The organism is Marcopretia estuarina LEGE 06307, from assembly GCF_056633115.1.
Genome location: NZ_JBSJOY010000003.1, coordinates 55,376 through 276,229 on the forward strand (window position 1 = coordinate 55,376; position 220,854 = coordinate 276,229).

At 67.9% G+C, this 220,854-nt stretch carries 222 protein-coding genes, 5 tRNA genes, 1 other RNA gene and 1 pseudogene (2 of these 229 only partly in view); 102 read left to right on the forward strand and 127 right to left on the reverse strand.

The features are described 5' to 3' along the window. The 3 genes from ACWJI3_RS07815 to ACWJI3_RS07825 form a co-directional block, all read left to right on the forward strand. Positions 1-356, forward strand: partial view of a DUF4335 domain-containing protein gene (locus tag ACWJI3_RS07815; RefSeq protein WP_094510362.1) — the 3' portion only. The gene continues 280 nt to the left of window position 1, outside the view; the window shows 356 of its 636 coding nt (coding positions 281-636); its start codon lies off the left edge, out of view; it ends in the stop codon at positions 354-356. A gap of 173 nt (positions 357-529) precedes the next feature. Further along, entirely contained in the window at positions 530-775 is a 246-nt protein-coding gene (locus ACWJI3_RS07820) for a hypothetical protein (protein WP_094510361.1), read from the forward strand. Between the two features lie 10 nt (positions 776-785). Then, positions 786-1,232 (forward strand): hypothetical protein, encoded by a 447-nt coding sequence (locus ACWJI3_RS07825; RefSeq protein WP_198948199.1) that lies wholly within the window; start codon positions 786-788, stop codon positions 1,230-1,232. 30 nt (positions 1,233-1,262) lie between these two features. Here ACWJI3_RS07825 and ACWJI3_RS07830 read toward each other — a convergent pair whose 3' ends face one another. Continuing rightward, positions 1,263-1,715 (reverse strand): EF-hand domain-containing protein, encoded by a 453-nt coding sequence (locus ACWJI3_RS07830; protein WP_158217396.1) that lies wholly within the window; start codon positions 1,713-1,715, stop codon positions 1,263-1,265. A 263-nt stretch (positions 1,716-1,978) separates the two neighbouring features. Here ACWJI3_RS07830 and ACWJI3_RS07835 point away from each other — a divergent pair, with 263 nt between their 5' ends. The 3 genes from ACWJI3_RS07835 (at position 1,979) to ACWJI3_RS07845 (ending at position 4,541) form a co-directional block, all read left to right on the forward strand. Then, entirely contained in the window at positions 1,979-2,704 is a 726-nt protein-coding gene (locus ACWJI3_RS07835) for a response regulator (RefSeq protein ID WP_094510359.1), read from the forward strand. Positions 2,705-2,707: 3 nt separating this feature from the next. Beyond that, the gene (locus tag ACWJI3_RS07840; RefSeq protein WP_094510358.1) at positions 2,708-4,039 is read left to right on the forward strand and encodes an ATP-binding protein; all 1,332 of its coding nucleotides are present in this window, start codon (positions 2,708-2,710) and stop codon (positions 4,037-4,039) included. Positions 4,040-4,121: 82 nt separating this feature from the next. Next, on the forward strand, positions 4,122-4,541 hold the full coding sequence (locus tag ACWJI3_RS07845; protein WP_480203401.1) for a hypothetical protein: 420 nt from the start codon (positions 4,122-4,124) through the stop codon (positions 4,539-4,541). Between the two features lie 58 nt (positions 4,542-4,599). Here ACWJI3_RS07845 and ACWJI3_RS07850 read toward each other — a convergent pair whose 3' ends face one another. The 4 genes from ACWJI3_RS07850 to ACWJI3_RS07865 all read right to left on the reverse strand — a co-directional run bounded on the left by ACWJI3_RS07850 (position 4,600) and on the right by ACWJI3_RS07865 (position 6,358). Continuing rightward, positions 4,600-4,737 carry a hypothetical protein gene (locus ACWJI3_RS07850; RefSeq protein WP_158217395.1) on the reverse strand — a complete coding sequence of 46 codons (138 nt, stop codon included), beginning with the start codon at positions 4,735-4,737 and terminating at the stop codon, positions 4,600-4,602. Positions 4,738-4,779: 42 nt separating this feature from the next. After that, entirely contained in the window at positions 4,780-5,259 is a 480-nt protein-coding gene (locus ACWJI3_RS07855; protein WP_480203402.1) for a hypothetical protein, read from the reverse strand. Between the two features lie 463 nt (positions 5,260-5,722). Beyond that, complete coding sequence (locus ACWJI3_RS07860; RefSeq protein ID WP_094510356.1) at positions 5,723-5,941, reverse strand: hypothetical protein; 219 nt, start codon at positions 5,939-5,941, stop codon at positions 5,723-5,725. A 153-nt stretch (positions 5,942-6,094) separates the two neighbouring features. Next, a complete protein-coding gene (locus ACWJI3_RS07865; RefSeq protein ID WP_233132723.1) occupies positions 6,095-6,358 on the reverse strand; it encodes a DUF6737 family protein in 264 nt (87 codons plus the stop codon). 250 nt (positions 6,359-6,608) lie between these two features. Between ACWJI3_RS07865 and ACWJI3_RS07870 the strand changes: the two genes are divergently transcribed. Next, positions 6,609-8,477 (forward strand): GGDEF domain-containing protein, encoded by a 1,869-nt coding sequence (locus tag ACWJI3_RS07870; RefSeq protein ID WP_480203403.1) that lies wholly within the window; start codon positions 6,609-6,611, stop codon positions 8,475-8,477. Between the two features lie 56 nt (positions 8,478-8,533). On the opposite strand, the gene ACWJI3_RS07875 is transcribed toward ACWJI3_RS07870, so the two are convergent. Then, a complete protein-coding gene (locus tag ACWJI3_RS07875) occupies positions 8,534-8,776 on the reverse strand; it encodes a hypothetical protein (RefSeq protein ID WP_094510467.1) in 243 nt (80 codons plus the stop codon). Between the two features lie 103 nt (positions 8,777-8,879). On the opposite strand from ACWJI3_RS07875, the gene ACWJI3_RS07880 reads away from it, so the two are divergent. Both ACWJI3_RS07880 and ACWJI3_RS07885 read left to right on the forward strand, forming a co-directional pair. Continuing rightward, positions 8,880-10,073 carry a glycosyltransferase gene (locus ACWJI3_RS07880; protein WP_255099736.1) on the forward strand — a complete coding sequence of 398 codons (1,194 nt, stop codon included), beginning with the start codon at positions 8,880-8,882 and terminating at the stop codon, positions 10,071-10,073. 259 nt (positions 10,074-10,332) lie between these two features. Continuing rightward, entirely contained in the window at positions 10,333-11,163 is an 831-nt protein-coding gene (locus ACWJI3_RS07885) for an undecaprenyl-phosphate galactose phosphotransferase family protein (protein ID WP_255099737.1), read from the forward strand. Positions 11,164-11,287: 124 nt separating this feature from the next. Here ACWJI3_RS07885 and ACWJI3_RS07890 read toward each other — a convergent pair whose 3' ends face one another. The 6 genes from ACWJI3_RS07890 to ACWJI3_RS07915 all read right to left on the reverse strand — a co-directional run bounded on the left by ACWJI3_RS07890 (position 11,288) and on the right by ACWJI3_RS07915 (position 17,290). Next, positions 11,288-12,424, reverse strand: a complete 1,137-nt coding sequence (locus tag ACWJI3_RS07890) for a CobD/CbiB family cobalamin biosynthesis protein (protein WP_480203404.1) — start codon at positions 12,422-12,424, stop codon at positions 11,288-11,290. Further along, positions 12,421-13,716: a hypothetical protein gene (locus ACWJI3_RS07895; RefSeq protein ID WP_480203405.1), complete on the reverse strand. Its 1,296-nt coding sequence runs from the start codon at positions 13,714-13,716 to the stop codon at positions 12,421-12,423. Before ACWJI3_RS07895 ends, ACWJI3_RS07890 begins: the two co-directional genes overlap by 4 nt. Before the next feature lie 16 nt (positions 13,717-13,732). Further along, positions 13,733-14,728, reverse strand: coding sequence for a ketol-acid reductoisomerase (ilvC, locus tag ACWJI3_RS07900; protein ID WP_094510353.1), 996 nt, complete (start codon positions 14,726-14,728; stop codon positions 13,733-13,735). Positions 14,729-14,787: 59 nt separating this feature from the next. Further along, a complete protein-coding gene (locus ACWJI3_RS07905; RefSeq protein WP_094510352.1) occupies positions 14,788-15,390 on the reverse strand; it encodes an ATP-dependent Clp protease proteolytic subunit in 603 nt (200 codons plus the stop codon). Positions 15,391-15,475: 85 nt separating this feature from the next. Further along, positions 15,476-16,147 carry an ATP-dependent Clp protease proteolytic subunit gene (locus ACWJI3_RS07910; protein WP_094510351.1) on the reverse strand — a complete coding sequence of 224 codons (672 nt, stop codon included), beginning with the start codon at positions 16,145-16,147 and terminating at the stop codon, positions 15,476-15,478. Between the two features lie 30 nt (positions 16,148-16,177). Next, positions 16,178-17,290, reverse strand: a complete 1,113-nt coding sequence (locus ACWJI3_RS07915; protein WP_094510350.1) for a PIN/TRAM domain-containing protein — start codon at positions 17,288-17,290, stop codon at positions 16,178-16,180. Positions 17,291-17,379: 89 nt separating this feature from the next. On the opposite strand from ACWJI3_RS07915, the gene hemW reads away from it, so the two are divergent. Further along, complete coding sequence (gene hemW, locus ACWJI3_RS07920) at positions 17,380-18,681, forward strand: radical SAM family heme chaperone HemW (RefSeq protein WP_480203406.1); 1,302 nt, start codon at positions 17,380-17,382, stop codon at positions 18,679-18,681. On the opposite strand, the gene panB is transcribed toward hemW, so the two are convergent. After that, positions 18,563-19,375, reverse strand: a complete 813-nt coding sequence (gene panB / locus ACWJI3_RS07925; protein WP_094510463.1) for a 3-methyl-2-oxobutanoate hydroxymethyltransferase — start codon at positions 19,373-19,375, stop codon at positions 18,563-18,565. The genes hemW and panB overlap by 119 nt on opposite strands. Before the next feature lie 46 nt (positions 19,376-19,421). Here panB and ffs point away from each other — a divergent pair. Beyond that, an RNA gene (ffs, locus tag ACWJI3_RS07930) (signal recognition particle sRNA small type) lies at positions 19,422-19,518 on the forward strand. Between the two features lie 173 nt (positions 19,519-19,691). Here ffs and ftsZ read toward each other — a convergent pair. The 5 genes from ftsZ to miaB all read right to left on the reverse strand — a co-directional run bounded on the left by ftsZ (position 19,692) and on the right by miaB (position 24,875). Continuing rightward, positions 19,692-20,852, reverse strand: a complete 1,161-nt coding sequence (gene ftsZ / locus ACWJI3_RS07935; protein WP_399220081.1) for a cell division protein FtsZ — start codon at positions 20,850-20,852, stop codon at positions 19,692-19,694. Between the two features lie 169 nt (positions 20,853-21,021). Beyond that, on the reverse strand, positions 21,022-21,864 hold the full coding sequence (locus tag ACWJI3_RS07940; protein WP_233132719.1) for a cell division protein FtsQ/DivIB: 843 nt from the start codon (positions 21,862-21,864) through the stop codon (positions 21,022-21,024). Then, positions 21,861-22,271, reverse strand: coding sequence for a hypothetical protein (locus ACWJI3_RS07945; protein WP_094510347.1), 411 nt, complete (start codon positions 22,269-22,271; stop codon positions 21,861-21,863). Before ACWJI3_RS07945 ends, ACWJI3_RS07940 begins: the two co-directional genes overlap by 4 nt. Next, the gene (locus ACWJI3_RS07950; RefSeq protein ID WP_094510346.1) at positions 22,268-23,365 is read right to left on the reverse strand and encodes a D-alanine--D-alanine ligase family protein; all 1,098 of its coding nucleotides are present in this window, start codon (positions 23,363-23,365) and stop codon (positions 22,268-22,270) included. Before ACWJI3_RS07950 ends, ACWJI3_RS07945 begins: the two co-directional genes overlap by 4 nt. Before the next feature lie 73 nt (positions 23,366-23,438). Then, on the reverse strand, positions 23,439-24,875 hold the full coding sequence (miaB, locus tag ACWJI3_RS07955; protein ID WP_480203407.1) for a tRNA (N6-isopentenyl adenosine(37)-C2)-methylthiotransferase MiaB: 1,437 nt from the start codon (positions 24,873-24,875) through the stop codon (positions 23,439-23,441). 122 nt (positions 24,876-24,997) lie between these two features. On the opposite strand from miaB, the gene ACWJI3_RS07960 reads away from it, so the two are divergent. Next, complete coding sequence (locus ACWJI3_RS07960) at positions 24,998-26,143, forward strand: dipeptide epimerase (RefSeq protein ID WP_480203408.1); 1,146 nt, start codon at positions 24,998-25,000, stop codon at positions 26,141-26,143. After that, positions 26,137-27,240 (forward strand): N-acetyltransferase DgcN family protein, encoded by a 1,104-nt coding sequence (locus ACWJI3_RS07965; RefSeq protein WP_094510343.1) that lies wholly within the window; start codon positions 26,137-26,139, stop codon positions 27,238-27,240. Before ACWJI3_RS07960 ends, ACWJI3_RS07965 begins: the two co-directional genes overlap by 7 nt. Here ACWJI3_RS07965 and ACWJI3_RS07970 read toward each other — a convergent pair. Beyond that, positions 27,222-27,294: transfer RNA gene (locus tag ACWJI3_RS07970), tRNA-His, on the reverse strand. The two genes, ACWJI3_RS07965 and ACWJI3_RS07970, sit on opposite strands and share 19 nt — an antisense overlap. Here ACWJI3_RS07970 and ACWJI3_RS07975 point away from each other — a divergent pair. The 3 genes from ACWJI3_RS07975 to ACWJI3_RS07985 all read left to right on the forward strand — a co-directional run bounded on the left by ACWJI3_RS07975 (position 27,281) and on the right by ACWJI3_RS07985 (position 30,616). Then, positions 27,281-27,799, forward strand: coding sequence for a DUF4359 domain-containing protein (locus ACWJI3_RS07975; protein WP_255099746.1), 519 nt, complete (start codon positions 27,281-27,283; stop codon positions 27,797-27,799). The genes ACWJI3_RS07970 and ACWJI3_RS07975 overlap by 14 nt on opposite strands. After that, positions 27,796-29,106, forward strand: a complete 1,311-nt coding sequence (locus tag ACWJI3_RS07980) for an amidohydrolase family protein (RefSeq protein WP_480203409.1) — start codon at positions 27,796-27,798, stop codon at positions 29,104-29,106. Before ACWJI3_RS07975 ends, ACWJI3_RS07980 begins: the two co-directional genes overlap by 4 nt. Before the next feature lie 67 nt (positions 29,107-29,173). Further along, positions 29,174-30,616: an FAD-binding oxidoreductase gene (locus ACWJI3_RS07985; protein WP_480203410.1), complete on the forward strand. Its 1,443-nt coding sequence runs from the start codon at positions 29,174-29,176 to the stop codon at positions 30,614-30,616. 85 nt (positions 30,617-30,701) lie between these two features. Here ACWJI3_RS07985 and ACWJI3_RS07990 read toward each other — a convergent pair whose 3' ends face one another. From ACWJI3_RS07990 to murA, 5 genes are all read right to left on the reverse strand, one after another. Further along, entirely contained in the window at positions 30,702-31,334 is a 633-nt protein-coding gene (locus ACWJI3_RS07990; protein ID WP_480203411.1) for a pentapeptide repeat-containing protein, read from the reverse strand. Between the two features lie 20 nt (positions 31,335-31,354). Next, a complete protein-coding gene (locus ACWJI3_RS07995) occupies positions 31,355-32,614 on the reverse strand; it encodes a bifunctional folylpolyglutamate synthase/dihydrofolate synthase (protein ID WP_480203412.1) in 1,260 nt (419 codons plus the stop codon). Between the two features lie 83 nt (positions 32,615-32,697). Next, positions 32,698-33,885: an acetylornithine/succinylornithine family transaminase gene (locus ACWJI3_RS08000; protein WP_480203583.1), complete on the reverse strand. Its 1,188-nt coding sequence runs from the start codon at positions 33,883-33,885 to the stop codon at positions 32,698-32,700. A gap of 85 nt (positions 33,886-33,970) precedes the next feature. After that, positions 33,971-34,052 (reverse strand) — tRNA-Leu (locus tag ACWJI3_RS08005). Positions 34,053-34,123: 71 nt separating this feature from the next. Further along, the gene (gene murA / locus ACWJI3_RS08010; protein ID WP_094510339.1) at positions 34,124-35,425 is read right to left on the reverse strand and encodes a UDP-N-acetylglucosamine 1-carboxyvinyltransferase; all 1,302 of its coding nucleotides are present in this window, start codon (positions 35,423-35,425) and stop codon (positions 34,124-34,126) included. Positions 35,426-35,595: 170 nt separating this feature from the next. Between murA and ACWJI3_RS08015 the strand changes: the two genes are divergently transcribed. The 5 genes from ACWJI3_RS08015 to trpC all read left to right on the forward strand — a co-directional run bounded on the left by ACWJI3_RS08015 (position 35,596) and on the right by trpC (position 39,468). Beyond that, positions 35,596-35,679, forward strand: a tRNA-Leu gene (locus ACWJI3_RS08015). Between the two features lie 75 nt (positions 35,680-35,754). Continuing rightward, the gene (locus ACWJI3_RS08020; RefSeq protein ID WP_094510338.1) at positions 35,755-36,003 is read left to right on the forward strand and encodes a hypothetical protein; all 249 of its coding nucleotides are present in this window, start codon (positions 35,755-35,757) and stop codon (positions 36,001-36,003) included. A 229-nt stretch (positions 36,004-36,232) separates the two neighbouring features. Next, positions 36,233-37,030, forward strand: a complete 798-nt coding sequence (locus ACWJI3_RS08025; RefSeq protein ID WP_480203413.1) for a TrmH family RNA methyltransferase — start codon at positions 36,233-36,235, stop codon at positions 37,028-37,030. An 11-nt stretch (positions 37,031-37,041) separates the two neighbouring features. Continuing rightward, positions 37,042-38,490, forward strand: a complete 1,449-nt coding sequence (gene lpdA, locus ACWJI3_RS08030) for a dihydrolipoyl dehydrogenase (RefSeq protein WP_255099752.1) — start codon at positions 37,042-37,044, stop codon at positions 38,488-38,490. Between the two features lie 69 nt (positions 38,491-38,559). Further along, positions 38,560-39,468: an indole-3-glycerol phosphate synthase TrpC gene (gene trpC, locus ACWJI3_RS08035; RefSeq protein WP_255099753.1), complete on the forward strand. Its 909-nt coding sequence runs from the start codon at positions 38,560-38,562 to the stop codon at positions 39,466-39,468. 163 nt (positions 39,469-39,631) lie between these two features. Here trpC and rpsD read toward each other — a convergent pair whose 3' ends face one another. Beyond that, entirely contained in the window at positions 39,632-40,240 is a 609-nt protein-coding gene (gene rpsD / locus ACWJI3_RS08040) for a 30S ribosomal protein S4 (protein WP_094510334.1), read from the reverse strand. A 98-nt stretch (positions 40,241-40,338) separates the two neighbouring features. Here rpsD and yidD point away from each other — a divergent pair, with 98 nt between their 5' ends. The 4 genes from yidD (at position 40,339) to aqpZ (ending at position 43,378) form a co-directional block, all read left to right on the forward strand. Continuing rightward, the gene (gene yidD / locus ACWJI3_RS08045; RefSeq protein ID WP_369802974.1) at positions 40,339-40,590 is read left to right on the forward strand and encodes a membrane protein insertion efficiency factor YidD; all 252 of its coding nucleotides are present in this window, start codon (positions 40,339-40,341) and stop codon (positions 40,588-40,590) included. Between the two features lie 28 nt (positions 40,591-40,618). Further along, on the forward strand, positions 40,619-40,921 hold the full coding sequence (locus tag ACWJI3_RS08050; RefSeq protein WP_094510459.1) for a glutaredoxin family protein: 303 nt from the start codon (positions 40,619-40,621) through the stop codon (positions 40,919-40,921). Positions 40,922-40,966: 45 nt separating this feature from the next. Beyond that, entirely contained in the window at positions 40,967-42,499 is a 1,533-nt protein-coding gene (locus ACWJI3_RS08055) for a UDP-N-acetylmuramoyl-L-alanyl-D-glutamate--2,6-diaminopimelate ligase (RefSeq protein ID WP_480203414.1), read from the forward strand. Positions 42,500-42,634: 135 nt separating this feature from the next. Next, positions 42,635-43,378 (forward strand): aquaporin Z, encoded by a 744-nt coding sequence (gene aqpZ / locus ACWJI3_RS08060; RefSeq protein WP_480203415.1) that lies wholly within the window; start codon positions 42,635-42,637, stop codon positions 43,376-43,378. 55 nt (positions 43,379-43,433) lie between these two features. Here the strand turns inward: aqpZ and ACWJI3_RS08065 are convergent, their stop codons facing one another. From ACWJI3_RS08065 to sppA, 12 genes are all read right to left on the reverse strand, one after another. Continuing rightward, on the reverse strand, positions 43,434-44,615 hold the full coding sequence (locus ACWJI3_RS08065) for an aminotransferase class V-fold PLP-dependent enzyme (protein ID WP_480203416.1): 1,182 nt from the start codon (positions 44,613-44,615) through the stop codon (positions 43,434-43,436). Positions 44,616-44,634: 19 nt separating this feature from the next. Next, entirely contained in the window at positions 44,635-45,624 is a 990-nt protein-coding gene (locus ACWJI3_RS08070) for a 2-hydroxyacid dehydrogenase (protein ID WP_255099757.1), read from the reverse strand. A gap of 218 nt (positions 45,625-45,842) precedes the next feature. Then, the gene (locus ACWJI3_RS08075; RefSeq protein ID WP_198948196.1) at positions 45,843-46,001 is read right to left on the reverse strand and encodes a hypothetical protein; all 159 of its coding nucleotides are present in this window, start codon (positions 45,999-46,001) and stop codon (positions 45,843-45,845) included. A 90-nt stretch (positions 46,002-46,091) separates the two neighbouring features. Continuing rightward, positions 46,092-47,594, reverse strand: coding sequence for an AAA family ATPase (locus ACWJI3_RS08080; RefSeq protein ID WP_255099758.1), 1,503 nt, complete (start codon positions 47,592-47,594; stop codon positions 46,092-46,094). 59 nt (positions 47,595-47,653) lie between these two features. Further along, positions 47,654-48,199 carry a YceD family protein gene (locus tag ACWJI3_RS08085; protein WP_480203417.1) on the reverse strand — a complete coding sequence of 182 codons (546 nt, stop codon included), beginning with the start codon at positions 48,197-48,199 and terminating at the stop codon, positions 47,654-47,656. Beyond that, entirely contained in the window at positions 48,196-49,335 is a 1,140-nt protein-coding gene (gene yidC, locus ACWJI3_RS08090; RefSeq protein ID WP_255099761.1) for a membrane protein insertase YidC, read from the reverse strand. Before yidC ends, ACWJI3_RS08085 begins: the two co-directional genes overlap by 4 nt. 90 nt (positions 49,336-49,425) lie before the next feature. Further along, on the reverse strand, positions 49,426-49,878 hold the full coding sequence (locus ACWJI3_RS08095) for a PH domain-containing protein (protein ID WP_094510327.1): 453 nt from the start codon (positions 49,876-49,878) through the stop codon (positions 49,426-49,428). Then, positions 49,875-50,261: a ribonuclease P protein component gene (rnpA, locus tag ACWJI3_RS08100; protein WP_255140603.1), complete on the reverse strand. Its 387-nt coding sequence runs from the start codon at positions 50,259-50,261 to the stop codon at positions 49,875-49,877. The genes ACWJI3_RS08095 and rnpA overlap by 4 nt, the downstream gene beginning before the upstream one ends. Positions 50,262-50,298: 37 nt before the next feature. Continuing rightward, a complete protein-coding gene (rpmH, locus tag ACWJI3_RS08105) occupies positions 50,299-50,436 on the reverse strand; it encodes a 50S ribosomal protein L34 (protein ID WP_006170261.1) in 138 nt (45 codons plus the stop codon). Between the two features lie 68 nt (positions 50,437-50,504). Next, positions 50,505-51,143, reverse strand: coding sequence for a DUF2808 domain-containing protein (locus ACWJI3_RS08110; protein ID WP_315855840.1), 639 nt, complete (start codon positions 51,141-51,143; stop codon positions 50,505-50,507). A gap of 90 nt (positions 51,144-51,233) precedes the next feature. Continuing rightward, positions 51,234-51,614 (reverse strand): chorismate mutase, encoded by a 381-nt coding sequence (aroH, locus tag ACWJI3_RS08115; protein WP_094510324.1) that lies wholly within the window; start codon positions 51,612-51,614, stop codon positions 51,234-51,236. Further along, positions 51,611-52,423 carry a signal peptide peptidase SppA gene (sppA, locus tag ACWJI3_RS08120; RefSeq protein ID WP_094510323.1) on the reverse strand — a complete coding sequence of 271 codons (813 nt, stop codon included), beginning with the start codon at positions 52,421-52,423 and terminating at the stop codon, positions 51,611-51,613. Before sppA ends, aroH begins: the two co-directional genes overlap by 4 nt. A 53-nt stretch (positions 52,424-52,476) precedes the next feature. On the opposite strand from sppA, the gene ACWJI3_RS08125 reads away from it, so the two are divergent. From ACWJI3_RS08125 to ACWJI3_RS08135, 3 genes are read left to right on the forward strand one after another with little or no spacing between them, the layout of a single operon-like run. Further along, a complete protein-coding gene (locus ACWJI3_RS08125; protein WP_094510322.1) occupies positions 52,477-53,439 on the forward strand; it encodes a DMT family transporter in 963 nt (320 codons plus the stop codon). Next, complete coding sequence (locus ACWJI3_RS08130; protein ID WP_255099764.1) at positions 53,436-54,587, forward strand: glycosyltransferase; 1,152 nt, start codon at positions 53,436-53,438, stop codon at positions 54,585-54,587. Before ACWJI3_RS08125 ends, ACWJI3_RS08130 begins: the two co-directional genes overlap by 4 nt. Positions 54,588-54,612: 25 nt before the next feature. Next, positions 54,613-56,481 carry an ArnT family glycosyltransferase gene (locus ACWJI3_RS08135; protein ID WP_480203418.1) on the forward strand — a complete coding sequence of 623 codons (1,869 nt, stop codon included), beginning with the start codon at positions 54,613-54,615 and terminating at the stop codon, positions 56,479-56,481. Here the strand turns inward: ACWJI3_RS08135 and ACWJI3_RS08140 are convergent. Further along, a complete protein-coding gene (locus ACWJI3_RS08140) occupies positions 56,475-56,999 on the reverse strand; it encodes a DciA family protein (RefSeq protein ID WP_094510321.1) in 525 nt (174 codons plus the stop codon). The genes ACWJI3_RS08135 and ACWJI3_RS08140 overlap by 7 nt on opposite strands. An 81-nt stretch (positions 57,000-57,080) precedes the next feature. Between ACWJI3_RS08140 and ACWJI3_RS08145 the strand changes: the two genes are divergently transcribed. The 6 genes from ACWJI3_RS08145 to ACWJI3_RS08170 all read left to right on the forward strand — a co-directional run bounded on the left by ACWJI3_RS08145 (position 57,081) and on the right by ACWJI3_RS08170 (position 61,456). Further along, entirely contained in the window at positions 57,081-57,854 is a 774-nt protein-coding gene (locus tag ACWJI3_RS08145) for a PspA/IM30 family protein (protein ID WP_094510320.1), read from the forward strand. Positions 57,855-57,897: 43 nt separating this feature from the next. Continuing rightward, a complete protein-coding gene (gene trxA, locus ACWJI3_RS08150) occupies positions 57,898-58,251 on the forward strand; it encodes a thioredoxin (RefSeq protein WP_233132710.1) in 354 nt (117 codons plus the stop codon). Beyond that, on the forward strand, positions 58,238-59,452 hold the full coding sequence (locus tag ACWJI3_RS08155) for an aminotransferase class I/II-fold pyridoxal phosphate-dependent enzyme (RefSeq protein WP_480203419.1): 1,215 nt from the start codon (positions 58,238-58,240) through the stop codon (positions 59,450-59,452). Before trxA (ACWJI3_RS08150) ends, ACWJI3_RS08155 begins: the two co-directional genes overlap by 14 nt. Positions 59,453-59,480: 28 nt before the next feature. Further along, the gene (locus ACWJI3_RS08160) at positions 59,481-60,260 is read left to right on the forward strand and encodes a biotin--[acetyl-CoA-carboxylase] ligase (RefSeq protein WP_094510454.1); all 780 of its coding nucleotides are present in this window, start codon (positions 59,481-59,483) and stop codon (positions 60,258-60,260) included. Positions 60,261-60,286: 26 nt separating this feature from the next. Then, the gene (locus tag ACWJI3_RS08165; protein WP_480203420.1) at positions 60,287-60,742 is read left to right on the forward strand and encodes a hypothetical protein; all 456 of its coding nucleotides are present in this window, start codon (positions 60,287-60,289) and stop codon (positions 60,740-60,742) included. 75 nt (positions 60,743-60,817) lie between these two features. Continuing rightward, positions 60,818-61,456, forward strand: coding sequence for a M23 family metallopeptidase (locus ACWJI3_RS08170; protein ID WP_480203421.1), 639 nt, complete (start codon positions 60,818-60,820; stop codon positions 61,454-61,456). On the opposite strand, the gene ACWJI3_RS08175 is transcribed toward ACWJI3_RS08170, so the two are convergent. After that, positions 61,453-62,175 carry an ABC transporter ATP-binding protein gene (locus ACWJI3_RS08175; RefSeq protein WP_480203422.1) on the reverse strand — a complete coding sequence of 241 codons (723 nt, stop codon included), beginning with the start codon at positions 62,173-62,175 and terminating at the stop codon, positions 61,453-61,455. The two genes, ACWJI3_RS08170 and ACWJI3_RS08175, sit on opposite strands and share 4 nt — an antisense overlap. After that, positions 62,172-63,926: an NAD(P)H-quinone oxidoreductase subunit N gene (locus ACWJI3_RS08180; RefSeq protein ID WP_399221197.1), complete on the reverse strand. Its 1,755-nt coding sequence runs from the start codon at positions 63,924-63,926 to the stop codon at positions 62,172-62,174. The genes ACWJI3_RS08175 and ACWJI3_RS08180 overlap by 4 nt, the downstream gene beginning before the upstream one ends. Positions 63,927-63,935: 9 nt before the next feature. Here ACWJI3_RS08180 and topA point away from each other — a divergent pair, with 9 nt between their 5' ends. The 5 genes from topA to ACWJI3_RS08205 all read left to right on the forward strand — a co-directional run bounded on the left by topA (position 63,936) and on the right by ACWJI3_RS08205 (position 70,389). Continuing rightward, complete coding sequence (gene topA, locus ACWJI3_RS08185; protein WP_480203423.1) at positions 63,936-66,728, forward strand: type I DNA topoisomerase; 2,793 nt, start codon at positions 63,936-63,938, stop codon at positions 66,726-66,728. Further along, positions 66,728-67,348, forward strand: coding sequence for a hypothetical protein (locus ACWJI3_RS08190; protein WP_480203424.1), 621 nt, complete (start codon positions 66,728-66,730; stop codon positions 67,346-67,348). Before topA ends, ACWJI3_RS08190 begins: the two co-directional genes overlap by 1 nt. Positions 67,349-67,357: 9 nt before the next feature. Continuing rightward, entirely contained in the window at positions 67,358-68,011 is a 654-nt protein-coding gene (locus ACWJI3_RS08195) for a DUF2232 domain-containing protein (protein ID WP_255099777.1), read from the forward strand. Positions 68,012-68,127: 116 nt separating this feature from the next. Then, positions 68,128-69,276, forward strand: a complete 1,149-nt coding sequence (cobT, locus tag ACWJI3_RS08200; RefSeq protein WP_480203425.1) for a nicotinate mononucleotide-dependent phosphoribosyltransferase CobT — start codon at positions 68,128-68,130, stop codon at positions 69,274-69,276. Between the two features lie 9 nt (positions 69,277-69,285). Beyond that, positions 69,286-70,389 carry a type 2 periplasmic-binding domain-containing protein gene (locus ACWJI3_RS08205; protein WP_480203426.1) on the forward strand — a complete coding sequence of 368 codons (1,104 nt, stop codon included), beginning with the start codon at positions 69,286-69,288 and terminating at the stop codon, positions 70,387-70,389. A gap of 25 nt (positions 70,390-70,414) precedes the next feature. Here ACWJI3_RS08205 and ACWJI3_RS08210 read toward each other — a convergent pair whose 3' ends face one another. Continuing rightward, positions 70,415-71,476, reverse strand: coding sequence for an aldo/keto reductase (locus ACWJI3_RS08210; protein ID WP_255140614.1), 1,062 nt, complete (start codon positions 71,474-71,476; stop codon positions 70,415-70,417). 58 nt (positions 71,477-71,534) lie between these two features. Continuing rightward, positions 71,535-72,152 carry a bifunctional nuclease family protein gene (locus ACWJI3_RS08215; RefSeq protein WP_094510310.1) on the reverse strand — a complete coding sequence of 206 codons (618 nt, stop codon included), beginning with the start codon at positions 72,150-72,152 and terminating at the stop codon, positions 71,535-71,537. Between the two features lie 54 nt (positions 72,153-72,206). Between ACWJI3_RS08215 and ACWJI3_RS08220 the strand changes: the two genes are divergently transcribed. Then, positions 72,207-72,875 (forward strand): riboflavin synthase, encoded by a 669-nt coding sequence (locus tag ACWJI3_RS08220; protein ID WP_255099780.1) that lies wholly within the window; start codon positions 72,207-72,209, stop codon positions 72,873-72,875. 118 nt (positions 72,876-72,993) lie between these two features. After that, a complete protein-coding gene (locus tag ACWJI3_RS08225) occupies positions 72,994-73,674 on the forward strand; it encodes an HdeD family acid-resistance protein (RefSeq protein WP_480203427.1) in 681 nt (226 codons plus the stop codon). Positions 73,675-73,689: 15 nt separating this feature from the next. Here the strand turns inward: ACWJI3_RS08225 and ACWJI3_RS08230 are convergent, their stop codons facing one another. From ACWJI3_RS08230 to ACWJI3_RS08245, 4 genes are all read right to left on the reverse strand, one after another. Beyond that, on the reverse strand, positions 73,690-74,049 hold the full coding sequence (locus ACWJI3_RS08230) for an AbrB family transcriptional regulator (RefSeq protein WP_094510307.1): 360 nt from the start codon (positions 74,047-74,049) through the stop codon (positions 73,690-73,692). A gap of 109 nt (positions 74,050-74,158) precedes the next feature. Further along, positions 74,159-74,773, reverse strand: coding sequence for a cytochrome c oxidase subunit 3 (locus ACWJI3_RS08235; RefSeq protein ID WP_480203428.1), 615 nt, complete (start codon positions 74,771-74,773; stop codon positions 74,159-74,161). Between the two features lie 203 nt (positions 74,774-74,976). Continuing rightward, the gene (ctaD, locus tag ACWJI3_RS08240) at positions 74,977-76,647 is read right to left on the reverse strand and encodes a cytochrome c oxidase subunit I (protein ID WP_094510305.1); all 1,671 of its coding nucleotides are present in this window, start codon (positions 76,645-76,647) and stop codon (positions 74,977-74,979) included. A 135-nt stretch (positions 76,648-76,782) separates the two neighbouring features. Continuing rightward, the gene (locus tag ACWJI3_RS08245) at positions 76,783-77,700 is read right to left on the reverse strand and encodes a cytochrome c oxidase subunit II (RefSeq protein ID WP_094510304.1); all 918 of its coding nucleotides are present in this window, start codon (positions 77,698-77,700) and stop codon (positions 76,783-76,785) included. Between the two features lie 186 nt (positions 77,701-77,886). Here ACWJI3_RS08245 and ACWJI3_RS08250 point away from each other — a divergent pair, with 186 nt between their 5' ends. The 6 genes from ACWJI3_RS08250 to ACWJI3_RS08275 all read left to right on the forward strand — a co-directional run bounded on the left by ACWJI3_RS08250 (position 77,887) and on the right by ACWJI3_RS08275 (position 84,643). Then, positions 77,887-78,834: a COX15/CtaA family protein gene (locus tag ACWJI3_RS08250; RefSeq protein WP_480203429.1), complete on the forward strand. Its 948-nt coding sequence runs from the start codon at positions 77,887-77,889 to the stop codon at positions 78,832-78,834. Beyond that, positions 78,827-79,915, forward strand: coding sequence for a heme o synthase (locus ACWJI3_RS08255; protein WP_480203430.1), 1,089 nt, complete (start codon positions 78,827-78,829; stop codon positions 79,913-79,915). Before ACWJI3_RS08250 ends, ACWJI3_RS08255 begins: the two co-directional genes overlap by 8 nt. Before the next feature lie 96 nt (positions 79,916-80,011). Beyond that, positions 80,012-81,010, forward strand: a complete 999-nt coding sequence (locus ACWJI3_RS08260) for an ATP-binding cassette domain-containing protein (RefSeq protein WP_261346169.1) — start codon at positions 80,012-80,014, stop codon at positions 81,008-81,010. 40 nt (positions 81,011-81,050) lie between these two features. Further along, positions 81,051-81,923: an ABC transporter permease gene (locus ACWJI3_RS08265; protein WP_480203431.1), complete on the forward strand. Its 873-nt coding sequence runs from the start codon at positions 81,051-81,053 to the stop codon at positions 81,921-81,923. An 8-nt stretch (positions 81,924-81,931) separates the two neighbouring features. Continuing rightward, the gene (locus tag ACWJI3_RS08270) at positions 81,932-83,836 is read left to right on the forward strand and encodes a hypothetical protein (protein WP_480203432.1); all 1,905 of its coding nucleotides are present in this window, start codon (positions 81,932-81,934) and stop codon (positions 83,834-83,836) included. 57 nt (positions 83,837-83,893) lie between these two features. Beyond that, a complete protein-coding gene (locus ACWJI3_RS08275) occupies positions 83,894-84,643 on the forward strand; it encodes an N-acetylmannosamine-6-phosphate 2-epimerase (protein ID WP_480203433.1) in 750 nt (249 codons plus the stop codon). A 37-nt stretch (positions 84,644-84,680) separates the two neighbouring features. Here ACWJI3_RS08275 and groL read toward each other — a convergent pair whose 3' ends face one another. Next, the gene (groL, locus tag ACWJI3_RS08280; protein WP_255099791.1) at positions 84,681-86,345 is read right to left on the reverse strand and encodes a chaperonin GroEL; all 1,665 of its coding nucleotides are present in this window, start codon (positions 86,343-86,345) and stop codon (positions 84,681-84,683) included. A gap of 159 nt (positions 86,346-86,504) precedes the next feature. On the opposite strand from groL, the gene ACWJI3_RS08285 reads away from it, so the two are divergent. Then, positions 86,505-86,744 (forward strand): hypothetical protein, encoded by a 240-nt coding sequence (locus ACWJI3_RS08285; protein ID WP_144036866.1) that lies wholly within the window; start codon positions 86,505-86,507, stop codon positions 86,742-86,744. Between the two features lie 15 nt (positions 86,745-86,759). Here the strand turns inward: ACWJI3_RS08285 and fabG are convergent, their stop codons facing one another. The 3 genes from fabG to ACWJI3_RS08300 are packed head-to-tail and all read right to left on the reverse strand — an operon-like array spanning position 86,760 to position 89,616. Then, positions 86,760-87,518, reverse strand: coding sequence for a 3-oxoacyl-[acyl-carrier-protein] reductase (gene fabG, locus ACWJI3_RS08290; protein WP_198948193.1), 759 nt, complete (start codon positions 87,516-87,518; stop codon positions 86,760-86,762). 46 nt (positions 87,519-87,564) lie between these two features. After that, positions 87,565-88,695, reverse strand: a complete 1,131-nt coding sequence (locus tag ACWJI3_RS08295) for a potassium channel family protein (RefSeq protein WP_480203434.1) — start codon at positions 88,693-88,695, stop codon at positions 87,565-87,567. Positions 88,696-88,734: 39 nt separating this feature from the next. Beyond that, positions 88,735-89,616: a glycosyltransferase family 9 protein gene (locus ACWJI3_RS08300; RefSeq protein ID WP_255099794.1), complete on the reverse strand. Its 882-nt coding sequence runs from the start codon at positions 89,614-89,616 to the stop codon at positions 88,735-88,737. A gap of 76 nt (positions 89,617-89,692) precedes the next feature. Here ACWJI3_RS08300 and ispD point away from each other — a divergent pair, with 76 nt between their 5' ends. Then, the gene (gene ispD / locus ACWJI3_RS08305; protein ID WP_094510296.1) at positions 89,693-90,379 is read left to right on the forward strand and encodes a 2-C-methyl-D-erythritol 4-phosphate cytidylyltransferase; all 687 of its coding nucleotides are present in this window, start codon (positions 89,693-89,695) and stop codon (positions 90,377-90,379) included. Here the strand turns inward: ispD and ACWJI3_RS08310 are convergent. After that, positions 90,363-91,322 (reverse strand): S66 peptidase family protein, encoded by a 960-nt coding sequence (locus tag ACWJI3_RS08310; RefSeq protein WP_480203435.1) that lies wholly within the window; start codon positions 91,320-91,322, stop codon positions 90,363-90,365. The two genes, ispD and ACWJI3_RS08310, sit on opposite strands and share 17 nt — an antisense overlap. Continuing rightward, positions 91,319-92,200 (reverse strand): 4-hydroxybenzoate polyprenyltransferase, encoded by an 882-nt coding sequence (locus ACWJI3_RS08315; protein ID WP_255099798.1) that lies wholly within the window; start codon positions 92,198-92,200, stop codon positions 91,319-91,321. The genes ACWJI3_RS08310 and ACWJI3_RS08315 overlap by 4 nt, the downstream gene beginning before the upstream one ends. 75 nt (positions 92,201-92,275) lie before the next feature. Between ACWJI3_RS08315 and ACWJI3_RS08320 the strand changes: the two genes are divergently transcribed. Further along, the gene (locus ACWJI3_RS08320; protein ID WP_255140980.1) at positions 92,276-93,976 is read left to right on the forward strand and encodes a Ppx/GppA phosphatase family protein; all 1,701 of its coding nucleotides are present in this window, start codon (positions 92,276-92,278) and stop codon (positions 93,974-93,976) included. Between the two features lie 171 nt (positions 93,977-94,147). Then, positions 94,148-94,567 (forward strand): tellurite resistance TerB family protein, encoded by a 420-nt coding sequence (locus tag ACWJI3_RS08325; RefSeq protein WP_480203436.1) that lies wholly within the window; start codon positions 94,148-94,150, stop codon positions 94,565-94,567. Positions 94,568-94,641: 74 nt separating this feature from the next. On the opposite strand, the gene ACWJI3_RS08330 is transcribed toward ACWJI3_RS08325, so the two are convergent. Then, positions 94,642-94,713 (reverse strand) — tRNA-Val (locus ACWJI3_RS08330). Positions 94,714-94,793: 80 nt separating this feature from the next. Between ACWJI3_RS08330 and ACWJI3_RS08335 the strand changes: the two genes are divergently transcribed. Then, positions 94,794-95,660, forward strand: coding sequence for an EamA family transporter (locus tag ACWJI3_RS08335; protein ID WP_480203437.1), 867 nt, complete (start codon positions 94,794-94,796; stop codon positions 95,658-95,660). A 79-nt stretch (positions 95,661-95,739) separates the two neighbouring features. Then, entirely contained in the window at positions 95,740-97,236 is a 1,497-nt protein-coding gene (locus tag ACWJI3_RS08340) for an FAD-dependent oxidoreductase (RefSeq protein ID WP_480203438.1), read from the forward strand. Here the strand turns inward: ACWJI3_RS08340 and cobM are convergent. The 4 genes from cobM to petC form a co-directional block, all read right to left on the reverse strand. Beyond that, on the reverse strand, positions 97,179-98,051 hold the full coding sequence (cobM, locus tag ACWJI3_RS08345) for a precorrin-4 C(11)-methyltransferase (protein ID WP_255099803.1): 873 nt from the start codon (positions 98,049-98,051) through the stop codon (positions 97,179-97,181). The two genes, ACWJI3_RS08340 and cobM, sit on opposite strands and share 58 nt — an antisense overlap. Next, positions 98,048-98,911: a prolipoprotein diacylglyceryl transferase gene (gene lgt, locus ACWJI3_RS08350; RefSeq protein WP_255100043.1), complete on the reverse strand. Its 864-nt coding sequence runs from the start codon at positions 98,909-98,911 to the stop codon at positions 98,048-98,050. The genes cobM and lgt overlap by 4 nt, the downstream gene beginning before the upstream one ends. A gap of 63 nt (positions 98,912-98,974) precedes the next feature. Further along, positions 98,975-99,907: a cytochrome f gene (petA, locus tag ACWJI3_RS08355; protein ID WP_094510289.1), complete on the reverse strand. Its 933-nt coding sequence runs from the start codon at positions 99,905-99,907 to the stop codon at positions 98,975-98,977. A 44-nt stretch (positions 99,908-99,951) separates the two neighbouring features. Next, a complete protein-coding gene (petC, locus tag ACWJI3_RS08360; RefSeq protein ID WP_094510288.1) occupies positions 99,952-100,488 on the reverse strand; it encodes a cytochrome b6-f complex iron-sulfur subunit in 537 nt (178 codons plus the stop codon). Between the two features lie 99 nt (positions 100,489-100,587). On the opposite strand from petC, the gene ACWJI3_RS08365 reads away from it, so the two are divergent. After that, positions 100,588-100,989 carry a DUF3067 family protein gene (locus ACWJI3_RS08365; RefSeq protein ID WP_480203584.1) on the forward strand — a complete coding sequence of 134 codons (402 nt, stop codon included), beginning with the start codon at positions 100,588-100,590 and terminating at the stop codon, positions 100,987-100,989. Between the two features lie 8 nt (positions 100,990-100,997). On the opposite strand, the gene tatC is transcribed toward ACWJI3_RS08365, so the two are convergent. Beyond that, entirely contained in the window at positions 100,998-101,786 is a 789-nt protein-coding gene (tatC, locus tag ACWJI3_RS08370) for a twin-arginine translocase subunit TatC (RefSeq protein WP_255099807.1), read from the reverse strand. Next, a complete protein-coding gene (locus ACWJI3_RS08375) occupies positions 101,783-103,495 on the reverse strand; it encodes an Rqc2 family fibronectin-binding protein (protein ID WP_094510286.1) in 1,713 nt (570 codons plus the stop codon). Before ACWJI3_RS08375 ends, tatC begins: the two co-directional genes overlap by 4 nt. Positions 103,496-103,599: 104 nt before the next feature. Between ACWJI3_RS08375 and gmk the strand changes: the two genes are divergently transcribed. Beyond that, the gene (gene gmk, locus ACWJI3_RS08380; protein WP_480203439.1) at positions 103,600-104,184 is read left to right on the forward strand and encodes a guanylate kinase; all 585 of its coding nucleotides are present in this window, start codon (positions 103,600-103,602) and stop codon (positions 104,182-104,184) included. Between the two features lie 92 nt (positions 104,185-104,276). Here the strand turns inward: gmk and psaJ are convergent, their stop codons facing one another. Both psaJ and ACWJI3_RS08390 read right to left on the reverse strand, forming a co-directional pair. Further along, positions 104,277-104,393 carry a photosystem I reaction center subunit IX gene (psaJ, locus tag ACWJI3_RS08385; protein WP_011935127.1) on the reverse strand — a complete coding sequence of 39 codons (117 nt, stop codon included), beginning with the start codon at positions 104,391-104,393 and terminating at the stop codon, positions 104,277-104,279. A 49-nt stretch (positions 104,394-104,442) separates the two neighbouring features. Then, positions 104,443-104,922: a Photosystem I reaction center subunit III gene (locus ACWJI3_RS08390; RefSeq protein ID WP_094510284.1), complete on the reverse strand. Its 480-nt coding sequence runs from the start codon at positions 104,920-104,922 to the stop codon at positions 104,443-104,445. 76 nt (positions 104,923-104,998) lie between these two features. Here ACWJI3_RS08390 and tsaD point away from each other — a divergent pair, with 76 nt between their 5' ends. Together tsaD and ACWJI3_RS08400 are read left to right on the forward strand one after the other, a co-directional pair. After that, entirely contained in the window at positions 104,999-106,096 is a 1,098-nt protein-coding gene (tsaD, locus tag ACWJI3_RS08395) for a tRNA (adenosine(37)-N6)-threonylcarbamoyltransferase complex transferase subunit TsaD (protein WP_094510283.1), read from the forward strand. 38 nt (positions 106,097-106,134) lie between these two features. Next, complete coding sequence (locus ACWJI3_RS08400; RefSeq protein ID WP_094510282.1) at positions 106,135-106,374, forward strand: hypothetical protein; 240 nt, start codon at positions 106,135-106,137, stop codon at positions 106,372-106,374. 40 nt (positions 106,375-106,414) lie between these two features. On the opposite strand, the gene ACWJI3_RS08405 is transcribed toward ACWJI3_RS08400, so the two are convergent. Then, positions 106,415-107,584, reverse strand: coding sequence for a type IV pilus twitching motility protein PilT (locus tag ACWJI3_RS08405; protein ID WP_255099811.1), 1,170 nt, complete (start codon positions 107,582-107,584; stop codon positions 106,415-106,417). Positions 107,585-107,721: 137 nt separating this feature from the next. Between ACWJI3_RS08405 and wecB the strand changes: the two genes are divergently transcribed. Continuing rightward, the gene (gene wecB / locus ACWJI3_RS08410; RefSeq protein ID WP_480203440.1) at positions 107,722-108,843 is read left to right on the forward strand and encodes a non-hydrolyzing UDP-N-acetylglucosamine 2-epimerase; all 1,122 of its coding nucleotides are present in this window, start codon (positions 107,722-107,724) and stop codon (positions 108,841-108,843) included. Positions 108,844-108,889: 46 nt separating this feature from the next. Here the strand turns inward: wecB and ACWJI3_RS08415 are convergent, their stop codons facing one another. Next, positions 108,890-109,966, reverse strand: coding sequence for an efflux RND transporter periplasmic adaptor subunit (locus ACWJI3_RS08415; protein WP_315856314.1), 1,077 nt, complete (start codon positions 109,964-109,966; stop codon positions 108,890-108,892). A 208-nt stretch (positions 109,967-110,174) separates the two neighbouring features. On the opposite strand from ACWJI3_RS08415, the gene ychF reads away from it, so the two are divergent. Both ychF and ACWJI3_RS08425 read left to right on the forward strand, forming a co-directional pair. After that, positions 110,175-111,266 carry a redox-regulated ATPase YchF gene (gene ychF / locus ACWJI3_RS08420; RefSeq protein WP_094510279.1) on the forward strand — a complete coding sequence of 364 codons (1,092 nt, stop codon included), beginning with the start codon at positions 110,175-110,177 and terminating at the stop codon, positions 111,264-111,266. A gap of 133 nt (positions 111,267-111,399) precedes the next feature. After that, positions 111,400-111,738, forward strand: a complete 339-nt coding sequence (locus tag ACWJI3_RS08425) for a hypothetical protein (protein WP_480203441.1) — start codon at positions 111,400-111,402, stop codon at positions 111,736-111,738. On the opposite strand, the gene ACWJI3_RS08430 is transcribed toward ACWJI3_RS08425, so the two are convergent. Continuing rightward, a complete protein-coding gene (locus tag ACWJI3_RS08430) occupies positions 111,694-112,935 on the reverse strand; it encodes an MFS transporter (RefSeq protein WP_480203442.1) in 1,242 nt (413 codons plus the stop codon). The genes ACWJI3_RS08425 and ACWJI3_RS08430 overlap by 45 nt on opposite strands. A gap of 20 nt (positions 112,936-112,955) precedes the next feature. Between ACWJI3_RS08430 and ACWJI3_RS08435 the strand changes: the two genes are divergently transcribed. Further along, positions 112,956-114,506, forward strand: a complete 1,551-nt coding sequence (locus ACWJI3_RS08435; protein WP_480203443.1) for an alpha/beta hydrolase — start codon at positions 112,956-112,958, stop codon at positions 114,504-114,506. Positions 114,507-114,601: 95 nt separating this feature from the next. Here the strand turns inward: ACWJI3_RS08435 and ACWJI3_RS08440 are convergent, their stop codons facing one another. From ACWJI3_RS08440 to ACWJI3_RS08505, 14 genes are all read right to left on the reverse strand, one after another. After that, positions 114,602-115,621 (reverse strand): ABC transporter permease, encoded by a 1,020-nt coding sequence (locus tag ACWJI3_RS08440; protein WP_255099817.1) that lies wholly within the window; start codon positions 115,619-115,621, stop codon positions 114,602-114,604. Next, positions 115,618-117,258 carry an ABC transporter substrate-binding protein gene (locus tag ACWJI3_RS08445; protein WP_399221369.1) on the reverse strand — a complete coding sequence of 547 codons (1,641 nt, stop codon included), beginning with the start codon at positions 117,256-117,258 and terminating at the stop codon, positions 115,618-115,620. Before ACWJI3_RS08445 ends, ACWJI3_RS08440 begins: the two co-directional genes overlap by 4 nt. Continuing rightward, positions 117,239-117,550, reverse strand: a complete 312-nt coding sequence (locus ACWJI3_RS08450; RefSeq protein WP_399221367.1) for a hypothetical protein — start codon at positions 117,548-117,550, stop codon at positions 117,239-117,241. The genes ACWJI3_RS08445 and ACWJI3_RS08450 overlap by 20 nt, the downstream gene beginning before the upstream one ends. A gap of 146 nt (positions 117,551-117,696) precedes the next feature. Further along, the gene (locus tag ACWJI3_RS08455) at positions 117,697-119,001 is read right to left on the reverse strand and encodes a homoserine dehydrogenase (protein ID WP_255099818.1); all 1,305 of its coding nucleotides are present in this window, start codon (positions 118,999-119,001) and stop codon (positions 117,697-117,699) included. Between the two features lie 79 nt (positions 119,002-119,080). Further along, complete coding sequence (locus ACWJI3_RS08460) at positions 119,081-119,536, reverse strand: SufE family protein (protein WP_255099819.1); 456 nt, start codon at positions 119,534-119,536, stop codon at positions 119,081-119,083. Then, positions 119,533-120,039: a hypothetical protein gene (locus ACWJI3_RS08465; protein WP_255140968.1), complete on the reverse strand. Its 507-nt coding sequence runs from the start codon at positions 120,037-120,039 to the stop codon at positions 119,533-119,535. The genes ACWJI3_RS08460 and ACWJI3_RS08465 overlap by 4 nt, the downstream gene beginning before the upstream one ends. A 70-nt stretch (positions 120,040-120,109) precedes the next feature. Beyond that, a complete protein-coding gene (locus tag ACWJI3_RS08470; protein ID WP_480203444.1) occupies positions 120,110-120,391 on the reverse strand; it encodes a hypothetical protein in 282 nt (93 codons plus the stop codon). 66 nt (positions 120,392-120,457) lie between these two features. Further along, positions 120,458-121,120: a 5-formyltetrahydrofolate cyclo-ligase gene (locus ACWJI3_RS08475; RefSeq protein WP_255140966.1), complete on the reverse strand. Its 663-nt coding sequence runs from the start codon at positions 121,118-121,120 to the stop codon at positions 120,458-120,460. After that, positions 121,117-121,578: a crossover junction endodeoxyribonuclease RuvC gene (gene ruvC / locus ACWJI3_RS08480; RefSeq protein WP_094510272.1), complete on the reverse strand. Its 462-nt coding sequence runs from the start codon at positions 121,576-121,578 to the stop codon at positions 121,117-121,119. Before ruvC ends, ACWJI3_RS08475 begins: the two co-directional genes overlap by 4 nt. Before the next feature lie 45 nt (positions 121,579-121,623). Further along, positions 121,624-122,712 (reverse strand): magnesium chelatase ATPase subunit I, encoded by a 1,089-nt coding sequence (gene bchI / locus ACWJI3_RS08485; RefSeq protein WP_094510271.1) that lies wholly within the window; start codon positions 122,710-122,712, stop codon positions 121,624-121,626. Beyond that, positions 122,709-124,259, reverse strand: coding sequence for a DUF3370 domain-containing protein (locus ACWJI3_RS08490; RefSeq protein ID WP_480203445.1), 1,551 nt, complete (start codon positions 124,257-124,259; stop codon positions 122,709-122,711). The genes bchI and ACWJI3_RS08490 overlap by 4 nt, the downstream gene beginning before the upstream one ends. Next, complete coding sequence (locus tag ACWJI3_RS08495) at positions 124,256-125,341, reverse strand: serine hydrolase (protein WP_480203585.1); 1,086 nt, start codon at positions 125,339-125,341, stop codon at positions 124,256-124,258. Before ACWJI3_RS08495 ends, ACWJI3_RS08490 begins: the two co-directional genes overlap by 4 nt. 27 nt (positions 125,342-125,368) lie before the next feature. Next, positions 125,369-126,241 carry an RNA methyltransferase gene (locus ACWJI3_RS08500; protein WP_480203446.1) on the reverse strand — a complete coding sequence of 291 codons (873 nt, stop codon included), beginning with the start codon at positions 126,239-126,241 and terminating at the stop codon, positions 125,369-125,371. Continuing rightward, positions 126,238-126,645, reverse strand: coding sequence for a c-type cytochrome (locus ACWJI3_RS08505; protein WP_233132697.1), 408 nt, complete (start codon positions 126,643-126,645; stop codon positions 126,238-126,240). The genes ACWJI3_RS08500 and ACWJI3_RS08505 overlap by 4 nt, the downstream gene beginning before the upstream one ends. Before the next feature lie 74 nt (positions 126,646-126,719). On the opposite strand from ACWJI3_RS08505, the gene petG reads away from it, so the two are divergent. After that, positions 126,720-126,833, forward strand: a complete 114-nt coding sequence (gene petG, locus ACWJI3_RS08510) for a cytochrome b6-f complex subunit V (protein ID WP_006041770.1) — start codon at positions 126,720-126,722, stop codon at positions 126,831-126,833. A 138-nt stretch (positions 126,834-126,971) separates the two neighbouring features. On the opposite strand, the gene rsmD is transcribed toward petG, so the two are convergent. The 7 genes from rsmD to ACWJI3_RS08545 form a co-directional block, all read right to left on the reverse strand. Further along, the gene (gene rsmD, locus ACWJI3_RS08515) at positions 126,972-127,592 is read right to left on the reverse strand and encodes a 16S rRNA (guanine(966)-N(2))-methyltransferase RsmD (protein ID WP_480203447.1); all 621 of its coding nucleotides are present in this window, start codon (positions 127,590-127,592) and stop codon (positions 126,972-126,974) included. Continuing rightward, positions 127,589-128,218, reverse strand: a complete 630-nt coding sequence (hisH, locus tag ACWJI3_RS08520; protein ID WP_255140963.1) for an imidazole glycerol phosphate synthase subunit HisH — start codon at positions 128,216-128,218, stop codon at positions 127,589-127,591. The genes rsmD and hisH overlap by 4 nt, the downstream gene beginning before the upstream one ends. Before the next feature lie 136 nt (positions 128,219-128,354). Continuing rightward, positions 128,355-129,509, reverse strand: coding sequence for an LOG family protein (locus ACWJI3_RS08525; protein ID WP_480203448.1), 1,155 nt, complete (start codon positions 129,507-129,509; stop codon positions 128,355-128,357). A 26-nt stretch (positions 129,510-129,535) separates the two neighbouring features. Further along, positions 129,536-129,859 carry a thioredoxin gene (trxA, locus tag ACWJI3_RS08530; RefSeq protein ID WP_094510265.1) on the reverse strand — a complete coding sequence of 108 codons (324 nt, stop codon included), beginning with the start codon at positions 129,857-129,859 and terminating at the stop codon, positions 129,536-129,538. Between the two features lie 246 nt (positions 129,860-130,105). Continuing rightward, on the reverse strand, positions 130,106-131,269 hold the full coding sequence (locus ACWJI3_RS08535; protein ID WP_480203449.1) for a GuaB3 family IMP dehydrogenase-related protein: 1,164 nt from the start codon (positions 131,267-131,269) through the stop codon (positions 130,106-130,108). 85 nt (positions 131,270-131,354) lie between these two features. Then, positions 131,355-132,191 carry a CAAD domain-containing protein gene (locus ACWJI3_RS08540; protein ID WP_480203450.1) on the reverse strand — a complete coding sequence of 279 codons (837 nt, stop codon included), beginning with the start codon at positions 132,189-132,191 and terminating at the stop codon, positions 131,355-131,357. Positions 132,192-132,299: 108 nt separating this feature from the next. Then, positions 132,300-133,454, reverse strand: a complete 1,155-nt coding sequence (locus ACWJI3_RS08545) for a homocysteine biosynthesis protein (RefSeq protein ID WP_480203451.1) — start codon at positions 133,452-133,454, stop codon at positions 132,300-132,302. A gap of 96 nt (positions 133,455-133,550) precedes the next feature. Here ACWJI3_RS08545 and gyrA point away from each other — a divergent pair, with 96 nt between their 5' ends. Continuing rightward, complete coding sequence (gene gyrA / locus ACWJI3_RS08550; RefSeq protein ID WP_094510261.1) at positions 133,551-136,238, forward strand: DNA gyrase subunit A; 2,688 nt, start codon at positions 133,551-133,553, stop codon at positions 136,236-136,238. Continuing rightward, positions 136,235-137,464, forward strand: a complete 1,230-nt coding sequence (crtL, locus tag ACWJI3_RS08555) for a lycopene beta cyclase (protein ID WP_480203586.1) — start codon at positions 136,235-136,237, stop codon at positions 137,462-137,464. Before gyrA ends, crtL begins: the two co-directional genes overlap by 4 nt. A 52-nt stretch (positions 137,465-137,516) precedes the next feature. Here the strand turns inward: crtL and ACWJI3_RS08560 are convergent, their stop codons facing one another. Both ACWJI3_RS08560 and ACWJI3_RS08565 read right to left on the reverse strand, forming a co-directional pair. Beyond that, on the reverse strand, positions 137,517-137,963 hold the full coding sequence (locus ACWJI3_RS08560) for a universal stress protein (protein WP_094510259.1): 447 nt from the start codon (positions 137,961-137,963) through the stop codon (positions 137,517-137,519). A gap of 172 nt (positions 137,964-138,135) precedes the next feature. Then, entirely contained in the window at positions 138,136-139,707 is a 1,572-nt protein-coding gene (locus ACWJI3_RS08565) for a 1,4-alpha-glucan branching protein domain-containing protein (RefSeq protein WP_255100048.1), read from the reverse strand. Between the two features lie 159 nt (positions 139,708-139,866). Between ACWJI3_RS08565 and ACWJI3_RS08570 the strand changes: the two genes are divergently transcribed. The 4 genes from ACWJI3_RS08570 (at position 139,867) to ACWJI3_RS08585 (ending at position 144,173) form a co-directional block, all read left to right on the forward strand. Further along, complete coding sequence (locus ACWJI3_RS08570) at positions 139,867-140,502, forward strand: LabA-like NYN domain-containing protein (protein WP_094510257.1); 636 nt, start codon at positions 139,867-139,869, stop codon at positions 140,500-140,502. A 40-nt stretch (positions 140,503-140,542) separates the two neighbouring features. Continuing rightward, positions 140,543-142,165 (forward strand): 2-isopropylmalate synthase, encoded by a 1,623-nt coding sequence (locus ACWJI3_RS08575; RefSeq protein ID WP_094510256.1) that lies wholly within the window; start codon positions 140,543-140,545, stop codon positions 142,163-142,165. Beyond that, the gene (locus tag ACWJI3_RS08580; RefSeq protein ID WP_255099833.1) at positions 142,162-143,016 is read left to right on the forward strand and encodes a carbohydrate ABC transporter permease; all 855 of its coding nucleotides are present in this window, start codon (positions 142,162-142,164) and stop codon (positions 143,014-143,016) included. The genes ACWJI3_RS08575 and ACWJI3_RS08580 overlap by 4 nt, the downstream gene beginning before the upstream one ends. Before the next feature lie 149 nt (positions 143,017-143,165). Continuing rightward, on the forward strand, positions 143,166-144,173 hold the full coding sequence (locus ACWJI3_RS08585; RefSeq protein ID WP_480203452.1) for a sodium-dependent bicarbonate transport family permease: 1,008 nt from the start codon (positions 143,166-143,168) through the stop codon (positions 144,171-144,173). A gap of 86 nt (positions 144,174-144,259) precedes the next feature. Here the strand turns inward: ACWJI3_RS08585 and ACWJI3_RS08590 are convergent, their stop codons facing one another. After that, positions 144,260-144,607, reverse strand: coding sequence for a DUF6464 family protein (locus ACWJI3_RS08590; protein ID WP_094510254.1), 348 nt, complete (start codon positions 144,605-144,607; stop codon positions 144,260-144,262). Between the two features lie 5 nt (positions 144,608-144,612). After that, positions 144,613-145,368: a TerC family protein gene (locus tag ACWJI3_RS08595; RefSeq protein WP_094510253.1), complete on the reverse strand. Its 756-nt coding sequence runs from the start codon at positions 145,366-145,368 to the stop codon at positions 144,613-144,615. 59 nt (positions 145,369-145,427) lie between these two features. On the opposite strand from ACWJI3_RS08595, the gene ACWJI3_RS08600 reads away from it, so the two are divergent. Then, complete coding sequence (locus tag ACWJI3_RS08600) at positions 145,428-146,306, forward strand: hypothetical protein (RefSeq protein ID WP_094510252.1); 879 nt, start codon at positions 145,428-145,430, stop codon at positions 146,304-146,306. Between the two features lie 418 nt (positions 146,307-146,724). On the opposite strand, the gene ACWJI3_RS08605 is transcribed toward ACWJI3_RS08600, so the two are convergent. Then, positions 146,725-147,513 carry a hypothetical protein gene (locus ACWJI3_RS08605; RefSeq protein WP_094510251.1) on the reverse strand — a complete coding sequence of 263 codons (789 nt, stop codon included), beginning with the start codon at positions 147,511-147,513 and terminating at the stop codon, positions 146,725-146,727. Positions 147,514-147,653: 140 nt separating this feature from the next. On the opposite strand from ACWJI3_RS08605, the gene mfd reads away from it, so the two are divergent. Both mfd and ACWJI3_RS08615 read left to right on the forward strand, forming a co-directional pair. Then, complete coding sequence (gene mfd, locus ACWJI3_RS08610) at positions 147,654-151,247, forward strand: transcription-repair coupling factor (RefSeq protein ID WP_480203453.1); 3,594 nt, start codon at positions 147,654-147,656, stop codon at positions 151,245-151,247. A 100-nt stretch (positions 151,248-151,347) separates the two neighbouring features. Further along, complete coding sequence (locus ACWJI3_RS08615; protein ID WP_094510249.1) at positions 151,348-151,527, forward strand: hypothetical protein; 180 nt, start codon at positions 151,348-151,350, stop codon at positions 151,525-151,527. 310 nt (positions 151,528-151,837) lie between these two features. Here ACWJI3_RS08615 and ACWJI3_RS08620 read toward each other — a convergent pair whose 3' ends face one another. From ACWJI3_RS08620 to ACWJI3_RS08630, 3 genes are all read right to left on the reverse strand, one after another. Beyond that, a complete protein-coding gene (locus ACWJI3_RS08620; RefSeq protein WP_094510248.1) occupies positions 151,838-153,175 on the reverse strand; it encodes a S41 family peptidase in 1,338 nt (445 codons plus the stop codon). Between the two features lie 128 nt (positions 153,176-153,303). Beyond that, on the reverse strand, positions 153,304-154,548 hold the full coding sequence (gene ispG / locus ACWJI3_RS08625; RefSeq protein ID WP_255140957.1) for a (E)-4-hydroxy-3-methylbut-2-enyl-diphosphate synthase: 1,245 nt from the start codon (positions 154,546-154,548) through the stop codon (positions 153,304-153,306). Between the two features lie 62 nt (positions 154,549-154,610). Further along, positions 154,611-155,426 (reverse strand): uracil-DNA glycosylase, encoded by an 816-nt coding sequence (locus ACWJI3_RS08630; RefSeq protein WP_480203454.1) that lies wholly within the window; start codon positions 155,424-155,426, stop codon positions 154,611-154,613. A gap of 187 nt (positions 155,427-155,613) precedes the next feature. On the opposite strand from ACWJI3_RS08630, the gene ACWJI3_RS08635 reads away from it, so the two are divergent. From ACWJI3_RS08635 to ACWJI3_RS08645, 3 genes are all read left to right on the forward strand, one after another. Then, on the forward strand, positions 155,614-156,792 hold the full coding sequence (locus tag ACWJI3_RS08635; RefSeq protein WP_094510246.1) for a pyridoxal phosphate-dependent aminotransferase: 1,179 nt from the start codon (positions 155,614-155,616) through the stop codon (positions 156,790-156,792). A 50-nt stretch (positions 156,793-156,842) separates the two neighbouring features. Then, the gene (locus ACWJI3_RS08640; protein WP_255140955.1) at positions 156,843-157,487 is read left to right on the forward strand and encodes a GDSL-type esterase/lipase family protein; all 645 of its coding nucleotides are present in this window, start codon (positions 156,843-156,845) and stop codon (positions 157,485-157,487) included. Between the two features lie 167 nt (positions 157,488-157,654). After that, a complete protein-coding gene (locus ACWJI3_RS08645) occupies positions 157,655-158,470 on the forward strand; it encodes a sigma-70 family RNA polymerase sigma factor (protein ID WP_480203455.1) in 816 nt (271 codons plus the stop codon). 16 nt (positions 158,471-158,486) lie between these two features. On the opposite strand, the gene ACWJI3_RS08650 is transcribed toward ACWJI3_RS08645, so the two are convergent. After that, positions 158,487-159,263, reverse strand: a complete 777-nt coding sequence (locus ACWJI3_RS08650) for a DUF92 domain-containing protein (protein ID WP_480203587.1) — start codon at positions 159,261-159,263, stop codon at positions 158,487-158,489. Positions 159,264-159,462: 199 nt separating this feature from the next. On the opposite strand from ACWJI3_RS08650, the gene ACWJI3_RS08655 reads away from it, so the two are divergent. Then, a complete protein-coding gene (locus ACWJI3_RS08655; RefSeq protein WP_480203456.1) occupies positions 159,463-159,834 on the forward strand; it encodes a hypothetical protein in 372 nt (123 codons plus the stop codon). A gap of 37 nt (positions 159,835-159,871) precedes the next feature. Here ACWJI3_RS08655 and ACWJI3_RS08660 read toward each other — a convergent pair whose 3' ends face one another. Further along, on the reverse strand, positions 159,872-160,861 hold the full coding sequence (locus tag ACWJI3_RS08660) for an RsmE family RNA methyltransferase (RefSeq protein ID WP_480203457.1): 990 nt from the start codon (positions 160,859-160,861) through the stop codon (positions 159,872-159,874). Between the two features lie 7 nt (positions 160,862-160,868). Continuing rightward, a complete protein-coding gene (locus ACWJI3_RS08665) occupies positions 160,869-161,321 on the reverse strand; it encodes a DUF3531 family protein (protein ID WP_094510241.1) in 453 nt (150 codons plus the stop codon). Positions 161,322-161,388: 67 nt separating this feature from the next. On the opposite strand from ACWJI3_RS08665, the gene ACWJI3_RS08670 reads away from it, so the two are divergent. Further along, complete coding sequence (locus ACWJI3_RS08670) at positions 161,389-162,036, forward strand: ABC transporter ATP-binding protein (protein ID WP_480203458.1); 648 nt, start codon at positions 161,389-161,391, stop codon at positions 162,034-162,036. Between the two features lie 14 nt (positions 162,037-162,050). Beyond that, complete coding sequence (gene hslO / locus ACWJI3_RS08675) at positions 162,051-162,965, forward strand: Hsp33 family molecular chaperone HslO (RefSeq protein WP_094510240.1); 915 nt, start codon at positions 162,051-162,053, stop codon at positions 162,963-162,965. Between the two features lie 180 nt (positions 162,966-163,145). Here the strand turns inward: hslO and ACWJI3_RS08680 are convergent, their stop codons facing one another. The 5 genes from ACWJI3_RS08680 to ACWJI3_RS08700 all read right to left on the reverse strand — a co-directional run bounded on the left by ACWJI3_RS08680 (position 163,146) and on the right by ACWJI3_RS08700 (position 167,457). After that, positions 163,146-163,859, reverse strand: coding sequence for a CPP1-like family protein (locus ACWJI3_RS08680; protein WP_094510239.1), 714 nt, complete (start codon positions 163,857-163,859; stop codon positions 163,146-163,148). Between the two features lie 87 nt (positions 163,860-163,946). Next, a complete protein-coding gene (locus tag ACWJI3_RS08685; protein WP_094510238.1) occupies positions 163,947-164,171 on the reverse strand; it encodes a hypothetical protein in 225 nt (74 codons plus the stop codon). A 72-nt stretch (positions 164,172-164,243) separates the two neighbouring features. Beyond that, entirely contained in the window at positions 164,244-165,902 is a 1,659-nt protein-coding gene (locus ACWJI3_RS08690) for a peptide chain release factor 3 (RefSeq protein ID WP_480203459.1), read from the reverse strand. Between the two features lie 4 nt (positions 165,903-165,906). Further along, positions 165,907-166,722: a hypothetical protein gene (locus ACWJI3_RS08695; RefSeq protein WP_255099843.1), complete on the reverse strand. Its 816-nt coding sequence runs from the start codon at positions 166,720-166,722 to the stop codon at positions 165,907-165,909. Between the two features lie 63 nt (positions 166,723-166,785). Next, a complete protein-coding gene (locus ACWJI3_RS08700; protein WP_480203460.1) occupies positions 166,786-167,457 on the reverse strand; it encodes a class I SAM-dependent methyltransferase in 672 nt (223 codons plus the stop codon). A 220-nt stretch (positions 167,458-167,677) separates the two neighbouring features. Between ACWJI3_RS08700 and nrdJ the strand changes: the two genes are divergently transcribed. The 4 genes and pseudogenes from nrdJ to ACWJI3_RS08720 form a co-directional block, all read left to right on the forward strand. Further along, positions 167,678-169,981, forward strand: a complete 2,304-nt coding sequence (nrdJ, locus tag ACWJI3_RS08705) for a ribonucleoside-triphosphate reductase, adenosylcobalamin-dependent (RefSeq protein ID WP_233132734.1) — start codon at positions 167,678-167,680, stop codon at positions 169,979-169,981. Beyond that, positions 169,978-170,916: a 3'(2'),5'-bisphosphate nucleotidase CysQ family protein gene (locus tag ACWJI3_RS08710; protein ID WP_480203461.1), complete on the forward strand. Its 939-nt coding sequence runs from the start codon at positions 169,978-169,980 to the stop codon at positions 170,914-170,916. The genes nrdJ and ACWJI3_RS08710 overlap by 4 nt, the downstream gene beginning before the upstream one ends. 41 nt (positions 170,917-170,957) lie before the next feature. Continuing rightward, positions 170,958-171,608 (forward strand): adenylyl-sulfate kinase, encoded by a 651-nt coding sequence (cysC, locus tag ACWJI3_RS08715; protein WP_480203462.1) that lies wholly within the window; start codon positions 170,958-170,960, stop codon positions 171,606-171,608. Between the two features lie 264 nt (positions 171,609-171,872). Further along, positions 171,873-172,487, forward strand: a pseudogene (locus ACWJI3_RS08720) (sugar nucleotidyltransferase); the annotation flags it as partial. A 182-nt stretch (positions 172,488-172,669) separates the two neighbouring features. On the opposite strand, the gene ACWJI3_RS08725 reads toward ACWJI3_RS08720, so the two are convergent. The 3 genes from ACWJI3_RS08725 to ACWJI3_RS08735 all read right to left on the reverse strand — a co-directional run bounded on the left by ACWJI3_RS08725 (position 172,670) and on the right by ACWJI3_RS08735 (position 177,169). Beyond that, positions 172,670-173,497 carry a DDE-type integrase/transposase/recombinase gene (locus ACWJI3_RS08725; protein WP_480203463.1) on the reverse strand — a complete coding sequence of 276 codons (828 nt, stop codon included), beginning with the start codon at positions 173,495-173,497 and terminating at the stop codon, positions 172,670-172,672. Positions 173,498-173,571: 74 nt separating this feature from the next. Continuing rightward, entirely contained in the window at positions 173,572-173,691 is a 120-nt protein-coding gene (locus ACWJI3_RS08730) for a transposase (RefSeq protein WP_399220098.1), read from the reverse strand. 625 nt (positions 173,692-174,316) lie between these two features. Continuing rightward, on the reverse strand, positions 174,317-177,169 hold the full coding sequence (locus tag ACWJI3_RS08735; RefSeq protein WP_480203464.1) for a DEAD/DEAH box helicase: 2,853 nt from the start codon (positions 177,167-177,169) through the stop codon (positions 174,317-174,319). A 62-nt stretch (positions 177,170-177,231) separates the two neighbouring features. Here ACWJI3_RS08735 and ACWJI3_RS08740 point away from each other — a divergent pair, with 62 nt between their 5' ends. The 6 genes from ACWJI3_RS08740 to bioA all read left to right on the forward strand — a co-directional run bounded on the left by ACWJI3_RS08740 (position 177,232) and on the right by bioA (position 182,117). Further along, complete coding sequence (locus ACWJI3_RS08740; protein ID WP_480203465.1) at positions 177,232-178,449, forward strand: aminotransferase class I/II-fold pyridoxal phosphate-dependent enzyme; 1,218 nt, start codon at positions 177,232-177,234, stop codon at positions 178,447-178,449. Beyond that, positions 178,446-179,138 (forward strand): alpha/beta hydrolase, encoded by a 693-nt coding sequence (locus ACWJI3_RS08745; protein ID WP_480203466.1) that lies wholly within the window; start codon positions 178,446-178,448, stop codon positions 179,136-179,138. Before ACWJI3_RS08740 ends, ACWJI3_RS08745 begins: the two co-directional genes overlap by 4 nt. Continuing rightward, positions 179,135-179,947 (forward strand): methyltransferase domain-containing protein, encoded by an 813-nt coding sequence (locus ACWJI3_RS08750; protein ID WP_480203467.1) that lies wholly within the window; start codon positions 179,135-179,137, stop codon positions 179,945-179,947. The genes ACWJI3_RS08745 and ACWJI3_RS08750 overlap by 4 nt, the downstream gene beginning before the upstream one ends. A gap of 63 nt (positions 179,948-180,010) precedes the next feature. Then, positions 180,011-180,667 carry a dethiobiotin synthase gene (gene bioD / locus ACWJI3_RS08755; protein WP_480203468.1) on the forward strand — a complete coding sequence of 219 codons (657 nt, stop codon included), beginning with the start codon at positions 180,011-180,013 and terminating at the stop codon, positions 180,665-180,667. 9 nt (positions 180,668-180,676) lie between these two features. Then, a complete protein-coding gene (locus ACWJI3_RS08760; protein ID WP_198948191.1) occupies positions 180,677-180,832 on the forward strand; it encodes a hypothetical protein in 156 nt (51 codons plus the stop codon). 19 nt (positions 180,833-180,851) lie between these two features. After that, positions 180,852-182,117 carry an adenosylmethionine--8-amino-7-oxononanoate transaminase gene (bioA, locus tag ACWJI3_RS08765; RefSeq protein ID WP_480203588.1) on the forward strand — a complete coding sequence of 422 codons (1,266 nt, stop codon included), beginning with the start codon at positions 180,852-180,854 and terminating at the stop codon, positions 182,115-182,117. A gap of 7 nt (positions 182,118-182,124) precedes the next feature. On the opposite strand, the gene ACWJI3_RS08770 is transcribed toward bioA, so the two are convergent. Next, on the reverse strand, positions 182,125-182,391 hold the full coding sequence (locus ACWJI3_RS08770) for a DUF3143 domain-containing protein (RefSeq protein WP_094510223.1): 267 nt from the start codon (positions 182,389-182,391) through the stop codon (positions 182,125-182,127). Beyond that, positions 182,291-182,893 (reverse strand): J domain-containing protein, encoded by a 603-nt coding sequence (locus ACWJI3_RS08775; RefSeq protein ID WP_480203469.1) that lies wholly within the window; start codon positions 182,891-182,893, stop codon positions 182,291-182,293. Before ACWJI3_RS08775 ends, ACWJI3_RS08770 begins: the two co-directional genes overlap by 101 nt. A gap of 75 nt (positions 182,894-182,968) precedes the next feature. On the opposite strand from ACWJI3_RS08775, the gene rsmG reads away from it, so the two are divergent. Further along, on the forward strand, positions 182,969-183,727 hold the full coding sequence (gene rsmG, locus ACWJI3_RS08780) for a 16S rRNA (guanine(527)-N(7))-methyltransferase RsmG (RefSeq protein ID WP_480203470.1): 759 nt from the start codon (positions 182,969-182,971) through the stop codon (positions 183,725-183,727). Here the strand turns inward: rsmG and ACWJI3_RS08785 are convergent. From ACWJI3_RS08785 to ACWJI3_RS08810, 6 genes are all read right to left on the reverse strand, one after another. Continuing rightward, positions 183,724-184,938 carry an aldo/keto reductase gene (locus ACWJI3_RS08785; protein WP_480203471.1) on the reverse strand — a complete coding sequence of 405 codons (1,215 nt, stop codon included), beginning with the start codon at positions 184,936-184,938 and terminating at the stop codon, positions 183,724-183,726. The two genes, rsmG and ACWJI3_RS08785, sit on opposite strands and share 4 nt — an antisense overlap. Positions 184,939-184,970: 32 nt before the next feature. Continuing rightward, entirely contained in the window at positions 184,971-185,339 is a 369-nt protein-coding gene (locus ACWJI3_RS08790) for a ferredoxin (RefSeq protein WP_255140986.1), read from the reverse strand. Between the two features lie 88 nt (positions 185,340-185,427). Further along, positions 185,428-185,820 carry a DUF1257 domain-containing protein gene (locus ACWJI3_RS08795; protein ID WP_094510220.1) on the reverse strand — a complete coding sequence of 131 codons (393 nt, stop codon included), beginning with the start codon at positions 185,818-185,820 and terminating at the stop codon, positions 185,428-185,430. A 27-nt stretch (positions 185,821-185,847) separates the two neighbouring features. Then, the gene (locus ACWJI3_RS08800; protein WP_094510219.1) at positions 185,848-186,060 is read right to left on the reverse strand and encodes a DUF2997 domain-containing protein; all 213 of its coding nucleotides are present in this window, start codon (positions 186,058-186,060) and stop codon (positions 185,848-185,850) included. A gap of 56 nt (positions 186,061-186,116) precedes the next feature. Continuing rightward, positions 186,117-186,932, reverse strand: a complete 816-nt coding sequence (locus ACWJI3_RS08805; protein WP_480203472.1) for a HEAT repeat domain-containing protein — start codon at positions 186,930-186,932, stop codon at positions 186,117-186,119. Positions 186,933-186,952: 20 nt separating this feature from the next. Continuing rightward, complete coding sequence (locus ACWJI3_RS08810; RefSeq protein WP_255099860.1) at positions 186,953-187,078, reverse strand: hypothetical protein; 126 nt, start codon at positions 187,076-187,078, stop codon at positions 186,953-186,955. Between the two features lie 63 nt (positions 187,079-187,141). Here ACWJI3_RS08810 and ACWJI3_RS08815 point away from each other — a divergent pair, with 63 nt between their 5' ends. Beyond that, positions 187,142-188,428 (forward strand): AmpG family muropeptide MFS transporter, encoded by a 1,287-nt coding sequence (locus ACWJI3_RS08815; protein ID WP_255099862.1) that lies wholly within the window; start codon positions 187,142-187,144, stop codon positions 188,426-188,428. A 166-nt stretch (positions 188,429-188,594) separates the two neighbouring features. Here ACWJI3_RS08815 and rlmN read toward each other — a convergent pair whose 3' ends face one another. The 7 genes from rlmN to rpsT all read right to left on the reverse strand — a co-directional run bounded on the left by rlmN (position 188,595) and on the right by rpsT (position 200,786). Then, positions 188,595-189,674, reverse strand: a complete 1,080-nt coding sequence (rlmN, locus tag ACWJI3_RS08820) for a dual-specificity RNA methyltransferase RlmN (RefSeq protein WP_369802961.1) — start codon at positions 189,672-189,674, stop codon at positions 188,595-188,597. Further along, positions 189,665-189,823 (reverse strand): high light inducible protein, encoded by a 159-nt coding sequence (locus ACWJI3_RS08825; protein WP_255099863.1) that lies wholly within the window; start codon positions 189,821-189,823, stop codon positions 189,665-189,667. Before ACWJI3_RS08825 ends, rlmN begins: the two co-directional genes overlap by 10 nt. Positions 189,824-189,826: 3 nt before the next feature. Beyond that, complete coding sequence (locus ACWJI3_RS08830) at positions 189,827-193,897, reverse strand: DNA-directed RNA polymerase subunit beta' (RefSeq protein ID WP_480203473.1); 4,071 nt, start codon at positions 193,895-193,897, stop codon at positions 189,827-189,829. Positions 193,898-193,958: 61 nt separating this feature from the next. Then, positions 193,959-195,863, reverse strand: a complete 1,905-nt coding sequence (locus tag ACWJI3_RS08835) for a DNA-directed RNA polymerase subunit gamma (RefSeq protein ID WP_094510215.1) — start codon at positions 195,861-195,863, stop codon at positions 193,959-193,961. 54 nt (positions 195,864-195,917) lie between these two features. Beyond that, positions 195,918-199,214 (reverse strand): DNA-directed RNA polymerase subunit beta, encoded by a 3,297-nt coding sequence (rpoB, locus tag ACWJI3_RS08840; protein WP_480203474.1) that lies wholly within the window; start codon positions 199,212-199,214, stop codon positions 195,918-195,920. A 230-nt stretch (positions 199,215-199,444) separates the two neighbouring features. After that, positions 199,445-200,278 (reverse strand): TatD family hydrolase, encoded by an 834-nt coding sequence (locus tag ACWJI3_RS08845; protein ID WP_255099866.1) that lies wholly within the window; start codon positions 200,276-200,278, stop codon positions 199,445-199,447. Positions 200,279-200,477: 199 nt separating this feature from the next. Further along, positions 200,478-200,786 carry a 30S ribosomal protein S20 gene (gene rpsT, locus ACWJI3_RS08850; RefSeq protein ID WP_094510212.1) on the reverse strand — a complete coding sequence of 103 codons (309 nt, stop codon included), beginning with the start codon at positions 200,784-200,786 and terminating at the stop codon, positions 200,478-200,480. A gap of 131 nt (positions 200,787-200,917) precedes the next feature. On the opposite strand from rpsT, the gene hisD reads away from it, so the two are divergent. Next, positions 200,918-202,201, forward strand: coding sequence for a histidinol dehydrogenase (gene hisD, locus ACWJI3_RS08855; RefSeq protein WP_094510427.1), 1,284 nt, complete (start codon positions 200,918-200,920; stop codon positions 202,199-202,201). A 48-nt stretch (positions 202,202-202,249) separates the two neighbouring features. On the opposite strand, the gene rpiA is transcribed toward hisD, so the two are convergent. From rpiA to ACWJI3_RS08870, 3 genes are read right to left on the reverse strand one after another with little or no spacing between them, the layout of a single operon-like run. Beyond that, on the reverse strand, positions 202,250-202,963 hold the full coding sequence (gene rpiA, locus ACWJI3_RS08860; protein WP_094510211.1) for a ribose-5-phosphate isomerase RpiA: 714 nt from the start codon (positions 202,961-202,963) through the stop codon (positions 202,250-202,252). 46 nt (positions 202,964-203,009) lie between these two features. Beyond that, the gene (locus ACWJI3_RS08865; protein ID WP_480203475.1) at positions 203,010-204,263 is read right to left on the reverse strand and encodes a trypsin-like peptidase domain-containing protein; all 1,254 of its coding nucleotides are present in this window, start codon (positions 204,261-204,263) and stop codon (positions 203,010-203,012) included. A gap of 26 nt (positions 204,264-204,289) precedes the next feature. Beyond that, a complete protein-coding gene (locus ACWJI3_RS08870) occupies positions 204,290-205,129 on the reverse strand; it encodes a metallophosphoesterase (protein ID WP_480203476.1) in 840 nt (279 codons plus the stop codon). Positions 205,130-205,233: 104 nt separating this feature from the next. Here ACWJI3_RS08870 and nblD point away from each other — a divergent pair, with 104 nt between their 5' ends. From nblD to ACWJI3_RS08900, 6 genes are all read left to right on the forward strand, one after another. Beyond that, positions 205,234-205,518: an NblD family protein gene (nblD, locus tag ACWJI3_RS08875; RefSeq protein WP_094510209.1), complete on the forward strand. Its 285-nt coding sequence runs from the start codon at positions 205,234-205,236 to the stop codon at positions 205,516-205,518. Between the two features lie 155 nt (positions 205,519-205,673). Then, positions 205,674-206,141 (forward strand): ribosome maturation factor RimP, encoded by a 468-nt coding sequence (rimP, locus tag ACWJI3_RS08880; protein WP_255099868.1) that lies wholly within the window; start codon positions 205,674-205,676, stop codon positions 206,139-206,141. A 69-nt stretch (positions 206,142-206,210) separates the two neighbouring features. Further along, complete coding sequence (gene nusA, locus ACWJI3_RS08885; RefSeq protein WP_255099869.1) at positions 206,211-207,656, forward strand: transcription termination factor NusA; 1,446 nt, start codon at positions 206,211-206,213, stop codon at positions 207,654-207,656. A 10-nt stretch (positions 207,657-207,666) separates the two neighbouring features. After that, positions 207,667-207,945: a YlxR family protein gene (locus ACWJI3_RS08890; protein WP_480203477.1), complete on the forward strand. Its 279-nt coding sequence runs from the start codon at positions 207,667-207,669 to the stop codon at positions 207,943-207,945. Between the two features lie 63 nt (positions 207,946-208,008). Next, the gene (infB, locus tag ACWJI3_RS08895) at positions 208,009-211,437 is read left to right on the forward strand and encodes a translation initiation factor IF-2 (protein ID WP_480203478.1); all 3,429 of its coding nucleotides are present in this window, start codon (positions 208,009-208,011) and stop codon (positions 211,435-211,437) included. A 2-nt stretch (positions 211,438-211,439) separates the two neighbouring features. Further along, positions 211,440-212,198, forward strand: a complete 759-nt coding sequence (locus tag ACWJI3_RS08900) for a low-complexity tail membrane protein (RefSeq protein ID WP_480203479.1) — start codon at positions 211,440-211,442, stop codon at positions 212,196-212,198. On the opposite strand, the gene ACWJI3_RS08905 is transcribed toward ACWJI3_RS08900, so the two are convergent. Further along, the gene (locus ACWJI3_RS08905) at positions 212,130-212,372 is read right to left on the reverse strand and encodes a DUF3493 domain-containing protein (protein ID WP_094510203.1); all 243 of its coding nucleotides are present in this window, start codon (positions 212,370-212,372) and stop codon (positions 212,130-212,132) included. The two genes, ACWJI3_RS08900 and ACWJI3_RS08905, sit on opposite strands and share 69 nt — an antisense overlap. Positions 212,373-212,415: 43 nt before the next feature. Between ACWJI3_RS08905 and ACWJI3_RS08910 the strand changes: the two genes are divergently transcribed. Next, positions 212,416-212,487 (forward strand) — tRNA-Thr (locus tag ACWJI3_RS08910). 530 nt (positions 212,488-213,017) lie between these two features. Here ACWJI3_RS08910 and ACWJI3_RS08915 read toward each other — a convergent pair. The 4 genes from ACWJI3_RS08915 to ACWJI3_RS08930 all read right to left on the reverse strand — a co-directional run bounded on the left by ACWJI3_RS08915 (position 213,018) and on the right by ACWJI3_RS08930 (position 215,521). Beyond that, the gene (locus ACWJI3_RS08915) at positions 213,018-213,467 is read right to left on the reverse strand and encodes a cupin domain-containing protein (RefSeq protein WP_480203480.1); all 450 of its coding nucleotides are present in this window, start codon (positions 213,465-213,467) and stop codon (positions 213,018-213,020) included. Beyond that, entirely contained in the window at positions 213,464-214,096 is a 633-nt protein-coding gene (locus tag ACWJI3_RS08920; RefSeq protein ID WP_480203481.1) for an alpha/beta fold hydrolase, read from the reverse strand. Before ACWJI3_RS08920 ends, ACWJI3_RS08915 begins: the two co-directional genes overlap by 4 nt. Before the next feature lie 150 nt (positions 214,097-214,246). Continuing rightward, positions 214,247-214,450: a Nif11-like leader peptide family natural product precursor gene (locus ACWJI3_RS08925; RefSeq protein WP_094510199.1), complete on the reverse strand. Its 204-nt coding sequence runs from the start codon at positions 214,448-214,450 to the stop codon at positions 214,247-214,249. Positions 214,451-214,555: 105 nt separating this feature from the next. Further along, positions 214,556-215,521 (reverse strand): cation diffusion facilitator family transporter, encoded by a 966-nt coding sequence (locus ACWJI3_RS08930; RefSeq protein ID WP_480203482.1) that lies wholly within the window; start codon positions 215,519-215,521, stop codon positions 214,556-214,558. 545 nt (positions 215,522-216,066) lie between these two features. Between ACWJI3_RS08930 and ACWJI3_RS08935 the strand changes: the two genes are divergently transcribed. From ACWJI3_RS08935 to ACWJI3_RS08955, 5 genes are all read left to right on the forward strand, one after another. After that, on the forward strand, positions 216,067-217,863 hold the full coding sequence (locus ACWJI3_RS08935; RefSeq protein WP_480203483.1) for an alpha-amylase family glycosyl hydrolase: 1,797 nt from the start codon (positions 216,067-216,069) through the stop codon (positions 217,861-217,863). A 10-nt stretch (positions 217,864-217,873) separates the two neighbouring features. Then, the gene (locus ACWJI3_RS08940; RefSeq protein WP_198948190.1) at positions 217,874-218,656 is read left to right on the forward strand and encodes an N-formylglutamate amidohydrolase; all 783 of its coding nucleotides are present in this window, start codon (positions 217,874-217,876) and stop codon (positions 218,654-218,656) included. 111 nt (positions 218,657-218,767) lie between these two features. Continuing rightward, positions 218,768-219,553 (forward strand): transglutaminase-like domain-containing protein, encoded by a 786-nt coding sequence (locus ACWJI3_RS08945; RefSeq protein WP_233132687.1) that lies wholly within the window; start codon positions 218,768-218,770, stop codon positions 219,551-219,553. Then, positions 219,550-220,278 (forward strand): proteasome-type protease, encoded by a 729-nt coding sequence (locus ACWJI3_RS08950; protein WP_480203484.1) that lies wholly within the window; start codon positions 219,550-219,552, stop codon positions 220,276-220,278. Before ACWJI3_RS08945 ends, ACWJI3_RS08950 begins: the two co-directional genes overlap by 4 nt. 85 nt (positions 220,279-220,363) lie before the next feature. Further along, positions 220,364-220,854, forward strand: partial view of a glycosyltransferase family 2 protein gene (locus ACWJI3_RS08955; RefSeq protein ID WP_480203485.1) — the start only. The gene runs 583 nt beyond the window's last position; only the first 491 of its 1,074 coding nucleotides appear in the window; the start codon lies at positions 220,364-220,366; its stop codon lies off the right edge, out of view.

Sequence of the window (220,854 nt, forward strand, 5' to 3'; positions counted from 1 at the left end):
GCCGGCACCGCCTGCGGCTGTTCAGCAGCCAGCCGGACACGCCTCCCCTCGAACTCGACTTCGACGACGCCGAGCTGGCAGATCTCGTGCGCTGCCTCGACCAGTTGCGGCTCGATCCACGTGTGCAGCTCGGCTTCACAATTCCCACCGAGCTGCCGCTGCAGCGCCGCGAAATCCTCGAGCGGGTACCGCTGCGGCGACGGTTGCTCTCCCCGGCGGCAGGGTTGGCAGCGCTGGTGATCACCTCCTCGCTCAGCCTGCTGGTGCCGCTGCCCAAGCCTGTCGCCCCGGGAGGAGAGACCCGACCGGCCGCCACCAGTGCACCGACGACCCCACCGGCCCAAACCGCCCCCTGAACCAGCACCGAGCGTTGCGATCCCAACACCTGGCCCCCAGAACACCCATTACTCTTTCAATGTGTGATCAACGGCACATGGGGAGACGGCTAGGTCCCATGACCGGAACTGGCACACTCCGCCGGCGGGATCCCATCCGTTGAAGGAAAGAACCAAGCCTTGAACACTGCCCGATGACAAAGAGCTGGTCGGAATTGCGGCGCCGCGTGATTCGCCTCGGAGCCTCCTTGGATGTGGTGGTGCGCAGCGATCCGGAAGTGTGCGGCCTCAGCGGCAAGGACTTCCACCTGTCGCTTCACCACGGCGGCCAGGGCGACTGCACCGTGGAAGGGCTCAGCCTGGTGGATTGTCCGAACGAACTGGTGTTGATTGAGTTCGAGCGCTGGATGCGAGGCGCTGGGTACTCCTTCGACACCTGAGCCTGTGGCGATGAACCGCAAACCCGATCCCGGGTTCACCCCCAAGACGGTTCGCAAGGTGTTTCGCAAGCGACGCACCCGTTCAACCTTGCGCGAGTGCCTGCTCGCCTTGCTCAACGCGACTATCGGGCTGGGGTTGCTGGTGGCGCTGCTGCAACTTCCCTCTCGGCTGGATTCGCTCCTGCTGGTGAGCAAAGTCATCAGTGCCGTGCTCGCTGGCCTCGGCCAGATCGGGCTGGGCCTGCTGCAGTTGCTCGCCGGGCTGGCCCAGCTGCTGGGCCTGCTGGTGGTGGTGGCGCTGGCCGTCGGTGCCCTGTGGTTGATGGGCAACGGAGTGTTCCGGCTGGTGCGCCTGCTGGTTCCGGGTGTGGGCAACAGCCTGCGGCTACCGCCGGGCATGGGCCGGGCCATGGCCAAGCTCACCACGATCCGTCCGCCCACGCGACCGCCGCACTAACCCGCAAACCGCCTTCATATCCTGCCGGCGTCAATGTCCTGGGGACAGTGAACGGCGCAACCACCACAGCTCCTCCAACGAAACGCTGCGATCGCGGTTGCGATCCGCTTCGGTGAACTGCCGCCACAGCCATGGGAACCCCGCCGCCTCAGCAGGACTGAGCTGGCCGTCGCGGTTGGTGTCGGCGCGCCGAAAGGTGTCCTGCAGGCGGTTGCCGAGGAAGTGACGCTGGTTCGGGGCCAAGTCCGAGGGCAGTAAGTACCCCCGCCGGCCCTGATCAAGCCGATTGAAATTGATTTCCAGAAACGGATGTCCCCTCACTTCGGCCGGGGTCAGGCGGCCATCGCCATCCCGATCCAGCCGCTGAAACCAGGCTTCCAGCTTCTGTTGATACCTCAGCAGTTGCAAGGTCTCCTGGCACTGCACCGCAGCGGGGCTGACCACCAGGCACCACAAGGCAAGCAGGGAAAGCAGGCGCACCATGGGCCACTGCGCCGCAGGGTTGCATCGCGCCAGAACAACGGCGCGCTGGGGGCGGGATCGAGGGCCTGGCCGTGGCATGCGAGCACCTTATGGAGAAGGTGGCGTCATGGGGTGACCGCGAGCCAGCTGATTCTGAGCAAGCCATGACCGGATCCGACCGTTCCCGGCTTGGGTCATCTTTGAACATGTCCCTCGCCCGTGTCCTCAGGCTTGCTCTGGTCATTCCTCCATACAGTCGGTGCAGAACGGGACTTCTCCCAGCCATGAGCCGAGCCCACACCATCTGGGTGGTGGATGACGACCCCGAACTTCGCCAGCTGCTCAGCAGCTATCTCACCGATCAGGGTTACGAGGTGCGCTGCCTCAACGATGGCCGCCAGCTGATCGCGCGCCTCGAATTCCAGCGCCCCGATCTGGTGGTGCTCGATCTGATGCTGCCGGGCGAGGACGGGCTCACCCTGCTGCGCCGTCTGCGCGACAACCAGGACGACCTGCCGGTGGTGATGCTCACGGCCAAGGGCGAGGCCGTGGACCGGATCATCGGCCTTGAACAGGGAGCCGATGATTACCTCGCCAAGCCGTTCCTGCCGCGGGAGCTCACCGCCCGGATCGAGGCGGTGCTGCGGCGCCGCGGCAACCTGCCGGCCGGCACTCCGGTGGCCGGCGGTGAGCTGGTGGAATTCGGCGACAACGTGCTGGATCTTTCGGCGCGAACGCTTGAACGGGAAGGCAAGAGCATCACGATCACCAGCGGGGAATTCAGCCTGCTGGCCGCTTTCGTGCAGCATCCCCACCGCCCACTGTCGCGTGAACGCCTGATCGAACTGGCCCGCGGTCCAGACAGCGACACCGACAGCCGCAGCATGGACGTGCAGGTGTCACGTGTTCGCCGCCTGATCGAACCTGATGCCAGCCGCCCTCGCTACCTTCAGACGGTGTGGGGCTACGGCTACGTGTTCGTGCCGGATGGGGCCCCGCGGGGCCGTTGAGTCATGGCGGCCTCCCTGCGTTCGGCGGCGCTGCTCTGGCGCCTGGGGGGCTTCTTTCTCGGCGGCTGGGGGCTCAGTCTGCTGCTGCTGCAGATGTTGCTCGGCTCCACCCTCGGCCGCTCTCAGATCGACCAGATGGGTCCGCAGGTGGCCCTGAATCTGCGCCTTTCGGAGCTGGCACTGGAGCGTTTTCCACCGTCCACGGTTTCCCAGCTCAGCGGCCTGCAGCTCGGGGTGGGGCAACCACCCCGGCCGCGGCGTCGGCCCTGGTGGCAGGGCCAGGCCAGCGATGCCCTGCTCGACCGCCAGGCCGCCCAACTGCAGCTCGAACTCTGCCGCCGCCTGCCACGCTGTCCGGTGGTGGTACCCACCGAGGGCGAGAACCGCGGGGTGTGGATCGAGCTGGCCTCACCGCTGGAGCCGGTGTGGCTCTATGCCGCTATCCGTCCCCAGCTCGGTTGGCCGCCCGATCCGCAGCTGGTCACACTCTCGCTGGTGAGCGGCAGCATCATGGCGGGCGCCTTGTTTCTGCTGCTCGAAGTGCAGCGGCCTCTGCGGCAGCTAGAGCGGGCGCTCGGCCGCGTCGGCCTGGAAACGCAACCGGATCGTCTCTCCCAGCGGGGAGCGCCGGAGGTGCGGCGGCTGGCAGGGCACTTCAACGCCATGCTCGAACGGCTGGACAACAGCGAACGCGACCGGGCCACGATGCTGGCCGGCATTGCCCACGATCTAAAGAGTCCGCTCACCCGCCTGCGGCTGCGCCTGTCGCTGGGCAAGGGACCGGATCTGGTCAGCAGCGAGCGGGCCAAAGCGGAGGCGGATCTCGACGATCTCGAGCGGATCACTGGCCAGTTCCTGCTGTTCGCTGGCGGCGGCGGCAGCGAGCTGGCCGTGGAGGTGCCGCTCGAAGAGCTGCTGGCGGAACTGGCGGCGCGCTACGACGGTCGCCCGCTCGAGCTCGACCTGACCCCCGTGCAGGCCTGGGTGCAACCGATCGCCCTGGGCCGGGCCGTCGCCAATCTGATCGACAACGCCCTCAGCTACGGGGAGCCGCCGGTGCGGCTCCGGCTGCGCCCTTTGCCTCGGCAGGGTTTCGAGATGGAGGTCTGGGATCAGGGGAAGGGCATCGCCGAAAGCCAGCGCTCCCAGGCCCTCCTACCGTTCCAACGGCTCGATCAGGCCCGCGGCGGCCACGGGCACTGCGGCCTGGGCCTGGCGATCGCCCAGCGGGTCGCCCGCGCCCATGGCGGCGACGTGTCGCTGGTCACCGGCGAGCCCACCGGTTTCTGTGTGCGCTTCACGGGGCATTCGCTGAACCCGCGTCAGGCGAGCTGATTCCTGGCCGTGACGGGGCGGTGATGATGGGCAGACCATCGACTGCCTGCCTCCGCACCGCTGTCCCCCTGCTGCCTTCCCCATGTCCCCACCCCGGTCGTCCGATCTCCCCGATGGCGAAGCCCCCGATGGCGATGACCAAAATGGCGATGCATGGGAAGACGATCTGCAGGAACGGGACGGGGCCGATCCCACTCCGGCGATTCCAGCCACCGCGCCGTTACTGGGGCCTGATGGAACGCTGCTTTACACCGGCAGCGATGGAATGCAGTACATCGTCTGCGGCGACCCCGATGCGGCGGAGCGCGCACGGCTTCTGGGTGCCTTCGAAGCGCTGCGGGCTGGAGCAGGTCCGCTGGAGGAACTGATCCAGGCCAGCCGGAGCTGGCGGGATGCCGCCTGTGGCCGCGGCCTCAGCCAGGAGCAGGCCACCGAGGTGTTGCTGGGCCGGTTGAGGCAGGCACTGGGCGATGGGGCTGATCCTGCCGACGAATCCAGTTGAGCATCGACGTGAGCGGCCGGTCTGGACAGGACTGGCCGGACTCTGGCCTGACTCCGCCTCAGCTCAGCCGGGCCAGCCAGAGCCCGGCCAGCTGCCACGACGACCAGAGGAACGCCAGCAGGAAGAGCCAGTTGAGCCAGGCCGGCCGGCGCTTGTTTTCCGGAATCATCTCCGCCGTCCCCACTGAGGCGATCATCGCAGGCGCTGTGAAGCCAGGACCCATGCGGTGGCAGCGAGCTCAGGGCTCGGGGCAGGACACCAGCCGGTGAGGCAGCTCGCTGCCGGGACACAGCCCCCAGGTGCGCCCGGAATCGGCATGCAGCCAGCGCACCACGCGAGCACCACCTGTTGCACCTGGCGGTTTCGGCTCAACCTGTCCCGCCTCGATCAGCTTCTGCGCCGGCATCACCTGCTGCAAGATCGCCTGCTCTGGCAGCGTGATCACGCTGAGGTTCACGGCATCGCGGCGGTAGTCGTAGCGGCAGAAACCCAGGCCCGTGCCCGAGCAGTCACTCAGGCTGGCCAGGCTGTTGCCGGCCAGCTTGCGATCAAGCGCATCCGGCTGGCGCCCAGGGGCCGGGCGCCAGCCGAGCCTGCGCAGATGCCTGTCGGCGGCCAATACCGGCCAGCCCACCCGCAGCAGACCCGCCAACGCCGGCGGCGAGGGAACTGGGGGAGCCGAGCCAGTGAGCAGGGCAGCACCCAGCAGGCCTGCCAACCCCCCCGGCAGCAAAACGAACGCACGGGAGGAGCACCGGCGCGCGATCCCCTGGGACAGGGCGGGAAATGGAGGGGTGGATCTTCTGTGCATGCCGTGATGGCCACCCGAGCCGTTTTTTCCTTCCTGGGATTCCCTGGCTGGGGAGCCCTTCATCTGCACCTGCCCCACGCGGGCAACCCGGCCGCCGCTGCTCTGCGGTTGGAAACGGCAAGCCTTGACGGCGAAGCCGAACACCCAGGAGCAGGAGGCGGCGGCGGTGGGCTGCTCACGGGCTTTCTGCGTCGCTATGGGGAAGGAGAGCCCGTGCCCTCCCCTGATCACTGTCTTGGCTGCCTCTACCGCTATCGGATCGTGTTCAGGGCCTCAGGCCGCTGGCCCCTGCGGATCTCGATGTGGTCGCGCTCCGAGGATGAGTCCATTTGGAGCCGACATTGCGGCCCGATGCCCCTGGAGGACTTTGTCAATCGGTTTCATCCGGGAGAGCTCCAGCAGGAATCGGCCCCGGGCGCTTGGCCCGCCTGAGGTCGTGGAGGCCTTCGAGCTGGTTGTACACCGCCAGCAGTTGCAGGCGGATGTGATCGGTGTTCTCGAGTTTGGCGAGGCTGGCCAGAGCCAGCTCAATCTGGGCTTTGCTGTCGATCAGCAACCGGCACTCGTTCGTACCCGGTTCGTAGCTCATGGTGTCGTTCTCTGATCAGGGCTCATGCGGATCGCCATCGGCAGGGTCCCTGCGTTAGCGCCATGAGAGACACCCTATTCAAGGGTCTGGGCACTCCCCTGCTGTCAGATCGGTTGCCATTTCCACAGCTGTTCGTCCGCTGGTCACACCCGGTCACGGGTCCAGGTCCGGGGATTCATTGACGCCCGGATCAGTCACACCACCAGCGTCCATGAGCTGGCCATCTTCGGCAGCAGCAGGCACCAGCACCAGGAACAGCCACCACCACGCCAGTACGGCGGCCACCACCGGTGCGGAGATCCACCAACGAGGCAGCAGCACAAGGCTGGCCGCGCCTATAGCAAGGCCGGTGCCGACGATCGACCAAGGCTGGCACCACCAGGGCTTGTGGCTCCAGAACTGGGCAGATGGGGTCATCAGAAAGCCCAAGAGACATGTTTCTCCATTCTGACGGAGGCCACCGATCACATTCTCAGGGAATGGTCATCGGCACGCGCTCACGGGCAGAGGCGCTTCGGGGGACAGGGCGAACAACAAGCCCTGTTGACGGCATACAAGCCTTCCTGAGGAGGCAAGCGAGCGCACAAAATCAGCCGGCAGAAGAGGCCCAGTAACGATCCATACGAAACTTGGCAGGCGCATCAATCATTAAGCATGTATATTAAGTTTGGAGCCATTTCCTTCCGGAAAACACTTTTTGCCGGCCCGCCAACCACATCCCACGATCCCGGCCTTTGCCATACTCCTCTGGGGGGCCATCTTTGGCACCCTAATCAATGTTCCAATTACGATTGGCATTCATATCTTTTTTGGCTCGATCTTTGCCGTTCTTGCACTCCTCATCTGGCAGCAGTGGTGGGGATTGGCCATCGGCGGGCTCGCAGCACTTGTCACCTGGGCCACATGGGGGCATCCGTGGGGAACAATTATTTATGTTCTTGAAATCACCTGGCTATCGGTTGCCACAAACAGGGAGTCCAAGGCCCAGGAACGCGTTATCAACGATCGCATCATCCTTCACGATCTGACGTTTTGGCTTCTTGCTGGCATCCCACTTACATTCGTTTTCTATCACCTATTCCTGGGAGTTGATCTTACCCCTACTACCCTTATCGCTCTCAAACAGGCCGTCAATGGGGTCCTCAATACCTTGATGGCCGTGTTGCTGGTCCTGGTTTATCGGCTGTGGATCCGACCAAGGCCGGATCAGAGCGTTTCCATACGAACGGCAATATTCGCCTTTGGCCTTCTCTCCTTGCTCACGCCTTCACTGATCACATGGGGGCTGTCTGCGAATCAACTCGTCAAAGTCTCGCAACGCGATGAACTGAACAACTTGGTCAACATTGCTCATGCCTCCCGATCCCTTCCCGATTCCTTTTTGAAAGACAAAGGATCAGATTTTTGGATTGGCAGAGAGCGTGTTGCAATTGAAAGAGAACGCAAAGTCACCACCCAATACAGCCAGACCAAAGTCAGCAGAGTCAATTCAAACCCAGCTCTTTTCCACATCCTGGATCACCAGTACGTGAATGGCAGCGCAAAATTCATCACTCAGAATGGACTCACGATCTTGATCCCTCAAGAAGGCGATGTTCCCCTCATGAAGCTACTGAATAGCTACTGGGAAACAAAAGTTCAAATGCTAAATCAGGATTCCCAAGGGACTTCTCCCCTTGCCTCCAATGAGGTGATCACACGCGTTGTCTCTCCAGCGGCCCCACTCATCAGGAAGCTACAGAGGGAATCCTTGCATACTTTTGGCCTTCTTGGCTTGTTGTTGCTTGTAGGGGTCTTGATCACCGAACAGCTTGCCAGGATGTTTGAGAATGAAATACAGAAGCTATTGAAGCCATTGACATCCGAGCCACGGGCCGAACTCTCAGGAGAATCGAGCATGCTGATGCCAACCTTGGCTGTAACCGCAATCAGCGAATTCGCCACAATGATCAATCTGATCAACATGCGAATTCAACGAATCAATCAGCTTACGCTTGAGCTCGCTCGCTCTCGCGATCAGATGGCCGAGCTGAGCATGACAGATGCGCTCACTGGCTGCAGAAATCGGCGTGATTTTCATTTGCGTTTAGGAGAGGAAGTGGCCAGAGCCAAGCGAAGTCAGCATCCCTTGACGGGGATTCTTCTTGATATCGATCACTTCAAGGAGATTAACGATCGCTTCGGACACCCCTTTGGAGACAAAGCACTTCAGGCCGTAGCCCATGCGGTCAGCACCGGCATACGGGCGACTGACTATTGTTTTCGCTATGGAGGCGAGGAGTTTGTGATCCTGTTGATTGACTGCCCACAGGACCGAGCTCTGGTGATCGCTGAATCTTTGCGGTTCAAAGTGCAGGAGCTAAGGATCTCTAGCGGAGATGTTGCCACCTCGGTGAGCATGAGTCTCGGAGTCGCTTCGCTGCACCTTGAGGAAGACGACGCGGATACCTTCCTGGCACGCATGGACAAAGCGCTTTACACGGCAAAACGCAGCGGACGCAACAGTGTCGTGGTAGCCCCGGCTTATGAGCACTAAGACCAATCCGGCTGGCTGCGCCGACGGAGAAATGACTCGGTAGCTTTCCGCAGGCCTCAGGAATGGAACAGCAGCACCAGGCCCTTACGGAGCTGGTGAAACTCGCGCTCCTCCCGGCTCAGATCCAGACCCACCAGCAGGCCTTCCTTCAGTGCCACCTCAAAGGGAGGTACAGCTGGCGGTTGACCCGCACGCCAAAGCGCGGCGATGCCTACAGCCGTGGCATGCCACTGGAAGCAGTCGGTCTCGCCGATCGAGGGTTCCTCGAGGGCGTCTTCAAGCAGATCGCGAATCGGCATGGCGACCATGGACTGGGTTCAGCATCCAGACCAGCGGCAGGGATGGCAATCCACTGAGAGCTTTCGTGACCTCGCAGGCCATCGGAGCGCCTACCGTGCCGCCATGCCCAGGGTGCCCGACCAGATCGCCCTCGTTCACGAGTGGTTCACCCCCCGGTCCGTGGGCGGCTCGGAGCTGGTGGTCCAGGAAATGGACGCCCTGCTGCATCCGCACCTGTTCGCGCTTGTGGACGGGGAAAGCCGCCGGCCCCAGAGCTGGCTGCACAGGCGCACGATCCGCACCTCCTTCATCCAGCAACTGCCCTGGGGGGTCAGTCACGTGCAGCAGTATCTGCCCCTGCTGCCCCTGGCGATCGAACAGCTCGACCTGCGGGGCTATCCGCTGGTGCTGAGCAGCTCCCATCTGGTGGCCAAGGGCGTGCTCACCGACCCCGAACAGCTGCACGTCAGTTACGTGCACACCCCGGTGCGCTATGCCTGGGACCAGATGCACGCCTACCTGTCGCGCTCCGCCATCGCCCGCAGTCCGCTGGGGCCGCTGCTGCGCTGGCAGCTGCACCAACTACGTCAGTGGGACGTGGTCAGTGCCGGTCGCGTCGATCGGATCCTCGCCAACTCCCGCTTCACCGCACGCCGCATCCGGCGCTACTGGGGCCGCCGTAGTGCGGTGCTGCACCCACCGGTGGCGGTCGATCGCTTCGATTGCCATCTGCCCCGCGACGACTTCTATCTCTCCGTCTGCCGGTTGGTGCCCTACAAGCGGGTGGACCTGATGGTGGAGGCCTTCAACCGCACCGGTCTGCCGTTGTGGCTGGTGGGTGACGGGCCGGAACGGCAGCGCCTGGAGCAGCTGGCGGGTCCGAGCGTGCGTTTCCTCGGGCGCTGTTCGGAGGAGGAGGTGAACGGCCTGATGGGTCGCTGCCGAGCATTTCTGCATGCCGGCCTGGAGGATTTCGGCATCGCGCCGGTGGAGGCCATGGCGGCGGGAGCGCCAGTGATCGGTCTGGGGCAGGGGGGCCTGCTCGACAGTGTCCGTTGCCTCAACAGCGGCAGCGCGCACCCCACCGGCCTGTTGTTCGACGCGCCCACCAGCTCCAGCCTCGTGGCAGCACTGGAGCAGTTCGAACAGCAACGCCTCTGGTCCCGGTTCCCGCCCGAGCGGCAACGGGCATGGGCCGAGACCTTCGCCCCCGAGCGCTTCCGGGAGCGGCTGCTGGGCTTGCTGGAGCGCTACTGGCAGCAGCACGGGGTCCGCCTGAGTCAGGGCCGTCAGCCCCTTCCATGGCCCCAGGGCTGAGCCACGGCTCCAAGGGAACGCACACTCTGAGTTGAGCCTGCCGGAGCCGAGCGGCTTGCCAGAGCGCGCAAAGGTAAGCATCGCTCAGAGTTGAACAGAGCCCCATGGTGAGCAGGGCGCTGCGTCGTGCGGCAGTTTGCGTCCAGAACTGTGGACCTCAAGGGTGCTGAGAGGCCCTGGCTGTGCCTCTGGTCTGAGTGACCTTGCTGGCTTGTGGGAGAACAAAACGATTTTTAGAGTTTCAACACCAAGGGGTGAGATGGTGAACGCCAGCAGCAACCCCTACAGACCCGCCACCCTGCCACCGTTCCTGTCCGCATCAGCGACCCCTTCCACCCTTTCCCACTCCGCCGCCCTGTCCGCCACTTCCTCCGCCATCACCCCGCTGCCAGGCAGGAGATCCGCACTCACTGCCGTGCCGACTTCCCGCGATCGGCCCACCGCGGCGCAATTGATCGAAGCCCAGAGCACCACATCCCGGGTGGTCAAGCGGACCGGTGACATCGTCTTTTCGCTGGCGGTGCTAGGGCTCGGTAGCCCGTTGTTCCTGATGTTGGCAGCCCTAGTAAAGGTGAGTTCGCCTGGGCCGGTGTTCTACGTGCAGCGGCGCATCGGACGGGGCTTCCGCGATTTCGGTTGCATCAAATTCCGCACCATGCGTAAAGATGCTGACCTCATGCTTCAGGCGTTGCTCGAGCAATCCCCTGAACTCAAACGCGAATACGGCAAGGATTTCAAACTCAAGGCCGATCCCAGGATCACACCGATTGGCCGCTTTCTGCGTCGCTCCAGCCTTGATGAGCTGCCCCAATTCCTCAATGTGCTTCGAGGTGAAATGAGCGTGGTGGGTCCCCGGCCGATCGTCAGGGACGAGCTCAGGCGCTACGGGCGCCGCATGAATGAGGTGCTGGCAGTAAGGCCCGGGATTACCGGCCTCTGGCAGGTGTCGGGGCGCAACAATCTCCGCTACGCCGAACGGGTGCGGATGGATGTGGCCTATGCCCGCCACCGCAGCTTCCGCGCCGATCTTTCGATCATTCTGCGCACTGTGGGCGTGGTCCTCTTCCCGAGAGACCGCGGCGCATACTGAGCAACGCAGACTGGTTGGCGTCCGGCAAACCGAGTTTTCCGAGCGCAGCCAGCCGCGTCTGACGGCATTGGAAGCCAATCAGTCGCAGGCAGCCAGAGTCAAGCCGCGCGTGGACAACCAGGAGTCAACGCGGTCTCAGGTCCGCGATGAGCACCAGCAGCGGCAACGCCACGAGCAGCCACAGCAGCTCCAGTTGCCGGGACAGCCGCAACAGGCGCTCCACGCCTGCCTGGTCTGCTGCCGGCCAGCCCGCCCCGAGCAACGGTTTGTCGATCCGCACACCGCCGTAGTGATTGGCGCCGCCAAGGCGCAGGTGGGCGGCGGCAGCGAAGGCCGCCTGCGACACGCCCGCATTCGGCGACGGGTCGGGGCCGCCCTCCCGCAAGGCCAGCCGCAGCTGGGCCACGGCCTGCGAACGGCCGGCCTGCAACAGCGGGAGGGTGAGTGCCACCAGACGGCAGGGCAACCAGGTGAGCAGGTCGTCGAGCCGGGCGCCGGCGGTGCCCAGCCAGCGCAGCCGCCCACGCCGGTACCCCAGCATCGAATCCAGCGTGCTGCTGGCCTTGAAGGCCCAGCCGAGCGCCAGCGGCCCGGGCACAGGGGGCACACCGTGGGCCAGGGTGTGCCCAGTCACGATCAGACCGTCTGCGGAGACCATCAGGCCCGCTGCGGGCGGCATCAATCCAGCCGTCAGCCAGAGGCCGGCGCCCACAAGCAGCCAGAAGAGCGGGGCAAACAGCCCGTCCACGCTGTTTTCGGCGGCGGTTTCTGCGGCTGCCCGCAGGATGCCGGCCTCGTCCAGCTGGTCGACGTCACGGCCCACGATCCACGCCAGGCGACCCCTGGCCTCCGCCAGTGCCTCGGGAGAGGGCGGGGCCTCGGCCGGATGCCGCTCCAGCGGCGCCACCGCCGCCCGCACCGCCTGCTCCAGGCCTGCTCCCGCCAGGCAGCTGGTCAGGCCCAGCCAGAGCAGCGGCAGACCCAGCGCCGGCTGGCGCCAGGCCAGCGCCTCCAGCAGCCAACCGGCGCCAGCACTGCCGCCCACCAAGAGCACGGTGATGCAGGCACCGGCCAGGCGAAGCCGCCCAGGCCGATCGCCGGCCCAGGCTTCGGCGCTCCGACGCAAGACGCTGATCCACCAACCCATCACCTGCACCGGATGCAGCCAGCCGGCGGGATCGCCGAGCCAGCGGTCAAGTCCGCAGGCCGCTGCCACGGTCAGCCAGGCCAGCAGGGCAGCAGCTGCACCGCTGCTGCTCAAGCCAGTCCTCGGCGGCGGCCCGCCAGTGACAGGGGCACGGCGGCGGCGGCGAACGCCAGCACCTGCAGGGGCAGCGCCAGAGGCAGACCAAGCAACTGGGCGGTGCCGCCCATCAGCAGGCTGCCGGCCAGGGCTCCGACACCACTGGAGCGCGCCAGGATCTGCCACCGCAGCGGCTCGTCCGTGGCGGAGTCATCTGGATGAGTGTCCAGCGTGGCCACCAGCCGGGCATCGCTCAAAGCGGCCAGGGCCCCCATCGGCAGGAACAGCACCAGGGGGCCCCAGCCCGGCAGCCACTGGGTGGCCGCCAGCGTGAAGGCCAGCAGGAGGTAGGGAAGGCCCCGGGCCGGATGCAGCCGCCACGGCCCGGGGTGCGCCGCTGCGGCAACGAGGGCAGGCGGGGACGGCAGGGAGCCAGCGGGTCCTGCGGCGGCGAGGAGGCGTCCCAGCCCGTAGGCGGTGAGCACCATGCCGAAATCGAAGCAGCTGCCCCCCCCGAGCTGACGCACCCAGAGGGGCAGCAAGCCGAACAGGCTGCCGAACAGAATCCCCTGCAGGCAGCAGCGCCAGTTCAAGGACACGCCGCCGCCAGGGTTGGCCCCAGCGGCCGCCGCCACTGCGGTGGAAGCGGCTACGGCGGTGGCGGCGGAAGCTGTTAAGGCCGTAGAGGATCCTGCTGAGGCGAGATCTGGGCCTGAGCGAGGGGGGAGGTGGCGACGACCCGGGCGGCGCGAGAGCAGGGCAGCAGGCAGCAGCGGCAGCAGCAGCACGAGTGCCTGCGAGAACTGCAGCACCGCCTTGCCGATCGGAAACAGCAGGGCCGTGAGCAGGTGGCCCAGCAGGGCGCCGAGCTCGGAGCCGGAGCGCAGACGCCGCATTGAAATCCCCTGGGCTCCCACCAGGAACCGCTGCAGCGGCAGCTGGCCGATCTGCAGGCCCAGTCCGAACAGCAGCACCGCCAGCAAGGCCAGCGCCAGGGGCAGGACAACACCGCCGCCGACCGCAGCAGAGGCTGCGCCAGTGGCTGAGGCAGTAGCCGTGGCAGGGTCGAGGTTCTGGCCGTGCAGCCCGATGGCCAGCAGCAGCAGGGTGGCGAGCAATTGCAACAGGCTGCCCAGCAACGGCTGCTGCGGTAACGGCATCAGTGCCGCCGCCGTGGCCAGCACGGGCAGGAGGCTGTTGATCAGCGGCGAGGCCGTGAGGCCGCTCACCAGCCAGGCCGCGGACGCCAGGGTGAGGCTGGCGCTTGCCTGGGCACTTCCCCAGGCCAGGGAAAGCAGGCCGCGGCGCATGGCTGGCTGCTCAGGATCAGGCCACTTTGAGCCAGCTGAACATGGCGCGCAGCCCCTTGCCGACCTTCTCGATCGGATGGTGGGCATCGCGCTCGCGGGCGGCGGTCATGGCGGGCTTGCCCGCCTCACATTCGGCCACGAAATTGCGGGCGAAGGTGCCGTCCTGGATGTCGGCGAGGATGCGCTTCATCTCCGCTTTGGTGTCGTCGGTGATCAGGCGCGGGCCGCTCACGTAATCGCCGTATTCGGCGGTATTGGAGATCGAATCGCGCATGGCGGTGAGACCGCCCTTCACCATCAGATCCACGATCAGCTTCACTTCGTGCAGGCACTCGAAATAGGCCAGCTCGGGCTGATAGCCGGCATCCACCAGGGTTTCGAAGCCTGCTTTCACCAGTTCGCTGAGGCCACCGCAGAGCACGGCCTGTTCGCCGAACAGGTCGGTTTCGGTTTCCTCCTTGAAGTTGGTTTCAAGGATGCCGGCGCGGGTGCCGCCGATCGCCTTGGCGTAGGCCATGGCCAGGGGCCGGGCCTGGCCGCTGGCGTCCTGCTCGATCGCGAACAGGGCGGGCACGCCCTGGCCGTTCTGGTATTCCCAGCGCACGGTGTGGCCGGGACCCTTGGGGGCGATCATCACCACGTCAACGTCCTTGGGAGGCACCACCAGGCCGAAGCGGATGTTGAAGCCGTGGGCGAAGCTGAGGATCTTGCCGGCGCTCAGATGGGGCGCGATTTCGGCGTCGTAGACCTTCTTCTGGGTTTCGTCGGGCAGGAGCACCATGATCCAGTCGGCCCGCTCGGCCGCCTCGGCCACGCTGAGCACTTCCAAGCCATCGGCTTTGGCCTTCTCGGCCGAGCGGCTGCCTTCATAAAGGCCCACCACCACATTCACCCCACTGTCCTTGAGGTTCAGGGCATGGGCGTGGCCCTGGGAGCCATAGCCGATGATGGCCACCGTTTTGCCGTCAAGCAGGCTCAGATCGGCGTCGGAGTCGTAGAAAAGCTGGGCCATCCGGCGAATCGGGCAGGGCAAACAGCGACTTTACGGTCGCGCCCCACCCGACCTCGGGCTCAGACCTCGCTGGGGTGGTCGATCACCCGATCGATCAGCCCGTAAGCCTTGGCCTCGGCGGCACTGAGGAAGTAGTCGCGGTCGGTGTCTTTGGCGATCTTCTCCAGGCTCTGGCCGGACATGTCCGCCAGGCTCTGGTTGAGCATGTCCTTGATGCGCAGGATCTCGCGCGCCTCGATCTCGATGTCGCTGGCCTGGCGCTGGCTGGTGCCGCCAAGGGGCTGGTGGATCATGATCCGCGCGTGCGGCAGGGCGAGCCGTTTGCCCTTGGTGCCTGCCGCCAACAGGAAGGCGCCCATGCTGGCCGCCAGACCCACGCAGATGGTGATCACCTCCGACTTCACATACTGGATGGTGTCGAAGATCGCCAGACCCGCCGTGACCGAGCCACCCGGCGAGTTGATGTAGAGGTAGATCGGTTTGCTGTTGTCGTCGGAATCGAGGTAGAGCATCTGCGCCACCAGGCTGTTGGCGATGCCGTCGTTCACCTCCGAGCCCAGAAAGAGAATGCGCTCCACGCCGAGCCGCGTGTAGATGTCCACCCAGCGCTCGTACTGGCTGCCGGGGAGACGGTAAGGAACGCTGGGGGTGCCGATGGGCATGGCGAGGGAGTGGTGAGGGTGCGGAAAACGTTGCGGGAACAGGAAGGCGGAAACAAGCAGGCAGGAGTGGCCGGCCCGCGCGGCATCAGACGGCGCCAGCCAGTGGCACCGGCACCTTCTGGGTGGTGAGGATGCGGTCGATCAGGCCGTATTCCAGAGCCTCGCGGGGGGTGAGGTAGGTCATGCGGTCGGAGTCCTTGCTGAGCTGCTCCACGCTGCGGCCGGTGGTTTCCGAAAGCATCTCCAGCATGGTGCGCTTGTTGGTGAGCACTTCCTGGGCGCGGATCTGGATGTCGCTGGCCTGGCCGCGGGCGCCGGAGCGGGGCTGGTGCAGCACGATCGACGCATGGGGCAGGGCCGCCCGGTGCCCCTTGGCCCCAGCCGAGAGGATCATCGCGGCGGTGCCCATCGCCTGGCCGATGCAGATCGTGTGCACCGGCGGCTTCACGTAGCGGATCGTGTCGCAGATAGCGAAGGCCTCGGTTTCAAAGCCGATCGCGTCACCGGAATACCAGCTGGTGCCGGTGGAATTGATATAGAAGAAGATCGGCTTCTCGGGATTATCGAACTCCAGATAAAGCATCTGGGCGATGATCAGCTCGGTCACGTCCACGCCCATCTGGCGCTTGGCGTCGTCGTCGGAGAAGAGGGGCAGGCCCAGGTAAACGATGCGTTCCTTGAGCAGCAGCGACGGCAGGTCGGGCGGCGGTGTGCGCATCACGGCGGAATCGCCGTAGTAGGGAGCCGACACCGACATCAGGGAACGCCCGGAAAACCTCTTGGGAGCCTAGCGGGGGCCTGCGGGCTGACGGACCTCGGCGGCAGGTCGGGGATCCTCATGGTCGCAGCGGGCGAACACCATGCGGCCGGTGGGCGTCTGCAGGGCGCCCGTGACAGTGACCGGCAGCCGCTGGCCGATGCGCTTGCGGGCAGCCTCCACCACCACCATGGTGCCGTCTTCCAGGTAACCCACGCCCTGATCGGCCTCCTTGCCTTCACGCACGATCTTGAGCTGCAGGGCATCGCCTGGTTGCACCTCAGGCCGCAGGGCCACCACCAGGGCGCTGAGGTTCATCACCTTGAGCTCCTGCACCTGGGCCACCTTGGCCAGGTTGTAGTCAGCGGTGAGCAGGGTGCCGCCGGTGTCGGCGGTGAGCTTGAGCAGCTTCTCGTCGGCGCCGCTGCCCTCGTAGCGGGTGCTGTTCACCACCAGGCGGCGGCCGTAGGTTTCCCGCAGCGCCGCCAGCAGGTTGAGGCCGCGCCGGCCCTTGCCCCTTTTCTCGGCGTTGCCGGAATCGGCCAGTTGCTGCAGTTCGTCGATCACCGCCTGGGCCACGATCACCTGGCCCTCCAGCAATCCCGACTCCAGCAGCCCCCGGATGCGGCCGTCGATGATCACGCTGGTGTCGAGGATCTTGGCGGTGGCGGGCTGCAGCACCCCTTCGGCCACCAGCAACGCCTCGGCGCTGGAGGGGTTGAACAGGCGCAGCAGGGTGCGGCCGTGCACCTCGGCCAGGTTGTAGCCCAGCACGCCGAAGAACACGTTGCTGAGGATCGCCGCCAACGGCTTGACGAACACCACCTCCCAGGGAAGCGGCAGCAGCAGGATCGGCGCCAGCAGCAGGTTGGCCACCAGCAGCCCCAGGATCAAGCCCACCGCCCGGCTCACCAGCAGGTCGGTGGGCATGGTGCGCACCTGCCGCATCAGCCGGCGGCGCAGCAGCTGGAAGAAGAAGCCCGCCAACAGACCGAAGAAGGCACCGAAACCGCCCAGCACCCAGCGCAGGCCCTCCAGATTGGTGACCTGGATCAGCAGGTTTTCCGGCAGCAGATCCACCCCCAGCCAGCCGGTGGCGGCGCCGGAGATGAGAAACAGCAGCAGGATGAGCGGATCCACCATGGGTTCGGTTGTGGGGTCCCTCAGCTCAGGACCTGCAGCATGCCCGATTCCGGTCGCTTTGACCGGGCGTCGTAACCGACCATTTGGCGATGGACATCCCCACCACTGGTGAATCCCGGGGGCCGCGCAGCGCCTATGTGCATATCCCGTTCTGTCAGCGGCGCTGCTTCTACTGCGACTTCGCCGTGGTGCCGCTCGGTGATCGGGCCGATGGCGCCAGCTCCGGCTCGATCCAGGCCTACCTGAAGCTGCTGCTGAGCGAAATCGCCGCCAGCCCCGCCGGCCCGCCGCTCTCCACGGTGTATCTGGGGGGTGGCACACCTTCGCTGCTCACCCCTGGCCAGATCCGCACCGTGCTGGAGGCGTTGAAGCAGCGCTACGGCATCGCCGCCGGGGCCGAGATCACCCTGGAGATGGATCCCGCCAGTTTTGATCGCCCCCGGCTCGATGGTGTGCTGGCGGCGGGGGTGAACCGCGTCAGCCTGGGGGGCCAGAGCTTCGATGACGGGGTGCTGGAACGGCTGGGGCGGCGCCACCGGCGCCGGGATCTGTTGGAAGCGGCCAGCTGGCTGCAGCAGGCGCGCCAGCACGGTGACCTGCGCAGCTGGAGCCTGGATCTGATTCAGGGCCTGCCGCAGCAGGACCTGGCCCACTGGCGCGGGCAACTGGAGCAGGCCCTTGCCCTGAGCCCGCCCCACCTCTCGATCTACGACCTGATCGTGGAGCCCGGCACCGTGTTCGCCAGGCGGCAACAGCAGGGCCAGCTGGAGCTGCCGGAGCCGGATCTGGGCGCCGACCTGATGGATCTCACCGGGGAGCGCCTGCGCGCGGCTGGCTACGGCCACTACGAGATCTCCAACTACGCCAGGCCTGGCCACGCTTCCCGCCATAACCGCGTGTACTGGAGCGGCGCGGGCTGGTGGGGCTTCGGCATGGGTGCCACCTCGGCGCCTTACGGCCTGCGGCTGGCCCGGCCCCGTACCCGCGCGGCCTATGCCGCCTGGTTGACAGAGGGGATGGAACAGCCCAAAGCCACAGAAACAGACCAGCCGGCAACTGAGCCCAGCGGTGGCGGCATGGCGTTCGATGAACTGATGATCGTGGGGCTGCGGCGGCGCGAGGGGGTGGCCATGGCCGAGCTGGCCCGCCGCCATGGCCTCAGCAACGCCGACCTCGAGGATCTGTTGGCCCAGCTCTCAGGCGCCCACTGCCGCGAACTGTTGCGGATCGAGGGGGGGCGCTGGCGGCTCAGCGATCCCGCCGGCCTCGCCCTCAGCAATGCGGTGCTGCGGGTGATGGTCGAATGGTGGGAGCAGCGGGCGTCCAGTCTTCCGTCCATTGGCGCAGGGCCTGCACCGCCAGCTGGCGCCCATCGATCAGTGGCGGACTGAACGGCGGCTGCCGGCTGGTCAGCCCGAGCAGATCGGCCGTGACCCGCACCTGGCCGTCGCAGTCGTCGCCGGCACCGATGCCGATCACAGGAATCGCGAGCTGGCTCCGCAGGCTGGAAGCCAGCGGGGCAGGCACATGCTCCAGCACCAGGGCGAAGCAGCCGGCCGCCTCTAGATCCCTGGCCTGGCGCCGCAACCGTTCCTGGCTGATCGGATCGTTCGCCTGGCGCCGGTAGCCCAGCTGGTGCACCGACTGGGGGGTGAGACCGAGGTGCCCCATCACCGGCACGCCACTGCGCACCAGCCGGTCCACCACCTGCACGGTTTCCGCCTCACCGCCTTCCAGCTTCACCGCCGCCGCCTCGGTTTCCTTCAGCACCCGGCCGGCGGCAGCCATGGCCAGATCACCGCCGCACTGATAACTGAGAAAGGGCAGATCACAGATCACCATGGGCCGCTCCGCCGCAGCGCCCTGTAAGCCGCGGCCCACCGCCTTGGTGTGGTGGATCATTTCCTCCAGCGTGACCGGCAAGGTGGTGGCGTGGCCGAGCACCACCATCGCCAGCGAATCGCCCACAAGCACCGCTTCCACGCCGGCGGCCTGCACCAGCGCCGCCGAGAGGGCATCCCAGGCAGTGAGCACCCGGATCGGCAGACCGGCCTGCTTGCGTTGGATCAGATCTGCAGGGCGCAGGGGCACGCGAGCTAGGGCGCAGGCACCCCCTTGCTAGCATCGCCACGACTCGGACCCACGCGGCCCGGACGCCCAAATCTGGTCAGGCCTGGAAGGGAGCAGCCACACGGGATGCTCCAGGCAGGCGTGGTCTCCGGGTCACCCTCTTCAACACAGGCTTTTCGGCTTTCAACGCAGGCCTTCCGCCGCTGAGACCCGCCGGCCAAGCTGCTACGCCGCTAGCTCTCGATAGAACGGGATCAGCTCGACTGAGATCCGCGCACAGGCCGTAGCTCATCGCCAGACGCCCTAAGGAACCCTCGAGCTGGCTGACGCTTCACTCCTCGCGGAGGTGGGACTGGCGGTTGAGCAGGAAGGGAGGAATCTTGGCGCCGCGGTGATCGGCGGGGGATTCGGCGGCTGGCGGCGTGGCGAAGGAGGGGGTGGAGCGTTCTGAGCGGTAAGGAGCACCACTCTCAAAGCCAGTGGCGATCACGGTCACGTGGATCTCGCCCTCGAGGAGGTCGTCGACGACGGCACCGATGATGATGTTGGCGTCGGGGTCGACCATGTCGTAGATGACCTCCGCCGCGGTGGTCATGTCCTCAAGGGTCATGTCCTTGCCGCCGCTCACATTGATGACACAGCCCTTGGCGCCGTCGATGCGGGCCGATTCCAGCAGCGGGCTGCTCATCGCCGCCTGAGCGGCCTCGATCGCGCGGGAGCGCCCCGAGCCCACGCCGATGCCCAGCAGAGCGGTGCCCGCAAGGGTCATCACCGAGCGCACGTCAGCGAAGTCGACGTTCACCAGGCCCGGTTTGGTGATGATGTCGCTGATGCCCTTGACGCCCTGGCGCAGGACGTCGTCGGCGTGACGGAAGGCTTCCTGAAGGGGAGCGCCGGCAATGGCATCGCGCAGGCGGTCGTTGGGGATGACGATCAGGGTGTCGACGTGCTCCGCCAGACGGGCGATGCCCTCCTCAGCCTGGCGCAGCCGCTTGCGACCCTCGAAACTGAATGGCTTGGTGACGATCCCCACGGTGAGGGCGCCGCACTCCTTGGCCACCTCGGCAAGGATCGGTGCCGCACCGGTGCCCGTGCCACCCCCCATGCCTGCGGCGATGAACACCAGATCGGCACCCTGCATCGCTTCCTGGAGCTCATTGCGGGACTCTTCCGCCGCTTTCTGACCGATGGCAGGGTTGCCACCGGCACCGAGGCCGCGGGTGAGTTTCTGGCCGAGCTGCAGCCGGTTCTGGGCCTGGGAGAGGAGCAGGGCCTGGGCGTCGGTGTTGAGCACTCGGAAGCCCACCCCCTGCAGATCGGAAGCGATCATCCGGTTCACGGCGTTGCTTCCTCCACCACCGACGCCGATCACCTCGATGCGGGCCGTCTGGCTGGGAACGATGCCGTTGCTGCTGGGATGAGAAGAAGTCACGGCGTGTCCGTTGGAGCCAACGTGGTCGACGAGGGGGAGGCCTTCCGGTGCAGTCTCCATCAAGCGCGCTGAACCGTTCATCTCGGACAGCATTATGTCCTTCAGGTGCGGGAAAAGGATTGTCTGATCCCACACATTCGCCCGAATCTTCCATTCTCGCAACCGAGCCCGTCAGGTGAGGAGAAAGGCCTGAGCGCACGGGCTGGCAGCTGCAACGGCATCGGTGGTCTCAGTTGGTAGTGGGTGGGGTACGGCGAGGGGCGGCAGACGCAGGCGTGCGCACGCTGAGGCCCAGTTCCGGTCGGTCGGGATCGCTCAGATCGATCGTGTTCACCGGCTTGCCCTTCACCCGGGCGGGAAGCTCCTCTTCCAGATGCTCCAGCACCTCGAGGCGACGGGTGAGCTGGCCATCTGGGGGCCCCAGGCGCACCTCGCCCAGGTTGCGGGTGAGCAGCACGATTGTGCCGGTGGGCTCGAAGCGGATCTGGCTGAGGTTTCCACCCAGCTGTTCCCGTTCAGCCAACACCTGGGCCAGGGGCGCTCGGTAGGCCGGCTGCCAGCCCAGCACCAGCAGGCTGCTGGGTGAGACGCCGCCGGATTTGGCCGTCAGCTGGTGGGGGCCGCAGTTCATCCAGTTGCCGAGCCGGTCCACACAGCCCCGCTGGAGGCCGGCAGGGGTGCGCCGTTCAGCCATGGCCACCGCCTGGCGATCGACCAGATCGATGCGCAGACGGGGCGGCAGCATCAGGCGCTGGACGCCCACCTGCTCCACCGGCAACGTCGCCGCCAGCCGGTCCTTGAGCTCCCGTGGCTGCAGGCTCAACAGGGTGAGTGGAAAGCGCAGCTGGGCGGCGCGGATCACCTCCTCGCGGCTCACCTGCTCACTGCCGATCACCAGCACCTGATCCGGCCCCCGCAACGACCAGCCCTGGCGCAGCAGCCCGTACCCCAGACCGGCGGCACCAGCGGAGAGCAGCAGCAGACGCCAGACATTGCGCAGGCGTTCATTGCGGCGCTGAAGGCGCAACTGGCGGCGCCGCTCCACCCCAGGAGGCAGAGGGGCCTGGCTCACAGCTCGCAACGGGAGCGGGCCATCAGGTCGTGCATCCAGCGGCGTGCACGCTCGGCATCGGAGAAGGGCACATCCTTCTGCACCCCGTTGCCCACCAGCCTGAGCCGGCAGCTGCCCTGGCTTTCTTCGGTGAGCGGCGCATCACCGGATCCAAGCGCCATCAGCTCAAGCAATTCCAGCTTGCTGATCTGGAACTCGCCCTGGGGCTTGAGTTGCCCCGCTTCAAACGTGCTCCAGATCAGCTGGCCGTCGCGCAGGAGCGCCGCCCCACAGCCATCGAGCTTGGCCAGCTCCGCCCCCAAGGCCCAGTCGCGGAAGAGACGCTGCCGCCGGCGCTCCAGCCAGCCCAGCGCCGTGAGCAATACAAACACCAGCAGCAGCGGGAGCCAGAGCAATCCGTGCGTCATGCCGCCTGAGCTCCTGCCTGCAGATCACGGCGTGATTCTCTCGCCAACTGAACCAACTCGTGCACCAGACCCTCCAGTGGAAGGTCAGTGGCCTCCCAGAGCATCGGATACATGCTCTGGGAGGTGAAGCCCGGCAGCGTGTTGATCTCGTTGAGCCAGAGATCGCCGCTGGCCTCGTCGTAGAAGAAATCCACCCGGGCGAGCCCCTCGGCCGCCACCGCCCGGCAGGCCTCGATGGCCATGGCCCGCGCCCGCTCGCTCACCGGCTCCGCCACCGGCGCCGGGATCAGGGTGTGGCTGAGCCCTTCGCTGTACTTGGCGGTGTAGTCGTACCAGTCGGCGTCGAAGCGGATCTCGCCCACCACCGAGGCGCGCAGCTGGCGTTTGCCCAGCACGGCGCACTCCAGCTCCCGCACCTTCACGCCCCGTTCCACCACCAGGCGGTGGTCATGGCGGGCCGCTTCCCGCAGCCCGGCCAGCAGGCTGGGACGGTCGATCGCCTTGCTGATGCCCACGGAAGAGCCGAGGTTGGCCGGTTTGATGAAGCAGGGGTAGCCAAGATGGTGCTCCAGTCGCTCGAGCAGCTTCAGGGGAACACCCTGGCCCTCCAGTTCTGCGGCATCCACGCCCTGGTAAGCCACCTGGGGCAGACCGGCGGCGGCGAAGGCGGCCTTCATCGCCAGCTTGTCCATGCCCACGGCGGAGCCGAGCACGCCGGATCCCACGAAGGGCACCTGCATGAGGCTGAACAGCCCCTGGATGGTGCCGTCCTCGCCGTTGGGGCCATGCAGCACCGGAAACCACACCTCCACATCAGCGGCGCCGGTGGGCAGGCCCTGGAAGCCGGCGCGCACCGGGGTGGCCGGCAACTGGTCGGCCGCCGGTGGCACGCCCTGGGCCAGCACCGCATCGGCCACCGCCGGCGGCCACCAGTGGCCCTGCAGGTCGATGTAGAAACAGCAGAGGCGGTAGCGGCCGACGTTGGCGCCACGGCGCAGGGCACCGGCCACCGTGACCGCCGAGCGGATCGAGACCGCGTGCTCCCCGGAGACCCCTCCGAACACCAGTCCGATCGTGCACGGGGCTGAGGGCATGGCGTCAGTCAGGCCGCAGGGCCGAAAGCGAGAGGCCAAACGTATCAGTGCTGGGAAGACGCGGCCCGCCGGCTCAGCAGCTCAGTGCCGGCACACGCGGCAGGCCGGAGAGCGAAAACGCCCGCACCGACTCAATCCTGACCGGCACCAGCGACCCCGGTTGGATCGTCCCTGCCCCCGGGGCTGCTCCCTGCTGTGCCCGGGCTGCCGCAGGGTCAGCCTCAGCGGCGGGGAAAAAGGTGAGCCGATTGGTGCGGGTGCGGCCCATCCACTGATCGGGATGCCTGGGGTTGAGCCCCTCCACCAGCACCTCTTCGGTGCGGCCCAGATAACGCAGGCTCCGCGCCCGGGCGGTGGTCTCCACCAGGGCATTGATCTCCTGGAGCCGTTCCACCTTCACGCCTTCACTCAGCTGGCCGGGCCAGCCGGCGGCGGGGGTACCGGGGCGGGGCGAGTACGCAGCGGTGTTGACCTGGTCGAAGCCGATCTCCTCGATCAGGGCCAGGGTGCGGCGGAACTGGGCATCGGTTTCGCCGGGGAAGGCCACGATCACGTCGGCACTGATCGCCGCATCGGGCATGCGTTCCCGGATGCGCTCAAGGATGCGGCGGTAGCGCTCCACCGTGTAGCCCCGCGCCATCGCCTTGAGCACGTCGTCGTCGCCGCTCTGGAAGGGGATGTGGAAGTGCTCGCACACCTTGGGCAGCACGGCACAGGCCTCGATCAACCGTTCGGTGAAGTAGCGGGGGTGGCTGGTGGCGAAGCGGATCCGCTCGATCCCCTCCACGTCGTGCACCGCATGGAGCAGGTCGGTGAGGGTGTGCGCGCGGCGGCCCTCCGGGGTGATGCCGGGCAGGTCGCGGCCATAGGCATCGATGTTCTGGCCCAGCAGGGTGATCTCCTTGAAGCCCCGTGCCGCCAGCCCCTCGATCTCCAGCCGGATGGCCTGCGGGGTGCGGCTCTGCTCCTGGCCCCGCACCGCGGGCACCACGCAGTAGGTGCAGCGCTCGTTGCAGCCGTAGATCACGTTGACCCAGCCGCAGACGGCGCTGTCGCGGCGGGCGGTGGTGATGTCTTCGAGGATGTGGTGGTCGTCGGTGGCGACCACCTGCTGACCGCTGGCCACCTGCTCCAGCAGGGTGCCGAGCCGGTTGGCGTGCTGGGGGCCCATCACCAGATCAAGCTCGGGCACGCGCCTCAGCAGCGCCGCTCCCTCCTGCTGGGCCACGCAGCCCGCCACCACCAGGGTCAGGTGGGGATTGATGCGTTTGCGCTGGGCCTGGCGGCCCAGATAGCTGTAGACCTTCTGTTCTGCGTTGTCGCGGATCGTGCAGGTGTTGTAAAGCACCAGATCAGCGGAATGTTCATCGCTGCCTGCGGCGTAGCCCATGGCTTCGAGGATTCCGGCCATGCGCTCGGAATCGGCCTTGTTCATCTGGCAGCCGAAGGTGGTGATCCAGTAGCTGCCTTTGGTGGGTGGGGTCGCGCTCATCGCACCAGTTTCGGCCATGGCATGGATCCCTGGGCAGGGTGCGTCTGCGGATCACGGCGCGAGGAGCCGGGGATGGCGCAAACCACCGGCCATGGCGGAGACTGCCGGTGGGGGGAACCGATGCACGCCCCTTTCCGAGCATGCACGCTCGTCTTCGCCGCTTTTTCCTTACCAAGGCCGTGCCGCTCACGATCAGCCGCGGCACCTCGCGTGGGGTGGAGCGTGTGCTGGTGGAGATCGAGCACGACGGCACCATCGGCCAGGGCGAGGCCGGCGGCTTCGACACCGGCCATCGACGGTTCAGCACCGATGACGTGGCGGCGGAACTGGACGCCCTGTTGCCGCGCCTGGAAAGCCCCGACGCCCTCGGCCGCCCCCGCGATCCGAGCGAGCGGCAGGCCCTTCAGCCCCTGCTCGCGGGGCTTTCGCCGCCGGCCCGCTGCGCCGTTGATCTGGCTCTGCACGACTGGTGGGGCCGCCGTCTGGGCGAGCCGCTCTGGCGCCTCTGGGGTCTCGATCGCCAGGCCTGTACCCCCACGAGCGTCACCCTGGGGCTGGGCACGGTGGAGCAGGTGCGCGCCCGGCTGGTGGGCTGGCAGGAGCGGCTCGGTGTCAGGCCGCGGCGGGTGAAGCTCAAGCTCGGCAGCCCTGATGGTGCCGACCACGACCGGGCCCTGGTGCAGGCGGTGGCCACCACTCTCACAGGGTTCCCCGGCGCCGAGCTGCAGGTGGATGCCAACGGCGGCTGGGACCTGCCCACGGCGCGCCAGCTGATTCCCTGGCTGGCGCAGCAGGGGGTGGTGCTGGTGGAGCAGCCGCTGCCCGCCCTGCAGGATCCGGAGGCCGATGCCGCCGCCTTCGCCGCTCTCGACCTGCACTGCCCGATCCCGCTCGTGGCCGACGAGAGCTGCTGGGATCTGCAGGACCTGCTGCGGCTGGCCCCCCATGTCGATGGGGTGAACATGAAGCTGCTCAAGACGGGCGGGCTGTCGGAGGCCTGGCTGATGGCTCAGACCGCCCGACGCCTCGGCCTCGATCTGATGCTCGGCTGCTACTCGGACAGCGCCCTGCTCAACGGGGCCGCCGCCCAGCTGCTGCCGCTGGTGCGCTGGCCCGATCTGGACAGCCACCTCAACCTGGTGGACGACCCCTTCAGCGAGCCGGAGCGGGATGGCGACATCCTGCGCCCCAGCTCCCGGCCGGGCCTGGGTCAGCCCCCCTCAGAGGGTGCCGTCCCCGATGGGACCGCCGCCGGCCCTTCCCCGCCGGAGCCGCCACGGTGCTGAGCGCCTCGGCCCGGGTGGTGCTGCTGCAGCACGATGGCCTCGACAATCTGTCCGGCAAGACGGGCCTGGCGCTGTTGCGCTACCGCAGCGGGCCGATCGTGGCGGTGATCGATCCGGCGCAGGCAGGTCTGCCGCTGGAGCAGGTCACCGGCATCCCCCGCGCCATTCCGGTGGTGGCCAGCCTGGCGGAGGCTCTCCCCTACGGCCCGGAGGTGGCCGTGGTGGGGCTGGCGCCTTCGGGCGGCCTGCTGCCGGAAGCACTGCGCCGCGATGTGGCCGCCGCCCTGCAGGCCGGTCTGCATGTGGCCAGCGGGCTGCACACTCGCCTGGCCGACGACCCCGCGCTGGCGGCCCTGCGCGGTCCCCAGCAGTGGATCTGGGACCTGCGGCAGGAGCCGCCAGGACTGCAGGTGGCTGCGGCACGCTGCGCAGCCCTGCCCGGCCAGCGTCTGCTCGCTGTGGGCACCGACATGGCCGTGGGCAAGATGAGCGCCTGCCTGGAGCTGGTGGCCGCCGCCCGCCGCCAAGGCCTCGACGCCCGCTTCGTGGGCACCGGCCAGGCGGGCATCCTGATCAGCGGCGGCGGGGTGCCGCTCGATGCCGTGCGCGTGGATTACGCCGCCGGGGCCGTGGAGGGGGCGGTGCTGGAGGCCTGCCAGGCCGGTGGGGGCGGCGACCCGGCCGTGGCGGCCTGCAACGACGCCACCCTGGTGCTGGTGGAAGGCCAGGGCTCGCTCTGTCATCCGGGCTCCACCGCCACCCTGCCGCTGCTGCGCGGCAGCCAGCCAACCGGTCTGCTGTTGGTGCATCGCGCCGGTCAGCGGGCGATCTCGCGGCATCCGACCATCCCCATCCCCCCGCTGCCTCAGCTGATCGCGGCGGTGGAGCAGTTGGCGGCGCTGGGCCGTCCGGGCGGCCTGCCGCCGGTGCGGGTGCGGGCCGTAGCGCTCAACACGGCGCTGCTGGGGGAGGCGGAAGCGGCGGCGGCCTGCGCGGATGGGCAGAAAAAAACCGGACTCCCCTGCGGGGATCCGGTGAGGAGCCGCGCAGCAGCCGATCGACTGGTGGCGGCTTTGAGGGCGAGCGAGGGGACTTGAACCCCCGAATGGCGGCGCCACAAGCCGCTGCCTTAACCACTTGGCTACGCCCGCCGTGGTCTTTGCCAATGTATCAAGTAGCCCCGCCTGCTGCCCCTTGCCCGCCGCGCCCCCATCCGCCTCGCGCCTCTGGCCGCTGCTGGCCGGAGCGGCTGGCCTCGGAGGCACCGCCCTGGCCCTCCTGTTCACCAACCCTCCACCGAACGACTTCGAAAGCTTCGCCGGCGATCAGCTGGTGGAACTGGCGGTGGAGGAGGTCTGCGGCGCCGATGGGCTGCCGATGCCGTTGCGGCTGGTGGTGCAGAACTGCCCGGAGCTGATCCGCAGCCAGTCGCAGGTGCTTGGCGCCCTGGCCCGGCAGGGCACGACGCGGCACAACTTCGGCGTCTTCAGCCTGTACCAGACGGAGATCGGGGGCCAGGAGGTGTTGCCCTTCCTGCGCATTCCCCGCTACCGGGTCATCACCCTGGCCGGCGCCGGGCACTTCGTGATCCTCTCCACCTCGAAGGACGGCAGAGAGGAGAACGACGCAGGCGCCACCAGCGACGCCAGACCGTGAGCGCCACACCCCTGCCGCCCCTGCGGCTGCCGCGCTGCCTTCTGGATCCAGGCGCCGTCCACCTGCCGGCAGCTGATGCCGATGGCCTGGTAGCCGTCGAGCTGGAGCATGCCGAAGGGCGTTTCACCGCGATCAAGCCCTATCCAGCCCAGGCCGAGGCACGGCTGCCGCTCGCCCTCACCCCCCTGCTGGAGCCCCACGCCCACCTCGACAAGGCCTTCAGCTGGGAGCGCCATCCCAACCGGACGGGAACGATGGCGGGCGCCCTGGCCGCCAACCAGCGCGAGCATCACGAACGCAGTGTGGAACAGGTGCACGCGCGTGCGGAGCGTGCCCTGGACCAAGGCTGGCGCTACGGCCTGCGGGCCATTCGAAGCCATGTCGACAGCCTCGGCCCCGGCGCCGAGGTGAGCTGGGAGGCCCTGCTCGATCTGCAGCAGGCGTGGGCGGAGCGGCTGCCGCTGCAACTGGTGGCGCTGGTGCCGGTGCGGCACTGGGCCACCGCGGCAGGCGAGCAACTGGCGCGTCAGTTGCTGGGCCGGCGGGGGGAGAGTGCAGCCGCGGCCGGCGGGGTGCTGCTGGGCGGCGTGCTGGGCGCCCCGTTCCCCCCCGACGGCGCCGATGGCGAAGGACTGCGGGCTCTGCTGCGCCTGGCCGATGGCCTGGGTTGCGGCGTGGACCTCCACATCGACGAAAGCGCCGATGGCGGTGGCGCCGGTGTGGCCCTGGCCGCCCGCCTCGTGATCGAGCTCCGTATCGGTGTGCCCGTGTGCTGCAGCCACAGCTGCAGCATGTCCCAGCTACCGGTGCGCCGCCTGCTGCCCCTCGCCGACGCCATGGCCGAGGCGGGGCTGGCGGTGGTGGCGCTGCCGACCACCAACCTCTGGTTGCTGGGGCACCGCGACGGCCACACCCCCGCCCAACGCCCGCTGGCACCGATCCGCCAGCTGCAGCGCGCCGGGGTGACGGTGGCGGTGGGGGGAGACAACGTGCAGGATCCCTGGTATCCGGGCGGAGACTTCGATCCCCTGGATCTGCTGCGCTTCTCCATGCCGGCCGCTCACCTGGCCCCATGGCAGCGCCAGGGCCTGATGCCCTTCACCACCGCCTCCAGCCGCCTGATGGGATTGGCCTGGGACGGGGTGGTGCGACCAGGGGCACCCGCTGATCTGCTCCTGCTGGGCGCCTCCGGCTGGAGCGACCTGCTGGCCCGGCCTGTACCGCGGCGGGTGCTGCGCGCGGGTCGCTGGTTGCCGGCCCCGTCGCCGTCGCCACTGCAGCAACTGCTCGAAGCGCTGCCAGCCTGAGAGCCTGAAAGCCTGAAAGCCTGAAAGCCTGAAAGCCTGCCAGCTTGAAACCACCGCCCCGTTCCCCGTGACCCCCTCCCCTGCCAGCGCACCGGTCGCGCTGCTCCCTGTGGCCCTGCCCGCCGGCCTGCCCGCTCCCGTGAGCGCAGAGCGGATCGAAGCGGTGGCCCGGCAACTCCGTGCCGCCGCCGGCCCCCCGGGCAGCGGCCCCGCTGCGGAGCTGGTGGGGCCAGGCAGCGAGCTTGAGAAACTCTCCCACGACTTCTTCACCTATTCGCCGGTACTCACGCCGCTGCTCAGCGGTCACCACGCCCAGCTGGTGGTGAAGGCCACACAGCTGGGGCACGTGCAGCAGGTGGCGGCGGCCTGCGCCCAGCAGCAGGTGCCGCTCACCGTGCGGGGCGCCGGCACCGGCAATTACGGCCAGTGCGTGCCGCTCGCCGGTGGCGTGGTGCTCGATCTCAGCGGCCTGCGAGAGCTGCGGCAGTTCGATGCGGCCAGCGGCGTGCTCACCGCAGAGGCGGGCTGCCTGCTGGGCGACCTCGACCGTCAACTGGCGGCCCGGGGCCGCGCCCTGCGGCTCACCCCCAGCACCTCCCGCAGCGCCACGCTGGGGGGCTTCATCGCCGGGGGATCCGGAGGCATCGGTTCCCTGCGCTGGGGCTTCCTGCGGGATCCCGGCAACCTGCTGGGCCTGGAGATCGTGACGGTGGAGCCCGAGCCGCGCCTGCTGACACTCGATGCCACCGGCAGCCGGCCGCTCAATCACGCCTACGGCACCAACGGCATCCTCACGGCGTTGACCGTGCCCACCGCCGCCGCCGAGACCTGGCAGCAGCTGGTGGTCGACTTTGCAGACTGGGATAGGGCGCTGGAGGCCGCCAGGCTGCTGCCCTGCGCTGCCCTGGTGCTGCAGGAACTCTGCCTGCTGGAGGCACCCATCGCCCGCCAGCTCCCCCTGCCCGGCGGCTGCCCGGCGGCCCGCGGCCACCGGCTGCTGCTGCTCGCCGCCCCCCATGCCCTGCCGGCCCTGATGCCGCTGCTGGATCAACTGGGCGGAGCCCTGGTGTGGCAAGCAGCGGAGGGGGAAAGCCGCGGGTTGCCCCTGCGCGAACTCACCTGGAACCACACCACCCTGCATCTGCGGGCGCTGGACAAGGGCTGGACCTATCTGCAGATGCTGTTGCCCCAGCCGGAAGGGCCGACGCTCGCCGCCTTGAAGCAGCGCTGGGGCGACGACCTGCTCTGGCACCTGGAGGGCGTGCGTCAGCAGGGCCAGCAACGTCTGGCGGCGATTCCTCTGGTGCGCTGGCGGGATCGGGCGGCGCTGCAGGCCTTGATGGAGCAGGCCAGGGACCTGGGCGCCCTGCTCTTCAACCCCCACAGCCTCACGGTGGAAGACGGCGGCTTGGGGGTGATCGATGCCGACCAGGTGGCCGCAAAGATGGCTTACGACCCAGCGGGGCTGCTCAACCCCGGCAAACTGCGCGGCTGGACCAGCTGCGGCTGATCCAAACGCGGCTGATCACCCTGCCCACATTCAGACACGCGGACGCCCGGCCATCCCCGGCCAAACAGGGCGGGGCTGCCTGCGCTCAGCCGCACTCCAGGCTGGCCCGGGTGCTGATGCCGGTGAGCGGGTGGGTGCCGCTGGCCCGCTGACAGAGAGCGCGCTGATCGGCGCGGTCCAGCAGGGCATCGGTGAAGTCGGCGTTCTCCACCTGCGCGCCGCTGAAACTGCTGCCGGCGGCGATCACCCCGCGCAGCAGGGCACCGCGCAGATCGGTTTCACTGAAGTCAGCCCGGTCCATCAGGGCGTCGGAGAGATCGGCGCCACGGAAATCGGAGCGCGAAAACACTCCCTGCGTGAGGATCGAGCCGTGCAGATCGGCTCCAGAGAAATCGGCATCCCGCCCCAGCGCGCCGGCAAACGACGTGTTGGCGAGCTGCTGACCGCTGAAATCCACGCCGCTCTGGTTGGTGAGCGTGTAATCGACCCGGTCCTGAAACAGAGCGCGCTCCTGGAGGCCCACCCCGGCGGAGGTGTCGAGCGCCAGAGCCGGCAGCGGCCCCAGGCCTGCACCCAGCAGCAGCGCCGCTACCAGCACGGCCAGTGCGGCCAAGCGCGTGTTCACGGCCAGGGCTGGGCGCACCGCCAGCCAGCGCCAGCCCGGCAGCGTGGCCGCTTCCACTGCCGCTTTACGCACCACCACCTCTTTATGCGTCATTCCCTCTTGATGCCTCACTGTCATCGCTCCAGCCCGGACATGCCGTCCTCACTCTCCCCTGCCCCGGGGACCAGGTCCAGCGTGCCAGCCGCCAGCAGGCTGCCCAGCAGGTAGAGCGAGCCCGCCACCACCACCGGCGGGGCCCCGGCAACGGTCTCCCAGACGGTGGACGCCGCCGCCAGTCCCTCTTCCAGGCTGGCGGCAGCCAGCAGGGCGCTGGCCCGCTCTGGGCAGGCGCTGCGCAGCTCGGCGGCGCTCCAGCAGGCGTGGCCGGGAACGGGCACCAGCCAGCAACGATCCGCGGGGGCCAGCAGGGCGTGCACCATCTCCGGGCCCTGCTTGTTGGCCAGCATGCCCAGCACCCAGAGCTGGGGCGGCGCCGGCGTGCCCCTGCCGCCACCGTCAAGTTCGGCCCGCAGCGCCTGGGCCGCCGGCAGGTTGTGCGCCCCGTCCAGCAGCAGGGGCAGCTGGCCCCAGCGCGCCCGCTGCCGGCGGCCTGGCCAGCGGGCGGCGGCAAACCCCGCGCTGATCGCCTCATCGGGGAGGTGCCAGCCCTGGCGGCGCAGCACCTGAAGCATCTCCAGCGCCACCGCCGCATTGGTGCGCTGCATGTCGCCCGGCAGGCCATGGCGCCAGCGCAACCGGCCCGCCATCAGCTCCTGCCCCTGTTGCTCCAGCGGTTTCACCCAGTGAAGTGGGCAGCCCTGCAGCTGCGCCCGCTGCGCCAGCACGGCCGCCACATCGGGCCGCTGGGGGCCAGACACGGCCGCAGCGGCCCCATGCAGCACGCCGGCTTTTTCAGCGGCGATCGCCGCCTCGCTGTCACCGAGGAATTCAGCGTGGTCGAGGCCGATGCTGGCGAATCCCAGCACGCGGCGATCAGGGTGGACCGTGGTGGCATCCAGCCGTCCCCCCAACCCCACCTCCAGCACCACGATCTCCAGCCCGGCTTCGGCGAAGGCCACGAAAGCCGCCGCCGTCACCAGCTCGAACGGGGTGAGATCGTGACGGCACGCCAGCGGCTGCAGGGCCGTCAGCAGATGGCGCAGGTGGGCGGGAGCGATGGGACCGGCCCCCAGCTGGATCCGCTCGCACCAGCTCACCAGATGGGGCGAGGTGTAGAGCCCGCAGCGATGGCCGGCGGCCTGAAGCGCCGCATGGAGCAGCACACAGATCGAGCCCTTGCCGTTGGTGCCAGCCACCTGCACGGCGGCGAAGCGGCGTTCGGGATGGCCCAGCTCCGCCAGCGCCGCCCTCAGACGCTCCAGGCCCAGGTCCACCCCGCGACGGCTGAACGGTTCGATCAGGTCGGCGAAGTCGTCGATGGGTGGGAACCGATGAGAAACCGTGGCGCTCTACAGCTTCAGGCGCCGGCCAACGCATCCAGCGTTTGCGCGAGGCGGCTGACCGCCAGGCGCAGGTGCTTGGGCCGGATCACCAGCGGCGGCACGAAGCGCACCACGCGCGGGCCGGCGGGCACCACCAGCAGGCCGGCTTCGATCGCCCGCAGGGCAATCGCCGGCGCCGTGAGCTCACCGTCGGACTTGAGCACCAGACCCTGCAGCAGCCCCCAGCCGCGCACCCCCTCGAGCTGGTGCGGGCGCTGGTCCACCAGATCCCGCAACAGCGACTGCAGCAGCATGCCCATGGCCGCCACGTGCGGCACCAGGGCACGCCGCTCCAGCTCCTGCACCACCGTGAGGGCGGCGCGGCAGGCAAAGGGATTGCCGCCGAAGGTGCTGGCGTGGTCGCCCGGGCGGAAGTGATCCACCGAGCGCTTCACGGCCAGGGCTCCGATCGGGATGCCACCGCCGAGGCCCTTGGCGAGGGTGATCGCATCGGGCTCCACGCCCAGTTGCTCGTAGCCCCACAGCGCACCGCTGCGGCCCACGCCGATCTGCACCTCATCGAAGATCAGCAGGATGCTGTGCCGGTCGCAGAGCTCCCGCAGGCGGCGGAAGAAGGCGGGATCCCCAGGGTTCACCCCCCCTTCGCCCTGCAGCGGCTCGATCAGCACGGCGACAACGCGGGGGCCGTCGGCCTCGCAGGCCGTTAGCAGCGCTTCGAACGCGGCGATGTCGTTGTAGGGGAAGAAGCGGAAGCCTTCCACCATGGGCTCGAAGCCGTGGTGGTACTTCGGCTGGCCGGTGGCGCTCACCGCCGCCAGGGTGCGGCCGTGGAAGCTGGCCTGGGCCGTGAGGATGATCGGCCGCTCGATGCCCCGCACGGTGTGGCCGTGTTTGCGGGCCAGCTTGATGGCCGCCTCATTGGCCTCGGCGCCGGAATTGCAGAAGAACACCCGATCGGTGCAGCTGCGGCTGGTGATCCAGGCGGCCAGCTCCTCCTGCTCGGGAATCCGGTAGAGGTTCGACACATGCTGCAGGCGGCCCAGTTGCCGTGACAGCGCCTTGCGCATCACACGGTCGCTGTGACCGAGGGTGCAGGTGGCGATGCCGGCGACACAGTCGAGGTAGCGGCGGCCGGCAGTGTCCTGCACCCAGACGCCCTTGCCCTTCGCCAACTCCAGGGGGAAGCGGGCGTAGGTGTCCATCACCGGGTCGGGCACCAGCACCAGCGTGGGAGCGGGCCGCGGTGGCGCGGCGATCTCTACGGACATGGGGCTGAGGCTGGAGGGATGGGAGCGGTGGGACTCGAACCCACATGCCCGAAGGCGCTCGATTTTGAGTCGAGTCCGTCTACCAATTCCGGCACGCTCCCGCTCAACGACTGTAGGGGGAGGCGGGAATCAGCCCCTCGCCCGAGCAACGGGCAACCGCCCGAAGCTCCGCTCAGCCATTCACGCGGCGGATCACCGCGCCGACGCTGTTGAGCTTCCCTTCCAGATCGGCGTAGCCGCGGTCGAGGAACTCCAGGCCCTGCACGCTGGTGGTGCCATCGGCGGCCAGACCCGCCAGCACCATCGCCGCCGAGGCGCGCAGATCGGTTCCCTGCACGGGAGCGCCGCTGAGCCGGGCCACCCCCTCCACGAACGCCGTATTGCCCTGCATGCGGATCGAAGCCCCCATGCGCTGCAGCTCAGCCACATGCTGCAGGCGGTTTTCAAAGATCGTCTCGACGACCATGCTCGTGCCCGAGGCCGTGGCCAGCAGGCTCATGAATGGGGCCTGCAGGTCGGTGGGGAAACCTGGGAACGGCTGGGTGCGCAGGTCGAGGGCCTGAATCCGGTCGGCGCGGATGGTCATGCCGATCCCATCCGCTTCCAGCGAGCAGCCGGCTTCTTCGAGCTTGCTGATCACGGCACCGAGGTGGTCGGGGATCAGCGGGGCGACGCGCAGCTCGGAACGGGTGATCGCCGCTGCCAGCAGAAAGGTGCCGGCCTCGATGCGATCGGGAATCACGGCGTAATCGGCGCCATGGAGCCGCTCGACGCCAACAATCGTGATCGTGGGGGTGCCAGCGCCGCGCACCTTGCCCCCCATGGCGATCAGCAGGCCGGCCAGGTCCACCACTTCCGGCTCGAGAGCGGCGTTGTGGATCACCGTTTCGCCTTCGGCCAGAGCCGCGGCCATCATCAACGTTTCGGTGGCGCCGACGCTGGGGCATTCCAGGTGGATGTGGCCACCGTGGAGCCGATGGCTGCGGCCGGGCACCACGGCCGAGACCACACCGTGATCAATGGTGACCTGGGCGCCGAGCGCCTTGAGGCCCCGCACATGCTCAATGACCGGACGGGAACCGATCTGGCAGCCACCAGGAAGGGGAATCTTCGCCACACCCAGGCGAGCCAGCAGCGGGCCGATGCAGAAGAAGCTGGCCCGCAGGCTGTTGACCAGTTCGTAGGGGGCGGTGGAGTGGGTGAGATGGGCCCCATCAAGCTCGATCCAGTCGGGACCGCGCTTCACCTTCACGCCGAAGGCACCGAGGATCTCGCCCATCGCCGCGATGTCGGTGAGCGGAGGGATGTTCCGCAGGCGCAGGGGCTGGGTGCTCATCAGGCAGGCCGCCATCAGCACCAGCGCCGAGTTCTTGGCGCCGCTCACGCGCAGCTCGCCGGCCAGACGGTGTCCCCCAAGGATCTCCAGGCGGGGATTGACCATCAGCTGGGGAGCCACGGCGGCGGTCACGGTCATGGCTGATTACATAGCCGATGGTGCCGGCATCTTGACAATTCAGAGGCGCACCGTCTAGCCGTCCGCCCCCTGAACTGTCTTCCGGAGTACCCCGTGGCGTGACGCGGTAGCCGGTGGCCGGCCGTGCAGGCGATGATCTAGGGTTGCTCGGTCGCTGCGGCGGCACGCCAGCGGATGTGGCGGAATTGGTAGACGCGCTAGTTTCAGGTACTAGTGGCAGCAATGTCGTGGGAGTTCAAGTCTCCCCATCCGCATCATTTTTCAGCCCACTCCCTCTGTCCTGCTAGGAACCTCCAATCCGGGTTCTCCTCCGTCGCGCTCCCGTTTCCATGATCGTCCTCAAGATCAGCAATTCCTCCGAGGTCGTGGCGGGGAAGATCGGGCGCTTTCTTGAACGCCTCACCCCTGGCGGTTTCGACGAAACCACCGTCGAGGACATTGTGCTGCAGAAGCTCGTTGAAAACCTCCGCGAGGAGGGCATCCGCGGCGAAGTGGCGGCGGTCAAAGGAATGGATCTTCATGCCACCGAACTGGTGATGAAGGATTCCATGCATGTCAGAAAACATCAGGTCTTCTGAACTCCCGCAGGCCGGCGGCCCCTGGCCAGCCCAAGAACTCCGGAAATCCGGCGACCCCAGCCAACCTGGTGAGCCACTGCAATCTGCGGAGCCAAGACAATCTGGCCAATCTGCCGAGCAGAGCCACTATGAGGCCACTGGCCAGCCTTCAGAGTCGCGGGAGCCAGCAACGTTCTTTCGTCCGCTGATCACCAGCCGGCGCAATCCAGCGGTGGGGCGCTTCCGCGCCTTGCATGAATCCCGTGGACGGCGCGACCAGGGACGCGTGCTGCTGGAAGGCACCCACCTGATCGAGGAAGCCGCCCGACTTGGCCTGGCCGCGGGCGAACTGCTCGCCACACCCGCCTGGATCGAGGCCCATCAGGCCCTGCTGCACCAGCATCCGTCGATGGCGGCGGTGCTGCAGCCGGTGGATGAGGCGGTGCTGGCGGCCGCGGCCACCACCCAGCATCCCGATGGGGTGGTGCTGAGCCTGGCCCTGCCCCGTCCCGCCGCGCCCGCCAGGCCGGGGTTCGTGCTGGCCCTGGAGCAATTGCAGGATCCGGGCAACCTGGGCACCTTGATGCGCACGGCCCTGGCGGCCGGGGTCGAGGCGCTGTGGTTGGCCGGTGGCGCCGACCCCTGGCAACCGAAAGTGGTGCGCGCCTCCGCCGGCGCGGCCCTCACCCTGCCGCTTGAGCGCCTCGAAGGCCTCGCCCTGCGCCTGCAGCAGGCCCGCGCGCAAGGGGCCCAGGTGGTGGCCACCACCGTGATGGCCCGCAGCGGACCCACCGCCTCTGAGACCAGCGCCTCTGGGGCCAACACTGCCGCGATTCCCTATTGGCAGCTCGACTGGACGCTGCCAACCGTGCTGTTGCTGGGCAACGAAGGTGCAGGGCTGAGCGCCGACCTGCTCAGCTGCTGCAGCCACCGGGTCACGATTCCCCACAGCGCCGCCGTGGAATCCCTCAACGTGGCCGTGGCGGCCGGGCCCCTGTTGCTGGAACGCTGGCGCCAGCAACAGGAGAGAATGCCGGTCACTCCCTGAGACACGCCCCGGTGAGCGACAGCAGCGCCTCTTCCTTCGACTACGACGTGATCGTGATCGGCGCCGGCTACGGCGGCTTCGATGCGGCCAAGCATGCGGCCGACCATGGCCTGCGCACGGCGATCATCGAATCGCGTGACATGGGCGGCACCTGCGTGAACCGCGGCTGCGTGCCCTCCAAGGCGCTGCTGGCCGCCAGTGGCCGGGTGCGGGAGCTGGCTGATGCCAAGCACCTGCAAGGTTTCGGCATCCACGCCGCGCCGGTGCGCTTCGAGCGGCAGAAGATCGCCGATCACGCCAATCAGCTGGTGGCCACGATCCGCACCAATCTCACCAAGACCCTGGAGCGGTCGGGGGCCGTGATCCTGCGGGGCAAGGGGCGCCTCGACGGACATCAGCGGGTGGCGGTGCGCCAGAGCAACGGGGTGGAGCAGGTGTTCACCGCCCGCGATGTGATCGTGGCTACCGGCTCGGATCCCTTCGTGCCGCCCGGAATCGAAACCGACGGACGCACGGTCTTCACCAGCGACGAAGCGATCAGCCTGGAGTGGCTGCCCCGCTGGATCGCCATCGTGGGCAGCGGCTACATCGGCCTGGAATTCGCCGATGTGTACACGGCACTGGGTTGCGAGGTCACGATGATCGAGGCGCTCGATCGGGTGATGCCCACCTTTGATCCCGACATCGCCAAGATCGCCGCTCGCCACCTGATCGACGGCCGGGACATCGACACCCGGGCCGGTCTGCTGGCCCGCAAGGTGACCCCGGGGGCGCCGGTACGGATCGAACTGGCAGCCATGGCCACCAAGGAGCTGGTGGAGGTGCTGGAAGTGGATGCGGTGCTGGTGGCCACCGGGCGGGTGCCGGTGAGCAAGGATCTACACCTGGCCAGCGTGGGCGTGGAAACCAACCGCGGCTTCATCCCCGTGAACGACCAGCTCCAGGTGCTGGCGGGCGAGACGCCCGTGCCCCATCTCTGGGCCGTGGGCGACGTGACCGGAAAGATGATGCTGGCCCACACCGCCGCCGCCCAGGGCACCGTGGCAGTGGACAACATCCTTGGCCATGCGCGTGCGATCGACTACCGCTCCATTCCGGCCGCCACCTTCACCCATCCCGAGATCAGCTCGGTGGGCCTGAGCGAAGCCGACGCCAAGGCGCTGGCGGCGGCCGAGGGGTTTGAGCTAGGCAGCGTGCGCAGTTACTTCAAGGCCAACTCCAAGGCGCTGGCGGAACTGGAAAGCGATGGGCTGATGAAACTGCTGTTCCGCAAGGACACCGGCGAGGTGCTGGGCGCCCACATCTATGGATTGCACGCCGCCGACCTGATTCAGGAGGTCGCCAACGCCGTGGCCCGCCGCCAGCGGGTGGGGGACCTCGCCACGGAAGTGCACACCCACCCCACCCTCAGTGAAGTGGTGGAGGTGGCCTACAAGCAGGCGGCCATGGCCGTGGCCTGATGAGGCCTGGCCCACTCACGGGCCGTCTCGGTGCCCGCCCTTACGATCGGCTCCTGTTGCCCTGAGGCTTTGGAGATTCGTCGCCGTCCACCCAATCCGCCGGTGAAGGTGGCCAATCTTCAGTTCGGCATTCCCCATCCCGAGCAGGAGCCCCAGCACATCCTCGAGCGGATCGTCTGGGAGAAAGATCGCGAGGTGGCCGCCGCCAGGGAGCGGGTGCCGCTGGAAACGCTGCAGCGCCAACTGCGCGACCTGCCCCCCACCCGTGATTTCGTTGCCGCGCTGCGGGCGAGCTGCCGCAAGCCCGCGGTGATCGCCGAGATCAAGAAAGCCAGCCCCAGCAAAGGCGTGATCCGCGCCGATTTCGATCCGGTAGCCATTGCCAGGGGCTATGCGGCCGGTGGCGCCAGCTGCCTGTCGGTGCTCACCGACAAGAGGTTTTTCCAGGGCGGCTTCGAGGTGCTGGTTGAGGTGCGCCAGGTGGTGGATCTGCCCCTGCTCTGCAAGGACTTCATCCTTTCCCCCTACCAGCTGCACCAGGCACGCGCCGCCGGCGCCGATGCGGCCCTGCTGATCGCGGCGATTCTCACCGACCAGGACGTGGTTTACCTGATGAAGGTGGCCCGTGCCCTGGGGCTGGCCGTGCTGGTGGAGGTGCATGACGCCGACGAGCTGGAGCGGATGCTGCGCCTGCCCATCTGGTCGGAGCCAATCACGGCGGCTCACACCCTGATCGGCATCAACAACCGCGACCTCACCAGCTTCCACACCGATCTCGCCACCACCGAGCAACTGATGGTCCGTTTCGGCGATCAGGTGCGGCAGCGGGGAGCACTGCTGGTGAGCGAATCGGGGCTGTTCAGCCGCGACGACCTCGACCGGGTGCAGAGCGCCGGCGCCGATGCGGTGCTGGTGGGGGAAGCGCTGATGCGCCAGCCGGATGTGACCGCCGCCTTGGAGCAGCTGATCAGCGGCTGAGGGCGGCTGGCAGCGCCGGCTGAGGCTTGGCCGTCGTCTGCGACAGCTCAGTGCAGCCCTGGCGGAACTGTGAGAGTGCAAGCCAGAGCTCGACCATGAAAAAACCCCGCCGAGGGCGGGGTGTGGTGGTGAGAAAAATCCTGGTGGGGGAGGATCCCGAGGATCACACCTTGCGGGAGTAGTACTCCACCACCAGCAGTTCGTTGATCTCCAGCGCCACCCATTCACGCTCAATGCGGCCGTTGACCTTGGCCGAGAGCTTGGCTTTGTCGAGCTCGAGGTTGGGGGGGATGTTGGAGAGGCCTGGGAACTCCAGGTTGCCTTCAGCCAGCTGCTTGCTGGCCTTGCGCTGACGCACGATGATCACATCACCGGCTCGGCACTGATAGCTGGGGATGTCAACGACGCGGCCATTCACGGTGATGTGGCCGTGGTTCACCAGCTGGCGGGCGCCGGGCACGGTGGGGCCGAAGCCGAGACGGAAGCAGACGTTGTCGAGACGGTTCTCGAGCAGTTTGAGCAGGTTGGTTCCGGTGGAACCTTCCTGGGCGCGCGCTTTCTTCACGTAGCGCACGAGCTGGCGCTCGGAGATGCCGTAGTTGAAGCGAAGCTTCTGCTTCTCTTCCAGGCGGATGGCGTATTCGGAGCGCTTGCGACGGGCTTGGCCGTGCTGACCGGGGGGATAAGCCCGCTTGGCGGACTTACGGGTGAGACCGGGGAGGTCTCCCAAGCGCCGCGTGATCCTCAGGCGAGGGCCGCGGTATCGGGACATCGGGGAAAGCTGTTCAAAGGGATGGACCGGCGCCGCCGTTGACCTGGGAGCATGCTGGAGGTTTCCCTCGGCAGCTCCCGGCAGTGGAACGCCAGCCCATCACTCTATCTTTCCGGGCCAACGCCCTCTCCGCCCTGGTCGCGAGGGTGCTTATGGGCCTGATCCAGGCCTACCGGCAGTGGCTGTCTCCCCTGCTGGGGCCCCGCTGCCGCTTCATCCCCAGCTGCAGCGCCTATGGCCTGGAGGCCATTCAACGCCATGGCCCCTGGCGGGGTGGTTGGCTCACGGCCCGCCGCCTGCTGCGCTGTCACCCCTTCACCCCGTGCGGCTGCGATCCGGTTCCCGATTGAAGCTCTCCCCCCACACCCTCCCTTGCTGATGACCGCCACGGCCGGCCTGCCCCCTCTGACGCTCTACCGGCGCGACGGCTGTTGCCTCTGCGACGGGCTGGAGCAACGGCTGCGGGCGCTTGAACCCCGTCCCGACCTGGTGCTGGTGGATGTGGCGAGCGACCCCGCGCTCGAGGCCCGTTACGGGCTGGAGATTCCGGTGCTGGCTGTACGGCGCGCCGATCAGCTGCAGGAATTGCCGCGGGCATCGCCGCGGCTCAGCGGGGCCGCCCTCGACCGCTGGCTGAGGAAGTGTCTGGCAGCGCTATCGGATGCCCCCGAATCCGCCTAAAACCCTGCGAACCCCGATCCCACGGCGGCGGCTGCCCCCACCCCCATGACCCAGCCTCTCCATTCCCTCCTGCACCAGAGCGGTCTGGAGGTGCCCCGCACCCTGGGGGATGAGACCGTCACCGGCGTGAGCTGCGATTCCCGCCAAGTGGGCGCCGGCACCCTGTTCGTGGGGGTGCCCGGTGGTCAGGTGGACGGCGGCGTGTTCTGGCCCAAGGCGCTGAGCAATGGCGCGGTGGCTGCGGTGATCGGCGCGGCGGCCGCCGCCCAGTGCCCGCCCTCCGCCACCGACCCAGTGCTGGTGGTGCAGGGACCGCTGGCGGAAATTGCCGGACGGCTGGCCGCGGCCTTCTGGGGGGAGCCCAGCCAGCAGCTGGCCCTGATCGGCGTCACCGGCACCAACGGCAAAACCACCACCACCCATCTGATCGAACATCTGGCAGCCGCCTGCGGCCAGCCGGTCGCCCTGTTCGGCACGCTCAGCAACCGCTGGCCCGGACACAGCGCCACCGCCTCGCACACCACCGCCTTCGCCGACGAGCTGCAGCGGCAACTGGCCGAGGCGGTGGCCGCAGGCGCCCGGGTCGGGGCGATGGAGGTGAGCTCCCATGCCCTTGATCAAGCGCGGGTGGCGGGCTGCCGCTTCGCCGGTGCCGTGTTCACCAACCTCACCCAGGACCACCTCGACTACCACCCGTCGATGCAGGCCTACTTCGAGGCCAAGGCGCTGCTGTTCGCCTCCGAGCGGCTGGCAGGGGGCGCCGTGGTGAACATCGACGACCCGTGGGGCGCGCAGCTGGCGGAGCGCCTGACGGAAACCCTCGGCGAGCGACTCTGGCGCTGCTCCCTGGCGACACCGGCCGAAGCGCCGGCGGGGGCGGGCGTGGCGGAGCTGGGTGTGCGTGATCTGGTGGTCGGGGCCGATGGCGTCAGCGGCACCCTGGTGAGCCCGCTGGGCTCAGGGCCGTTCTGCTCGCCGCTGGTGGGGCGCTTCAACCTGATGAACCTGCTGGAGGCGGTGGGCGCCCTGCTGCAGCAGGGGCTGGAGCTGGCCCCGCTGCTGGCGGCGATCGACAGCTTCCGCGGGGTGCCCGGCCGCATGGAGCGGGTGGTGCTGGCTGGTGGTGCCGGCACTGACCTGCCGGCGGTGCTGGTGGACTACGCCCACACCCCCGATGGGCTGGAGAACGCCCTGGCCGCCTGCCGGCCCTTCTGCTCCGGCCGGCTGATCTGCGTGTTCGGCTGCGGCGGTGACCGTGACCGCGGCAAGCGGCCCCAGATGGCGGCGATCGCCGCCCGGCTGGCGGATCGGGTGGTGGTCACCTCCGACAATCCGCGCACGGAAGACCCCCAGCGCATCCTCGACGACGTGGTGGCCGGCATTCCCGCCGGCACCGACCTGGTGGTGGAGGGAGACCGGGCCACCGCCATCGCCCTCGGCATCGCCAGCGCCGCGCCCGGCGATCTGGTGCTGATCGCCGGCAAGGGCCATGAGGACTATCAGATTCTTGGCACCACCAAGATCCACTTCGACGACCGGGAAGAAGCGCAGAAGGCGCTGCAGCTCAGAACCGTCTGAGGAGGAAACGACCCTGCCAGGGGCCGGCAGGCACACTGACCGCCCCCCTGAAAACTGTGCGTCTGAACACACAAACGGCCGAAAACCAGCACCAGGCGGTGAGAAGATCAACCGCGATACCGCCGCTTAACCCGCATGGCCTCCAGCGTTCCACTGGCGAAGAAGTTCTTCGCTGAACTGATCGGCACCTTCTGGCTGGTGCTCGGAGGCTGCGGCAGCGCCGTGCTGGCAGCGGTGTTCCCCTACGACAACCCCGCCGCCAACCCTCTGGGCCTGGGCTTCCTCGGCGTCTCGCTCGCCTTCGGTCTGACCCTGCTGACCATGGTCTACACCTTCGGGCACATCTCCGGCTGTCACATCAACCCGGCCGTCAGCTTCGGGCTGTGGGCCGGCGGCAAGTTTCCCGGCTCCCAGCTGCTGCCCTACATGATCGCCCAGGTGCTCGGCGGCGTGATCGCCGGCGGTGTGATCCTGCTCGTGGCCAGCGGCAGGGAGGGCTTCGCCCTCACTGGTGGCAATCCGCTGGCCACCAACGGCTGGGGAGCCCACTCCCCCGGCGGCTACGGCTTCCTGGCCGCGCTGGTGATCGAGGTGATCCTCACGTTCGTGTTCCTGCTGGTGATCATGGGCGCCACCGATCGCCTGGCTCCCGGCGGCTTTGCCGGGGTGCCGATCGGTCTCAGCCTCACCCTCATTCACCTGATCAGCATCCCCGTCACCAACACCTCCGTGAACCCCGCCCGCAGCACCGCCGTGGCGGTGTGGGTCGGCGGCGATGCCATGGCTCAGCTGTGGCTGTTCTGGGTGGCACCGATTGCCGGCGCCCTGCTGGCGGGCTGGGTTCACCGCACCCTGATGGCCTCCGACACGGTCGGCTGAACGCTCCTGGCTCACGTCACCGTCGGCGGAGCCCTCCTGGGTCACCGCCGGCGCCTCACACCAGCTGACACAGGGCATCGAGCAGCCGTTCCACTTCGGCTGCGCTGGTGGTCACATGGGTGCAGGCACGCAGACAGCACGGGTCGTCGAGGCTGCGCAGCCAGAGTCCCTGCTTCCCCAGCGCCTCCACCACCGCCTGGGGGGTCTGACCGGCCACGGTGAAACTCACCAGGCCAGCGGGTGGCGCTGCACTCAGCAGCGGCGTGATCCCATCAATCGCCTGCAGCCCCTGCCACAGCTGGCCGCTGCGCTCCTGGATCAGCGAAAGCCGCTGCTCGCACGAGCCCAGCGACTCCAGCAACGCCAGAGAGGTGTGCAACCCTGCCAGCAGCGGCGTGCAGGAGGTGGCCACCTCGAAGCGGCGGCTGTCGGTGTGCCAGGCACTGCCCCCCTGGGATTCGTTCGCCAGGCTGCGCCAGCCTCCCAGCGTGGGCTGCGACTCCACCAGCAGCCGCGCCGACAGCGCCACCCCACCCAGCCCTTCAGGGCCGCAGCACCACTTGTGGCCGGTGAAGGCGTAGATGTCGGCCTGGCTGGCGGCTTCAGCCACGGGCAGGCTTCCCACCGACTGGGCAGCATCCACCAGCAACCATGGCTGGCGCCCATGCTCCCGCAGCCGCGCGGCCACGGCCGCGATCGGCATCACCAGGCCGGTGTTCCAGAGCAAGTGGGAGAGCACCACCAGGCGCGTGCGCGGCGTCAGTGCGGCTTCGAACGCCGCCAGCACAGCGTCATCCACAGCAGCGGGGGAATCGCCGCGGATCTCCTTCACCGCCAGGGTGTCGAGGCTGAGGCCTTCGCGGCGCGCCAGCTCGCGGCAGGCCGCCACGATGCCGGGGTGCTCGCAATCACTGATCAGCAAGGTGTCGCCGGGCTGCCAGGGGAGCCCCCAGAGCGGCAGCACGCAGCCACTCGACACGTTCTCGGTGAGCGCCAACCGATCGGGAGGAACGCCGCAACCGGCCGCCAGAACCCCGCGCAGGCTGCTCAGTTGGGCTGACAGCCATGGCCAGACGTCTGTCGTGAACGGGCCCAGCTCCTGCAGCCGCTGCCAGCTGGCGGTGATCGCCGCGAGCGAGGGCGTCGGCAGCGGGCCCTGCCCGCCGTAGTTGAAGTAGCTCTTGTTCGCCAGCGCTGGCATGAGCTGCCGCAGCTGGGCAGGGGTGTGTGGATCCATGGGGGAAACGATGCCGTCGTCAGGTGAGCACGGAGCCCTTCAGGAAGGGGTGCGCCGCCGCCAGTGCCCGCAGGTTGACACCGGTCACGTGGGCGATATCACCGAGCGCCTCGTGGGTGAGGAAGGCCTGGTGGGCGGTGATCAGCACATTGGGGAAGGTGAGCAGCCTGGCGAGCAGATCGTCTTGAAGCACATGGCTGGAGAGATCCTCGAAGAACACCCCCTCCTCTTCCTCATAGACATCGAGTGCCACTCCACCGAGCCGGCCCGACTTGAGCGCCTCGATCAGCGCGGAGGTGTCAATCAGGCCGCCACGGCTCACATTGACGAGAATCACGCCCGGCTTCATGCGCTCAATGGTTTCGCGCCGAATGATGTGATGGGTTTCCGGCGTGAGCGGAACGTGCAGGGAGATCACATCACTCATCGAGGCCAATGTGATCGGATCGAGATAGGTGATGCCCTCCCGCGCCGCCCAGGCGGGGTCGGGATAGGGGTCGTAGGCCACCACCACCATGCCGAAGCCGTGAAGAATGCGCGCCACGATCTTGCCGATCTTGCCCGTACCCACGATTCCCACCGTCTTGCGATGCAGATCGCTCCCCACGAGGCCCTGCAGCGAGAAATTCATCTCCCGCACCCGGTTATAAGCCCGGTGCACCTTGCGGTTCAGGCTCAGCAGCAACGCCACCGCATGTTCAGCCACCGCATAGGGGGAATAGGCCGGAACATGGGTCACCGTGAGCCCCAGTTCCCTGGCTGAATCCAGATCGATATTGTTGAAGCCGGTGCAACGCAGGGCCACCAGTGTGATGCCCCTCGCCACCAGCTGCTGGATACAGGCCCGGTCGACCACATCGTTGACGAAGACACAGACAGCCTTGGCCCCTTCAGCGGCGGCGGCAGTATCCGCAGTGAGGCGAAAGGCAAGAAAGCGAAGCTGCACATCTGCGCCTGTGGCCGCTGGGAGATGGAGCCGGTCGTAGGGCTTCGCATCAAACACCGCCACGGTCAACGTCGTGGCGGCAGGGTCCGGAGGGGTGACAGATGGCAGAACCTGTGTGGGCGAAGGCTCTGGGTGTGTGAGCGAAGGCTGAACGTGAGTCGCCGTGGCCTCAACGTTCAGCGAAGGCTTCGAAGCATCCATGACCAAACGAACCGCACTGGATGGATCATCCAGGCGACCCTAACCAGCCACAGCGACCGTCAACCCTGGCCTGTGTGGGTTCAGAGAACCTGGCCCACCATCACAGCGGCGAGAGCGGAAAACAGGGTGATGCCGAGGGCGGTGAGGGGGTTCTGACCCTGGGCCACGGCGAAGGTGGTCACCACACCGGCACCAAGACAAGCCACGGCGATCTGGGTAGCGACGGCGGGACGATCCACGGTGTTCTGTACAACTGCACGGAACCGTAGGGATGGATATTGCGGAGACTTCGCCATTCCCCGGGTTTCGTTACCCGGCGTCGGGGTTCGTTACTCGGCGTCTGTTTTCGTTACGCCGCGCAATCTGGAGGCCGGGCGGGCCCGGCCACTCTCGGCCCAGTGTTTGAGCGCCTCCAACTGTTCCCGCGCCGTGCGCGACAGGGGCACCAGATCACTGGCGGCGGCAATCAGATCAGGCTCACCGAACTCCCTGTGGTCGCCGAAGGCGAGGTGCATGGCCTCCACCACCACCTGCTCCAGTTCTGCGCCGGAGAAGCCAGCGGTGCGGTCCACGAGCACATCCAGGGGGATGCGGTGGTCGGGGCGCCGCCGGCGCAGCTGCAGATCGAGAATCGCCAGCCGCTCAGCCACATCAGGCAGATCGAGCAGGAAGATCTCGTCGAAGCGTCCTTTGCGCATCAGCTCGGGGGGCAGGCTGTCCACCCCGTTGGCGGTGGCCACCACGAACACGGCGGAGGTTTTCTCCGCCATCCAGGTGAGCAGGCTGGCCAGCACCCTCTGACTGGTGCCGCCGTCGCTGCGGCTGTCGCCACCGAAGCCCTTGTCGATCTCGTCGATCCAGAGCACGCAGGGGGCCATGGCCTCGGCGCGGCGGATCATGTCCCGGGTGCGGGCCTCGCTGGCTCCTACCAGGCCGGCGAACAGGCGTCCCACATCGAGGCGCAGCAGCGGCATCGCCCAGCTGTGGGCGATCGCCTTGGCTGTGAGCGATTTTCCCGTGCCCTGTGGACCGACCAGCAGCACGCCGCGGGGTAGCGGCAGGCCATAGCGCTCGGCCTCGTCGCTGAAGGCCAGCTTGCGCTGCTTCAACCAGTGCTTGAGGGCGTCGAGGCCGCCGATGTCGGAGGGGGTGGCTTCGGTTGGGCAATACTCCAGCAGCTCGCTGCGGGCGATCGCCTGCCGCTTCTCCTCCAGCACTTCGGTGAGATCGGCTTCGCCGAGCTGCCCCCGGCGGGCCAGGGCCCGGGCGGCCACCTGACGGATGCGTTGCTCGGTGAGGCCGCTACAGCAGTGGGCCAGTTGCTCCAGCAGGGCAGGCTCCGGCGGCCGGCCGCTGGCCTGACCGATGTTGGTGAGCAGCTGGCTGATCTCGCTGGGACTGGGAAGGGGCAGCTCGAGCACGGTGATGCACTCCTCCAGTTCGCGCGGCACCTGCCAGTCGGGGGCCGTGATCACCAGGGTGCGGGGCTGGCGGCGCAGGCTGGTAGCCAGATTGCGCAGGCGGCGCGAGATGCCCGGGTCCTCGCAGTAGCGGTTGAAATCCAGCAGCAGCAGGATCGCTGGTTGATCCGGAGGCAGGGATTCGATGCTGTCGAGCGCCGCCATCGGGTTGCGGGCTGCCTCCCCCCGCCGGTTGGGCAGGCCCTCCAGCCCCTGCACGAAATCCCAGCGCAGCAGCAGCCGCTGGCCCAGCCGCTCGGCTGCGGTGGTGAGCAGCGCCTGGATGCGCTCCTCTTCAGGGCTGCGGATCCAGAGGATCGGCGTGCGCGAACGGATCAGCAGATCCAGCTGGTCGATCCAGGGCGCCGTCATCGGCCGGCTTCAGGGGCGCTGAACGGGAAGGGAGCGGCGACGTGGGGCATGGGAGCGGATCAGCGGAGCTCACGCAACCGCGCCCAGCGCGGGTCGATCCCAGCACCATCCTGGGAAGCGGGATCGGGGATCGGGGCCGCGTCGTGGGTGCCCCAGCTGGCAGGCCCGGGGCAGTCGGGGCCGCAATGGTTGCGCAGGGGCCATTGCAGGCTGAGCTGCTCGAACAGCCAATGGGCGGGATCGAAACTGCCCTGGGGATCGAGGCGCTCGCAGGGGCCATCGAGCGGGTCGTCATCTGGCTCGCTCGGTTCAGCCTCGCCGATCCAGAGCGGTTCACGCTCCTTGAAGGCGATCGGCTGGTTGTAGTGGCGCAGGCAGCGGTCGCAGCAGAGGGTGATGATCGTGTGAGCCGCACCGCTCACCTCCAGCACGCTGCCGCCATGCAGGGCAGTGATCGTGCCCCGCACCGGCGTGAGGGTGGTGAGGGCCGGCAGATGCTGGTCGACCTCCCAGTGACACCCCTGGGGCATCAGCCGCAGCTGCTGCAGGGGGATCGGCTGCAGCGGCACCGCCTGCGGAGGGTGGGAGGGGCCGCGCTGCGTCACTTCTTGCTCTTGGGCTCAAACGGCAGCCGGTCGAGGGAGGCGGCGCCGCTGGAGGCCACCGACACGGTCTGCTGAGCAAGCTGCTGGTCAAGAATCTCCTGGAGGTTGTCCGGAAGGGCTTCGCGGGTGAGCAGGAAGGTCTGCAGGCCCTGGAAGATGTTCGCCACCACCATGTAAAGCAGGACGCCGGCGGGCAACGGGAAGAACAGGAACATGCCGGTGATCATCACGGGCGTGATCTTGTTGGCGGTGGACTGCTGCGGGTTCGGCGGCATGCCCATGCCCGAGAGGATCTGGGAGACGAACAGGCTGGCGCCGAAAGCTCCCACCAGGATGGCGATGTCCCAGTTGATCGCCCCATCGGTGTAGAAGCCCACCTGACCGAGCGCCTTGATGAACAGGAAGCCGCTGCGGGCTGCCAGGCCGGGCACCTTGGCCTCCACCGTGGCGTCACCGGTGCCGATGGCCGTGATCCTGCCGTCGTCGCTCACCGCCACCACGCCATCGCCTTTGGTCACCGACCAGGTGGGCAGGAAGGCCGAACCGTTCTCCACATCGGCGAGGACGGAGGTGAACGGCTTGCCGTCACGGGTGTGCAGCTCGATCTGGGCCGTGTCGCCGACGCCGAGCTTGGTGCCTTGCTCAAGGCTGGCAACCACTGGCACGTGGCTGGTTTCGGTGATGAAGATCGAATGGCTGGCGCTGTTGAACGGCTTCGCTTCCACCGCAGCGATCTGGTCGGCGGGGAGCACCTTGAGGTTCAGGGTGTAGGGCACATCGGCGAAGGGGGACCCCCGCAGGGTGGCGAACAGGGCGAACAGGATCGGCATCTGAACCACCAGCGGCAGGCAGCCAGCCAGCGGGCTGCCGAACTCCTTCATCAACTTGCCCAGCTCTTCCTGCTGCTTCTGGGGGTTGCTGGCGTAGCGCGATTTGATCTCCGCCTGACGCTTCTGCATCACCGGCTGGGCGATGCGCATGCGGCGGGCACTGCGGATGGAACCGGCGCTCAGCGGGAAGAGCGCCAGCCGGATCACCACGGTGAGCGCGATGATGGCCAGCCCGTAGCTCGGCACCAATCCGTAGAAGAAATCGAGGATGGGGAGCAGCAGGTTGTCGGAGATGTAGCCGATCACAGCGGGGTGGGGACGGGGGGAAGGATCTGATCGGCCCAGTGTGCCCGACCAATGGGGCGGTGCGAGCGCACCGGGAGGGAGTGGGGGGCGTCAGGCCGTGGCCAGCTGGGCATCGCCGAATCCCTTCGTTCCTGCTGCGGCGCTGGTCTTGGCTGCCATGCGCTCGAGGATGTAGGCCTCTGTTTCGCGGAAGCGGGGCACGGAGCGCATTTCAAGCTTGGCGCCATCGTTGAGCACCAGCACCATGTCGCCCCAGGCGCCGAAGCCGCGGGGCACCGAGCGCAGCTCGCGGATCTGGCTGTACACCACCTGGCTGCGGTCGCGGCCCAGCCAGCCACCGCTCACGGAGATGCGCCGGCTGGTGATGCGGAAGCGCAGCCAGAGCGCACGCACGATGGCCCCCACGGCGAAGGGGATACCGATCAAGGTGAGACCGAGCAGGAGGTTGAAGATCAGATCGCCCTTGGCCGGACCACCCTCATAAAAGACGGGTTCGGGAATGGTGGGGATCACGGGGAGACCATCGGCCGGGGTACCGCTCATGGGCTCAGACCTGCCTTGCGAAACAGCTCCGCACATTCTCCCAGCAAGGCCTCGGTGTCCGCGTCCGCACTGCCCGGCTTGAGGCTGAGCAGCAGCCAGAGGGCACGGCCGGAGGGCTGGGGGCCGGCACAGCGCTGGTGGAGCCAGGTGTGAAGCTGGCGCCGCAGCTGATTGCGCCGCACCGCCAGCTTGCTGACCTTGCTGCTCACCACCACGGCACAACGCCAGCGGCTGGGCGGGTGTGGGCCACCGGTGCGCAACAGGGCGGGGTCCGCCTCAGTGACGCGCAACACCAGGAGCGATCCATGCACCCTGCGGCCGCTGCGGTAGAGGCGGTCGAAGGCCCGGCGGCTCCGCAGCCTCAGCGCGGCGGGCAAGGCCATGGAGAAGGGCCTGAACGGCCTGGCGAAGGGAATCGGATCAGACGGCCAGGCGGGCGCGGCCGCGGCGGCGGCGGGTGCGGATCACGCGGCGGCCGGTGTGGGAGCGCATGCGCACCCGGAATCCGGAGACGCGCTTGCGTTTGCGGCTGGTTCCTTCGAGGGTGCGCTTCGTCATGGTGCCGCTCTGGGTCTTGCTTGTGGTCGATTGGCCAACTTATCAGGCAGGTGCCCGTGGGCCCGGGCTCAGTTGTTGGTGGGGTCGATCTGGATCAGCCAGCTGCCCAGGTAGCCGGCAAATGGCACATCCCCTGGCGCCTGTGCCAGGGCATTGAACTGATACATGCCCGTGTTGAAGGGATTGAACAGGTTCATGTACACCCCGATGGTGATGTCGTCGGGGATGGGGCGGTCAGGGAAGATCTCGATCGCCTTGCCATTGGCGTTCACCTCGATGGTGGCGGGGATCTGCTCCTTGCAGCGGGTGCGCGACATCACACCGCCTTCCTGCATCACGCAGAGCTTGAGGTCCTTGGGATTGATCTTGGTGTCGAAGGTGGCAGGCACGGCCACGGTGAGCTTGAGAATGGCCGTGTTGCGGTCTTTGGGCCTCAGGATCAGGTAATACTCCGAGCGCTTCAGCCGTGCCGTCTCGGTCATGAAGAAGTAGAGCTTGCGGTAATCCCGGTTGTTGTCCCAGCGGAATTCCAGCAGGCCCGGCGTGCCCTGGGAGCGGGCTGCGGGCACATCGCCGATGGTGGCCGCCAGGGCCGTGCCGGCCAGGGCTAGAGCCAGCGCAGCGCCGGCCCGGGAGAATCGCCGCCGCAACGGGCTCACCGGACGCGCCGGACGGGAGCGGAGCGGGCCGAGCAACGGAAGGGTCATTGGGACGGGGGTGGGGGCCGAAAGGCTGTGGGTGCATTCTCCCTCCCCTGTTCCGGCGGTTCAGCCCAGGCGGGTGCAGCGGCCGAGCTGTCAGTTATGACCGGATCTGTCCGGACGCAACCGGGCTGCCTCGCGCAGGTACGGATGGGCCGGAGGGCGGGAGGCCTCCATCCAGGCGTGGGCCAGCAGCCGGATGCAGCGAGGAAGGTCGCCGGTCACCGCCATCTGCTGGCAGTCCAGCAAAGCCACCGCGTCCCAGCCGGGGTAGCGGCGGGCGATCGCCGCAGGGAAGCAGGCGTTCAGGTCGGGGGTGACCGAGAAGGTGACCGAGAGCACCTGCGGGCCCTCCAGGCCATTGCGGGCAATCAGGGCGTCGAGCAGCTCGGCCACTGCCTCGGCGATGGCCGCGCTGGTGTTGGCCTCGACGGTGATTGCGGCCCGCAGCGCCCGCAGCGCAAGTGGCTGGTTCATGGCCGCCAGAGCCAGAGCGGCTGGCCGCTCCAGGCCAGTTCCAGGCTGAGCGCCTGGTGGAGGCCGGCGAAGAGGTTGCGGCCTGGCAGGAACGACAGCACCCGCTTGGCGGGCTTGCCGAAGGTAGTGGGACGCACCTCCTGTTCATCGAGGCCTGCCAACCGGGCCGCCAGCCGGCGGGCGGTGTCCTCGTCGCCCAGTTCATCCACCAGGCCCAGCTCAAGCGCCTGAGCGCCCGTGAACACCCGCCCATCGGCGAAGCCACGCACCACTTCCTCACTGAGGCACCGACCGGTGGCGACCGCCGCCACGAACTGGTCGTAGCTGGAATCAATCAAGCCCTGCAGCAGGCTGCGCTCCTCGGTGGTGAGGGCGCGGTCGGGGGAAAGGATGTCCTTGTAGGGGCCGCTCTTGACCGTCTCGAAGCTGATGCCCACCCGCTCAAGCAGGCGGGAAAGGTTGTTGCCCCGCAGGATCACGCCGATCGAGCCAGTGATCGTGCCCGGATTGGACACAATGCGCTCCGCCGCCACCCCCACGTACACCCCGCCGGAAGCGGAGATATTGCCGAAGCTGGCCACCACTCGGCAACCCTTGTCCCGCAGGCGGAGCAGGGCGGCGTGGATCTCCTGGCTGTCGCCAACGGTGCCACCAGGGGTGTCGATGCGCAGCAGCAGGGCCGGGCATTCCCGTTCCTCCACCTGGCGCAACGCCTTGAGCACCCGCTCGCGCGTGCCCCCGGCGATCGGTCCCTCGATCACGACGCGGGCCAGGGTTTTGCGGGACTTTCGGCGCCAGGGCCAGGGCATGCGCTGCGGCACGTAGTGGCTGGATCTTAAAAAGGTTGTTGGCGGCCGCTCCGATGACTCCCGTTTTCCGTTGGCTGCCGATGCTGCTTCCCTTCGCGCTGTGGGGAACGGCGATGGCGGCGATGAAGCCGCTGCTCGCCCACAGCGGGCCGCTCACGCTGGCCTGGATGCGTCTGCTGCCCGCCGGCGTGGCCGTGCTGCTGGCCGCCGTAGCGCTGCGGCGCCCGCTCGGGGTGGATCCCGCCGACCGGCTCTGGCTGCTGGCCTTCGCGCTTGTGGACGGCACGCTGTTTCAGGGACTGCTGGCGCGCGGGCTGGAGGGAACCGGCGCCGGGCTGGGCTCGGTGCTGATCGATTCGCAGCCGCTGCTGGTGGCGCTGCTGGCCCGTGCCCTGTTCGGCGAAGCGATCAACCCGGTGGGCTGGCTCGGCCTGTTGCTGGGGCTGGCCGGCATCCTCTGCCTGGGCTTGCCGGCGCCGCTGCTCCAGCACTGGTGGCTGGAGGGTCCCATCAGCTTCGGGGTGCGGGCCTGGAGCCACGGCGAGCTCTGGATGCTGGGCGCCGCCGTGGCTATGGCGGTGGGCACGGTGCTCTGCCGCTTTGCGATGCGGCGCAGCGATCCGGTGGCCATCACCGGCTGGCACATGGTGATCGGCGGGGTGCCGCTGCTGATCGGTGCTGCACTGGGGCCCGCCCTCGATCCGGCGCTGCCGCCCTTCTGGCCGACCTGGACCCTGCAGGAATGGGGCTGGATGGCCTACGCCAGCCTCCTGGGCAGCGCCCTGGCCTACGGCCTGTTTTTCTGGTTCGCCAGCAGCGGCGATCTCACCGGCTTTTCGGCCCTCACCTTCCTCACCCCGGTGTTCGCCCTGCTCTGCGGTCTGCTGCTGCTGGATGAGCACCTGCGCCCGCTGCAGTGGCTGGGGGCCGCCCTGGCGATGGTGTCGGTGCTGCTGATCAACCGGCGCCGCCAACTGTGGGTGCCCGCCAGCGCCACACCGGAGCCGGCCCCATGAGCACGGGTTTGCGGCTGTTGCTGGTGAGCACGCCGGTGGGCACGCTCGGCAGTGGCCGGGGTGGGGGCGTGGAGCTCACCCTGGCGGCGCTGGTGGCAGGACTGGGCGGGCGCGGCCACCGGCTCACGGTGCTAGCCGGTGAAGGTTCCCGGCTGCCCCCCGGCAGCGGGGTGGTGCAGCTGTGGACCTGCCCCGGCCACGACCAGCCCAGCTGGCAGCACCAGAGCCACGACAGTGCCGTGCAGATCCCTGCCGACGGCCTGCTGCCGGCCCTGTGGGACCGGGTGCTGCAGGAGCAGGGCAGCTTCGATGCGGTGCTCAACCTGGCCTACGACTGGCTGCCTCTCTGGCTCACGCCCCACTGCGCCACGCCGCTGTTCCATCTGGTGAGCATGGGCTCGGTGGCGCGGGTGATGGATGCGGTGATCGCCGATGTGGCGCGTCGCTGCCCGGGGCGGCTGGCCTTCCACACGCGCTCCCAGGCGGCGGATTTCGACCTGCCCGGCCCGCCGCTGGTGCTGGGCAACGGTTTCGATCTGACGGCTTATCGCTTCCGCGCCGAGCCCGACCCGGAAGCCCCCCTGGGCTGGGCCGGTCGCATCGCTCCGGAGAAGGGGTTGATCGACGCGGCGCGGGTGGCCGCCGGGCTGGGCCGGCGCTTGCTGGTGTGGGGGGTGGTGGAAGACGCCGCCTACCGGGAAGCGGTGGAGGCGGCGGTGCCGGCCGGCACCGTGCACTGGCGCGGCTTTCTGCCCACCGGGGAGCTGCAGGCGGAGCTCGGCGGCTGCCGCGTGTTCCTGAACACGCCGAAATGGAACGAAGCCTTCGGCAACGTGGTGGTGGAGGCGATGGCCTGCGGTGTGCCTGTAGTGGCCTACCGCCGTGGCGGCCCCGGCGAGCTGGTGGAGCCCGGCATCAACGGCCTGCTCGTTCCTCCCGACGACCTGGAGGCGATGCAGGCGGCCGTGCTTGCCGCCGAAGGCCTCGACCGGCTGGCCTGCAGGCACTGGGTGGAGCGCCATGCCTCGCGGGAGGCATTCGCAGGGCGCGTGGAGGCCTGGCTGCTGGCCGGTCTGGAGCCAGGCTCCCCCGCCGGTCATTCACTACAAGGTCAAACGGCGGGCCGGACGCCGGACGCCGGGACGTAGGTTTCCCACGATCGTTCCGCTGCTCGTGCCCCCTGCCAACCCGCCGGCCGCGGTTCGTCGAGGCAAGGGCTGGCGGCTTGCGCTCCTTGTCACGGCAGTGCTCGGGCTGGGGATCTTCGTTCTGCAACTCGGCGAGGCTGGGCTGGTGGACGAAACGCCACCGCTGTTCGCTGGCGCCGCCCGGGCGATGGCCGAGACCGGCGACTGGCTGACCCCGCGGGTGAACGGACTGCCCCGCTACGACAAGCCGCCGTTGATCTATTGGCTGATGGGGCTGGTGTACGCCCTGCCGGATCACGCCCGCTTCGACCCGCTCGGCAGCTGGGCCGCCGGCCTGCCGTCAGCCCTCTCCAGCATCGGCGTGATGCTGGCCCTCTGCGCCACCCTGGTGCGCTGGCCCCAGCCCAGCCTGGGCCCGGGGGGAGAACGGCTGCCCCGGCGGCCTGCCCGCAGCGCCGTGGTGGCGGCCCTGGCCTTTGCGCTTTCTCCGTTGGTGCTGCTGTGGGGGCGCATCGGCGTCAGCGATGCCCTGCTCAGCGGCTGTCTGGCCGTCAGCCTGCTGCTGCTGTGGCAGGCCTGGGCCGACCCCGGCCGCCCCTGGTGGCCAGGCTGGCTGGTGCTGGGCCTGGCGGTGCTGGCCAAGGGGCCGGTGGCTGTGGTGCTCGCCGGCCTCACCCTCGTCGGCTTCGGGTGGCATCAGGGCAGTCTGCCGGCCCTCTGGGCACGGCTGAAGGCCGGGCGCGGCCTGGTGATCACAGCGCTGGTGGCCGTGCCCTGGTATGCCGCGATGCTGGTGGTGGAGGGGCAGCCCTTCTGGGACAGCTTCTTCGGCTACCACAACCTGCAGCGCTTCAGTTCGGTGGTGAACGACCACCTCCAGCCCTGGTGGTTTTTCCTGCCGGTGCTGGTGATCGCCAGCCTGCCATTCACACCGCTGCTGCTGCTCGGCCTGAAGCGTGGCCTGGCCAGAACCCCGAGGGCGCCCCAGCACTCCTTGCGCAGCTTTGCCGCCTGGTGGTTGCTGGCTGTGCTGGTGTTCTTCACCATGGCAGCCACAAAACTGCCGAGCTACTGGCTGCCTGCCACCCCGGCGGCGGGCCTGCTGATCTCCCTGGCGGCCCAGGACGGCGAAAGCGGCAGGCGGGACGGCGAAGGGCGTGGCGCTGGGGCCGGCCGCTGGTTCCTGCTCGCCCAGGCCGCCACCGTGCTGCTCACCACCACGGTGGCGGTGGCGCTTTGGGTGTCCAACACCTGGATACCCCTGATCAAGGATCCAGAGATGCCCACCCTGACGGCGGAGCTCACCGCCAGCGGGTTCGTCGAGAGGGCAGCCCTGTTCTGGACCCTGGCGGCCCTGGTCGGCCTGCTCTGCCTGTGGCGGGTGGTGCCCGGCTGGCTGCTGGGGCTGCAGCTTCCCTTGGTGGCATTCCATCTCTTCGCCCTGCTGCCGCTATGGCAACTCGGTGATGGCGTGCGGCAGCGACCGGTGCGAGAAATGGCCGCCAGCGTGCAGCGGGAGATCCGCCCCAGCGAGGCCCTGGCGATGGTGGGGGTACTCAAGCCTTCGCTGCACTACTACACCGGTCGAGTGGTGATCTACGAGGGGATTTCCGTCGATGGCATGGTGAACCTCAGCGATCGCCTGCGCCACGAGCAGCGCGAGGGGCAGCAGCCCAGTACCCGCGCCGAGTCCCCCACCGTGCTCGTGGTGATCGATCACAACACGAGCCAGCTGCCCTACTGGCGCGCCGTTCAGGGGGAAGAGCTTGATCGCGCCGGCATCTACCGCCTCTGGCGCGTGGACCGCGCGCGGTTGGAGAGCGCCGCCGCGGCGCTGGTGAACAGGGGGGCAGGCCGTCCTAGCTGGCGGGATCCAAGGCCGGAGCGCTATTGAGCGCCGTCCTGGCGCACGCAGAAGCTGCAATGCCCCCAGCGCTTCAGTTCACCAGCTGGAGCGGGTGCGCCGCAGCGGGGGCAATCGGTGAGGCCTTGCACATCGATGCGGCTGGGGTGGGCAGCCCAGACCTCTGCCTCACTCTCGCTGCCAGCGCTGGCGGCGGCGGCTGGGTGGTGGTGCTGAAAGCGCAGATCGCGGATCTGGAAGCCCGCGCCCCGCAGCGCTCCCAGCAGCTGATGGCGGTTGAAGCGGAGCGCCTGCAGCCACTGCGGGTGGTTCGCCCCCACCCACAGCACCCCGGCCTGCAGCGACAGGGGGCGGCAATGGGGCGCCAGCTGAGCACCCGCCACCTTCGGCCAGGCCTGCCACAGCGCCGCCAGGCTGCCGTTGCGGCGCCACTGGGCAGAGAGGGCGGTGAGACAGGTGCCCACCGCGGTGGCAGGCCGCCGCTGCGGCGCCACCAGCACCTGCAGGGAGCCGAAGCGACGGGTCTGGTCGCGGGGGGCGATCGCCATGGGGCCAGGTTAGGTGCGGGCAACCGGCGGAGCCAGGGCCGCCCGCCACCGCTACCCTCGGACGTGCCCCCTCCATGATCCATGGGCTTCTTCGATCGGCTCAGCCGCCTGCTGCGGGCCAACCTCAACGATCTGGTCAGCAAGGCGGAGGATCCGGGCAAGATCCTGGATCAGTCGGTCGCGGACATGCAGTCCGACCTGGTGAAGCTGCGCACGGCCGTGGCCACCGCGATCGCCAGCCAGAAGCGCATCCAGAATCAGGCGCAGCAGGCGGAAGCCCAGAGCAAAACCTGGTACGAGCGGGCCGAGCTGGCGCTCAAGAAAGGCGAGGAGGATCTGGCGCGCGAAGCGCTCAGCCGCCGCAAGACCTATCAGGACACCGCCACCGCGCTCAACAACCAGCTCTCCAGCCAGGCAGGCCAGGTCGACGCGCTGAAGAAGAGTCTGCTGGCACTGGAAGGCAAGATCGCCGAGGCCAAGACCAAGAAGGACATGCTCAAGGCCCGCTCCCAGGCGGCGCAGGCCCAGGAGCAGTTGCAGAGCGCCGTCAGCGGCTTGGGCACCAACTCCGCCATGGCCGCCTTCGAGCAGATGGAGGAGAAGGTGCTGCAGCAGGAGGCCCGCAGCCAGGCCGCGGCCGAGCTGGCCGGCGCCGACCTGGAAAGCCAGTTCGCCTCCCTGGAGGGCAGCGAGGTGGACGACGAGCTGGCCGCTCTCAAGAACCGGCTGGAAGGCGGCCCTGCCGCCACCCCCCTGCTGGCCGCCGACAGTCCCACCCCCCTGCTGGAACCCGTGAAGGCCGCGGAAGTGGATGCCGAGCTCGAAGAGCTCAAGCGCTCAATCGACAAGCTCTGAGCTCCGGCGGTGCGGCAGGATCCCCGCCAGGGGATTCCTAGACTTGGACTCTCCCGATCCCTGCTCGTTCCCTCCCGTGGCCGTTGCCCAGTTCACCGACGCGAACTTCGCCTCCGACGTGCTTGAGCGGCCCGGCGCGGTACTGGTTGACGTCTGGGCCAGTTGGTGTGGCCCCTGCCGCCTGATGGCGCCGCTGATGGAGGCGGCCGCCAGCGATTACGCCGGGCGCCTGGAGGTGGGCAAGCTGGAGGCCGATGGCAACCCCAGCGTGCGCGATGCCCTGAAGATCCAGGGGCTACCCACCCTGATCCTGTTCAAGGGCGGCGAAGAAGTGGCCCGCCATGAAGGGGCGATGGCCCGTCCACAGCTCAACGCCTTCCTTGATGCCCATCTCTGAGCGGGTCGCCCGCCTGGGCAGCGGAGTCTTCGCCCGCAACGATCAACGCAAATCCGACCACCGGCAATACTGCAGCGCCCTGAGCGCTGCCGATCCCAGCAGCAGCCCCGCGCCGCTGCTGGATCTCTCGCTCGGCTCCACCGATCTGCCGCCGCCGCCGCAGGCGCTGGCGGCCATGGCGGCGGCACTCACCGAGCCGGGCAGCTCCTCTTACTGCCTGCACGCTTCCACGCGTCCGTTCCGGGAGGCGGCTGCCGCCTGGGCCCGGCGCCGCTTCGATGTGGCCGTCGATCCTGACAGCGAAGTGCTGCTGCTGGTGGGCTCGCAGGAAGGCACCGCCCACCTGCCCCTGGCCGTGCTTGACCCGGGCGACCGCGCCCTGCTGCTGGATCCCTTCTACCCCTCCCACCGCGGCGGCCTCGAGCTGGCAGGTGCGCGCTCCCTGCTGCTGCCCCTGCAGGCCGAGCAGGGCTGGCGGCCGCCGTTCGAGCAGGTGCCCTCCAGCCAGTGGGAGCAGCTCAAGCTGATGGTGCTTGGCTATCCGCACAACCCCACCGCCACCACGGGCGAACAGGCCTGGCTGGAGGAAGCGGCCGCACGAGCCGTGCAGCACGGCTTCGTGTTCGCCCACGACAACCCCTACGTGGACCTGGCCTTAGAGGGCGAAGCGCCCGCCTTGCTGCGCAGTCCGCACTGGCGCCAGTGCGGGATCGAATTCTTCTCGCTCTCCAAAAGCTGGTGCCTGGGCGGCTTCCGGCTCGCCTTCGCGATCGGTGCCGCCCCCTTGATCACCGCCCTGCGCCAGGTGAAAGGAGTGGTCGACTTCAACCAGTCGCTGGCGTTGCAGGCCGGGGCGATCGCCGCCCTGGAGCAGGCGCCGCAGTGGCCGCAGCAACTGCGTGCCACCTACCGGGAGCGCCGCGACCGCATGATGGGGGCGCTCGAGGCCCAGGGCTGGCCGGTGCAGCGGCCCTCCATGGCCCTCTACCTCTGGCTGGAGCTGCCGCCCGTGGCCCGCGCCATGGGCTCGGAAGCCTTCTGCGCGGCCCTGCTGAAGGGCAGCGGTGTGGCGCTCACCCCGGGCAACGGCTTCGGCGACGGCGGCGAGGGGTGGGTGCGGCTGGCGCTGGTGCATCCGGCGGCGGAGCTGGAGGCCGGCGCGGTGCGAATCGGGAACTGGCTGCGTTCCTTCTCCGGGTGAGGTGGTCGCTGGCTGGCCGCACCGGCCCATGATCGGCCGCATCGCCGCTGCCCGACGCGAGCTGCAGCTGCGGGAGGGGTACCTCGCGCCACCTCTGCCCTGGAGGCTGGCGATGGTGCCGGTATGCGGGAGCACGGAACGGCTGCTCGATCAACGAAAGGCAGGGTGGGGCTCCGGGCCACTGGCACTGCTGGCGCAGCGGCAGCGCTTCGGCCATGGCCAGCAGGGTCGCCCATGGGTCTCGCCCCACGGTGGGGTCTGGTTGAGTGCGGCGCTGCCGTGGCCGCCTCAGGGGGCTTCCCTCGCCATGGCGGCGGCCGTGGGTCTGGCGCTGCAGCTGGAGGCGCTAGGGCTGGCGCCCACGCTGAAATGGCCGAACGATCTGCTGCTGCACAACTGCAAGGTGGCGGGACTGCTGCCACGGCTGCGCCTGCGCGGCGGCCGCATCCAGGCGGCCCGGGTGGGCATCGGCCTCAACGGGGAGAACCCTGTACCGGCTGGGGCGATCAACGTGCGCCAGGCGCTGGCGCTCAGCGGCCAGGCTCGACGGCAGGGAGCCGATGCCATCCGCCTGGCAGCCCGGGTGCTGCTGGCGCTTGACTGGGCCGTGGCGGCGGCCGTTGAACCGGAGCGGGTGTGGCAAGAAGCCGACAGGCGACTGCATGGCCGCGGTCAACCCTTGCTGTGGCAGGGAGAGACCTGGATGGTGGCCGGGCTGGCCCGCGACGGCGGCCTGGAACTGCGACGTGGCGCGGAGTGCACCATCGTGCGCCGCCGCTTCGCAGAACTGTCGCCCCAGGTTGCCTAAGCTGAACTCGCATTTTGCCACCTGGTGTGAACCGCCTTCGTCATCTGCCCGTGCTCGCGATCGGACTGGCCTCTGTGATCGGAGCGCCGCTCGCCCTCGCCGAGCTGCGCGATGCCGCGGCCGGTGCCCCAGCCGCCATCGCACCAGCTCCCACAGCTCCTGCTGCGCCCCTTCCCGCACCCCCCCCGCCGGCGGTGCCCCAGGCGCTCACCCCGCCAGCCCCACCCCTGGTACCCCAGGCAGGCTCCAGCGACACCTCCCCCCAGCCGCTACGACCCAGCCTGCAGCGTTCCCAGACCCCAGCCCTCTCCTTTGACCAGGTGCTGGATCGCTTCGAGCGTGAGGGAGTGGTGACACCGGCCGAACGGCGGCGGGCACGCCTCGGCGCCGTGGTGCGACCTGAAAACATGCCGGCCCATCGCCAGGCTTGCAGCGAGGGCGCCCTCTCCCCCTCCGAATGCCGCGGCGTGGTGGTGAGCTAGCCTGGAAGTGATTCTGTCACCGGCTCCGGCGGCCTGCTCCCCGATGGCACCTATGCCAGCGGCGGGCCCGGATCCATGCCGCTGCCTCCGATCACCGTGCCCGTGTCGGCACTGCTGGCCGGCCAGGGGGGCAACTTCAGCCTTGCCAGCGTGTTCCGCATCACCCCCAGGCCTGCGCCGCTCCTGGGCAACGGCAACCGCAGCCTGCTGTTTCCGCTGATCGGCTCGGCTGTCACCACTAGCGAATTCGGCTGGCGGATGCACCCGGTGATCGGTAGCTGGCTGATGCATGCGGGCCGGGATCTGGCGGCGCCGGAGGGCACCCCAGTGGTGGCGGCCCTGGCCGGGCGAGTGGTGAGCAGTGGCCTGGCCGGCGGCTACGGCCTGGCGGTGGAGGTGGAGCATGAGCGTCCCCTGCGCCGCACCCTCTACGGCCACCTCTCCGAGCTGTTCGTCAAAGAAGGGGAGTGGGTGGCCCAGGGCGAAGTGATCGGCCGGGTCGGCAGCACCGGGCTGAGCACCGGCCCTCATCTTCACTTCGAGTTGCGCCAGCCGGCCAATGGCGGCTGGGTGGCGGTGGAGCCGGGAGAATTCGACCCGGGCCGTCAGCTGCTGGGCGGCAGCGATGCGATTGCCCTGCTGATGGGCCAGTTGCTGGAAACGCTCGAACGTCCCAGTGCACCAGCCGCTTCCAGCGCCGCAGGGCCGGGCTAGGCGAAGGCGTCATCCAGGCGGCCATCGCGGAAGTGCACGATGCGATCGGCCCGCGCAGCCACGTCGTCTTCATGGGTGACCATCACCACGGTCATCCCTTCCTGGTGCAGCTGATCAAAGATCTCCAGCACCTCCTGGGTGGTCTGGGAATCCAGCGCCCCTGTGGGTTCGTCGGCCAGCAGCAGGGCCGGCCGGTTGATGATCGCCCGCGCGATCGCCACACGTTGCTGCTGACCACCGGAGAGCTGGTTCGGTTTGTTCTGCAGGCGATGGCCGAGCCCGACACGTTCGAGGGCTTCAATGCCCAGCTGGCGGCGCTGCTCGGCGGGGATGCCGGCGTAGATCATCGGCAACATCACGTTGTCGATTGCGCTCATGTGGGCCAGCAGATGAAACTGCTGGAACACGAAACCCAGCTTGCGGTTGCGAAGATCGGCCAGCTCGTCGTCGTCGAGATCCTCCACCGCCGATCCGCTGAGCCGGTAATGGCCAAACGTGGGACGATCAAGGCAGCCGATGATGTTCATCGCCGTGCTTTTGCCTGAACCGGAAGCTCCCATCACGGCGAGATAGTCGCCCTCCATCACCGTGAGGCTGAGTTCATCAAGGGCACGCACCTCGGTGTCGCCTGAGCCATACACCTTGCTTACGCGATCAAGGACGGCCACGGGCTCATGGGCCCGGGGCCGTAAGAGCTCCGAAGGGGCCGTGAGCGTCATCCCAGCAGGGCAGGCGTGGGAGGAACGGGGGCCACGGCGATGGCGGTGGCTTCACGGGCGGCGGAAGAGGCAATCGACTGCTGCAGCATCGGCGTGCCGGTGACGGCCTCATTCGCCCAGCTGAATAGCGGATTGGAGAGCACACCGCCCACCGCCGTGATCAGCACGCAGGCCACCAGGGCGGTGCGCAGGGTGCCCATGCCAGCCAGATTCCAGGTGATCGCCGGGTAGGCCTTCACCACATCGGAGGCTTCCTGCGGCTCCTTCACTACCATCATCTTGATCACCGAGATGTAGTAGTAGATCGACACCACCGACGTGATCAAGCCAACCACCACCAGCAGATACTGGTGGTCGGCCCAGCCGGCAAAGAACAGATAGATCTTGCCGAAGAAGCCGAGCATCGGCGGGATTCCCCCCAGCGACAGCAGGCAGAGACTGAGACCGAGCGTGATCAGTGGATCTTTCTGATAAAGGCCGGCGTAATCGGAAATGCGGTCGCTGCCGGTGCGCAGCGAGAACAGGATGATGCAGGCGAAGGCGCCCAGGTTCATGAACAGGTAGGCCGCCATGTAGAGCACCATGGCGGCATAGCCGTCTTCGGTGCCGCACACCAGGCCGATCATCACGAAGCCGGCCTGACCGATCGAGCTGTAGGCCAGCATCCGCTTCATGGTGGTCTGGGCCAGGGCCACCACGTTGCCCAGGGTCATGCTCAGCACCGCCAGCACGGTGAACAGCAGCTTCCACTGCGTGTCGAAGGTGTCGAAGCAGCCCACCAGCAAGCGCAGGGCCAGGGCGAAGCCGGCGGCCTTGGAGCCCACGGAAAGGAACGCCACCACCGGGGTGGGCGACCCCTCGTAGACGTCCGGGGTCCACTGGTGGAAGGGCACCGCAGCGATCTTGAAGGCCACGGTGGCCAGCACGAACACCAGGGCCAATGCCGTGACCGGCGTGGCACTGGTCTGAAGGGCAAGTCCGACCGCGTCAAGGCCGGTGGAGCCGCCAGTGAGGCCGTAGAGGAGGGAGGCGCCGTAGAGAAAGACCGCAGCGGCGGCGGAACCCACCAGCAGATATTTGAGCGCTGCCTCGCCGGAGCGGGCATCCCGCTTCATGTAGCCCGACAGGAGATAGCTGGACACCGAAAGGGTTTCCAGCGACACGAAGATGCTGACCAGATCAGTGGAGCCGCACAGGAACATGGCACCGAGCGTGGCCGCCAGCAGGATCGCGGCGTATTCGCCAACCGGGCTGCCAGAACGCTCCACGTAGCGCCAGCTGATCATCAGCGAGAGCAAGGTGGAGGCTGCCACCACGGCGCGGAAAGCCACCGCCAGATCGTCCGCCAGGAACGAGCCAAGGAACGAAGGCTCCAGCGGCGCGTTCCACTGCAGAGCCAGGAGCACCAGAGCCGTGCCCAGGCCGGCGTAACAGATCGGCGGCACCCAGCGGATCGCCGCTTCCTCGCCGGCCAGATCAACCAGCAGGCAGATCAGCAGGGCGATGAGGATGGCAGCCTCGGGCGCAATGGCGCCGGAATTGAGCTGGGCGGCGGTGATTCCCAGGCCGATCGCAGGCGCTGTGGCCAGGGAGGCGACGGCCAGGTGGGGCAGTTCCGTCAGGGCGGGAAGGGCGCCAAACAGATCCATGTCGGCTTCAAACGATCGCCTTGTCGAGCGGACTGTAGCGGCGGCGCCGATCATTCTCAGGCGGGGCGGGCCGCCGATGCGATAAAGAGGGAACCGGTTCATCGCCTGCCTGTGGCGCACACCCTGGTCATCGTCGAGAGCCCCACCAAGGCCCGCACCATCCGCGCCTTCCTGCCGAAGGAGTTCCGGGTGGAGGCGTCGATGGGGCACGTCCGTGACCTGCCCAACAACGCCAGCGAGATTCCCGCCGCCTACAAGGGCGAGAAGTGGGCGAACCTGGGCGTCAACACCAGCGAGGATTTCGCGCCGCTCTACGTGGTGCCGAAAGACAAAAAGAAGGTGGTGAAGGAGCTGAAGGACGCGCTGAAGGGCGCCGACCAGCTGCTCCTGGCCACGGATGAAGACCGGGAAGGCGAAAGCATCAGCTGGCACCTGCTGGAGCTGCTCAGCCCCAAGGTGCCGGTCAAGCGGATGGTGTTCCACGAGATCACCAAGGACGCCATCCACCGCGCCCTCGACCAGACGCGCGAACTCGACATGGAGTTGGTGCACGCCCAGGAAACGCGACGGATCCTCGACCGGCTGGTGGGCTACACCCTCTCACCGCTGCTGTGGAAAAAAGTGGCCTGGGGGCTTTCTGCCGGCAGGGTGCAATCGGTGGCGGTGCGGCTGCTGGTGCAGCGGGAGCGTGCCCGGCGGGCCTTCCGCAGCGGCAGCTACTGGGACCTCAAGGCCGAGCTGGAGCAGCCAGGCGGCCGGTTCGAAGCCAAGCTCACCCACCTGGCCGGCGAGCGCATCGCCCAGGGCAGCGACTTCGACGAAAGCACCGGGGGGCTCAAGCCCGGCAGCACAGTGAAGCTGCTGGCGGAGAGCGAAGCGCGCGCCCTGCGCGAAAGCGTGCTGGCCCTGCCCTGGCGGGTGGAGCAGGTGGAGGAGAAACCCACGGTGCGCAAGCCCGTGCCGCCCTTCACCACGAGCACCCTGCAGCAGGAAGCCAACCGCAAGCTGCGGCTCTCGGCCCGCGAAACCATGCGCACGGCCCAGGCCCTCTATGAGCGCGGCTTCATCACCTACATGCGCACCGACTCGGTGCACCTCTCCGAGCAGGCGATCAGCGCCGCCCGCGCCTGTGTGGCTGAGAAGTACGGCGACAGCTTCCTAAGCCCCGCCCCGCGGCAGTTCAGCACCAAGAGCCGCAACGCCCAGGAGGCCCACGAGGCGATCCGCCCCTCCGGTGAACGCTTCCGCACCCCCAAGGACACCGGTCTCGACGGCAAGGATCTCGCCCTTTACGAGCTGATCTGGAAACGCACCGTGGCCAGCCAGATGGCCGATGCACGGCTCACGATGCTGGCGGTGGAGATCGTCGCCGGGGACGCCCGCTTCCGGGCCAGCGGCAAGCGCATCGATTTTGCCGGTTTCTTCCGCGCCTATGTGGAGGGCAGCGACGATCCCGACGCGGCGCTGGAGGGGCAGGAACTGCTGCTGCCCGCCCTGGCGGTGGGCGATGCACCGGTCTGCAAGTCAGTGGAGGCACTCGGCCACCAGACCCAGCCGCCGGCCCGCTACAGCGAAGCGGCACTGGTGAAGATGCTGGAGAAGGAAGGAATCGGCAGGCCGTCCACCTACGCCAGCATCATCGGCACGATCACCGACCGCGGCTACGCCACCCTCGCCGGCAACGCGCTCACCCCCAGCTTCACCGCCTTCGCGGTGACCGCCTTGCTGGAGGAGCACTTCCCCGACCTGGTGGACACCAGCTTCACCGCGCGGATGGAGAACACACTCGATGAGATTTCCCACGGCAAGGTCCAGTGGCTCCCCTATCTGAACAGCTTCTTCAAGGGGGAGAAGGGGCTCGAAGCCCAGGTGCAGCAGCGCGAGGGCGACATTGACCCCACTGCCTCACGCACGATCGTGATGGAGGGTCTCCCCTGCGTGGTGCGGATCGGGCGCTTCGGCGCCTACCTGGAGTCGAAGCGGGTCGCGGACGACGGCAGCGAGGAGCTGGTGAAGGCCACCCTGCCCCAGGAGATCACCCCGGCCGAGCTCGATGCCGAGCATGCCGAACAGATCCTGCGCCAGAAAACCGAGGGGCCTGAATCACTGGGGGAAGACCCCGAAACCGGCGATGCGATCTACCTGCTGTTCGGCCAGTACGGCCCCTACCTGCAACGGGGGCAGGTGAGCGAGGAGAACCCCAAACCGAAGCGGGCCTCCCTGCCCAAGGGCGTCAAGCCGGAGGATCTCAGCCTCGAGGATGCCCTTGGCCTGCTGCGTTTGCCGCGGCTGCTGGGCGAGCACCCCGATGGTGGGCGGATTCAGGCCGGCCTGGGCCGCTTCGGTCCCTACGTGGTGCACGACAAGGCGAAGGGAGAAAAGGACTACCGCTCGCTCAAGGCAGAAGACGACGTGCTGCTGGTGGGGTTGTCGCGCGCCATCGAGCTGCTGGCCACCCCCAAGCGGGGCCGGGGCGGCCGCACGGCCCTGAAGGACCTGGGCATCCCTGAGGGGGACGAGGAAACCATTCAGGTGTTCGACGGTCCCTACGGCCTCTACGTGAAGCAGGGCAAGGTGAACGCCTCGCTGCCGGAGGGCGCCACGGCGGACACAATCACGATTGAGCAGGCCGTTGAGCTCCTGGCCGCGAAGGCCGTCAGCGGCAAGGCCAAGACCCGCAAGCCCGCCGCCCGCTCCGCTGCCAAGACCACCGGAACCAAGCCAGCCGCCACCAAGACCACCAGCAGCCGCAAGGCCACCGGCACTTCGGCAGCGAGCAGCAGGAGCGGCGCGGCGGAGGCCAAGGCTGCCGGCGAAACCGCCAAAGCCAAGCCGCCGGCCACCACCAAGACTGGACGTCCACGCGCCAGCGCCGTGCGGATCATCAAGGCCGCCTCCGGCTGATGGGCCACTACCCCCGCCGCCCCCTGCTCCTGCTGGCGTCGCTGCTGCTCACACTGGCCGGCTGTGCCGGCACGCCCTTCGGCCAGCAGCTGGCGGCCGGGTTCGATGCTCCGGCGCCACCGGCCACCACCACATCCCCCGCCTCCGGTGCCGCCCGGCCGGGTGCCTCTTCCGGCACCGCCATTTCCCCCATAGGCTCGAATCCCACCACACCGGCCACAGGCGCGAACGCCACCACCGCGGCCACGGCTTCCCCCGGCACTGCCACGCCGGCCACCGCCGCCCCGGGCGCGTCGCCAGGAACACAGTCACTCTCCCCCACGCCGGCGGTCCCTGGCCGCGCCGCAGGACAGGCAGGCGATGCCGCCCGCAGCCCCACCGGCGGCCCCAGCGCGGGCAACCGAGCCGCTGGGAGACAAGGACAGGCACCGGCCGCCGCTGTGCCCTACAGGATCACTCTGAAGCTGCCCGGCGCCGATCCTTCCGCCCCTGCCGAAGCGGTCACCGAGGCACTGCGGGCCGCCGGCCTGCGCTTTGAGGTGGAGACCATCGAGCGGATCCCAACGCCGGAAACCGGCGCGGCAGCGCCGAAGGCCATGCCGGCGCCGGCGCCACGCTGAGCCGCCGCCATGCCCCCTTCCCCCCACCGCCTCAGTCGGCGCCAGGCCCTTCAGCTGGTGGAAACCGCCTACATGGCTGCCGCCACCGCCCTGCTCTGGGCAGGCCTCTATTACCTGCCGGTGGGGGGCGCCCTGTTCCGCCTGGCTCTCCCCCTGCCGATCGCCCTGCTGCTGCTCCGCCAGGGCTGGCGCTGCGGCTGGGAAGGGATGGTGGTGGCCTCCCTGCTGCTGGTGGCATTGATGGGCCCGATCCGCGGGCCGCTGGTGCTCTTCCCCTACGGAGCGCTGGCGCTCTGGCTCGGCTGGGGTTGGCGCAGCAACTGGAGCTGGTGGCTCACCTGGGGCGTCGGGCTGGTGATCGGTGCGGGCGGCTTCCTGGTGCGGGTCACGGTGCTGTCGGTGCTGGTGGGCGAAAACCTGTGGGTGTTGATCACGGCCGCCGCCGCCGGGCTGCTGGAGCGCATCAGCGCCCTGCTGAACCTGGGTGGTGGCCCCGACCTGCTGCAGGTGCAGGCCCTGGCCCTGGGGTTGGTGGTGGTTCAGAACCTGATCTACGTGCTGGCCTTGCACGCGGTGGCCTACTGGATCTTTCCCCGGTTGCAGGCGCCGATCCCCGAACCGCCCGAAGCCCTGCGGGCCCTGGTGGCCCTTGACCCTCTCTGAGCTGGTGGGCGACCCATGCGCGTGCCAGCAGGCCCGGGCTGAGACAGCGGCCTGCAGGCCTGCAGTGAGGCGCTTACCTGGAGGCCCATGGTGTTGAGGCCCTTGCCTGGAGGCCCATGGTGCTGCAGCTGACGGGCGACGCTGCTCAAGCCGATCGCTGGACCGTGCAGATGACCGCCGGCTGGCAGGACGCGCTGGTGCTGCTGCTGCTGGCCGGCACCGACACCGCCGCCGTGCCGGGCATCTCCGCAGCCGGCGCCACCCCGGACTCCCGTCGCCGCACGGCCGCCGCCGATGCTGAGCTGCTGCTGCTGGGCCCTGGCACAGCCCGGCCCCATGCCCTGCCCCCCCTGCCGGCGGGCGTCAGTCCGGCGTTGATCTCCCATGTGGTGATGCAGGGGCTGCAGCTCACGCCCCTGGTGGTCGACCTGGGCTGTCCAGTGGCACCGGCGGTGCCCCACATCCGCCTGGGGCAGCAGCCAGCGCTCTGCCTCAGCAGCGGCCGTGCCATGGGCGAAGAGCGGGTGCGGGCACTGCTGGCGCTGGGGCGCCGCTGGGCGCAGAGCTGGCAGGAGCGTTGGCGGGCGGCCCCGCAGCTCCCGCCGCTGGTGCTGGCCGAATGCGTCCCGGGCGGCACCAGCACCGCCCAGGCGGTGCTCACCGGTCTGGGCGTGGCAGCCGGCGGGCTGGTGAGCGGCAGCCTGCGCAGCCCCGCCCACGACCTCAAGGCGGCCCTGGTGGACCAGGGGCTGCGGGCAGCGGGCCTGGCCGGTGCCGGCGCTGCGGACCTGGATCCCGTAAAGGTGGTGGCGGCGGTGGGGGATCCGATGCAACCGCTGGCGGCGGGGGTGCTGCTGGCGGCAGCCGAAGGGCACTGGCCGGTGCTGCTGGCTGGTGGCAGCCAGATGGCGGCGGTGCTGGCCCTGGCGCTGGCCCTGGCCGATGCGCCGCTGCGGGGCCGGTTGGTGGCGGCAGCGGCCCTGGGCACCACCGGCTGGGTGGCGCGGGAGCCCAGCAGCGATCTGGCCCTGCTGCTGCAGCGCGTGGCAGACCGCTGGCAAGTGGCGGCACCGGCCAGCTTCGCCACGGAGCTGTGCTTCAGCAACTGCCGCAGCCCGGCCCTGCAGGACTACGAGCGCGGTTATGTCAAGGAGGGGGTGGGCGCCGGCGGCCTGGCGCTGCTGTGGGAGTGGAGCGGCCGCAGCCCCGGCGACCTGGCTGCCGACTGCGACCGGGCCCAGGAGCGCCTGGTCGCCTCCCTCTAGGGTCCAACCATGCAGGAACGCCCTCCCCTTCCCGCCCGCTTCAGCCGCCGCCACCTGCTGCAGGCCGGCGTTCTGGTCGGCAGCGGCTGGCTGGCGGGTTGCGCCCGTGGCGCCTCCTCTTCCCCCACCCTCCTGTACAGCCGCGGCCAGCTGCCCGCCGCCTGGGGCAAGCAGCTTCCCTCCCCGTGGCGAGGCAAGGCGCTGGAGGGCCCCGAGGCGGTGCTCGCGCAGCACAGCGATGCCGATCTGCTGCAGCTCTCCGATGGCTGGCTGGGCGCCCTGAACGCCGACGCCCTGCAGCCGTTCAGCGCCAGCAGCACCGCTACTGCCCTGTTCGAGCAGCTGGCTCCGTTCAGCGCGGCGGTGCGCGATGGGTTCCGGAATCCTGTGGCGGCGCCCGAAGACTCCGCCGCAGCGGCGGAAGCGGCGCCGATCGCCTATCCGTGGGCCTTCGGCACCTGGGTGCTGGTGCTGCGCAACCGCACCGACCTCAGCCGCCGCAGCGCAGAGGGCTGGAACCTGCTGCTTGATCCGAGCCTGCGCCATCAGCTCGTGCTTCCCTCCAGCCCCCGCGTCGTGATCGAGCTGGCGCTGCGCACCCTCAGCCCCGGCGCCACTGCCGCCGGCGTTGATCGCCTGGCAGCGGCGGCGTTGCCCGGCCAGCTCAAGCGCCTGAGGGAGCAGGCCCTCGCCTTCGACGAAAAGAACGGCCTGAACCTGCTGCTGAGCGGCGATGCCGAGGCGGCCGTATTGCCCAGCCAGCGGGTGCTGCCGCTGTTGCGCAGCGATGCCAGGCTCACCGCCCTGTTGCCGGCCAGCGGCTCACCGCTCTGGTGGAACCTGCTGCTGCGGCCGCGCCGCAGCCGCGAACCGGCACCGCTGGCCTGGATCGCCCGCGGCATGGAGCGGCCCACCCTCGATCGCCTGCTGGCGGCAGGCTGGGTGCCGCCGGTGAAGCGCCAGCTGCTGCAGGCGGCCCTGGAGCCATGGCCCGACCATGTGGCGCGCCTGCTCTACCCCGACGATGCCGTGCTCGCGCGTTGCACCAGCCTGCCGCCGCTGAGCAGCAGCGAACGGCAGCGGTATCAGGGCCTCTGGGACGCCGCCGCCTGAGCCGGCAGGCCCACCCCCCTGCCCTTCAGCCCCACAGCCGCCGCCGTGGTGGCGCGGCGAGGAGTTGATGGGTGGCCGCCAGCAGGTCCGGGATCGGCAGGCCGTGGGGGCAGCGGGGCAGGCAGGCGCCGCACTGCTGGCAGGCGGAGGCATCAAGCGCCTCCCACCAGTGACCGGCCCTGCCGATCAGGTTGTAGCGCTCGCTGGCGAAGGGGGTCATGCCATGACCGAGAGCCAGGTTGCGCAGGCGCAGCAGCGCCGGAATCGGCACCCCGCTCGGGCAGGGCAGGCAGGCGCGGCACTGGCCGCAGGCCCCCGCCCCCAGGCGGCGCCGGCCCGCCTCCGCCAGCCGCGCCAGCGCCTGCTTCTCCACTGCGCTGAGCGGCCCATCGGCGCCGGCCAGGGCCACGGCCCAAGCGAGATCCTCCGGCCGGGCGGCGCCGAGGGTGAGCGTGGACACGCCTGCGTCCAGCAGAAAGCGATAGGCGAGCTGCAAGGGCGTGAAGGGCGCGCAATCCTCCACCAGTTCGGGGGGTGGGTCGTACAGCCGCCCCCCCTTGTCGGCGGGGGAGATTGCCATCACGCCAATGCCGGCGGCGAGGGCCTGGCGGGCCAGGGGCAGGCGCTCCTGATCGAACAGATGCAGATGCAGGCTGCAGAAGCCGAAACGGCCACTGGCCAGGGCCCGCTCGATCAGATCTGTGCTGCCGTGGCTGCTGAACCCCACCTGCCCCACCAGCCCTTCGGCCTGCGCCCAGCGGAGCAGGGCGGCCCCGTCCCCCTGCAGGGCCCACTCGAGATGCTCCGGCCGGTTGAGGCCGTGCACCGCCAGGTTGTCGAGGCGGGCCAGTCCCAGCCGCTGCAGGGAGGACTGCAGCTGGGCCTGGCCGGTGGCCAGATCCACCCCCGGCAACAGCTTGCTGGTGAGCAGCAGCCGCTCCCTCGGGATGGCGAGCTGCCGCAGGGCGGCACCCAGGTGGGCCTCTGCCGGGCCGTAGGCGGGCGCGGTTTCCAGGTGGTTGATGCCCGCCGCCAGAGCCGCTTCCACCACAGCGCCCATCTGGGCGGCCGAATCGACCGCGCGCATGGTGCCGAGGGTGAACAGCGAAACGGCCGGGCCCCGTCCGAAGGGGCGGCGGCAGGCTTCAGCCGGGAACACCGTCAGGCCCGCTGGGCTTGGGTCCGCTGCCTGCGGGGCCGGCCGGCCCCATGCCTGGAACGGTCGGAGGGGGGTCGGTGCCACCGCCGCTTTCGCCATAGCCCTCCTGCTGGGCACGGCGCACGTTGCGGATCAGCTCCGCCGGGCTCACCTGATCCAGGAAGCGGCGGAAATCCTCCTGGTCCTCGGCGTCGGCTTCGGCATCCACGGGGATCGAGGCTTCGGCCACCACCTCCTCCAGCATCCAGATGCCGCTGCCGGTACGCAGTGCCAGGGCGATGGCATCACTGGGCCGGCAATCCAGCTCACTGGGCTCTCCTTCGTTGTCGGTGAGCTTCAACACAGCCCGGAAGGTGTTGTCTTCGATCGTGTGGATGATCACCCGCTCCAGCTGCACGCCTCCCACCGCCATCAGGTTGGCCATCAGGTCATGGCTGAGCGGGCGGGGCGGTTGCTGATCACCCATGCCGGCCAGGATGTTCTGGGCCTGGGATTGGTCGATCCAGATCGGCACCTGACGCCGGCCGTTCGGGTCCCTGAGCAACACGATCGGACTCCGGCTGGCCGCGTCCAGGGCGATCCCGGCCACACACATTTCCACCATGGTTGTGCCACGCACGCCCGATATCCGATTATGGCCAGGCCTGCGAGACCGCGAATGTTCACCGGTCTGGTCCGGGCCGTGGGGCAGCTCAGGCGTCACCCCCGGGGGGTGCTGGTGGAAGGCGTGGAGCACCTGCAGCCCCTGGCCCTCGGCGACAGCATCGCGGTCGATGGGGTGTGCCTGACGATCTCCGAGCTGCACCCCGACGGCCGCAGCTTTCGCGCCGACGTCAGCGACGAGACCCTGAGCCGCAGCACCCTGGCGGCCAAGGCGGCGGTGGGCGCGGCCGTGAATCTGGAGCCGGCCCTGCGGCTGAGCGACCGGCTCGGCGGTCACCTGGTGAGCGGCCATGTGGACGGCCAGGGCGAGGTGGTGGGCGTGGCCCGACAGGGGGAGTCCTGGCGACTGGAGCTGCGCTGGCTGGATCCCAGCTACGGCCGCTATGTCTGCGACAAGGCGAGTGTGGGCATCGATGGCATCAGCCTCACCGTGGCGGGCTGCAGCCCCCAGGGGGAACGCTTCTGGATGGCGGTGATTCCCCACACCTGGGAGGTCACCACCTTGAAGCTTCGGCGGGTGGGGGACCGGGTGAACCTGGAAGCCGACCTGCTCGCCAAGTACACCGAGCGGCTGCTGGCGGCCGGCGCAGCGTCCCCCGCCGCCACGGCTGACCACAGCCCTCAGCTGGAGCGCGACTGGCTGGCGCAGCACGGCTGGGGCTGACTCCGCCACCGCCTTCATCGGGCTCCCCCGCCGCGGCCTGCCCTGGGAACCCGGCCTAGGGTTGAAGAGACCGCGCCGAGGGCGGCGGCTCGGTTCTCCCCGCACGCCCTTGCGAGCCATGGCGCCTCAAGACACAGCCGCTGCTGAAGCGCCTGGGGGCCTGACGCCCCGGTTCGACCCCCGCCGCATCGCCGCGCTGCGCAGCTTCACGCTGGCGGAAGGGGTGCTGATGATCGTGCTGGGGGTGCTGGCGCTGATCTTTCCAGTGGTGGCCTCCTTGTGGGTCACCGCGATCGTGGCGGTGGCCTTCCTGGTGGGGGGAATCGTGAGCTGGATCGACAACCTGGCCCGGTCGCCACACCTGAGCCGCTCGCACACCTTCTGGCGGCTGGTGGTGTCCACCCTGTTCGTGGTGACGGGCGCCTGGATGATCCTGCAGTTCCGCGCCGGTTTTCCCAGTGCCGCCGCCCAGGTGGCGGCCTTTGCGCTGGCGATCGGCGTGGTGTTCGTGATCGAAGGCCTGGTGGCGATCCTGGTGGCACTGGCGCACCGGGCTGCCTGCGGCTGGGGTTGGGGCCTGGCCAATGGGGCCGTCACCCTGCTGCTCGGCGTGCTGATTCTGACGATGAAGTTCTGGAATCAGCTGTCGGTGATCGGTGTGCTGGTGGGAGTGAGCTTCCTGTTCAGCGGCATCGATCTGATCGGCTTCAGCACCAGCTTTCACGCCCAGCCTGCGGATGGCCATCCCGCAGACGGAAAGCCTGCCGATGGCAGGCCTGCAGACGGTCAGGAATCCTGAAGCCAAGCGCGCGGCTCAGGCCGAGGCCTCCTCCTGCAGTGGCAGCAGCCAGATGGAGCCGGTTTCCTGATGGATCTGGATCCTGAATTCCTGCCCTGGGGTGAGCCCCATGCGGCGGGTGTAGGCGTTGCCGATCAGCAGGTTGCCGTTGCCATGCACGCGGGTGCGGAACTCGGCCTGTCGCCCTCTGGCGGCCGCCTGGGCAGCGGAATCACTGGAAATTCTGTAGCCCTTCGCATCCACCAGGGCCTTGTAGAAGCTCTTCTTCAGCAAACGGCCGGCAGGGGAGACATAGCCGCAGCCACGGGCGATCTCGTCTTCGGAGCGGCTGCTGAGCGAACGGGCCTTCTCGAGCAGAGCATCGCCAACCAGCATGGGGGGTCTGCCGTTGGAGCTGAGGCTCGGCGTGACTTGATAGTTCAAGATGAACGGGCCTGACAGACAACAATTCTGCCGATTGGATTGGTGATCCGGCAAGGGCCGATTACAGCAGATAGAGAATTCCGAAGAGAATCAACCAGATCACGTCGACGAAATGCCAGTAGAGCTCCGCAGCCGCCAGGCCGAAGTGCTCGCTGGGGGTGAAGCGGCCGGGCTGCCGCGCCTGCCACCAAACAATCATGATCATCAGGGCCCCCAGACAGACGTGCAGGCCGTGAAACCCGGTGAGCGCGTAGAAGGTGCTGGCGTAGAGGTTGTCGGTGAGGCCGAAAGGCAGGGAGAAATACTCCACCATCTGCCCGCCGAGAAAGGCGAAGCCCAGGCTCGCCGTCACCAGCAGCCACCAGCGGCAGCGGCCCATGCGCTCCTGCTTCAGCTCGGAGGCCGCGCGGTGGAAGGTGAAGCTGCTCAGCACCAGCAGGGCGGTGTTGATCGTGGGCAGGATCAGCTCCAGCTCATACACCGCACCGGCCGGCAGCGGATTGACAGCCCGAAAGGTGAGATAAGCGGCGAAGAAGCCGGCGAAGGTCATGCCATCGGCCAGCAGGAAGGTGGCCAGCCCGAACATGCGGTAATCGCCGTGCCCCTCTTCAAGAACCGTTGCTGCAGCTCCAGCAACGGCCGGCAGCGAATCGGTGCTGGGGGAGAGGATGGTCATCGGGGAAAAGGCGTGGGGGCGGTGGCCGGAACGGATGGGAGGGGAAAAACGGAGATGAGCAGCTGGAGATCAGTGAAGAGGAGGCGGGCTGGGGATCAAAGGCAGCTGGTCGGTGAGGGCTACAGCCACCGGTGACCGGGATGAACGTGAGCCGGAGGATGGCGGGCCGGTCCTGTGCGGCAGAAGCGTGAACTGGTCATCCATCAGCTGCCTGAGGTCCAGAGTTCCCTGCCGGACGCTCCCTTGAGATCAATCTGCCCTTCGGGAACGCCATAGCCGTAGGGGTGGGTGACAAGGGGGGCCGGACCCTTCCAGTTCTCCACCGGCGGCGGCGAGCTGGTGAGCCACTCGGGGGTGAGTGCGTTCCAGGGGTTGTCGCCGGCCACGGGACCACGGAAGGCGCTCCAGATCACGTTGATCAGCAGGGGCAGGGTGCTGATCGCCATCAGCAGAGCCCCCACACTGCTGATCTGATTCACGAGGGTGAACTGGGGGTCGTATTCAGCGACCCGTCGGGGCATGCCGTTCAGGCCCAGCCAGTGCTGGGGCGCAAAACAGAGGTTGAAGCCCACGAAGGTGAGCAGGAAATGCAGCCGGCCCAGATCTTCATTCAGCATGCGGCCAGTGAACTTCGGATACCAGTGGTAAAGAGAGGCAAACACCACGAACACCGTGCCGCCATAGACGATGTAATGGAAGTGGGCCACCACGAAGTAGGTGTCGTGGACGTGGATATCAAAGGGAACCTGGGCCAGGGCCACCCCGGTGATGCCCCCGAACACGAAGTGAACGATGAAGGCACAGGAGAACAGCATGGCGCTGTTGAGGGCGATCTTGCCGCCCCACAGGGTGGCCAGCCAGTTGAAGAATTTGATGCCTGTTGGCACGGCGATGAAGGCCGTGGCGATCGTGAAGAACAGGCGCATCCAGGGCGGTGTTGCACTGGTGAACATGTGGTGAGCCCACACGATCAGCCCAAGAAACACGATGCCGAGGATCGAATAAACCATGGTGGTGTAGCCGAACAGGGGCTTGCGGGCATGAACCGGCAGAATCTCACTGACCAGGCCAAAAGCCGGCAGCACCATGATGTAAACGGCCGGGTGTGAATAGAACCAGAAGAGATGCTGGTACACAACCGCATTGCCGCCCAGGGCGGGATTGAAGAAGCCAGTGTGGGCGAGGATGTCGAAGCTGAGGAGCACCAAGGTTCCGGCCAGCACCGGCGTGGCCAGCACCACCAGAAAGCTGGTGCCGAGCATGGCCCAGCAGTACATCGGCAGCTGCATCATCTTCAGGCCTGGCCGGCGCATCTTCAGCACGGTGGCAATGAAGTTGATGCCGCCGAAGATTGAGCTGCCCCCCAGCAACAGCACACTCAGAATCCACACCACCTGCCCGGCTGCCGGAGTGGTGAGGCTCAGGGGTGGATAAGCCGTCCAACCTGATTGGGAGGCGCCGGCAATGAAGTAGCTGGCGATCAGCAGGATGCCCGCGGGGGGGATCAACCAGAAGGCCACCGCGTTGAGCCGAGGGAAGGCCATGTCCCTGGCGCCCACATAAAAGGGGATGAGGTAATTGCCGAAGGCCCCGTTCACGACAGGCACGATCCAGAGGAAGATCATCACCGTGCCGTGCAGGGTGAGCACCTCGTTGTAAGTGTCCCGCTGCAGAAAGTCCGACATCGGACTGACCAGCTCAATGCGGATCATGCCGGCCAAGGCGCCGCCGATGAAATAGAAGAGGAATCCTGTGACCAGGTACTGGAGACCGATCACCTTGTGATCCAGGCTGAAACTCAGATACCGAAGCCAACCCTCGGGCTGGAGGCTCGGCGGAGCTGAGCTGGTGGTGGGCGGCAGGGCCAGGGTCATCGGACGGGGGAGCGCGTGGAGGGGAAGCGGAAGACGGGTGAGCTGAGGGGAAGCCAGAAAGGAGGGGGAGTGAGCGTCAGCAGGGAAAGGGAAGAGCCGGAAGCGTGGGGGCTGAACCGGGGTGGCGCCAAGCGCTCAACCGGTCGCTGATGGCCCCGGCACGGCACTGGCCACGGTGGCAGGACGGTTCTGATCCAGCCAGGCGTCGAAGGCATCGGGCTCATGCACCACCACGGTGGAGCGCATGCCGCCGTGATAAGGGCCGCACAACTCGGCGCACACGATGGGGTAGCTGCCGGCGCGGGTAGGCGTGAAGGTGAGGATCGTGGGTTGGCCTGGAATCACGTCCTGCTTGAGGCGGAATTCCGGCACCCAGAAGGCATGGATCACATCACGGGCCTCCATGCGTAACTCCACCTGTTGCCCCTCTTTCACATGCAGCTCGCCGCTGATGAAATCACCCTGGGGATAGTGGAACAGAAAGGCGAACTGAAGGGCGGTGACGTCAACGGGCAAGGCGCCGCTGCTGCTGCCGGGCGAACCACCGATGCCGCCCCAGGTGCGAGCCTCCACGCCTTCTGCCGCAGAAGGCAGGTTCGCCGCCATCACCATGCCCGGTGGCATCGGATCGCTGGAGGCAGGCGAGGCGGTTTGCATCGCCATGCCGCTGTGCATGGCGTGGGGGTCGCTGAGAGGAATCATCCCGCCCATGCGGTCATAGATGTCGTAGCTGTAGATGCCCACAAACAGGACCACCACGGCGGGAACGGCCGTCCAGAAGATCTCAAGCTGGAGATTTCCTTCCACCGCGACCCCATCGCCGAGATCGCCGTCCTTGCGGCGAAAACGAATCAAGCTATACAGAAGTAGCCCGAGAATACCGAGGAAAAGTATGGTTCCAATCACGAACAGCACGGTGAAGAGCTGGTCGTAGAGGGGGGCGTTGGAGCTGGCGGCAACCGGCAGCAGGTTGACGTTCTGACCAACCCAGAGGCCAACGAGGACAAGCAGCATCCCCACCACCAGGGTGACGATGGTTGAAGGAATCGGCACGGAGCAAGCCAGGCTTTCACCACCCTATGGGGAGCCGCCACAGGGGCGCTTGGCCAACGTGAGAACAGCGAAACAAACGCAATGAGGCGTCAGGAATTCAACACAGACCCCCACTGTCGCGACTCCACCACACCGGGTCTCGAAGCTTCAGAAGTGATGGCTAACTTGATCGCCATGAGGCGAAGTTTGCTCTTTCTCACTTCTCACCTGGTCGTAGCCCTGGTGGCCCTGGTGGCGATCGGAGGCGCCACCAGGGTGATGGAGGCCGGCTTGGCCTGCCCTGACTGGCCACTTTGTTATGGCAGCTTTCTGCCGGGCGGACGCATGAACCTCCAGGTGTTTCTGGAGTGGTTTCACCGCCTTGATGCCTTTCTGGTGGGGATGGCTCTGCTGGTGCTCGCTGGCTGGAGCGTGTTGCGGCGCCTGGCGCTGCCGGTGTGGCTTCCCTGGGCCAGCGGCGCCGCGCTGCTGCTGGTTGCCGTTCAGGGCCTGCTGGGCGCCCTCACCGTCACCCAGTTGCTTCGATTCGATGTGGTGACGGCCCATCTCGGGACCGCCCTGGTGCTGGTGGCCCTGCTCAGCGGCGTCCACCAGGGCCTGATCCCCCAGCCCTCCTTCCCGGGGGCCAACACCACCACGGTCGGCACAGCCGTCACCCCTCCTGCTCTCCTCTTCGTCCGCGCTGCAGGTGCGGCCACGGCGATGGCCGCTCTGGCGGTGTTTGCTCAGGCGATTTCCGGAGCGCTCATGGCCACCCAGTGGGCCTCAGGCCGTTGCCTCAGTAGCGGCGAAGCCTGCAGCCTCCTGGCCACCCACCGCCAGCTGGCGGCGCCGGTGGCACTGGTGGTGGTGCTTTGCTGCAGCGTCACCCTGCTCACGCCTGCCACCCGCCGGCGCAGCTGGCCCTTTGCCCTCGGTGGGGTTCTGCTTGTCATTGTGCAGGTGATGCTCGGGGTGCTCACCCTGCGTCTGTCGCTGGCCGTCCCGCTCATCACGGTCGGGCACCAGATCACGGCCGCCCTGCTGCTGGGTCTGCTCACTGCCCTGGCGGTGCGCAACTGGAGCCTGGCCCCAGCCCGGCCTGCGCCGGATCAACCGCATCGTCCATCCACCCTGGAGAGTTGTCATGGTTAGCGCCACCGCAGGGAGCGGCGCCTCCCCCACGCTCCCCCGCAGCGAGGCCGTTCCCTCCCGCGCCAAGGTCAAGTTGCCGGCCTGGCTGGAGATCGCCAAACCGCGTCTGATCCCGCTGCTGCTGGCCACCACCCTCGGGGGCATGGCCCTGTCGGAAGGTTGGCCGCTGCCGGCCCCGCGCCTGGCCTGCACGCTGGGCGGTGGTGCCCTGGCCGCTGCCGCTGCCGGCGTTCTCAATTGCCTCTGGGAGCAGGATCTCGATGGCCGCATGGTCCGGACCAGCGGCCGGGCCCTGCCCTCCGGCCGCCTCTCTCCCGCCACTGCCTTCTCGGTGGCTGTCTCGCTCACGTGCGTGGCGGCCGCCCTGCTGGTGAGCGGCGTGAACTGCCTGGCCGCCGGGCTCTCCCTGCTGGGTCTCTGCAGCTATGTGCTGCTCTATACCGCCCTGCTCAAGCCGCGCACCTCCCAGAACATCGTGATCGGCGGCGTGGCCGGGGCCATCCCTCCCCTGGTGGGCGCCGCGGCCGCCACCGGCCACCTGGGCCTGAGCAGCTGGTGGCTGTTCAGCCTGGTGATGCTCTGGACCCCCGCGCATTTCTGGGCCCTGGCCCTGCTGCTGCGCGAGGACTACCGCTCGGTGGGCATCCCGATGCTGCCGGTGGTCAAGGGCTCCCAGGTCACCACTGAAGCGATCGTGCACTACGCCCGCGCCACGGTGCTGGTGAGTGCCCTCGGCGTCGTGGCCCTGCCCAGTGGAGGGCTGCTCTATGGCCTGCTGCTGCTGCCCTTCAACAGCCGCCTGTTGCAGATGGGCCGGTCCCTGGCAGCCTCACCCGACGACCCTGTGCGGGCCAAGGGCCTGTTCCGTTGGTCGATCCTTTACTTGTTCGGGATCTGCCTGCTGCTGCTGATCTGCCGGCTACCGGCTGCGGCTGCCTTCTCTCATCAGGCCGGTGACCTGATCGGCTGGGCGACCGGTATTGACGGGCTGCCTGTGTTCAACGGTCTGAGCGGGTTCGCACCCCTGGGATTTCCCCAGCTGAGCGGCTTTCCGCTCCTGAATGTTGTAGGCAGCCGCTGATCCTCACCAGAGCCGCTTGATGGGGCTCCTTTCTAGATTGGTTCTCCTTTCCAACGGGCGCAAGCCTGCTCAGCGGTGCCAGACGCGGTGATTGAGATGCAGCAACTCACCAAACGCTATGGCCCGGTGGAGGCCCTCCAGTCGCTCGATCTGAGTGTGCCGCGGGGGTGCCTCTACGGCTTGCTCGGTCCGAACGGAGCCGGCAAGACCACCGCCCTGCGCATTCTGTGCACCCTGCTGGCCCCCGACAGCGGCAGGGTGATCGTGGCGGGCCACGACGCGCTCAAGGAACCGCGCCAGGTGCGGGAACTGCTGGGCTACGTCGCCCAGGAGGTGGCGATCGACAAGATCCTCACCGGCCGGGAGCTGCTCCAGCTGCAGGGGGCGCTTTACCACCAGCCCGCCCGCCTGCTCGCTCCTCGCATCGAGGAACTGGTGGAGCGCATGGGCATGGGCGACTGGATCGACCGGCGCTGCGGCTCGTACTCCGGCGGGATGCGTCGACGCCTCGATCTGGCCTGCGGCCTGCTGCACAGCCCCGAGCTGCTCGTGCTCGACGAACCCACGGTGGGCCTTGACATCGAAAGCCGCGCTGCCATCTGGCAGGTGCTGCGTGAGCTGCGTCAGGCCGGCACCACCGTGCTGCTGAGCAGCCACTACCTGGAGGAAGTGGATGCGCTCGCCGATCGTCTCGCCATCATCGACGGCGGCCGCGTGATCGCCGAAGGCAGCCCCAGCTCGCTCAAGGAGGCCCTGGGCGGCGACCGGGTCACCCTGCGCGTGCGTGAATTCAGCGACGAGAACGAAGCCGGCCACGTCAGTGAGCTGCTTCAGGCCTGTCCCGGCGTGCGGCAGGTGGTGGTGAACCGGGCCCAGGGCCACTCGCTGAACCTGGTGGTGGAACACCAGGCCGTGATCGAGCAGTTGCGCCGCCAGCTGGAGGCCGCCGAACTGCCCGTCTTCTCGCTGGCCCAGAGCCAGGCCAGTCTTGATGATGTGTATCTGCAGGCCACCGGCCGCACCCTGATGGACGCAGAGCTGGCGGTCGCCGGCAGCAGGGATGCCAAAGCCGAGCGCAAACAGGCCATGCGCTGACCCGCCACCCCCTCGTCCCACCCTCCGACACCCTTCGGCCATGACCAGCGCCTCCACCCTCCCCACCCAGCCGCCCCTGCCGGCCCTACCGGCGGCCAACCGTTCCGCCCTGGCCGACGTGACGCAGGAGACCCTGGCGCTCACCCGCAGGCTGTTCCTCCAACTGGCCCGACGGCCCACCACGCTGGTGGCCGGCGTGCTGCAGCCGCTCATCTGGCTGGTGCTGTTTGGGGCCCTCTTCGCCAAGGCGCCGGAAGGTCTGCTGCCCGATGGCATGAGCTACGGACGCTTTCTCGGTGCGGGGGTGATCGTGTTCACGGCGTTCAGCGCCGCTCTCAATGCCGGCCTGCCGGTGATGTTCGATCGGGAATTCGGCTTCCTCAACCGGCTGCTGGTGGCACCGCTGCGCTCCCGTAGCTCGATCGTGATGGCCTCGGTGCTCTACATCACCAGCCTGAGCCTGGTTCAGAGCCTGGCGATCATGGGCACCGCAGCCTTGCTCGGTTATGGCTGGCCCGGCACCGCCGGGCTGGCGCTGGTGCTGGTCACCCTGGTGCTGCTGGTGTTCGCCGTCACGGCCATGAGTCTGGGGCTGGCTTTCGCGCTGCCCGGCCACATCGAGCTGATCGCGGTGATCTTCGTGGCCAACCTGCCCCTGCTGTTCGCCAGCACGGCCCTGGCCCCGATTTCCTTCATGCCCACCTGGCTGGGCTGGCTTGCCGCCCTGAATCCCCTTACCTTCGCGATTGAACCCATTCGTGCGGCCTATGCCGGCCACCCCTCCCTCGGCGACGTGGTGCTGATCGCTCCTTACGGGGAGCTCACCGGTGCCACCTGTCTGGGCGTGCTGGCTCTGCTGGCCATCGGATTGTTCCTTCTGATCCGGCCGCTGCTGGATCGCAAACTCAGCTGAGCCCCGCTGTGACCCCGTCCCCTTCCCTGCCTGCGCCCGTGCTGCCCCGACCCCAGCAGAAACGGCTCTCCGAGCGCCTGGTGCTGAAGGGTGCCCTCGACCGCAGGGATGAGGGAGCAGTGGCCTGGCTGTCGCTGCGCTGGGTGCACCGCCATGGCGTCGAGGCTCTCTCGCCACTGATGCAGGAGCTCACTGCCGGCGATGCCTCACTGAACGGTTGGTGGCACGACCACCTGCATGCCACGGCCGTTCCTGCTGCTGGTGCCTTTGCTTCTGCGCCGGCTGCAGGGGCAGTAGCTTCCGAGGAGGCAGCTCCAGTGGTGGCCTCAGAGGTGGATTCGGCCTCCATAACCGATTCGACGTCTGCATCAGTAGCAACACCTAGCGTTGCATCGGTGCAGGTGGCGCCGGGATTTTCCTTTGCGGAGATCACCCTGGAGGCGGAGCCGCAGGAGGTTGAGGAACCTTCGACAGAGCTGGTGCTCAGCTTTGCGGATGTTGCTGGCCTTGAGCCCGCCATCCCCTGCGAGGGGAGTACAAGCACGGAGCCGGTTCCCAACCTTGACGTGAATGCGGGCGTGGAGGCTCAGATCAGCCCGGCAAGCAGCGATGGCGGTGATCCCGGGATCGCCGGCGAAGGTGCCGCTTCCGCAGAGCCAGCTGCTCAGCCCGGCGTGCCTGCGCAGGCATCGATTGAATTCCTGGGCCAACCACTCGCCTTTGATCCCTGGCTTGAAGCTCCCGCCGTTTCAATCCCCCTGGTTGAGAACCCAGCGGAGCACCCGGCCTCACGCACCAAACCACCTGCGGACGATCTGGCCTCCAACGCCGAGCCCTCCGCGATCGGAGCTGGTGCGGTGCTGGGCGCTGAGAGCCATCTCACGGACATCCCGCCCACCGAGAGCTCCATCAACGAAGGCCTGCTCAGCAATCAGCTTGCTGCCAGGGAGCTGGTGGGCCAAGACGGTTTCATCGAAGCCGTTGCTCCCGCAAACGAAACGCCTCCGAGCGTTTCCACCGCCGCGCCCGTGACCGATGACCCTGGCGCAGAGACACTCTCTGCCGCTGCTCCAGTCCCGGGGGATCAGGCCCTCGATGGCTTAGCCCAGTGGCCACGTCCTGTCCCGGAGTTCTCCTCCGATCCAGGGACGGCCGTTCCTCCCTTCATTCCGGCTCGGCCTGCGGCGGCAGGGGTGTTCAGCTTCGGAGCCGACTCTGTGGTGACGGCCCCACAACCCGTCGGGTCCCCGTCGGGCGAAACCACTGCTGCCGTTCCAGCGGCTGACCCAGTGGCCGTTGCTCCCGCTGCTGACCTCCACGAGGTTGCTCCAGCTGCTGAACCTGAAGGTGCTGAGGCACCTGTCGCGCTGGTGGCCTCGCTCCCCGCCGAATCCAGCCCCACACAGCCGGAAGCCCCCGAACCCGAGCAGGCTCCGATCTGGCAGCGCCCACTGGCCCGGGTGAAACACCTGGTCCGCGTCTGCGTGGAAGAAGTGGTGAGCACCTTCCAGACCATGGACAGCGACCGCAACACGGAGTCAGACAGCGAGACAGTTTCCGCCAGCGACAACGCTTCAACCAGCACCACTTCTGCGGCCCGCGGCCCTGCTCAGTTCGGCGACACGTTCCAGCCCCGGGCCAGCGGCCAGGCCCGTGGCTCCGCTCCCGCCAGCACCTCGCCAACAGGACAACGTCCGCCGCTGGAACCGGACCGCCCTGCCGGCCCAGCCCGCCGCAGCGCCACGGAGATCGCCCCGGAGCTCACGCCCCAGGGCCGCACCCCGCCCCTGCGCGAGCGGGCTGCGGCTGCCGTCGCCGGCCGGCCGGCCCCCGCTCCTTCCCATCCCGGTCTGGCCTCGCTGCGCTCCTGGCTTCCGGATGACTCCTCCTCAGAGGACACCCGCAGCAGCTGACGCGGCCGTCAGTCTGGGCTGCGGCCACCGGCCCCTTGCCCCATTTCAGCTCCCACCATGCCCCCTGCCTCTACGCCCCTCGGGGGCCCTTCTGCCATCACCGGCGTCACACCTGCGGAGCCGCTGGAGAGGGCGGCCGTGCAGGGTGGGTTGATCGTTTCGGTGCAGGCGCCTGAAGGCTCGCCGCTGCGGGATCCGCAGGTGATCGCCGCCATGGCGGAGGCCAGCCTGGCCAACGGGGCCATCGGCGTGCGCCTGGAAAGCCCCGAGCACATCGGTGCCGTGCGGCGCCGCTGCCCGCAGGCGCTGATCGTGGGGTTGTGGAAGCGCAGCTTCCCAGGCAGCCCGGTGTACATCACGCCCGGCTGGGAAGAACTGCTGGCGGTGTGGGCAGCAGGAGCCGATGTGGTGGCGATCGATGCCACCGAACGGCAACGGCCGGGCGGACAGCCACTGGCCGAGCTGATCGAGCGGGCCACGACGGAGCTTGGCGCACCGCTGATGGCCGATGTGGACAGCGTGGCCAACGGGGTGCAGGCCGCGGCCCTCGGCTGCCGCTGGGTGGGTACCACCCTGTACGGCTACACGGAGAGCACGGCAGGGCTGCGGCCGCCGGCCTGGGATCTGCTGGGGCCGCTGCGCGCTGCCCTGCCGGCCACCACCACGCTGATCTGTGAAGGCGGCATCGCCAGTGCGGAGCAGGCGCAACGGGCGCTGCAGCGGGGAGCCGACGCGGTGGTGGTGGGAACCGCCATCACCGGCGTGGATCTTCAGGTGGCCGCCTACGTGCAGCAGCTGAGCCGCTGAACGGCTGAGCTGCTGCTGAGCTCTCAGGGAGCAGGGCTCACATCATGCCGGGCATGCCCATGCCGCCCATGCCACCCATTCCTCCCATGCCGCCCATTCCCTCCATACCGCCACCACCGGCAGGTGCGGGAGGTTCGGGCTTGTCGGCGATGACCACTTCGGTGGTGATCAGCAGCGCAGCGATCGACACCGCATCCTGCAGGGCCAGGCGCACCACCTTGGCGGCATCGAGGATGCCGGCCGTCATCAGATCTTCGTAGGCACCGGTGAGCGCGTTGTAGCCCTTGCCCAGCCGCAGCACATCGGCCACCACCACATCGCCGTTGGCACCGGCGTTCGCGGCGATCTGACGCAGGGGAGCAGAGAGGGCACGGCAGAGGATCTCGGCGCCGGTGCGCTCGTCGCCCTGGAGCCCGGCGATCCAGCCTTCGAGTTCAGCAGCCAGCTCCATCAAGGTGCTGCCGCCGCCGGGCACGATCCCCTCCTCCACCGCCGCCCGGGTGGCATTGAGGGCATCTTCGATGCGCAGCTTGCGGTGGCGCAGCTCCGTTTCGGTGGGGGCCCCCACCTTGATCACCGCCACGCCACCGGCCAGCTTGGCGATGCGCTCGCTCAGCTTCTCGCGGTCGTAGTCGGAGTCGGTGGCGGACAGTTCACGGCGGATCGAGGCCACCCGCTCAGCCACGGCGTCGCGGTGATCTTCGGTGCCCACGATCGTGGTGGAGTCCTTGCTGATCGTGATCCGGCGCACGCGGCCCAGATCGGCGAGTGTCGCCTTGTCGAGCGACATGGAGCGGTCTTCGCTGATCAGCGTGGCGCCGGTGAGCACGGCGATGTCCTGCAGGGCGGCCTTGCGGCGATCGCCGAAGGAGGGGGCCCGCACCGCCGCCACCTGCAGCACACCGCGGGTCTTATTGACCACGAGGGTGGCCAGGGCTTCACCTTCCACCTCTTCCGCAAGGATCACCAGCGGGGCGCCGGCGCGCGAGACGGCCTCCAGCACCGGCACGAGATCGGTGATCGCACTGATTTTGCGGTCGGTGACCAGCAGCAGGGCGTTCTCGAATTCGCACACCTGGCGCTCACCATCGGTGACGAAATAGGGAGAGGAATAGCCGCGATCAAAGGCCATCCCTTCGGTGACCTCCAGTTCGGTGGCCAGCGAGCGCGATTCCTCGACTGTGATCACCCCATCGGTGGTGACCAGCTGCATGGCTTCGGCCACCATGCGGCCCACTTCCTCATCGCCACCGGAGCTCACCGTGGCCACCTGACGGATCGCTTCACCGGCCACCGGGATGGCGCGGGTCTGGATGCCCTCCACCACCCGGGCCAGGGCTTTTTCCATCCCGCGGCGCAGGCCGACGGGATTGGCACCGGCAGCCACGTTCATCAGGCCGTCATGAACGAGCGCCTGGGCGAGAACGGTGGCGGTGGTGGTGCCGTCTCCGGCCTGGTCCTTGGTCTTGCTGGCCACCTGCTGGATCAGCTTGGCGCCGATGTTCTCGAAAGGATCCTCGAGCTCGATCTCCTTGGCGATCGTCACGCCGTCATTGACGATGTCGGGGGCGCCGAACTTCTTCTCGAGCACCACATTGCGCCCCCGGGGGCCGATGGTGACCTTCACCGCATTGGCCAGGGCGTTCACACCCTTTTCAAGGGAGGTGCGGGAAGCATCCGAAAAGCTGATCAGTTTGGCCATGGGCGTGGAAAGAGGCGCGCCTGGGGCAAGCCCTGGAAGTGCGTTCAGATTCCCATAGCGCCCTGTGGCCAGCGGGATGGCTGCGGTGGGGAAAGCCGAATGCGTTTGCACATTCCCATGGCACGGGCAATGGCGGCTGACCCCCGATAGGGTCGGGGCATGGAGGACTCCCTCAGCACCAGCCTCGCTGACGCGCTCAGCGACGTGACCTCGGACCCGACCATGGCAGGCACCAGCGCCATGGCCTTCCTGCTGATCGCCGGGCTGGGGCTGCTGATGGCCCTGGTGTACGTGCCGATCCGCCTGTTTCTCACCATCACCGCCCGCAGCCGCCGGCTGCGCCTGCTGCAGCGCATCCGCCGGCTGCGCGATGAGCTCGTGCAACCGATCGAGAGCTAAACCTCCCCGGCCCGCTCAGCCCATCACCATGCCGCCATCCACCTGCAGCACCTGGCCGGTGATGTAGGCAGCGGCGGGATCGGCGGCAAGGAAACGCACAGCCCCGGCCACCTCCTCCGGCTGGCCCATGCGTCCGAGCGGGATGGCGGCCAGGATCGGCTCCTGGTTGAGCTCGCTGGTCATGTCGGTGGCGATGAAGCCGGGGGCGACGGCGTTGACGGTGATGCCCCGGCTGGCGAACTCCGCTGCGGTGCTGCGGGTGAAGCCGATCACGCCGGCCTTGGCGGCGCTGTAGTTGGCCTGGCCGGGATTGCCCACCAGACCCACCACCGAGGTGATGTTGATGATGCGGCCGCTGCGGGCCTTGAGCATGGAGCGGCTCACGGCACGGGTGCACAGGAACACGCCGGTGAGGTTCAGATCGATCACGCTCTGCCAGTCGCTGGTCTTCATGCGCAGCAGCAGGCCATCGCGGGTGATGCCGGCGTTGTTGACCAGCACATCCAGCCGGCCGCTGCGTTCCAGCACGGCTTTCACCAGCGCGTCCACCTGCTCTTCCACCGACACATCGGCCGCCAGGGCATAGGCCCGGCCACCGGCGGCAGTGATCGCTTCCACCACGGCCTCGGCGGCCGTGGCCGAAGCGGCGTAGTTCACCACCACCTCGGCGCCGGCCGCAGCCAGCTCCAGGGCGATGGCACGGCCGATCCCACGGCTGGCACCGGTCACCAGGGCGACCTGATCGGCCAGGGGAGCGGCGGTGGACACGGGCATCGGAAGCTGGCGATGGCGGCGATCGTATGCGGCCGCCTCGCCAGGCCTACCGCTCCATGGCGTCCATGCTCACCAGTGCCGGCCCCAGCAGCTTCCCGAAGCGGGCCAGCTGCTCCTTGCTGCCCAGCACCACCAGCAGCTGCCCTGGCGCCAGGCGCAGATCACTGCCCGGGTTGGCGATCAGGCGGGGCTGATCCTCCCGGTAGGCCACGCCGCGGTAGTAGCTGATCACCGGCTCGGCAGGGGCCGGCTGACGGATCGCGAGCACCAGCACGCCGGTCTGGCGGCCCAGCTGCAGTTCCGCCAGGCTGCGGCCGTTGATGGAGACCATGCGCTGGGGATCGTCGGTGAGCTGGAACTCCTCCACCTCGCAGTCGGAGCCGGCCAGCAGCTCCATGAAGCCCACCGCCAGCGGACGCAGGGCGGTGGCAGCCATCGTGCGCCCGCCCGCCACATAGGGACTCACCACCTGATCCGCTCCGGCCAGCCGCAGCTTGCGGGCCGCTTCCTCGCTGTCAGAGCGCGCGATCAGGCGGCAGCGGGGGGCGATGCCGCGGGCGCTGAGCACCACATACAGATTGGCGGCGTTGTTTGGCAGGGCGGCCACCAGGCTGCGGCACTGATGAATGCCGGCCTCCACCAAGGTTTCGTCCAGGGTGGCATCGGCCTGGAGCACGGGCAGCCCCCGCTCCTCGGCGGCCTCCTTCTGGGCAGTGTCCATCTCCACCACCACCAGCGGCACGCCTTCGGAGACGAGCTGATCGGCGATCTCGCGGCCGATACGGCCGTAGCCGCAAAGGATCACATGGTTTTCCATCATGCTCAGCCAGTTCTTGAAACGTCGTTCGCGCAGCCGGCGGAAGTAGCCCGATTCGCTCAGCCCCAGCAGGCTCTGGATCGTCACCTGCACCACCACCAGCCCGCCCACGATCGCCAGGGTGGTGACGACACGGCCGGCCGTGGAGAGCGGCTGCGTGGTTCCGTCGCTCCAGCCCATGGTGCTGAGCGTGACCACCACCATCCAGTAGCAATCACCCCAGTCCCAGCCTTCGGTGAGCCTGTAGCCGACGGCCGTGAGGTTGATCAGCAGCGACAGCGCCAGCACTGGCGTACGCCAGGGTCGCCGGGAAGTGGTGGAAGGAGCCGAGCGGCGGCGACGTCGAGGGGCAGGGATCATGACGCACCACGAGGAGCCTGCCGGACCATGACCGCAGGATCAAGCCATCCCCAACGCCAAAAGCACCTCGGCAACGCTCAGCTGATCCAGGGATCCAGGGATACCGACCCCTTTTACCCCCTGACGCGGCGGCAGGCTGTCGCTGCTGCGACCCAGCGCCACCAACGGCGTGGCCGTGAGCAGGGCCAGTTCGGTGATGACCGGGTCGCTGCTGAGCACCACATCCACGGCAGCCACCTGGGCCGCCAGCTCCTGCGGCGTGGCCCCAGCCGGGGGCGTCACCACGCGCAGGTTGGGGAGGCGGGAGCGGATCGCCTCCGGCAACGCCTGCCAGTGGGCAGCAGGCCAGTCGGCAGCGGCGGCCGCCGGCCTGGGCGCCAGCAGCAGCAGTGGACCATCCCCCGCCGGCAGGGCGGCGGCAGCGGCTTCCAGCGCCTTTGGCTTAAGCCGCAGACGGAAGACCTCAGCATCGAGCGGGATCTCCAGCGGGCGCAGCCAGCTCTCGTACTGCTGGTTGGGCCAGCCGCCGGTGGGCGACTGGCTGCCGTTGACGGATCCGGCCGTGCCTGGGGCAGGCACCCGCACGGTCGCGGAGAAGCCGCCGGCGGCGATGCGGGTGGGGATGTGAGTGAGGGAAAGCAGCAGATCGATCGGCCAGCCGGAGGCGAGGTTGAGGCAGAGCTGGAAATCGGGCTCGCGCACGGCGCCGAGCAGGTTGGCCCAGTCCGCCAGGCTGACGCCGGTGTCAAAGCTGTAAGGGAGCACCTTCTCCACGGCCGGCAGCAGCTTCCAGATGGACACCTGGGCCGGGGGGCAGGCCACCTGAACGGTGGCCCCCAGCTGGCTGGCGGTGGCGGCCACCGCCGGCATGGCCTGAAGTTGGGTGGCGCCGCTGCCCGGGATCAAAAACAGAACTCGCATCAGGCGGCAGCGATCGGGTTTCGGGCGGGCTGATTGTATAAATCTGATCCGATTTCGATGTGTTCGGGAGCCGCTTGTGCATTTGCTGATCGCCGCGGCCGGCAGCGGCAGGCGTATGGGGTCGCAGCGCAACAAGTTGCTGCTCCCCGTGGCCGGGCGCGCCGTGCTCGCCTGGACCCTGGACGCGGTGCTGGCCTGTGAGGCGATCCAGTGGATCGGGGTGGTGGGCCAACCCGTGGATCAGGCGGATGTGGAGGCGATGATCGCGGCGGCGCAGCCCGATCGCCCCGTGCGCTGGATCGAAGGGGGCGACACACGCCAGGAATCGGTGAGCCGCGGGCTGGCGGCCCTGCCCGCCGCTGCAGGCGCCGTGCTCATCCACGACGGAGCCCGCTGCCTGGTGGAACCGGAGCTGATCCGCCGCTGTGCCGCGCGCGTGCACGCCGGCGAGGCCGTGATCGCCGCCACCCCCGTCACCGACACGATCAAGCGGGTGGACGGTCAGCAGGTCATTCTCTCCACCCCCGACCGCAGCGAGCTGTGGGCAGCCCAGACCCCCCAGGGCTTTCCGCTTGAGCGGCTGCGCCAGGCCCATGCCCAGGCGGAGCAGGCGGGCTGGAGCGTCACCGATGACGCGGCCCTGTTCGAGCGGCTGGGCTGGCCGGTGGGCGTGATCGAGGCCCCCCCCTCGAACATCAAGCTCACCACCCCCTTCGATCTCACCATTGCTGCGGCGGTGCTTGCCACTAGGGCAGCAGGCTGAGCGCGCCGTCACCCAGCCGCGCGCGTACGCCCAGCGGCAGGGCCCCATTGCCGGGCGCATGCCCCAGCGGCAGGCCCGCCAGCACGGGAATGCCGAGGTCGGCGGTGCGCTCCCGCAACACCTGCTCGAGGCTGAAGCGCTGGGACGCAGCCTGGGGCCTCTGAAGGTCAGGGCCCTCGGCTTGCGGTTCCATGTCTTGCAGTGCCTGAGCCTGCGCCACCCCCGCCGCCGGCGTCTCGCTCTCGGGGTCTTCACATGCCTCGAAACTGCCGAAACCGATGCCCGCCAATCGCTGCAGGGCGCCGCACAGGCGCCAGTGGGTGAGCATGCGCTCGATCCGGTAAGGCGCTTCGCCCACGTCCTCGAGCACGAGGATGGCGCCGTCGAGGTCCGGCAGGTGGGGCGTGCCGAGCAGGTGGGTGGCCACCGTGAGGTTGCCCACCAGCAACGGACCCTGCGCCACCCCCGCACACCAGGTGTCCCCGGTCAGGGGGGGCACGGGCTCGCCGAACAACAGCGCCCGCAGGCGCTCGCGGCTCCAGTCGGGTTCAGCCGCCAGGGTGGTGACCAGCGGCCCATGCACCCCGCCCGCCTGGCCACGGGCCTGGCGGGCCCAGAGCAGGGAGGTCACATCAGAAAAACCCAGCAGCCAGCCGTCGGCCTCCGGCAGGGGCTGCTCCAGCAGGCGGGCGGCGCCCCAGCCGCCCCGCACGCAGGCCAGCAGCGGCGCCGGCTGCAGATCGGCGCGGCGCTGCTGGTCGTGGCCGGCCAGATAGCCCCAGCGACGGGCGGGATCGAAGGGCATCTCCACCGTGAGGCCCCAGCTCTGCAGCACCGCCACCCCCTGCTGGAGGCGGCCCAGCTCAGCCAGGGCGGAGCTGGCCGCCACCAGCCGCACGCGATCACCGCGCCGCAGGGCTGGCAGCGGGCCGGCGGCGCTCACGGCAGCCTCCCGACCACCAAGGCCAACCAGAACACCCCGCCCAGCAGCACCTGGCGGCTGAAGTGCTGCGCGAAGCGGGAGCGCGGCGGCGTGCCCCGCAGGCGCCAGGCTTCGCTCTGCATGCCCAGCGAGGCGGCAGCCCACAGCAGCCAGAAGGGCCAGCTCACTGTCTGCAGCGCGGCAGCGGCGGCCAGCAGCAGCGACGTGAGCCCATAGCAGAGGGCCACGGCGCCGGGGGCGGCCGCACCCAGGGTGAGCGCACTGCTGCGGATGCCGAGCGCCGCGTCATCGCTGCGGTCCGACATGGCGTAGACGGTGTCGAAGCCGAAGGTCCACAGCAGGGTGGCCAGCCAGACCAGCAGCAGCGGCCAGCCGCCGGCCAGGTTGCCGCTGGCGGCGGCCCAGGGGATCAGCACCGCGAAGCCCCAGCACAGGGCGAGCACCAGCTGGGGGAAGGGGAACCAGCGCTTGGCGGAGGGATAAAGCAGGACCGGCGGCAGGGCTAGCAGCGCCAGCTGCAGCGACAGTTGCCGCCCGGGCAGTGGCAGCAACAGCACCACCGCCAGGGCCAGCAGCAGGCACAGCAGCAGCAGCAGCACGGCACTGGCCACCCGCACCCGGCCGCTGGCCAGGGGCCGGGTGCGGGTGCGCTCCACCAGCGGATCGATGCGGCGATCCCAGAGGTCGTTGGCAACGCAGCCCGCGCCGCTCACCGCCAGGCCTCCCACCACGATCAAGGCCACCAGCGAGGGGAGAGGCGGACCCTGCGGCAGCAGCCAGAGGGCCCAGCCGGCCGGAATGAGCAGGATCAGTCGACCGCTGGGCTTGTGCCAGCGCAGCAACTCGATCCACCCCCGCAGGGCTCCGAGGATGTGCATGGAGGGAGCGTAGAACCGGGGTTCACCGGCCCTGCAATGGCAAAGTGACGCCGACTGCGCCGGTTCCGACGGCTGATGGCCCGTTCCGATCCTTCTCCCGCAGCGGCGACGCTGAGCGCCTCAGCGACTGACTCGGCTCAGACAGAGGCGCCGGCTCAGCCGGCCGCTCTGGAGGCCCTGCCGGAGGCCGCCGAGCAGCGCCCGGAAGGGTCTGGTCTGCGCCACGTGGCGGCCATCGACATCGGCACCAATTCCATCCACCTGCTGATCGCCGCCGTCGATCCGGTGTTGCGCACCTTTCGCGTGGTGCAGGCGGAGAAATCCACCACCCGCCTGGGCGAGCGCGATCCGGAAACGGGCGACCTCAGCACGGCGGCGATCGAGCGCGCCTTCCTGGCCCTGCGTCACTGCCGCGAGCTCGCCACCAGCCACGGGGTGGAGCAGATCCTCACTGCCGCCACCAGTGCCGTGCGAGAGGCCCCCAACGGCCGCCAGTTCGTGCAGGCGGTGCAGGAGCAGCTCGGCCTCGATGTGGAGCTGGTGAGCGGCCCTGAGGAAGCCCGGCTGATCTACCTGGGCGTGCTCTCGGGCATGGCCTTCGGCGATGACCCCCACCTCATCCTCGACATCGGCGGGGGATCGACGGAGCTGATCCTGGCCGACGGCCGTGATGCCAGGGAGCTCACCAGCACGCGGCTGGGTGCGGTGCGGCTGCAGCGGGATTTCATCACCCAGGATCCGGTGACGCCGGAACGGCTCAGTTTTCTGCGGGCCTTCATCCAGGGCTCACTGGAGCCGGCGGTGGACCGGGTGAAGCGGCGGCTACGGCGGGGGGAACGACCGGTGATGGTGGCCACGAGCGGCACGGCCCTGGCCCTGGCCGCGCTCTGTGCCGCCAGCGAGGAGCGCCCGCCGACGCGGCTGCAGGGCTACCGGGTGAGCCGGGAGCGCATCGACGCCCAGGTGAACCAGCTGGCCACGCTGACCCTGGAGCAACGCAAGGCGCTGCCACCGATCAATGAACGCCGGGCCGAGATCATCGTGCCGGGGGCCCTGGTGCTGCAGCAGGCGATGGCGATGCTGCAGGTGCGGGAACTGGTGATCAGTGAGCGGGCCCTGCGCGAGGGCCTGATCGTCGACTGGATGCTGCGCCACGACCTGATCGTGGACCGCTTCGCCTACCAGAGCGGCATCCGGCAGCGCACCGTGCTCGATCTGGCCCGGCGTTACCGGGTCGACCAGCGCCGCGCCGAACACGTGGCCAAGCAGGCCCTGCTGCTCTACGACAAGACCCGCGGCGTGCTGCACGACGACGCCGGCAACGGGCGGGCACTGCTCTGGGCCGCCGCCCTGCTGCACAGCTGCGGCCAGCACATCAACATCAGCGCCTACCACAAGCACAGCTGGTATCTGATCCGGCACTGCGACCTGCTGGGCTATTCCGAAAGCGAGCAGTTGATGGTGGCGGCGATCGCCCGCTACCACCGCAAGAGCCTGCCGAAGAAGCGCCACGAGGCCTGGCTGCAGATCCCCGGCCGCGACCAGCGGCGCACGGTGAATGCGATGGCGCTGCTGCTGCGGCTGGCCACCTCGCTGGATCGGCGGCCCGTGCCGGCCGTGGACGACCTGCGCATCCGCTGCCGTGGCGGCGAGCTGCGCATCGGCCTGATCTCCGCCGATCCGACCCAGGATCTCAGCCTGGAGCGCTGGAGCCTGGCGGCCTGCCGGGAGCCGCTGGCGGAAGCCGCCGGCCTGCGGCTTGTGGTGGAATCCTGAGCTTGGTGGCGCTTGGTAGCGGAGCTCACACCACAGGCCCCAGCCGTTCGCCATGACAGATGGAGGCCTGCCTGAGCGGCCGCAATGGCGTTGGCTTCGATCACCGCCATGACTCCGCTGAAGGCAATGGCGCAGCTCCCAGCACAGGACGTGATGAACGCAATGCAACCAATGGATTCACCCACCGCCTTCGTGGCCGTGGCGCTGGCGGCCGTGTCCTGGGATGGGGTGCTCACCAAGGCAGGCTCGCGTGCTCTGCGCCATGCGCTCGATTACCGCGAACCCTTCCGCCATATGTCGGACGCTGAAATGATCCAGCTGTTCGACCGCCTGCTGGCCCAGCTGCGCCTGGAAGGCTCCCGCCAGCTCATGGAGCATGCCTCCGCCGTGCTGGATCCGCGGCAGCGACTCACGGCCTTCACCGTGGCTGCCGAGATCATGCGCTCCGACGGCGAGTTGGTGGCCGAGGAACAGCGGATCCTCGAGGATCTGGCCAGCCACCTCACCATCCCCGCCGCCCAACACGACCAGATCCTCCAGGTGATGGATCTGTTGCACGCCAGCCTGGTGGGAAATCCAGTGCTGGCTTGACTGAGCTGGTCTCTCCCGGACCGAAACAATTGAAAGTTTCCGGAGAATTGAGTAAGGAAATAGTGGAGAAGTTATGGGCGATACTGGACTCGAACCAGTGACCCCTTCCGTGTGAAGGAAGTGCGCTACCGCTGTGCTAATCGCCCGCACCCCTGGATCTTAAAACACGGGCGGCGCCACCCAGCCTGTCCTTCCCCCGCTTCCTTTGCTGCTTCCCTGGCCCGCCTTGGCCCTGCTCACGGCCTGCTGCGAAAGCGGCCGCGATCTGGCCGTCCGCCGCCTGCTGCAGCGCAGCGGCTGGACGGCGGCGCGGGTGATGGGCCTCAGCTGCCTGATCAGTGCCGGCCTGACCCTGCCATGGCTGCTGCTGGCCCCAGGCGGCTGGCCCAGCGACGGCACACGTCTGCTGCTGGCCCTTGCTGCCGGGGGGCTGGTGAACGCCCTGGCCTTCTGGGCCTACGGGCGCGCCCTCGCCCGCGGCGACCTCAGCCTGGTGCTGCCCCTGATCAACCTCTCGCCCCTGGTGCTGCTGTTCAGCGGCTGGTGGCTGCTGGGGGAGCGGCCAGCACCGGCGGCCCTGGCGGGTGTGGCGCTGCTGGTGCTGGGAGCCCTGCTGCTGGGCCGCGGCACGGGTGGTGGCCTGCCCCTGCTGAGCAGTCCGGGGGCACGCTCGATGCTGGTGGTGGCCGTGCTGTGGGGCCTCGGCGCCGCCTTCGACAAGGTGGGGGTGAACGCCGGTGGCTCACTCACCTGGGTGGTGCTGTTCAACCTGGTGGTGGCTGTACCGCTGCTGGCCCCCGAGCTCACCGGCTCAGGAGGGGGCACCGCACGGCTGGCTGCGGCAGCGACCTCTGAGGGGCTGCTGTTGTTGGTGTTGCTCTGCGGTCTCACCGGGGCGGTGGGCATGGTCTGCCAGATGGAGGCGCTGCGCCAGACCGCCGTGGTGCATGTGATCGCCATCAAGCGCCTGAGCACGCTGATGAGCGCCACGGTGGGCGTCACGCTGCTGGACGAACCGCGGGGCGGGCTGCGGCTGCCCGCCGCCGCATTGATGCTCGCCGGCGCCATTGCGGTGCTCAATGCAGCCCGTTGAAGCGCTCCGCCAATGGCCACGCCCGCCTGCACAGGATCGGCGAACATGGCCTGCGCACCCTCTGTTTCGCCGCTACCGCGTGTCTTCTGTCTCTCCGATCCGTGCGTCCGCCCCGGCCTCAACCTCCCCCCAGCCTGCGGGGCAGGGAACCGAGGCCGCCAAGGCTTCGACGCCGCGGGAGGTGGACGTGCTGGTGGTGGGTGGCGGGGTCTGTGGCACAGCCTTGCTCTTCGAGCTCGCCCGCTACACCGACCTGCCCCGGCTGGCGCTGATCGAGCGCTATGAGCAGCTGGCCCAGGTGAACTCCAAGGCCACCAGCAACAGCCAGACGATCCACTGCGGCGACATCGAGACCAATTACACCCTGGAGAAGGCGCTGCGGGTGAAGCGCACGGCTGAGATGGTCGTGCGCTTCGGCGACCTGCTGGAGGTCGAGGAGCGTGAGCGTTGCCTGTTCCGCACCCCGAAAATGGTGCTGGGGGTGGGCGAGCTGGAATGCGCCAGCCTGCGCCAGCGCTTTGAACTGTTTTCGCCTCACTTTCCGGCGATGCAGCTGCTGGAGAAAGAGGACATCGCCGCCTGGGAGCCAGCGGTGGCGCTGGTGAATGGCGTGCCACGCAGCGAGGAACTGGTGGCGATCGGCATCCGTGAGGCCGCCACCGCCGTCGACTACGAAGCGCTCTCGGCCGCGTTCGTGCGCCAGGCCCACGCCGCTGTGGAGGGGAGCGCGCGCTGCATCGACCTGGCCCTCGGCACCAGCGTGGAGACGATCACCCCCGAGGGTGAGACGTTTCTGGTGGAGACGCAGAGCAAGGCGGCGGGCCGCCAGCTCTGGCGGGCGCGGCATGTGGTGGTGAATGCAGGCGCCCACAGCCTGCTGATGGCCCAGCGCATGGGCCACGGACTGCGCTACTCCTGCCTGCCGGTGGCCGGCAGCTTCTACTTCACCCCCGAGTTGTTGAACGGCAAGGTCTACACGGTGCAGAACGACAAGCTGCCCTTCGCCGCCCTGCACGGGGACCCCGATGTGGGAGCTCCCGGCCAGACGCGCTTCGGCCCCACCGCGCTGCTGCTGCCCCTGCTCGAGCGCTACCGGCTCGGCTCGTTCTTCGAATTCCTTGAGGTGCTCAGGCTCGACCTGGCCGTGCTGGCGGTGTTGTGGCAACTGCTCGGCAACAGCGACATCCGTGCCTACATCGTGCGCAACCTGCTGTTCGAGGTGCCCTGGCTGCGGCGACGGCTGTTTCTGCGCGATGTGCGCAAGATCGTTCCCGGCATGGCGCTCAACGACCTGAGCTTCGCCGAAGGCTATGGAGGGGTGCGCCCCCAGCTGATCGACAAGCAGGCCCTCAAGCTGATGCTCGGGGAGGTGAGGATCGAAGCCGGGCCCGGGCTGGTGTTCAACGTGACGCCATCGCCGGGAGGCACCTGCTGCCTGGGGGTGGCAGCACTGGATCTCGAGGCGATCGTGGCGCGCAGCGGCTGCAGCTTCGCCCGCGACCGCTTTGAGGCCGAGCTCTACGGCAAGGACGCGGGGGAGGATTCAGCCAGCTGCCCGCAGTCGCTGGCGGCCTGATCGACAGGCAGTCCCTTCCCACCGGGGCGAAACAGATGGGTGTGGGAGGAGGAGTACAAACGCGAGCGGGCCTGCTGGGGGGCGTCGAGAGCAGGGCTTACCACGTAGAGGGTGGTGCGGATCAGCTGGCGTTGGCGGCTCGTTTCTGCCATCTCGCTCAGGGGCACCACAGTGATCCACTGGTCGGGCCAGCTGACGCGGTAGCCGATCGCCACCGGGGTGTCGGCGGCGTAGTGCGCCAGCAGCACCTCCTGCACCTCTTCCACATGGCGTGCGCTGAGATACAGGCAGAGGGAGGCCCCCAGGGCCGCCAGGCGTTCCAGGGATTCCTTCTCCGGCACGCCGGTGCGTCCGGAAGCCCGGCTGAGCACGATCGTCTGCACCAGGCCAGGAATGGTGAGCTCAGCCTGCAGCGCTGCCGCCGTGGCCTGATAGGCGCTGAGACCCGGGACCACCTCCACCACCAGGCCCGCCTCGGTGAGCCTGCTGACCTGCTCCGCCAGCGCCCCGTAGAGGCAGGGGTCGCCATCGTGGAGTCGCACCACCCGCTTGCCGGCGCGGGCCCGCTCGATCAGCACCTCAAGCACCTGCTCGAGGGTGAGGGTGCTGGTGCGGATCCGTTCAGCGCTCGCCGGGGCCAGGGCTGCGATCTGGGGCGACACCAGGGAATCGGTCCAGACGAGCACCTCGGCCGCTTCGATGGCACGGGCTGCCCGCAGCGTGAGCAGATCAGGGGCGCCGGGCCCTGCTCCCACGATCGTGACCGCCGCCGGTTCCGACGGGGTGGCTTCCGGCTGGCTGGGGAAAGTGGTCAAGGGTTGGTGCCCTGGAAAGGTTCGCTGGGGCCAGACTCGCTCTGAAGGCGACGGGCTCCGCGGTAGAAACAGATCAGGCCGATCGATCCGGCCGCGATCAGCAGCAGGCTCATCAGCTGCGCCATGCGCAGGCCGCCTTCGCAGAAGGGCGGGGTGGAGAACAGGCAGAGCGGATCGATGCGCAGTCCTTCGATCCAGAAGCGGCCCAGGCTGTAGCTGATCAGGTAAATGCAGCTGAGCGCCCCGGCAGGCAACGCGATGCGGCCCCGCGAACCAAGCTGGAACAAGGTGAGCAGCAACGCCACCACCGCCAGGTTCCAGAGCGATTCGTAGAGAAAGGTGGGGTGGAAGAACTGCTCGTCGATGAAGGTGGCCGGCCTGTTCACCGCTGGAATGAACAGCCGCCAGGGGAGATCCGTGGGCAGGCCGAAGGCTTCGGAGTTGAAGAAGTTGCCCCAGCGGCCGATCGCCTGGCCCAGGGCCACCGAGGGAACGAGCACATCGAGCAGATTCCAGAAGGCGAGCTTGCGCCAGCGGCAGTAGACCACCACCGCCAGTGAGCCGCCGATCAGGGCGCCATGGATGGCAATGCCCCCCTGCCAGATGGCCAGGGCATCCAGCCAGTTGAGCTGATACTGGCGCCACTCCAACACCACGTAGTAGAGGCGGGCACCGAGCACAGCAGCCAGCACCAGAATCGGCAGAAGGTCGGCGATCATGGCCGGCTCGATGCCGCGCCGCCGGCCCAGCCTGGTGGAGAGCATCAGGCCGAGCAGCACCGCCACGGCAATCAGCAGGCCATACCAGCGCAGGGAGAAAGGCCCCAGCTGGAACAGCAGGGGCCCCGGTGAAGTGAACATCGCCGTCGGCAGGGCTGGGGGAAGAAGCGCCAAGGGAAACGGCTCAGCAGATGGGGGTCAGCCTCAGACGCCTTCGGCAGCCTGCACTTTCTCCACCTGCTTCTTCTTCAGCACCAGCATGATCTGGGCGAGAGCAACGGCGGCGAAGAAAGCGAGCATGCCGTAGATGCGCACAGGGTTCTGCAGCACGATCTCGGAATCCAGCTGACCGAAGCCGCCCACATTGGGATCTTCCGAAAGGGGTCCGTTGAGCACCACGTCATCGCCCACAGCCACAGCAAGGGCAGGGCCAGCCGGAATGGTTTCACTCACGGTGGTGCCGTCGGCGGTGCGGATCTCCACGACGCTGGCGCCGTTCTCACCGGCGGTGATGGCACTCACGGTGCCGGCGGCAGGAGCTGTGAAGACGCCGTTGTTGCTCTTCTCACCGGTGGGGTACACCTGGCCACGGCCGCGGTTGCCACCCACGTGCACCGAATACTTGCCGAAGTGGATGGCGCTGTCGGTGGCGGGATCGGGGGAGAGGATGGGGAAGACGATCTCCTGGTGCTGGTCACCCGGCAGGGGGCCCACCAGCAGGATGTTGGGCTTGTCGTCGCTGTACTGGGTCACGTAGACCCCGGCGGTTTCCTCTTTCAGCTCGTCGCTGAGACGATCAGCGGGAGCAAGGGTGAAGCCATCAGGGAGCATGAGCACCGCACCCACGTTGAGGCCCGTGCGGCTGCCATCGGCGGCCACCTGCTGAACGCTGGTGTCGTACGGGATCTTCACCACCGCCTTGAACACGGTGTCAGGCATCACGGCCTGGGGCACTTCCACCTGGGTGGGCAGCTTGGCGAGGTGGCAGTTGGCACAGACGAGCTTGCCGGTGGCTTCGCGGGGGCTCTCGTAGTTCTGCTGGGCCCAGAAGGGGTAGGCCCAGGAGGCAGAAGGCGCCAGGAAGAGGGCGGCCGAAGCCAGGACGGTGGAGAGCAGCAGGGAAAGGGTGCGGCGCATGGGGTGGGCGGACGGGCGACGGGAGGAGATGGACGGTCGGACGATCAGGCCCACCAGGGCTTTTCACCGGTGCGGAAATCGGTGTCGGTCCATGTGCTCAGGAAAACGTTGTCGCTTTCGACGGAGACGTTGGCCAGGGCAAGCGACAACGGAGCAGGACCACGCACCACCTTGCCGGTGGGGTCGTACTGGCTCCCGTGGCAGGGGCAGATGAATTTGTTGGCACCGCTGTTCCAGGGCACCACGCAACCCAGGTGGGTGCAGATGGCGTTGATGCCGTAGCTGCCGATGGCGTCGGGACCTTCCACCAGCAGGTAGGTGGGGTCACCTTTCAGGCCCTGCACGAGGCTGCGGTCACCCTCCTTGTGGGTGCTGAGCCAGCCCGAGGCGGTGACGTTGTTGCCCAGTTCATCCTTGGCGGTGGTGCCACCGCCACCGCCGGCGGGCCGGGGGGGAATGAAGTAACGGGCGACGGGGTAGAGAGCACCCAGTGCGACACCAGTGACGGAGCCGAAAGTCAGCAGATTCATGAACTGACGACGGCCCATTCCGGGCACATCGCTCACTGGGATCTGGGTCATACGGAACGTTCCTGGGTGCCGAAGCAACGAGGCGCCCATTATGGACGTTGCCCTGGCCGTCACGTTTTGCCAGGACGCAGCTTGCGCCTGCGGCGCAACATGCTGTTGTGGAGTGTCCTCACCCTCGCCGCCGTGTCCCTGCCTGATCCGGCTGCTGAGCCCGGCTCCAGCGGCCGCTTCGCCCCCCTCCGGCTCGATGAAGTGATGCAGGTGCTGCGTGAGCGCTGGCACGCGTCCTACGACCTCCAGCTGGTACAGCGGCGCGGCCGCCTCTACCTGCAGGTGATGTGGGCCTACCTGGAGCAGCAGTCCTTTCCGCTCGATGCCGAGGGCTATGAGGCCAAGCTGCAGGAGCTGATCGAGCTGCTCAACGGCCTCGGGGTGGCCGATCAGGTGCGCCAGTGGCTCACCACCACCCGCGACAAACCCCGACTGGGACGGGCGATGAGCCTCACCCTGGAGCCGGCCGAGGGCGGGCGCAGCAGTGAATTCCTGCTCTGAACCTGGCCTCAGGCGCCGCTGGCCGCAGGCCGGAGCCGCTCGGTGAGGGCCACCAGGGCCACACCCACCAGGAACAGGGCCGTGATCGAGCCGGTGAGCAGCAGCATCGTGACGGGGTCGGTGGAAGGAGTGAGCACGGCGCCGGCCAGGGCCGCCACCAGCACCACCCAGCGCCAGGCTTTCAACATGGCGTCGGAGCGGATCAGGCCGAAGGCACCCAGCAGCAGTTGCAGCACCGGGAGCTGAAAGGCCAGGCCAGTGGCCACCATCAGCAGCAGCACGAAATCGAGGTAGCGCTCGATCGACCAGATCGGCTCGACCACATCCGCGCCGTAGCTGACCAGGAACCGCAGCGCCGCCGGCACCAGCGCCCACCAGGCGAAGGCAAGCCCTGCGGCGAACAGCACCGCCGACCCCGCCACGGCTGGCGCCACCAGTCGCCGCTCCCGGCGCGTGAGACCCGGCAAGACGAAGGCCAGCGCCTCGTAGAGCACGTAGGGCAGCGCCAGCGTGAGGCCGGCATAGCCGGCCACCTTGATCGACACAAACAGGAATTCACCTGGGGCGAGCTGGAGGAAGCGCATGCCCACGGCGGGCAGTTCCAGCAGCCGAACGAGCGGTTTCACCAGCAGCAGACAGCCGCCGGCCGCCACCACCACCGCCAGCAGGCTGCGCAGTACCCGCCGCCGCAACTCCTCAAGGTGGTCCACAAGGCTCATCTCCACCTCGGCGGGAAACTCATCCGCCGGTGGCACCCGGATCGGTGGGGGAGGTGCGGGGAGGGGGGAGTCGCTCATGGCGCAGGCGCTGGAGCTGAGCCTAAGGAGCGACTGCACAGGGTGGCGCCGCGGCCGGGATCGCCCCAGACCACCTCGCCGCCCCGGTGGCGCACGGTGCCGGGTCCGGCTCCGGCAATGCGCTGCAGTTGGTCGCTGGGCACCATCACCACGGGCACACGGGCATTGCCGCGGGCACGGCTGAAGCGGGCGGCCAGATCGGCCGCCGCCTGCAGGTCGGCGTCGGTGGCGGGAGCTTCCGAGCTCTTGAGCATCACGTGGCTGCCCGGGCACTCCTGGGCATGGAACCAGAGATCACCGCGCCGCGCCTGCCGCAGGCTGATCCATTCGTTCTGGCGATGGTTGCGGCCCACCTGCACGCGCAGCCCTCCGGCAGTGAGGAACTCCAGCGGTTGGCATGGCAGGGGATGCCGCCGGGCGCGCGCCTTGCTTCGTCCCTTGTCCCGCTCGCGGCCGCCGACGCTGAGCAGTTCCTCCACGTCGTCTTCGAGGGCGGCGAGATCCTCCAGCGCCCCGCGCAGGGCATGGGGGGTGGTCTCCTCGGGCCGGTGCAGCTCCAGAAAGGCCAGGCTGGCCTCAATGCGCTCCAGCTGCAGGTCGTGACGCTCCAGCAGGGTGGTGATCACGGCGGAGGAGCGCTGCAGGCGGCGCGCCTTCTTATAGAGAGCCTGTGCCTCAGCCACCTGCTCGCGGCTGGGGTCGGCCAGACAGAGCAGGGCATCCGCCTGCCGCCGCAACTGGTCGCAGCCGGCGGCCTGCTCCAGCAACGCCTGCTGCTCGGCCCGCTGGGCACTCTGGCGATCCCGGGCCGTGAACAGGCGCCGCTGCAGCTGATCGTGGCGCAGCTGGAAGGCCTGGGCTGTGAGCTGCCGGTCGTAGAGCTGCGCCAGCGGGCGCCCCACCGGGCCGGCCAGCTCGGCGCCCCAGCAGCGGTAGGCGGTGGCTCCACCGGTGACGAAGCCAAAGCGGTCCGCCGCCAGGTCGCCCAGCCATTGCTGCCAGGCCACCCAGAGGGCACTCCACTGCAGCTCGCTGAGCTGCTCCACCGGCAGCTTCAGCAGCGCCGTGGATGTGTCGGGATGATCGCCGGCCAACTGCAGGGCCAGGGCAGGACTGATCCCCTGGTAGCTCTGCAGCAGCGCCTTGCCCAGCGGCAGCGGCAGGAGCTGCAGGCGCCGACGCCAGTGCCACAGAGCTTCGCCGGCATCGGGGGGATCGGCCTGCAGGGGCGGCGGCGGGCTGTAGGTGTCGCCGCTGGCAATCGGCCTCAGCCGGGATTCGTTCGGCTTCACCTGGCGGCCCAGGGCCACCACCCGACGCTGGCCATCCAGGAGGAAGAGGTTGCTGTGGCGGCCCATCAGCTCCACCACCAGCGTGCGGCAGATCGCCTCACCGGGGCGGGGGGCAAAGCCCAGCTCCACCACCCGTTCCCAGCCGTGCTGATCGATCGCCACCAGCGCCAGGCCGCCCAGGCCGTGCTGCAGTTGCTGGGCCAGAGTGCTGCCCTCACCGCGCCGGGCGGGAGGGTCGATCGGCAGCAGGCGCGGCGCATCCGCCCACCAGCTCAGCTCCAGCCAGTGACGACCATCAAGCGCGCGAAAGCCGAGTTGGAGGTTGTGGGCGCTGGGCTGCTGGGCCTTCTCGAAGCGGCTGGGCAACAGCTGCGGCCGCAGCTCGGCAAGCACCGCCCGCAAGGTGGTGACGTCCATGGGTTGGAGCGTCCGGGAGGTCAAGGGAACCGCGTGGACAGGGAAGCCCCTTACTCTGCTGGCTCACGTGCGAGGGCCTGATGGCGGAGGCAGCGGCAGTGGCAATGGCAGCAACAAAGACAGCAGCGGCGGGTCCGGGACAACTCACGGTGATCACCGGCCCCAGCGGCGTGGGCAAGGGCACGCTCGTGGCCGCGCTGCGCCGGCGCCATCCGCAGATCTGGCTGTCTGTGTCCGCCACCACGCGCGCGCCCCGCAGCGGCGAACAGGACGGGGAGCACTACTTCTTCATGAGCCGGGAGCAGTTCGAGCAGCAGGTGGCTGCCGAAGGGCTGCTGGAGTGGGCGGAATTCGCCGGCAACCTTTACGGCACGCCACGGGCGCCCGTCAGCGAGCATCTGGCCCAGGGGCAACCGGTGCTGCTGGAAATCGAACTGGAGGGGGCCCGCCAGGTGCGGCGCAGCTTCCCGCAGGGATTCCAGGTGTTCATCGAACCTCCGTCGCTGGAGGAACTGGAGCGGCGCATCCGCGGCCGCGGCACCGACGACGACAGCGCGATCGAACGGCGCCTGCGCCGGGCCCGGGAGGAACTGGCCGCCGCCGCTGAGTTCGACGCCGTGGTGATGAACGGCGACCTGGATACCGCCATCGGCGAGCTGGAAGCCCTGCTGCAACTGGCCGGCAGCTGAAGCGCCAGCGCCAGTCACAACGTGCAAGTCACAAAAAAGCGGCCTTTACGGCCGCTTTTGACGTTCAGAGCCTCCGGCTGGAAGCCAGCGGATCAAAGGGGATGGAAGAGAAGATCCGGGAAGAAGCGATTGAATTCGATCATGATTCCGGCGGTGACGGTGAACCAGATCGCAGCGAAAACAGGGGCTGTGGTGAGGAATTTCTTCATGGGCGTGCTCCGGATGGAGAACAGAGGGATGGGGCGACTGAACCGGGATTCAGCGCGGTGAAACGGTGACCTTGGAATCGGATTCCAGCAGCTTGCCGCTGGTGAATTCGCTGAAGGCCGCCAGAGGCCAGGTGGCTGCAGCGATGGTGCTCTTCAGGGCGAGGGGCACATCGATCTGGATCTCGCGCATGGTGGCGTCCTTGCTGCCACGGATGGCCTGCAGGTACACGCGACCGGCCCAGCCGATGCATCCGGCGATGTAGAGGAAGGCGATGCCAGGGATCATGAAGTCGCCGGCATGGCTCCAGCGGCCATCAACGATCAGGTGGGGCAGGCCATCGGTGCCACACACGGCCTGGCTGTACATCTCGAAGCGGGCTTTGGCCTGCGGAGTGGCAGCGGCGGCGGCACGCTGCTGAAAGCGGGGGCTTTCGGAGCAGGGGGTGAGCCCGGCCACATCGGCATGGGCCACAGGGGCGAAGCCGAAGATCAGCAGGGCGGAAATCAGAACGGCGAAAAGGCGGCGCATCGTATCCGGATCCGGGGAATGGCCTGCCAGCGGGCAGGATGTCACTTGCGGAGAGTAAGGGAGGCCATGGAGGCACTTGAACACCGTTCTGGCCGTCGAAACAAGTTGTGACGAGTCAGCGGCGGCCGTGGTGCGCGGCGAGCAGGTGCTCGCCAGTGCCGTGGCTTCCCAGATCGCCGAACATGCCCGCTGGGGAGGTGTGGTGCCCGAGATTGCCTCGCGGCGGCACGTGGAGGCGCTGCCCCAGTTGATCGCCAGTGTGATGGCCGAATCCGGCCTCGGCTTCGCCGACCTCGACGGCATCGCCGCCACCGTGGCGCCGGGCCTGGTGGGGGCCCTGCTGGTGGGCTCGGTCACAGCCCGCACGCTGGCGCGGCTGCACGATCGTCCCTTCGTGGGGGTGCACCACCTCGAAGGCCATCTCTGTTCCGTCCACCTGGGAGACCCCCTGCCGGAGGGTCCGTTCCTGGTGCTGTTGGTGAGCGGCGGCCACACCGAGCTGATCCGCGTCGACGGCGCCGGCCACTACCGGCGGCTGGGCCGCAGCCACGACGACGCGGCCGGCGAGGCCTTCGACAAAGTGGCACGGCTGCTTGGGCTGGGGTATCCCGGCGGTCCGGCGATCCAGGCGGCCGGAGCGCTGGGGGATCCCCTGCGCTTTCCACTGCCGAAAGGGCGCGTGTCGAGGCCGGAAGGGGGCTACCACCCCTACGACTTCAGCTTCAGCGGGCTGAAGACGGCCGTACTCCGCCTTGTGCAGTCGCTGCGCGCCGGCACCGGTGCCGCGGGGCCGGCGGATCCGCCTTCAACTGGGGAATTGGCTCCGCAGGATCTGGCTGATGTGGCCGCCAGCTTCGAACTGGCCGTGGTCGACGTGCTGGTGGAGCGCAGTTGCCGCTGCGCCCGCGACGAGGGACTCGGCACCCTGGTGCTGGTGGGCGGGGTGGCCGCCAACCAACGCCTGCGCCAGCGGCTGGAGGAACGCTGCGGCGCGCTGGGGCTGCACTGGCGCCGGGCACCACTTGCCTATTGCACCGACAACGCCGCCATGATCGGCGTGGCAGCAGCCCAGCGGCTTGCCGCCGGATCCAGCAGCAGCACGGCCCTGGGTGTGGCGGCCCGCCTGCCATTGCAGCAAAGCGACGCGCTCTACGAGCAACAGCCTTGCTTTTGATCCCTTTATGGTGGCCGAACCCGTTGTTAAGGGGGTGGATGGCTTCAGCTGACACCACAGAGAATGCACTGCTGCCGAACAGCTCTCTTGCAGCATCACCAGCCGCTGCTGAGGGGCTCGGCTCCAGCCAGCCCGTTGAAGTGGGGCCGGAAGAGCTGAACGCCTGGCGCCGGGGCTTCACCCCCCAAGCCGAGATCTGGAATGGCCGCCTGGCCATGCTCGGGCTCTCGCTGGGCATCGCCACCCTGCTGCTTCTCCGCCTGGCCAGGGCCCACTGAGCCAGGCCAAGTCAACAACGTTTTGCCAGTGGACTCCGCCCTATTCGCGGCCTCGTAGGGCCTGGGAGAGCTCACCACGCTTGAGGCTCACGGCCAACGCCTCATCCGCACTCACTTTGCCTGCCACTACCAGCTCAAGAAGGGACTGGTTCAATGTTTTCATGCCTTCAAACGAACTGCGTTTCATGATTTCCTCCACCTCGTCGAATTCGCCGCGAAGGAGGTAATCCCGGCAGGCATCGGTGTTGATGAAGATGTCGTGGTAAGCGATTCGGCCACCTTCAATCGTTTTGAGCAGCCCCTGCGAGATCACCGCCAACAACGATTCGGCCACACTTGTGCGGATTGATTTTTGTTCTTCGGACGGGAACATACCCAGCATCCGCTCAACGGTTTTTACGGCGGAGTTAGTGTGGAGCGTGCCGAAGACCAAGTGGCCGGTCTGAGCAGCCTCCAAGGCAGTGGAGAGGGTTTCCTGGTCGCGAATCTCCCCGATCAGCAACACATCAGGATCTTCCCGCAATGCCGCCCGCAGAGCAGTGGAGAACAACTTTGTGTGGTGGCCGATCTCACGCTGCCGCACCAGACAGGATTTGCTGACATGAACGAATTCAACTGGATCCTCAATGGTGAGGATGTGCTTCGACTGAGTTGAATTCATCCAATTGATCATTGCGGCTAGAGTGGTGGATTTGCCGCAGCCCGTGGGGCCTGTCATCAGGATCAGGCCCTTGGTGTACTTGAGAAGATGCTTAAAGACATCCGGAAACCCAAGGGATTCCAGTGTGGGGACCTCAAAGGGGATAAGCCGCAGCACCATGGCTGGGCCAAGAAGCGATTCAAAGAGGTTGATCCGCACCCTCACGAAACCGAAAGAATGTGATCCGTCGAATTCCTTATCGCTGCGAAAAGCCTGACGATCCTCCTGAGAGAGAATCTCATTCAGCCACTCCGAGAACCGTTGGTTCGTGATGATCGGCCAACCGGTCATCTGCATATCGCCGCGAAAGCGCAGCCGCGGTTCCTCACCGACACCGAGGTGCACATCTGAGCACTTGGCCTCAAAAGCCACGCGCACCACCTCCTCCAGTGTGCAGGGCGTAGCCACGGATGGCCGTGGTGGCGCTGGGGCCGGATCTACACCATCCACGCCGGCGGGGTGGGAGTCGGGCGCAGGCACCGAGCTAGGGGGAAACAGGGAACTGGTCATCGGCTGGACAGCATTGCAGCCATTTTGGGGCAAGTACTCGCCTGAGTTCACATGCAGCTGCTGATCGGTACGGGGATGCTCCGCCACGTGAATGCGACACCGGCTCTCCTTAGGATCGACACCCCCGCATGGGCTCTTTGATCACCACCGCTCCGCTCGTCAGCATCGTGCTGGGAACCAGGCCCGAAGCGATCAAGCTGGCACCGGTGATCCGCGCCTTCCAACAAGCCGAAGGCTTACGCACCCGGGTGGTGCTCACCGGCCAACATCGGGAAATGGTGGCGCAGGTGATGGAGCTCTTCAGCCTCACCGCTGATCGCGACCTGGCCTTGATGACGCCCCGCCAGACGCTCACCCACGTGACCTGTGCCGCCCTGATGGGGCTGGAGCAGGACTTCACTGAGCACCGGCCGGATCTGGTGCTCGTCCAGGGCGACACCACCACCGCCTTCGCTTCCGCTCTGGCGGCGTTCTACCAGCAGATCCCCGTGGGGCACGTGGAAGCCGGCCTGCGCACTGACAACCTGCTTGACCCCTTCCCCGAGGAAGCCAACCGCCGGCTGATTTCCCAGATCGGCCAACTCCACTTCGCCCCCACCTCGGTGTCGGAGGCGAACCTGCTGGCCTCCGGGGTGGTGGGCCGGGTGCTGGTCACGGGCAACACTGTGATCGATGCGCTGCTGCTGATGGCGAAGCAGGCGCCGCTGCTGCAGCTTCCTGGCCTCGACTGGACCCAGCAGCGGGTGATCCTGGCCACCGTGCACCGCCGGGAGAACTGGGGAGAGCGTCTGCTCGCCATCGGTGATGGCTTCCTGCGACTGCTGGAGCAACACCCCGACACCGCCCTGCTCCTTCCGCTGCACCGCAACCCCACCGTTCGGGAACCCCTGCAGCAGATGCTGGGCGATCACCCGCGGGCCTTTCTCACCGAGCCGCTCGATTACGACGAGCTGGTGGGAGCGATCCGCGGTTGCACGCTGCTGCTCACCGACTCCGGCGGCCTGCAGGAAGAGGCCCCAGCCCTGGGCAAACCGGTGCTGGTGCTGCGGCGCACAACGGAACGTCCGGAAGCGGTGTCTGCGGGCACGGCGCGCCTGATCGGCACCGATGCGGCAGCGATCGCCACGGAAGCCGGGCGCCTGCTCGACGACCCTGCCGCCTACGCGGCCATGGCCATGGCTCACAACCCCTTCGGGGACGGCCAGGCGAGCGGCAGGATCGTGGCGGCCTGCCGTGCCTTCCTGGCAGAACGGAACTGAGCTGGCCACTGGCCTGAGCTGGCAGTGGGCCTGATCGGAGCGTGATTCAGCTGCCGGGGCGTTTCTTTGCCCAGGGAGGCAGATCGATGAACACCTGGGTACCCGGTTTGAGGCCGGAGAGGATCTGGGTGTTTCGGCCGCTGCTGGAGCCGAGCGTCACCGGCTGGAAGGTGGGCTGGTTGTTCTTGCCCACCAGCAGCACCCCAGGCCGCCCTTCCTCGGTGACCACTGCCACAGTGGGCACAAGGGTCTGAGCCGGCAGGGTGCCGGTCTTGAAGTCGATGTCGGCGGTCATGCCGATCCGCAGCTCGCTGTGGGGATCGGTGAACAGCAGCTTCACATCGAAGGAGGTGACGTTGTTGATCTTCACCGCACGGGGGGCGATCTGGCGCACGCGCGCGGTGAAGCGGCGGTCCGGGAAGGCATCCACCCGCACGGTGGCGATCTGGCCGAGGCGGATGCGGCCGATGTCGCTTTCCGGCACCTTGGCCACCGCCTCCAGGCCGCGGGCGAGCTCCACCACCGATGAACTGGACGCGCCCGCGTTAGCGGAGGCGGAGGTGGTGGGGGTGACGAAGGCTCCGGGGTCGGCGAACCGCTGGGTGATCACACCATTGAAGGGGGCGCGGATCGTGAGCTCGCCGCGTTCAACGTCCCGCTGAGCGTTGCGCTGCCGGGCCGCATCAAGGGCCGCCTTGCTGGTGAGCATGCGGGTGCGGAAGCTGACGATGTCGTCCTGACTGATCGCGCCCTGCTGATACAGCTTCTGGCGACGTTCGAACTCCGAGCGGCTGCGGGCGTACTCGGCGGCCGCCTGCCGCTCTTGGGCCAGCAGTTCATTCTCCCGATCGCGAAGGTCACCGCTGTCCATCAGAGCGATCGGCTGGCCGGCCTGCACGAGATCGCCCTCATCCACGAACAGGTCGGCGAGCACGCCGCCCCGCTTGGGGCTGACGTTGACGCTGCGGGCCGCTTCCAGCTCCCCGCTGGAGGTGACGATGCCCGGCAGGCTGCCGCGCTCGGCCTTCACCACATAGGCGGCCAGCGACTGCTGCTGCTGGGTGGTGCTGCGCTGGCGCTGCCAGAGGGCCACACCGCCGATCACGAGCACTGCCGCGGCCACCCCTGCCCAGAGAGGCCAGCGCCGCTTTTTGGGACCGGGCCGGCGAGGGGCGGCCGGGACCGGTTGTTCCTGGGGCGGTGTCAGCACCGGCGCAGGGCGAAGGTCGGAGCGGGGAATGACGGTCAGCGGTCGCTGTAACCAGTCTTGATGGTCGCGGCGAAAAACGTGGCCATGGGAGGCCCGGGGGGCGCCGTTTAGATTTAGCCCCATGCTTAAAGCCGGAATCGTGGGGCTGCCCAACGTGGGCAAATCCACCCTCTTCAATGCCCTGGTGGCCAACGCCCAGGCCCAGGCCGCCAACTTTCCGTTCTGCACGATCGAGCCGAACGTGGGCTCCGTGGCGGTGCCCGACGGGCGCCTGAAAATGCTCTCAGACGTTTCCAGTTCCCGCGAGATCGTGCCCACCCGGGTGGAGTTCGTCGACATCGCCGGCCTGGTGAAGGGCGCCAGCCAGGGCGAAGGGCTCGGCAACAAGTTCCTCGCCAACATCCGCGAGGTGGACGCGATCGTGCACGTGGTGCGCTGCTTTGAGGACGACGACGTGATCCACGTGGCTGGTCAGGTGGATCCCGCCCAGGACGCCGAGATCATCAATCTGGAACTGGCTCTCGCTGACCTGACCCAGGTGGAGAAGCGGCGGGAACGGCTCAAGAAGCAGGCTCGCACCAGCAAGGAAGCCCAGGCAGAAGATGAGGTGCTGGGCCGCATCGCCGCTGCGCTGGAAGCCGGCGCACCGGCACGCGGGGTTGCCCTCGGCGCCGACGAGCGCGAGACGATCCGTCCGCTCGGCCTGCTCACCCTCAAGCCGATCATCTACGCCACCAACGTGTCGGAAGACGACCTGGCGGCAGGCAACGGCCACAGCGAGGCCGTGGTGGCCCTTGCCCAGCGTGAAGGGGCTGAGGTGGTGCGGATTTCGGCGCAGGTGGAGGCGGAACTCGTTGAACTCGGCGAAGCCGAGCGCGCCGACTATCTCGACGGGCTGGGGGTGAGCGAGGGCGGGTTGCAGAGCCTGATCCGCGCCACCTATCAGCTGCTCGGCCTGCGCACCTACTTCACCACCGGCGAAAAGGAAACCCGGGCCTGGACGATCACAGCCGGCATGACCGCGCCTCAGGCCGCCGGCGTGATCCACACCGATTTCGAACGGGGCTTCATCCGCGCCCAGACCGTGGCCTACGCGCAGTTGATCGAAGCGGGCTCCCTGTCGGAAGCACGCAACCGAGGCTGGCTGCGCAGCGAGGGCAAGGAGTACGTGGTGGCCGAAGGCGACGTGATGGAGTTCCTGTTCAACGTCTGAAGCGGTTTCAACTTCAGCAGACGCTTCGGCGGCTGAGGCAGGCGCAGAGCATTGAGCCGCCCTCCTCTTTGGCTTCCGTGACCGGGGCGGCGGCCGCCTTCGGCGAGAATGGTGTCCGACGAGGCGAAGCCTGATGAACCCCTCCCAGGAGCCCTCTGCTGGCAGCGCGGCAGCGCCTGCAAATCTGCCTGCCGCTGAGCCGCCGCTGGCCGAGGTCACGAGCGCCACCGCGGCGATCCCTGACCGAGGTGCGGGATCCGCCACCGGTGCGCGCAATGCCGGCGCACACAACTTCGACATTCAGAAAGAACTGCACCAGCGCATCCGCAACGACCCCGACTACGACGACTGGGAGTACGGCACCGAGCCCCTGCCTCACGAGCAGCAGGGCTGGATCTCCCGGCCCGCCCCTGGCGGGGCCGGGGCCTCAGATCACACTGGAGGGGCTGGCGTGGGGGTGGACGCGGGCTAAGGGACGCACCAGGGTGAGGCCCAGCAGGCAGAGCGCCGCCATCGCCAGCCAGAGGCCGCCCCCATGCCTCTGCTGATCGAGGAACAGGCCCGCCACCTGCGGCGCTACGAAGGCGCTCAGCGCAAAACACTGCGAGAACAACGCCATGGCCATGCCTTGATGGGCGGGGGGCGTGATCTCCACCACCGCTTCGGTGGCCGTGGGCAGAAAGGCGGCCACAGCCGCCGCCAGCGGCAGCTGGGCCAGCAGCAGCACCGTGAGGCTGTGCCAGCCCAGGCTGGAGAAGGCCAGCAGGGAGCTGCCGAGCGCGAAGCCCAGCAGGCTCAGTCCGAGCCCGAAGGCCACCGAACGCTCTGACAGCCAGCGCCCCAGCGGCCATTGCAGGGCCAGCAGGAGCCCCAGCTGCAGCGCCAGCAGCAGGGCACCAGTGCTCTCCGGCAGGGGGGGGCGGGCCAGCCCGCCGCGCACCAGATCCAGCGGCAGGGCGCCCTGCAGCAGGGCCACCATGCCGGTGGACAGCACCGTCATCGCCAGCAGGGGCAGCAGGGGCCGCACCCATCCCTGCCAGGAATCGAGTCGGATGTCGGCACTGCGGACTGGTGCCGGCGGCAGCGGCCGGCGCAGCAGCAGGCTCAGCAGCACGACCATGCAGGCGATGTCGACGAGGAAGATGCCCCGCAAGCGGCCAAGGGCCGCCAGCCCGGAGCCCAGCAGCACGCCGGTGGCGATACCAAGCGCATCAGCGGTGCGCACCAACGCGAAGGCGCGGCTGGAGGGCAACGGCGCGCAGCTCTGGGTCACGGCAAGCTCGATCGCGGGCCACCAGAGCCCGAGGGCCAGTCCGATCAGCATCTGCCCGCTCACGTAGGCGGGAAAGCTGGTGGCGCTGTACAGGCGCGCGTCGGCCAGCACCGAGATCAAGGCGGCCAGCACGATCGGGCCATTGCAGGAGCGGCCGCGGTCGAGCCACCAGCCGCAGAGCAAGCGACCGGCCGTACCGGCCAATGCGGCTGCCGCCAGCCCCTGCCCGACCGCGGTGGCGGAGAAGCCGGCGTTGTGGAACACCACAGCGGTGAGATAGATAACGCCGCCGCCGCCAAGGCCGCTCAGCAGCCGCATCCAGCACAATTGCTGCAGGGGCGCGGGAAACTGGAGGAACCAGCCGAGGCCGCTTGCCCCTGCGCGACGTCGTGTCAAACCGGTTCCGACCGCTGTTCGTGCTTCTCACCAGTCTGCTGGTCGGGGGGGGCAGTCCGGCCAAGGCCGCAGATCAACTGATCGTTCGGCTCGACGGGTTCTCGCTGCCGATCGACATCGGCCAGCTGGAGGCTTGGAGCCGTGATCCCGGCTCCCGGGGCAACGACCTCGGCGTGTGGTTCGAGTTGCTCGACCCCCGCAGCCGCGAGGATCTGCGCCGCCTGTTGCTCACGCCGATCCTGGAGGAGCGCGACCTGGCTCTGCAGTTGATCCAGAGCTGGGCGGGCCGGCAGGTGGTCGAGGAGATGGGGGCACTGTTGAGTACCGACCAGAGCGGCAGCGGCCCTCTGCTGGTGAACACACTCCGCGGCCTGTTGCAGCGCCCTGAACCGGTCACCCCGCTGAGCCTGCTGCGGGCCGTGCCCACCCCCCGGCTCACCCTGGAGGTGGATGAGGTGCTGAAGCTGGCGCAGCAATGGCGCCGGCAGGTGGAACTGCAGGGCCAGGCCCTGAGGCAGTTGCGTCAGCTGCGACTGCCCCTGACCGCCACCCCCAGCACCGCACGGGCGCCGGCCCTGCAGCCCACCGGCGCCGTTCCCATGCCCCGCCTGCTGGAACTGGCGGTGACCCACCGGCCCGACCCCCTCAAGATCGAGCTGTGGGAGGCGGTGGGGCCCGCTCGTGGCACCTACTTGCTGGTGATGCCGGGGCTGGGCAGCAGCGGCGCCCAGCTGAACTGGCTGGCCCGCGGGCTGGCGGAGCGCGGCTACCCGGTGCTGCTGATCGATGACCCCAGCAGCGACGAACACGTCGTGCGGCAACTGCTCGATGGGCAGCGCCCGCCCCCCGGCGCCGAGACGCTCCCCGCCCGCCTGGCGGATGTGGAGGCGGTGCTGAAAGCCGAGCAGGACGGCCGGCTGCCGCCCCTGGGCTCCTCCGCGGTGCTGCTGGGCCATTCGCTCGGTGGGCTGTCGGCTCTGATGGCCGGAGGCGCCCGGCCCGTGGCGGGCCTCGACCAGCGTTGCAAGCAGGCGATGAGAGGGATCCCGCTCAACAACCTCTCGCGGCTGTTGCAATGCCAGCTGCCGGAGGTGCAGTTGCCGAAGGTGGGCAGCGGCGACGGGCGCGACCCGGTGGCGGCGGTGGTGAGCTTCAATCCCTTCGGAAGCCTGCTCTGGCCAGGCCGCGGCCTCGATCGCCTCAACGGCACGCCGCTGCTGATGGTGGGTGGCGGCCTTGATCTGGTCACGCCGCCGGTGGGCGAGCAGCTGGAGCTGTTCCTGCAGCAGCACAACCCCCGCAGCCGGCTGGTGATGGTGGAGGGAGGCAGCCACTTCTCGGTGGTGCGCCTCGGTGACGACAACCCCGCGCTGCTGCAGCTAGGCGAGGAGCTGGTCGGGGTGGAACCGCATCAGGTGCAGGAGCTGCTGCTCAACCTCACCGCCGACTTCCTCGGCTCCCTCGACGGGTCCGCTGCCCTGGCCAGCCAGCAGCGCCTGCAGGGCACCGTGCGGGCCTACGTGCTGGACCGGGAGGCAGCTCGCCACTGGCACCGGCGCCTCGACGGCTGAACGGCAACAGCGGGACGGGGCAGACCATCCGCTCCCACAGCAGGGCGCAAAAAGGCACCAGCGGCAGCGTTCAGCACCGGCTTCAGCAGCAAGCGTCAGAACCGAATCCGCGGATCCAGCAGCGCCACCAGCAGATCCACCACCACGCTCACCACCACCACCAGCGCCGCCACCACCACCACGATCCCCTGCACCAGGGGGTAGTCGCGCTGGGCGATCGCTTCCTGCAGCCGGAAGGCGATGCCCGGCCACGAATAGGTGACCTCAATCAGCAGGGCGCCACCGATCAGGGAGGCCACGGTGATCCCGGTGATCGTGAGCACGGGCAACAGGGCATTCGGCAGGGCGTGGCGCAGCACGACCCTTGGTTCGCTCAGGCCGCGGCTGCGGGCCGCTTCCACGTAGTCGGAGCGGAGCGCCCGGCGCAGGTTGAGCCGCAGCGCGTTATCGAAGATGCCGCTGAGCAGCACGCCGAGCGTGGTGGCGGGCAGCACCAGATGCCGCACCGTGCCGCTGAACTGCTGCCAGTTGCCGGCACGCAGGCTGTCGAACAGGTAGAAGCCGGAGCCGGTGGGCGGCAGCAGCGTGACCGGGAAGCGCCCACCCACCGGCAACCAGCCGAGCCAGACGGCGAACACCAGCTGCACCACCATCGCCGCCCAGAACGGCGGCAGGGCGTAGGTGCCGATGCCGTAGAGGCGGCCGGCCAGATCGAGCTTGCCGTCGGGACGGGCGATGCCGGAGAACCCCACCGCCAGGCCCAGCACGGCGGCGATCAACAGCGCGCACACGCCCAGCTCCAGGCTGGCCGGCAGACTCTGGCCGATCACCTGGGCCACCGGTGTCTGATTGGTGAGCGAGGCGCCCAGATCCCCGCGCAGCAAACCCAGCAGGAACTGGCCGTACTGGGTGAGCAGCGGCAGATCAAGCCCGAGTTGCTGGCGCAGGGCGGCGCGGGCCTCCTCCGGAGCGCGGATGCCGAGCAGGGCATCGATCGGGTCACCCGGCGCCAGCCGCAGCAGCAGGAACACCAGGGAGGCGATCAGCCAGAGCATCACCGGGCCAAGCAGCAGGCGGCTGGCTCCGTAGCGCAACAGCTGGGAACGGCGGCTCATGGGTGGCGCTCCTTCTGCAGCCGGCTGAACACCACCCGGCCGGCCCCATCGAAGCGGGGCGTCTGCAGGTTGGGGCGGGCCCAGGCGCGCGGGGCCACCAGCCAGACCGGGATGTAGGGGGAAGCCTGGGCCACCTGTTGCTGCAGGCGGCGCAGCAGGGCGACGCGCTCCTCGCCCTCCAAGCTTTCGCTGCGCTTGAGATCCTGCTCAAGACCCGGCTGGGTCCAGAAGCTGCCGCTGGCGGCGCTGGCGCCCTTGAGGCAGCGGTTGCCCTCTGCCTGCTCGCACCCCAACAGGGGAATCAGGTAGTTGTCGGCATCGGGGAAATCCCCCATCCACTCCAGCAGGATCGCCGTGAAGGCGCCCTCGCCGAGCTGCCGGTAGGCCGTGGTGGATTCCATCCCGCTGATCTCCAGCTGCACGCAGTCGCCGAGGTCACGGGCCAGCTGCTCCTTCCAGGTGAGCGCGAACAGGCGGTCGGAGGGGATGTTGGAGCGGAAGGTGAGGGGCACGGTCAACCGCCGGCCGCTGCAGTAGCCGGCCTGGCGAAACAGCGCACGGGCCTGGGCCGGATCGAAGGCAGGCCAGGCCTGCGGATCGGAGCCGGGGATCGTCGGGGGCACCAGCTCCCGCAGGGAAGGGCGCAGCCCGTGGCTGACCCGCTGGCTGATCAGCTCCCGATCGAGGCCGAACGCCAGGGCGCGGCGCAAGCGTGGATCCTTCAGGGGCGGCTGGTCGCTGAGCAGCGTGAGATAGCCGATCTCCAGGGCCGGCCCCCTGCCTTCGCGCAGGGCGCCGGCCTCGGCCAGACGATGCAGCGACAGCTGCTGGTCGCCCTCCAGGCTGGTGGAGAGCAGCACATCCACCTCACCGCTGCGCAGGGCGCCGTAGAGGGCGGTGGAGTTGCTCAGGTTCACCAGATCGATGCCGCCATTGGCTGGCTTCGGCCCCCAGTAGTCGGCGAAGGGCTCCAGCCGCTGCTGCTGATCGTTGAAGAAGGTGAGCCGGTAGGGCCCGGTGCCCACGAAGCGCTCGTTCAGAAAGCGGCGGCCGTGGGCCCGGTAGGCCGTGGGGGACAGCGGCGTGAGATTCACCGCCGTGAGCAGCTGGGGCAGGGCCGTGAACGGGCGCCGCAGGCGCAGCTCCAGTTCGTAGGGCCCACTGGCCCGCACCGAGACGATCCGGTCGCCCAGCAGGTAACTCAGCTTGCCGATCGCCAGGAAGCGCTCCAGCGTGAACACCATGGCGGCGGCATCGAAGCGGCTGCCGTCGTGGAAGCGCACGCCCTGACGAAGCGGCACCCAGGCGGTGAGGCGATCGGCGCTGAGCCGGGGCGGCGCCACGGCCAGGCGCGGCAGCAGCTCGCCGTCGGGGCTGATCGCGTAGAGGGGATCGCCCAGAGCGCTCAGCAGCTGCATCGCGCCGATGCTGAAGGTGGCGGCCGGATCCACCGAATCAATGCGGCTGCGCCCCGCCACTACCAGCCGGTCCACCGGACGGACGGGCTGGCAGGCGGACAGCAGGCCCAGGCTCAGCATTCCCACCAGGGGAAGCGTCAGCCAGCGCTTCAGATCAGGAAAGGGGGCGATGGGGGGCGGTGACGCTCGCTGCGGCCATTCAAAGGCTCGGCTGGCCATTCAGGGCCAGGGAAGGCGGCCTGTTGTGAACCTGCTGCAAGGACACCTCGAACACCGGGGAGCCCCCCCGCACCAAGGGCCAGCGGCGCACCCAGCAGCGGTCGTGGGGCGGATCCACGGCGATCACCTGGTACAGGTTCGAATCCGAGGCGAGGTGAATGCAATCACCCTGGTGGAGGCTCATCGGGCTGGTGCGGATTGAAGGGGTGTCCGTAGGGAGGGGGGTGGCGAGGGGGGATGGGGCCTGACGGCGCTGCGGGTCGCCCGTGGTGGGGGCGTGTGTCGACAGCATTTCGGGGCTGGAGAGGGGAAGGCGTTCGCTATGAACCTTAAGAAATCCCGGTGAGGGGATCGCGACCGAAGGATCGGTGCTGCTGATCACTCCCATCAGGTGAGGCCGCTCAGCATGTCTCGGCAGAGGGTTTGCGGATCATTGCCTCAGAGGGTTCGCAGGCAGGCCGCCACCGCCTTGACGTCGGGCAGGGCGGCGATCGCCGTGAGCGCCGCACGGAAACGGGCCTCCTGTACGTCATGGGTGATCACCACGATCTCAGCCTCCCCGCCGGAGGCCTGGAACTGCACGATCGACTGGATCGACACCTCCTCCTGGCCGAAGCAACTGCCGATCCGCCCGATCACGCCCGCCTGGTCGGTGGTCTGCAGGCGCAGGTAATTGCGGTGGCGGGTGACGGCGGGATCCACCAGGCGGCAACGGCGCCAGCTGCCGGCCGCCAGCAGCGGATCAAGCCCGGCGGAAGGGCCGCCCACCTGGCGGATGCCGGCGATGTTGAGGATGTCGGCCACCACAGCCGAAGCAGTGGGCCCGGCCCCGGCACCAGGCCCGTAGAACATCACCCGCCCCACCGGATCCCCCTCCACGAGGATGGCGTTGTTGACGCCGTTGACCCCCGCCAGTGGGTGATCCTTCGGCACCAGGGTGGGATGCACCCGCACATCGAGCTGCTCGGTGCCGTCGGGATCGGTGCCCTCGCTCTGCGCCACCGCCAGCAACTTGACGCGGAATCCCAGCTGGTCGGCGTAGCTCACATCTCTGGCCTGCAGGCCGCTGATGCCTTCCGTGGGGATGGCGGAGCGTTCGACGCCGCCGCCGTAGGCCAGTCCCGCCAGGATGGCGATCTTGTCGGCGGCATCGCCGCCCTCCACATCGGCGGCCGGGTCGGCTTCGGCGTAGCCGAGGGCCTGGGCATCGGCCAGCACCGTGCCGTAAAGGGCCCCCTCATCCGCCATGCGGGTGAGGATGTAGTTGGTGGTGCCGTTGATGATGCCGCTCACCCGCTGGATGCGGTTGGCACCCAGCGACTGCTTCAGCGGCTCGATGATCGGAATGCCGCCGCCCACCGCGGCCTCGATCAGCACGTACACGCCCCGCGCGGCGGCCGCCGCGGCGATCTCCTGGCCGTGGCGGGCGATCACCGCCTTGTTGGCCGTGACCACCGATTTCCCGGCGGCGATGGCGCTGAGGATCAGGCTGCGGGCGGGTTCGAGTCCGCCCATCACCTCCACCACGATGTCGACGGCCGGATCCTGCACCACCGCTTCGGGGTCGGTGGTGAGCAGGGCCGGATCCAGCTCCAGCGGGCGCGGGCGGCTCAGATCCCTGACAGCCACCCGTTGCAGCCGCAGCTGGTCCACCAGCGGATGGCGACCCGCCGGGGCGGACAGGATGGCGGCTACGCCCGCTCCCACCGTGCCCAGACCCAGCAAGCCGATGCCGATGGTCATGCCTGTCTCGCCTGGAAACGTCCGAGCCTAGAAACCTGGCTGCAGCGCGGCTGCTCCTGCAGGCCGGCGCCGCTGGTCATCAGGAGGCGGCGCCGGAAGCCGCACCGGCGCTGGACTCGCCGCCGGCAAGACTGCGGGCCTGGGCCTGCATCATCTTGAAGATGTTGAGGAAGCCGTTGGCCCGCGATGGGGTGAGGCTGGCCTGCAGGCCCGTGTCCGCCAGAAAGGCAGGATCAACGGAGGCAGCCTGCTCAGGCGTCAGGCCTTCGAGCGCTTCGATCAGCAGGGCCAGCAGCCCTTTGGTGATCTGGGCATCGGAATCCCCACGCCAGTGCAGCCGCCCCTGCTGAAGCTCGCCCACCACGTACACCTGCGACACGCAGCCCTTCACCTTGAAGGGGTCGACGCGGAACTCATCCGGCAGCGGCTCCAGCTTCTGGGCCAGCCAGAGCACGTAGGCGTAGCGGCGCTTGGGGTCAGTGGTGCCGCGCAGTCGCTCAACGATCCGATCGAGCGCTTCGGTGCCGGCGCTCATCGAAGGCGACGGCGCGCAGCGGACCAGCCGCTCAGACCGGCGATCACCCCGCCGACGCTGCCGAGGCCGCCCAGCACCACGGTGCCGATCAGCCAGGGGGAGGTCCAGGGCGCCGTCGGCTCGGCCGGGCGGCCGCTGAGGCTGTCGATCAGAGGGCGGCCGCTCTTCACCGTCAGGTCGAGGAAGTCGCGATGGCCGGGGCCGTCGTCGACCTGGAGCTCCCACGTGCCATCTGCGCCGCTCGGCAGCACGAAGGACAGCTTGCCGTCGGCATCCAGCTGGCCCACCGTCACCGGCGTGCCGCCTCCTGGCGGCACCACGCGCACCTGTGCTCCGGCCGCCGGTTCACCGGAGGAGAAGCGGCTCTCGAGCAGCAGGGAGTCGTTGAGGGAGCGGAGCTGATCGAGGCTGCTCTCGATGGCATGGGCCCGGGCTGCCACCGGCAGCAGGGCCAGGGCCACCGCTCCCAGGCATGGCACGACCAGGCGTTGGCAGGAGGTCACGGGCGATTGAGCAAACAGCGGAGGGCCGGCCGCGCTTCAGGAGGGCCAGGCATTCCAGCGTAAGTGGGGTTCAGGAGGCCGACCAGCGGTTGCCGGCGGCATGGGCCTTGCCCGCCTGCACCATCCGCACCATCGAGCTCACCATCATCGAGAGGGCCTCGCTGGGCTCGGAGCGGTGACCGAGCTCGGCGGCCATCACGCGATCGGCCACGGTGCGGCCTGCCGCTGCGGCGGTTCCGGCGCGCAGCGCTGGGGAAAGGCGCCGACCACTGGTGCCATCGGCATCCATCCGGGCCACCGCAGGCTGCAACAGGCCCATTGGCGGTTGAGCGGACGAATCCGAGGAGAGCACCACAGGAAGGCTTCAACTGCGGGGATCCTGGCAAATGCAGCCCCGTCAGGCGGGCTGGGGTGGTCATCACTCAACAGGTTGCAACCATTCCAGGCCCCGCTCGCTCAGCCATCCGTCGAAGGGAATGTCCCAGGGGTCGGTGGGCAGGGCCTCCACCAGACAGCCGTAGGGCGCCACGATCACAGCCGGCACGGAGCGCCAGGCCGGGTGCTGCCGCAAGCGGTCGTACCAGCCGCCGCCCGAACCCAGCCGGAAGCCGCGGCGGTCGAAGGCCAGCGCCGGCACCAGCAGCAGGCCCAGGGCGCTGGGCTCGAGGCTGGGCCCCTGTGGGGCCGGGATGCCGCAGTGATCAGGGAGCAGCGGCGCGCCCGGGTTCCAGGCGACGTAATGAAGTGCGGCGGCGCCCCTCCCCGACGCTCCTGCGGCCGGGTCTCCTTCCAGGCCCGCTGCCGGCCGCACCCCCGGCAGGGCGAGCGAAGCCGATCCCAGCTCCTGAAGCGGCCTCAGGTCCGCTTCGCCGCGGAGGGGCCAGTAGAGCCCCAACCGCTGCGGGCGATCCAGCCAGGGAGCCAGCGCCGCAACGGCCTGTTGTTGCAGGGCAGGGTGCGCCTCCATCAGCAGGGCCAAGCGCTGCTGCCGCCAGTGGCTCCGCAGGGCTGCCTTGTCGGCACCTGCCCCACTGGCCACAGCGTCAGCGGGAGCAGCACCACCGGCAGCGGGCTGCTTCACCGCTGAAACCAGCCAGTGAGCGCCACAGCTAGGGCATCGGCAGCGTCGTCGGGGCGTGGGGGGTGATCCAGCGACAGTTCGCGCATCACGGCGTCGAGCACCTCCTCCTTGCCGGCATGGCCCGAACCGGTGAGCGCCAGCTTCACCTGCATCGGCGGAAACTCCACCACCGGCACCTGCAGCCGCGCCAGGGTCATGATCACCACGCCCCGGGCCTGTACCACCGAAATCGTGGTGCTGGAGCGGTAGAAGAAGAATTTCTCCACCGACGCCAGCTCCGGGCGCCAGCGCCGCACCAGCCAGCGCAGGTCACGGGCGATCTCCACCATCCGCGCGCCATCGGAGCGGCCAGGAAGGGTCTGGATCATGCCGCAGTCGAGCATCCGCTGGGGCGGGCCGGACTCGATCACGCCGTAGCCGACACGGGCGAGACCAGGATCGATACCGAGGATGCGCATGGGGCGAATTATCCGCGCCCTGCGGGAGTTGAGCAGCCGACAGGCTCAGGCCGCAAGGGCCAGTTCGAAACCGTTGCGGTCGCTTGGCTCAGGCCGCTCAAACACCTTGCAGAACACCTTGATCACCCGATCGCCTGTGTCGATCTGCTCCAGTGGATCCTTGCGCAGGCGATGGCGCAGGCAGCAGGCCACCACCCGGGCCACATCGTCGTCGGTGACCTCGTTGCGGTGCTCAAAGGCGGCCAGGGCCCGGGCCGCCCGGTTGGTGACGATGTCGCCGCGCAGACCATCCACATCCAGTTCGCCGCACACCGCCGAGATGCGCACCCGCAGGTCGTCGTCGATCACCACCGACGGCAACCGGTTCTGGGCCTCCACCACCCTGGCCTGCAGGGCCTCCTGAACGTCCTGCACCTGGGCACTGAAGGCCTCGGGGTCGGCATCAAAGCCGGTGCGTTGGTCGACCACCTGCACGCGTAGCTCGGGATCGCGCACGGTGCGCACCTCCACGCTCATGCCGAAGCGATCGAGCAGCTGGGGCCGCAGCTCCCCTTCCTCCGGGTTGCCGGAGCCGATCAGCACGAAACGCGCCGGGTGCCGCACGCTCACGCCTTCCCGTTCCACCGTGTTCCAGCCCGAGGCGGCCGAGTCGAGCAGCACGTCCACCAGGTGGTCGTCGAGCAGGTTCACCTCATCGACGTAGAGCAGACCGCGGTTGGCCTTGGCCAGCAGGCCCGGCTCAAACGCCCGGATGCCCTCGCTGAGGGCTTTCTCGATGTCGATCGTGCCGCAGAGACGGTCTTCGGTGGCACCCAGCGGCAGGTCCACCATCGGCACCTGGCGAGGTTCCACCGGCAGGGTCTCGCCGGATTCGGCCCGCGCGCGCACCTCGCTGCTCTGCAGGTCGGGGTCGGTGGGAGAGCTGTTGTAGGGGTCGCCGGCCACCACCGGGATGGCTGGCAGCAGATCGGCCAGAGCGCGGATGGTGGTCGACTTGCCCGTGCCCCGGTCGCCCATGATCATCACGCCGCCGATGCGGGGATCGATCACGTTCAGCAGCAGGGCGAGCTTCATCTCCTCCTGGCCGACGATGGCGGTGAAGGGGAACACCCTGCGCTTGCGGGTCTGACTCACGGACGACAGCTCGGCACGGGTTCGGATTGTTTCACAGCTGAGGTTTCCGCCGGAGCGGCGGGCACCGGCAGCAGGGTGAGCACCTGGGGTGGGGTGGCATCAGCCGGGTAGACCAACCGCACGCGCACCTCCCGCCGCTCTCCAGGTTGGAGCCGAACGCGGCCCAGCTCAGGACCCTGCTGCCCCTGGCGCTGCACCAGGTGGAACCAGCGCCGGCCCATCCGCCGGCCCTGAGGATCGTCGAGGCCACTCACCTCCACGGTGCCGCGGAACATCACCGGCCGGGCCTCGGTGGCGTTGAAGCTCAACCCCCCCAGCGGCTTGTCAGTCTTGCGGGGCGACTCCAGCGCCAGCGAAAGCACGCTCGGCTGGTCGCTGTCGTTCCGCAGCGGCAGGCGCAGGTCGTACTCGACGCCGTAGTTGCCGTGGGCGGCCCAGGCAGTGCCGGGATAGAAGGGATCGAGCTCGGCGGTCTGCACCTGGCCGGTGCCAAGGGTGCCCAGCTCCAGCCCGGCGATCGGCCACGACACCGGGGCGCTGCGCACCGACAGCACCGGGCTGCCGGGATCGGTGAGCGTGCCGGTCCAACGGCTGCCCAGCTGCACGCCACTGACCCGTGAATAGATGATCCGCCCCTTGGCGCCGCGCGGAGTGGGCTGGTGCTCCTTGGGGCTGAGCCCGCCCCGCAACAGCTCCAGCCAGGTGGCGTCCGATGGGGGCTGGTCACCGCCGAAGGCGGCCAGGGTGGCGACCTGCACCGGCCCGTCGCTCACCAGCCGCAGCTGCAGGTTGCGGCCGTTGAGCAGGGGGTCGAGGCCGCGCACCGGGATCGGCACTGCCACCAGGGTGGTGAGTTCTCCGGCCGGCAGCTGCCATTGGGCCGGAATCTCAGGGCTGCGGCGCTGCTGCAGCAGTTCAGCCGCCACCCGGCTGCCGGGGCCGGAAAACGCGGAGGTGCCGTCGTGGGGAACCAGAGCCGGCAGGGGCAGGAAGGGGGCGTCCGCCTGCTTCGGGTCGGTGGCCTGCGACAGCGCTGTGGAACCGCTGATCAACTGCAGCCGCACCGGCCGCGGGCCGCTGGGTGCCGCCACCACCCCCAGCCAGAGGGTGGAATCCACGGTTTCGGGCCGCCCGGCATAAACGTGATGGCTGAACAGATCGAAGCGGCCCTTCAGGGGACGGTTGAGGTGAGCCGCCGGCACACCGAGGGGCTTCCCGCCCAGGGTGGCGGCCCCATCGAAGGTGGAGAGCAGGATGCCGGGCGCCGTGATCAGCTCGGGGTTGTTGTCATTGATCAACGGCACCTGATCGAGCTTTCCGGGCAGCGGCCGCACCTGCTGGGGCCGCAGCACGGTGGTGGGAGCCGCAGCGGGGGCGGGTGCAGGAGCCGCAGCCGGCTTGGCCGCGGGAGTGGCCGCCAGAGTGGTCAGCGGATCGGCGGCGGCGGCCCCGCCACTCGCGCCCAGCGCCAGGACGCCACCGGCAACAGCTGGCAGCAGGGAGCTCAGCCACCGACAGCGGCGGTTGCGGGGAGCTTGCGGATTCATCGCGGGGTGGGAGCAGGGGAACGGCCGATCAGGGTTTCGCTCATGGCCGCGGCCATCGCCCGGATCAGATCGGTGGAGCGGGGATCGTTGAAAGGGCCCTTGACCATGAAGGCCGCCACGGCCCGCTGACCGTTGGGCAGTTCGATCAGTCCGGCATCGGAGTAGGCGATGCCGATGTCGCCGGTCTTGTTGAGCACGGTGATGCCGCGGGCGAGCAGTTCGCTGTCGGGGTCGCTGGAATCGCCACCGATCCCCTTGAGCACCCCGGCGGGCAGGAGGGTATTGGTGCGGGAGGTGCCCAGAATCGTGCGGTAGTGATCCCGTGCCCGTGGACTGAGCTTGGCGCCGGTATCCACCAGGGCGATGGAACGGGCGAGGTCGTGGGGGCTCGTGGTGTTGGTGCCCTCCAGATCGGGAAGCCAGTTGTTCACCACGGTGGCAGGAAGGCCAAGCGCCTGGAAGCGGGCATTGATGGCCAGCTTCCCGCCCACCCGTTTGATCAGCAGGTTGGTGGCGCTGTTATCGCTGACGCGGATCATCTCTGTGGCCGCTTCGTAGAAGGGGAAACGGGTGCCGAGCGGACGATTGGCCATCCAGCCGGCACCACCGCCCACCACCTCCTTGGTGAGTGGCAGGGGTTCGCCCCAGCGCAACTTGCCGCGGTCGAGGTCCTCAAGCGCCGCCAGCAGGATCGGGGTCTTGATCGAGCTGGCGGCAGGCAGGGGCGTGTCGGGATTCAGCTGGGCGAAGCGGCCGTCATCAAGCACCAGCAGGAACCCTCCCACCTTGAGGTCCTTCTGGGCCGCCGCCAGGGCCTTCCAGCGGGCGCTAAGAGCCGTGAGCTCCTTGCGCGGTTCGAAACTGCCCAGCGGGATGCCCTGCTGCAGGGGCGACACCGGCGTGGTGGCAGCTCCCATGCGCGGCGTGTCCATCGCTCCTTGGGCCATCCGGGGGGCGAGCTGTTTCAGCACCGTGCCGGTGATGACGCCGAGACCGACGCCCATCACCAGCAATCGCAGCACCAGAGCCAGGGGCTGGAACCAGCCGGTGGATCCGGATCGGGGGGGGCGGCCCGAGCGCACAGACAAACGAAAAGGGTTGGCAGGACGTTAAGGGGTCCGGCGATCGGTGGCCCAGCGCAGCTGCCGGACCATGCCGCGCACCATGGCCACTTCATCGGCATCGATCTGGGCCCGCTGCAGCAGGCCTCGCACCTTGGCCATGCGGGCATGGGCCGTGTGCGGCAGCAGAAAGCCCACCTCCAGCAGTAGCGCCTGGGCATCAGCCAGCGCAGCCTCCAAGTCGGCGCGGCGCGCCGGTGTGGGCAGCACCGTGATGGGCCCGGGGCCTGGACCAGGCGGGCGGGCGTGGAACCGGTGCCACTCGTGCAACACGATGGCCAGCGCATGGGACAGGTTGAGCGAGGTGTAGCCGGGATCGGCGGCGATGCGCAGCACCCGTCCGGCCTGCAGGAGTTCGTCATTGCTCAGTCCCCGGTCTTCGCGGCCGAACACGAGGGCAGCCACCTTCGGCACCGTCGCCGGGCCAGGGGCATCCGCAGGGCTGTGGGGGCGGCCAGGGCTGTCGGGACCACGGGAGCCGCCGGGGCCGCGGGCCGCACTTGAGGCCCCGTCGCCATCGCCTTCTCCGTCACCCGCCGCCAGCCAGGCAAAGGCCTCGGGCGGGTCCACCACGGCCACCGGTGCCGCCTCCGGCCGGCCACTGGCGGCCACGACGCGGCGACAATCGGCGATGGCGGCGGCCAGAGCGGGAAACACAACGGCCCGCTCCAGCAGCGGCTGGGCATGCACGGCCATGCGGCGGGCTTCATCGCCGAGGTGATCGCAGCGGGGCGCCACCAGGCGCAGCTCGACGATGCCGAAATTGGCGCAGAGGCGGGCGGCGCTGCCCACATTCAGAGGCCCAGCAGGTTCCACCAACACCACCACCGGTGGGCAGGGAGCGGGCGCAGGGGCCGTCACGCCAGTGCGTGGAGATGGGCGATCAGGTCGGCCATGGCCTGGGGATCAGGCTGAAAACGGGGCATGGGCGGAGTGCGGCCGCTCACCACCTGCTGCACGAGCCGGCGGTCGTTCTTGCGCTGGGTGACGCCATGCAGGCTCGGGCCCACCAGCCCCTGGCCGGCAATGCCATGACAACCGGCGCAGTTGATCAGGAACAGCCGGCTGCCGCGATCGGCCGAGCCGACCAGATCCAGGGTCTGGCGGGTGTAGGGGTCGCCCTGGATGGAGGGGAGCAGCCCCAGGGCCAGCAGCGCGCAGGCGGCAGCCGCCATCAGCGCCATCGCTGTGATCAGACCCTGACGGCGGAAGGTGGCCTCCGCTGCCCCCTCAGGAGCCGTTGTCGGGGTCAGATCACCTGTCAAGGAACGCCACGCTGCTCCCTCCACACTGCCGCAGACGTGAAACAATTGCGTCACTTCTGTGTGGCTGGCTCTCCATGATCGAACCCCTGCTCTGCGGCATCGTGCTGGGCCTGATTCCCGTCACCCTGTTGGGGTTGTTCGTGGCGGCCTGGAACCAGTACCGCCGTGGCAGCGCCCTCGGCGGCTGAACCGGCGCTGCTTGCCTGAACCAAGCGACTGGGGCGTCCTGAACATCCTTCAAGCTGGTCATGAGGCCAGCAGGTGATCAGACCACTGGCTCAGGAGGCCAGCGGGTCCGGGACTCCCAGGCCACCACTCGCAGCCCCTCAAAGGCGCTCCGCTGGACCCTGTTCCATTGAGGATTCTGCGGGGCTCTCTTGCTGGCTAAGGGGCCTCAGCACCACCACTTCCGAGCTGCCGTAGCGGCGTTGCTGGCTCAGCTCCCAGCCGAGCGGTGCTTCAGGCACACGGCCGCTACCGCACTCCCAGACCAACAACCCGCCAGCGGCCATCCAACCGTGCTGAAGCACGGCTGCCGCGATCGGCTGGTGCAGCCCCGCGCCGTAGGGCGGATCCACATAGATCAGATCGAACGGCCCGCCAGCCGTACGGCAGGCGCCACCACCCTCCAGCCAGCGCGGCAACGGCCGGCAGAGCACCTCCACCGTCACCGGCCGCCTCAGCCCCGCACGCACCGTTTCCAGGTTGGTCCGGGCCGTGGCCGCCATCGCCCGGTCCTGATCCACCGCCACCACCGCCGCCACACCGCGCTGCAGCGCCTCGCAGCTCATCACCCCACTGCCGCAGCAGAGATCGAGCCAGCGCGCCCCCTCCAGCCTGGCGCTGAGCAGATTCATCACCGCCAGCCGCACCCGCGAGGTGGTGGGTCTGGCCGCCAAGCCCGCTGGGCTGATCAGCCGGCGGCCGCCACTGATCCGCAGGGTCATGCGGCGGCGTTCTCCACCCAGCCCAGCCAGCGGCGCAACATACGCTGACCCACCGGCCCGGATTTCTCCGGGTGGAACTGACAGGCCGCCACGTTCTGCTGCCAGACCGCGGCCGTGACCCGGGCATCGCCGTAGTCCACCTGGGCGGTGATGCAGGCGGCCTCCGAGGGATCGGCGGCGAAGGAATGCACGAAGTAGACCCAGGCAGGCGGCTGGTCCGCTGGCAGCAGCGGTGATGGCGCGCCCGGCAGCAGCGGCGCCCAGCCCATGTGAGGAATCGGGTGATCGGGCGTGCGCGGCAGGGCCCGCACCCGTCCGGCCAGCAGACCCAGGCCCTCGCGCTCCCCCTCCTCACTGCTCTCGAACAGCAACTGCAGCCCCAGACAGATCCCCAGCAGGCGTCCACCGGAGCCACACCAACCTTTGAGCGGTTCGATCAGATCCGCCTGCTCCAGCCGCTGCATGGCGGGGTCGAACGCGCCCACGCCCGGCAGGATCAAGGCATGGCAGGCCTGCATCGCGGCAGCGTCCTGTACGGGCACCACCTCGGCACCGAGGCGCTCGATCGCGCGGCGCACGGAATGGAGGTTGCCCATGCCGTAATCGATCAATCCGATCCGGCTCATGGCAGCGGACTCTCCAGTGAAGGCGAGCGAAACGCCGGCAGCTGTGTCCTGAGCAGCAGAAGCTGCAGGGGATCAGTGAGCGGCCGATGTGCCCCCGGCAGAAGAACTGGGGGAGGAAGAAAGAGAAGAAGGGCCATCAGGAAGTGAAGGTACAGCGACGTTGTTCTGGGTGGTGCGGTTCCGGCGCGCCCTGAATGTCGAGACCGTTGAGATGCTCGATCAGCTGATAGAGCCGGCCCACCTTGCGGTCGTTGAAATCGAAGCGCAGCGAAGGGCGGAGCTGATCGGAAAGATCGCAGACTTCATCGTGCTCGATCTGCCCGCTGTCCAGCAGATCGGCGAAACGCTGGTTCAGCACGGCCAGCTGCGCAGGCGTGAGCGGGGCGTGCAGCAGCAGCTCAAGGCGATCATCCACCAGCCTGGCTGTATGAAACACGCGGTAGAAACGGCAAATCTGCGCCATCGCCTCGGCGGCGCTGCTGGCTTCGCAGAAGAGGGCAGCATCCGCCTCACTCACCAGCCCACGATCGATCAGGTCGTGGCGGACCGTGTGCTGCCAGTTGGTCCAGAAGGGATCACCGGGAGGGGCCAGCAGCACCACGGGAATCGGAGCAATGCGGCCGGTCTGGATGAGCGTCAGCGACTCGAACAATTCATCAAGCGTGCCGAAACCTCCCGGCAGCACCACCAGCGCATCGCACTCGCGCAGGAAGAAAAGCTTGCGGGTGAAGAAGTAGCGGAAGTCGACCAGGCGATCGCTACGACCGGCGATGTAGGGATTGGGCTGCTGCTCGAACGGCAACTGCACGTTCAGGCCGAAACCGTGCTCGCTGCCGGCACCACGATTGGCCGCCTCCATCACACCGGCACCAGCGCCGGTGATCACATCGAAACCTGCCGCGATGGCACGGCCGGCCAATTCTTCGCTGAGCCTGTAGCAAGGGGTGCCCGGGGCGGTGCGGGCTGAGCCGAAGACCGTGACCTTGCGGGTGCGCCGGTGCTGCTCGAACATCTGCAGCGCCTGCTGGATGTCCTGAAGCGTGCCACTGATCAGCCCCCAATCTTCCCCATCGGCGCCGCTACCGGCGATCCGCATCAAGGTGGCGATCGACCGATCGATCAGCAGCCGCTGGGGGTGGTTGCTGAGCTCTGGGGCTTGATGCTCCCACGCTCTCTCTGCCTCTGGCTGGCCGACACTGAAGGGCGGCGGAGTGGAGCCGACTGAGGGTTCCGCCGCCGTGGAGAGCGAAGGACGTGGATCCGGCGTGGCGGCGGAGGCAGGCTGCGACAACACGCCGGGAGGGGCGAGGGAAGAACTCAGAGGTATTTGGTGATGGTGCCGGAGAGGGTGTTCTTCGGCACGGCACCAACGACGGTGTCGACTTTCACACCACCCTTGAAGACCATCAGGGTGGGAATGCTGCGAATGCCGTACTGGCTGGCGACGTTGGGGTTTTCGTCGGTGTTGAGCTTGAAGACCTTGATACGGCCCTCGAATTCCTTGGCGATTTCATCGACGATCGGGGCGACCATGCGGCAGGGACCACACCAGGGAGCCCAGAAGTCCACCAGCACGGGCACATCACTCTTGAGCACATCCAGCTCAAAAGAGGCGTCGGTGACGGCAGTGGCGCTGGACATTCGAGGGAGGGACAAGGTTTTGCCAATGTAGCAACGGCCTTGGCATCATTCCCGGAACCGCCACCGAACGTTGGAAGAGAAAATGCCCGGACGCGCCGGGCGGGGTGGTGTGAGGAGTGTGCGAGCCGTAGCCCCCACGGCACGAGACTAGCCCCCGTCTCGGCCTGTCCAGCGGCGTCTCATTGCTGGAAAACCGCCGGAAAGTCCGCAGCGAATCGGGCAATGCGAAAGGGCTCTAAAAGGGCTCTACTTGCCCATGCCCAGCTGCTGGGCCTTCTGGTACACCTTGCCTTCGGTGAGCAGGGAAGGGGCGACCACCACCTCCACCTGCTGCATCTCACGCAGGGTGCGGGCGCCCAGGGTGCCCATCGATGTCTTGAGCGCGCCCAGCAGATTCTGGGTGCCGTCATCGAGGCTGGCGGGGCCACGCAGGATCTTCTCGAGGCTGCCCGTGGTGCCGACGCTGATGCGGGTGCCGCGGGGCAGCACCGGGCTCGGTGTGGCCATGCCCCAATGGAAGCCGCGGCCCGGTGCTTCGGCCGCCCTCGCGATCGGCGAGCCGATCATCACGGCATCGGCTCCGCAGGCGATGCACTTGCAGATGTCGCCGCCCGTGACGATGCCGCCGTCGGCGATCACCGGCACACGGCGGCCGCTTTCCCGCTCGTAATCGTCGCGGGCAGCGGCGCAGTCGGCGACAGCGGTGGCCTGGGGGATGCCCACCCCGAGCACCCCGCGGGAGGTGCAGGCGGCACCGGGGCCGATGCCCACCAGCACCCCGGCAGCACCGGCGCGCATCAGCTCCAGGGCCACGTCGTAGGTGACGCAGTTGCCGATCACCACCGGCACGCCCATGTCGCGGCAGAGGGTGGCGAGATCGAGCCGCTCGCGGCCCTCCGGGCCGATGTGCTCGGTGGACACCACCGTGGCCTGCACGAAGAAGAGATCAGCACCGGCTTCCGCCACAGCCTTGCCGAAGCGCAGCGCTGCCGCAGGGGTGGCACTGACTGCGGCGATACCGCCCTGTTCGCGGATCTCGGCGATGCGCCGACGGATCAACTCTTCCTGCACGGGCTGGCTGTACAGCTCCTGCATCAGGGGAACGAAATCCTCTTTGCCCACCGCCGCAATGCGGTCGAGCGCAGGGTTGGGGTCTTCGTAGCGGGTCTGGACGCCTTCGAGGTTGAGCACCCCCAGTGAGCCGAGGCGGGAGAGCTCAACGGCCATCGCCACATCCACCACCCCGTCCATCGCGCTGGCGATGATCGGAATCTCTCGGTCGATGCCTCCGAGGCTCCAGCGGCTGTCGGTGACCTCCGGGTCGACCGTGCGACCTCCGGGAACCAGAGCGATCTCGTCGATCCCGTAGGCACGACGGACGGTGCGCTTCCCGCCTAACTGAATGGTCACCGGTGGATGGTCGTCGCAGTCGGGCCAAGCTATCAACAGGCCTGTCAGCCTCCAGATCCGGCACGGCCCAGCCCGACGGGCGGCCTCAGTCGTTGCCGCGGAATGCGCGCCAACGCTGCTCCAGTGATGCGATCAGTTCCTGACGGTCGCTGCTGCGCACCAGGCGGGTGGCCGCAAAGCGGCTCAGCCAGATCACCCCGGCCAGCTCCAGCAGACCCGGCAGCAGGGGCAGGCTGTCGATCGCGCCGATCACGGCGCCGTAGAGGCGCAGCACCAGCACCAGGGCAAGCGCCAGAGCAACCGCACGCAAGGGCCCCTGGTACTGCACCAGCATCTGCTGGAGGCGTCCACTGCCGATCCATTCGCGCAGCTTGGCCAGCAGCAGGTCCCATTCGCCACCGCCCTCAGCGGTGTCCGGTGCGGCCGGCACATGCACGGTGGCCGCCACAGCGGGTTCAGGGGTGGGGGCTGGTGTGGGCTCCGGCAGGAGCTCGGCGGGCGTGGCAGGCGGTTCGTCAGAGGCTTGGCCACCTGCTCCAGCAGGTGCTGCAGCAAACGCGGCAGCGTTCACCGGGTCTGCAGCTGGCGACGCATCAACCGGAGCCGGCTGGGAGCCAACCTCCGAATCCACGGGCGCGCCCGTGGGCAGGAGAGGAGAGACTTCAGCTTCCACTGCCGCCACAGGCTGGGTCAGCGGTTCAGGCTGCAGCATCGGCTCCGGGGCCGAGTGCCACATGGGCGCGGCATCAGCATCCGCGCCAACGACAGCGGCGGGGTCGGCTGGGGGCAGATCAGCGGGGTCGGCAACGCCGTGCTCCCCGCTGGTGGGCATGGGAGCGGCGACCTCCCCGACGGGCTCGTGCGCCGGCGGTTGCTCACCGGGAAGGAACGGCGCGTTGGAGGAAGCGGAAGGCTCGGTCATCGACTGCCAGAAAAACCGCACCGGGAGCCTACGGCGCTTCCGGCAGGGCGAGGCCTCGCTTCGGCAGACCGTTGCAGCAGGCCGGCACAGCAGCCCCTGGCAGGGCGATCAGCCCTCCAGAGGGATCAGGCCCGGGCGCGCCGACAGCGGCTCCAGCGGGCCGCGCAGCGGGAAGCGTCCCTGCCGCAGCAGCTCGATCAGGCAGGTGCCGATCTCCCGGGCCAGGCGCGGGCTGTGGGCCGGCGCACAGGGGATGCGGCGACCATCCACCTGGATCTTGCCCGCCAGCAAGTGGCTGTAGGGCACAAAACCGAACCCGGGGCGAATACGGCGCGGGATCGAGAAATCGAGCACGGGCGCTTCCAGCTGGTCGTCGCCGATCGACGCCCGGCGGGCCACGGCGAGATCGAGCAGGGGCACGGGAACGGCGATCGGCACCAACAGGGCACTGCCGTGTCCCTCGAAGAAACAGGCGCGGATCCATTCGGGCCGCAGCCCGTGCAGGTCGACGCTCACGGCCGCGACCGCCCCTGGAGTGCGCGCATGCCCGCTGGGCAGCCGCCGCGTTCCGGGCTGATGCCCATGGCCGGCCCCGATCACCCAGCCCACCGCCCCAGCCACCAGCACGGGCGACCCCGGACCGAGCCAGGCCAGTGAGGGCATGGTGAGCCCGATACTGCTGCTTCCCGAACTGCTGTACAGGGCGTTGCCGTAGGGACCGAGCAGGGGTCCGTACGGGCTGCGCACCACTCCCTCTGCGCTGCTCACCGCCACCACCCCGTTTTCGGCGATGGCACGATGCAGGAGCAGGCGTGCTCCGCCCAGGCGCTCCAGCGAGAGGCGGCCCCGGTATTCGCGGCGCGGGTGGGAGGCGGTGGCCTCACCGGTGAGTGTCAGCTCCAGTTCAAGGCCGGCCAGAAGGGCATCCAGCACCTGGGCGCCCCCCTGGCGCAGCGGTTCGCCCAGCCCGCCGCCGATCGGCAGACACAGGCCCGCGGTGCCACCCGCCCCCTGGGCGAGCACCCCGTCGAGCCGGGCCTCACGGATGCGCAGAGGCGGATCCACCGGCCCGAGGCTGAGCTGCAACGTGGCCTGGTCGGTGAACTCCGCATTGGCGGCCACCACCACGTCGGTGGCGGCGTAGGCCGCTTCCAGGCCGCCTGTCGCCACCAGCACCCGGAAATCGGCGGCAGCAAGCACGCGCAGATCACCGCTGCGCTGGCGCTGCTGGAGATCGGCTTCGCTGCGGGGAGCCAGGGACATCGGTGGCCGGATCAGGGCTGAGGAGGGCGTCGGGAACCGGAACCGAACAAGGCGGCTGGGCCTCGATTAAAGTGGCTCACGGATAAGTGGTGAGAGATGGCGGACCCAACAGGACCCGGCGAGTCCGACGGGCGGATCATCCAAACCGACCTGCGAAACGAAATGTCGCGCTCCTATCTGGAGTATGCGATGAGCGTGATCGTGGGCCGGGCGTTGCCCGATGCCCGCGATGGCCTCAAGCCGGTGCATCGACGCATTCTCTATGCGATGTACGAACTCGGCCTCACCAGCGACAGGCCTTACCGGAAATGCGCCCGTGTGGTGGGCGAAGTGCTCGGCAAATACCACCCCCACGGCGACACCGCCGTGTACGACGCCCTGGTGCGCATGGCCCAGGACTTCTCCATGCGCATGCCCCTGATTGATGGGCACGGCAACTTCGGTTCGGTCGACAACGACCCACCGGCGGCCATGCGGTACACGGAATCGCGGCTGCAGGCCCTTACCACTGACAGCCTGCTGGAGGACATCGAGGCGGAAACGGTCGATTTCATCGACAACTTCGATGGATCACAGCAGGAACCCACCGTGATGCCGGCGCGGGTTCCTCATCTGCTGCTCAATGGGTCCTCAGGGATCGCGGTGGGCATGGCCACCAACATTCCGCCCCACAACCTCACGGAATTGATCGATGGGCTGCTGGCCCTGATCGACAATCCCGAGGTGGACGATCGCTCGCTGATGGCGATCATTCCCGGCCCGGATTTCCCCACCGGCGGCCAGATTCTCGGCCGCAGCGGAATCCGTGAAACCTATCTCACGGGCCGAGGATCGATCACCATGCGCGGTGTCGCGGCGATCGAAACACTTGAAGTCCCCGGTCGGCCAGATCGGGATGCGGTGATCATCACTGAGCTTCCTTATCAAACCAACAAGGCGGCGATGATCGAGCGCATCGCCGAGATGGTGAACGACAAGAAGCTCGAAGGAATCTCCGACATCCGCGATGAAAGCGATCGCGATGGCATGCGCATCGTGATCGAACTGCGGCGTGATGCCTATCCGCAGGTGGTGTTGAACAACCTGTTCAAGCTCACGCCGCTGCAGTGCAATTTCTCCGCTCACATGCTGGCGCTGGTGAATGGGGAGCCGATCCTGCTCACCCTGCGGCGGATGCTGCAGGTGTTCCTCGATTTCCGCATCGAAACGATCGAGCGGCGCACCCGTTATCTGCTGCGCAAGGCCGAAGAGCGCGACCACATCCTGCTGGGCCTGCTGCTGGCGCTCGAGCAGCTCGATCCGATCATCGCCCTGATCCGCGCCGCCGCCGACACCGCCACAGCACGGCAACAGCTGCAGGAGCGCCACGGCCTCAGCGAGATCCAGGCGGACGCCATCCTGCAGATGCAGCTGCGCCGGCTCACCGCGCTGGAAGCCGACAAGATCCGGCTCGAGCACGAGGATCTGGTGGCCAAGATCACCGACTACAAGGACATCCTTGGCCGGCGTGAACGGGTGCTGGGCCTGATCCGGGAGGAGATCGGCAAGATCCGCGCCCGCTACGACTCCCCCCGTCGCACCGAGATCCTCGATCTCGAAGGCGGCCTCGAGGACATCGACCTGATCGCCAATGAGCGCTCGGTGGTGTTACTCACCGAGAACGGCTACCTCAAGCGCATGCCGGTGAGCGAATTCGAGGCCACCAGCCGCGGCACCCGTGGCAAGGCCGGCACCCGCAGCCAGGGAGAAGAAGCGGTGCGGCTGTTCATCAGTTGCAACGACCATGACACCCTGCTGCTGTTCAGCGACCGGGGCGTGGTGTATGCCGTGCCCGCCTATCGCATCCCGGTGGGCAGCCGCGCTGCCAAGGGAACCCCCGTGGTGCAGTTGCTGCCGATTCCACGGGAAGAGCAGATCACCACGCTGCTCGCGGTCAGCGCCTTCGAAGACAACGTGCAGCTGCTGATGCTCACCAGCGGCGGCTATATCAAGCGCACCCGTCTTTCGGCCTTCGCCAACATCCGCTCCAATGGCTTGATCGCGATCGGGCTGGAGGAAGGCGACGCCCTGCGCTGGGTGCGTCTGGCCCTGCCGGGCGACAGCGTGCTGATCGGCTCGCTCAGGGGCATGACGATCCACTTCCGCCTCACCGACGGGGAACTGCGTCCGCTGGGCCGCACCGCCCGCGGCGTGCGGGCGATGGCACTGCGCGCCGGCGACGAACTGGTGAGCATGGATGTGCTGCCGGCCGAGCTGGCCGACCGCATCGCCAGCAGCAGCGCGGAGGAGGACGGCGACGAAGCCGATGGGGATGCCGACGCTGAAGTGGCGGTGAGCGAAGGACCCTGGGTGCTGGTGGCCTCCGCCAGCGGCCTTGGCAAGCGGGTCCCGGTGAACCAGTTCCGCCTGCAGCGGCGCGCCGGTCTGGGGCTGCGCGCGATCAAGTTCCGTCGCGATGGTGATGTACTCGTGGGCCTCAAGGTGCTCGGCTCCGGCGAAGAGCTGATGCTGGTCAGCGAAAAGGGGGTGATCGTGCGGATGCCCTCCGACGCCATTCCGCAGCAGTCACGGGCCGCCACGGGGGTGAAGCTGCAGCGGCTCGATGCCGGCGACCGGCTCACGGAAGTGGTGCTGGTGCCGCCTGCCGCCGAAGACGACGGCAGCGAAACGCTGGAGCCTGTCAGCGACACCCTGGCCCTCACCGCCGAAAGCGTGGCGCCTACCGGCGAACCCATGGAACGCACCGATGAAGCCGCGGAACTGACCGGCGAGGAAGACAGCTGAGCGCCGACGTCCTGCTGATCGGCTCCGGCCCGGCCGCTCTGGCCATCGGCGCCGAACTGTGCCGCCAGGGGCTGGAGGTGGAGGCCCTGGCCGCCACCGATCCGCTCAGCCCCTGGCAGAACACCTATGGCATCTGGGGCCGGGAACTCGATGCCCTCGGCCTCGGCGATCTGCTCGGGCATCGCTGGTCGGATTGCGTGGCCGATTTCGGGGCGGGCCCCCTGGCCCTGCATCACGACTACGGCCTCTTCGATCGCCAGCGGCTGCAGCGGCACTGGCTCGAGGCCTGCGCCGGACAACTCCGCTGGCATCGCGGCCAGGCGACGGCCATCCGCCATGAGTCCCACAGCTCGGTGGTCACCACCGCCGAGGGCACCAGCCTGACGGCCCGGCTGGTGGTGGATGCCAGTGGCCATGCGCCGGTGTTCGTCCGCCGCGCCGAGCGCGGCCCGGTCGCCCAGCAGGCCGCCTTCGGCCTCGTGGGCCGCTTCTCCGCCGCCCCTGTGGTGGAAGGGCAGTTCGTGCTGATGGATTACCGCAACGATCACCTCAAGGCACAGGAGCGGCTGGAGCCGCCCACCTTCCTCTACGCGATGGACCTGGGGCAGGGGGAGTTCTTCGTGGAGGAAACCTCCCTCGCCCTCGCCCCGCCGCTCTCGTTCGACCTGCTGGAGCGGCGTCTGCACCAACGGCTGGCCCACCGGGGCATCCGGGTGGAGCAGGTGCGGGAAACGGAGCGTTGCCTGTTCCCGATGACTCTGCCGCTGCCGGATCTGACCCAGCAGGTGGTGGGTTTCGGTGGGGCCGCCAGCATGGTGCACCCCGCCTCGGGCTACATGGTGGGGGGGCTGCTGCGCCGCGCCCCCGGCCTGGCGGCTGCGATTGCCGCCGGCCTGGCCAACCACACCACCTCCTCACGCGAAGTGGCGCAGCAGGCCTGGCAGACGCTCTGGTCTGCCGAGCTGGTGCGCAAGCAGGCGATCTACCGTTTCGGGCTCGAAAAGCTGATGCGCTTCTCGCACGCGGAGCTCTGCCACTTCTTCGACACCTTCTTCCATCTGCCCCAGCCGCAGTGGACCGGTTTTCTGGCCAACACCCTCACCGTGCCGCAGCTGGTGCAGGCGATGCTTGGCCTGTTCGGGCAGGCCCCCAGCGATGTTCGGCTCGGCCTGATGCTGCCGCAGGGCAAGGAGCTCGCCCTGGCCTGGCGGGCGCTGGCGGGCTGAAACTGCTGGGCTGACACTCCCGAGCCGAGACTTTGGGCTGACCCTGACGGGATCAGCGGAACACCAGCACTGGCTGCTTGGCCTGGGCGAGCACGCGCTGCGTCTGACTGCCGATCAGCAGCCCGGTGAGGCCGCGCCGCCCATGCGAGGCCATGAAGATCAGGTCACAGCCGTGGCGGTCCGCCGCCGCCAGGATCGCCTCCGACGGCGAGTCGTTGACCACGCTTTCGCTCGCCGCCTCCACGCCTTCCTCTGCGGCGAGGCTCATCACCTCCGCCAGGGCCCGCTGGGAAGCCTCCCTGCCCACGTCCTCGATTTCCTGCAGGGTGCTGGGCTGGATCCATTCACCGGCGCCGTAGGTGAGCCCAAGCGGCGCATTGGCCCGCACGTTGAGGACGGTGAGGCGGGCTCCGGCCTCACGGGCGAAACGGCAGGCGGCAGCAGCGGCGGCCAGCGAAAGCCGGGAGCCGTCGGTGGGAACGAGCAGATGCTGAAACATGGCCAAACTCCACGCAGAGCGGAACGGCTCCGCTCTGATTCGAGCACGGGTTGTGGGCCCTGGTCAGTGGGCTGCGGGCTGTGCGTTCTGGCCTCTGAGCTGCGAGCGCTAGCCCTCGGGCGGCGGTGAGGGGTGTCGGCTGTGTTCTGCGAGCCTCGGGCCGTTGGCCGGGCTAACGCGGCGGCCGTGTGGCCCAGTCGGCGGCGTTGATGAGCGGGAACAGCGGATCTTCCCGTTCCACCGCCGCCAGCCAGCCACCGGGGGGATCGTTGCCGCTGTCGATCGCCGCCAGCAGGCGCCAGAAGCGATCCAGGTGCGTGCGGATCCGCTCCTTCGCCAGTTCGGTGGTGGTGCCGGCCCTGAGAATGAAGCTCCAGTCGGAGGACTGGGCCAGCAGCAGCTCACGGCCCGCCTGGTTGAGGCGCTGGAGCTGGGAGGCACTGCCCACCCCCCGGTTCACCCGCTCCACCATGGCCGCCGAGGCCCGGTTCCACTCGGGCACCACCCAGGCATTGCTTTCGTTGAGCCAGTAGTGGTGGTACCCCCCCTGGCCCCAGCTGGAGGGGGAGGGGCGGCAGATCTGCAGCCCGTCTCCGCGGCGCAGCACATCGCGCAGGGTGGTGAAACCGATGCCGAGGGCAGGCGCCTGCAGGAAAAGCTGGGCCAGGAAGCGGGGCCCCTCGTACCACCAGTGGCCGAACAGCTCCGCATCGAACGGCGCCACCAGCAGCGGTGGCCGGTCCATGGCGCTGCTCAGATGGTCAAGCTCCCCGGCGCGCCCGCGCAGATAGGTGGCGGCGTGCTCATCGGCCCGCTGCTCGGCCGGCCCCGGCAGGTAGGGCAGCTTCCGCTCCAGTGGCGTGCCCCTGGCGGACACCCGGTGCAGCTTGAGACCGAGCGGCCGGGGGGTCTCGATTCCCACCGCGGTGAGGGCCTCGCTGGAGAGATCCCAGCCCAGATCCCGGTGGAATTCCCGGTAGGCGCCATCGCCTGGGTATCCCTCCGAGGCCGACCACACCGGCAGGGTGGAGGCCCCATCACGGGCGAAGAAGGCCACCCCGGCGGGCGAACAGATCGGGGCATACACGCCATAGCGCGGACGGGGCAGGGCGTGCAGCAGCCCATGGGCATCGAGCACCGCGTAGCGCAGACCGCAGGCCACCAGCTGCTGATCGAGCCCTTCGAAGTAGGCGCACTCCGGCAGCCAGATCCCCTGCGGGCGTGCGCCCAGCAGCCGCTCATGTTCCCGGATGGCGGTTAGCAGCTGGGCTCGCACCGCCTCGGGGGTGGCCCGCAGCAGCGGTAGGTAGCCGTGGGTGGCGGCACAGGTGAGCAGGTCGACCACCCCCAGCTGCCAGAGCCGCTGGAAACGAGCCAGCAGATCACCGCCGCAGGCCTGCCACTGCTGGCGGGTGTGGGTGAGCTGGGCCTCCAGAGCCTCGGCCGCCTCCAGATGCGGGGGCAGCGCCAATGGCAACAACGCCAGGCGTTGATCAAGCCAGGCGGGGAAACGGGCCTGCAGGTCAGGCGCGCTCAGCAGCGACAGAAGCGTGGGGGAAAGGCCGAGGGTGAGACGGGGCGCCTGGGCGGGATCCTCAGAGGCAGCTTCGAGCAACTCGAGCAGCGGCAGGTAGCTCTCCAGCAGTGCCTGGAAGAACCAGTCTTCCTCCAGCGAGCCGGGCTGGCTGCTGCGGACGTATGGGAGATGGGCATGGAGGACCAGGGCCAGTTCGCCTGTGGCCATTGCCATTCCAGCCGTTCACGGGAGTGTACGGGGACGGTTCCACCACGACGCCCTCCGCCACGAGCTTCGCCATGAAAATGGTCAGCGGCGCGGTCGGGGTCGGCGGGGGCACAGCTGGCAGAGGGCGGTCTCTACAGTTTTTGTTTAACGAAACGAGTGATGCGTCGCTGTCTGGCAGTTGACGGGCACGGCATGTTCTACGCCCAGCAGAAGCTCGGCTGGTTCTTCGATCCACGCCGCCTGCTGGAGCTGGCCGCGGAAGGCGTCACGGATCTTGGCAGCGCCTTCTGGTACACGGGGCTGAAGGATCCCACTGACCAACGCCCCTTCCGGGACGCACTCACCAGCCTGGGCTTCACCGTGCGAACCAAACCGCTGCGGGAGTTCGGCACCGACCCCGACCAGCGGCAGTTCGCGCGCGCCAACCTTGATGTGGAGATCTGCCTCGACCTGATGGCCGTGGCCCACCGCACCGATGAGCTGTGGCTGATGAGCGGAAGCCGCGACCTTGAACGGCTGGTGGAGATGCTCCGCGCCCAAGGCCTGAAGATCACCTTGATCAACGCCGATGGCATGGTGCCGCGCGAGCTGCGCAATGCGGTGGATCGCTTCATCGACCTGGGCAAGCTCAAGCCCCAGCTCGAGAAGATGGAAGCCGTCCAGGCACCGGTGTTCCAGCGCAGCATCCCGGAGGCTTCTCCGCGATCGGAACCGGTGCGCCACCAGGTGATCCGCCCGGACGCTGCCTCCCTTGAGCCCTCACCTCGGGAAGTGGTGATCGGACCCTCGGTCTAGGATCCCCCCTAACACGTACTCACTTCGACCTGCAGCGGCCATGGCCAAGGATCCCGGCCGGGTTCTGATTTTTGACACCACCCTGCGGGATGGTGAGCAATCGCCGGGGGCCAGCCTCAACCTCGAGGAAAAGGTGGCCATCGCCCAGCAGCTGGCGCGCCTACGGGTCGACATCATCGAAGCGGGCTTCCCCTTCGCCAGCACGGGCGATTTCAACGCCGTGCACCGCATCGCCGAAACCGTCGGCACCGCCGACGGCCCGGTGATCTGCGGGCTTGCCCGGGCCACGCGCGGCGACATCAAGGCCTGCGCGGATGCGGTGGCGCCGGCGGCGCGACGGCGCATCCACACCTTCATCGCCACCAGCGACATCCACCTGGAGCACAAGCTGCGCAAGAGCCGGCCCGAGGTCGTGGACATCGCCGCCGAGATGGTGGCCTATGCCCGCTCCCTGGTGGAGGACGTGGAGTTCTCCTGCGAAGACGCCGGCCGCAGCGACCCGGAGTTCCTCTACGAAGTGATCGAAGCCGCCATCGCCGCCGGGGCCACCACGATCAACATCCCCGACACCGTGGGCTATGCCACTCCGGCGGAATTCGGTGCCCTGATCGCCGGCATTGATCGCCACGTTCCCAACATCGCTCAGGCGGTGATCTCTGTGCACGGCCACAACGACCTGGGGCTGGCCGTGGCCAATTTCCTTGAGGCGGTCAAGAACGGCGCCCGCCAGCTCGAATGCACGATCAACGGCATCGGTGAACGGGCCGGCAATGCTTCACTCGAGGAATTGGTGATGGCGCTGCATGTGCGCCGCGCCTACTTCAACCCCTTCCTCGGCCACGACCCCGCCAGCACCGAGCCGCTCACCGGCGTGCGCACCGAGGAGATCGCCAAGACCTCCCGGCTGGTGTCCAACCTCACCGGCATGGCGGTGCAACCCAACAAGGCGATCGTGGGGGCCAACGCCTTCGCGCACGAATCCGGCATCCACCAGGACGGTGTTCTCAAGAACCGCCTCACCTACGAAATCATCGACGCCCGCACGATCGGTCTGAGCAGCACCCGGCTGTCGCTCGGCAAACTGAGCGGCCGCAGTGCCTTCCGCGCCCGGCTGGAGGAGCTCGGCTACGGCCTCGAGCGCGAAGACCTCGACGACGCCTTCGCCCGCTTCAAGGAGCTGGCCGACCGCAAGCGCGAGATCACCGACCGGGATCTTGAGGCGATCGTCAGCGAGCAGGCCCAGCAGCCTGACGCCCAGTACACGCTGAAGCTGGTGCAGGTGAGCACCGGCACCAACCTGCAGCCCACCGCCACGGTCACCCTGGTGACGGCCGATGGCGCCGAGCTCACCGGCGCCGCCATCGGCACAGGCCCGGTGGACGCGGTCTGCCAGGCGCTCAATGCGCTGGCACGCGTGCCCAACGAGCTGGTGGAGTTCAGCGTCAAGTCGGTCACCGAGGGCATCGATGCGATGGGGGAGGTCACCATCCGGCTGCGCCACCAAGGGGTGCTCTATTCCGGCCACGCCGCCGACACCGACATCGTGGTGGCTGCCGCCCAGGCCTTCATCCACGCGCTCAACCGGCTGGTGCAGGGCACCGAACGGCTGCCTCTTCACCCCCAGCGCGCACCGCTGCCGGTGGCGGAACGCCCCCGCCTGTGAGCCGCTCTCCCCTCAGGCTGCAGCCCCAGCGGACCCCGTGGCTGCCTGCCCTGCAGCTGGGGCTGCTGCTGCTGGTGGCCCTGATGGTGCTGGTGCCCCTGCTGTGGCTGGTCAGCACGTCCTTGAAGGGTCCGGCCGAAGACATCTTCGCCTCGCCGCCATCGTTGTTTCCAGCGCAGCCCAGCCTGGCGGCCTATGGGCGCCTGTTCGCTGAACATCCGCTGGGCCTTTACCTGTTCAACAGCACGGTGGTGAGCCTGCTGGCAGTGGTGGGCAACCTGCTGTTCTGTTCCCTGGCGGCCTACCCGCTGGCGCGGATGCGCTTCGCCGGCCGTGGCCTGGTGCTGGCGCTGGTGGTGGCCACGATCCTGATTCCGTTCCAGGTGGTGATGATTCCTCTCTACCTGTTGATGGTGCAGCTGGGCCTGCGCAACACCCTGCTGGCCTTGATCATTCCCCAGGCCGCCACCGCCTTCGGCATCTTTCTGCTGCGGCAAAGCTTCATCGGAGTGCCCGTGGAGCTGGAAGAGGCCGCCCGCATCGACGGCTGCACGCCGCTGGGTGAATGGTGGAACGTGATGATTCCCGCGGCCCGGGCCGATCTTATCACCCTGGCGATGTTCGTGTTCATCGGCACCTGGAGTGATTTTCTCTGGCCCTTGATCATCCTCGATGATCCTAATCTCTATACACTGCCGCTCGGATTGCAGCAGCTTGCCAGCAGCTTCTCCCTCGACTGGCGGCTTGTGGCTGCGGGTTCAGTGGTGTCGATCCTGCCAGTTTTAGTTTTGTTCATTGCGCTTCAGCGTTATATCCTTCCTAGCTCCAGCGGCGATGGTGTGAAGGGTTGAATCCATCGCTCGCTTTTCCGGCACTTGCTGTCCCTTCGCTCACGATTACGGCGCTCACAATTCGATCCCCCACCATCCCCGGTCGCCAGGATCCCAGCGCCCAGACCTGTAGCCTGCCGGTGCGCCATTGATCGCTCACGGGAACCTCGATGCAGACCGGACTGATTCTGCAGAATCTGCTCTCTCCGCCGGTTCTTTTCTTCGCTCTTGGGGTGATTGCGGTGCTGGTGCGATCGGATCTGGAGATTCCCGCCCCCCTGCCCAAGCTCTTCTCGCTGTATCTGCTGCTGGCGATCGGCTTCAAAGGAGGGGTGGAGCTGCAACACAGCGGCCTGGGCGTGCAGGTGATCGCCACGATCGCCGCCGCTGTGGTGATGTCGGCCGTGGTGCCGCTCTACAGCTTCCTGGTGCTCAGGCGGCAGTTCGACGCCTCCAATGCGGCCGCTGTGGCCGCCACCTACGGCTCGATCAGTGCCGTCACCTTCATCACCGCCGAAACTTTTCTGGTGGTGTCTGACATCCCCCATGACGGCTTCATGGTGGCGGCCCTGGCGCTGATGGAATCACCGGCCATCATCGTGGGGTTGCTGTTGGTGAAACTCACCAGTCATCAACGCCACGCCGGCGGCATCGGCACGGGCGTGGCCTGGGGCAGCTTGCTGCATGAAGCCTTCCTGAACAGTTCGGTGCTGCTGTTGATCGGCAGTCTGGTGATCGGCCTGCTGGTGGCGGCCTTCAGCCCCTTGGGGGTGGAAACAATGGAGCCCTTCACCGGCAAGCTGTTTTACGGCGCCCTCAGCTTCTTTCTGCTCGACATGGGCATCGTGGCGGCACAGCGGCTCGGCGATCTGCGGCGTGCCGGCAGCTACCTGATCGCCTTCGCCGTGCTGATGCCGCTCTTCAATGCTGCGGTGGGCCTGCTGCTGTCCCGTTGGCTGGGCCTGCCACAGGGAAATGCGCTGCTGTTCATGGTGCTGTGCGCCAGCGCCTCCTACATCGCCGTTCCCGCTGCCATGCGGATGACCGTGCCGGAAGCAAACCCAAGCCTGTATATCTCCAGCGCCCTGGGTGTCACCTTCCCCTTCAACATCGTCGTGGGGATCCCGCTTTACATGGCAGTGGTGCAGCGCTTCATCCCACTCGCGGCGCTGCCGTGAGGAGGCTTGGGCTGGCGTTGCTGGCGTGAGGGCACTCAGGCGGCCTGGTTGCCGTGGACGAAGGGAGGCGGCGGCTATGGATGGCCTCAGACAGGCGCACGGTGCAGGCAGCGCTCGCAGGGGCCTTCAGGCAAGACGGCGCAGCGCAGCAGCGGGGAGCGGGCATTGAAGCGGCAGCTGGGGTCGCCGATCACCCAGTGGTTGTTCCACCAGGTGGCATCCGCCGGTTGCCGTTGTGGTTTGACCTGCAGCGCCACCTCGGTGAGCTCGTAGCGTCCGTTGCGCAGCTGGTAGCGGTGGTGGCGTTGCAGCACCAGAAACGAACGCTCACCCCGCTCGATCCAACGGCCCGGCTGGGGCACCTCGCCCAGGTGGGCCACCTCAAAGCGTTCCAGCAACCGCTCGGTGCCGGCCTGGCGCAGATCCACGTGCAGGGGCGTCAGGGGCTGACCTCCCCGGTCTGCTGCTCACTGCGCTGCGAAAAGCCCCAGACGAACAGGCAGGCCACCACGAGCAGCAGCGCCCATTCGGGGGGAACGATCTGGGGCAGGGCCAGGCGCAGCAGCAGGCGCACGCCCACCAGACCCACGGCCAGATAGCCGGCCCGCTCCAGATGCCGGTACTCCTCCAACCAGCGGATGAACAGACCGGCCGTGAGGCGCAGGGCCACCACACCGATCACGCCGCCGGTCATCACCAGCCAGAGCCGGTCGCTGACCGCCACCGCCGCCGCGACGCTATCGAGCGAGAAGGCCAGATCGGTGACCGCCAGCGTGGCCACCACGGAGCCCAGGGTCTGACCGTGGAGCCGCTGGACCGCCGGTTCCACGTGGCTGATAGCTGCAGCGCCTGCCGCTTCACCGCCGGCCTCGCTGGATCCGGCCAGGTTGGTGATGCACAGCCAGAGCAGGTAGACCGCCGCCAGCAACTGCAGCGGCCAGAAGACCAGCACCCAGCGGGCCGCCACGATCAGGGCCATCCGGAACACCAAGGCCAGCAGCAGGCCGAGGTTGAGGGCGCGGCGCTGGCGGGCCGGATCGTCGAGGTGACGCGCGATGGCGGCCAGGGCGATGGCGTTGTCCGCGGAGAGCACGGCCTCCATCGCCACCAGCAGGGGAAGCAGCAGCAGAATCTCCCCCCACTGGTCTGCCGATTGCAGCAGCGGTGTGAGTGACTCGATCGACTCCGCTTCCATAGGCAGTGGCGGCGCGCGAATCGGTCACTCTAGGAAAGCCAAACCAAGCCCGAGCCGGGATGCAGCTGCAGGCGGAACTGGTGCACGCCGAACCCGGACAGCGGGTGGTGAAGGTGAGCGCCTGGGACCAGGGCGCCCTGATCGGCAGCGCTCTGGGCGAGGCCGCCACGGCGGAACTGGCGGAAGACCGCGCCATCGAGCGCCTGCAGAGGCGATGGTCCCCAAGCGGCGCCGCTGCCCTCGCCAGGCCGGAGCCGGTGGGTGCGGCGAAAGCGCCACCCCAGAAGCCAGCCATCAGCGCGGTTGAGGCAGAGCAGCCGCTGTTGGCGCTGAGCCGTGGGGGTGTGCCGGCGCAGGCGGCAGTGATGCCTGTGGTTTCACACGCTCCGCTTCCAGCGCCACCCGCCCAGGCTCCTGTGCCCATGGAGGCGTCCCCGGCACCCGATCAGGCTTGCGCCTCGCCGGCCACACCAGCAGCGCCAGCCCATGCCTCTGCGGCGCCCACGCCCCAGGGCCTTTCCCCATCGGAGCCGGAGGTCACAGCCGATCCCGAAGACTGGAGCGATGAACTGGCGCAGGTAGAGCTGGAACTCAAGCGACTGGGATGGGGCCGGGAGGAGGAAGCGGCGTACCTGGCGCGGGCCTTCAACCATCCGAGCCGCAGCCGCCTGGTGCGCTACCTGGATCTGATGGGCTATCTGAATGCCCTGCAGCAACTGGCACCCGGCAGCAGGCCGGAGCAGGCCGCCACACCCCTGCGTCGCCGCGACCTGCTGGATCAGAGCGACCAGCTGCTCGGCCAGCTGCAGTGGGGAGCGGCAGAGGGGCGCCTCTTCCTGGAGCGGCATTTTCAGCTCAACAGCCGCCAGCAGCTCAATGATCAGCAGCTGCTGCAGTTCAACATGCTGCTGGAAGATCAACTGGCCACCAGAGCATGAACGCCTAACCCGGTCCGGCGATGGGCACGGGCACACCGCGGCCCCGCGGTGCTGCGGGCTCTGGATTCCAGAGATACAGCGAGCGGAGGCCGGCGCTGGAGATGACAAAGCGCTTGTCATGAGGCTTTCTCGACAGGCGGGTCGCCAGCGGGAGAGCTCTCCTGCGGATGGGCTCGGTTGCACGGGCTTCACCTTGAACACCGTTCCCGTGCCGGCCCCCTTGCCGGTCCTGGGCGCAGGCATCGCCTTCGGCTGGAGCCGGACCATCAGGCGGCGCCTCAGCTCCCGTTCCCGGCGATACTCCTTGCTTGGAAGGAGCCGGAGCGCCATTGCGGTGGGTGCCCCGCCGCAGTGCGGATCCCTTCCAACTGAATCCAGAGTCCGCTGCCCCAAGCTCAGTGGAACCGCTGCCGGCCGCTCAGCTGGGCCAGGCAGTTGACCAACCCACCGGTGGGCGGCATTCCTGGCTGATCAGGCCGGCCCCCTTCTCCAGCTGGTCCTGGTTGGCATAGGCCTCCTGCTCGAGCTGGCGCTCCAGGGGCGAGAGATTGGCGTAGATCGGGTCGTTGAGCTGCCCCTGGGCCTGGGGCCTGGCGGTAATGGAGAGCCCAAGCTGCTTGGGCGGGGCCGACACCCCCCCGCGGCGGCAGCTCTGCGCCACATGGATGGCCTCATGGTTCAGCACCAGAGCAAAGGTGGCGCTGCCCTGGTCCACCACCTCCGGCTTGATGCGGATTGTGCGGGCGGCAGGGTCCCACTCACCGGCGGCGCCGGCCTTGCGGGGCGGGCCCAGCACCACCCGTACCCCCACCCGCTGCAGCTGATCGAGCAGATCGCGGATCGCCTGTCGCTCGCGCTCGAAGCGCGGCGGATCGAGCATCAGCGCGCGGATCTGCTCGATCGAGAGCTTTGGGTCTCCCTCGCGGCGGCGGTAGCGGTAACGCACACCGCCGTCAGGCAGCACCTCGGCCTGCGGCTGCCAGTCGACATCGGCCTGCTCCAGCCGCGCCATCAGATCGCCGGCCATGAAGGCATCAACGGCCACATCGCCCGGCCGCAGGGGGGCCGGGGGCCGGGCGAACAGCGTGTCCGACACCTGAAACGGCAGCGCTTCCAGTGCGCCGAGGGTTTCGCCCCTGCGCTCGGGCGGCGCCACCGCCAGGCCCGCCAGCAGCAGACCAGCGGCCAACAGCGTCAGCGGCAGCACGGGAGCGCCCGATCCACGCGGGGGATGGTGCCGGCTCACTCCCAGAGATCAACGTGACCTTCATGATGGTCGATCTGCACCAGCAAAGCAGCGGCAGGAGTGCAACTGCCAGGATCGGGATCCCTGCGCCACACGACCCAATGCCCCTCACCGCCCTGGTGCGCCAGCTCGAGCAGGTGCCCCTCACCGGTGAGGTGCTGCAACGGATCGAGCGCCAAGAACGGCTGAGCCTGCGGGGCGCCTCCCGGGCCGGCCGTGCCCTGATCGCCAGTGCCCTGGCCCGGCAGCGGCAGACGCCTCTGCTGGTGATCGTGCCCACGCTGGAAGAGGCGGGCCGCTGGGCGGCGCTGCTGGAACTGATGGGCTGGCCCACGGCCCAGCTTTATCCCACCAGTGAGGGCTCGCCCTACGAACCCTTCGATCCCACCACCGAGATCACCTGGGGGCAACTGCAGGTACTCGCCGAGTTGGTGGATGCGGGAAGCGCCGACGGCAACAGCCACCCGTGGCAGGGGGCCGTGGTGGCCACCGAGCGGGCCCTGCAACCCCACCTGCCGCCGCCCGCGGCCCTGGCCGCCCGCTGCCTGTGCCTGCGCAAGGGCGACACGGTGGACCTGGAGCAGCTGGCCGACACCCTCAGCCGCCTCGGCTACGAGCGGGTGCCCACGATCGAGCAGGAGGGCAGCTGGAGCCGCCGCGGCGACATCGTCGACGTGTTTCCGGTGAGCGCCGAGCTGCCGGTGCGGCTGGAGTTCTTCGGCGAGGAGCTGGAGAAGCTCAAGGAATTCGACCCCGCCACCCAGCGTTCGCTCGATGCCACCGAGGCGGTGCGGCTCACCCCCAGTGGCTACGGCCCGCTGGTGGCGGATGCCCTGCGGGAAACGATGCCGGTGGGGCTCGAGGGGCTGTTGCAGCCGGAAGCGCTCGATCAGCTGCTGGAGGGCGGCACGCCCGAGGGGATGCGGCGGCTGATGGGTCTGGCCTGGGCGCGGCCCGCCTCCCTGCTCGATTACCTGCCCGCCAGGACGTTGATTGCGGTGGATGAGCGGCGCCATTGTCGCGCCCACGGCCAGCAGTGGTTCGATCACGCCGACAGCCACCACGGCGAGGTGCAGGCGGAGCTGGCGGCAGCCTGCGGCCAGCCGGTGCTACTGCCCGCCCTGCTGCACCGGCCGCCCGAGCAGGCCCTTGAGGATGTCGAAGCGTTCGCCGGTTTCGATCTGACTGAACTGGCGGAAACCGACCGCCACCCCAACGCCTTCGATCTCTCCAGCCGTCCGGTGCCGGCCCATCCGAACGCCTTCGGCCGCCTGGCGGCGCTGGTGAAGGGCTACCAACAGGAAAAGGCGAAGGTGTGGCTGCTTTCGGCCCAGCCGTCACGGGCGGTGGCGCTGCTGGAGGAGCACGACTGCATCGCCCGCTTCGTGCCCAACCCGCACGACTTCCCGGCGATCGAGCGGTTGGTGGAGCAGAACACACCTGTGGCGCTCAAGCTCAAGGGCACCGCCGAGCTGGAAGGGCTGCAACTGCCGGCCTGGAAGCTGGTGCTGCTCACCGACCGGGAGTTCTTCGGCCAGCACAGCCTGGCCGCCAGCGGCTATGTGCGGCGGCGCCGCAAGGCGGCCAGCCGCACGGTGGATCCGGGCAAGATGCAACCCGGCGATTTCGTGGTGCACCGCAATCACGGCATCGGCCGCTTCCTCAAGCTGGAGAAGCTGGCGATCAGCGGCGAAAGCCGCGATTACCTGGTGGTGCAGTACGCCGACGGCACCCTGCGGGTGGCCGCCGACCAGCTGGGCAGCCTGGGCCGCTACCGCGCCAGCACCGACACACCGCCGGAGCTCAACCGCATGGGGGGCGTGGCCTGGGCGCGGGCCAAGGAGAGAGCGCTCAAGGCGGTGCGCAAGGTGGCGCTCGACCTGGTGAAGCTGTACGCAGAGCGCCATCAGGCCCCCGGCATCGTGTTTCCGCCCGATGGCCCGTGGCAAAGCGAGCTGGAGGATTCCTTCCCTTATGAGCCCACGCCGGATCAGCTGAAGGCGATCGCGGAAGTGAAACGCGACATGGAGACCGCCAAGCCGATGGACCGGCTGGTGTGCGGCGATGTGGGCTTCGGCAAGACCGAGGTGGCGATCCGGGCGTTGTTCAAGGCGGTGACCGCCGGACGCCAGGCGGCGCTGCTGGCCCCCACCACGGTGCTGGCCCAGCAGCACTGGCGCACCTTGAGCGAACGCTTTGCGCCCTACCCGCTCAAGGTGGCGCTGCTCAATCGCTTCCGCACAACGCTGGAGCGCAAGGCGATTCAGGAAGGACTGGCCGCCGGCACGATCGACATCGTGGTGGGCACCCACCAGCTGCTGGGCAAGGGCACCAGCTTCAAGCAACTGGGGCTGCTGGTGGTGGATGAGGAGCAGCGCTTCGGTGTGAACCAGAAAGAGAAGATCAAGGCGCTGCGAAAAGACGTCGACGTGCTGACGCTTTCCGCCACGCCGATTCCACGCACGCTCTACATGAGCCTGTCGGGGGTGCGGGAGATGAGCCTGATCACCACGCCGCCACCGCTGCGCCGCCCGATCAAGACCCACCTGGCCGCCCGCGACGATGAGGCGGTGCGCAGCGCCATCCGCCAGGAACTGGATCGTGGCGGCCAGGTGTTCTACGTGGTGCCGCGGGTGGAGGGAATCGAGGAGGTGGCGGGCCAGTTGCGCGAGATGCTGCCGGGCCTGAAGTTGCTGGTGGCCCACGGCCAGATGGCCGAAGGGGAACTGGAGAGCGCGATGGTGGCCTTCAATGCCGGCGAAGCCGATGTGATGCTCTGCACCACGATCATCGAAAGCGGCCTGGATATCCCACGGGTGAACACGATTCTGGTGGAAGACGCCCACAGATTCGGCCTCGCCCAGCTGTATCAACTGCGCGGCCGGGTGGGCCGCAGCGGCATCCAGGCCCATGCCTGGTTGTTCTATCCCGGTGATGGCGCCCTCAGTGAGGCGGCACGGCAGCGGCTGCGGGCGATCCAGGAGTTCGCGCAACTGGGCAGCGGCTACCAGCTGGCGATGCGCGACATGGAGATCCGCGGCGTGGGCAACCTGCTGGGGGTGGAGCAGAGCGGCCAGCTCGAAGCGATCGGCTTCGACCTCTATATGGAGATGCTGCAGGAAAGCCTGGCGGAGATCCAGGGCCAGGACATCCCCGTGGTGGAAGACACCCAGATCGATCTGCCGATCACCGCCTTCATCCCCGCCGACTGGATCACCGAAGCGGACGAAAAGATGGCCGCCTACCGGGCTGCTGCCGGCTGCACCGCCAAGAGCGAACTGCTCCAGCTGGCTGCCGACTGGGTGGATCGCTACGGGGCCCTGCCGGCGCCGGTGCAGAGCCTGCTGCAGTTGATGGAACTCAAACTGCTGGCCAAACGCTGCGGCTTCTCACGCCTCAAGCCCGAAAAGCCCAACATCGTGCTGGAAACCCCGATGGAGGAGCCCGCCTTCCGGCTGCTGCGCCAGGGCCTGCCCCAGCACCTGCACGGCCGGTTGGTGTATCAGGGCGGCGCCGGCAGCACCGCAAAAGTGCTGGCCCGCGGCCTCAGCGTGCTCCCCGCCGAGAAGCAGCTCGACACCCTGATGGAGTGGCTCACCGCCATGGCCGGCCAGATCCCCGCCGCTGATGGCCTCACCGACGCCCAGCGCCAGGACCAAGCAGCCGCCAGGAATGCGGCGGTGTTGGTGGTTTGAGGGGGGGACGTGTTGCTTGGCCACCCCCCGACAAGCTTCCGATTCTCTTCACCCTCATCCCCGCAAAACTTCGTTACAGTTCCGGAAAGGTTTGGGCTAAATGGGCGAATTCGTTGCTTCCGGTGGGGTTTCGGCAGGGCTGCAGAGCGGTGTGGGCCTTGTTTCGGCCCTGATCAGCGTGATCGCTCTGGGCTTGTTCGCCCTGTTCCAGGACGAAAACCAGAACAACGACGATGACGACTCCAACCCCGGCGGCGGCCTCATGCAGCCGGTGGCCTGAAGCTCCGATCCACAGCGCTTACCGGCCTCAGAGAAAGCAAAAGCCCTGTTGCGGGAATCCCCGCAGCAGGGCTTTCTTCCATGGATTGATTGGTGCGCGCGAATGGCGCACACAAGTTGGTCTTCAGCCGTTGCGCCGCAAGACTTGCCCAATAAACGTTGCCACCTAAGACTTACCCATAAACCTTGCCAGTTAAGACTTTCCCTATAAACCTTGGCCTGTAAAAGGGGTGCGCAAAGGCCTGTCCGTGACATGTGCCCCGGAAACAGTGCCCCTTGGAAGGATGGCGCGCTCAGGGGATAACCCCTGATCAGTTAGTGGGTCCGAGAGCAGCCGGCAGGTTGGCACTTGAGGGGTTGTAGGGCTTGCCGGGTGCCTTGCCCACCGTGCGCAGTTGCTTCACCAAGGTGTTTTCAGCCACCCGGTACTGAGGATCGTTGCGGGTGCCGATCTCTTCGAGCTTGAGTGATCGGGCCTCCTGTTCGCTCAGCTTCACCGACACATCGGGTTTGATGCCGTGCTTGTGGATGTCGCGGCCGCTGGGGGTGAGGTATTTGGCGATGGTCACGGTCATGCCGGAGCCATCGGAGAGCCCCCGCACTGACTGCACCAATCCCTTGCCGAAGGTCTTCTGACCCACCAGCACCCCTCGCTTGTTGTCCTGCAGGGCACCGGAGAGGATTTCGCTGGCACTGGCGGAACCCTCATTCACCAGGATCACCAGAGGAGCCTTGGTGAGTGCCCGGCCGTTGGCGCGCCGCACGTCCTGGATGCCGTCGCGGGTTTTGGTGGACACGATGATGCCTTCATCGAGCCACTGGCGGGCGATCTCGATGCTCGCCACCAGCAGGCCACCGGGGTTGCTGCGGAGATCCAGCACGTACCCCTGCACCCCCTTGCTCTCCAGGTCGCGCAGAGCGGCGCGCATGTCCTTGGAGGCATTGGCGTTGAACTGCTTGAGGCGGATGTAGCCCACCTTGAAGCCATCAGGGGTGGTGTTCACCTGATGTTCCACCGCGTGCAGCTCGATGCGATCGCGGGTGAGCGGCATCTCGAGCACCTGATTCTTGCGCCGCACCTGCAGGGTCACCTTGGTGCCAGCCTGGCCGCGGATCAGCTTCACCGCGTCTTCCGTGCTCATCCCCTTGGTGCTCTTGCCGTCGATCGAGATGATCACGTCCTTCGGCATCACGCCGGCCCGCGAAGCTGGGGAGCCGTCAATCGGGGACACCACCACCAGTTCCTTGGTGTCCTTGTCGAGGCTCAGCTGGATGCCGACACCGGAGAGTTCCCCCGAGGTGTCGATCTGCATCTCCTTGAACTCCCGCGGATCCATGAAGCGGGTGTAGGGATCATCGAGGGTGCCGAGCATGCCCCGGATGGCCTCGTAGCTCTCTTTGGTATTGCCGTAGGTTTTGGCGAGGAGATCGCGGCGCAGCTTGCGCCACTGCTCCGGGGTGTATTTGCCGGTGGTGTCGAGATAATCGCGGAAGACGATCTGCCAGGCCTGATCCATCACCTCCTTGGGGCTGTCGGTGATCAGGGAGGCAGCACTGGGCGCCATCAGCCATTCGCCGCCCACCACGGCTGCGGCCGCACAGGCGCCGAGCCCAGCCAGGACGAGAATGCTGGTGCTACCCCTGGACATGCTCTCGGCCTCGTGAGCGTTTGTGCTGTGTTCAAACTAGCCCGTGCCAGGGGGCACAGGACAGGGTGGGTCAGGGATCCAGGGGCTTCCGAATGTGACTGGCAGCGTGGCGTCAGGCGGCCAAGGCCTCAGGGGTCGACCCAGCGGCCGTCTTCCTTGATCAGAGCGATCAGCGCTTCCACACCCTCCGCTTCCGGCACACGGCGGATCTCTTCGCGGCCGCGGTAGAGGGAGATGGTGCCGGGGGTTTTTCCCACGTAGCCGTAGTCGGCGTCGGCCATCTCGCCGGGACCGTTGACGATGCAGCCCATCACGGCGATGTCGAGGCCGGTGAGGTGGGCGGTGGCGTTGCGCACCACGTGCAGCACCTCCTCCAGGTTGAACAGGGTGCGGCCGCAGCTGGGGCAGGCCACGTACTCCACCATCGTCTTGCGCAGGCCCAGCGCCTGCAGGATCGAGTAGCAGACTGGGATCTCCTTCTCTGGGGCCTCGGTGAGGGACACCCTGATCGTGTCCCCCAGGCCCTCGGCCAGCAGGGTGGCGATGCCGGCCGTGCTCTTGATGCGGCCGTAGTCGCCGTCACCCGCCTCGGTGACGCCCAGATGCAGCGGGTAGTGGAAGCCTTCGGCGTCCATGCGGTCGGCCATCATCCGGTAGGCCGCCAGCATCACCGGCGCCCGCGAAGCCTTCATCGACACCACGATGTTGTGGAAGTCAAGGCGGTCGCAGATGTGGATGAACTCCATGGCGCTCTCCACCATCCCCAGCGGGGTGTCGCCGTAGGTGAACAACATCCGCTCCGCCAGGGAGCCGTGATTCACGCCGATGCGCAGGCCCTTGTCCTGCTCTTTCAGCAGGCTCACCAGCGGTTCAAGCGTGGCCTGGATGCGCTCACCGATCGCGGTCACCTCCTCCGGGGTGAACTCCGTGCGGTTGGGGTCGGGTTTGTCGAACACATACAACCCGGGGTTGATGCGCACCTTGTCGACGTGCTGGGCCACCTCAAGGGCGATCTTCATACCGTTGTGGTGCACGTCAGCCACCAGCGGCACGGGGCGGTAGCTGTCTTCGAGGCGCTTGCGGATCTCTCCCACCGCCTTGGCGTGGGCCAGGCTCGGCACCGTGAGCCGCACGATCTCGCAGCCGGATTCATGGAGGCGACGGATGCCGGCGGTGGCACCCGCGATGTCGAGGGTGTCCTCGTTGATCATCGACTGCACCACCACCGGGTGGTCGCTGCCCACCCACACATCGCCCACCCGCACGCTGCGGGTCTTGCGGCGGCGGATCACCGTGTCGTAGCGCGGGTTGCTGGCCCAGTCAGTGGGCAGACCTGCCGGGGCGGTCTGGGGACGGGCCACGGTGCCGGTCATCGGAGCTGGAAGCCGGGGAACTGGCCCCAACACTGCCACAGACAGGCGTACAAGCGGCGTGCTCAGTCGGCGGAGATGTCCGCTACCGGAGTGGTCGCGGGGGTCGCCCCAGCTGAGGCCCCGTCTGCATCCAGATAGGGAGAGCCTGCCTCCAGCTGATTGAGACGGCGGCGCACGTCCTGGAGGTCCTGCCAGGTGAGCCATTTGGGGGTGCCGCGCTCGCGCGATGGGTTGCGCAGCAGATAGGAAGGATGAAAGATCGGCAGGCACCACAGCCCCCGCCACTGCCGCCACTGGCCGCGCAGCTTGGTGATCCCCCCCTTCAGGCCCAGCACCCCCTCCATCGCCGTGGCACCGGCCAATACCAGCACCTTGGGCTGCACAAGCTCGATCTGCTTCAGCAGCCAGGGCAGGCAGGCGGCCATTTCCTCCGGCGTCGGCTTGCGGTTCTCGGGTGGACGGCACTTCACCACGTTGCAGATGTAGGCGTCCTGGCGGGTGTCGATCGCCACGCTGGCAAACATCTGATCGAGCAACTGGCCGGCGCGGCCCACGAAGGGCGAGCCGCTGGCATCTTCCTGGGCGCCGGGACCCTCGCCGATCACCATCAGCGAGGCGGCCGGATTGCCGCGGCTCACCACCACCTGCTGCCGTCCCAGGGCCAACCCGCAACGGCGGCAGGCTTCGCAGGCGCCGTGCAGAGCGGCCAGGGCCGCCGTTGGATCGGGGGGCTCAGCGGCTGCATGACGGGGGGCGCTGGCGATCACGGCCTCAACCAACGGCATCCCGCCGGACGCTTGCCCTCCGGCATCCACCGCCCTGCCGCCGAACAGGCTGGGTTGCACCACAACTCCGGGCAGGGGTTCGCTCGGTTCCATCCCCGCCTCACCCCAGCGTGAAAGGAATACTATGGAACGGATCCAGGGGCCGCTGATGACAACCTGCGCGGGGACGAAGCCAAGCGGCCACTGCGTCAGGCAGGATGTCTAATCCCCTTATCGAAGGCATTCCAACGCTGGAGTGCCCCGGCGCCCATGTCGCGGCCGATCGCACCGCCTCCGCTGAATGACCAGCCCGTTGGCACTTTCAGCCCGGGCCCGGGCCCTGCAGCCGTCCCTCACCCTGGCGATCACCGCCCGTGCGCGCGAGTTGCGGGCCGACGGCCATGACATCTGCAGCCTCAGCGCGGGTGAACCGGATTTCGAAACGCCCGCCTTCATCCGCCAGGCTGCCAGCCGGGCGCTGGAGGAAGGTGCCACGCGCTATGGACCCGCCGCCGGCGAACCCCTGCTGCGGCAAGCCCTGGCCCAGAAGCTGAGCGAGGAAAACGGTGTGCCCACCGCGGCCGATCAGGTGCTGGTCACCAACGGCGGCAAGCAGGCGCTCTACAACCTCTTCCAGGTGCTGCTCGACCCCGGCGACGAGGTGCTGCTGCCGGCCCCCTACTGGCTCAGCTATCCGGAGATGGCGCACCTGGCCGGCGCCACGGTGCGCGTGCTGCCCACCGCACCCGCTCAGGGCTTCCGGCTCCAACCCGACCAGCTCGAGGCCGCCATCACGGCCAACAGCAAGCTGCTGGTGATCAACAGCCCCTCCAACCCCTCGGGTCTGGTGCTCAGCCGGCAGGAGTTGGAGCAACTCGCTGCCGTGCTGCGTCGCCATCCGCAGGTGGCGGTGGTGAGCGATGAGATCTACGAATTCCTGCTGGCGCCGGGCCTGGAGCACCACAGCCTGGCGGCCCTCGCCCCCGACCTCGCCGACCGCATCTTCATCGTCAACGGCTTTGCCAAGGGCTGGGCGATGACCGGCTGGCGGGTGGGTTACCTCGCCGGCCGCAAGGATGTGATCGCCGCCGCCAGCGCCCTGCAGAGCCAGAGCACGAGCAACGTCTGCACCTTCGCCCAGTACGGCGCGCTGGCGGCGATCACCGCCCCGCGTGACTGCGTTCATGCCATGGCCCAGGAGTTCAACCAGCGCCGGGCGCTGCTGAGTGCCGGCCTGATGGCTCTGCCCGGCCTCACTCTGCAGCAGCCAGAAGGGGCCTTCTACGCCTTCCCGGACATCAGCGGCCACGGGCTTGATTCCATGACCTTCTCCAACCGGCTGCTGGAGGACCAGGGGCTGGCGGTGGTTCCCGGGGTGGCCTTCGGCGACGACCGCTGCATCCGCCTCTCGTGTGCAGCCTCTCCAGCCACCATCGACGACGGCCTGCAGCGCCTCAGCCGTTTCCTGAACCGTCTCTGACTCTCCCGGCACCCGGCACTGCGGCCTCACCCCCGCCCCGCAAGCTGATCGTGCTGGGCGACAGCGGGGTGTACGGCTGGGGAGACCCCGATGGGGGCGGCTGGTGCGAGCAGCTGCGGCGCCACTGGATGGAGATCCCGTGCGGGCCCGTGCTCTACAACCTCGGCGTGCGCGGCGACGGCCTGGAGCGGCTGGCGGCACGGTTGGAGGCGGAAGTGCGCTGCCGCGGTGAGCTGCGGCGCCAGGGGCCCCAGGGGATCCTGCTGGGCATCGGGCTGAACGACACGGCCCGCGTGGGGCGCCCGGATGGGCGCCACCAACTGGCCCCGGAGGCGTTCCTGTTCGGCCTGCAGCAACTGCTGCACCAGGCCGGGCAGCTGGCGCCGGTGATGGTGATCGGCCTCACCCCAGTGGATGAGGCGGTGATGCCCTTCGCCGGCTGTCTCTGGTACGACCTGGCCACCGTGCGCCACTACGAGGGCCTGCTGGAGGAAGCCTGCCTCGAAGCGGATGTGCCGTTCCTACCGCTGCTCGATGGCCTGCTGGAGGATCCGCACTGGCTGCGGCTGCTCGACAGCGACGGGCTGCACCTCAACAGCGCCGGACACCGGCGTCTCTATGAGCGTCTGAAACACTGGCCGGCCCTGTTGCGCTGGGCCTCACTGGAGCCGCAACAGAGCCGCACCCCTGCCTGAGCGCGCTGCTCATCACCCGCCTGACTGCCCGCCAGAGCCAGCGGCAACCTCCTTGATCTCACCCCTACGGGGGAGGCGAAATCACCGGGAGTGGGGATGGTGGGGAAGGGCCAGCCGGCGAGAAGGTGATTCCAAGGACTTCCCGTTGGCACCTCCGGTTCCCCACCATGACGCTCACCATCTTTCAACGCCGCAATCCCGAGCTGCTGGCGCAATACCAGCGCAGCGGCCATCCACGCGATCGCAACAAGATCGTGGAATTCAACCTGCCCCTGGTCCGGCAGGTGGCCAACCGCCTCCGGCCCCACACCGCCGTGCCGTTCGACGATCTGGTGCAACAGGGCTCGATCGGTCTGATCCGCGCGGTCGAAGCCTTCGATCCGGCCCAGGGCACATCCCTCAGCAGCTTCGCCGTGCCCTTCATCCGCGGGGCCATGCAGCACCACCTGCGCGACAACGAACAGCCGCTGAAAGCCTCACGCCTGCTGCGCGAGCTGCATCAGCGCGGGCAGACCCTCCAGCAGCAACGCCTTCACCAGCAGAAGCCCGCGCTCCGCGACGCGGAGCTGGCGGCCGCCCTGGGCTGCCCTGTCGCCCAGTGGCAGGAGGCCTGCAGCCTGCACTGGGCCCTGCAGTGCTCCAGCCTCGATGCGCCGGTTGGCACGGCTGAAGCCTCCAGCACCCCTCTGGTGGAGAAGCTCAGCGCCCGGGAAGCCCCCCATCCCTGCCGCGCCGATCGTCTGAGCGAATCCTCCTGCTCCGAGCCGGAACCGCAGCATTGGCTCAGGCAGCGGCTGCAAGACCTGGAGGTCAGCGAGCGGCGATTGCTGGAAGGGCGGGTGCTGGATGGGGCCTCCTGGCGCCAGCTGGGCGAGGAGCTGGGGATCCGGGCGCGGGTGGCCCAACGCCGCTTCGAACGGCTGGCGGCGCGGCTGCGCCAGGAACTCAGCAGAGAATGGGGGGATCTGTTCGCCCAGGCCTGAGTCAAGCGCCCCTGAATCAGGCGGCCAGGCCCAGCGCCATGGCGCCCCAGGCCAGCCCCATGGCGATCAACGCCGCCAGCAGCGTCTGGATTCCGTTCACGAGCTCGTTGGTCAGCCAGGCGAGCCGCGCCTGCAGGGTGGCGCCGATCCAGCTCTCCAGCAGGGTGGCCAGCACCCCCACCAGCAACACCAACAGCAGCGCGGGGGGCGATCCCAGCAACCCCAGCAACTTCAGCACCAGCACCATCACCGCGCTGCCCACCAGGCTGGCGCCCGTCCCCTCCAGACTGACCGCCCCTTCCGTACCGGCGGGTACCGGCCGCAGGGAGGTGATCAACACGGTGTGACGCCCCCAGCGCTTGCCGATCTCACTGCCGCAGGTGTCGGCAAGCTTGGCGGCGAAACTGGCCCCGAAACCCAGCAGCAGCAGCGGCACCGGCGCTCCAGGCACGGTGGTGAGCAGGGCCAGCACGGCCCCGGTGGCTGCGGAGCCCCACACGTTCTCCGGCCCCCGACGGCCACCCCGCGCTTCGGCCAGCCCCTGCTGCTGCTTCTGGCGAAAGCCCAGCCGGGTCACCAGGGAGCCCAGCACCAGATAGCCCACCACCGCAAACCAGCCGCGCCAGCCGAGCGCGCCCCACAGCAGTGTGCCGAGCACACCCGCGTGTACCCAGCCGGAGCGGGTGAGCAGGGGGAACCGCTGGACAGCGCTGATCAACAGGCCATGCAGCGCCAGCGCCAGCAGCCAGTGCTGGAGGGTCTGGGCCGGCAGCAGCGGTGGCGCCCCCAGCAACGCCTCAAGGCCCGTGAAGGGGGACACCGGCACCGGCACGGCCGACAGCAGCAGAACGCTCAAGGGGGCAGACCGCACAGGCCCCAGTCTCTTCAGCAGTGGCGTGGGCTGCCGCTCTCTGTTGCACTCCCCTAAGCGGCGTCGGTCCCCTGCAGGTGCCGGCGGATAATCACAGCCAACGTCCCGTCTTCGGATCACCATGCTGTTCAAGCGCAAGGGCTCGTTCTTCATCGACTTCGACAAGAACGCCACCGCTGAGCCGGTGACCGTGGCCCCTGTGACGGTGGCTCCGGCGGCTCCTGTGGCTCCACCCACCAGCGCGGATCCCGCTGCAGCCACCGCAGGGCCAGCAGCAGAGGCCGGCGTCGCTGCAGCGGGCAGCGTGCTCACCACCGCAGAAGCGATGGCGGCAGAGCTGCGGCGTGAACAGGACAACCTGCCGCCTCCTTCGCTGGTCACCTTCTCGCCCGAGTGCCTCACCCCCGCCGGCGCCCTCTCCCGCCGCCGCCGGCTGGCCGGGGCCAACATCGGCCCGTTCAAGGCGATGGCCGCCAGCCTGATGAAGAGCTGAGCGCGGCAATCTGCGACCCAGGGATCCAGCCGCCGATTCAGCCGCCGCTTGATCTCGCTCGCCTGGATCCCGCTCGCCAGGCACTCAGCAGGCTCAGACCTGCCACAGCCGCCGTCGAGGTGCGCAGGATCGTCGGGCCCAGGCTCACCGCTTGCCAGCCCGCGTCCACCGCCACCTGCTCCTCCGCCGGCGTCCAGCCCCCCTCAGGCCCGATCGCCAGGCGGGCGATAGCCCCACAATGCGCAGCACCGGGGACTTGACCACCGCCCAGCTCCGCCACGCCGCGCAGGTCTGCCCCGGAACCCAGCGCTGCCCCGGCGCGCCACTCTGAGCCAGCAGGCAGGGCTCCCGACCCCAGCAGCTCACTCAGCAGCGGCAGGTCGGCCGCCCGGGTGGTGGCCAGCCAGCAACGCTGGCCGGGCTCCGAGCGCGCTGCAGGGCTGGACGGCGAAGCCGGATTCCGGAACCAGGCGGCGGCGGCCATGGGCTCCAGCAGCTGCGGCAGCCACAGACGCTCGCACTGCTCACAGGCCTCCCGCACGATCGCCTGCCAGCGTTCCCACCGGCCCGGCCCACCGGTTTCCGCCCCCCGCACGCCGCGCTCGGCCAGCAGCGGCTGAAGGCGGTCGACCCCCAGTTCGCAGCTCATGCGCAGCACGGTGTCGAAATCGCGGCGGGGCACTGCCACCGCCAGCTCCAGCAGGGGCGAGGGCAAGGGCTCGACCGCAAGGGGTGCCGCCAGGGGCTGCTCCAGCCGGGCGCTGCTGCGATCGGTCAGCAGCGCGCTCCACAGCTGGCCGGCACCGTCGACCACCGCAAAGCGATCGCCGGGGCCATAGCGGAGCACCCGCGTGAGGTAGCGGCTTTCGCCGTCTTCCAACCGCAGGATGGGCAGATCCTCCTCGCAGGCGGGCGGTGCAGCTTGCCCGCCTGCGGCGGCTTTCGCAGCCAGCGAATCGGGCGGCTCAGACGCCGCCCGGGCAAGGCGCCCGGGCTCGATCAACAGACGACGCAGCTCCCGGGTCACACCGCGCTCAATTGACCCCGGGGGCGAACATCGCATCGGGCTGGTCTTCCACCGGCCAGTCGTCGTTGAGACCGCCTATCACCAGTTCCTCAATCTCCACCACGTCGTTGTCGAGCTGCCGCAGGGCGTTGATCAGCACATCAAGGGCAACGCCATCGCTGGTGCCGAGATCCACCCAGCAGCGGGCCCAGTCCTCCTGGTATTCCAGTTCGCCCATGTTGTGCATCAACGCCGGCAGGGCCCGTTCAGCGTCGTCGCCGTCGTAGGTCATCCAGCTGAGATCCACGCCCTCCTCATGCACCTGAAGGTTCTCGGCATTGAAGCCGCCCAGCTTGCCGAGAAAGAACCAGCTCTCGAAGGTCGTATCGATGTAGCCGCGCTCCCCCTGCCCGGGCGGAGCAGCAAAACGCACCCAGATCCAGCAGTTGAAGGGATCCACATCCCGAAAGCGGACGTCCATGGGAGAAGGCAGCGTGCTTGCCCCCATCAAACACGCATCCAGCAAGCTGGGGGAAGCGAAACCCGCCATGCTCGAGCTTCGATCCCTGCGCTATCACCCGGCCACCACCCCAGCCGCCCTGCTCGACGGGGTGGAGCTGCGCCTGGAGCCGGGCCGGCCCGCCCTGGTGGCCGGGCAGAGCGGCTCAGGCAAGACCACCCTGCTGGAGCTGATCTGCGGTCTGGCGGACCCCGATGGCGGCGCGATCCTGTGGGAAGGGCAGGCGTTGAACGCCAGGCAGCGGCGCGGGCTCTGCGGCCTGGTGTTTCAGTTTCCCGAGCGCCATTTCCTCGGCCTCACGGTGGGCCAGGAGCTGAAGCTGGGTCAGCGGCGGCTGGCGTCGGAACGGGTCGAACAGGTGCTCATCCGGGTGGGGCTGCAGGGGCTGTCGCTGCAGCAGCAGCCGGAGCGGCTCAGCGGCGGCCAGCAGCGGCGGCTGGCGCTGGCGGTGCAGTTGCTGCGCGATCCGCCCGTGCTGCTGCTGGATGAACCCACCGCCGGCCTCGACTGGTCGGTGCGGGAAGAGGTGCTGCAACTGCTGCAACTGCTGGCGCGGGACCGGGTGCTGCTGGTGGTGACCCACGAACCGGAGCTGTTCAAGGGCTGGGTGAAGGAAGGCTGGCGGCTGCAGGGCGGGGCGCTTCAGCCCCTGCCGAGGCTCCGTACGATGCCCTGAGTTGGGGCGGGGCGATGCCCGATCGATTGGTACGGGCCACGGCCGCCGATGGCGGCATCCGCATGGTGGCGGCCCTCACGACCGTCACCACGCGCTACGCCCGTCGTCGCCACGGCCTCTCGTACCTCACCACCGCCGTGCTGGGCCGGGCGATGACCGCCGGTCTGCTGCTGGCCAGTTCGATGAAGGTGGCCCACGGACGGGTGAACCTGCGCATCCAGTCGGACGGACCGCTGCGCGGCCTGATGGTGGATGCGGGCCGGGACGGCACCGTGCGCGGCTACGTGGGGGCGCCGGGCCTGGAGCTCGATCTGGTGGAAACGCCCGAGGGCCTGCACCGCTTCGACTTCCGCAAGGCCACGGGCACCGGCTATCTGCACGTGGTGCGCGACCAGGGCAAGGGCGAGCCGTTCAGCAGCACGGTGGAGCTGGTGAGCGGCGGCATCGGTGATGACGTGGCCTCTTACCTGCTCCATTCCGAGCAGACCCCGTCGGCGGTGTTCGTCGGTGAGCAGATCGACAGCAGCGGTGTGCGTTGCGCCGGTGGGGTGCTGGTACAGGTGCTGCCCAAGGCGGCCCGGGAACCGGCGCTGGTGGCCCTGCTGGAGGAGCGCTGCCGCGAGATTCAGGGGTTCAGCCAGCGGCTCGCCGACTGCAGCGGCGATCTGCAACGCCTGCTGGAAGACATCTTCCCGGACCTCGATCCCCAGCTCCTGGAGGATGCGGAGGCCAGCCAGAACGTCACCTTCCACTGCCCCTGCACCCGCAGGCGCAGCGTCAATGCCTTGCGGCTGCTGGGGCGTGACGAGCTCGACACGATCCTGCGCGAAGACGGCCGCGCCGAGCTCACCTGCCATTTCTGCAACGAGGTGTACGGCGTGGAGGCGCCCGAGCTGCGGGAACTGATCGAGGAGCTGGCGGCTGTCTGAAGGCCACAGGCGCCTGAGCCGGAAGCGAACTGCAGGCTCACAGCCCTCAACTGAGCGTGCGGAGGCAAAGTCTGCACCCGGCAGGCATGGAAGCCTGCACGAGCTGTGAGCGTGCCCTAGGGGCATCACTGGCGTGACCCCACCAGACTCAACCAGGGCGACACAAACCTTCGGCAGCCGTCAGGCCAGCAGCAGGGCACCCAGCAACAGCAGGATCAGTGCCGGCAGGCTCTGGAGCTGTTCGCCCGCCAGCGGCAGCCCGAGCGGCAAGGCCGGATCTACCAGTTGGGCGAGCACGCCGCCCATCAGCAGGCCGAGGCCCAGCAGAGCGAAGCTCCAGCCCACCGCCGCCAGAAACCGGCCGTTGCGCCGCTGCAGGTTCACCACCGTGAGCAGGGTGGAGAGGGCGAGCAGCACCGTGTCGGAGGACGGGGGGGACACCAGGAGCAGCAGCAGGATCGCCCCCTGCCCGGCCAGGGGCACCCAGCGCTCACGGCCCTCGGCCAGGGCCAGGCGGGGCATCGAGAACTTCGGCCGCGTGAGTTTGCCGCCAGAGAGCTGGGGCAAGGAAGGCATGGCCGGCAGGGCAGGCCTGGAGGGGGCCCGGGCGATCACGGCCGGCTTCACCTCTTCCCGCTTCGAGGCACTGAGGGCGGCGCTGCTGACCCGGCCCTGTTGCCGCTCCCGCAGCCGTTCCATCAGTACGGCGTCGTAGGCGGCTTCCACGCGGGCGCGGGCCTGGGGGTCGTCTCCTACCGCATCAAGGCACTGCTGACGCGCTCCCTGAACTTCGTCGAAGCTGGCATCAGAAGCGATGCCGAGCCGTTCGTAGGGGCTGGAACCATCGCTGGGGCCGCCGGTCGCGCCGGGGGGCAGGGCAGAACCGTTGGTCATGGCCTCCGGTGCGGTGAGCAGGGTCGTGGTACGAGCGTATCGAGGCGCGCCCCATCCGGAGGCCTCCGCTGCCACCGAACCAGTGCTTCAGAACAAAGGTTCGCTGGAGTGGAAACCGCCTTCCTGCTGAAGATGCCGGCGGCAGGCTTCTGCCTCTTTGAGCGGCAACCACTGGCGCCGCTTCAGTAAAGGCATCTGGGGCGGGAGGTGACTGCCTTCGCGCACCTCGACGGCTTCCTGGCTGGGGAGGAAGCGCACGTAGTCGGAGCCTCCGTCGTGGCGGGGGCGAACCAGCCAGAAGGGCTCGGCCATGGCTGTGATCTTTCGTTGCAAAGATTCTGGCGGGCCGGGAGCAGCGCCGTGGGCACCCGCATCAGCAAATGCTCAGAGGGCGATCGGCTCCACGCCGCTCACCACCGGCGCCACGGCGCTGAGCTCGAAGGCGGGGTGGTCTTCCAGCAGCTGGTTGAGATTCCACTCGTTCTTGAACAGCAGCACCGGCCGGTCCCAGGCGTCGCGCACGGTCTTGCAATTGAAGATGCGCCCCACCGCCTCCAGCGCGGCCCAACCGCCCACCACCCAGCGGGCCACGCTGAAGCCGAGGGGCTCAAGGCGCGTTTCGACTCCATATTCGTTCTGAAGCCGGTATTGCACCACCTCCATCTGCAGCTGGCCCACGGCCGCCAGGATCGGGTCGCGCTTGCTGGCATCGGTGTCATAGAGGATCTGCACGGCTCCCTCCTCCCGCAGCTCGTTCACCCCCTTGCGGAAGCTCTTGAACGCCGATGGGTTGGGGTTGCGCAGCCAGGCGAACAGTTCAGGGCTGAAGCAGGGAATACCTTCGTATTCCACCTTGCTGCCGGCATAGAGGGTGTCGCCGATGGCGAACATGCCGGGATTGTTCAGGCCGATCACATCACCGGGATAGGCGTCCTCCACCACCTCACGGTCCTGCCCGAACAGCTTCTGGGGACGAGAGAGGCGGATGGTGCGGCCGCTGCGGGCATGCCGCACGCTCATGTCCTTCTCGAAGTGGCCGCTGCAGACCCGCACGAAGGCAATGCGGTCGCGGTGGCGCGGGTCCATGTTGGCCTGCAGCTTGAACACGAAGCCGCTGAACTCCGGCCGCAGCGGATCCACCGGGCCGTCGCTGCTCAGCCGCGCCACCGGCCGCTGCGCCAGCTCCAGGAAGGCATCCAGGAAGGGACGCACGCCGAAGTTGGTCATCGCCGAACCGAAGAACACCGGGCTCAGTTCGCCGGCATGCACCAGCTCCAGATCGAGCTCGGCGCCGGCACCATCGAGCAGCTCCAGTTCCTCCAGCGCCGCCGCCAGCAGTTCCGGTTCCACCAGCCGAGCCAGCTCGGGGCTGCCTGCCGCCAGGCGCTTCTCCGCCGACTGGCGGCCCCGCTCCGCCCGCTCGAACAGGATCACGTCCTTGCTGCGGCGATCGATCACGCCACGGAAACGATCACCGCTGCCGATCGGCCAGTTCACCGGCCAGCAGGTGAGGCCCAGCTCACTTTCAATCTCATCGATCAGCTCGAGCGGCTCGCGGCCCGGCCGGTCCATCTTGTTGATGAAGGTGAAGATCGGCACCTTGCGCAGCCGGCAGACCTCGAACAACTTGCGGGTCTGTGGTTCGAGGCCCTTGGCGGCGTCTTCCAGCATCACTGCGTTGTCGGCAGCGGCGAGGGTGCGGTAGGTGTCTTCCGAGAAATCCTGGTGGCCTGGCGTGTCGAGCAGGTTCACCGTGCTGCCGGCGTAGTCGAACTGCAGCACGGTGGAGGTGATCGAGATGCCGCGTTGTTTCTCGATCTCCATCCAGTCGGAGGTGACCTTGCGCTGCTCTCCCTTGGCCTTCACCGCACCGGCCTGCTGAATCGCCCCCCCGTAGAGCAGCAGCTTCTCGGTGAGGGTGGTCTTGCCCGCGTCCGGGTGGGAAATGATCGCGAAGTTGCGCCGCTTCGCCACCGCTTCAGCCAGGGCAACCCCGGCCATGTCGTCGCTGGGGGAAACGGGTGGGGGGGAGGCGCTGGTCATGGTCTCAGCCTGCCAGGCCGAGGCGGCTGTCCGGCCGGCAGAGGCTGCGCAGCAGGTGGGCACCGAGGGCCAGATCCCGCTGATGACTGAAGGCCTCCAGCTCCAGCTGGCGCACCAGGGGGGGGATGCGGGCGTAGAGAGGCTGGGCGAGCAGTTCCCGCGCTTCCGGCGACAGGCGTACCGGCAGGCCCAGGGGGGTGGGCGGCCGCCTGAGGCCGCCTGCTCGGCAGCTCTGGGCCACATGGATGGCCTCGTGGTTGAGCACAGCGGCGAAATCAAGGGTGCCGCGGTCGGGCACATCCGGCCGGATCCGGATCACCGCCTCACGGGGCACCCATTCGCCGGCCGCCGCCGCCACCCGCGGGGTGGTCAGCTCCACCCGCACCCCCAGGCCCCACAGCTGGGCGAGCAGGGAAGTGATGGCGGACCGCTCGGCGGTATAGCGGGGCGGATTGCGCAGCAGGTCGTGGATCTGGGCCATGGTGAGATCTCTTTCACCACGGCGCTGCCGGTACACATAGCGGAGTCGGCCATCGGGCAACCGTTGCGGGCGGGGCAACCAGGCCTGATCACCGGCATCGAGCCGGGCGAACAGCAGCGCTTCCCAGGTGGGCTGGATCGGACCGATGCTGGCCGGAGGCGCCTGCAACCAGGCGGGGGGGCGCAGAGCCTGTGCCACCACCGGTGCGCTCGCCAGTGGCACAAGGCCCATGGCGGCTACCGCGATGGCAAGAACAGCCGCGGTGGCGGCGCCGGTGGCTGGGGCCAGCGCCAGGGCAGGCCCCCAGGGCCGGCGCCAACGGCGGGCGTGGGGCAGCACGGAGAGAAGTGCAGCAACGACGGAGCCCCTTTGGTTTAGCGGCAGCCGGTGGCTCCCCGCCGTTCAGGCCAATCGTCCCCAGACCTCCAGGTAGCGGTCGTCGAGCTCCCGCACCGCCAACCCCTTGATCCCCGCCTGCTGGAGCTGCGCCTCCACCTCCACGCGGCGAAAGGCCGCCCGCAGCGACTGGGCGTAATCACGCCGCAGCACGGGCGGAGCACCGGCGGCATGGCGCTGCACCAGCTCTTCCAGGGCCGCAGGATCCGACGGACGGCGCAGATCCTTGATGCAGATGGCCGCTCCGGGGGCCGCCAGCCGGCGCACCGCCTGCCACAGCACCAGCGGATCGTGCAGATGGTGCAGAAGGCTGTTGCTGACCACCGCCGTCCAGCGGCCCTCCTGCGGCAGGGCACCCCCCGGCGTCAGCAACAGGTGCTTAAAGCTCAGCCCTGGCCAGCGGTCCGGCGTGGCCTGCAGGCGCGCGGCGGCGATCGCCAGCATGGCGGGGGCGCCATCGAGGCCCAGCACCCGGGCCGTGGGATAACGCTCCGCCAGCAGGAAGCTGATGTTGCCGGGTCCGCAACCCAGATCGATGATCCGCGGCCCCAGCTGTGGCCCGAACAGGTCCACGGTGCGCTTGAGCAGGGCGCGGTCACCGGCAGCGAAGTCGGCGTCGGCATAGGCGCGCGCCTGCTCGGCGTCGTCCATCAGCTCGGGCTCGCAGATCCGCTCCATGGCCACCACCGCAGCGCCGCCAGCCTGGCGCAGGCCTGGCGGGGCGGCAGCCGGCGCTGGTGGGGCGGTCAGCCCCTGGAGAGCCGCACAGACACTGCCGCTGGTGCAGGATGAACCTTGCGCACCCCACAGGTGGGGTTAAGGTTTCTCCACGCGCCACGCTGCCCCTGTTTCCGTGACCCTCTCCGCCACGCCTGCCACCGCAGCCGAGCTCACCCGGCTGGCTGGCCTGCCAGAAGCCGCCGCTGCGGATTTCCCCGTCACGGCGCCGGCGGCGAACCCGGTCTTCTACCGCACCTACAGCCGCAAGACTCCGAACGGACGCGAAAGCTGGCAGGAGGTGAGCGAGCGCAACCTCGAAGGGCTGCGCAGGCTCGGCAACCTCAACGCCGAGGAAGTGGCCCTGTTGCGCCGGATGCATAAACGGCAGCAGGCTCTGCCCTCAGGGCGTTGGCTGTGGATCGGTGGCACCGACTGGATCGAGCAGCCCCAGAACTTCTCCGGCGCCTACAACTGCACCTCCACCAACCTGATCGACTGGGAAGCCTTCGGTCTGATGATGGACCTGGCGATGATGGGCTGCGGCACGGGCGCCATCATCGAGCCTCGGCTGATCGATCGCTTGCCTGCGGTGCGCAACCGCCTGCGGATCACCTCCGTCACCGACATCGGCGCCACTCCCGCCGGCCAGCGCCAGGAGCACACCACCCACACGATTACGGGCCACGACGTGGCGATCAAGGTGGGCGACACCCGCCGCGGCTGGGTGGACAGCTACCAGCTCCTGCTGGAGCTCAGCAGCGATGTCCGCTTCGACGGTGAGGTGACGGTCAGCGTTGACCTCTCCGATGTGCGTCCTGTGGGCGAAACGCTCAAGGGGTTCGGCGGCATGGCCAACCCGGTGAAGCTCAAAGACCTCTACGGGCGCGTCGCCGAGATCCTCAACAAGGCCCATGGCCGCCAGCTCAGCTCAGTGGAATGCTGCCTGCTGATCGATGAGGCGGCCGTCACGATCGTGGCCGGCAACATCCGCCGCAGTGCGGGCATGCGGCAATTCTGCGCAGACGACGCCTCCGCGGCCGGCGCCAAGGAGAACCTCTGGCAGCAGGACGCGGAAGGCAACTGGCGCATCGACCCCGAGCGCGATGCGCTGCGCATGGCCAACCACACACGCGTGTTCCATACCCGCCCCAGCCGCGAGGTGGTGCGGGAGGCGGTGCTCAAGCAGTTCCAGAGCGGCGAAGGCGCCATCCAGTTCGCCCCCGAGGCGATCGCCCGCTCGAATGCCGACCTGCTGTCCACCCCTGAACTGCGCAGCGAGTTCATCACCATCTACTGCGATCAGGGCCGTGAGGAAGCGGGCCGCTGGCTGCAGCTGAACCATCCGCAGATCACGGACGCCGAACTTGAGCACCGCCTCAGCCGCTACGGCCTCAACCCCTGCGGCGAGATCCTCGGCGCCGATTTCCACTGCAACCTGGCGGAGATTCACCTCAACCAGATCGACCCCGCCGACCACGAGGGCCAGGCGGATGCCTTCCGCGCCGCCGGTCTGGCGGTGGCCTGCCTGCTGAACCACCGCTTTGAGGTGGAGCGTTACCGCCAGAGCCGTGCCTGGGATCCGATCGTGGGTGTGAGCTTCACGGGCCTGTTCGATTTCTTCGTGCATGCCTTCGGCACCCCCTGGCTCAATTGGTGGGAGGAGGGCCGTCCGGACAGCGAGGCCGGGCTGGCGTTCAAGCAACAGGAAGCCGCCTACCTATCGCGCTGGAAGACGGCGGTGAACGAGGCCGTGTGGGACTACTGCGACCGCCATGGTCTGCGCCGCCCGAACCGCTGCACCACGGTGCAGCCCGCCGGCACCAAGAGCCTGCTCACCGGCGCCAGCCCCGGCTGGCATCCGCCCAAGGCCCAGCGCTTCATCCGCCGCATCACCTTCCGCAAGAACGATCCGGTGGCACTCGCCTGCATGGATTACGGCTACACGATCGTGCCGAGCCAGAGCGACAAGGATGAACAGGGCCGCCTGCTGGATGATCCGTTTGATCCCCGCTGCACCGAGTGGCTGGTGGAAATCCCCACCGAAGTGAGCTGGGCCAACCTGCCCGGCGCCGACGCCGTGGAGATCAACAGCTTCTCGGCGCTGGCCCAGTTTGACTTCTACATGCAGGTCCAACAGCACTACACCGCCCACAACACCTCAGCCACGGTCGAGTTCCGCGAAAACGAAATCGAACCTCTCGCTGAAGCCATTCACGCAGCGATCGATCAAGGCAAGGGGTACATCTCGGCGGCGCTTCTGGCCCGCTTCGATGCCAACGCCACCTTCCCCCGCCTGCCGTTCGAGCCGATCGACCAGGCCACTTACCAGCGCCTACAGGAGGAGGTGGCGGCGCGGCGCCGCGAATTCGATTTCTTCGCCTCCCTGCAGCGCTACGACAACGGCGAACTGGTGGAGGCGGGTCCAGCCGGCTGCGACTCCGACAAATGCCTGCTGCCGCTGGCCAAGCCCCAGAAACCATGAAGGAGCTCTACTTCGCAGACAGCACGCTCGCCGGCCATCAAGTCGCCACGGTTCTCACTGCCGTACGGCGGCTGTGCTGGGAGGCGGCGGCCATCCTGCGGGCCTATGCCCGCGGTGACATCCCTCCGTTCGGCTATCCGCCGATCCTCTCGGTGGATGAGGATCCCAAAGGGCCAGTCACGGCAGCCGATCTTGCCGTCAACGAGCATCTGATCAAGGGGCTTCAGAGCGCCTTCCCAGCAGCCTCCTGGGCCATCCTCAGCGAGGAGACCACGGGTCAGTGGCCCGCCGATCAGGCCATCGCCAACGACTGGCTCTGGATCCTCGACCCCCTCGATGGCACCAAGGACTTCCTTCAGGGCACCGGCGAATACGCCGTGCATCTGGCCCTGGTGCACCAGCAGCGGCCTGCCCTCGGGGTGGTTCTGCTGCCAGAGCTCGATGAGCTCTGGTTCGGCTGGCTCGACCCCGACGGGATCGAGCCGCCCGCCGCCTGGAAGGAAGCGCCGGACGGGGAACGTCATGCCCCTTCCCTGAGCGGGCGCACAGCACTGTCGAGCCTGATTCCAGTCACCAGCCGCAGCCACCGCGACGACCGGCTGGAACAGCTGATGACCTCACTGCCGATCGCCAGCGGCATCGCGCGCGGGAGTGTGGGGGGGAAGGTGGCGTCGATCCTGCGCGGCGAAACCGACCTCTACATCTCCCTGTCCGGCAAGACAGCTCCGAAGGACTGGGACATGGCGGCTCCCGAAGCGGTGCTGCTGGCAGCAGGTGGCGCCTTCACTCACGCCGATGGGCGGCCTTTGCTGTACAACACTGGGGACTTCCGCCAGGCCGGTTGCCTGATTGCCAGCCACGGACCTGCCCACCAGGTTCTCTGCGATGCCGCGGCAGCAGCCATGGCCCGCATTGATCCGGCGGCAGCGCTCTGAACTGGCGGTGCTCTCCACTCCTGTACCCTGCCGATCCTTCCATGCCTGTGAATGCAAGCGGTGAAGCCAGCAACGTGATCAAATCCAGCAACATCGTCTGGCATCAGGCTTCGGTGGATCGCAGCAGCCAGGCGGAGAGGCAAGGTCACAACAGTGCCATCCTCTGGTTCACCGGGCTCTCGGGCAGCGGCAAGAGCACCCTTGCCAATGCGGTGAATGCGGAGTTGTTCACCCGCGGGCTCAGCAGTTACGTACTGGACGGCGACAACATCCGCCACGGCCTCTGCAAAGACCTGGGCTTCTCGGATCACGACCGGGAGGAGAACATCCGGCGGATCGGAGAAGTAGCAAAGCTGTTCCTTGACGCGGGCGTGATTGTTCTTACGGCGTTCGTCTCCCCCTTCCGCGCCGATCGCGACAAAGCCCGGGGGCTTGTCGGTGAGGGAGATTTCATCGAGATTCACTGTGCCGCCGACCTGCAGGCCTGCGAAAATCGGGACCCGAAGGGGCTTTATGCCAAAGCACGTGCCGGTGAAATCAAAGAGTTCACGGGAATCTCCAGCCCCTATGAGGCGCCGGCTGCCCCGGAACTGCGAGTGGAAACCGGAACATTAGATGTGAACCAGTGCGTAGATCTGGTGATGCGCGAACTGGAATCCCGAGAGATCCTGCCATCACCAGCTGGCAGTTGACACCACAAGCTTGACTCTGGCCCTTATCGCTCTACACGCTGCTGCGGTCATTGACACTCTGTGGCAAGCACAGCTTATGCTTCCATTAAAGATCACGCAGCAGCCCCCATGGCGAATCCCCCGAAACAACCATGCGTTGATTTCCATCGACGCAACACACATAAAGCATGCTTAAATACAACAATGACACTGTAGAACACGAGCAAATCTCAATCAACTACATCAACACATCAACAAGCTCCACTTCATCCAAACAGAAAAGGAATCATTCTTGCCGGTGGAAGTGGAGCTCGCTTGGCGCCGCTGACCACAGCCATCAGCAAACAACTGATGCCTGTTTACGACAAGCCTATGATCTACTACCCACTCAGCACCTTAATGCTGGGAGGAATCACTGAAATCCTTGTCATCACCACCCCCAACGACCAAGAAGCTTTTCGAAGGTTGCTGGACAATTGAAAACAATGAGGAATCACGATTGAATACGCCATTCAACCCAGCCCTGGTGGGTTAGCGCAGGCTTTTTTTAATCGGCGAGCACTTTCTGGGCAACTCGCATGCCGCGTTGGTGCTCGGGGACAATCTCTTCCACGGACACGACCTAGTGCCACAACTGTTGTGCGCAGGGGTCGGAGAACCTGAAGCCACCGTGTTTGCCTATCCAGTTAGCGACCCTGAACGCTATGGGATTGTGGAGTTTGAAGCCAACGGTAAAGTGCGCTCCATTGAAGAGAAGCCGGCAAAACCAAAGCCGCGCTAGGCGCTGACGGGGCTCTATTCTTTTGACAACACTGTGGTTGAAGGAGCCAAGAGTCTCCCTCCTCACGTGGCGAACTGGAAATCACAGATCTAAATCTGCTCTACCTCAACGACGGCATGTCATTGCAGCCAACCAAAGGAAACCCCAAGGATGGTCACTCATCAATGTGGACTCGTTCGCGATCGAAGGTCCACTGCTGTTCACGCCAAAGCTGATCAGTGACGAGAGGGGGGTTTTCTACGAAAGCTGGAAGATCAAGAGTTTTGCCATCTGCCTGGGCATGGACCCCGACGTGCCCCCCTTATCGGTTCAGGCCTGATGAGAGTGGATGGTTGTGGTCATGCGGCAGCTCCCTGTTGAGCTGCCTCCAGGGGCGTACGCCCCTGGAGGGCCGAGTGTGGCCTGTAGACGAAGTCGAGCGGAGCTCATACGACTCCGCAAACCCGTCCTGCAACGGGGATCCTGGCTCGATGGTGGCCGTGGTTGTTCCGCTGGTCTCGCACCAGCCAGGTAAGGCCTGGGAGATGAATTCCGGGCCGTTATCTGACCGGATAAACGCTGGTGCCTGGTAGAGGCCGGTGAGCTCCTTCAGCACCGCCACTACGTCCTTGGCCTTGCAGCGCCTGCCTACCCGGATGGCCAGGCAGAGGCGGCTGTACTCGTCGATCACGTTCAGGATTTTGAGCCGACGGCCATCGGCGGTGGCGTCGAACTGGAAGTCCATGGCCCATACCTGGTGGGGATGTTCCGCCCGGTAACGCCTCACCGAGCCGTCGGCAGGCCGTGCCCGCTTCCGTGTCCTGGGAATGGGCCGCTGCAGGCCTTCCTCCCGCCAGAACCGTTGCACCCGCTTCTGGTTCACTGTCCAGCCCTTCCGCCGCAGGAGGCGGTAGGCCATGCGGCGGCCCCAGCGAATGTGGTCAGCCGCGATCTGCCGCAAGCGATGCCGCAGCTTGACCTCCTCCAGTTCGATCACCTTGCCCCCATGGCGATGGGTGCTGCGGTGCTGGCCCACCACACGGCAGGCCAGCCGCTCCGAAACCCGGAAGTGTGCGCGCGAGACCTCAACGGCCCAGCGCCGACGTTCCGGGCTCAGAAGTTTCCCGCCGCACCGCAAGGTGCCCCTCATGGCACAACAAGGCCCTACTGCTTCTCTTCGAGAAGGCTCCGGCTAGAGCCGGGCGTTCTCCTTCTCCAGCTGAGTCAGCCGTCTGGCTTCCTCGGCCTGCATCCCCCGTACTGCTGTCTCCAGCGGTGGTACGTCGGCTGCGTCACCTCGATGACGCGGCAGACCTCCGCGACGGTCTTGCCCTGGGCGATCAGTTGCTACGCCGTTTTGAGCTTGCGGATGATCTGCTCGGCTGTGTGCCTGGTGCGTTTCATGGTCGAATCCCCGGCCCAATCTGGCCGGCTGAGGATCTCATTCACCCTGGACCGGTTTTCGGGGTCCACGTCACTTCCTCCATTTGTAGGGGCTGACCACATGAATGCACAGCTCCTGGGAAATCCTGACCACGCTTTGCCGGTGCGGCGGGATCATCCGTGTGGAGAGGTGTCATCTCTACTGGCAGAGAGGAGTCCTGTGGGTCGCTCAGATTGATGGACGTTTTCAGATACGCCACCAGATCCATCTCCGCCAGACACATCTCGCGACAGAGGCTTCGCCAAGCCATCGGCCTCAGGAAGCGTGCGCGTCTTGGCAGTAATCTGATCAGAGTTACCGTAGGCGCAGACTTCCAAGAAGCGGTCTGGAGCTATTGCCACCGATTGAACCCAGCTCTCATCTGCAATAACAAGGGGAGTTTAAACGAGTGCCTGGAATTTGCAGGCTCTCCCTAAGCACGTGTGGGCGATGGTCACGAAGCTGATCCCACAGAAGTTTGTTATTGTCGTTGATCGAGATGAATGGAAGTCTTACCCACCCAGTCTACTATTCCACCCCTTTAGTTCATTCATCTGCAAGCGATGGGGGAGAGGGTGCTGCTGGAATGGTGATGGCTGGATTGGGGGCTGCAGAGGCAGTGGCGCCGGGTAGATCCTGAAGCTCACACACCGGGAAGCGGTTGATGGCATTCAATGCCTTTCGCGCCGTTGTTCTCAGTAGTTCACTGAGGGCTTCGGCGTACGGCACCTGGGCGAGCAGATCCACCGTGCGGCGCAGGATGCGCACCACATCGCCCTCGTCCAGCGAGGTGTTGGCCATCACATCGACCCAGCTGGTACCGGACGCCCAGGCATGCACGAGGCCCATCAGCTCCGGCTCCCACCAGGCCGGAACCACCACAGCCGCCTTCTCCTGCTGGCGCAACAATTCCCGCCGCAGGCCACCAAGGTCGCGCAGAGCTTCCTCCGCCAGCGGTGGCGGGTCGTAGGCACTCCAGAGATCGGGGCGGTTCACCTCGGTGCTGATCGCTTCGAACACGGCGGCCAGTTCGGCCGGACTGAGTTCATCGAGATGGCCGCTCATCAGTGACAGCCCGAGCCAGAGCTCGTTGTCGCCGCGCAGGGCCGCAACGGTGCGGCCCACCTCCGTGGGCACCAGACCATCCGGCCCCGCCAGCGCGCCGAAGAAGCGCAGGATCTCGATCAAGGACAGGAAGGTGTCCCAGTGACGGTTGGAGCGGTGATGAAGCAGCCGCTGCCGCTCCTCGATCTCCGCGTCCAGCTCCTCCATGCGCCGCCGCTGCTTCTTGAGCTGGCGGCGGTCACCCCAGGCGTGAGCAGGGTGACGCTCAAGCTCCGCCTCCAGCTGCTGCACCCGCAGGGCCTGATCGCGCACCTCACCGGCCAAGTCGTACTGGGGTGTGGTCATGTCGTGGCGGCGGGCCATCGAGCCCACCGCCAGCGCCAGACCGCCACTGTGCTGATCGCCATGACGAAGCTCGCCAACGTGGCGCAGCTCCGGGGCCGCGATCGTGGTCACCTGCAGGCAGCTGAGCTCCGCATGCAGGCTCACGACCGCATTGCAGGGCACCAGGATCCAGATGTTGTCGTCAGTGAGGCAGAGCAGCAGCGGAAACTGACCGGGCCCCATGGGTTTCTCCACGATCACCGCCGGGGTGACCCGGCCCCTGAGCTGCGGGCACTTCAGGCTCACGAGCGTCCCTTCGCTGGCGAACTGCAGCGCCAATGTGAGCTCGTGGGCGAGGGTCTCCTCGGCCTGCTGCTGCAGGATCCGCAGCAGCCGGCGCTCCTCGCGCAGGTGGTCGCGTTGTTTCTCATAGGCCTCAAAGGCCTCCCAGGGGACGTCGTCGCCGAGACCCGTGAGCTGCTCCAGCTGCTGGCGCAGTTCAGCGATGCGGGCCTCGTCTTCTAAGAGGTCGATGTTGGCGAGATAGCGGCCGAAGCTTCGCTCAACCAGCTGCCGGGCTTTGGCCAGGTCGTAGCGCTGCAGCAGGTTGAGCACCATGCCGTAGCTGGGCGTGAACTGGCTCACCAAGGGATCCGCAGGGCTGGTGGCCAGCGCCCCCGCCTCACGCACCCCCTCGAAACGGCTCTGCACCGTGACCACATAGCCCTGCACATCGAGGCCACGGCGGCCGGCCCGGCCCGCCATCTGCAGGAATTCGCTGCCCATCAGAGGTCGATGACCCCGCTCGGTGCGCTTGGAGAGCGCAGAAATCACCGTGGTGCGCGCCGGCATGTTGATGCCCGCCGCCAGGGTTTCGGTGGCGAAGACCACCTTCACCAGACCCTGCTGGAACAATTCCTCGATCAGCTCCTTCCAGGCCGGCAGCACGCCGGCGTGATGGGCGGCGATGCCGCGCAGCAGGGCTTCGGCATGGCCCCCCTCCCGCACGGCCTCCGGGGTGACGGCCACAAAGGCGTCGAGACGACGGCGCACCACCTCCGCCTCCTGCGCGTTGAGCAGATTGCTGCGGCCCAGATCCCGCACGGCCTTGTCGCAGCCGCGGCGGCTGAAAATGAAGTAGATGGCCGGAAGCATCTCGCGCTCGGCCAGCTGGGCCACCACGAAAGGCAGCGGCGCCGGCTCCGGCTGGGGCGGCCGGGGTGTTTTGCCCTTGCGGCGATCGCCCTTGGGGGCACGCCACACCTTGCAGTTCGGGTGGAGCCCGGTGCCCTCGTCGTTGAGCAGCGGATGGAGGCCCTTGGCGCTGCAGAAGCTGAAGGCCAGCGGCACGGGCCGGTGGTCGCTCATCACAAGCGTGGTCGGACCGTGCACCCGCTCGATCCAGTCAGTGAGCTGGCCGGCGTTGGCCACCGTGGCCGACAAGGCCACCAGCTGGACCGCCGGTGGGCAGTGGATAATCGACTCCTCCCAGACCGTGCCGCGCTGGCTGTCATTCATGTAGTGGCACTCATCAAGCACCACCGCCTCCACGTCAGCGAGCGGATCGTCGCCCCGATCCACCTCCGCATAGAGCATGTTGCGGAAGATCTCCGTGGTCATCACCACGATCGCCGCTTCCCGGTTCACACTCAGATCGCCGGTCATCAGGCCGACGCGCTCCTCGCCGAACTGCTTGCGGAAATCGCGCAGCTTCTGATTGGAGAGGGCCTTGAGCGGCGTCGTGTAGAAAACGCGCTGCCCGTGGGCCAGCGCCCGATGGATGGCGTATTCGCCCACCAGGGTTTTACCGGAGCCAGTGGGGGCACTCACCACCACCGAATGCCCCTGGTTGAGGGCGTCGATCGCTTCCAGCTGGAAGGTATCGAGCGGGAACGGGAACAGCTCCTCCACCGGAGACACAGGCTTCGGCTCGTGGTGGGGCTCCGGAACAGGCACCGCGGGGGGAACCGTCGTCGCAGCGGACGGAGCGTCGGTACCGGCAGTGAGCATGCAGAGATTCTATGAGCCCCGGCGCGGCTGGGCAGACTGGTGGGCCCCGTGGCCCCCAGTGGGTGGTGAACGTGCTCCCGGCCGGTGATTCTGCCGATCCCCTCAGCTCCCTGTGGCCATCCCTCAGCCGCGTCCCCCCCGACCGGCGCCGGCGGCTGCGCAGCTTTGCCACCACGGCCGGCGGCGGGCTGAAGGCCGTGGTGGGCGCCGGTGAGGCGGCAGCGCCACTGCTGGACCTGGCCAGCAACGACTATCTGGGCTTCAGCCATCACCCCCTTCTGCAGCAGGCAGCCTGCGACGCCATCGCCAGAGACGGCACCGGCTCCGGCGCCTCTCCGCTGGTGACAGGCACCCGGCCGGTGCACACCCTGCTGGCCGAAACCCTCGCCAACTGGCTCGGGCGTGGGCAGGTGCTGCTGTTCCCCAGCGGATTTCAGGCCAATCTGGCGGCCGTGCTCGCCCTCACAGGGCGGCACGGGGTGGTGCTGGCGGACCGGCTGATCCATCACTCGCTGCTGCTGGGGGTGCAGGCCAGCGGCGCCCGCCTGCTGCGGTTCCGCCACAACGACAGCGCCGACCTTGAACGGCGGCTGATCCAGCAACGGACAGCGGAGCCTCAGCGCCAGACGCTGGTGATCACCGAGAGCCTGTTCAGCATGGAGGGCACCAGCCCGGATCTGGCGGCCATCGCCCGCATCTGCCGGCAGCAGAGGGCGCGGCTGTTGGTGGATGAAGCGCACGGGCTCGGCGTGTTGGGGCCGGGCGGACGGGGCCTGGCCCATGGCCTGGCAGGGGTGAGCCTGGTGAGCGGCACCTTCGGCAAGGCCTTCGGCAGCGGCGGCGCCTTTCTGGCGGCTGATGCCCCCCTGGCCGACTGGCTGCTGCAGAGCTCAGGCGCTTTCCGCTACTCCACGGCCCTAGCGCCCTGCCTAGCGGCGGCTGCCCTGGCGGCCCTGGAGCTGCTGCAGCAGGATCCCGGACTGGGGCAGGCCCTGCTGAACCGGGCGGAGCGCTGGCGCTGCGGCCTGGCCGCAGCCGGCTGGCAGCGACCGGAAGGGACCGGGCCGGTGCTGCCGCTGCTGGTGGGCAATGACGGGGCCGCCCTGGCGCTGCAAGCGCAGCTGGAGCGGGCCGGTCTGCTCAGCGTGGCGATCCGCCCGCCCACGGTGCCTGAGGGCACCTCCCGCTTGCGGCTGGTGCTGAGCCGCAGCCTGCCCACCGGCACGCTGGCGCGGTTGCTGGCCGCCCTCGGCACGCCGGTGGCCGGTGGCGGCCGATGAGCGGGCAACTGCTGGCGATGCATGGCTGGGCCGGCGACAGCCGGGCCTGGGAGCCGTGGCGGGCGGCTGCCGAGCCACGCGGCTGGAGCTGGCACTGCGGCGAACGGGGCTACGGACCGCTGCTGCCCCGGATCCCCGCCTGGGAGAACGGATCGCCCCCCGGCAGGCGCGGTGTGCTTGTCCATTCACTCGGGCTGCACTTATTGCCTCCAGCCGTGCTGGCCTCCGCCGATGCGGTGGTGCTGCTGGCGAGCTTCGCGGCCTTCGTGCCGTCAGGGAGGGAAGGCCGCCCCCTGCGCGCTGCCCTGGCCGGCATGGAAGCGCGGCTGGCCGGCGGGCAGGCCGCGGACCTGCTGGCGGACTTCCTTCGCCAGGCGGCAGCACCCGATCCCGCCGACCTGCTGCCACCGGGCCCGGGGAGCGAGCCACTGACGGCAGCGGGCATCGAGCGCCTGCGCAGCGATCTGGACCTGCTGGGGCGGGTCGACAGGCTGCCGGCAGCGTTTCCACTCGCAGCCCGGGTGCTGCTGGTGGAAGCCGAGGATGACCGGATTGTCGCCGCCGCCAGCCGGGCCGCCCTGCGCCGGGCCGTGCCCGCGGCCACCATCTGGCAGATCGCCGGAGCGGGCCACAGCCTGCTGCGCGCGCCCCTGATCGAGCCGGTGCTCAGCTGGCTGGAGGCGCCATGACCCTGCAGGAGCAGGTGCGCAAGGCGTTCGGCCGCCACGCCGGTACCTATGAGCAACGGGCCAGCCTGCAGCGGGCGGTGGCCTGGCGGCTGGCCCGCCACTGCCGCGAGCTGCCGTTGGTTGCCGGCCCCTGCGCCGACCTCGGCGCCGGTAGCGGCCTGCTGAGCAGGGCGGTGCAGCAACTGCGGCCGTCACTTCAGCCCCTGCGCCTCGACCTCTGCGCCGAGCTGCTGCACCAAGGGGCAAGGGACGGGGGGGAATCGCTGCTGTGGGACCTCAACACCGGCCTGCCGCCCCAGCTGGAGAACGCCTCGTTGCTGGTGTCGAGCTTTGCGTTGCAGTGGCTCGAGTGCCCGCAGGATCAGCTGGAGCACTGGTGCCGCCGCCTGGCCCCGGGCGGCTGGCTGGTGCTGGCGGTGCCCACGGCCGGCAGCTTCCCCCAGTGGCTCCAGGCGGCGGCGGGGGCGCGGGGGCCCTGCAGCGCCCTGCCGCTGCCCGATGCCGGCGCCTTGGTGCGTGGCGCCCAGCGCCACCTGAAGCTCAAGGCACAGCGGCGCCTGCGCTTCAGCCGCTTCGCGCCGACGGCGCTCACCTTTCTGCGGCAGATCCAGGCGCTCGGTGCCGGCAGCACGCCTGCGGCGCCACTCACACCCGGCCAGTGGCGCCGGCTGGAGGCCGCCTGGCCGGCGGAGCCCGCCCTGAGCCCAGCCGGCCGGCCGCGCAAGCTCCTCACCTGGGAGGTGCTGGTGCTGATCGGTCAGCGGCCCGCTCCCAGCCCGTGGCGCCAGGCTGGCACTGTGGCGTCATGAAGCAACCCCGGCAGGAGGCAGCAAGCTCATGCACCAGCAGCATCTGAACGAGGCAGCACGTTCATGAAGCAGCAACTGATCGTCTGCGGCACGGACACCGACGTGGGCAAGACGGTGGTCAGCGCCCTGCTGACCCTGGGGCTGGGCGCCCACTACTGGAAGCCGGTGCAGTGCGGGCTCGAGGACGGCGGCGACCGTGACCGGGTGGGCCGGATGCTGGGGCTGACCGCCGCGCAGATCGAGCAGCGATTACTGCCGGAGGCCTACCGCTTCGCCGCGCCGGTCTCGCCCCACTGGGCTGCCGAGCTGGAAGGGGAGCATCTCGAGCGGGAGCGGCTGGATCTTCCCGCCGTGGACGGACCGTTGGTGGTGGAAACGGCCGGCGGGCTGCTGGTGCCCCTGCGCCGTGACCTGATGCAGATCGATCAGATCCAGCGCTGGGGGTTGCCGGTGGTGCTGGTGGCCCGCAGCGGACTGGGCACCCTCAACCACACGCTGCTGTCGGTCGAGGCGCTGCGGAGTCGCCAGATCCCCCTGCTGGGCCTCGTGCTCAACGGCCCCCCGCATGCCGACAATCCCGGCACCTTGCGCGAGCTGAGCGGTGCGCCGCTGCTGGGCTGCCTGCCGCCGCTGCCGCTGCTGGGCGCCGCCGCGCTGGCCGAGGCCTGGGAGACCAGCGGCCTCAGCAGCGGCCTCAGCAGCGCCCTCGGCGCCCCGTAACCTTGGCGCATGACCCGAAAGCACGCGCTGGTCAGCACTGTGGTGGCAGCGATCTGCACCGCCGTGCTGGTGATCTTCACCGACATCGAGATCTCGGTGGTGCGGTGGGTGAACTGCGGCCCCCTGGCCGCCGAAGGTGAGCGCGAAGCCCGCCGCTGCCGGTGAAGGCCGCCGTTCCTGCCCGATGAGCTGGCATCCCCATCTCTGGCATCCGACCACCCAGGTGGCCACGAGCGAGCCGCCGCTGCGGGCTATGCGCGGCCGGGGCGCCCTGCTGGAACTCGATGACGGCCGCCAGTTGATCGACGCGATCAGTAGCTGGTGGGTGACCTTGCACGGGCATGCCGAGCCCACGATCGCGGCAGCGGTGGCCAGCCAGGTGGCGGAGCTTGAGCAGGTGATCTTCGCCAACTTCAGCCATCCCCAGGCCGAGCAGCTGGCCACAAGCCTCAGCGCCGCCAGCGGGCTGGAGCGGCTGTTCTTCTCCGATGACGGCTCCACGGCCGTGGAGGTGGCCCTGAAGATCGCCTGGCAGTGGTGGCTGAATCGTGGCGAGGACCGCCCGCAGTGGATCGCCTTTGACGGGGCCTACCACGGCGACACCTTCGGGGCGATGGCGATGGGGGAGCGGTCCCTGTTTTCGGCGCCCTTCGACCCGCTGCTCTGCCCGGTGGCGCGGGCCCCCTGGCCCTCCACCTGGTGGCACGATCCGCTGGTGGCAGAGAAGGAAGAGGCAGCGTTGCAGGCGCTCGAAAGCCTGCTGAAGCGTCCCACGGCGGCGGTGATCCTGGAGCCGCTCGTGCAGGGGGCCAGCGGCATGGCGATGGTGCGTCCCGGCTTTCTCCAGGCGGTGGAGCAGCGGGTGCGCCAGGCGGGCGCCCTGCTGATCGCCGACGAGGTGATGACCGGCTTCGGCCGCACCGGCGCGCTGTTCGCCTGCCGCAAGGCGGGGATCCGCCCCGACCTGGTGGCGCTTTCTAAAGGCCTCACCGGAGGCTTCCTGCCGATGGGGGTGACCCTGGCCAGCGAGCAGCTTTACCAGGGGTTCATCAGCGGGGACCCCACCCACACCTTCTTCCACGGCCACAGCTTCACGGCCAACCCACTGGGCTGCGCCGCGGCCAACGCCAGCCTGGCTCTGCTGGCCGGAGCTCCGGAGCGGTATGCGGGCTTCGAAGCGCGGCACCGGCCGCATCTCGAAGCGCTCGCCGCCGATCCGCGCGTGGAGCGGCCGCGCCTGTGCGGCACCATCGCCGCCTTCGACCTCAAGGTGGCCGACCCCGGCTACCTGAACCGCAGCGGGCGGGTGCTGCAGCGCCTGGCGCTGGAACAGGGCGTGTTCATCAGGCCCCTGGGGCAGGTGGTCTATCTGCTGCCGCCCCTGTGCCTCACTGACGACCAGCTGGCCCACTGCTACGCCGTGATCCAGGAGGGTCTGGCCGCCCTGTGAGCGCGGCTCAGGGCCCGGCCAGGATCGCTGATTCCACATCGGCGCGGGTGAGGCCATAGGGAAACAGCCGCACCGTGCTGCGCCCGTCCTGGTGCCAGGTCACGCGGATGTCCTCGACCGCGAACTCGATCAAGGCACTCCAGTGCGGCTGATGAAGATCCCAGGAGCTGCGGTCACTGCGGCTGGGGCTCGCTCCCAGCTGCCGCAGCCATTGCTCCAGGGCCGGCAACGGATGGTTGTAGAGGGGCGTCTGAAGCGGAGGCAGGGCGTTCATCCCCAGCGGTATCGCCGGATGGAGGGGCAGTCTGCACGGACACGGGCAACACCAGCAGATCAACTCCCCGCCACCAGGCCAGACCGAGCCCCAGCACCAGGCTGCACACCAGGGCGGCACCGAGCAGCACCAGCGCGAACCACTCACCGCCCGAAAGCGCCCGGCGTGCGGAGAGGGCGCGCTGCCCAGCGGGAACCCCCAGGCCGGGGGCGGCGGGGGCGGCCGTGGCCTTCTGGAGCGCTGCGGCTTTCTGCAGCTGCAGCAGCCGCAGCTGCCGGTCGTAGGCGTGGCGACTGTCGGGGTCGCTGAGGGTGGTGTAGGCCGCCTGCAGGCGCTGAAACTGCTGCTCTGCTTCTGCAGCCGGCAGAGTGGTGGTGTCGGGGTGGTACAGCTTGCTCAAGGTGCGGAACGCCAGGCGCAGCTCCTGAGCCGTCGCCGTGGTCGACAGACGCAGCAACTGGTAGTGGGTCTGCCCCCCTCCTGGACGTTCGCCTGCAGCCACCAAGCCCGCACCGGGTCTGCGAGATCCTAGAGATCTCAGTCGGTTCTGCCGGCGCGGATGGTGACCTCCTAGGGAATGAACGCTCCGCTCGATCCCCTCAGCCCCCCGGTACAGGCCAGAGACCTGACCTCGATCTGGCCCGCACTCGGCTGGCAACCCGACGCGGCGCAGTTGGGCGCACTCGAAGCGCTGCAGCAGGAGCTGCGCCAGTGGAATGGCCGCCTCAACCTCACCCGGCTGGTGGAGGGCGACGACTACTGGATCGCCCAGGTGTTCGACAGCCTCTGGCCCTGGCGCTCCCTGCTATGTAGCCCGGCGGCGCCGCTGCAGCTGGTGGACGTGGGCACCGGCGGCGGCTTCCCCGGCCTGGTGCTGGCGATCGCCCTGCCCCAGGCGCGGCTCACCCTGGTGGATTCGGTGGGCCGCAAGGCGGCGGCCGTGCAGGCGATGGCCGCCGCGCTGGATCTGGGGGAGCGGGTGGTGGTGCGGTGCGAGCGGGCGGAGCTCACGGGCCACAGCCGTGATTGCCGCGGCCGCTTCGACTGGGCCCTGGCCCGCGCCGTAGCCGCGGCGCCGGTGGTGGCCGAATATCTGGTGCCGCTGCTCAGGCCCGGGGGCCAGGCGCTGCTCTACCGGGGCCAGTGGGGCTCCGAAGACCAGCAGGCCATGGAGCGGGCCGTGCTGCCCCTGAGGGCGGAGCTGCGGCGGGTGGAGCGGCAGGAGCTGCCGTCAGGCCGTGGTGTGCGCCATGCCGTGGTGGTGGCTTCCACTGGACCGTGCCCCAGGCTCTACCCCCGTCCCGTGGGCGTGCCCGCCAAGCTGCCGCTGGGCTAGGCGGCCGCCTCCCCGGCCATCAGCCGCTGGTGCGGGGTACCTCCGAGCCGACGGCGCAGTCGGCGCAGCAGCTCGGGGATCTGGGCGGCCCAGGGGCTGGCCCTGAGAGCCGCCAACAACGCCGCCTCGCTCACCTCGGCATCGAGGGCATCGGCATTGGCACCGGGGAACCAGTGCCCCCCCTGCCCCAGCAGGCCGTAGCGAGCGCGGCCGAAGCTCTCGAGGTCCCAGGCTTCCAGCAGGTTGTACAGCCAGAGCAGCACCGGCACGTTGATGCCACCGGGGGTGTCGCTCCAGTCGGGCAGCCCCTCCTGCCAGCTGGCCAGCCAGGCAGCGCCGAGCGCGTCGAGCCGCGCTTGTTCCAGCCGCTCCAGCACCGGCGGCAGCAGCTGATCAGCCTCGGGGAGCCGCTGCACAGCCTCCAGGTGCAGGTCGAGGTCCTGGGGGCAGGCCGCTCCGACGCTGAGTGTGTGCACGTCGGCGTTGGCGAGGCAGAAAAGATCGTTGAACACGATCGGATGCAGTGGCGCGCACAGCTCACACAGCCGCTCCGAGGGGCTGTGCAGGTGCCCCCCCTTGTCGGTGGGGCTGATCAGGAACACGCCCATGTCTTGGCGGCGGGCGGCCTCGATCGCCGCGCTGTTCTGCTGGCGGATGAAATACCAGTGCAGGTTGATGTAATCGAAGGCATCACTTTCGATCGCCTCCAGGATCAGCGGCAGCGGAGCATGGGTGGAGAAGCCGACAGAGCCGAGCCTGCCGTCGCGCTGCCAGCGGCGCACCACCTCCAGGCAGCCGCCCGGGCGCAGGGTCTGCTGCAGGTGCTCCGGCAGGTTGACGCCATGGATGGCCAGCAGATCGAGCCGCTCCACCTGGAGCCGCGCACAGCTGAGTTCCAGCTCGGCCTCGAAGGCGGCGGGATCCTCGTGCGGCGGCACCTTGGTCTGGAGGATGCGCTGCGGATCCGGCGTGGGCCCCAGCAGCCAGCCCAGCTGCCGTTCAGAGGTGCCGTAGTGGCGCGCCGTTTCGATGTGATGCAGGCCATGGGCGCGGGCCCGCTTCAGGGTGGCCGCCACATTCGCCTGGCTGGCCGGGGTGATCTGGTCGCCGGGAAGGTCGCTCCAGCTCTGCTGGTAGCGCATGCCGCCGAGGGAAAGCACCGGCATGGGCAGACCGGTGCGGCCGAAACGGCGCGTGGGGATGGGCGGCATCACCGGTGCTGCTGCGGGACGGGTGGGGAGATTCAGGGCCGCGGCAGGGTGCGCTTGACCCGTGCCGCGCAGGGCAGGCCCAGAGGGTGAAGCTCCTGCTGGCGCAGTTGCTCCTCCAGCGCCGGGATCTCCTCGTAGGCCACCCAGTGAATGCAGTCGACCGGGCAGGTATCGATCGCTTCTTGAATCGTCTCGGTGCTATCACCGTCCTGACGGATCGCACGTGAGCGTCCCCACAGGGGCTCCACCAGAAAGGTGTTGCCGGCCACGTGGGCACAGTAACGGCAGCCGATGCAAACGGCCTCGTCGACCCAGACGGCCCGCTGACGCAGACGCCCGCCCAGCAGCGGTTCACGCCCGGTGGGCACAGGGCGTGCCGTGGCCGCGGCCGTGAAAGCCAGCGAAGGATCAGCAGCTGCAGCAGCGCCCGGGACTGCAGCAGAGCCGGTGGCTGCCGTGGCGGACTCGGGCCGGTCAGGCGGCACGGACTCAGGCGTCCCAGCGGGACACGACCAACTCGATGCTGCCGTCGACGGCCTGGGTCTGCTCCGTGACCTGGAAGCCTTCCGCTGCCGAAGCGGCAAGAATGGAACGGAGTGCGTAGCGCTGGGTGACCTGGGCCAGGAAGCGCTCCACAGGCACGGGCTGCTTCCACAGATCGAGGTCGGTCACCAGCTCGTAGCTGTTGCTGGTGGCATTCCAGCGGAAGCCGATGTCGCCGCCACCGCTTTGCGCCACGCAAAGGTCGGCGAGGACGGTCTGGCCGCGATAGCCGCGCACCGGACGCTCGCTCGGATCGGGCTCATGGCCGAGATCACGCAGGGCGCCGAGAAGGGCCTCACGGTCGCGGAGCTCGGTCTTGACGGTGCTGAAGTGCGACATCGAAACAGGGGGCGAACGGTGAAGGGTTCAGGCGGAACGCTGCTCGACCGGCAAAGCCGCCGAGGAGGTCTGGATCTGGCTCTGGAAGGCTTCCGCCGTGCTGCTGCGTTGCTGAACGCTGCCGAGGCTGGATTCGATCCGCTCGGTCAGCTGCTGGCAGCCCTCACCACGAAATCCCTGGACCAGCTCCTCGACGGTGCCGTCGGGCCGGATGCGAAATCGGATGGTGTGCTGAGCCATCCTGCGGCAGAAAGCGTGGCCGGATGCTAGCCGGATCGATCAAACCGTGCGGCGCTTCAGTTCAGCAGGCCCTCATCGACCAGTGTCTGCAACCGTTCCAGCACGGAGGGATCCTCCAGTTGCTCCAAGGCCACGCGGGCCTCGTCGCGCACGGTGGCGTCGTTGTCGTTCAGCAACACGTCCACAAGCACACCCACCAGCTCCGACTGGCGTGGGGGGACGAGATGGTCGTACAGGCGGCCGAGTGACCAGGCGCTGTTGCTGCGCACCACCGGCTCGCTGTCGATCCGCAGACTCAGCAGCAGCTGGGCAGCCGCCTGATCCGCCTTGGCCGCTCCCGTGCTGCCGGCGTCAGCCAGCGACCCGGCTGCCCACAGACGCACGGCGGCGATGTCGAGCTGAAGCGCCCGGATCAAGGGGTTGAGCACCGGCGCTTCCGGGTAATTGCCCAGGCTCCAGGCCACCGCCTTGCGCACGTAACCGTTGGCATCGTCCTGAAGGAGGGCCAGCAAGGGCTCCACCGCCCGCGGATCGGGGTTGCGCCCGAGGGCGTACACCGTGCTCATCCGCAGGATCGGGCAGGTGGAAGCCAGCAACGGCAGCAGCCGTGGCACGGCGCGGGGATCGCGGTGTTCGCAGAAGATGCGCAGCCCCTGCATGCACTGGTCGTGGCTGCCGGCCAGCAGCTCCAGGCCCAGATCGCACTCAGCGGCGATGTCGCCCTGGCCAGGCTCGAGCGTGTCGATGGCATCAAGCGGATCGAGAGCCAGTTCCTGAGCCAGCTCACCGGCCAGCAGCTCCGGATCGAACGCCAGTTCCGCCGGGCTCCTTGAGAACGGCGGCACGGATTCGCTGCTGGCTTCGTCTTCCATGGGCACCAGACTGCCCCTCCTCATCCAATCGGCGCAGGCGCTGCCATGTCGCCGGGAAGCCAGATCCTCGCACTCACGGCGAACAGGGCCAGGCCGAAGAGCAGCACGATTCCGGCCGGCAGCAGGGTGGAGCGAAAGAACGACACTGAAAGTCCTGGTGGTGTTGGCATTCTGAAGGCATAGGGTTCGCCCAGTCGTGAACGGGACCCTTGCCGCCTGTTTCCAGCCCTGCCCCAACCGTTCCGTCCTGGCGCCGGCTTGTGGCCGTGGCGGCCGCCGGTGTGGCCAGCGGTGCTCCATACATGGTGGGCAGCCGCCTGCTGCAGGGCTGGCTGAGCGCCAGCCAGGTTCCGCTGGGGTTGATCGGCCTGATTCCCCTGGCCGAATTGCCCTACACCTTGAAGCTGTTCTGGGCGCCGCTGCTGGATCGCTGGCCGATCCCCTGGCCCGACCGGCGCCGGGGCTGGTTGGTGCTGCTGCAGCTGGTGCTGGTGGTGGTCACCGCCGCGATGGCACTGCTGCGGCCGAGCACCGACGCCACCAGCCTCGCCGCCATCGGCGTGATGGCGCTGGTGCTGGCGATCTGCAGCGCCACCCAGGACATCGCCGTGGATGCTTACCGGACCGACCTGCTGTCGGAACTGGAGCGGGGGCCCGGTGCGGCCGCCGCCTCGCTGGGCTACCGGGCGGCGATGCTGGCAGTGGGGGCAGGGGGATTCCTGCTGGCCGGGCGCTTCGGCTGGCCGGCGGCCTTTCTCGGCTCGGCGGTGCTGATCGCCGCCATGCTGCCGTTCACCCTGACGGCACCGCGGCTGCCCGCCATCGACCATCCGGTCACCAGCCTGCGCCAGGCGGTGCTGGGCCCAGCCCGGGAATTCCTGCGGCGCAGCGGCCCGAACCGCTCCTGGCAACTGCTGCTGCTGGTGCTGCTCTACCGCTGGCCGGATGGCCTGCTGAGCGCCATGGCGATCCCGTTCCTGACCAGCCAGGGCTTCAGCCCCGCCGACATCGGCCTGGTGCAAGGCGGCTGGGCGGTGGCCGCCACGATGGCGGGCACGGTGCTGGGGGGCGTGCTGTTCAGCCGGCTGGGCATGAACCGCTCCCTGTGGCTGTTCGCCGTCGCCGGGGCGCTCGGCAATCTCAGCTACTGGGCACTCGCCCAGTTCGGCGGCGGGCTGGCAGGGCTGATCACGGTGGTGAGCCTGGAGAATCTCTCCGGCGGGATGGTGGGCGCGGTGTTCGTGGCCCTGCTGATGAGCCTCTGCAACCCGCGCTTCTCCGCCACCCAGTACGCCCTGTTCTCCGGCGTCTACGCCATGAGCCGCTCGGTGCTGGCGGCACCCGCCGGGCTCGTGGCCGAGCGGGCGGGATGGGGACCGTTCTTCCTGTTCACCGTGGCGGCAGCGCTGCCGGCCTTCCTGCTGATGCTTCAGCTCACGCCCTGGAGCGAAGCGGAAGCCCGCGGGGCGTTCGATCCCTCCCGCGATGCCACCTGACGGGTGACCCACGGTCGTTGTTTGCTGGGGGTGAGAGCGGCCCTGATCCAGCGGCTTCAGAGTGCCTGGGTGAGGCCGTCTGCAAAAGACGCGCTGGCATGCCGTACAACGGCGGCGCGCCTGTCTCATCCGCGCGCCACAGCGGAGTGGCCTCAGGGGAAAGGCCTCAGCCGGTCGGTGCCAACCGTCGCCGCAGTTGCCCGCAGGCGGCGTCCTGATCCAACCCCCGACTGGCCCTGACGCTCACGGCCACATGGCGGTCCTGGAGGGCACGCCGGAAGGCCTCGACCCGCTCCAGGCTGGGGCGTTGGAACTCCTCTTCCTCAATCGGGTTGTAAGGGATCAGATTCACGTGGCTCTGGAAACCGCGCAGCAGCTGGGCCAGGGCCACCGCCTGACGCGGGTGGTCGTTGAGCCCGCCCAGGAGGATGTACTCGAAGCTCACACGCCGACCGGTCAGAGCCACGTAGCGGCGGCAATCGTCCAACAGCCGTTCGAGTGGGTAGGCGCGGGCCGTGGGGATCAGCTGCTCCCGCAGCGACTGATCAGGTGCATGCAGGCTTACCGCCAGGGTGAACTGGGCGCGGCCGAGCCGTTCGAGGGCCCGCTCGGCCAGCTGCGGCAAGGTCTGGGCGACCCCAACGGTGCTCAGGGTGATCTGGCGCTGGGCCATGCCGAGATCAGTGCACAGGCAGTCGATCGCGCCGAGCACGGCCTCGATGTTGAGCAGCGGCTCACCCATGCCCATGAACACCACATGGCTGGGGCGCTCCCCCATCACCTCGCGCACCGTGAGCACCTGATCAACGATTTCATGCACCGCCAAGGAGCGATCAAGGCCAGCCTTGCCTGTGGCGCAGAAGCGGCAGGCCATCGGGCAGCCCACCTGGCTGGAGACGCAGACCGTGAGCCGGTCCCGGCTGGGGATGCCGACGGTTTCGAGGCTCAGCCCATCGGCGGTGGCCAACAACAGTTTGGTGGTGCCGTCGCTGGCCACGCTGCGAATCAATTCGCGCGAACGGCCGATCGGATCGGCCTGCTCGACGTCGGGATTGCCGCCGAGCCGCTCACGCCAGAGCTTCGGCAGCACGGTGACATCGGCAAAGCGCCGGGCGCCCTTCGCGTAGATCCACTCGTGGAGTTGGCGGCCGCGGAAGGCGGGCTGGCCCTGGGCCACCGCCCAGGCTTCCAGGGCCTCAAGCTTGAGGCCCAGCAAGGGAACTGTGGGAGGAGCCGTCAGGGCCACACCAGCAGGCCATGACCCAGCTTCCACTCCACGGCCAGCAGAACGATGAAGCCAAGCATGGCGAGGCGGCCGTTCAACAGCTCGGTGTGGTGGTGGAAGCCGAAGCGCGGCAGGCGGCGCTGCGGGACGATCGGGGGTTGGAGAACCATGGATCAGTCGTCGCTCAGGAGACCTTCTTCCAGCAATCCTTCCACGGCGGCCGGATCAGGAATCAGCTCCTCTTCCAGACCTTCCTCGACACTGGGCCGGGCGAAGGCGGCAAAGGTGCTGGCCGTGGCTTCGATGCCCCGCTTGCTGCGCACCGCATCGAGCTCGTCCTCGGAGGGGTCATCGAGCACCGCGGGGGCGGCGACAGCCGTGGCTGCCGGCATCTCCACGGTGTAATCGGGACGCAGGTTGGCCACGCGGCGGTAACCGCCGGACTCCTCATCAAGGATGTCGGGATGGGGGCCGGCTTCGCTGCGCAGCTCTTCCTCGAAACCACCGAAACCAGTACCGGCGGGGATGAGCCGACCAATGATGACGTTCTCCTTGAGCCCGCGCAGCCAGTCGCTCTTGCCTTCGATCGCTGCTTCGGTCAGCACCCTGGTGGTTTCCTGGAAGCTGGCGGCAGAGATGAAGCTGTCGGTGTTGAGCGACGCCTTGGTGATACCCAGCAGCACTGGTGTGAACTCCGCGGGAGCGCCACCGGTGATCGCCATCGCCTGGTTCACCTGCTCCACCTGGCGCAGTTCGATCAGTTCGCCCGGCAGCAGGGTGGTGTCACCGGCATCTTCGATGCGCACCTTGCTGGTCATCTGACGGACGATGACTTCGATGTGCTTGTCGTCGATGGTGACGCCCTGGGATTTGTACACGTTCTGCACTTCCTGCACCATGCGGAACTGAAGCTTGGAGATGGCTTCCTGAGCCGCTTCCATCGAAGGCTTGCGGGAACGCAGATCCTCGAAGTAGCACTCGAGCAGTTCGTGTGGGTTGATCGGGCCGTCGGTGAGCATCTCACCGGCACTCACCTGCTGCGCGTCGTTGACCATGGCATTGCGGCCATGGGAGAGCTGATAGTCGGTCTGGGCATCGTCGGATTCGATCACCGTCACCGTCACAGTGTCGTCGTCTTCTCCCTGCTTGATCTGCACCGTGCCCGACCTGCGCGAGAGCACCGCTGATTCACGTGGACGGCGGGCTTCGAGCAGTTCTTCGATGCGGGGCAGACCCTGAACGATGTCACCCGTTTTCTGGCGCTCAAACACCAGCAGCGCCAGAGCATCACCGCGCTGCACCAGTTCACCGTCGCGGACGTGCAGGACCGAATCGGGGGACACCATGTAGGGGCGGCCGAGACGGATCGTGATCGTGCTGCCGCTGATCGCCTCCACCTGACCGCAGCAGTCGGCGCGGATGCCTTCGGCGAGGAGCTCACCATCGACGAGGCGCTGACCGACCGTGACAGCGATGGCGGCCGAGCCGCAGTCGACGTCTTTGGTGTCGTGAGCACGCTCGACGATCAGACGGCGGACGGGCTCCCCATCCACCGGGTCAGGCAGCTGAACCAGGCCGTTCTCCTTGCAGAGGATCTGGGTGGTGGCGACCACGTCGCCGCTCTTGACGGCCATGCCGTCCTCCACCTGGAGCTTGGTGTGGGTGGAGCCGTGGCTGGCGTCGGAGAGGGTGTCGCGGCGCACGAGCAGGGTTTCGAGAATCACCAGCTGCAGGCGTTCGATCGTCTTGGCACGTTTGTCGGGCACCACTTCCACATCCACCGTCATCTGGGGGGTGGTGTCGAAGGTTTCAAGAATCAGCTGGGTGCGCAGCAGTTCCACGCCCTCCACCGACTTGATCACATCACCGTCTTTGTAGGTGAGACGCTGGGTGGCTTTGAGACCGAGCGACGGTCCGCCGTTCTGCTTGATCGTGCCCAGTTCAGGCAGGTGGGCCTGATCGGGAATGGTGTATTCCTCAACTGGACGCAGCAGCAGCGCCCCTCCTTCGGGAGTATCCACTGCCTCGACATACACCATCGCCTCGGTGACAAGGCCCGGAGCGATTTCCTCCCCAGGATTGTGCAGCTTGCCTTCATCGGCGTAGCGGCCCAGCACCTTGCTGTCCGAGACGAGGTGGAGAGTGCCGGAGCGAACGATGATCTCGCGAAGGATGTCGTTCTTCTGGGTGACGGTGACGATGCCAGCGATCTGGCTGAAGATGTCCTTGACGACTTCAGTGCCGGCTTCAATCCACTGGCCGTCCTCAATCATCAACAGGGAGATGTCCTTGTTGATCTCATGGGTTTCGGTGGGAATCCACAGCAGGGTGCCGCCTTTGGACACCTCGTAGCCGTTCTTGGCCGACCGGGCCTTTTTGATCGAGAGGCCGGGGGCGTACTTCACCATGCCGCCCGTCTGGGTGCGGAAGCGGTCATCGGCCAGCTCGGCAATCACTTCGCCGGTGCCGATCTTGCTGCCAGGGTGGGTGCGCACCACGTAGCGGGAATTGTCTTTGCCTTCCAGGTGCCAGGTTTCCCCCGAATGGGTGGATTCATGCACCAGCTTGCAATCCTTGAGGGTGAGGCTGGCGGTGACGATCTGCACTTCACGCGAATCGCCCGCCGATTCCCGCAGGCGCACAGCGCCACCGTGCTCACTGACGAGCCGGCTCTCGGCGAGCACATCGCCGGTGGTGACGGGCTTGTTGCCGGCCACCACGGGCTGGGCATTGGGAGGAAGGTTGTACACATCGCCGGCCAGCACCCACATCCGGCCCAGGCGCTGAGCCTTGAGGGTGATGTTGCCCTGGCGGTCGGTGACTTCCCGAGGTTGGATCACATCCTCATAGCGCACCTGCCCGGCCAGGTCACAGATCACGTCTTTGGTTCCCTTCTCCACGCTCTTCTTGACGGACGTGCCGGCCGAGATCTGGGCCAGGACCGTGTCGGCCGGGATCGATTGGCCGTTGGAGACGAACAGGATGGAGCCGCCAGTGACATCCACCTTCTGCACCTTGCCCTTGGCGCTCGGAATCACCGAAAGGGTGAAATCGGTTTCGGCGATCTGAGCCTCCACGCCATGGGGCGTGCGGTGCTGACGCACCCGGGCCTTGGGGCCGAATTCCGCCACCCCTTCCAGCAGCGAGCGCACCACGCCGGTTTCGGCCGTGGACACACCACCGGTGTGGAAGGTGCGCATGGTGAGCTGGGTGCCGGGCTCACCGATCGACTGAGCAGCGATGATGCCGACGGCTTCACCCAGGTCCACCAGCTGGTTGTGGGCCAGAGCCCAGCCGTAGCACTTGCGGCAAACCGAACGGGCGGCCTCACAGGTGAGCGGAGAGCGCACCAGCACGGTGCGCACACCGGCGGCTTCGATCAGCGCCGTGATCGGCTTATCGATTTCGCCATCACGCTCGACCAGCACCTCGCCGGAGGAAGCCACCACAGGCTCCGCAGCCAGGCGGCCGACCAGCTTGGCCTGGAAACGGCCTTTTTCATCGGCCTGAATGGGGATGCCACGGGTAGTGCCGCAGTCGTCTTCCCGCACGATCACGTCCTGGGCCACGTCCACCAGACGGCGGGTGAGGTAGCCGGAGTCGGCGGTACGCAGAGCCGTGTCCACCAGACCCTTGCGGGCGCCGTAGGACGAGATCACGTACTCGGTGACCGTGAGCCCTTCGCGGAAGTTGGTGCGGATCGGCAGGTCGATGATCTCCCCCTGAGGGTTGGCCATCAGGCCGCGCATGCCCACCAACTGCCGCACCTGGGACATGTTGCCCCGGGCGCCGGAGTTGGCCATCATCCAGACGGAGTTGAGCGGGTCGTTGTCGTTGAAGTTCTTCTTGACTTCCTCGACCAGACGCTCGTTGGTTTCAGTCCAGGTGTCGATCACCTTGGTATGGCGCTCCACCTCAGTGATTTCGCCGAGCCGATAGCGCTCTTCGGTATCGGTGATCTGCTGCTCGGCTTCCTCGAGGAGGCGCACCTTCTGCACCGGAATCCGCAGATCTTCCACCGAGATTGAAACGGCCGCCTGGGTGGCGTAGTGGAAGCCAAGGTCCTTCAGCTCATCCGCCATCGAGGCGGTGGCCGCTGTGCCGTGGTGCTTATAGGCCCACGCCACCAGGTTGCGCAACGCCTTCTTGTTGATCTCCTTGTTGATGAAGCGGGGGGCTTCTTTGGTCAGGGGAGCGTTGCGGCGACCCTGATCGGACGTGGAGGTGGAAGGTGTGCTGGTCATGGGGGGGCGCGGAGGAAGGCGGGTGGAGGAGGGCAGAAACAACTCGGGCGGAACTGAGCCTTCAGACGGCGGCCACCGCATCGATGATGGTGACGTTCATCACGACGCGGCCGACAGTGGTGAGCAGGTAGCGGCTGATGAGAGCACCGTCTTCATCGAAGCGGTCGCGGCGGTATTTCCATTGCTCGATGCGGGTGCCATCGCTGAGCGTTTCCTGCTTGAGGGGAACATCACTTTCGTCCTCGTCGTCGATCTCACCGGAGAAGCGAACCCACACCCAGTTGTGCAGGGCGAGGTGCTTCTCATCGAAGGCATTGAGCACATCTGCCAGGCCAGCGAAGGTACGGCTCCTGTCACCGAAGGCCGGCTTCGCCTCATTGCGATCGAGAGCCGTGAGGTAGTAGATGCCCAGCACCATGTCCTGGGAGGGGGTGATGATCGGCTCGCCGGTGGCCGGCGAAAGAATGTTGTTGCTGGCCAGCATCAACATGCGAGCCTCCGTCTGAGCTTCGATCGCCAGTGGCACGTGCACGGCCATCTGGTCACCGTCGAAGTCGGCGTTGAACGCAGGGCACACCAGCGGGTGCAGCTGGATGGCGCGACCATCCACCAGCTTGGGCTCGAACGCCTGAATGCCGAGACGGTGCAGCGTGGGGGCCCGGTTCAGCAGGATCGGGTGACCTTCAATCACCTCCTGAAGCACCTGCATCACTTCGTCGTCGGCGCGCTGAATCAGCTTCTTGGCCGCCTTGATGTTATTGACGATGTTCTGACGGATCAGCCGGTGGATCACGAACGGCTGGAACAGCTCGATCGCCATCTCCTTGGGCAGACCGCACTGATGCATCTTCAGCTTGGGGCCCACCACGATCACGGACCGGCCGGAATAGTCGACCCGTTTGCCCAGCAGGTTCTGGCGGAAGCGCCCCTGTTTGCCCTCAATGATGTCGCTGAGGGACTTGAGCGGCCTGTTGTTGGCGCCCACCACGGTGCGGCCCCTGCGGCCGTTATCGATCAGGGCATCGACAGCCTCCTGCAGCATCCGCTTTTCGTTGCGGACGATGATCTCGGGAGCCAGGATCTCCTGCAGCCGCGCCAGGCGGTTGTTGCGGTTGATGACCCGGCGGTAGAGATCGTTGAGGTCGGAGGTGGCGAAACGGCCACCGTCGAGCTGCACCATCGGGCGCAGATCCGGCGGAATCACGGGGATGGCATCAAGCACCATCCACTCCGGCCGGGCATTGGTGGCGATGAAGTTGTCGATCACCCGCAGGCGCTTGATCAGCTTGGCCCGCTTCTGACCCTTGCTGCCGGCGATGTCTTCGCGGAGCTGTTCAGCGATCTCGGTGAGGTTGAGATCGACAAGCAGCTGCTTGAGAGCTTCCGCACCGATGCCCACGATGGGCTCGTTCTCGATCTCCGAGTCCTCGGCGTAGATCTGATCCTCGATCTCCAGCCACTCATCTTCCGTGAGCAGTTGCTTGTAGGTGAGGTCCTTGTGGTCGCCCTTTTCGAGCACCACGTAGCAGTTGAAATAAACGATCTGCTCCACATCCCGCAGGGGCATGTCCAGCAGGATCGCCACGTAGCTGGGGATCCCCTTCAGATACCAAACGTGCGACACCGGAGCCGCCAGCTTGATGAAGCCCATGCGGTGACGACGCACCCGGCTCTCGGTGACCTCCACCCCGCAGCGCTCACAGACGATGCCGCGGTGGCGCACCCGCTTGTACTTGCCGCAATGGCACTCCCAATCCTTGGAAGGGCCGAAGATCTTTTCGCAGAACAGCCCGTCCATCTCGGGCTTGAGCGTGCGGTAGTTGATCGTCTCAGGCTTGGTGACTTCACCGACCACCTGACCGTTCGGCAGGGTGCGTTGCCCCCACTGCATGATCCGCTCGGGGGAAGCGAGCGTGATCTTGACGTAATCGAAGTGGTTTTCGGTGCGGAGGTTGCTGTTGGTCATGGCCGGGGTGTCGCGCGGACGTCAAGGAGTACGGAACGGATCAAGCGTGGATCTTCAGTCGTCGTCGAAATCCGCGACGCCGAGCGACTCGTAGGTGGGCCGGTTGGGGGTGCTGCGGCGAGGATTGACGTCCTGCATGAGGTCAACCTCGACGCCTTCGTCGGTGTACACCGCGATGTCCAGACCCAGGGACTGGAGCTCGCGCATCAGCACCTTGAACGACTCAGGTGTGCCGGGGCGAGGGATGGGCTTGCCCTTGACGATGGCGTTGAGCGCCTCGTTGCGGCCCTGCATGTCGTCGGACTTGACGGTGAGCAGCTCCTGCAGCGTGTAAGCAGCGCCGTAGGCCTCCAGGGCCCAGACCTCCATTTCCCCAAGCCGCTGGCCGCCCTGTTGGGCTTTGCCGCCGAGAGGCTGCTGGGTGACGAGCGAGTAAGGGCCGGTGGAGCGGGCGTGGATCTTGTCGTCGACAAGGTGCACCAGCTTGAGGATGTGGGCATAGCCCACGGTGACCGGTTGGTCGAACTTCTCGCCGGTGCGACCGTCGATCAGCTGGATCTTGCCGGGGTTCTCGGGGTCATAGACCCAGTCTTTGCCGGGTTGATTGGCAGCTTCTTCGAGGTACTTCTGCACGGTGTTCTTGGAGGTTTCATCCCCGTGCATCTCATCGAAGGGCACCACCTTCACACGGCAGCCCAGGTGGGAGGAAGCCCAGCCCATCAGGCACTCGAACACCTGGCCGACGTTCATCCGGGAGGGCACACCCAGCGGGTTCAGCACGATGTCGATGGGGGAACCATCGGGCAGGTAGGGCATGTCTTCGCGGGGAAGAATGCGGCTGATGATGCCCTTGTTGCCGTGGCGACCGGCCATCTTGTCGCCCACCTGAATCTTGCGGCGCTGGGCCACATAGACGCGCACCACCATGTTCGCGCCCGGCGGCAGTTCATCGCCCTGCTCGCGGGTGTAGATGCGCACGTCCACAACGCGGCCCCGTTCGGTGTTGGGCACCCGCAGAGAGTTGTCGCGAACATCGCGAGCCTTCTCACCGAAGATCGCACGCAGCAGCTTCTCTTCCGGCGGCTGATCGGATTCCCCTTTGGGTGTGACCTTGCCGACGAGGATGTCACCCGATTCGACATAAGCGCCGATACGGATGATGCCCATTTCATCGAGATTACCGAGGCTCTCTTCCGCCACATTGGGGATTTCCCGCGTGATCTCCTCGGGTCCGAGCTTGGTCTGGCGGGCTTCGATCTCGTACTTCTCGATGTGCACCGAGGTGTAGAGGTCGTCCTGCACGAGCCGTTCGCTCACCAGGATGGCGTCTTCGTAGTTGTAGCCCTCCCAGGGCATGTAGGCGATCAGCACGTTCTGGCCCAGGGCAATCTCACCGCCCTCGCAGGCAGATCCATTCGCCAGCACCTGGCCGGCGATCACCGCATCGCCCTGCTTGACGATCGGGCGCTGGTTCAAGCAGGTGTCCTGGTTGGAGCGCTGGTACTTCTGCAGCAGGTGGGGATGGTCGACACCGTCGACATCGCGGATCACGATCGCCGTGGCATCCACGAAGGTGACCACACCGTTGACACGGGTGATCGGCACCATGCCGGAGTCGCGCGCGACCTGGGTTTCAAGACCAGTGCCCACCAGCGGCCGCTCGGGCCGGAGCAGGGGGACCGCCTGACGCTGCATGTTCGAGCCCATCAGGGCACGGTTGGCGTCGTCGTGCTCCAGGAAGGGGATCAAGGAGGTGGCCACCGAAATCACCTGCACCGGCGACAGCTGGACGTAGTCCACCTGGGTGGGTGGAACGGTTTCGAAATCCTGGCGGTAGCGGACCGGAACCAGTTCGGCCTGAATGCGTCCCTCGGCGTCGGTGGCCACGTCGCCAGGAGCAACGCGACACTCGTCTTCGAGGTCGGCGGAGAGATAGATCGGGTTGCCCTGCTTCAGGACGATGCCATCCTCAACGCGCCAGAAGGGAGTTTCGATGAAGCCGTATTCGTTGACCCGCGCGTGGGTGGCGAGCGAGCCGATCAGACCGGCGTTCGGCCCTTCCGGAGTTTCGATCGGGCAGATGCGGCCGTAGTGGGAGGGGTGAATGTCACGCACGGCAAAGCCGGCGCGCTCCCGCGTGAGGCCCCCAGGGCCGAGGGCGCTGATGCGGCGTTTGTGGGTGAGCTCGGCCAGAGGATTGGTCTGGTCCATGAACTGGCTGAGCTGACTGGAGCCGAAGAACTCCTTGATCGCCGCCACCAGGGGCTTGGGGTTCACCAGCTGAGCCGGGGTGAGCGACTCGGTCTCACCGACGGTCATGCGCTCCTTGATGATCCGCTCCAGCCGGTTGAGGCCGACGCGCACCTGGTTCTGGAGCAGCTCGCCCACCGAGCGGACACGGCGATTGCCGAGGTGATCGATGTCGTCGACTTCGTAGCCGGGCTGTCCCAGCTGCAGGCCGATCAGGTAGTCAAGGGTGGAGAGCAACTCCTCCTTGGTGAGCACCCGGGTTTCGTCGGGAACCGTGAGCCGGAGCTTCTTGTTGATCTTGTAACGGCCGACCCGGCCGAGGTCGTAGCGCTTGGCATCGAAGAAGCGGGAATCCAGCAACTGCTGGCCACCGCTTACCGACGGGGGCTCGCCTGGACGCAGCTTCTTGTAGAGCTCCAGCAGAGCCTGATCCTGGGAGGTGATCAGCTCGACGTTGGTGGCTGTTTCGATCGTCTTGCGGTAATAGTCGGGGTGCCGCAGTTTGTCGAGCACGTCGACGTCTGAGAGGCCCATGGCCCGCATCAGCACGTGAGCGTTGATCTTGCGGGTCTTGTCGACCCGGACGTGCATGAGCTCGTTCTTATCGGTTTCAAACTTCAGCCAGGCACCGCGGTTGGGGATGACACTGGCGTTGTAGGTCTTGCGGCCGGTCTTGGGGTCGGGCTCTTCCTTGAAGTAGACGCCGGGGCTGCGCACGATCTGGTTGACGATCACGCGCTCAGCGCCGTTGATGATGAAGGTGCCGCGCTCGGTCATCAGCGGCAGCTCACCGATAAAGACCTCCTGTTCCTTGATCTCACCGGTTTCCTTGTTGACCAACCGGCAGGTGACATACATCTGCGAGGCGAACGTGGCGTCACGACGCTTGGCGTCTTCCACGTCATGGCGGGGGCGCTTCAGCCGGTATTGATCGCCGACGAAATGCAGCTCAAGCTTTCCCGTGTAGTCGGTGATCGGGGAGAAGCTGTCGAGCTCCTCGATCAGGCCTTTCTCCAGGAACCATTTGAAGCTCGCCCTCTGTACCTCCACGAGATCGGGTAGGTAAGTGGCGGTCTTGGCGACCTGGATCGCGCTGCTCATGCGGGGACCTGCAGTACGGAGGGGGAGGAGTGACCTGGAACGGGGGCGTCAGCGGCTTGAAATGCCCTGGGGCTCAAGGCAAGGGGGAATGAGCCGCCTGCGCGCTGGAAGCGGGCGGATCAGGCGGGTGGAGCCGGAAGGGGCGGCCCGCCTGAATCCGGCCTATGGAGCTCTGTTCAAGACTGCTGACGTCGACAATGGAGCGCTCGCGCTGCCAGACCAATAAAACATCATACACATTGAGGAATGGATGTCACAGGAAGTCGAAAAAGACCTACCGCATTGGCGGTGCTGCAAGCCGCCACTTCTGTGAGGGTTTCCCCGCGCAACACAGCCATCCTCTCGGCCACGGAGGCCACAAAGGAGGGTTCATTGCGCTTGCCCCGACGGGGGACCGGTGCGAGGAACGGGCAATCGGTTTCCACCAGATAGCGGTCGGCCGGCACCTGGCGGGCACAGGCGTGGGTGGCTTCGGCTTTGGCGAAGGTGACGGTGCCGCTGAAGCTGATCAGCAGCCCCAGCTCCAGAAACCCTTCCATTTCTTCAGGGGTTCCGCCCCAGCAGTGCATCACCCCGCGGGGGCAGCGTCCTTCGCTCTGCCGGGCTCGCAGCTCGGCCAGCATGGGTTCGGCCGCATCGCGGCAGTGGATGATCACCGGGAGATCAAGCTCCACGGCCAGGTCCAGCTGCGGACGCAGGATGTCAAGCTGCACCTGAAGATTGGTGGCGCGGAAGCTGTCAAGGCCCAGCTCCCCGATCGCCACCACCCGCCCATCGGCCTGAGCGGCAGCGCGCAGCACCGCGGGGGTGTCGTCCTGCCAATGCTCGGTGTCGAGCGGATGAACCCCCACGGAGTAGCGCAGCTCAGGGATGCGATCGGCGAGGGCGCGAATCGCCGGAATCTCGGCAGGTTCGACGCAGGCGTGCAGCAGGGAGACCACCCCGGCCTGGCGCCAACGCTGAATCACTTCCTCGAGATCGTGCTCGAAGTTGCGAAACACCAGATGGCAGTGGCTGTCGATCAGTGCTGGCGTGGTGAGCGCTGGCGCGGACTGGCCTGTCATGACGGCGGCGTGGAAGGGCAGCGGCGTAGACCGGACAGAGAGGTGGAGACGAGGTAGTGCCCTGAACTGCAAGGAGCCCTGCAGGGGAGGGCATCTTGGAGGGGGTGGCACCTGTAGGACATCTGCCGGGGCTGCAGTGCCTGCAAGCTCAAGCAGTGAGCTGCGTTGATGAACAAAGGAGAGAAACCCCGGCGGGCGATCAGGCCTTGGGGGCGGTTGCCGGTTCGATCGCCTGTTTCACGGCGTGGCTGAGCCGGGACTTCTGGTTGGCGCCGGTGTTGCGGTGAAGAACGCCGCGCTTGACGGCCTTGTCGATCTTGCTGAAGGCCGCATTCATGGAGCTGCGAACCGCTTCCTTGGCCTCATCGCCAGGCTGCTGCTCGTAGCTGGAGACGGCGGTGAGGCAGCGCTTCATGAGCGTGCGCACAGCCGACTTATAGGAGCGGTTCTTGAGCCAGTTGCGCTCGGCAACCAGGATGCGCTTCTTCGAGGATTTGTTATTGGCCACAGGCGGGTTCGGCGCTGAATCGGCAGTCGCTGATCCTACCTTCAACCCTGCCGACCTGCCCAGGGGCGGGGATCTAGCTTGAACCGACACGCACGAGGCCCCCGGTGACCAACGCACCAGCAGCTCTGGCGATGCAGGTGCTCCAGGAACCGGAGGCGATCGGCAGCCGGCTGGAGGAGATCGCCCAGCGCACCGGCAGCGCCGAGATGAGCGAGGCCGCACGGCAGGTGGACGCGATCCTCGAGCGGGTGCGCCTGGAAGGGGATCAAGCGCTGCTGGATCTCACCGAACGCTTCGATGGTGTGCGGCCCGACCCCCTGCGCATTCCGGCGGAAACGCTCGCCGAAGCCTGGCGCACCTGCCCCGCAGACCTGCGCAGTGCCCTGGAGCTGGCCCATCGCCGCATCCTCGATTTCCACCAGCGCCAGCTGCCCCGCGACATCAGCGTCAGCGGCGTGCATGGCGAGCGCCTGGGCCGGCGCTGGAGCCCGGTGGATCGGGCCGGGCTGTATGTGCCTGGCGGCCGGGCCTCTTACCCCAGCACCGTGCTGATGAATGCGGTCCCCGCCACTGTGGCGGGCGTTCAGCGCCTGGTGATGGTGACCCCACCGGGTCCCGACGGCTGGCCCAACCCGATCGTGCTGGCAGCGGCCCACCTGGCCGGCATCCGTGAGATCTACCGCGTCGGAGGGGCCCAGGCGATCGGGGCGCTCGCCTACGGCACGGATTCGATCCCGCGCGTGGATGTGATCACCGGCCCGGGCAACCTTTACGTGACCCTGGCCAAGAAGGCGGTGTACGGCCGGGTGGCGATCGATTCCCTCGCCGGCCCGAGCGAGGTCCTGGTGATCGCCGACCAGAGCGCCAATCCCACCCATGTGGCGGCCGATCTGCTGGCGCAGGCGGAGCACGACCCGATGGCGGCGGCAATCCTGCTCACCACCAGTGCCGCCGTGGCCAAGGCCGTGCAGCATGAGGTGGAGGCCCAGCTGCGCAACCACCCCCGGGCGGAACTGGCGGCCACCGCCCTGCGCGACTGGGGGCTGATCGGCATCTGCGCATCGCTGGAAGAGGCGGCTCGGCTCAGCGACCGCTTCGCCCCGGAACACCTTGAGCTGCTGGTGGAGCGGCCAGCCCCACTGGCCGACCACATCCGTCATGCCGGAGCGATCTTCCTCGGCCCCTGGAGCCCTGAGGCGGTGGGCGACTATCTGGCCGGCCCCAACCACACCCTGCCCACTTCAGGCACGGCCCGCTTCGCCGGCGCCCTCAGCGTGGAAACCTTTCTGCGCCACACCAGCCTGATCCAGTTCAACCGCCAGGCCCTGGAGGCCACCGGCCCCGCCGTGATCGCCCTGGCGGACAGTGAAGGCCTGCACAGCCATGCGGAATCGGTGCGGCTGCGGCTGAACTGAAGCCCGCCGCAACCGCTCTTGTCACGCCGCCACAACCGCTGACGCCGGTCAGCGCTTCGGCAGGTCTTTCACCTCGGGCACGCCGTCGGTGATCTGACCCACCAGCACCTGGTCGGCCAGGTTGACGAACAGACCGTTTTCCAGCACGCCGGGGATGTTGTTGATCTCCTGCTCCAGCGAAACCGGGTCGCCGATCCCGCCGGGGAACTTCAGGTCGAGCACGAGATTGCCCTGGTCGGTCACCACCGGGCCGGCCTTGCGCACGGCCATGCGCAGCTCCACCTCCGCGCCGATCACCTCCAGCTCCGACTTCACCTGACGCCAGGCGGCGGGCAGCACCTCCACCGGCAGAAGAAAACCCAGATTGAGTCGTTCCACGAGCTTGGTGGAATCCACCACCACAACGAAGCGCTGGGCACGGCGCGCCACCAGCTTTTCCTGCACGTGGCAGGCACCGCCGCCCTTGATCAGCTGGAAGTTGGGGTCGACTTCATCGGCACCGTCGATCGCCAGGTCGATCCGCTCCACCGCGTTGAGGCTCTGCAGCGGGATGCCGAGCTCCGCAGCCAGCACTTCGCCTTGAAACGACGTGGTCACGCCCACGATGTTGGTGAGTTCGCCACGGCTGAGCTTGGCGCCCAGCTCCTTGATCATCAAGGCGGCCGTGGAGCCTGAGCCCAGACCCAGCACCATGCCATCCCGGATCTGGTCAACGGCCGCAGCAGCCACCGCCTGCTTCATGCGGTCCTGCAGATCTGACATCGAAGGCGCGCCAAAGGCCGTGACCGTAGCAAGGGCGCGGGCAGGCTCAGGCGGGGTGGGGCAGGGCGCCGGGACGGATCGAGAGCTGCAGTTCGCGGGCACCTCGCACCACTTTCAGCGGCAGGCTTTCACCGACCTTGGAAGCCTCCACCTGCTCCAGCAGGCTGGCTGGATCCCGCACCGGCCGATCGGCCGCCGCCACCACCAGGTCGCCGCGGCGCAGGCCGGCGGTTTCGGCCGGGCTGTCGGGCAGCACGCGCTGCACCAGCGCGCCATCGCGCTCCGGCAGCTGGAGAATCGCATCGGGATCACGGTTGTTGTCACGGGCGCGGCGTGCAGTGAGCGGCACCAGCTGGAGGCCCAGGTAGGGATGCACCACCTGGCCACCGGTGCGCAGCTGGTCGGACACCCGCCGGGCCAGGTTGATCGGGATCGCGAAGCCCAGACCCGCACCGGGACCGGAGCGCACCAAGGTATTGATGCCGATCACCTCTCCGCTGGCATTGATCAGTGGCCCCCCGGAATTGCCGGGATTGATGGCGGCGTCGGTCTGGATCAGATCAAGCCGCTTGTCGGCGAAGCCAAGGCTGGTGATGTTGCGGTGCAGGCTGCTGACGATGCCGAGTGTGACCGTGCGCTCCAGTCCGTAGGGGCTGCCCAGGGCGATGGCCCAGTCACCCACTTCCAGGGCCTCGGAATCACCAAGGGGAGCGGCAACCAGATCGGGCGAGGCGTCGATGCGCACCACCGCCAGGTCGGTGACCGGATCGGCGCCCACCACCCGGCCATCCAGCTGGCGGCCGTCAGCGAGGGTGACCTCCACCAGATCGGCCCTATCCACCACATGGGCGTTGGTGAGCACCAACCCGGAGGCGTCGATCACCACGCCGGAGCCCTGACCCCGCTCCCGGGTGCTGCTGGAGGGGTCACCGAAGAGATCACGCAGCAATGGATCGAGCAAGGCGGGGTCGAAGGCCTGGCGCGCCACACTGCGCTCGGTGTCGATCCGCACCACCGATTCCCCCACCCGCCGGGCGGCCTGCGACACGAAGCTGTGAGGTGGAACCGTCGCGGCCGCTGGGGGCGGGGCACTGGGAGGCGCGGCCGTATCGGCTCCGGCTGTGCTGGCTGCAGCCGTGTTGGACGTAGCTGGGACCGGGACGGTGGCCGCTGGCGCCGCCGGTGAGGGGGGGGCGACGGCCAGGGCGGATCCCGGGCCCGCCGTGATCAGCAGCAAGGCCAGCGGCAAGGCCAACAGGCGCAGCCACAGGGTACGGAGCACGCTGGAGTCGGAGGACACGGGCCCGAGACGTGAGGCCACTGACGCTAGGGGGGTGACGCTTCACCCGCTGGCGCCGAGCCGGGGGAGGCAGTGGCGGTGGGGGTGGCGGTAGCAGCGGCGGTTGCAGCAGCAGCAGGCCAGCGCCGCAGTTGCTGCTGCCAGCGGCCGTCCGGGGCCAGCTTCCAGACGCGCCCGCCGGGATCGCAGGCACGGCCCAGCGGGCAGGCCTGCACCGCCTCGAACTGGCGGTGGGTGGAAGGACACCCCAGCAGCTGCACGTCGGGCCGGCCGGGCAGCACCCCCCGCCAGTGCTGATGGATGTGCCCGAAGGTGACCGCCCTGAGCCAGGGGCAGGCCGCCAGCAGCTCAAGCAGGGCAGCAGGGTGCCGCAGGGCGATCCCATCCATGACGCCGTGGCCGATGGGCACCGGCGGATGGTGCAGGGCCACCAGCAGGGGGCGGTCGGCCGCTTGCAGTTGCGCTTGCAGCCAGCGCAGCTGATCCGGGCCGAGCCCACCATCGACGCGGCCAGCCAGGTGGGTGTCGATCAGCAGCAGCCGCCATTCGCCCAGATCGACGGCGGCCGGTGCGATCACGGCCTGCCGGCCCAACGCTGCCCGCAACAGGGCCGGGTGGTCGTGGTTGCCGGGCAGCAGCGCCACCGGCCAGCCTCGGGCGCTCAGCAGCTGCCCCAACCGCACATAGCCACCCCACGACTCGTCCTGGCAGAGGTCGCCGCTGATCAGCAGCAGATCGAAGGGAGCTTCGCCCGGCGCAAGGGCCTGCTCCAGCGCACTGGCCAGCGACGCGTTCGGCTGAAAGCCATGAAGCCAGCCGTGCGGATCGGCCAGCAGATGGGGGTCACTGAGCTGAAGGAGGCGCACAGCTGGCAACGGGAACTTTTTGACGTCGCACCTTTTCGACGTCGCAACAGTGGGGCCCGGGCCCGCAGATAGCAGCCTAAGTTGCCTCCAACCGCCGCCATGCCATGGCTTCGATCCCCCCCGGCACCCGCGTGCGCTGCGCACTTTGTCAGGTGGAGATCCAGGGGATGGTCGGTGGCAATGACCAGGTGCTCTTCAGCCAGGGCGCTCCCGGCACCCGCGCCAAGCTCTGGGCGAGGGTCTGTCAATACGTGAAGGAGCCGCAGCGCTGCATCAACCAGGACGCGGCCCTGCGCGGTGAAGCGGGGGTGGACGACTTTTACGGGGAGGCCCCCAGCCTCGGCCTGTTCGGCGGCGCTCCGAGCACCAGCCTGGGCACCACGGAGTGAGGCGTCGCCTGGCCGCTGGGCGGTGCTGGAGCACCGACCTCTAGGATGACGAAGTGCCCGGCGGGCATACCCAGGCGCACGAGCTTGCTCCAGCGTCCGGGGCAGTTCTCTGCAGGAGCCGGTCGGGCTCGCTCCACTGCTCCTGACCCGCCCCGGTGCCCCACCCCCTTCTTCCCGCACTGGAATCCCTCGCGCGCCGGGTGGCTGACACAACCGGATTTCGCGTGGTGGAGGCGCAGATCCAGACCCATCGCCATCCCTGCATCGTTCTGGTGCAGATCCGCACTGGTGATGGCGGCGATGTGACCCTCGACGATTGCGCCGCCTTCAGTGGTGCCCTGGCTGAGGCGATGGAGGCCGAAGAGCTGCTGAGCGAGGCCTATGTTCTCGAAATCAGCAGTCCTGGTCTCAGCGACACGCTGGTTGAAGACCGTGACTTCCACAGCTTTCGGGGTTTCCCGATCGAGGTGCGGTTCCGGGATTCCAGCGGAGCTGAATGCACCCGTGCCGGGCTGTTGCTGGAGCGCGACGACGCCTTCCTGCACCTCAACGTCCGTGGCCGCCGCCAGCGGATTCCCCGCCAAGACGTGCTGACCGTCAGCCTCACCCGGCCGAGCGAGTGACTCCGCCCTCAGCCTGAGCGGCGCGCCGCTTCCCAACCCGATTGTTGTTCCAACCCCTCTTCCCATCCCATGGCGCTCGTTCTTCTCCCCGGTCTGCAGAACCTGATCGAGGACATCAGCGATGAGAAGAAGCTGCCCACCCAGGTGGTGGAAGCGGCCCTGCGCGAGGCGCTGCTGAAGGGCTACGAGCGTTACCGCCGCACCCTCTATCTCGGCATCAGCGAGGACCCGTTCGAGGAGGACTACTTCAGCAATTTTGATGTGGCCCTCGATCTTGATGAGGAGGGCTACCGCGTGCTCGCCAGCAAGATCATCGTCGAGGAGGTGGAGAGTGAAGACCACCAGATCGCCCTCGCCGAGGTGCAGCAGGTGGCGGAAGACGCCCAGATCGGCGACACCGTGGTGCTCGATGTCACCCCCGAGAAGGACGATTTCGGCCGCATGGCCGCCTCCACCACCAAGCAGGTGCTGGCCCAGAAACTGCGCGACCAGCAGCGCCGCATGATCCAGGAGGAGTTCGCCGATCTGGAGGATCCCGTGCTCACCGCCCGGGTGATCCGCTTCGAGCGCCAGTCGGTGATCATGGCGGTGAGCTCCGGGCTTGGCCGGCCGGAGGTGGAGGCGGAGCTGCCTCGTCGCGACCAGCTTCCCAACGACAACTACCGCGCCAATGCCACCTTCAAGGTGTTCCTCAAGGAGGTGAGCGAGGTGGCGCGCCGCGGGCCGCAGCTGTTCGTCTCCCGGGCGAACGCCGGCCTTGTGGTGTACCTCTTCGAAAACGAAGTACCGGAAATCCAGGAAGGTTCCGTGCGCATCGTGGCGGTGGCGCGGGAAGCCAACCCCCCGTCACGGGCCGTGGGGCCACGCACCAAGGTGGCAGTGGACAGCGTGGAGCGCGAAGTGGACCCCGTGGGGGCCTGCATCGGTGCCCGCGGCTCCCGCATTCAGCAGGTGGTGAACGAGCTGCGGGGCGAGAAAATCGACGTGATCCGCTGGTCTCCCGATCCGGCCCAGTACATCGCCAATTCGCTCAGCCCGGCACGGGTGGAGATGGTGCGCCTGGTGGATCCGGAAGGGCATCACGCCCACGTCCTTGTGCCGCAGGACATGCTCAGCCTGGCGATCGGCCGGGAAGGCCAGAACGTGCGCCTCGCCGCACGCCTCACCGGCTGGAAGATCGACATCAAGAACGCGGCCGAATACGACCAGGTGAGCGAGGACGCCCGCGCCGCCGAGCTGATCGCCCTGCGCGAGGAAGACGAGCGCCAGCAGGCCGAGGCGGAAGCCCGCCTGGCGGTGGAGCAGGCCAACCGCGCGGAGGAGGATGCGCGCCTGCGGGAGCTCTATCCCCTGCCCGAAGACGAGCTCGACCTCCAGGAAGAAGACGAAGAGCCTGTCTATGAAGGCGAAGCCGAGCCTGGGGAAGACGCTGAAACTGAGGCCGACGCGGAAGCGGCAGCTGACCTGGAGCCCGAAGGCGAACCCGATGCGGAAGCTGAGCCGCTCAACGGCTGAGGGTCACCCGATGGCGACATCCCCCACCCTGCGGCGTTGTGTGAGCTGCCGCCTGCTGGCCGACCGGGACCAGTTCCTGCGGGTCATCCGCCTGGCGGGTGGCGGCATCGCCCTGGATCAGGGCATGGGCCGCTCGGCCTATCTGTGCCCCACCCGGGCCTGCTTTGACGAGGCGAAGCGGCGAAAGCGGGTGCAACGCGCCCTGCGCTGCGCGGTGGCGGAATCCACCTATGCCGCGCTTGAACAGCGGCTGAACCGCTCTCCGGCAGCAGCCTCTGAGGCAAGATGATTGATGGCTGCACCGCGTGTGGGGCCCGGCGGCACCTGCGGCCCCGACCGATCGGAGACCTGAATGACCAGCAGCGGCAAAGTGAGAATCTATGAGTTGTCCAAGGACCTGGGCCTGGACAACAAGGACGTGCTCGACGCTGCCGAAAAGCTGTCCATTGCCGCCCGCAGCCACAGCAGCTCGATCAGCGATGACGAAGCTGCCCGCATCCGGAAGCTGATCCGCCCCAACGGCAGCGGCATCTCCCGACCCACGCCGCCCTCCATGACCGCCCCGAAGCCCGCGACACCGCCGCTGGCGGAGCCTGGCAAAGCGATCCTGGCCGTGAAGAAAGCGGCTCCTATAACGCCGCCGGCCACCGCGGCCGCCTCATCCGTTGCCGCACCTGAACCCCCCCCGGCCCGGCCGCCAGCTCCTCCGGTCATCGTTGCCCAGCCGGCCCGCCCTGCGGTTTCCCCGCCAGCGCCGGTGAAACCTGTTCTGGTGCAATCTGCCGCGCAACCTGCGGCTCAGAAGCCCCCCTCCACCACTCCGCCGCCAGCCAGGCCCACGGCGCCGCTGCCCACACGTGCGCCGGCCGCCGGCTCAGCGCCTCCCTCCCGGCCCCCTGCCGCGCCCCCTTCAGCTGCCGCCCCTTCGGCTGCCGCCAAGCCGGCACCCTCACGGCCGGTGGCCCCTCCCGCGCGCCCTGCCACCCCGGTGAGCAAGGCCCCGGCCATGCCGGCACGCAAACCCGAAGCGCCTGCGGCCAGCACGCCCACCAGCCCACGTCCGGTCGCCGCACCCGCCACCAGCCCCCGGCCCAGCACCAGCCCCCGGCCCGTGCCCCGCGGCAATGCCCCGTCGAGCCGTCCGGCGCCGCCGCAGCGCCCCAGCGCGCCGACCCGCGCCGACGGTGGCGGCAAGCCCCAGGTGATCGGTCGGGTGGCACCCGGTCAGCCCCAACCACGCCCGGCCGCACCCAGCCCCTCCGCCGGCACGAGCAACCGGCCGGCTCCGCCTTCGGGGCGGCCAGCCCTCAGCCAGCGCCCGGCTGGCGCCCCGCAGCGCACACCAGCGCCGAGCCCCCGGCCGGTGCAGGCCCGCAGCCCCCTGGAGCTGGTGGGCAAGCCAATCCGCCGCGACGCCGCTGGTCCTGGTGCTCCCGGCAAGCCGGGCCCGCCGATCCGGGCCGGCGGCATGCCTCAGGGCATGCGCAAGCCGGTGGCGCCCGGCGAGCTCATGCAGCTGCAGAAACCCGGCACCCGCCCCACTGCCCCGCCCCCGCGCCGGCCTGAACGCGGCGAGATCGCCAGCCCTGCCGATGCCGGCCCACGGCCCACGGCCACCCCACCGGCCGCGCCACGGCGCCCTGGCTTCCGCACACCCCAGCCGGCCGGGAAGGCCCGTCGCCCGGAATGGGACGACAGCGCCAAGCTCGAAGCACTGCGCAGCAAATCGCCGCAGAAGCTGCGCCAGAAGGTGCACATCATCGGCGAAAACGATGATGCGCTCACGGCGGAAACCGGCGGTTTCGCCGGCGAGCATGAGGCCCAGGTGCTTCAGGCCAGCCTGGCCCGCCCTGCCAAACCACGCACGCGCCAGAGCGCCCCGGCGGCCAAGCCGGTGGTGGCGATGCGCAAGCGCAAGAAGGAAACCACCCGCCAGCGCCAGCGGCGCCGGGCCATGGAACTGCGCGCCGCCCGCGAGGCCAAGGCCACCCGGCCGGAAATGCTGATCGTGCCGGAGGGCAACCTCACGGTGCAGGAGCTCGCCGATCGCCTGGGCGTGGAGAGCTCCGAGATCATCAAGTCGCTCTTCTTCAAGGGCATCATTGCCACGGTCACCCAGACCCTCGATCTCTCCACGATCGAAACCGTGTCTGAGGAGTTCGGCGTTCCCGTGCTCGAAGACGACGTCCAGGAAGCCGCCAAGAAGACGGTGGACATGATCGAGGAGAGCGATCTCCAGCACCTGATCCGCCGTCCGCCCGTGGTCACCGTGATGGGCCACGTCGACCACGGCAAAACCAGCCTGCTCGACGCCATCCGCAAGACCCGCGTGGCCGCCGGCGAAGCCGGCGGGATCACCCAGCACATCGGGGCCTATCAGGTCACGATTCCCCACGCCGGCGAAGAGCGCCGCATCACCTTCCTCGATACCCCGGGCCACGAGGCGTTCACCGCCATGCGTGCCCGCGGCACCAAGGTCACCGACGTGGCCGTGCTGGTGGTGGCTGCCGATGACGGCGTGCGCCCCCAGACCCTCGAGGCGATCAGCCACGCCCGTGCCGCCGAAGTGCCGATCGTGGTGGCGATCAACAAGATCGACAAGGAAGGCGCCCAGCCCGACCGCGTCAAGCAGGAGCTCTCCGCCCAGCAACTGGTGGCCGAAGACTGGGGCGGCGACACGGTGATGGTGCCGGTGAGCGCCATCAAGCGGGAGAACATCGACAAGCTGCTGGAGATGATCCTGCTGGTGTCGGAGGTGGAAGACCTCCAGGCCAACCCTGACCGGATGGCCAAGGGCACCGTGATCGAAGCCCACCTCGACAAGGCCAAGGGCCCGGTGGCCACCCTGCTGATCCAGAACGGCACCCTCCGCGCCGGCGACGTGGTGGCCGCCGGCCCTGTGCTCGGCAAGGTGCGCGCCATGGTCGACGACACCGGCAAGCGGGTGAAGACGGCGGGTCCGTCCTCGGCCGTTGAAGCCCTCGGCTTCAGCGAAGTGCCCACCGCCGGTGACGAGTTCGAGGTCTACCCCGATGAGAAGACAGCCCGCTCGGTGGTGGGGGAACGGGCCACCGAAGCCCGAGCCACCCGCCTGGCCCAGCAGATGGCCTCACGGCGGGTGTCGCTGGCCTCCATGTCGGGTCAGGCGAGCGAGGGCGACCTCAAGGAGCTCAACTTGATCCTCAAGGCCGATGTCCAGGGCAGTGTGGAGGCGATTCTCGGATCGCTCGAACAGCTGCCCCAGGGCGAGGTACAGGTGCGGGTGCTGCTCTCGGCACCGGGCGAGATCACCGAAACCGACGTGGACCTCGCTGCCGCCTCCGGTGCGGTGATCGTGGGCTTCAACACCTCGATGGCACCAGGCGCCAAGCGCGCCGCCGATGCCACCGGCGTCGATGTGCGCGACTACGACGTGATCTACAAGCTGCTCGAGGACATCCAGCTGGCCATGGAAGGCCTGCTGGAGCCGGAGATGGTGGAGGAAACGCTCGGCGAAGCGGAAGTGCGCGCGGTGTTCAGCATCGGCAAGAGCGCCGTTGCGGGTTGCTATGTCACCAACGGCAAGCTGCAACGCAACTGCAAGGTGCGCGTCCACCGCGGCAAGCAGATCGTGTTCGAGGGCGACCTCGACTCCCTGCGTCGCAACAAGGACGACGTCAAGGACGTGGCCACCGGCTTCGAGTGCGGCATCGGGTGTGATCGATTCGCCAACTGGCAGGACGGCGACCGGGTGGAGGCTTACAAGCTCGTCACCCAGCGCCGCACCCTCAGCACCAACTGACCATGATTCCCCGCAGCGAGCCTCTGCTGTGGATTCAACTGCTCGGCCTGGCAGCACTTCCCGCCGAATTGCTGCTGGCCTTCCTGTTGTTGGCCGGGGCTGACCCAGGCCCGCTGCCCGGCCTGGAGCGGGTGCTGTGCTGGTCGCTGGGAGCGTTGCTGCCGGCGGTGCTGTTCTGGCGCCAGCCACCCGATGTGTGGTCGCTGCTCTTGGTGCAGATCCCCTTGCAGGGGCGACGGGAGTTGCAGCGGCGCCTGAGTGCCTTGCAGGCACCCCTGGCGGTGAAGGTGGTGGGGGCGGCCGGCACGGCGTTGCTGCTGGCACTGGTCTGGCTGATGGACGATCGTGCCGGGCTGGCCATGGCCGTGTCACCACTGGCGGGCAGCTCCAGGCTGGTGACGCTGCTACTCACGATCCCCCTGCTGGCCGTCTGCCTGTGGCAGTGGCAGCAGCTGTGTCAATCCGCCTGGCTGCTGAGCCGGCCAGAAGCGGTGGTTGCAGGCGCGGCGCCAGGTGGCCTCAGCCTGGAGGCCACCGCCAGGGAGCGCCTCTGCCTGGGTCTGCCGCTGCTGCTGCCCGAGCCACTGCTGCTGGCCGAGCTGCTGCCCGCCCAGCCCCTCGCGATTCCTGCTCCAGCCACCAGCTCCAGCTCCTCACCCACCACCACTTCCATCACGGCCAGCGAGGTGGACTCAGCGATCGCGCCAGAGCAGAACGCCGAAGAGGAGCAGGGCTCCGCTCTGGATGATCAGGTCTCCTGAGGCCAGCTCTCCCCCCGCCGAGACCCGCATCGCCATGGTGGCCAGGCCGATCGCCGCAGATGCGCTGAAGGCAAACCACAGGCCTCGGCGCAGCCCGCGCCAGGGCGTGCGTGCTTCCTCCAGCAACCGGGCCCGCAGTTCGGGATCGAGCGGCCTGGGCGGGGTGGGTGGCATCGGCAGGCGCTGGGGTAGGGCTCGATGCTAGTTTCCATGGACTGCCGGTGTAGCTCAGTGGTAGAGCAACTGATTCGTAATCAGTAGGTCGTCGGTTCAAGTCCGATCACCGGCTTTCTCTTGATCATTCAACTCGCCGCAATTTTGGCGGCACCTCTTTATCTCTGACGAATGTTCAGGCTCACCATTGATCTGAGCAGCAATTCGTCAGTGTGACGATCAGTCAGGGTGACGATGGGCGTCATCCAGGGCGCCAGTGGGACGATCAGTCAGGATCACGATTTCCGCCGCCAGGATTGGTGTCACCATGATTGGCAGGATGACGTTCGGCGGCGTCGATCAATCGGGCTTCCCCACCTCCATTGGCTCTGGCTTTTGGCTTTGTTCTTGACGTTCAGTCGTTGGTGTCGCGTCGCGAACGCCAGAGTGTTCGTGTCAGAGACGAGGGGATAAGTCTCGGCAGCCGCGAAGGAGTGCTCGTAGCGCAGATGTGTAAGGGGGTGATCCTGCGGCGCGGCGTCGCCGGAGGGAAGGGAAGGCCGTCAGGTCGGGATGGGTAGGGAACGTCCGCCAGGGGCGGGATTGGCCATGAGCAGCATCAGCCGCTCAGTCTCTGCCTGGGCCACCAGCATCCGATCGAATGGATCACGGTGCGGCTGTGGGAAGGTTCCGGCCCGAAGCCGATGGACGCGGCGAATCCACAGACCCTGAACAAGGAAGATGGTGCGCTTCCTCGTTGCGCTGCGGAAAGGACACATCCAGCACCACGCACCCCTCGTCACTGCGGAAGGGGCCGTGCAGTTCCCCCGGAGGACGGCTGGCGTAATGGCCCGCCTCCAGCCAGATCCCGAAGGCGGCGTCGTGAAGGCGGCCACTCACGATGAAGATCTCCTCGGGAAACGTGTGGGCCTTGGCGCCGAAGGGGGTGGTGTCGGCTCCCGGCAGAAAGCGGGTGAGGCGGGTGATCTCGCCGCTGCTGGGGTCGTGGCTGAGGATCAGCTCCTGCACCTGGCCTTCCAGTCCTTCGATCCAGCGCCAGCGGTGCTGCTCCGCCGGCAACAAGGGATTCCAGTAGGTGATGGTGGATTTGCTCATGGCTGGAGCTGCAGATGGGCGGTGATCAACGGAGCCACCACGGCGGCGTGGGTCATCGCCAGATCGTGATCTCCCCCGGGGATCACGTGCAAGCGGCTGCGGGGGATCGCCTGCGCCAGCGCCTCGCCCACACCCACGGGACTGATCGGATCGGCATCGCCCCAGAGCAGCAGCACGGGCAGGCGCAGCTGGGACAGCTGGCCAGTGAGGTCAACCGCAGCCTCGCTGAACCAGGCTGGCAGGTCGGGGTGGCTGGCGCGGAAGCCCGGACGCCAATCGAGTGCGCCATGGCAGGCCATCGGCAGGCCGCCGGAGGTGGCAGCGAGCACCAGATGGGTCACTTGGCGAGGCCGCTGCAAGGCGGCCTGAACCGCCAGCACCCCGCCCATGGATTGGGCGATCAGCGCGCAGGGACCATCCAGCTGGGCCAGCACCTGTTGCAGCAGATCCCACCAGCCGTTGATGGCGGGGTCGCGGGGCGTGCCACCGAAGCCTGGCCAGCCCAGGTGGCGGTGCGGCAGGCCAGCCGCGCTCAACCGTTCAGCGACGGGATGCCAGAAGCAGATGTTGCCGGAGGCTCCGGGGAGAAACAGCAGCCGCTCGGGCGCTGCTGCCGGGATGCGTTCCATGCGGCTTCTCCCCACCACGCTTGATCCTGCCGGACGTTCTCATGGGTGCCCACGCGCTGAGGGAGCGAATCCGCCGCCAAAACCGCGCTCAACGCCGAGGCCGGTGGGTCTGTTCTGGGCTGGAACTGTTCTGGACTGGACTGGAACTACTCAGGCCTTGAGGGCTGCCGGGCCGGCAGGCTGCCGGCGATGTTCCTCGCGGGCAAGGCGCAGATCGTGGCGGGTGACGGCGTAGCCAAGCTTGCGGGCCACCAGCAGGAATTCCTTCAGGGAGCGGCAGTGACGCAGCGGTGATCGCAGCGCCGGATCCTGCTCCGCTTCGGCCACCAATCGCTCCAGTTCGCTCCAGCTCATGGCGCCCGCTGCATTTGCTTCAGCGTTGCCGCAAGCAGCGGTGGCGGCAAGTGGCCGCGCAACAGTCCGACGTCGTCAAGCCAGCACCGGCTGCACGAACGGCGCTCAAGGGGAAGCGGCGCAGTCGTCGTGGCTGACTTCCAGCTGCAGCGTGCTCTGCCGGATTCCCAACGCCAGTAACCGCTGGCGGGCTTCTGTCAACAGAGCGCGGCCATCATCGGTGGATGCATGGTCGTGGCGCACCAGATGGGCTGTGAGTGCCAGCCGGGAGGTGCTGACCCCCCAGACGTGCAGATCGCGTACGTCGACCACATCCGGCAACTCCAGCAGCGCCGCGCGGATCGCCGCCAGGTCGGTGCCACGCGGCGCGGCATCGAGGCTCACGGCAATCGCCTCACGCAACAGAGAAAGGGCGCTGATCATCACCACGATGCCGACCCCGATGGCGGTCAGGGGATCCAGCCAGGCCCACTGGGTGAGACCGACCAGCAGGGTGCTGACCAGCACGGCAACGGACACGGCCGCATCGGTGAGCAGATGCAGCACAGCTGCGCGCTGGTTGAGGTCGTGGTGATGGTGCTGGCCGAACAGGCGCGCCGAGAGCAGGTTGATGACCACACCGGCCGCCGCCGCCCAGGCCACTGGCGCAGGATGCAGCGCCACGGGCGTAGACAGCCGCTCGATGGCTTCCACCACCACCACGCCACCGGCCACCAGGATCAACAGCCCGTTCGCCAGCGAGGCCATATGGGTGGTGCGGCCATAGCCGAAGGTGAAGCGTCCGCTCGCCGGCCGCTGGCTCAGCCGCTCCGCCCCCCAGCCGAGCGCCAGACCCACCACATCTCCGAGGTTGTGCAGGGCGTCACCGACCAGGGCCAGGGAGCCGAAGCTCAGGCCGATCACCAATTGCAGGCTGGTCAGCACGGTGTTGAGCAGCACGCTCCACTTGAAGGCGCCGGCAGGGCTGCCGCCGTGCTGGTGGCCGTGGGAACGGCCGTGAGATTGGTTGGGGTTGGGGTGGCGGTCGTGGTCGCTCGGAGCGCCGGAGGGTGAGGAACGATTCGCGTTCACCGGTGGCCCCTGCGGTCGTAGGAAAGCTAAACGGCGCTCAGGAGCCCATCACGGGCATGGGCTTGCTGAAGGGGTCATCTGATGGGGTTCTGCAGAGCCTTTCCCGGTGTGAATACTCAGAGGCGTACAGGGATCCGGCTTCTGATGCGTGAAGGCAATGATGCCGGTGAATCTTTTTGCGGATGATGCTGACGGGTCCTGCTACGGACGATGTCTGCTGATCCTTGCTCCGTGCTCCCTGCGGAGGCTTGCTCTGGATTTCCTGCCGATGCAGGATCAGGGTGAGACCCGCGGATGGTTGCTCCTGATCCTTCCTTGTGCTGACTGCTGCTGACAGAGCCATGCCACTTTCCACGTGTTGAAGCGAGGTAAATCCGCTGCATATCGCATCGGACTACACGTGATTGCAGCGCCTGAAACGCTCACTTACCAGTCATTCTGTCGTTCCAATTCGAACGCTCAAGCAAGCGATCTGAAGCCTCTTCCTTGTGAAAGAGTGGAAACATCGGGAGCCAGTCATGGGGCAGCAGCAAGCCGTCACAGGCATGGGAACCATTCTTTGCGCGGATGGCGTGGCGTTCCGCGTATGGGCGCCCAATGCCAGGGGGGTGGCCGTGATCGGCACCTTCAACGATTGGGACAGCCGCGTGACTCCAATGCAAGCGGAGGAGGGAGGCTATTGGTACGCCAAGGTGGCGAATGCAGGGATTGCTGATCAATACAAATACGCCATTGATACCGGCAAAGACACAGTTTCCCGCATCGATCCCTATGCCCATGAGGTGACCAACTCCGCAGGGAATGGGGTGATTCATGATCCCAGCTTCCACTGGGGAGAAGACAGCTTCTCCATGCGCGGCTGGAACGAGCTCGTCATCTACGAGCTGCATGTTGGCACCTTCAATGACGAATCGAGCGGCCCAGGCAAATTCATGTCGATCACAGCTCGGCTGGAGCACCTGAAGCGACTTGGCATCAATGCCATTCAGATCATGCCAGTGAGCCAGTTCGCAGGGATGCGCTCCTGGGGCTACAACCCATCCAACATCTTTGCAGTGGATTCGGATTACGGCGGATCCCTGGGCTTCAAGCAGTTCATCAAGGAATCCCATGCGGCTGGCATCGCAGTGATCCTTGATGTTGTTTACAACCATTTCGGCCCCAGCGACCTGGATCTCTGGCGATTTGATGGCTGGTGCGAAAACGATCAAGGAGGCATCTACTTCTACAACGACCACCGCGCGCTCACGCCCTGGGGGGCAACCCGTCCCGATTACGGCCGCGGGGAAGTGCGTCAATACATCCTCGACAACGTGCGCATGTGGATCACGGAGTACCACCTCGATGGCCTGCGCCTCGACAGCACGCTGTTCATCCGAAGCATCGATGATGCGGGCACCGAAGATCTTCCGGACGGTTGGAGCCTGTTGCAGGCCATCAATGAAACCACCGCTCAGCTTCAACCCGGCTTCCTGACCATCGGCGAAGATCTGGAAAGCAACGCCTGGATCACCAAGGATGTAGGCGCTGGAGGCGCTGGCTTCGGTTCGCAGTGGGATCCGCATTTCGTGCGAGCGATTCGCCAGGCGATGATCACAACGCAGGATGAAAGCCGTTCCTTGCACAGCATTCGAGAGGCCATCCTTTACCGCTACAACGACGACGCCTTTGAGCGCGTGATCTACAGCGAATCCCACGATGATGTGGCCAACGGGCAGTCACGTGTACCGCAGGATGTCAACCCCGACGATCCCACGGGTTGGTTTGCCCAGAAGCGCTCCACCATGGCAGCAGCCCTGGTGCTGACCTCGCCGGGCATTCCCATGCTCTTTCAGGGGCAGGAGTTTCTGGAGGGGGGCTGGTTTCGTGATTCGGTGCCCATCGACTGGGACCAACGGGATGAGTTCCGGGGGATTGTGCGGATGTACCGGGATCTGATCCGCCTTCGTCTCAACCGTGAGGGTGTGTCACGTGGGCTGTGTGGGCAGTTCACCCAGGTGTTTCACCTGAATGAGGAGCGCAACGTGATCGCGTTTCACCGCTGGGATCAAGGTGGTGCGGGAGATGATGTGGTGGTGATCGCCAACCTCCTCAACGGCTTCCAGGACAACTACACCGTGGGCTTCCCTGGAGCAGGCACCTGGGAGCTGCGCTTCAACAGCAACTGGCAGGGCTACAGCGATCTGTTCGATGATCACCTCTGCGGTGACGTTGAAGCAGTGGCGCAGAGCAGAGACGGGCTTCCCTGGTCAGCCGCCGTGGCACTGGCGCCCTACAGCGTGCTGATCTATTCCCAGGCGGCGGCCACGGGGCGGACAGGCCCGTCTGGGGCACCCCATTGACGGCCAGACCTTGCCACTGAACCCGCTGCTCGAGGCGGCGGATCCGCCGGTGTTCCGCGTCGTGCGCCCCACCGGCCGCTCGGCGGTGCTGCTCACGGCCGACCACGCCGGCCGTGCCATTCCGCGTCGCCTGAACCGCCTCAACCTCAGCGACACGGTGCTTGACACGCACGTTGCCTGGGATCTGGGGGTGGCCCAGCTGGGGCTGGGGCTGTCGGCGCGGCTCGACGCCTTTCTGATCCTGCACAACTACTCACGGCTGGTGATCGACGCCAACCGCCCTCCGGAGGCGCCCGATTCGATCGTGTGCCTCAGCGAGCACACCCCCATCCCCGCCAACGCCGACCTCTCCGCAGACGAGCGGCAGCAGCGGCTGGAGGAGCTCTTCCAGCCCTACCACCGGCGCATCGGCGCCGAGCTGGAGGCCCGCCAGCAACGGGCCCGGCCCAGCGTGCTGGTGGCGCTGCACAGCTTCACGCCAGTGCATGCCGGCGACGTGCGTCCCTGGCATGTGGGCGTGCTGCACGGCCGCGATGGCCGCCTGGCCGGACGGGTGCGCGAGCGGCTGGAGCGGGAGCAGGGGCTGTGCGTGGGCAACAACGAGCCCTACGCGGTCTGCGACGCCAGCGATTACACAGTGGTCGTGCATGGCGAGCAGCGCCGGATTCCGCATGTGGAACTGGAAATCCGCCAGGACCTGCTGGCCAGCGACGCCGGGCAGCGCGAGTGGGTGGAGCGGCTCGCCGCCGTGCTGCTGGATGCGCTGACAGAGGGATTCCCGCCGCTTCCCTGAGAGCAGACGTTCTTAAGCTGGGACATGGAAAGACCTGAACGCCCCACCCCGCCGCCAGCGGAACCAATCCCAGCGGAACCGACGCCACCGACTCAGCCGCTGCAGATTCGCGTGGGGTTTGATCTGCTGCTGCGCTGCCAGCGGCCCACGCCGATGATCGTGATCCTGGGGGTGCATGACTCCCGCGCCGGCGATCTGCTGGAAGCGGACCCGCTGCAGTTATCGCCGCAGGTGCCCTGCCAGTCGTACGTGGACACCTACGGGAACCACTGCAACCGGCTGCTGGCCCCCGCCGGGCCGATGCGCCTGCGGGGCCGTGGCCTGGTGGCCGACAGTGGCCTGCCGGATCCGGTGCTGCCCTGGCTGGAGCAGCAGCCGGTGGAACTACTGCCGGATCACGCCTTGCTGTTCCTGCTGGCCAGCCGCTTCTGCGAGAGCGACCTACTCACGGACTTCGCCTGGTCCCAGTTCGGCCAGGCGCCCGAAGGCTGGGGGCGGGTGCAGGCGATCTGCGATTTCGTGCATCAGCACGTGCGCTTCGATTACAACCGCTCGAGCCCGACAAAATCGGCCCTGCAGACCTTCGAAAGCCGCGTGGGGGTCTGCCGTGATTTCGCCCATCTGGCCATTGCCCTCTGCCGCTCCATGAACATCCCGGCGCGATACTGCACCGGTTACCTGAGTGACATCGAGGTGCCACCGCCCCATACCGCCATGGATTTCTCGGCCTGGTTCGAGGCCTATCTCGGCCAGGGCTGGCACGTGTTTGACCCACGCAACAACACCCCGCGGATCGGGCGGATCCTGATCGCCCGGGGCAGGGATGCGGCGGATGTGGCCCTCACCACCAGCTTCGGGCCGTCGGTGCTGGAGTCGTTCGAGGTATGGGCGGCATGACTTACTGCGTGGCGGTGCTGCTGGAGAGCGGCATGGTGTTCGCCTCCGATTCACGCACCAATGCAGGCCTGGATGATTTCGCCAGCTTCTGCAAGATGACGGTGTTCGAGCGGCGCGGCGATCGGGTGCTGGTGCTGCTCAGCTCCGGCAGCCTGGCCGGCACCCAGGCGGTGATCAGCCTGCTGCGTCAGCGCGCTGACGCCGACGACGGCACGCCCAACGTGTGGACGGCCCGCACCATGTTCGATGTCATGGGCCTCGTTTCCGATGCGGTGCGGGCGATCGAAGAGCGCGATGGCCCTTTCCTCAAGGGGGCGGCCGGCGGCTTCAATGCCTCCTTCCTGGTGGGCGGGCAGATCAAGGGGGAAGCACCACGCCTGTTCCGCATGTACGCCGAAGGCAACTTCATCGAGGCCAGCGAAGGCACCCCGTTCCTGCAGACCGGCGAGGCGAAGTACGGCAAACCGATCATCGACCGGGTGATCGACCGCGACACCACCCTGGCGGAAGCGGCCAAATGCGTGCTGGTGTCGTTCGACTCCACCATGCGCAGCAATCTGTCGGTAGGGATGCCGATCGACCTGCTGCTCTACGAGCGGGACAGCCTGGCGATCCAGCAGCGCCGCCGCTTCGCGGAAGGAGATAGCTACTTCAAGCAGCTGAGCGGCGAGTGGAGTGCGGGCGTGCGCAAAGTGTTCCGGGAGCTGCCAGAACTCGCCTGGTAAGCAGGTCAACCCTGCCACGCTGTTCTCACCATGGGGCGGCCTACCTAGCCTGGAGAGATACCGCCGGAGCCGACCGTTGGACCTGGTGGCGATTTCTCTTGTGGTGCGCTGGTTGCTGGGCTGGGCCCTCTGCCAGCGGCTCACGCGGCTTCCCGAGCGCCGGCTGCAGGGCGAGCAGACGATTTCCGTGCTGATCCCCGCCCGGGACGAGGAGCGAACCCTGCCCAACCTGCTGCCAGCCCTGCAGGCTCAGACCCTCAAGGGGTTGGAGGTGATTGTGGTCGACGATCACTCCAGCGATCGCACGGCAGCCATCGCCCGGTCCGCCGGTGTGAAGGTGATGCAACCGCCGCCGCTGGCCGAGGGCTGGTGCGGCAAGACCTGGGCCCTGCACCATGGCGTGCGCGCCAGCACGGGCGAGATCCTGGTGTTCCTCGACGCCGACACCGAGCCGCGGCCCGAGTTCCTGGAGCGGCTCCTGGCCACCCGTCAGGCTCTGGGCGGGCTGGTGTCGGTGCAACCGTTCCACCGCACCGAAAAGCCCTACGAACAGCTGTCGATGCTGTTCAACCTGGT

Bases quoted from the DNA above. Each gene is read 5' to 3' on its own strand.
- ACWJI3_RS08750 (WP_480203467.1), top strand. From the start codon at position 179,135: ATGACCCTGCAGGAGCAGGTGCGCAAGGCGTTCGGCCGCCACGCCGGT.
- aqpZ (WP_480203415.1), top strand. From the start codon at position 42,635: ATGGCCTCCAGCGTTCCACTGGCGAAGAAGTTCTTCGCTGAACTGATC.
- ispG (WP_255140957.1), bottom strand. From the start codon at position 154,548: ATGACCGGCACCGTGGCCCGTCCCCAGACCGCCCCGGCAGGTCTGCCC.
- ACWJI3_RS08130 (WP_255099764.1), top strand. From the start codon at position 53,436: ATGAGCACGGGTTTGCGGCTGTTGCTGGTGAGCACGCCGGTGGGCACG.
- ACWJI3_RS08915 (WP_480203480.1), bottom strand. From the start codon at position 213,467: ATGAGCAAATCCACCATCACCTACTGGAATCCCTTGTTGCCGGCGGAG.
- ACWJI3_RS07820 (WP_094510361.1), top strand. From the start codon at position 530: ATGACAAAGAGCTGGTCGGAATTGCGGCGCCGCGTGATTCGCCTCGGA.
- ACWJI3_RS08375 (WP_094510286.1), bottom strand. From the start codon at position 103,495: ATGGACGTCACCACCTTGCGGGCGGTGCTTGCCGAGCTGCGGCCGCAG.
- ACWJI3_RS07905 (WP_094510352.1), bottom strand. From the start codon at position 15,390: ATGCCCATCGGCACCCCCAGCGTTCCTTACCGTCTCCCCGGCAGCCAG.
- hisH (WP_255140963.1), bottom strand. From the start codon at position 128,218: ATGAGCCGGATCGGATTGATCGATTACGGCATGGGCAACCTCCATTCC.
- ACWJI3_RS08125 (WP_094510322.1), top strand. From the start codon at position 52,477: ATGACTCCCGTTTTCCGTTGGCTGCCGATGCTGCTTCCCTTCGCGCTG.
- ACWJI3_RS08680 (WP_094510239.1), bottom strand. From the start codon at position 163,859: ATGACCAACGGTTCTGCCCTGCCCCCCGGCGCGACCGGCGGCCCCAGC.
- ACWJI3_RS08140 (WP_094510321.1), bottom strand. From the start codon at position 56,999: ATGGCGATCGCCCCCCGCGACCAGACCCGTCGCTTCGGCTCCCTGCAG.
- ACWJI3_RS08845 (WP_255099866.1), bottom strand. From the start codon at position 200,278: ATGACAGGCCAGTCCGCGCCAGCGCTCACCACGCCAGCACTGATCGAC.
- ACWJI3_RS08265 (WP_480203431.1), top strand. From the start codon at position 81,051: ATGACCAGCGCCTCCACCCTCCCCACCCAGCCGCCCCTGCCGGCCCTA.
- ACWJI3_RS08020 (WP_094510338.1), top strand. From the start codon at position 35,755: ATGATCGTCCTCAAGATCAGCAATTCCTCCGAGGTCGTGGCGGGGAAG.
- ACWJI3_RS08830 (WP_480203473.1), bottom strand. From the start codon at position 193,897: ATGACCAGCACACCTTCCACCTCCACGTCCGATCAGGGTCGCCGCAAC.
- ACWJI3_RS07915 (WP_094510350.1), bottom strand. From the start codon at position 17,290: ATGGTGGATCCGCTCATCCTGCTGCTGTTTCTCATCTCCGGCGCCGCC.
- ACWJI3_RS08710 (WP_480203461.1), top strand. From the start codon at position 169,978: ATGAAGGAGCTCTACTTCGCAGACAGCACGCTCGCCGGCCATCAAGTC.
- tatC (WP_255099807.1), bottom strand. From the start codon at position 101,786: ATGAGCGACTCCCCCCTCCCCGCACCTCCCCCACCGATCCGGGTGCCA.
- groL (WP_255099791.1), bottom strand. From the start codon at position 86,345: ATGGCCAAACTGATCAGCTTTTCGGATGCTTCCCGCACCTCCCTTGAA.
- ACWJI3_RS08230 (WP_094510307.1), bottom strand. From the start codon at position 74,049: ATGCTGGTTGGCGATGCTCTGCTCGAGAAGGCCCGTTCGCTCAGCAGC.
- ACWJI3_RS08925 (WP_094510199.1), bottom strand. From the start codon at position 214,450: ATGAGCTGGAGCGAACTGGAGCGATTGGTGGCCGAAGCGGAGCAGGAT.
- ACWJI3_RS08560 (WP_094510259.1), bottom strand. From the start codon at position 137,963: ATGTTTCAGCATCTGCTCGTTCCCACCGACGGCTCCCGGCTTTCGCTG.
- ACWJI3_RS08225 (WP_480203427.1), top strand. From the start codon at position 72,994: ATGGCGCCTCAAGACACAGCCGCTGCTGAAGCGCCTGGGGGCCTGACG.
- ACWJI3_RS08455 (WP_255099818.1), bottom strand. From the start codon at position 119,001: ATGACCATCGGCATCGGCTTGCTGGGTCTGGGCACGGTGGGAGCGGGC.
- fabG (WP_198948193.1), bottom strand. From the start codon at position 87,518: ATGCCCGTGTCCACCGCCGCTCCCCTGGCCGATCAGGTCGCCCTGGTG.
- ACWJI3_RS08260 (WP_261346169.1), top strand. From the start codon at position 80,012: ATGCAGCAACTCACCAAACGCTATGGCCCGGTGGAGGCCCTCCAGTCG.
- rnpA (WP_255140603.1), bottom strand. From the start codon at position 50,261: ATGGCCTTGCCCGCCGCGCTGAGGCTGCGGAGCCGCCGGGCCTTCGAC.
- ACWJI3_RS08900 (WP_480203479.1), top strand. From the start codon at position 211,440: ATGATTCCCCGCAGCGAGCCTCTGCTGTGGATTCAACTGCTCGGCCTG.
- ACWJI3_RS08155 (WP_480203419.1), top strand. From the start codon at position 58,238: ATGCCCATCTCTGAGCGGGTCGCCCGCCTGGGCAGCGGAGTCTTCGCC.
- rsmG (WP_480203470.1), top strand. From the start codon at position 182,969: ATGAACGCTCCGCTCGATCCCCTCAGCCCCCCGGTACAGGCCAGAGAC.
- ACWJI3_RS08175 (WP_480203422.1), bottom strand. From the start codon at position 62,175: ATGACGCTCACGGCCCCTTCGGAGCTCTTACGGCCCCGGGCCCATGAG.
- ACWJI3_RS08400 (WP_094510282.1), top strand. From the start codon at position 106,135: ATGGCTTCAGCTGACACCACAGAGAATGCACTGCTGCCGAACAGCTCT.
- miaB (WP_480203407.1), bottom strand. From the start codon at position 24,875: ATGGCCGAAACTGGTGCGATGAGCGCGACCCCACCCACCAAAGGCAGC.
- ACWJI3_RS08180 (WP_399221197.1), bottom strand. From the start codon at position 63,926: ATGAACCGGTTCCCTCTTTATCGCATCGGCGGCCCGCCCCGCCTGAGA.
- ACWJI3_RS08595 (WP_094510253.1), bottom strand. From the start codon at position 145,368: ATGGAAGCGGAGTCGATCGAGTCACTCACACCGCTGCTGCAATCGGCA.
- ACWJI3_RS07840 (WP_094510358.1), top strand. From the start codon at position 2,708: ATGGCGGCCTCCCTGCGTTCGGCGGCGCTGCTCTGGCGCCTGGGGGGC.
- ACWJI3_RS08825 (WP_255099863.1), bottom strand. From the start codon at position 189,823: ATGGTTCTCCAACCCCCGATCGTCCCGCAGCGCCGCCTGCCGCGCTTC.
- ACWJI3_RS08315 (WP_255099798.1), bottom strand. From the start codon at position 92,200: ATGCACATCCTCGGAGCCCTGCGGGGGTGGATCGAGTTGCTGCGCTGG.
- ACWJI3_RS08685 (WP_094510238.1), bottom strand. From the start codon at position 164,171: ATGGCCGAGCCCTTCTGGCTGGTTCGCCCCCGCCACGACGGAGGCTCC.
- cobT (WP_480203425.1), top strand. From the start codon at position 68,128: ATGGTGCTGCAGCTGACGGGCGACGCTGCTCAAGCCGATCGCTGGACC.
- trxA (WP_094510265.1), bottom strand. From the start codon at position 129,859: ATGTCCAGCGCCACTGCCGTCACCGACGCCTCTTTTGAGCTGGATGTG.
- ACWJI3_RS08195 (WP_255099777.1), top strand. From the start codon at position 67,358: ATGCCCCCTTCCCCCCACCGCCTCAGTCGGCGCCAGGCCCTTCAGCTG.
- ACWJI3_RS08220 (WP_255099780.1), top strand. From the start codon at position 72,207: ATGTTCACCGGTCTGGTCCGGGCCGTGGGGCAGCTCAGGCGTCACCCC.
- ACWJI3_RS08760 (WP_198948191.1), top strand. From the start codon at position 180,677: ATGACCCGAAAGCACGCGCTGGTCAGCACTGTGGTGGCAGCGATCTGC.
- ACWJI3_RS08935 (WP_480203483.1), top strand. From the start codon at position 216,067: ATGGGAACCATTCTTTGCGCGGATGGCGTGGCGTTCCGCGTATGGGCG.
- ACWJI3_RS08285 (WP_144036866.1), top strand. From the start codon at position 86,505: ATGGAGGACTCCCTCAGCACCAGCCTCGCTGACGCGCTCAGCGACGTG.
- ACWJI3_RS08095 (WP_094510327.1), bottom strand. From the start codon at position 49,878: ATGAGCGGTACCCCGGCCGATGGTCTCCCCGTGATCCCCACCATTCCC.
- ctaD (WP_094510305.1), bottom strand. From the start codon at position 76,647: ATGACCCTGGCCCTGCCGCCCACCACCAGCTCAGCTCCGCCGAGCCTC.
- ACWJI3_RS08600 (WP_094510252.1), top strand. From the start codon at position 145,428: ATGCAGCTGCAGGCGGAACTGGTGCACGCCGAACCCGGACAGCGGGTG.
- ACWJI3_RS08835 (WP_094510215.1), bottom strand. From the start codon at position 195,863: ATGACCAACAGCAACCTCCGCACCGAAAACCACTTCGATTACGTCAAG.
- ACWJI3_RS07865 (WP_233132723.1), bottom strand. From the start codon at position 6,358: ATGACCCCATCTGCCCAGTTCTGGAGCCACAAGCCCTGGTGGTGCCAG.
- ACWJI3_RS08905 (WP_094510203.1), bottom strand. From the start codon at position 212,372: ATGCCACCCACCCCGCCCAGGCCGCTCGATCCCGAACTGCGGGCCCGG.
- ACWJI3_RS07945 (WP_094510347.1), bottom strand. From the start codon at position 22,271: ATGACGCACGGATTGCTCTGGCTCCCGCTGCTGCTGGTGTTTGTATTG.
- ACWJI3_RS08785 (WP_480203471.1), bottom strand. From the start codon at position 184,938: ATGCCGCCCATCCCCACGCGCCGTTTCGGCCGCACCGGTCTGCCCATG.
- ACWJI3_RS07850 (WP_158217395.1), bottom strand. From the start codon at position 4,737: ATGATCGCCTCAGTGGGGACGGCGGAGATGATTCCGGAAAACAAGCGC.
- ACWJI3_RS07845 (WP_480203401.1), top strand. From the start codon at position 4,122: ATGTCCCCACCCCGGTCGTCCGATCTCCCCGATGGCGAAGCCCCCGAT.
- ACWJI3_RS08205 (WP_480203426.1), top strand. From the start codon at position 69,286: ATGCAGGAACGCCCTCCCCTTCCCGCCCGCTTCAGCCGCCGCCACCTG.
- ACWJI3_RS08065 (WP_480203416.1), bottom strand. From the start codon at position 44,615: ATGGATCCACACACCCCTGCCCAGCTGCGGCAGCTCATGCCAGCGCTG.
- ACWJI3_RS07990 (WP_480203411.1), bottom strand. From the start codon at position 31,334: ATGACGCATAAAGAGGTGGTGGTGCGTAAAGCGGCAGTGGAAGCGGCC.
- ACWJI3_RS08170 (WP_480203421.1), top strand. From the start codon at position 60,818: ATGCCGCTGCCTCCGATCACCGTGCCCGTGTCGGCACTGCTGGCCGGC.
- ACWJI3_RS08575 (WP_094510256.1), top strand. From the start codon at position 140,543: ATGGCCAAGGATCCCGGCCGGGTTCTGATTTTTGACACCACCCTGCGG.
- ACWJI3_RS07910 (WP_094510351.1), bottom strand. From the start codon at position 16,147: ATGTCGGTGTCGGCTCCCTACTACGGCGATTCCGCCGTGATGCGCACA.
- hisD (WP_094510427.1), top strand. From the start codon at position 200,918: ATGCAGGTGCTCCAGGAACCGGAGGCGATCGGCAGCCGGCTGGAGGAG.
- hemW (WP_480203406.1), top strand. From the start codon at position 17,380: ATGGACATCCCCACCACTGGTGAATCCCGGGGGCCGCGCAGCGCCTAT.
- hslO (WP_094510240.1), top strand. From the start codon at position 162,051: ATGCCCGATCGATTGGTACGGGCCACGGCCGCCGATGGCGGCATCCGC.
- ACWJI3_RS07860 (WP_094510356.1), bottom strand. From the start codon at position 5,941: ATGAGCTACGAACCGGGTACGAACGAGTGCCGGTTGCTGATCGACAGC.
- rpmH (WP_006170261.1), bottom strand. From the start codon at position 50,436: ATGACGAAGCGCACCCTCGAAGGAACCAGCCGCAAACGCAAGCGCGTC.
- ACWJI3_RS08700 (WP_480203460.1), bottom strand. From the start codon at position 167,457: ATGGAGCGGATCTGCGAGCCCGAGCTGATGGACGACGCCGAGCAGGCG.
- ACWJI3_RS08055 (WP_480203414.1), top strand. From the start codon at position 40,967: ATGACCCAGCCTCTCCATTCCCTCCTGCACCAGAGCGGTCTGGAGGTG.
- ACWJI3_RS08690 (WP_480203459.1), bottom strand. From the start codon at position 165,902: ATGACCAGCGCCTCCCCCCCACCCGTTTCCCCCAGCGACGACATGGCC.
- ACWJI3_RS07895 (WP_480203405.1), bottom strand. From the start codon at position 13,716: ATGCGCCGCGGCCTGCTTTCCCTGGCCTGGGGAAGTGCCCAGGCAAGC.
- ACWJI3_RS08160 (WP_094510454.1), top strand. From the start codon at position 59,481: ATGATCGGCCGCATCGCCGCTGCCCGACGCGAGCTGCAGCTGCGGGAG.
- ACWJI3_RS08735 (WP_480203464.1), bottom strand. From the start codon at position 177,169: ATGCTCACTGCCGGTACCGACGCTCCGTCCGCTGCGACGACGGTTCCC.
- bioA (WP_480203588.1), top strand. From the start codon at position 180,852: ATGAGCTGGCATCCCCATCTCTGGCATCCGACCACCCAGGTGGCCACG.
- ACWJI3_RS08425 (WP_480203441.1), top strand. From the start codon at position 111,400: ATGAACCCCTCCCAGGAGCCCTCTGCTGGCAGCGCGGCAGCGCCTGCA.
- ACWJI3_RS08080 (WP_255099758.1), bottom strand. From the start codon at position 47,594: ATGACGGCGCCCTGGATCGACCAGCTGGATCTGCTGATCCGTTCGCGC.
- ACWJI3_RS08325 (WP_480203436.1), top strand. From the start codon at position 94,148: ATGGATTCACCCACCGCCTTCGTGGCCGTGGCGCTGGCGGCCGTGTCC.
- ychF (WP_094510279.1), top strand. From the start codon at position 110,175: ATGCTTAAAGCCGGAATCGTGGGGCTGCCCAACGTGGGCAAATCCACC.
- ACWJI3_RS08300 (WP_255099794.1), bottom strand. From the start codon at position 89,616: ATGCGAGTTCTGTTTTTGATCCCGGGCAGCGGCGCCACCCAACTTCAG.
- ACWJI3_RS08805 (WP_480203472.1), bottom strand. From the start codon at position 186,932: ATGGAAGACGAAGCCAGCAGCGAATCCGTGCCGCCGTTCTCAAGGAGC.
- ACWJI3_RS08145 (WP_094510320.1), top strand. From the start codon at position 57,081: ATGGGCTTCTTCGATCGGCTCAGCCGCCTGCTGCGGGCCAACCTCAAC.
- ACWJI3_RS08235 (WP_480203428.1), bottom strand. From the start codon at position 74,773: ATGACCATCCTCTCCCCCAGCACCGATTCGCTGCCGGCCGTTGCTGGA.
- ACWJI3_RS08000 (WP_480203583.1), bottom strand. From the start codon at position 33,885: ATGGACACCTACGCCCGCTTCCCCCTGGAGTTGGCGAAGGGCAAGGGC.
- ACWJI3_RS08565 (WP_255100048.1), bottom strand. From the start codon at position 139,707: ATGGCCACAGGCGAACTGGCCCTGGTCCTCCATGCCCATCTCCCATAC.
- ACWJI3_RS08295 (WP_480203434.1), bottom strand. From the start codon at position 88,695: ATGATCCCTGCCCCTCGACGTCGCCGCCGCTCGGCTCCTTCCACCACT.
- ACWJI3_RS08050 (WP_094510459.1), top strand. From the start codon at position 40,619: ATGACCGCCACGGCCGGCCTGCCCCCTCTGACGCTCTACCGGCGCGAC.
- ACWJI3_RS07950 (WP_094510346.1), bottom strand. From the start codon at position 23,365: ATGCCCTCAGCCCCGTGCACGATCGGACTGGTGTTCGGAGGGGTCTCC.
- ACWJI3_RS08725 (WP_480203463.1), bottom strand. From the start codon at position 173,497: ATGAGGGGCACCTTGCGGTGCGGCGGGAAACTTCTGAGCCCGGAACGT.
- petC (WP_094510288.1), bottom strand. From the start codon at position 100,488: ATGACCCAGATCCCAGTGAGCGATGTGCCCGGAATGGGCCGTCGTCAG.
- ACWJI3_RS07885 (WP_255099737.1), top strand. From the start codon at position 10,333: ATGGTGAACGCCAGCAGCAACCCCTACAGACCCGCCACCCTGCCACCG.
- ftsZ (WP_399220081.1), bottom strand. From the start codon at position 20,852: ATGGAGACTGCACCGGAAGGCCTCCCCCTCGTCGACCACGTTGGCTCC.
- ACWJI3_RS08800 (WP_094510219.1), bottom strand. From the start codon at position 186,060: ATGGCTCAGCACACCATCCGATTTCGCATCCGGCCCGACGGCACCGTC.
- ACWJI3_RS08655 (WP_480203456.1), top strand. From the start codon at position 159,463: ATGCTGTTCAAGCGCAAGGGCTCGTTCTTCATCGACTTCGACAAGAAC.
- ACWJI3_RS08630 (WP_480203454.1), bottom strand. From the start codon at position 155,426: ATGGAACCGAGCGAACCCCTGCCCGGAGTTGTGGTGCAACCCAGCCTG.
- murA (WP_094510339.1), bottom strand. From the start codon at position 35,425: ATGACCGTGACCGCCGCCGTGGCTCCCCAGCTGATGGTCAATCCCCGC.
- sppA (WP_094510323.1), bottom strand. From the start codon at position 52,423: ATGCCCTGGCCCTGGCGCCGAAAGTCCCGCAAAACCCTGGCCCGCGTC.
- ACWJI3_RS08110 (WP_315855840.1), bottom strand. From the start codon at position 51,143: ATGACCCTTCCGTTGCTCGGCCCGCTCCGCTCCCGTCCGGCGCGTCCG.
- ACWJI3_RS07960 (WP_480203408.1), top strand. From the start codon at position 24,998: ATGCACGCTCGTCTTCGCCGCTTTTTCCTTACCAAGGCCGTGCCGCTC.
- cysC (WP_480203462.1), top strand. From the start codon at position 170,958: ATGCCTGTGAATGCAAGCGGTGAAGCCAGCAACGTGATCAAATCCAGC.
- mfd (WP_480203453.1), top strand. From the start codon at position 147,654: ATGCCCCTCACCGCCCTGGTGCGCCAGCTCGAGCAGGTGCCCCTCACC.
- ACWJI3_RS08745 (WP_480203466.1), top strand. From the start codon at position 178,446: ATGAGCGGGCAACTGCTGGCGATGCATGGCTGGGCCGGCGACAGCCGG.
- psaJ (WP_011935127.1), bottom strand. From the start codon at position 104,393: ATGAAGAAATTCCTCACCACAGCCCCTGTTTTCGCTGCGATCTGGTTC.
- ACWJI3_RS08665 (WP_094510241.1), bottom strand. From the start codon at position 161,321: ATGGACGTCCGCTTTCGGGATGTGGATCCCTTCAACTGCTGGATCTGG.
- aroH (WP_094510324.1), bottom strand. From the start codon at position 51,614: ATGAACCAGCCACTTGCGCTGCGGGCGCTGCGGGCCGCAATCACCGTC.
- gyrA (WP_094510261.1), top strand. From the start codon at position 133,551: ATGGCGGACCCAACAGGACCCGGCGAGTCCGACGGGCGGATCATCCAA.
- petG (WP_006041770.1), top strand. From the start codon at position 126,720: ATGATCGAACCCCTGCTCTGCGGCATCGTGCTGGGCCTGATTCCCGTC.
- ruvC (WP_094510272.1), bottom strand. From the start codon at position 121,578: ATGCGCATCCTCGGTATCGATCCTGGTCTCGCCCGTGTCGGCTACGGC.
- ACWJI3_RS08320 (WP_255140980.1), top strand. From the start codon at position 92,276: ATGGCCCGTTCCGATCCTTCTCCCGCAGCGGCGACGCTGAGCGCCTCA.
- ACWJI3_RS08545 (WP_480203451.1), bottom strand. From the start codon at position 133,454: ATGTCCCTGGCTCCCCGCAGCGAAGCCGATCTCCAGCAGCGCCAGCGC.
- ACWJI3_RS08190 (WP_480203424.1), top strand. From the start codon at position 66,728: ATGGGCCACTACCCCCGCCGCCCCCTGCTCCTGCTGGCGTCGCTGCTG.
- ACWJI3_RS08570 (WP_094510257.1), top strand. From the start codon at position 139,867: ATGCGTCGCTGTCTGGCAGTTGACGGGCACGGCATGTTCTACGCCCAG.
- bioD (WP_480203468.1), top strand. From the start codon at position 180,011: ATGAAGCAGCAACTGATCGTCTGCGGCACGGACACCGACGTGGGCAAG.
- ACWJI3_RS08670 (WP_480203458.1), top strand. From the start codon at position 161,389: ATGCTCGAGCTTCGATCCCTGCGCTATCACCCGGCCACCACCCCAGCC.
- rpoB (WP_480203474.1), bottom strand. From the start codon at position 199,214: ATGAGCAGCGCGATCCAGGTCGCCAAGACCGCCACTTACCTACCCGAT.
- ACWJI3_RS08620 (WP_094510248.1), bottom strand. From the start codon at position 153,175: ATGTCCAGGGGTAGCACCAGCATTCTCGTCCTGGCTGGGCTCGGCGCC.
- infB (WP_480203478.1), top strand. From the start codon at position 208,009: ATGACCAGCAGCGGCAAAGTGAGAATCTATGAGTTGTCCAAGGACCTG.
- ACWJI3_RS08255 (WP_480203430.1), top strand. From the start codon at position 78,827: ATGGTTAGCGCCACCGCAGGGAGCGGCGCCTCCCCCACGCTCCCCCGC.
- gmk (WP_480203439.1), top strand. From the start codon at position 103,600: ATGGCAGCAACAAAGACAGCAGCGGCGGGTCCGGGACAACTCACGGTG.
- ACWJI3_RS08210 (WP_255140614.1), bottom strand. From the start codon at position 71,476: ATGCGCGCGGTCGATTCGGCCGCCCAGATGGGCGCTGTGGTGGAAGCG.
- ACWJI3_RS08440 (WP_255099817.1), bottom strand. From the start codon at position 115,621: ATGAGCCGCCGTTCCCAGCTGTTGCGCTACGGAGCCAGCCGCCTGCTG.
- ACWJI3_RS08615 (WP_094510249.1), top strand. From the start codon at position 151,348: ATGGGCGAATTCGTTGCTTCCGGTGGGGTTTCGGCAGGGCTGCAGAGC.
- ACWJI3_RS08215 (WP_094510310.1), bottom strand. From the start codon at position 72,152: ATGGTGGAAATGTGTGTGGCCGGGATCGCCCTGGACGCGGCCAGCCGG.
- ACWJI3_RS08920 (WP_480203481.1), bottom strand. From the start codon at position 214,096: ATGGAACGCATCCCGGCAGCAGCGCCCGAGCGGCTGCTGTTTCTCCCC.
- petA (WP_094510289.1), bottom strand. From the start codon at position 99,907: ATGCGCCGCACCCTTTCCCTGCTGCTCTCCACCGTCCTGGCTTCGGCC.
- nblD (WP_094510209.1), top strand. From the start codon at position 205,234: ATGGCTTCGATCCCCCCCGGCACCCGCGTGCGCTGCGCACTTTGTCAG.
- ACWJI3_RS08635 (WP_094510246.1), top strand. From the start codon at position 155,614: ATGACCAGCCCGTTGGCACTTTCAGCCCGGGCCCGGGCCCTGCAGCCG.
- rpsD (WP_094510334.1), bottom strand. From the start codon at position 40,240: ATGTCCCGATACCGCGGCCCTCGCCTGAGGATCACGCGGCGCTTGGGA.
- ACWJI3_RS07825 (WP_198948199.1), top strand. From the start codon at position 786: ATGAACCGCAAACCCGATCCCGGGTTCACCCCCAAGACGGTTCGCAAG.
- ACWJI3_RS08390 (WP_094510284.1), bottom strand. From the start codon at position 104,922: ATGCGCCGCCTTTTCGCCGTTCTGATTTCCGCCCTGCTGATCTTCGGC.
- lgt (WP_255100043.1), bottom strand. From the start codon at position 98,911: ATGTTCACTTCACCGGGGCCCCTGCTGTTCCAGCTGGGGCCTTTCTCC.
- ACWJI3_RS08460 (WP_255099819.1), bottom strand. From the start codon at position 119,536: ATGAGCGCCGGCACCGAAGCGCTCGATCGGATCGTTGAGCGACTGCGC.
- ACWJI3_RS08645 (WP_480203455.1), top strand. From the start codon at position 157,655: ATGACGCTCACCATCTTTCAACGCCGCAATCCCGAGCTGCTGGCGCAA.
- ACWJI3_RS07880 (WP_255099736.1), top strand. From the start codon at position 8,880: ATGCCCAGGGTGCCCGACCAGATCGCCCTCGTTCACGAGTGGTTCACC.
- ACWJI3_RS08540 (WP_480203450.1), bottom strand. From the start codon at position 132,191: ATGACCGAGCCTTCCGCTTCCTCCAACGCGCCGTTCCTTCCCGGTGAG.
- rsmD (WP_480203447.1), bottom strand. From the start codon at position 127,592: ATGACCCTGCGGATCAGTGGCGGCCGCCGGCTGATCAGCCCAGCGGGC.
- nusA (WP_255099869.1), top strand. From the start codon at position 206,211: ATGGCGCTCGTTCTTCTCCCCGGTCTGCAGAACCTGATCGAGGACATC.
- rpiA (WP_094510211.1), bottom strand. From the start codon at position 202,963: ATGTCAGATCTGCAGGACCGCATGAAGCAGGCGGTGGCTGCTGCGGCC.
- ACWJI3_RS08365 (WP_480203584.1), top strand. From the start codon at position 100,588: ATGCTGTTGTGGAGTGTCCTCACCCTCGCCGCCGTGTCCCTGCCTGAT.
- ACWJI3_RS07875 (WP_094510467.1), bottom strand. From the start codon at position 8,776: ATGCCGATTCGCGATCTGCTTGAAGACGCCCTCGAGGAACCCTCGATC.
- ACWJI3_RS08795 (WP_094510220.1), bottom strand. From the start codon at position 185,820: ATGTCGCACTTCAGCACCGTCAAGACCGAGCTCCGCGACCGTGAGGCC.
- ACWJI3_RS08890 (WP_480203477.1), top strand. From the start codon at position 207,667: ATGGCGACATCCCCCACCCTGCGGCGTTGTGTGAGCTGCCGCCTGCTG.
- ACWJI3_RS08950 (WP_480203484.1), top strand. From the start codon at position 219,550: ATGACTTACTGCGTGGCGGTGCTGCTGGAGAGCGGCATGGTGTTCGCC.
- ACWJI3_RS08405 (WP_255099811.1), bottom strand. From the start codon at position 107,584: ATGACCAGTTCCCTGTTTCCCCCTAGCTCGGTGCCTGCGCCCGACTCC.
- ACWJI3_RS08490 (WP_480203445.1), bottom strand. From the start codon at position 124,259: ATGAATCCGCAAGCTCCCCGCAACCGCCGCTGTCGGTGGCTGAGCTCC.
- ACWJI3_RS08585 (WP_480203452.1), top strand. From the start codon at position 143,166: ATGCAGACCGGACTGATTCTGCAGAATCTGCTCTCTCCGCCGGTTCTT.
- ACWJI3_RS08445 (WP_399221369.1), bottom strand. From the start codon at position 117,258: ATGGCCAGCCGAGCCTTTGAATGGCCGCAGCGAGCGTCACCGCCCCCC.
- ilvC (WP_094510353.1), bottom strand. From the start codon at position 14,728: ATGGCCCAGCTTTTCTACGACTCCGACGCCGATCTGAGCCTGCTTGAC.
- ACWJI3_RS08770 (WP_094510223.1), bottom strand. From the start codon at position 182,391: ATGAACGCCCTGCCTCCGCTTCAGACGCCCCTCTACAACCATCCGTTG.
- ACWJI3_RS08275 (WP_480203433.1), top strand. From the start codon at position 83,894: ATGCCCCCTGCCTCTACGCCCCTCGGGGGCCCTTCTGCCATCACCGGC.
- ACWJI3_RS08450 (WP_399221367.1), bottom strand. From the start codon at position 117,550: ATGCTGTCGACACACGCCCCCACCACGGGCGACCCGCAGCGCCGTCAG.
- ACWJI3_RS07830 (WP_158217396.1), bottom strand. From the start codon at position 1,715: ATGGTGCGCCTGCTTTCCCTGCTTGCCTTGTGGTGCCTGGTGGTCAGC.
- ACWJI3_RS07835 (WP_094510359.1), top strand. From the start codon at position 1,979: ATGAGCCGAGCCCACACCATCTGGGTGGTGGATGACGACCCCGAACTT.